The organism is Serratia sp. YWN4 (assembly GCF_055790845.1).
In genome coordinates this window covers 749,730-980,415 of sequence record NZ_CM147696.1, presented here as the reverse complement: position 1 = coordinate 980,415, position 230,686 = coordinate 749,730, and the positions used below count along the sequence as shown (strand labels likewise).

Here is a 230,686-nt window from a genome sequence, read left to right as displayed (position 1 = left end):
TAGCTTTTGTCCATGTTCAGTGAATGTATGACCATATGTTGGTGTACTCTTCGGATTTCCCCATTTCAGATCGCAGGCCGCTAATCCCAACGGATCTATCCATCCCAGCGGATTATGTACATATCCGTATGGATTTACTCCCCCGAGTAAACCTATCGGGTCCGAGCATAAATACTGCCCAGTATCCGCATCATAATAGCGAAAACGGTTGTAATGCAACCCGGATTCCGCATCAGCATACTGGCCTGCAAACCGCAGATTGCAGCTAACCTTATCTTCATCATTGGCGGCTTGTCCCCAAAGCTCGGCTTTCCCCCAGGTGCTCAGCCGGTTAGCCCACACCACTTTCCCCTGTTCATTAAGTAACTCACGGGGAGTACCCAGATGGTCAGCCACCACATAGTGCAACTTGCCCTTTTCATAACGGGCTACCGGAGTTAACGCACCTGGCGCATATAACCAGTGGATCCCTTGCTCATAGGCCAAGGTACCATCCGCATAGATCGGAACCTCTTCAATCAGTTGATCGCCACTCCACAGGTACTCGTAACCGGATAGTACGAGCTTGGCAGATGACAAAGGTTGCTCATCCGGCAATGATGTCTGTTGCGGGCTATCGATAACACGCAGCTTACGGATGCGCCGCCCGAAGGCATCATAGCCATAGCGCCAACGTTCACCTTTCGGTGTCATTAACTCTGTAAGTTGGTCCTGCTCATTCCAGCGGTAGCGCCATACCTGTGGCCGGAAGCCCTCTTTCAGTTCGCGTTTTTCAATCAATCTTCCGGCAGTGTCATAACGGTATTGGCTATTGCCACGGGATACCACCCGACCCGCCTGCTGGTGCTGTGTTGCTTGTTGTACGGCGGCCTCTGCCCCACGAGGCAGGTGGGAATGCAATGTCAGGTTCTGATTGGCGTCGTAGCTAAACTGCTCCTGTAACGGCAGGAAACCGCCGAAATTCGCACGCACTATCTGGTCATTGAGGTCGTATTGGTACTGTGTCTTACCCCAGCGTCCATCATCAATACCAACAACGTTATAGGCCCGGTCATACTGCCAGCTGCGGTTGATTGCGCTGCCATGCAATGCCGGTGTCATTGCGCTTTCTGGTGCCATCAATTGCTGCTGGAACAAGGCTGAGTTACGGCCAGCCGCCTGATTCGCCAACAACCCGGTCGCGGTATAGTTACAGGCCTGAATAAAACCGGCGGCGCTTTCACGCACTCTCTCACGGCCTAACCGGTCGTGCTGGAAGTTCAGTGGCTGATGGCCGGAAAGGGTCAACTGCGTCAATTCCCCTTGCATACCATAGTCGAACTCAAGCCCCAGTTCGCCGACCTGCCGGGCACGTGGCGTACCGTTCAACCTATCCCATTGATGCTTGATTTCTCGACCATTAAGCCGTTCAGCAATAAGTTGTCCAGCCTCATCGTAGTCAAACTCGACCACCGCCTCTGCATTTTCGGCCTTTAACAAACGCCCCTGTTCGTCGTAGTGGTAGCTGACCGTAGCAACCAGGGTGGAACTCACTTCACCACAGCGCCAGGTCTGTTGCGCCACGACCTGATCGCGTGGCGAATACTGCCAGCAGATCACACGTTCATCGGGATAGCGTGCCCAGATACGCCGCCCCACGGCATCATACTGATAGTGTACCGTGCGTCCGGTGAAGTCTGTTTCTGTTACCACCTGACCGGCCAGATCGCGGGTATAACGGTAAGTCTCCCCTAACGCATTGGTGACGCCATTGAGGCGGGTCAGCTTGTCATAGTGAAAGGTTAACCGCTGCCCGTCAGGGCGTACCAAACCGGTCAGTAAATCAAACCCGCCATAGTCATAACGGGTGGTTTTACCTGCACCATCGGTCATCGCCGCAATGCGTTTCTCACTGTCATAAGCGATAGCCTGTTCAACACCATCAGGCAGATAAACCTGGCTAACGCTGCCCATCGGGTTGGCATGTAGCGGGGTGTAAACATAGCGAGTCGTGTGCCCCAGTGCATCCTGGGTGTCTTGCAACCGACCAAAGATGTCCTGACTGAGCAACGTCACGCCACCATCGGGGGCAATAACCTCACAGACCTGGTGCTGAGCGTTATAACGATAGCGCCACTCAGCGCCGTTAGGCAGGATTTGGCGTACCAGCTCTCCCTGTTCACCATAACGGTATTCTTGCCGTAACCCTTGTGGGTCAACAACATGACAAAGCTGACCTTGCTCACCGTAAATAAATTGCCAGCCTTTGCCATCTGGCAACGTACTTTCAGTGACCTGCCCAAAACCGTTGTATTTATAGCGGTATGTTTCTCCAGTCGGGGCGGTAATCTCTTCCAATTCACCGAACTGATTGCGTTGAAATACCACCTTGCGCCCCAAGGCGTCTGTTTCAGAAAGCTTATTACTGAACTCCCATTCAATTAGGCGCTCACGCCCCAGCGGGTCACTTTCGCGGATCACCTGACCGTCGGTGTTATACCAGAAACGGGTACATCCTCCTTCCGCATCCTGATAGGTGGTGCAGCGAGCTACATCATCATAGAAGAAACGGTCCTGATAATGCCCGGTAGCAGTACGCGTAGACAGCACTCTACCAAGTTGGTCATAGTGAATGGAGGCATCGGTCTTGTCGGTATCATGCCAGCGGGTCATGTAACCGGCCGCGTTATACTCATGATAAAGATGAGTGAACTGGAAGGTATCGCATTCCACCAGCAGGCCGTTTTCTGCATAACGACACTTTACCAACCATTGGCGTTGAGCGGATGTCACCAGCTCTATCAGGGTTAATTGTTGTTGCTCATAACTGAGTACCAGTGAATAGCCATCACTGTGCTCGATGCAGGAAAGTTGCTGCTCATCGGTATAGAGAAAACGGATCTGATTACCAAAACGATCGCTGATGGCAGACAAACGGCGCACATTCCCGTGCTGCCTGGCAAAAGTCAGGATCTGCTGAGTTTGTCGGTTAAAAACATGCAATACACCGCTGCGTTGACCATAGAGCAGATAATGCCCTTCATGCAGATTGATGGCTTGCACCTCATCATCGTCTTGCGGTGCATCATAAGTCAGCAGAACACCTTCGTGGTTTCGGAAACGGATCACCGCCTCTTCAACAATAAGCTGTTGTGCCCAATCATCTGCCCATTTATCGCCAAAGCTGCCAGTCAAGTGACCGCTGGAACGATAGAGGCGGGTTAAATTCAGCGGCAATAGGCCCGGAATAGCAATCATCGGCCACACTTGCAGAAAATCACCCGTTGCTGCATCCACCGGCTCACCGGGTTTAGTGCATTTGTTATTGCTACATCCTTCAGCCTCAACCGATGTCTTGGGTTTTCTGTCGTTTTTTTTCCCTCTGGGGATCGGGAGATAGCTGGCAACGATAGTTACCCAGCGCAAGGCTGAGCTACGGCTGTCTTTGACTTTAAATACCTGGGCTGTTTCTTTGGTTTCAACAATGGTAGCGGCAGCACTGTTGATATTGGCATCACAGGTTGTGCGGTGCCCCAGGCGGGCAATTTGCTTGCCATTGGCATACACCGTTTTCGCCCCTTCGGCGATAACCGGCGGAGGACCTGGATGGTCACTGCACGCAATGGGGTCGCCAACACGGGCAACGGGTTTTCCCTCAAAATACACGTTAGGGGACCCCTTGACGATGTTGCCTTTATTCTCACCATACTGCCCCATTGCCGCACCTGCAGCGGCAATTCCGCCACCGACCAACCCTCCAGCGGCTGCGGCGGCTGCAACAACAACTAGCGCAGCGCCCCCGGTGGCTACCACTAAAGCTCCCACCGCGACGGCAGCAACAGCCCCTAGCAAGATCCCCCCTAATGCGCCCCAGGTACCCAGATCTTTCTTCTGGTGCGCGATAAAATCCCCTTCGCGCGCTGGCGCATCCCCCTCTGTCGCCACCTTTTTCCAACCAAGGGACTCGGCAATAGCGTTCCCTGCTTTATCACCGAGATAGCTCCCCACTTGTGCGCCAACATAGCCCGCAGCCAAACCTACAGCAAAAGGCGCTCCAGCACCTGTTGCAATCGCATAGGCCCCCATCCCAGCGGTAACCGTATTGTTAACCCCTTCACTTTCCATAAAGTTCAGGGCTTGTTCATTAAACGACTCAGCGCCACCCTCATTGGTATTAGGGGGGCTTGCCGCGCGCTGTTGTCCCATAACTTCCTGACGAACAGCCGAACTCCCCCCAGCAGCACCTGCACCCGTCCATACGCTTTGTGCAACACTCATCGCTCCCTCCCATTACGCTGCTGCTGGTTCCCGCAATTGAAATGTGCTCATCAACATCCCGATTTGCTGCCGTTGTTCATCTGTCATGTTTCCAGGAACTGTGGCAGTGAAAACCAATACTTTAGGATTGAGATCAAGCAGCATCATCAGTTGGTGAATCGGCCCTTGCGGGGATGACCAGCTAAATTCAGAGGTCACCGTATCTCGCGCGTTTTGCGCCCCAATGTCCTGATTGATTTGTTGATAATCTTTCAACTGTTTTGACAGGCTGGAAATCTCACGCTCAGCAAATTGGCTGAACGACATTCCCCATGGGATCACATCTCTGGAAATAGTAAAACTGATACCACTCTGATCATTATCCGCAGCGCTAAGCACCAAGACACTAAGATCTCGCCAGGCGGTAGGTAACTCAATAGCGCCTTCGTTAAATTGGAAAAGGGAAAGTGAACTCATATCAGCCATGATATATTCCTAAATCATTTATACTCGTCATACTTTAAGTTACATATACGTTGTCTGCTCTTGTTCCCCCAGAAACATAATTACCTATTCTTCTGGGGCTTCACAAGCCTGCCACACTCCTGTACCTCAAGCTATTTAGAGTACAATTGCTGGCCTTTGACATAGGTTACATAATTTAATGCTGCTCAATATTGAATATGACACTACGTAAACAATCGGGATTTCTCTCTGCAAAACCGAAAGCCAACTTCAAGTGATTGGCGTCTTTGCTGGTTGAATAGCTGGTTTCTTCTTCCAATGAACGCCCACGAGGAACATCTGTAATAGTCAGTTCAGGATAATGTAACTTTAATTCACTCAGGTTGATACATTGACCTGAGATTTTCAAAACCAACATAAATGGAACTTGAGAACTATTTTTATTGAATATTTTTGCTTCAATTTTTTCAATATTGACTTGATCTTTCAGTATAAAGCCTTTGCTTTGGTAAACCGAAAAGTTTTCATTCTCTGTCGCCTTGACAAAAGAAGAGTAAAATGGCGGCGTGAGCTGTGTTATTCCTTTAGGTAATTGAACCTTAACATCTTGAATAAAACTCCAAAGGCTGATTGTATTCATCTGTTCACTCCGAATTGCGTGACATGGAAAAAGTGTTAAAAACAGTAAAGGCAGAACACTATTTTTTAGCAGGGTAGTTCTTGTCATACCAGCCACCATAGTAATCTTCATACGATTGATTAGTTGTAGATGTTTTCTCACCTTTGCCAAAAACTCTACCAATAGTTTCACGTGCTTTCTTTGAATCACTATCCTTCAGATAATTGTCATAAACAGCATTGTAGGCTGGTTGATTGGCACTGTTGCCCGCAATACCGATATCAGAGCCACCATTTTTCAGTATCTCTCTTCTCACCTCAACATTTTTTAGCGTTGCTGCCCCCTCGTCAGATAACGTGCTATTCAAGTACGCATCTCGAGATGAAACATCATATCTAGGTGTATACAAAGCATGACCTGCTTCATGAGACAATGTTTGCGTAAAACTTTCAGGATTGGCCAACTCATTACGATCAATCACGATTTCTTTCTGCTCTCTCAATGCAAAACTACCTTTTCCTGCTTCACCTGATTTTACTGTCCATCCATTACCTTCAAGTGTTTTTAAATCTTTCGTCAACGTAGGCGATTTTGCGATGAGATTATTAACTTTAGGTGTAAAAGGAGAACTCTTTGGAGCCCCTGTAGCACTTGTTGTAGCACCAGAAGAAGGGGCCGAGAGGCTTGTTGCAATAGCAGGGGCTGCAGCATCAGAGGGGCTTGTTGATGTTCCGCCCTCTACTCCACCTTTATTCAAATGAACAACTGCACCATCAACGTATATTCCACCGGCATCCAACTGTATGCATGAACTACCAAAGGTAATTTTTATGCTGCTGGTTGTCATCTTTATTTCACCTGCCCCCACCTTCAGCGTAATGTCATCAGAGGCTTCATAAAGCTGCGTTCCTGGGCCGCTTTTGCCCGCATTGGCTTTGACCTGAACCATGTTGGCGCTCGTGCTCCGCAGGGTACAAATGTCTTCAGACAAGCCACCTTGCTTCACTGTTTTGGCTTCGTTGCCCGCGAGAATATTGAGCGTCCGGTTACCCGACTCAACGGTAAGGGACTGATCGTTTTTGACAATCGTGCTCATATCCTTCTGCGCATGCATAAACAGCCCTTCGCCCCCCTTGGCATCTTCAAACCGCAGTTCGTTGTAGCCTTCCCCTTTATGGGTCTTGGAGCGGAACGCCATCTGGGTCTTCGCCGCAGGCAGGCCGATAGAGGGCAGGTTATTGGCGTGATAGGTGCGCCCGGTCACGATCGGTTGGTCCGGGTCGCCATGCAGGAAATCCACCACCACTTCCTGGCCGATACGCGGGATGGCAACCATCCCCCAGCCTTGGCCCGCCCAGGGTTGGGTGACGCGGATCCAGCACGAACTGTTGTCGTTACTTTTGCCGTAGCGATCCCACAGGAATTGCAGGCGGACGCGGCCAAACTCGTCGCAATAGATTTCCTCCCCCGGTGGCCCTACCACCATGGCGATCTGCGGGCCATCCATAACCGGTTTCGGCAACGGAGTAGGTCGCCAGGTCTGCGTGTGCGGAATAAAGCTGAACTGGTTGGTCAAATACGTGCCCTGCCCGCCCGACTCCTGCTCCAGCGCCTGTGGCTGCTGACCGTTATGCTGAATGCCTAACAGTTGCCACGGATGGTTCAGATCGCCACGCGGGTGGTTGGTCAAAGTGAAAAGTTGCCCGGGTTGCAGGGTAAAATCATTACTCTGGCCTTGCCCCAGATTGGCGTCATTACGCAGCGCTTCCAGACGATAGCGGGTGAAATCCTGACCATGCTGTTCGTCTTTGAAACGCCCGGGGAAGTCAAAGTGTTCGTAATCGGGGCGCTGGTTTTGCAACTCTCCAGATTGCTCACTGAAGGCCGCCGCCCAGTTCGGGTTTTTAAAGGTGTAATCTTTCAACTGCACCATCGCGGGGCGTACCTGTGCGCTGCGGGTAAAGGTAGTCACACACAGCTCTTGTGCCTGCGCTGCTACGTTGGGGTTATACGGCAGCGTTGCCCCTTTCGGCAAAGAGCCCACATCATCGGCATACACCACGGTGTTCTTACCCGCGCTGAATTCGAAGTAGTAGAAAATGCCCTCCTCGGCCGTCAGGCGTTGGATAAAGTCAAAATCCGACTCCTGATATTGCACACAGAACTCGCGTGCCGGGTGCGGATTACGCAGACCAAAGGCAAAATCGTTAATGCCATTTTCTTTCAACAAAGTGGTAATGATGCTTTCAATCGATTCTTGCTGAAAGATTCGGGAGTTACGCCGCAAACTGGTACGCCACAAGGCAGGACGGATCACCATGCTATAGCGGGTTTGATGGAAACCGGTATCACCCTGTTGAAAGCTGGCTACCATGCCGGTCACGCTGCGTTGCAGCACGCCTTCCCGCCAGATAAACAGCGTGGCATCTTCATCCAGCACCGCCGCAAAGTCGACGGCCGGATCGGCGCTGGCCAGGTTCACATTCAGCACAAAGGGGGAGGAAAGTGTTTCAGTCAAACCAAAATCCACGACCACGAAAGTCTGTGGCGGCAAGCCTGCTGAGGTTAACGTGAACTGTAGGCCGCTGGGTTGAGCGCCACCCAGAATGGCACTGGCAGCCGAAGCCGCCGCACCCGATGCGCTACTACCTGCCACAAAGCTGCCAGGGCTAGTTCCACCCGTTATTGCCTTGGCGCTGGTGTTCATGGCACTTTTCGCTAGCCCCGTAGCTTGGTTAATCTGCTGGCCAGTTTTGCCGCCAACGGCGTTACCTATCCCACCTGTCAGCAACTGGTCTTTCGCCTTCAGGGCGGTTTTAGCCACGTCAGCGACCTGGCTGATGCGTTTACCGGCGGCTCCACCCACTGCGCCACCTACACCTCCAGCCACTTCAGCAACCAGGTCACCACTCAACGAGGGCGCTGCGTCGGGGGCGACAGTATTCTTCGGCTGTACGCCCACCTTGGCGTTGGCCTTTTTATCATCTGCAAACATAGCTTCTCCTTCCTGGATGTTAACGCACAGCGTCTGCCTGCAGCGTTAATTGGTGATAACGGCTGAGTAACGCATTCCAACGTTCGTCTATCTGCTTCAACAGCACCGGGGAGGCGGGCTGATGGTTATCCACTGCCACAGACAATTGACGCAGTAATTCTTCCAACGGCACTTCACGGTTCAGTTCGGTCTGCATCTGATAAACCGCCGTTTTCAGATACGAAATCGTCAGGCTGCCGCGTATCTGCTCCTGTTCAAGCAGCTTCGACGACAAGGCCTGTAATCGCTGCTGCAACTGGAAGTAACTGCTATCGGCCACACCGTTGCCGACTCGCGCCTGCAATAGCCGCTCCCAGCGCTGGCTTTCCGCTACCTGATTCGAGTCTGTCGGCCAGAGTTGGCGAGCCATTGCTACCGAAAGATCGGCAGTACGTAACCCTGCCAAAGGTGAAAGATTTTCCAGGTTGTTCAGTTGCTGGCGGTAAGTCGCCACATTGGGCTGAGCCAGCCATAACTGCACTGCACCTTCCGGTTTCGCCGCCAGCGCCGCCAACTGCTGTTGCATCGGTTTGATATACACAACGTAGGCCACCGCCACCAGCAGCAGGCTGAACAAGACGCCTACACCAAAACCCCAGGTCATCGAGAAACGTTTTGCGGCCACTGGTGCCATAAACCGCACCTCAACATTCGGCTGAGGTTGGGACTCGGGCGGTTCTTCCCGCAGGGGTTGAGGGTCGAGATTGGGTAATGTGGTGCGGATCGGTTCCGTCTCTGGAACAGATAAATACACCATCGATGGCATCTTCAGGGGCACAGAAGGAGGTTGCTTCGCGGCCTCATTGGCAGCCTCAAGCCTTTTCGCCGTGTTCTGCATGAAATACAGCAAGTTTTCAATACGCGGTACGCGCTTTAATTCAACCTGCTGCAGCTTGTCGCAAAGCAGTTGCAACGCCCGTTCAGCTCGATACACCAGCCGCAGATCGTCACTGTCAACATCCTGTTGCCGCAGCAGGTTACCCACACGGGCATTGAACCATTCCAATATCTCCGAACGGGCCTGCGGTTGCTCGGGCCACAGTTGCCCCCACTGGCTGACCACCATGCCAGAAATCAGCTCACAGCCTTCGGTAAAACCCGCCAGCCCATGCTTTTGGGTGCGCGCCAGGGTGTAATACACCGCCGTTTGCAAGTCCACGCCGTTGGTGCGAAACAGCGTCAATGCCAGCGACTCAATCAACCGCCAGTTCACCTCTGGCCGTGCCGGGTGATTGATTTTATTAATTTCTTCACGCAGGGCACTGAACTCCGGCCAACGCCGAGGATCGCTACCCGTTTGAATGACAATATCTTCTGAGGTTTCGCTCATGCACACTCATCCTTTGCACGCCTCTCTCACGTGCATGTGAGAGAGGCGGTGTAACAACAATTAATACAGCGTGTCGGGCAACGTGAACTTACTGAACAGACCGCCCGCGAACGGGTTATCAGACTCATCCACATAGATACGATAAGTCATCTCACCGCCATCCACTTTGAAACGAACGTCGAACGAATTGGTGCCCACGTTAGTCAGTTCACCAGCGTTGATCAGCCGCAGTTGTGCCCACGGGCCGCTGAAACTGATAGAGCGCGGTGATTTATCGTTCTCATCCGGGACCAATGTCACCTTGCTTTCCACCCCGGCACGCATGGAGTTTGGCCAGACCAGATGCACGGTGTTGTTGTTGCCATGCGTATAGTCCAGCAATTGCCCATCGAGGTTCAGCACGCTACGGCGTTTATTGCCACTCAACATCACCGGTTCAATCGCAAATTGCGTCCCCAGGCCATTTTGTGCCGAGAAGAAGGTGTCACGGATCCGTTGGGCTTGTGCCAGTTGCTGAAGCACATCTGGCCGGATCAGCAATTGACCATCATCACCGCTACTCAGGTTGTTCTCGACGAAAGGTTTCAGGTTTTGCTGATAGAAGGCATCAAGCGTGCCCTGCGGCTTAAAGAAGCGCTCGAACTCGCTTAATGGGACATCCTGCTTCGCGTTAGGGTCAAACGGATAACGGCCTGCCAGATAGGTTTGATACTGTTTAACCACAGTTTCATTCCACTCAACCTCCAACGAGCGCACCGCCTCCATCATCACCACTCGCCAGGCTTGTTCAGCCAGATCGCTTACCCAGCGGTTGAGTGGTTCTGGCAGCCCCTTGGCCATCTGCTGAACTTCAAAGATCGGATCGCTGTTGTTTTGATCCAGACGTAACTGAACCGCTTTCATCGCCGCTTTGCCAGGAGTCGGTGAGTTCTGGATCGCCAGCAGGTAACGGTGCAGATTGGTCAGCTTTTGGTAAACGTTTTGCAGCACGCTGTCTTTATCGCTGTTCTCTGCCAACACGCCGGTTTGTGGCGCAAACTCGCGGTTAATACGTGCCAGTAGCTGGTAGTCAGTTTTTTGCAGCAATGTATCGCGATCTTTACCTGTGAGTGCATCCGGCGTGAGCGGTGAGCGCGTATTATCACTCAGCGTACGCAGTACCCGGCGGAAAGGTTGATCGCCATTGACCACCTGCTCGATCGCACTGATGGCCTGAGGTAAATCATTCAACTCACTCACGGAGAGGTTGCTGATAGCGGCGCGCCAGGTGGCAATATAGTCACCAATGTACTGTTCGGTGACCTGCCGTTGGATCTCCTTACGGTCAGCCTCGCTGTACTCGACATTCTTGGTGAGATTCAATACCCAACTGTCCATCACCGTCAGATCAACCAATTGGTCGTTCTGTTTGGCAAAGTAGTTCTGCAAACCGTTACGCGTCAGGAATTGTGGGATCACCAACAAGCGATCGTCGTTGGCAACAAACACCTCATCAAAGCTTGCGCCTACCTGGTCACGCAGATCGAGTGCCGGTGGCAACGCATCCTGAGCCTTGATCCGCAGGTTCTGATAGACCCGTTGATAAATGGACAGCTTGCTCAGCTCTTGCTGCGCCAACTGGATCGGCTTGAGATAAGGCACGAAACTCTTGATGGCATACTGGTCGCCACTTGCCCGTGCCGCATGCCAGTCAGTATGTTTCAGCGCATAATCGAGATGGCCCATCAGTTGCTGCTGCAACTCACGTTGGCCATTGAACTGCTCACTCCAGCGGTTACTCATATATTGTTCCACCAGGGGAATATTGCGACCGCTGCCATCTTCCAACATACGCATCACCCGCAGGATCTCGAGTTTTTCCTCACTGCCCTTCGGTGCTGCATTCAACTGCTCTAACAGGCCACTCATCAGCGCGGGTACGAAGCGTTGCTGCAGAAGTTGCAGGTAAGTGCTTTCGACATAAGGGCCGATATTACCGCCCTGATATAACCCCATATCCGCCAGCAGCGTATTTCTGTCATGATAATTACCGTAAGCCAGGGTGGCGTCACGGATCGGATTCAGCAGCGGCAGTTGTAGGTTGCCGTAACGATCATCACCCTTTGGCGTCGGGATTGAGAGGAAGGTTTTTGCCTGGGTTAACACTTCTTGCCCGGCACGGTAGTTAACCTGGTAGTAATAATGCCAGTAACCCCATAAGACCAACGCAACAACCGCACCTACGCTGGAGAAAACGAACATACTTTTTCTGGAGCTGCGTAACCAAATACCGTTTTCACCTGCCAGGTTAGGTTCGGCGAACAGAACCTGATTAAACAGATCCTTGGTGAAATAAGGTGCGGTATCGGCCACCGGCCAGGTGGGGAAAGCCTGTGGTGCCAAATGGTATTGCACCGCAGCTGACTGGGTAAACACATCATCCATCTGCCCACGCTGTTGAGCAGAAGTGAGATAAACCCCGCGCAACAGGAGTTGGGCGTGATCGCCGCTATACAGAATGCCTTCCAGCAGTGAGATGACATAATCCTGCAGGCCTTGCATCTGGCGGGTAAAGCTGAACAGTTGGCTACGCTGCCCGGCATCGACACTATTAAGCATCATATCCGGCATCGCACCGTTCAATTGCGTGATCCATTGCTGCCAGAACTGCTGTAGCTCTTTACGCCAAACCTCGGCATCGGCACTATTCAGGCTGAATGTCACCCCTAGCACCGCTTCTCGCTGCGCCTTATCCAGCGCTTGATACATGGCCTCAAAGCCGTATAACAAATCCAGTTTGGTGAAAACTACATACAGCGGTATCTGGCTGTGTGCGCTTAAGCGCACCTCTTGCAAACGCTGGTGAATATCAGCGACTGTGTTTTCACGCTGGGCTTTATTCGCCGTTATCAGTTGATGGAGATCGACGGTGAGGATAATCCCGTTGAGTGGCTGACGCTTGCGGTGCTCCACCAACCAGGACAATAAGCTCTGCCATAAACGGCTATTAAGCGATGCCTTACCCACTATCGGCGTAGTAGGTTGCTCTATCAGCTCACCTGCGGGATCAATAATGACGGCCTGCTCACCCAGCCAACAACGAACACGCAAGTCAGCAGTATCAATCGCCTCAGAACCCGTTATCTCAGTGAGCTTATAACCTTCTTTGATTAACGTACTTTTACCGCTATTGCGTGTACCAATCACCATATACCACGGCAATCGGTACAGAGAGGACGGGGTATTCAAGTGCCGTTGTAGCTGGGACTTCCAGGCATCCAGATACTGATTCTGCTGTTCAATATCCGCGAGGATCGGATCATCAACCTGTGTTTTGGCCTGCAACTGAAGTTTTTCCAGTTGTTGTAAACGCTTCACCACCTTCAAGCTCAGCCAGCAAACCGCCACCAGCACAAAAACTGCGGTCACCAGCCAACGGCTCAGCAAGGTTTCAAACGGATGGTTACCTTTCCACTGCCACTCAGGACCGTATATCCACACCCAGATTAATGCCACGCAGGCCAAAAGAGCCAATACCACAGGGACCGACGCTCTCAGGCGCGGAATGGCTGGCTTGGCGATACGAATAAAAGACGGCAATTTCATGCGTTAATACTCCTGTTCCATTCCCTGGCTATCATGGTGTGAACTGCCGCTGTTTTTCTGTCAGCAAAGCCATCAACGTGGGCTCCCATTCGCTTAACCGCAATTGCTGCCCCATCTGTAATAAGCTGTGGTATTGCTGCTGCGCCAACGCGGTAAGTCCTGCTTTCTCGAGCAGTTGCGCACTGAGCAATTGGTTGTAAAAGCGATCTCTGGGTTCGGATTGCTGTTGTTGCTGGTTGAGAGTCTGTAACGCGGCTTCCAGCCCTTGCTGTTGATAGCATTGCCAAATTTCATCCTGTTCAAGAGTAGTGCCTCCCCCCTGATGCCCTGCATCCTGCTGTAGCCAGCTTGCAGATTCAGAAGAGAGGAATGGCGTCATGTCGGTAAAGAAGAGCGTTCTTAATGCCGGTATTCGCTCTAAAAAAGCGCTGAGTTCATCACGGATGGCTTGTGCAACGGCGTCATAGCCCAGCTTGCTGGCGATCTGGGCCGAGAGTGCGTGCCCATCCAGCCAGTACGGGGCTAACGTCAGGCTCTGTTCCACCTGCTGCCACAGAGACAAATCGGCATTGCTCATGCGCGCCAGATAATCTGCTGTGCGATCGGCAGAGACAGCCGCCAGCGGAGTACGACCATCTGCCTGCGCCATCGGCGGTGCCGTCAAGGTTCCCCAAACCGCGTGGCGACGCACACGAAAACCCACCGCCGCCTCTGGCTGAAGCTCGCACAGCATATCGGCCATTTTCAGTAACGTTTGACGCCAGGCTTTGTCATTGGAATTGTCGATCGTCAAGCTGGGGCTGATCTTCGGTGTGGAAACGGTTCCCCCTGTGGTGTTTGCCTGAGGAACTTTTTCAGCCTGCGCCACCGCCTCAACGAGGCGCTCGGGTTTACGCGCATAGCTGATACGTAGCCCATCCACCTCTTTTGCCAGAGCGGGTTCACTGCCATGCCAGACTTGCGCTAAATGAGCCAACAAGCCCTGCATATTCTCGCGTTGAGCATCACTGGCTTTCTGGCTGAAACTGCTGCTGGCGCTGTCAAAACGCTTCAGAATTTGTTGGGCAAAACGCCGTTTATGCAGCAAATTCTGTGGCCATGCGCTGGCCCAAAAGTGCTGCACATAGTTGGCTAACAACGAAATAGCCAACATCAACTCGTCGGGTTCACCGGCGTGTTGTAAGGTACGCAGCAAATGCACCATCAGGCGGAAGTCTTTGCTTTTCTGGGAAAGCAACGCTATCGCTTGTTGCTGGATGTCATCAATATTCAGTGTGGAATGGGCCAATGAACCCAACTTAACCATCTGGCCATCAATGAATTCCCATTGCGGATCGTCATCAGCCAGCGCCAGCCCGATCTGCTCAGGAGCTAGCGGTGCCAGCAGTAACTCATGCCAGGGATGTTGTGAGGTAATATCCATAGACTTCACCAGTGGCACGCGTTGCGCAGCGGTTTCAACACCTGCGTCAACTGAGAAATGTTAAACGTCAGGCGCGGAACGCCACCGGTTGAGCCGTTAATCGTCAACGTTTGTGCTGACATCAACCGTTTAATCTCATCAATACCGGCCAAACCACGGCTGGACTCCAGCAAATAGCCGTTCTCACGCAAGAACCACTGCACATCAAAACGATCGTTATCAGCGGTTAGCGTCACTGAGCCATCTCTTTGGGGAGCAACCAGCGCGATCTGCAAGCGCGTAATATTATCGATACAACTCAACATCAGCACGGGCCTGGGCGGCGGCACGCCAATCGCGGGCGTTGTCAGTACCACCACCGGGTTTTCTCCTTGCCCTTCAGTTACCAGGAAGGTTGTTGAATGGTCAGTGCGCCCCTTTTCCTGATCCATGGCGCGCTGCCAGGCAGGGCCTGCATTAACCAAATTGTTCTTCTCTCCGGCAATTTCAGATAACGCATTGTCATAACAGTCCAGACGCACCAGCGGCGAGGCTTCATTACGGCAGCCCATCACCAACGCCAATTTATGGGCATCGCCTTCAGTGGGAGAATCAGGCGTCCCTGTCGCCCAAAGGAGCGCAGAGTGACTGCCGGAAAACAGCAACGAACCGATCAATAACCACGTATTCATAGCTAGCACCTATATTTCGCTAATTTGTAAGCCAAGGTGCGTGGCGCAATACCCAAGCTGGCAGCGATACGGTTTTTATCCTTACCGTACAGGCGCTGGCGCTGCGTCAATACGGCACATTCGAAGGCTTCCACGGCTTCCGTCAGGTCGTCTATCTTGCTGTAGTCATGGGATAGCCCCGGCAACGCATGCATATCAGACGTGCTAAGCGAGACCAGTAACTCGTCCAGTTGCTTTTCGCGCTGCTGTTGAGCTTTAAACACCGAGCGGATCTGGCTCAATTGCGATCTCAGGTGATCCATCTCTTGCAGCTTGTTGAGGCGATGCTGAAAGACCTGACAATAAATACCAAACATGCCGCGAGTATCGGCAAAACGCGCAATGTTTTCGGCAAAAACCGCAATCACTCCGCAAGCACGGCCCTGAAAGTCAAACAACGGTATGGCGTACAACCCGCAGCCGATCGGCAGTTCCTGAACAAACCCGCGAAAGTCATCGTTTTCGATACGCACCCCTTGATACAGGGAATCCCACACTTCGGGCAGACCATTACGCAACACCTGTATCAATGGGTGATTGATATCTTCGATGTTGGCATCCAGCTTGGTTGCCGAACGCAGGTTTTCATCAGGCTGGCGGTAACAGTCAAGACGCCCTTCACTGGCATTGAACATGGCTACCATCAGGGCGTTAAACCGTTGACGCTGGTGATTAACCGCCAAAAAAAAGTGGATCAGTTGTTCAATCGAGTCATTCTCCAGCAGGGCAAGGACGCTTTTCAGCCGTTGTCTCATAGCGCCTCCTCAACCTGTGCGGTAAACACATTTCCCTCCGCCGCGATCCGGATATGGCTGATAGCCGCGCCGACTGCCATTTTTTGCAATAACAATAAGGAGAGTGGCGGCAACAATGCGCCATCGATAATTGACTCCAACATGCGCGCACCGTTTTCAGCGCGGGTTGCACGCAATAGGATCTCTTCAACCACCTCTGGCTCAATCAGCACGTCAGCGTTGAAACGCTGGCGCAGCAAGCTATCCAGACGCTCCAGCTTGCCGTGAATAATGGTTTTCAGCGTGTCTTTACCCAGCGGCAGATAAGGAACTACTTCCATACGCGCCAGCAACGCGGGCTTGAAGAAGGCCGCCAGCTCCGGGTAGAGCAACTGATTGAGCTGTTCTGGTTGTTCCGTATTATCGACAATAGTCTGGTAGCCCAGATTGGAGGTCAGGAAAAACACCACGTTCTTGCAATCGATAATGCGGCCTTCACCGTCAGCCAGTTCGCCTTTATCGAAGGCCTGATAAAACAGGTTCAGCACATCGGGATGCGCTTTTTCCACTTCATCCAACAGCACGACTGAATAGGGCTTCTGGCGGATAGCCTCCGTCAATACACCGCCTTCACCGTAGCCCACGTAGCCCGGCGGTGAACCAATCAGGCGGGAAACGGTATGTTTCTCCTGGAATTCAGACATGTTGATCGTGGTGAGATATTGGCGACCACCGTAGAGCAGTTCGGCGATCTGTAGCACCGTCTCGGTTTTACCCACGCCACTTGGCCCCACCAGCAGGAAAGCCCCCATCGGGCGGCCTGGACGACGCAGATCGGCTCTTGCCGTCAGCAAATGCTGATGCAAACAGTGGATCGCGGTATCCTGGCCTTTGATCTGTTGACCAAGGTAAGAAGGTAACTCGGTCACCACGGCGAGTTCGCTCTGGGAAAGGCGGTTTAACGGTACGCCGGTCCATTCTGCGATCACCGCCGCAATCTGGTGTTTATCCACATGCGGAGAGACCAAGGTTTGATGTTGCTGCAACTGCTCTAGTTCGTTGTCCAGTTCCGCCAAGTTGGCCGCTTGTTCGTCCGTTGCGGTTTCTTCCTGCGTTAACAGTTCTGCTCTCAGTGCGACAATCTGCTGCACTAACTGCCGCTGCTTTTCCCAACTGGCATTCAGTTCTGCCAATTGCTGTTCGATCTCCGCACGCTGTAATTTCAGCACCGACAAGCGCTCAGCAGGGCGGCCTAAATTGAGGAGTTGTTCCCGCTCCAGCACCTGAATTTCCATCGCCTGTTGGCTCAATTCAGTCTTCAATGCAGAGACCTGACGCGGGGCCGAGCTCAAGTTGATCGCTACTCGGGCAGCGGCAGTATCCAGAACGTCAATGGCCTTATCCGGCAGTTGCCTGCCTGAAAGATAGCGATCGCTGAGAGTCGCCGCAGCCTGTAAGGCTTCGTCATCAATCAGCACGCCATGTGCCTGCTCATAAATGGTGCGCAGGCCACGCATGATCGTCGTCGCTTCTTCAGCACTCGGTTCAGAGACTTTGACTAACTGGAAACGGCGCGAAAGCGCAGCGTCTTTCTCGAAATACTTTTTGTACTCACCCCAAGTGGTTGCCGCGATGGTTTTCAGTTCACCCCGCGCCAAAGCCGGTTTGAGCAGGTTGGAAATATCCAATCCTCCCTGCTGATTGCCTGCACCGATCAGAGTATGTGCTTCGTCAATAAACAGGATAATCGGCGTTGCCGACTGGGCGATTTCCGCCATGATGCCTTTGAAACGCTTTTCAAATTCGCCTTTTACCGCCGCCCCGGCCTGAAGCGCACCGAGATCCAGCGTCATCAGTTCACTGTTGCGCAGCTTGTCTGGCACCTGATTATCGACAATGCGCAGCGCCAACCCTTCGATCAGGGCACTTTTCCCTACGCCCGCTTCGCCAACCACAATCGGGTTGTTTTTACGGCGGCGGCAGAGAATGTCGATCATCAGATCGATCTCTTCATCGCGACACAAAACGGGATCCAGCACATTGTTACGCGCCTGTTCCGTCATGTTGCTGGCATAACGGGCCAGCAGACTTTCCCCGTTGATGACTGTCGCCTTGCCAGCTCCGGTGTTTTTATCCACCTGAGGCGCTTCGGCTGAATCGGACGTCCAGTCAGCAAAGTTCTGGCGGAGTAATTCGCGGTTAACTGGCGATAGCAATCGGCCTGCCGCAGGGGTCAGGTAACGTAATGGACTGAGCAGTAAGGTTAATAGCATTACGCCGCTGCGTAACTGGCTGTGCTCCATCTCAGTCGAGGCCAATAACCAGCTGTCCTGCAACCACTCCACCAGCAAAGGCGAAAAGCTCGGGTAAGCCTGAGTCACTGACTGATAGCTCGAAATACGCTGGTCGAGCAATTCTCTCAGTTCATCATTGTCCACACCGGCATGGCCGAGAATTAATCGGACATCGCTTAACGGTGTGGCTATCATTTGCAGCAATACCTGCGAAACCGTAATTTCGGCCTCCTGCTGACTGACACAATGTGCTGCTGCCGCTTCCAATGCGTGACGGGCGATCGGATTCAGGCGTTTTACCAACGTGGGTAAGTCAATCTGGATCATCTGGGCTTCCCTAGCTCAATAAATTGTTTAGCTGCTGCAAAATATCCTGAGTCTGGTTGTGCAGGTGGACGGCATAAAACAGATAAATGACGGCCAACAGGCTTAAGCCGCCCCACAACACATGCTTGATGGTCAAACGCTTACTCAAGTGATAACGGTCACCAAGGCGACTTTGCTTTTGATGCAGAACGGTCGATGGGGCCTCACCGCGCAACTGGTGCAACTGGTGATGCAAACGGCGGAATAACCGTTCAAAATCATCACTGTTCTGTACGGTCACTTTGTAGCGGCCGCGATAACCCAAACAGAAACAGAGATAAATGAACTCCAGCAAATCCTGATAACGCTTGGGTTCCCCCATCAAACGTTCCAGCAGCACATACACTTTCTCCCCGCCCCAGGTTTCATTATGGAAATGCACCAGCAACGACTGCTGAAGCCAGCCGTTCTGAGTGTTCCAGCCGTTACCCAATGCGGTTTCATCAATGAAAGTACAGAGCACATAACGGAAAGAGACAATCGCGCCAGGCTCATAGCCTTTGGTCTGCAGGAATTGCTCAATCGCACGGATATCCGTCACCACTTGCTGATAAAGCTGGTCAGGTAACGGCTGGTTTTCCATGTCTTTCAGGCGCAGCACCATGCCGAGTAACGGCGTGGCGGCATCCACCATGGCATTCAGGCTTTCGCCACGCAGCGGGAGCTGATATTGCCGGTAGGTCGTTACAGGCTCCTGCACAGGGAGCAGGGTATTGTCAGTGACGGCATCCATTTTCATTAGCTACTCCTGATGGCCCAGAACTGCATGTCCAACTCAGGGAAATCCCCCGAAACGTGGAAGGCAATCGCATTGCTCTGCTGGATTTCTTTCCAGGTCGGGCTTTGCAGATCCAACATAAAGTAGGTATATCCCGAATGGTAAGGCAGTTGACGCGGTGCAGCGGAGAGTGCCACCAACGGCACGCCAGGCAGTTGCACACTGACGAGCTCGCGTATTTTCTCCAGCGTGGTGATTTTGGTTTGCTGAATAAACTGTCTGCGCAGTTGTTCCTGCGGGATTTGCGCACGAACGGCCAGCACGAAGTCAGCGCTGCGCAACAGATCGCGATCGTTGATGGTCGCCACGCGAATACCATGAGCCTGCAGATGCAGTTGAATAGAGATTGCACGCGGTGTCAGTACCGTGCTGAGCACTTGGCGCATCGCCAGAAACAGTGGCTGAAAACTGTCGGTCAGGTTGTCATGGTTATAGACCGGGAATACCCCCGCCAGACGGGACTCATCGGTAAAGGTGCGCAGTTCACCGCAGGTTTGCACCAGTTGGCTGTAAAAATCTTCTGGGTGCATCACCGCCTGATGGGCCAGGTGCGTGAACAGCGGCTGTGCCCGGTTAAACACCTGCAACATCATAAATTCAGCGACGTCAGCAATCCCTTGCTGACCTGGAGAGCCAATACGTTTGGCCAACAGGCGTGCACGTTCAACCAATGTCCCTTCCACTTCATCCATAAAGCTTTTCAATGGGTTGGAAACACTGAGGGTGGTGCAGGTTGGAATGAACTCTTCATCCAGAATCAACGCCCCATCGGGACGTTTCTCTTTGATCCGGCAGAGTGGCAGCACGGAATAGGCGCTGAGATCTTCAGATCCTTGCATCAGGCGCGGTGCCAACTGGGCCAACATCAATTGGCTGACATCTCCACCATCGGTATGCAGATCCCGCACATCATCAGTATGTTCACGATAGCGGATCGCCCCTGGCTGCTGGCTCTGCTGGCCTGCCACTTCATTAATCGCATCATTAAGCATTGGCAATGCCAGATAAATATCCCGACTGGCTGCATCGTTACAGTTCAGTACATCCAGCGGTTTTGGAACGTTATCCTGATAGGGAATATCGAACACGGTGCCGTCAGCCATGCTGCCGCTCGCCGCACTCAAACCAATACGGCCCAGCTTCAGCAACTCCTGATTCAGGATCAAAGAACTAAAGCCGTAGCTATAACCTTGCAGTGCAGTTATCCGGCGCTGTAATTGGTAATCGTTATGCCTTTGTTGCTGCTGAAAGTGCTGTGGCTTGATGAACAATCCTTCGCGCCAAATTACCCGATTCTTGGTCGGCATGGTTATTCTTCCTCTTTCCTTAGCTCAATATCGTTCGATCTCAGATGAACCAAAACGTGGTAGTTATGACCCGTTCCATTGATCTTGATTATTTTTTTCCACTCGGTGCGGTTAGCGTTGGCATAGTAGGCAACGACGCCGAGGTAGCTATTTTTCTCATCCAACTCAACGGGTAATAGTGGTTTGTATTGATTAGGTAACAGGGTGTATTCCTGATGGTCGATGTAATTTTTGCTCAGCGTTTTTGTCAGTTTTTTACTGCCAAGCTGGTCATAATCAGCGGCTAACAGTTTGGAATCATCACTGAGGTACACCACCGCAATCTCGGTCGGCGTCGGTTCCCCTTTTTTATTGGGGTTGATGTCAGGCTCGGCTAACAGCGTCAGCCTGACCGTAGAGGGTTGGTCAGCAGCACGCTCTGTATTTTTGTTGCCCTTCATTACCGTGCATCCCGACAACAACAATGCCAGGTACAACACGCTCGTCAGGAGGTAGCCTTTGCTGCTGCTCATTCTTCGCTATCCCTCATCCCTTGACGCAGTGCCTGGTCATAAGCCTGTTCGTAGACTTCACCAAACAATTTTTCAAAACCTTGCTGCCTGCTGGAGGAGAGTTCCTGATAATAGTTTTTATACATCTCCCAAGCCCAGGCCGAATCTCTCTCCTGACGTTCATTGCTGCGCAGATAATGCGTAAAACGTGTCAGTAACCGTTCCGGTGAAAAGGCCTCCAGCATGGTATTCAACGCTTGCGCAATCGCCTGCTGATTAGCTTGATGATGCAGGCGCAGGTTATGCAGACTCTCAGCCACAGCAGCAGGGGCGGAAAGGTGAACCGGGCTTTTTTGATCGGCAAACAACAGGCTGAGCGTGGTGTCATAATCCATATTCAGGCGCAGTGGGTTATCTTCAATCGGCCGTAAATGCTTATCCCGTAGACCGTGTTGGCTGCGTTGCAGTGCTAACAGACCTTCAATGGTGGCTTTCAGGGTTTTACCGGCCTCTTCCAGAAAGTCATTGGCCTCCTGACTGTTGCGGATAGGCAGTTGTGCATCAAAACCACGCATCAATGGCGTAATCGCTACATGTTGTTGTTCCATCTTGCTGTCGGGCTGGTCTTGTTGACCGGAAAGAAAACTGCTGATTTGCGGTAGATCGATAAACTCCTGATCCATTGCACTGTCCTTGGCGGTATCCGAAAGTGGGGAAGAGAAAAGCGGATTACGATAGCGATCCTGCCCAAGCGTGTGATCGGCCTCAAACCTGGCGATGAGCGGCCCCTGAGTCGTCAGGCTTTCCGTTTCCAGTACGCGTAAAGGATCGTGGCTGAAGCTGTTTGCAACGGTGGTTGCCAATCGACTGTCTTGCACCGGATGGGCCGAAGAGGTGGCTCCCTCCATCATGGCTTCCAGAGGGTTGCTGTAGCTGGATACCAGCGATTCTGGCGACACCATCAGCGGATCGAGCATATCAGCCATGGAGCGGCTGATGTGGCTCTTGATGGCCAGATTACCCAGCGTAATTTCGTCCCCTTGCTGAATGCGGACAAACCCCGAGTTTGCTGTCAATACTGACTCATTGATGTTCACCGAACCATTCAGCACGCGCAGACAAAAGGATCCATCACGCCATTCAACAGCAAACTGCGAAGAACTGATATTGCCGCCCTGATCCTGAATAGACCAATGGTGGCTACCGTCACTCCCCACGATCCCACCCTGTGTGTGAAACAGGCTGCTGGCCTGTTTACCACTTTCCAATTTGTCGCTGTTAATGACGCGCAATGATAGTGTTGGCTGCTGTTTATCCATGGTCTTTATTCCTGAATCCTGATTGTCATTGCATAACGCTGATGATGACGTGGGGTTTTTGTTCGGGATCGCCGAGGAAACTGGTCCAACCCAGCAGGTTATTCTGTTCCGTACCCAGAACCATTCCACCAACCTGTTTTTCCGCCAACCCAAGACGTAAATCCCACGCGAACTGATCGCGCATGATGAAGGCAACAAACATCACTAACGGCGCATAGTTGGCACCATTAGGTAAAAATGACAAAAACTGTTCACGCGTCAGTTTGTTAATGCACAGTAAAAATTTCCCGCTGCGATCTGCGACCTGTGAACCAATCGAGAAATTGACGCCAAGTACCGATTTTTCCTGGTATTTTTTACCGCGCACTTTCACCCGGCTTCCCAGACGATTTTGCTGTTCAGGGGCAATAGCGACTTTTCGCAATTGCCAGCTGTGCAACGTGACATCAGACAGGTTGAAACAGTGCGAGACCAGGCTACAAATCACTTCTGGCGATCTGCCAGGGCTGGCCAACAACCCAGCATAGGCCAACATTTTTCCGTGATTAATCTGCAGTTTTTTACGCACAACTTCACTACCTAACCCCACCAGCGCGAACATGCGTTGCGAGAAAACGTCGTTACCGCCGCTTTCAAAACAGATGTAGTAACGGTATTTACGCCAAATCTGATGCAGCAGCGTTAGCAACCGGTGGTTGAACACGTTCAGAAAATCCGTCAATCGATTTTCATTCTGTGCATCTTCCCAGGCTAAAGAATCAAGGTAGTAACCCGGCAACGGTGACTGGCTGCCATGCAGGCCGAGAAAAGAAACCTCAAGTTCAAACTGACCACGAGCAGACGTCTCCAGCGCAACAACATCCCGAGTAGGAAATGCCAGGCTGGCAGTGGATTTAAAACGGATAGCTTCATTAGCAGGTTCAGCCGACTCGGCGGAATTTTGCCACGCTACCGCCATTTGGTTGAGAAGCTCAACCAATTGATAAAAGTTATAACGTGAAACATCCAGCACCGGTTCCTCCGGTGCTCCCTCAACCACACTTACATCAATGCATGTTGACCTGTCTGTACCGGCCATTCGTAACATTCCTGATTATCAAGATTGATGACTTTTAGAAGATGGAACGCGTTCACACTGGCATACAGAGAAAAAAAGTGCGCCAATACCGTACTGAAGAGATAAAGCTCCCCCTCCGAACTGAACGCATTTTGCTCCAGCCAGAGCGTGGTTTGCAGACCCCTGACGGGCAATCCACGGAATAATCTGTCGATCGGCTGGGTTTCAATGCGTTGAATGGCATCGAGTTTTTTTTGTGACGCCCGAGCGGATTGACGGTTATGCTGACTCGGAAAATCATAGGTATGTAAAATTTGCTTTAACGCGTCTTTATCCAACAACGACATGTAGTTCAATGACATATTGGACAGCAACGACCAATGCAGACTCCCATCCAACACCGGATATAACGGTACGGAAGGCCGGGTAATATTGCGGAAGGTCGCAAATGAAGGGCTTTCTTTCGTCGGTTGATTGATATCACCAACACGTAATAACAAGGGTAATTCACGGTTAGTACACGTCATACTGACGGACACGTTTTCTTCCGCCAGTGCCAGCTTCGATTCATCACTGCGGACAAAGGAAATGTAGTGCTCAAAACCTTTACGGAATAAAGAATTCTTTACACGCAAACGGTAATACAGGGTATTGCGATCCTGTGCATTCTCAATCTGATGATGGAAGCTTTCAAACGAGGTATACACTCTTGCATACCCGCGAGAGCGGCCTTTAACCGCGTCCTTTTCGCTCAGCCAACTGTCAACGCGATCCACCGAGAAAATATCGTAACGCTCAGGATGATGGTAACTGGCACATAGCGGATATTCGGTTTGCGTTCCATCAAGCTCAATCGCCTCACTGTCGTGCTGGAACAGATTCACCGCGGGCGTGCAGTTCAGGCGCAATGTGGTTGAACGTACTTTTACCTCAGGAGGTAACGCCTTGGAGAAATACAGATTCAGGGTGAATTCACTGGCGTTTAAATGTGGTGGGAAGTCAGTAACACCCGTAACATCAAAGAAGAGAAAACCTTCCGGGAAGCAAAAATACTCCTGCAGTATGCGATAGCCTATATAGGCGTTTTTCGGATAGGGTAACAGTGCATCTTCGCGCTCAAAACCCACAGGATTAAAATCAAAATCGGGCATCGGGATGGTGACCCCATTGACGACCAACTCTGCACGCTCAAAATAGTGATGGATCCAGAAGTAAAGTTGCGTGCTGGTATAATTGTCTTCACCCAAATAAAAGCGCAGTTTCCCGAGTTGCAGGTCCTGCAGGTTCAATTCAGCTTTTGCACCGAAGTGGATACCCAATATCCCTTGCTCATTGCTATTGTTTACTGAAATATCACGAATGGACATCGGGAACAGCCAGATATCTCGGCATAAGGTAAAGATACACTGTGGTCCAGCATGAATGTTATTACTGCGAAACGAGCTATGCTCCGTTCCCTGTGCAATGGGCACACTCATCACTTGGCTACCGCGTTTGACCAAAGTGGCTTCAGTCACCACGCTGTCATCGGGCGTATACTCAATAACGGTCATGCTAGGTACTGGCCGTAAATAATTCGGCCACAACATATTCAGCAAACCATGGGTTAATTCTGGGAATTGGTCGTCAATCTTTTCACGCAGATTACCCGTCAGAAAAGCAAACCCTTCCAGCAGGCGTTCGACATCCGGATCCGAACCCTGTTCAGATAAGAATGCAGCAAGATGAGGCCGTTCAACTGCGGCATCCCGTCCTAATTGCCGGAGGTAATCCAGCTCATCCCTGAAGTACTTTTCGAACGACATTATGCTTCCTGGTTAAGGCAGTAACGGCGGTTATTGTCCAACTGAATATTGAATTCGACGACATCGCCGATGTTGTCGAAATTAACATGAGCACTGATATGGAAACTTAACAACAAGGGGTCTCCATGATTGACCAAGGATTGAACGGTAACGGCAGTAATCCGCGGCTCGTAGCGCTCAATACACTCCTTGATGGCGAGTTCAATGCTCTTTCTGAAATCAGACGTCGTTGCTGTCGCATCATTGAGGTCAATAACCCCTAGACCTATAGCACTCTGACTGGCACCAGGGCGCGAATTAAGGACTTCATTCAGATGCTGCTTGATTGAATTCAATAGCTCTTGAACACGGCTATTGGAGGAAGGGCCTGAGCCCTTCCCCTGAATACGTTCAAACAGGCTGGCAGAACTCCCTCGCTCCCAATTGAGAAGCGCGGCCATAACCTGTTATTCCTTATCCAAACGCCCCACCAACGACAGCTCGAAGCTCGCCCCCATATATTTGAAGTGAGGGCGTACCTGCATCGCAACCTGATACCAACCCGGATCGCCTTCAACATCCAGCACCTGAATTTGAGCCGAACGCAGAGGGCGACGGCTGCGGACATCAGTCGGTGGGTTTTCCTGATCGGCAATGTATTGTTTCAGCCAGATGTTCAGTTCACGTTCCAGATCCTGGCGCTCTTTCCACGATCCAATCTGCTCACGCTGCAGCACTTTGATGTAATGCGCCAAGCGGTTGATGATGAACATATAAGGCAGTTGTGTGCCCAACTTGTAGTTGGTTTCTGCCATTTTCCCTTCGCGAGTATTGGGGAACACTTTCGGCTTTTGTACCGAGTTCGCGGAGAAGAATGCCGCGTTATCGCTGCCTTTACGCATGGTCAGAGTAATGAAACCTTCTTCCGCGAGTTCAAATTCGCGACGGTCTGTAATCAGAACCTCAGTAGGGATTTTCGCCTGAACCTGTCCCATGGCTTCGTAGAGATGCACCGGCAAATCATAAACTGCACCACCGCTTTGCGGCCCGATAATATTCGGACACCAACGGTACTTGGCAAAACTGTCCGTCAGGCAAGCCGCCAGCAGGAATGCGGTATTACCCCACAGGAAATGCTCATGGTTTTTGCTGACATCTTCGTAATAGTTGAAATTCTTGATCGGGTTTTCAACGGTAGAATACGGTAAGCGCAGCAGGAAACGCGGGGTGGTCAAACCCAGATAGCGGGAATCCTCAGACTCTCGCAACGCACGCCATTTGGTGTGTGCTGGCCCTTCAAAAACGGATTTCAGATCTTTGATCGCTGGCAACTCGGTAAAGCTGCTGAGGCCGAAGAAATCTGGTGAAACGCTGGAAAGGAATGGTGCGTGAGCCATAGCACCGACGGCACTCACATACTGCAACAGTTTCATATCCGGTGAACTATTGTTGAATGCGTAGTTACCGATAATCGCCGCCGTGGGTTCACCACCGAATTGGCCATAGCCTGATGAGTAAACGTGCTTGTAAAAACCTGACTGGATGATTTCCGGCGAGAACTCAAAATCTTCCAGCAGCTCGGCTTTCGTTGCATGCATGATATTGATTTTGATGTTTTCACGGAAATCGGTACGATCCACCAGCAGCTTCAGCGAACGCCATGATGATTCGATTTCACGAAATTCAGGAGCATGGAGGATCTCGTCCATCTGTGCACTGAGTTTTTTATCCAACTCAATGATCATTTTGTCGACTAACAGTTTGTTAACCGGCTCTTCATGGGTTCCCGTATCCAGAATGCTGGAAATAAATGCCGCAACGCCCTGCTTGGCAACGTCATAGCCATCATTGCCCGGCACCATACGCGTCTGAGACATGATTTCATCGAGTAGGAAAGTGTTACTCGTCGTACTGCTGGTAGTGGCAGACCTTGCTTCTAAAACCGCATTTTCTTCGTGTAAAGACATACGTTAAATTCCCTCTTGACCGACTCAATTACTTTTGATTAAGGATGTCGAGTTCTTTCAGCAACTGCTCACGCACATCTTCATTGCTAAGCAAGTCCTGCAGGCGAGAACGAAAAGCAGGAATATTACCCAACGGCCCTTTCAAAGCCACCAGCGCTTCCCTCAGTTCCAGAAGTTTTTGGAGTTCTGGGACTTTTTTCGCCACATTATCCGGTGAGAAATCGTCCAGAGAATTGATTGACAGCTCAACAGGCATGTCTTCCTGGCTTTTCACTTCCAGGCGATTTGGAACACTGAATGTCAGATTGATATTGGCTTCGTTCATTACCGCATTGAAGTTATTCTTACTGATAGAAACGGCCTGACGTTCTTCAATCGGAGTATCTTCACTGACACCTTTGAGGTCGCCAACAACCAGCAAGTTTAATGGCAACTCAATTTCAGCAGTTTGATCACCAGTATTCGGAACATACTTGATGTTTATCCTTTCCTTGGGAGCAACACTGCTTTGATTATTCTTACTCATAACTCATCCTTTTAGTCACTATAAGGGATGCCAGCCAATGTATTCATTTTTAGATATAGCGAACGCTTACCGTAAAATGAAGCGCAGATACCCCCGTGCAGTAGACTTAATGCCTCCAGTGGATATCCATCACTACTCAGGCCATAACTTCTTTGTTTCTTGCGCTGGCCGCAAGAAACAGCTCAATGATAAAAGCACCGAACCAATACCCCACAGGACAGGGTTTATAGGAAAAATCCCATATCAGTCTTGCTTTAACTAGCACATCGTCTACGATCTTCAAGGCAAAAGTCCATAAACTTTTCTTTATAGTTAGATGTCAGCTCCCTTTTGAGATCAAGCTACGCTACCGTAAATGATCACAAGAAATAATTTTATTGAAATATTATTTCATTTTTAAAACAATGAGATATGAAATATAATTATAATAAAAATTTATTGTTTTGTTTTTTAACATAAAAACAACGAATCAATAACGCAACATAAAACACCAATTATGCAAATATTATAATTTTTAATACCATCAATGTTTCCAATCAAATTTCAAAACTCGCCGATAGCTTGCACTCCCAAAAGGGCTGTTTATAGTAGCGTCAGTAAAGTGAAGTCGTAGAGCGGGTTACATTCAGGACTGGTCAGCATGGGCAGTGGAAGTAACTAGCACATGGTCAATATGAAGCAAATTATCAAGGATATTTAAGATGCCAACTCCAGCTTATATCGCTATTACAGGGAAAACGCAGGGTAATATTACCGCAGGGGCTTTCACCGCCGAATCCGTCGGTAACATCTTTGTTCAAGGCCACGAAGATCAGATGCTGGTCCAGGAATTTGAACATATCGTTACCGTGCCGACTGACCCTCAGTCAGGTCAGCCTTCCGGTCAACGTGCACACAAGCCATTCCGTTTCACCGTAGCATATAACAAAGCCGTCCCTTTGATGTATAACGCATTAGCCTCTGGGGAAATGCTGCCAACGGTTGAATTGAAATGGTACCGTACATCGATTGAAGGTAAACAAGAGCACTTCTTCACCACCAAACTGGAAGATGCCACTATTATCGATATCGACTGTAAGATGCCGCATTGCCAGGATCCGACCAAAGCTGAGTTCACCCAGTTGGTGCGTGTTTCACTGGCCTACCGCAAAATTACCTGGGAACATACCACCGCTGGCACTTCAGGTGCTGATGACTGGCGTGCACCGATCGAAGCGTAAGATTGCATTTACTCAGCAGCCAATATCTCAGTTGGCTGCTGTTTACTGTATCCCGACACATTGAATTTTCCTGTTCTCCTCATCCCGTTTGGCGACACAGCCTTTCCCCATCAGAAACCTCATACCCCGAGCATGCATTGCATTTTATTGTGCAGGTGTGTAAAAAATGGCACTGCCCGCATCCGGTGCTCATGAAAGCCACCCAACTTCTTACTAAACAATCGGCTGTACATCTTGTTTTGACGACTTTGGAGTGTGATTTGCGTTCAGATAGCGTTTCCCAGGATATTTTACCCGAACTGGCTCGCTTTGCCTGGTGTGGTCTGGCCGCGCTCCGCCTGGCCCAGCAGCAAGGCCGTGCGCTGTCTGAACTGCAACAGCACCTGTTTCTGATGCAGTGGTTGACCACCGCCCAGAAGCAGAAACGTTTCCCCAAGTACGTAGCCTCCGACATCGCCTGGTTATTGATGCAAGGTAAAAAATACGGTTTTGCAGCCAAACTGAGTCACAAGCTCGATTACCTGTATCGCTCCACCAGCGGCGTGCTGGAACAGCAAAGTGATTTATTCAGGCTGACCTATTTCCTTGAAACCCTGAAAGCCATGGGCTGGCAGAATGAACTGGTGACGCAGGAAGAGTGGACGCAAGGCTTCAGGGCCAACGCGTCGACCAGTACGGTATATGCCGCCAAAGCGTTACTGGAAAGTAGCTATAATGAGGCGGGACAATTGCTGACGCCCATGTCATTGCGGTTTGCCGGGGATATCAACGGTATTCCCGCACTCCTGGCACAGTGCCACCTGCACTATCAGCGCGAACCCGATGTTAACAATCTGGCGGTATTGACGCTGTTACCCGTAGAGAGTGAGATCGATGAAGCATGATATTCTCGTTCGCTATCACCTTGTGCTCGGCATAATACGACGGTATCCAGAGGCAACACGGGGATACCTGCAAGCCCGTCTGGCGCTGCGCGAGGCGGAATTACGGCGTGCGCTCATCTGCCTGAAGCACTCTCACTGGATTGCCTACCGGGGTCGAGGGGAACAGTGCCAGTATACCCTGACTGCAGAGGGCGAATCCTGGTGGCAAGCACACCAACCGGAGCCGCCACCCCATCCTGAACAGGTAGAGTTGTGCGAAAAACGGCGAAAGCGGGCCCTCCAGTTGGAGGCACAACAATTTTGGTATCGTGCCGCTCGCCAGTGGTTGCTGGTACTGGATTTGTGTACTGATGATGCCGCCCGCACAGAAACCGTTGCCCACCGTGAGCGCTGCCTGCACTTGGCCAGGTTAAAAACCCACGCACCGTCGGCACTGGCATCAATGTAATACCAGCCATTATAAGGATCACCAGTACATCGCCATCAGTATCGGGTTTCAAATCGCCCCCTTCAGCGTCATTCTGCAAACGTTAAAGTCTAGAGGCTTTGTACCGGTGCGCCATCGACGTTTTGATGGTACACAACCTGAAACCAGGGTGAACCCATTCAACACACGGTGACACCGGGAATAAAAAATAGCCTGTAAAGAATGATAACGGTGTTAAAAAACGGTAAACTCCACAACGGATTTAGGGATCTCGGGTCTGAAATGCATTAGAGTCATGTGTATCAGACATCATGAAGATCCGCCTTCATGTAACTCCATGTAGTGTTTATGTGTGAACCCCATTTGCCAGTCCAGCAGGACTGGTTTTTTTTAAGTACCGTAACCAGCCCACCACTTTTCGCAACTCTGCAAGCCTCTCTTCGGCCTTCACTTACGGAACCAAATGGGCCACCAGCCTCAAGACCGGTAGTACCTGCCGACCAGCTACGCTGGCCTCCGGTTGGTTAGGGTTGAACCCTGCAAGCGCTGAGCCGCCCCTCGCTTGAAAAACCAGCCATTACCGCACAGGCAGTTATCAACAGCGACAATCTCTGTGGATTCACTTCGCCCATTTTTCCGGCAAGACTCTGCTGAGATCCCGTAACTCAACCTCAGTGGTATAGTGATGCTCGTTACAATAGGGGCAAGTTTTGGAGCCTGAATACGCCTTGTCACACAACACACAAAAGTAATGCTTGGGCGTCGGATTATCTAGCGCGGGCGCAAATGCCTGCCTGACGTTGGGGGAAGGCCGTTGAGTGCTCTGGGTCAGGCGATATCGACACCCCTTGGCCAGAGTGGGGTCTGCACGCACCAGGTCGTGCTCAAAGTATCGCCCTGCGGTGTGCGTCACGTGCAGCACCAATCGGCTGTGGCAATCCTCGCAGTAATAGTGAGTGGTGTTAGTCGGTGGCAGGGTTTCAGCCCGAACCCGTTGCCCTTGGCTATCGCAGGCTTCACGCAGTTTTTTAAATTGCATCGAAAGGCTCCTGGTTCCATGCCTGATCCCGGTCGTAACGCGCCAACGCCTGCCGATGCTCGGGAGTTCTAAAGGCATCCCTAAAACCCAGTATAAAGTTATTAAGTTGTGCAGCCCGCCAGCGTGCGTCTTCCTCCTCCTCATTCAGCTTGAAGGGGAACAACGTCCGACAGTGTACAAACAGCCGCAGTGTCGGATGCTCACTGGCACACAATTCCGGGGTACGGGCGATCATCAGCAACGACCAGTACAAGCGATTGGCACCCTCGCCCCTGGGAAGCGCACGCCTGGTGCCGGTAATATCGTCCTCCTGCACGTAAAAACCTCCCCCCACGATCTGGCGTTCCCCCAATTCTGTTAGGCGGCGCAGCAGTAATGTCTGCTGTGTCTGGAAGGTGCGTTCCGGCTTAAACAGCGGGTCGGTCGGGACAACGGCCTGTGGGCACCGCGAGGTTGACGGTGATACGGGTGAGTGCATTTTGTTCTATTCCTGTTAGGCCACCTCGGTATGGGTGGTTACACAGGGATGGCTATGTACATAAAAAATCTGCCGGAATGGGCCGCATTAAGTCTCCGGGCAGTGTGCTCCTCGCTGTTCCCGATCGTAATGCGCTAACGCCTGCTGATGCACAGGGGACTGGAAAGCATCACGAAAACCACGCAATAAGTTATTAAGCTGTGCCGCCCGCCAATAGGCGTCTTCGCTGTAGTCTGGGGTGAGCGTCAGGGGAAATAGCGCCCGGTAGCGGTTAAACAGGGCCAATGTCGGGTGTGTAAAACAGTGAGCATCAGTGGGTGCCTTGATTGACCATAACAAGCGATCACTCGCTTCGTCGGTCGACTTGATGCGGACATGACCCGTCTCTCGATTGCCTGTGACGGTAAATCTCCCCTTGGCACGGCTTTGCCCTAACTCGGTCAAGCGACGCAGCAGTAACGCCTGCTGTTTAGTCAAGGGTGCATCGGTAACGGTTGGCTGGCGCAGTGAAGGCAGTGGTGATGAATACATTTGTCCTACTCCTGTTATGCCACCTCGGTATGGATGGCTACACAGATACGCAGGTGTATATAAAAAATCACAGGTGACGTGAGCGGGCTGCATAGCTAATGATACCAAAGCGTGGAAGCAAGGCTTCAGTGCGAACGTGTCGACCAGTCACCAAGGCGTTACTGGACGGCTAACGCCCATGCCATTGCGATTGGTTGCCCCCTTGCCCTGTCAACACGATCATGACGGTATTGGCACTGTTGCCGGTACAACCGCTATTCGACCTAAGGCAATGTGGTTAACGGTAAGTAACTCTCTTTACCGATAATTTTTTACGTACCTTGAAGTAATATGTAACGAAACCTCAACCCCTGTTGTTGAGCCCCGTAGGTGGCTCCTATGATCTAATAAGATCGGGGTTGGAAGACAACACCGTAGGGAACCGCCAGAGTTCCCGATCAGTCACAAAGAACAACGTGATCGTAGAGAGAGCCAGTGATCCAGTGATCCAGTGATCCAGTGATCCAGTGATCCAGTGATCCAGTGATCCAGTGATCCAGTGATCCAGTTTAAGGATATCGAGTCGTTGAACAGTAAGCCGATCACTACCGTCAAGCGCCTTACCCAGTGAGAAGTACCCAGCATGTACTCTGTAAGCCCCAGGTGCAGGATAGTAACGGCGAGTCCAATCCATGAGGCCGCATTGTGCAGTGGCTACACGGGCTGTGACTCTCGGGTTTGGTGAGATAACGCGGCACACTTGCCAGTATCGCGATAATGGCCGGGCTTGGCATACGTCTCTTTTTTCTGGTTACAGTTGTAATAGGTGCCTTTGCCCCCGGTAATATCCTGCCTGGCCTTAGCCCCATTGAAAACAGCAGCAAGGGGGAGTGGGGTCGCCGCTGTGCACCGTATTCCAGTCGCCAGGCGTATCCCGAACTTAAAACAGCCAAGATCGTTGTTAACGAGAAAGCGTTATCACTATGCCTCCCCTGGTTGCGGAAGACTCCATTTTACATCGGCGCCAACATCAAGCACCTTAGAGCTGCCTTCCCTCGACCCTGTTGAGGCCTCAGCCCACTCGGCATCCTTCGTGATTTGTGTCTGGCGTACCAACGATGCCAAAAACGATCTAAGCCATTCTGATTTCCTTGCGCTGTGCGAGAAGGCCTTGCTCCACGCAGGCTATAGCGTAGATTCAAATGGCAGGGTATTAGGCTCTTGGTGAAAGGCATGACGCACGCGGCGATTAGCCTGACGTCTGCGGTGCTACGGTGATTTAAGTGAGGGGGGCAGCGAGACACCGGGAGGGCTATACGCGTCAAGAAACGGTCGAATACTTCTTTTCAAAGACACCTTGGCTAACGCACTGAAAATACTGCCTCTATACGCCGTTAAAACGCGCTGTACGGGGCACTGTGAGGCGTACGCGCCAAATCGATACCCAAGCCTGCCTTTGGGCATAAACCTGGCTAAAAGAGAACGGTAAACGTACAGTCCTCTCCCCCAATCTAGACCATTCACTCTTCAACGCTTTCTACCCTGCTGACGGATCCACTTTCCAGTCTCCCAGGTATACTCCCCGACTGGCTATAGCCGCCCTTTGGCACTGCGGGGCCTACCGCGCTGGATTGGCACAGGGACTTGGCTTGCAAAATACACCGGACGCTCGGTACGTTGCTCCTGCTTGGCCAGATAACTCAAAATATACCGCATACCCTTACGACCCCGCTGGTCTGAAAACGCCACCACCCGCTCTCCCCGCACGCGATACCACGCCTTAGGCTCACAACGATGGGCATGGCCTTCCCCCTGGGTCACTGTTTTCCAATACTGGCTGATGGCCTCCCAGAATGGCCATACCTTGCGGTGCTTCTGTCCGTCGATATAAAATGCGGCATGGACGTGCAAGCGATGATCTTGACCGAACTCCATAACCCAGGCAACCCCAACTAGCCCAGAGAGCGTGGTACAACGTTCAAGCAAGTAGGCCATGTCAGCACTGAGCTGGTACTCGTCAGCGTGCATGAAGGACGGACTGTTACGTCGATAAGCAAAGTCCACTCTGAGCATGAGCAGTTTGGAGTAACGTTCGAATAAGCGGTCTTGATGACAATACAGGGGATCCCGTAGCGTACAGTCTGGTTGATAATTAGTATTGAAGCTCATCAGTCGATACCTGAATGAAATAGTTAACGTGGTCACTGGATACCCCTTGGATTTATTTTTTACCGTCCAGCTTTGAGATCATCGGAAGGGGATACGTAGGCCTTGGGAAAGGTTCGACAAGGGTAAGTTGAGATCCCCAGTCTAAGAGTAAGTGATAAAGTTATCTGTTTACTTTTCACTTGGAGTAGGTGTAGATTTTGATTGGACAGTAAGGGGGCATTCAAAGAGGGTTTAAATTAGAGTGAAGAATAGATTGAAAACCCTTTTCTAAGTTAAAACCCTTCTTGATAAATTAAATTAAAAAATCTCTTCTTTTCCAATTAAATTAAAAAAATCCCCTTCTTTATAAAATAACAGTAATAACCTAAATGATCTGTTGAGCGAGAGCAATATACCTCCTGGAACCACAGTGAATTACTGTAATTTAAATCATTACTCCCCTCCACTGAATAACCATCCCCTCAGCCTTGGTCAGGATTATATATCACCCAAAACCAGCTCGCGAATGAGTCTGAGGTCAACGACAAGATTATCGCTCAGGTGTCGAGTTCAGGTGACAGAAATAGCCAAGTGGTTTTTAAAGCAGAATGGTCTGGTACTACAGCGGGGGAAGATTGAGGTTATCGTACGAAGGTTAGGCTTGCGGACGGGAATGCTGGATACGCTCTCGCACCCATTGCTCTACCTCACTCTTCAGCCAACGTGAGCTTCTGCCTAATTTGATTGGCTTGGGGAACAACCCACCTTGGATAAGCTTGTAGAACCACTTATCGGTCAGCCCGGTAAAGCCGGTGATGAAGGTCATGTCCACCAACTGGTCGTGGGTCAGGTCTACGGTGTTGTGCATGTTAATGCCCTCTGAAATCGATTGGATTAGAGAGAACACGGTGGGATCCCTGTTTGATTTTCTATCTGAGGTCAACCGGGCACCATGTTCGTCATGGTAATCCTGATCGCCGTAAAAAATCTCGGGACCAGCACAACCCCTTTGCACTGACCTGCGTTTACCAACGCATTCTTTCCTCCTGTTTGCTGACCGGAGCACTACCATGGGCACCAGGCCCATGGCTAAACGCATCCCCACCGTCGGTCACTGCCCTTGACCCAACGTTAGCGATGTACGCAATTCTCAAATCATCCAGCACAAATAGAAACATAAGCGTTGACGAACAATCCAGGGCGGGACGGTGTGAGTCCATGGCAAGACGTTCAACGAAAAACGTCGGTTCATCACGACGCAATCTCATGACCGTGGCACGGGTATGCGATCTCGATTTCCGTACTTTTTTACGCCCCTTCAATTACTATGTCACGAAACCTCAACCCCTGTTGTTGAGCCCCGCAGGTGGCTCCTATGATCTAATTAGATCGGGGTTGGAAGACAACACGTAGGGAACCGACAGAGTTCCCGATCAATAGCGAAAATTGACAAAATAGAAATGTACAAGTTATAATACCACTTTAAGAACAGTATGTTAAAATCACCACATCGGTGATATAGTTCGATATACTCCCATGTTCCCGGAACTCAGCAGACATGAAAAAGAAGCTATTGCAAGTGGCATCGGCAACAGAAAAACTCCAGAAACACCGTCGAGGGCTTAAGAAGGAAAACCACGATCTCAAGTGTTTCCACTTCAGCTTTCACCTCACTGTACCAAGCGACTGTTTCGGGGGGAAAGTCCGGCTAAGGAGCGATGAGGTACAGCAGCGAGCACATGCCAAATGGTTGAAGGATAATTTAAGGAAGTTTTTGAATGGTTATCGACGCTGTACATTTAGCCATGTCATCAAAGGGTATTCATGGTTACTTTTCCAAGAGCGCTCAGGTGAACCGTATATTGATATTGTCTTTTTTGTTTCAAAAGCCGACTACACGGTAAAAAATGGGGCAGAGTTGGCAGACTTCTGGATGGCGTTGGCCAATCCCAACAGGCAAAGACATAGGCAGAAAGCCAAATCGGGGACAGAGGTACTTCAGCATGACGATGCTCAGTGGGCCGCTGTCCTAAGTTACAACTTTTCCTTTTCGTTTATGGCGTTGAGTCGAGGCCATCATCGGTGTATCGACGATTACAGAACACTCGCTAACAGGATACGCGTTGATCCTCTGCATGGCGCACCGCACAGCTATAGGGGAATTGCAGCTAACTCCTTGCTGATGTTGCCCGGGATGCGTTGTTTTGGCTGCTCTGAGCACAAGTTCGCAGAGGAAGATGTATCTGACGTTGTACCTGCGGTACGCAAGGCCAAGACTGGCGGACGTCGGTATGATAAGGCAGAGGTCGCGATACAGCCTACCGAGCCGGACAAATCCAGTTCGATGAAGGTAAATCAGCACCGTGACCAGGGGGCGGGATAGCGGTTACTGGTGCCCGGTATCCGTTGCCAATTAATAGCTGAAAGAATATCCTCCCGCATCCCTCACTAATGCGCTATTTTTAAATGATATCACTCACACTGTCGCCATCGCAGAATGAAAACTATTTGGGCGAAGATATCCATACCCAAAAATCTCGCTCACTGAGTTAATAACCATCTGTTGGGAATTTTATCAAGGATATGCGCCACATTGTTACCGACTAGATAGACACCAAAATCATCCGGTGAGGTGTTGTAGAATATACTATCCACAGTAGCCTCCCCTCTGCATTTATTATTCATCAACATTTTATTTTCCTTAAAGACAGCCAGTCTCTCGTTCATGCCCGCACGTGTCCCATTAGAATAAACAATATAGGAATATCGGCCGCGTATGAACTGGAATAAGTTATTACTCCAGTTTTCACCCAGCTCGCTGTAATAGAACGTCGTGTCCATACTCGAATCCAGCCTCATTTCTGGTTTGCGACCCCGCTTGCCGTAAGAATAATATACTTGAACATGGCCTTTCTCTATCGTTACGGTGTTGTTGTTCGTTAGCGTACAGCTAAACAGCTGTGACATCGGCTTTAATCCCTTGCCATCCATTAAAGCCAAATTCACTCGCCTCAGTAGGCGCAAAGCGACCCAACGTATTCACCCACTTGCCTTCCTCACGCTCAAATCCCGCCCGCGTCTTTCACTCGGTAAGTCTATAGACCGCCGCGATAACGCGGTCCACGGATATCGACTCGACCTCAGACCCGGCATAGAGCAGTTCATGGCGCACCAGCGGATACCGGCGCCGGTATTTCTCCGGGCGTGCTTCAAACAGGGCCACCACGGGTATTTGCAACGCCGAACACGGCTGTCCTCAGAAATCACCCGATCCAGTGAGCTCATTGCAGCCACAAACGCCCTGAGTGACGGCGCACTCAGGCAACTCACGTCAATATTGACGTTCGGCGTTTCTGTTCGGGGGGAGAGTATAAACAGACCTAGGCGCGGACTTGAAGTTGCCTACCGTCAGACTGACCAGACTTGCAGCGATGACCATAAACAGATGCCCTTCGGCAGAGTCCAGCAGGAAAGAGTTGAACAGGTGACAAGCCATGTAGCTGCCCAGTATCGCCACCAGCAAGTTGCGGCAAGCGACCGGTTGACGCCAGGCCGCGCGCAGGCAACACAACATCCAGCTCAAAAACACCCCCAGCCCCAGCAGGCCGTTCTGAACCGTCTCCAGCAGATATTCATTATGCGGGTTATGCACACTGTAGCCGGTCTCGGCGTTGCCGTACCAGAAACTCCCGGCCCCGTTCCCGAGCAGAGGGGCCTGCCTTATCAGGCGTAACGATTCACGGGCAAAGGCGGTACGTTGCCCCATTGAGTTGTCACAGGCCTGATAGGCAAGTTCAGCCGGGGCCAGCACACAGTGGCGAACCTCCTGCAGACCCAATGCCAGGCGCTCCGTGGCACGATTCGGTATCAGAACCAATGCCAGCGCCACCAGCAGACCACAGACGAACACCCCGAGACGTTGCCTGCGGGGTAACGTCAACAACAGCCACACCCCCACGCCGACCAACAGTGCTACATAGCCGGTACGCCCTTGCACCATCAACAACACATTAGCCGTTGCCAGCCCGGCCAGTGTCGCATATCCCGCGCGCTTCAGGCCAGATTGCGCGAAGGCGCGAGACAACCACACCAGGGCCGCCAATGCCATGAACACATTCTGGGTTATCTGCAGTTTGAAGACCGTCGGGTTCTGCGGGTCGAGACCGCCCAGCGTGATATGCCCGATACCCGACGCCAGACTGATGGCCAGTATCACCGCATTGGCCAGCAAAAAGCCGTCGACAAAACGGGTAAGCAACGGGCGGTCAGCCAGGAAAAACAGCGCCAGTGGCAGCACGTACAGCAGCTTCTGATACTTGCCAACCATCTTCGGGCCATAGTCATGGTGCGAACTCAGCAGTGAAAGCGCCAGCAGGGCAAACATCAAGGCGGGCAACCAGACCAGTGGCTGTTTTAGCAGTGGTACCACATAACGACAATCCCGTTGCCACAGCAGGCAGACCACGACCATGCCCAATGCGATATTCATCAGTGCATTGGACGTCGGCAAAGACACCCCGAGTAAAAATGCCACGACGCTGAACAGTCGAAGACGGCCCGGGGTGAAGGGGAATACGGAAGACAGGTGTGTTGATGGCATGGTGATGGGCTTCTCTCAAGGTGGAGTGAACACGGCGGCGTCGGTCACTGTGCCGCAGAGGCGGTGGCCGACATCGTCAGGGTGGCGAGTTGATGGTCCACAGCACGGATGACCGCCTCAACCGGGATGGCGTCCAGATAGCGTTCCTCGGTATCGGTATCGACGTCGTCAGTGGCGGGCAGTGGGCGATAATCGCCCGCCCACAACAGGGTATGAGGAGCCTGCCAGGGTGACCACTGCGCCAGATTAGTGGGGCCGAACAGCACGACAGAAGGCGTTTGCAGGGCCGCAGCCATGTGCATCGGCACCGAATCCACGCCAATAAACAGCGTTGCCCGGCTCATCAATACCGCAAGCTCCGGCAGGTCAAGGCGGCCCGCCAGATTGACCACCCGCTGCGGCTGGGTACAGCCTGCCAGAATGGTGGCGACCAGGGTGACGTCATCAATTGAACGTCCCCCGGTCAGCACCACTGTTTTCCCTCTGGTGGTGAGGTGATTGATAACCTGCGTGAACCCCATCACCGACCAGGTCTTGAATGCCCAACGTGCCGTCGGTTGGATTAGCACAAAATCCGTCAGGTGATGACGCTGGCTGAACCGGTCTACCTCATCAATATCGCATTGGCGGTAGGCCTGTTTCACCCGGGTTATCTGGGTGGGTAACGCCAACGGCGTCAGAATGTCGAGATTATTCAACACGGTGTGCTGTTGCTTATGTCCATCAACCGTCACCAGCAGGGAATGGCAGGCTTGCCACAACCGGTTGTTACGCGTGGGGTAACGAAAACCCAGGCTGAAGGCCGGTTTCAGAAGGCGGCAATACAGTGCTGCCCGCCATTGGTCCGACAGATTGATGACAAGGTCGTAACGCGCGCTGCGCAGGCTGTTCCACAGGGCGTACTCCCCACGATACTGCGCTTTGAGGCCCTGGTGTTTGAGGCTGCGGTCCACGGTAAAAGTAAGGTAAACGTCCTGATTACCCGCCAGCATCACCTCTGTGCCGTCATACACCAGCACGTCAATCAGGGCGTTAGGGTAATTGACCCGCAGCGTGCCAAGCAGCGGCGTTGTCAGCAGGACATCACCAAAATGACGCAGCTTGATAACCAGGATGCGCTGTACCTGCTCGCGGTGCAGCAACCGATTGGGGAACCGACGGTCAGGCAACAGGGCCTGGTAGCCCCCCGTCGATACAGTGGAAAGGGGTGGGGTTATCGTCATCTTTCGTTGTCCTGGAACAATACAGAAATCGCCTTTTCACGGATGTTAAAACAGCGCAGCCCTTAACCGTCGGCAGTGCCGTTGGCCGATATCCGCAAAACAATATGAAGCGCTACCAGTGAGATAGGCGCCTTGTCGCCTGCGTATTTCACTGCGTTGATATGCTACATTGATCGGTAATACAGATCAATAAATCAATATTGATCGTTATTATCAATCAATGATGCAATTCAATCACGCTGTATTGATCGTTTTTATCTATCAAAGAACCCATCAACATCGCCGGGATGGCAGGGCGGGTGAAGGAAAGTGGAGAACTGAAAGGCAAGCGATAACTCAATGATTTTTCACATCTATATTACTCAAGTGAATATCGAGAACCCGTCTCGATAACACACAAGGAAACATCACCATGAAACCGATTATCCCTCTGGCCCTGTTGGCCTTCGCTGTTCTCTCCACCCCTGCTCAGGCGAAAACCACCACCACGCTGGCCAAGAACGAAATAGCTGACGGCAAGCCGCGTATCGTTATTTTCCAATACGACGGCAAGAATGCCTTCTGTCTGCAGGTACCGAAAAAGTATCAGCCTAACAAGGCGGTGGGTTGTTTTGCCGAAGGTGACGCAGGGGCCATCAACAGTGCCGCCAATGGCAATCTGGGCAGTGACGATAACTGGACCACGATGAAAGATGCAGGGACACCGACCTGCTATGCCGGTGAGGGCGGTTGTCCGGTGCCTGCCGAGTTGAAAGACCTGCTTGACCCTAAAACCAACAAGGAATGGGGCGTCTGGCGGCCTTAAACCTGCATAGCTTCCCCACTCAGAGCATCGCCACCGGCGGTGCCCTTTCTCTCGCCGTATTTCTGTTTTTTATTCAAGGCTCCAAAGGCTCCAGCCATGACAACACAACGTTCCGGGGTCACCGTACTCCATGAACATCTCTCGCTGCTGCCCGCTTCCGTGCGTGAACGCCTGATGCAACGCCTGCAGCAGGTGGTGCAGTATCAGCCCGTGATTGGCGTGATGGGCAAAACCGGTGCCGGTAAATCCAGCTTGTGTAATGCCCTGTTTCGCGGTGAACCCTGCGCGGTCAGCAATGTCGAGGCCTGTACCCGTGCCGCTACCCGGCTGCAACTCACCTTTGGGTCCCATGCGCTGACGCTGATTGATTTGCCCGGTGTCGGTGAAAGCCAGGCGCGTGACGACGAATACCAGGCGCTGTACCAGCAGCTACTTCCTGAGCTTGACCTGATACTCTGGGTCATCAAGGCCGATGACCGGGCTCTGGCGGTGGATGAACACGTCTACCACCAACTCCTGAACGCCGCAAACCCCAGGGTACCGGTGCTGTTTGTGGTCAACCAGGCTGACAAGGCCGAGCCAGTGGCCCAGTGGGACAGTGTGCAGCAACGCCCGTCGGCCAGCCAGTGGGACACGCTTGAACGTAAGGTGCACGCAATTGCCCAGCACTTTCAGGTCTCGCCAGTGCACATCCGGGTCGTCAGTGCCACCACCGGTTATCAACTGCCCGACCTGGTGGAGGCCTTGGTGACGGCGCTCCCAAAGCAGGCAAGCAGTGCGGTGACCGTTCAACTGCGCGAAACCTACCGCACCGACGCCGTACTCGACAAAGCCCGCAACGATTTTGGCGATACCGTCAGCGAACTCATCGACTGGGTTATCGACAGCGTGCCGCTGCCCACGCCCGTCAAAACGCTGGTCAAGTCAGTCAAAAATACCGTCCGCCAGGTGGCTAAGTCGGTGTGGGGCTGGTTCTTCGGGTAACGCGCCGCATCCCCCCGGTAAGCGCTTACTGACATATTTGCACATCCCCGTTCGTCCCTCTGCGGTCCGGCCTCTCAGGCCGGACCATTTTCTTTTTCTGCTGTCGGGTTACCTCTATCCGGCAGTCTCACGCATTTTCACAGGAGTATTGATGATGGTTCGATTAGCCTCCCGTTTTGGTCGGGTGAATTCCGTTCGCCGTGACCGCCCGTTAACTGTTGATGAGTTAGCCCACTACGTGCCCAGCGTATTGGGTGATGATAAACATGCTTCCCGCAGCGAAAAATACACCTACATCCCTACCATTACGTTGTTGGATAAGTTACGTGAGGAAGGCTTTGAGCCATTCTTCGCCTGCCAGACCCGTGTGCGCGATCTGGACAAACGTGAGCACACCAAACACATGCTGCGCCTGCGTCGGTCAGGGCAGATCACTCAAAAAGAGGTGCAGGAGATTGTTTTGCTCAACAGTCACGATGGCTCCAGCAGCTACCAGATGATCCCAGGCTGGTTCCGCCAAATTTGCAGTAATGGTCTGGTTTGCGGCCAGAGTTTTGGCGAAATTCGCGTCCCTCACAAAGGCGATATAGCGGGACAGGTCATTGAAGGGGCTTATGAAGTCCTGGGGATATTTGACCGGATAGAAGAACAGCGTGAGGGGATGCAGGCATTAACGTTATCACCAGCGCACCAGCACGCGTTGGCGCACGCCGCACTGACCTACCGTTACGGCGAGGAGCACCATCCGGTCACCGAAGCACAAATCCTGATGCCCCGCCGTTGGGAAGACAAGAAAGACGATTTGTGGACTACGTTCCAAAGGCTGCAAGAGAATCTCATCAAAGGGGGATTATCGGGGCGCAGTACCACAGGCAAACGGGCGCAAACCCGTGCGATAAATGGAATTGATAGTGATATCAAGCTCAACCGGGCGTTGTGGGTGATGGCGGAACAGCTTAAACAGGCTGTCGCCTGATGATGTGGCCGATCCCATGCATTCGGCACCGTTGAGGGGTGACTCATGGCTTCTCCGCTGAGCTAGTGGCAGGAAACGGCCTCGCGGCCACACCCTGTCCACAACAATTCGATGCAGACATGCATGAAATCCCTCGTGCGTCGCACCACTCCTGTGATCACTCTGCTGTAAAAATATTTTCCGGTGTGTCCATACCCTGACCGCCCCCTTCTTTAGTGTGCTTCCGGTGAACCCGTATTGACAGGTTTATGAGACCTGCATCTGGTTTACAGGAGGCCGTTCGTCAGGTGGTGAAGTGCTGAGTGTGGTGTTGGGGGGCTTTGGCACAGGGGCTGAGTCCGTTGTCGCTGCCGTTGAAGCCATGTGGGACGCGGGCTCCCGATATTTACGGTGTCAGCGCCGCAAGTCCTTAGTGCGGGAAGTCACGGGATTACTGGCAGGCGTCGCTCCCCGCGAAGGTGAACCCCGGCAGCGGCAACAACTCCTCCAGACGCCCTTCTGGCCAGCCCGGCAGACGCCGCAGAACATCCGTCAGCCAGGCATGCGGCTCCAGGCCATTCATCTTTGCCGTTTCCAGCAGACTCATGATTTTCGCCGCGCGTTCGCCTGCTGCAACCGAACCTGCGAACAACCATGATTTTCTGCCCATGACCACCGGTTTGATCGCCCGCTCGCAGACATTGTTGTCCAGCGGCAACCCGCCATCGTCCAGGAAGCGACTGAGGGCAACCCGACGTTTCAGCGCGTACGTGATCGCTTTGCCCAGCGCAGAGTTCTCCGGGCACGCATTTTTCTGCTGTTCCAGCCAGTGCCAAAGTTTTTCCAGTGTCGGTCGCGCATAACGCTGTCGCCACTGGCGGACCTTTTCTACTGGCCGGTGCCGGATCTTCTTTTCCAGCCGGTACAGGCTGGCTATCTGTCTTATCGCCGTGGCTGCACGCGGATCTTTACCCGCTTTATACAGGTCCGCGAAGTTTCTGCGGGCATGAGCCCAGCACCCCGACAGGATTATCCCGTTGTGCTGGTTTGCCAGCGTTTCATACGCCGGGTACCCGTCAACCACCAGGCTCCCGGCCCAGTCTTTCAGGTATCCCGCCGGATATTGGCTGCTTCTGCCGGGTTGACAGTCGAAGCACACCACTGGCGGGCCACTTCGTTCACCACTGACGTAGCACCAGAGATAACCGGCGCGGGATTTGCCCCCTTTTCTCGTGTCGAGGAGTTGCAGGGGCGTTTCATCGGCGTGTACCACATCCCGTGTCAGCAACATCCGGTGCAACGTCTCTGCCAGTGGCGTCAGTACGGTGCCCGCACGCCCGACCATATCCGCCATCGTGCTGACGGGCAGACTGATGTCTGACCGGGCCAGCACCGACTGCTGACGATACAGCGGCATATGGTCACAATGTTTACTTATCACCAGTTGCGCGATGAGTGACGGTTCAGCCACACTTTTCGGGATAATGTGCGCGGGCATGTCACCGCTGACCACACACTGGCAGCAGTTGCAGCCGTACTGCGGGCGAACATACCGGTTAACCACGATGCGGGCCGGGATGTACTCCAGTTTTTCGCTCACTTCATCGCGGATGTGGTGCAGCATTCCAGGGCATTCGGGGTCAAGGCAGCTTTCCGTTGATGCGGGAACGATAACGATCTCTTTTCGCGGAAGATGTGCCGGAAGCGGTTTACGTGCCGGACTTTTGCCGGGGGGCGTTTCTTCTGGGGGAAGCAATGTATCCAGTTGCGCTTCAACGGCGGCGATATCGGCATCCATATCCTCTTCGAACAGGGAGCGTTGCATCCCGGCCAGGGTCTCACTTTTTTTCCCGAAGCGCTGTTGGCGGGCCAGTTTCAGCATTTCTTCCAGGAGTTCGATACGCTGTTGAAGCCCGGTATTTTGCTGACGAAGTTTTTCTTTTTCTGCATTCTCAGACATTGCATTTTGCACCATGGCAAGTGCCAGAGTGCGAAGCTGTTCGATGTCACTGATGGTGGTGAGAACGGAGATATCCATGCGGATCATTATACCACTCCCGACATGGATAATCATTATTCTTCATGAGGTTATCATGTTCTGCGAGCCATATTCAGACTCGCCACGGAAGACCCATTTTTCGAGGTCGTGGCCTCTCACCTGCTGCCAGTCAACACCACTGACGAGCCAGTTGAACTCATCGGGCGTGAGTGACCAGGCAACCTCATTTGCCCGGGGCCAGCGGAAGTTTCCTTTGTGCAGACGACGAACGCACAACCAGACGCCGTGCTTATCCCAGCGCAGCACCTTAATGCGGGAGCGAGCCTTGTTGGTGAAGACGAAGGCGGCACCTTCGTGCCAGGACGCCTGCAGTTCATCTTGCACGTACTGCGTAAGCGTGTCGATCCCGCGCCGCATATCAACGGGTTTCACGGCGAGAAAGACATTTTCAGGCGTCAGCATGCTTGAGCGCCCTGAAGACATCGGTCAGTTGTGAAGGATGGCAGCACATCCGTATTCCGCCGGGCAGGAATAGCGTAACGGGTTCATTCGCCACAGATGAAAAGGGTTCAGAAGGTGGAGCGGATTGGACGATATGAACGGGCAAAACAGTAGGTTTGCTTGCACGTCGTTGAGCTTTTGCGACATCTTGGGGCCATTCACGAAAGGAGGTAAAAGGAATATCGTTGAGCTCACAATACTGCCGGCGGGTAAGGCCGCTGGCGCGCCAACTGGCGACGTGTTGTTTTTTCTGGTCAATGAACCATCGTTGTTTTTGCATCGGTAAACACCCTTGTGTCAGTGGAGGATGGTGCCGATCTTACCTGCTGAAATTATTATGAAAATACGAGTTCACCGGAAGTACACCTTCTTTACAGTGGTTCTCATTTTCAGACCGTTGATGGAGCCTCTCAATGCCAAAAGCTGCACACCGGCATGATCGTCTGGCGGTCAGGCTCTCATTGATCATCAGCCGTTTGCTGGCCGGTGAAACCCTGAATGTCCGCAACCTGGCCACCGAGTTTGGTGTTTCCCTGCGTACCTTGCGTCGCGATTTTCGTGAACGGCTGATCTATCTGGATCTGGAATACCAGCAGGGTCTGTGCCGTCTCGCCTCAGGCGTCGGCCAGCGCCATGCTGAGAAAGACGTGCTGGCATTTGCGAGACGTATCGGTATCGCCGACCTGCTGCCGGGTCTGGACAGTCAGATGATCAAGGCGTTGCTGTCTGCCGATGACACCTCTCCCTGCATCACCTGGCCTGTGGCTTTTCAGCCACACCGCGCCAGCCTGCTCTCAACGCATTTTGGCACGTTGGTTGACACCATCACCACCCGACAACGGGTACTGCTGTTGACGCTAGCGTGCCGTTATGAGCGGCTCGCACCTTACCGACTGATGTTTCACGATGGAGGCTGGTATCTGGTGGGGGAATGGCAGGGCCGCATCGCGGTGATTGTTGTCGATGACATTGATGCGGTGATTGTGTCCAAAGAGAGTTACGTACCCTGTCAGGCAGTCGATAGCCTGATCACCCACACCCATTTTGTTGCCGCGCTGCCTCACTACCGTTTTATCCGTGAGATATTGCTGCCGTTTCATTCACAACCGGGCGAGTGCGTTGACCCGGGATAACTGCCCGGCCTAAGCCGGGTTTGATTATGTATAAAAGGAGGCATTTATTAATGAAAGGTTTTTTGGGGATCTATTTTTTCCTGGGCTTGGTCACCACCGTCTATAAAGCTTTCTGGGGGGAACAGGCTTCACGCGGTCTGGCGTACGCTATCGGTCAGGGGCTCATTTGGCCCGTTGCCTGGTTTCCAAGCCTTGGGAATATCATCGGCGGGATTATCTGGCTCTGCGTCATTGCCGGGCTGATGCTGGCGTATTACGCGAGAAGGTAGTCATGAAAACGAAATGGCCTCTCCTGCTCCTGGTCGGCATGTTATCGGGCTGCGGTGATCCAGAAAAACGCGAATTCATGCGAGAGTGCAAGGCGCAGGGCAATACGGAGATTTGCGAATGTGCCTACAACAACATCTCCGCCAAATACGGTAAGGGATGGGGGAGTGACTGGCATGTCATCAAGAGAGCGGACTTTGCTGATTATCTTATCCAGACCACTGTCGAATGTACGTCAGAATAAGCCCGGCGTTAGACCGAGGCAGTGTCATAGCCCCCACCGTATAAGGCAGGTGTGCAACCTGTACCCTTGACCCACGTTGCGTTAACACCCGGGAAATTTCCCACACTCCAGACAGGCTCCCCGGTTTTCCGGTGGGGCCTGTTTTGCTATTTATCTCATACAGAAGGATATTTTTCATGAATACACACTCCACCCCGTCTACAGCAATCCCTCAGGCAAGCACACTGACCGCCATTCTGGTGCCTAGCAACCAACGCTCTCGTTTCTGGCCACAGCACTTCGGCAGCATACCGCAATGGCTCATTCTGGAGGCTCATGTCTTCGGCTGGATGGATCGCCTGTGTGCCGACTACCACGGGGGTTCCTGGGAATTTTACACGCTCAGTAACGGCGGGGCCTTTATGGCTCCAGAAGTTGACGACGATACCGATAAGAAATGGCGGTTGTTCAACCCCATGAATGGGAATGGTGCCGAAATGAATCCTGAAGCTGCGGGGATCACTGCCTGCCTGATGGCCTACAGCCACCACGCCTGCCGCACCGAGAGCGAAGCCATGACCGACCATTTCTATCGCCTGCGGGAATACGCGTTGCACCATCCCGACAGCCGCGCCATTTTCGCCCTGATTGACTGAGATCACAAAAATGAATTCCTCAACATTATTGGCATCAACCGCCCTGCCGTTAACGGCACAGCGCACGGTCAAACGTGCTCTGTCATTGCTGGAAAAGCACCTGCGCGAACCAGGCGCCTCATTTACCTCCACCAATACTGCACGCGACTGGTTACGGTTACAGTTGGCCGGGCAGGAGCGTGAAGTGTTTATCGTGTTGTATCTCGATAATCAGCACCGGCTGCTGGCATCCGAAACGTTGTTCACCGGCAGTATCAGGAGTACGGAAGTCCATCCCCGTGAAGTGGTGAAGGCCGTACTTCGCCATAACGCGGCGGCTGTCATTCTAGCTCACAATCATCCGTCCCAGTTGGCTGAACCCAGCCAGGCCGATCGACAAATCACCGAAAGGCTGGTCAACGCACTGGCACTGGTTGATGTGAAGGTATTGGACCATCTGATTGTAGGTGGTCTTGATATCGTCTCCTTCACCGAGCGCGGCTGGTTGCCTGGCTGACAGTCATCTCTCTCATTTCCCCAATCTCATTTTTCCAGGAGTATCCCAATGGGTTGGTTATTTTCACACCGCTCTCGCCGTGAACTGATCGCAGCACTGATCCAAACCGACGACACTGAACACTATCAACACGTGACGCTGGCGCATGCGCTGCGGGGAAATGTCCTGTGGTCGGTTGTCCAGAGTACCACCAAAGATCCGGCAAAAGTCGCCCAAACGGTCATTCATTGCATCCTGATGCAAGGTTCCGGCGGCAGTTGGGGCTACAAGGCGATGGATGAGTCTGTGCAGCCTTGTTATTACAGTTGTCCAAAGAAATACCTGACGATGGCCCCGGTCATCAGCCCGGAATGGCGTGAGAAGGTCTTGGCGCATCACCAATGCCGCTACCCGCAACGGGGCGTAATAAAGGAAGGAAGCCAATAATGGTAACAACGCCACTTTTACGCTTCGGTCTGCAATGCAGTTCGTCCCATATCAGCGAGGATGATAATACGGTGCTATACCGGATCTCGCATTGTCAGGATGAGTTTAGCGATGGCGAATGGATCTCATTCTCGGGCACCGGCTATTTGCTGCGACTGGATGCGTGGACCCACCCGGTATTGCAACTCAAACGGCTGGGGCTGTCCAAGACCTGCCGCCGACTGGTAACTACCCTAATGAAACGCCATCAACTGAGCTACCTACATATCGATGCCCTAGGTGAGGTCTTACCCGACTTTACCACCTTCGACTGGTAATACTGCCTCACATTCAACGCTCCACTCTCGCGTTACCCCTTTATTTCTCAAGGAGAACTTTCTCATGAACACGAGCGCATCGCCCGTGCCTGGCGTCTTTCATTTTCTGCAACACAGCAACGTATCATCGCAAGACTGGTAATCCTTATGTCAGGCGATCACCACGGCTTATCTAAAGCTACATTGGCAACCCGATACGCTGAATTTAGACACTGCACCGGTTATCTGTGAACACACCGGCAACCGTCGATACCGGTTCGACAACAACCTTATGGGATTGGGCATGATCGGCTTTAACGGTGAGCTGATTACTCATCAGGCAGGCGATCCGTTCATTCTTTACCAACGCCAGACACCCTATGCCCTGATCCGCTGCGATACACGAGGCTATCCCTACCAGTGGCTGGTGATGGCTGCACTGTTGTTGGCCAATACGCAGTGCCCCACTACCTGGACGATTGAATCTGATATCCCCGTGAAGCACTGGCGAAAGGTCGCTCACTGGTTGACCCACCACTGTCAGTTACCGGTTTCCCCACTTTCTTAAGGAAATGCCGTATGAAAACCCTCGAAAAAATACCCCACATCACGCCCAGCGCCAACCAAGCACGAACTGAATACCAGCAATTACTCGTCTGGTTGCTGAAGCACTGTTATGGATTGGAGCTCAACGATACGCAGTATCACGACGAACAGGCTATTGCTCAGCAGATTGAGCATGGCGTCACGGTACGGAAAACCGTCAATGAACTGGTGGAGAAATTTGATCTGGTACGCATTGATCGCCCCGGTTTCAGCCTGATGGCACAAGACCCCACCCTGAACGGTGGAGATATGCTCCGTGCCCGCAGTGCGCTGGGACTGCGCAGCCCTGTCATTCGCCGCCTGGCATGATAGTCCCCTCACCATCACCTGCGAACACGCCAGCCTCTGCGCTGGCGTTGTACATTAACAAGGACATTCAGCCATGAAAGACACCACTCCTGATACTGATAATCACTCAAACAGCACACCGTCGCCTGTCTGGGGCTTGCAATCTTCTATCACGCCACGCCTGGGAGCCCGGTTGGTCCAGCAGGGTAATCACCTGCATTTTTTGGCTGACCGTGCCGGTTTTGTTAGCACATTTGATCCTGATGCTCTTAAAACGCTGGATGCCGCTTTCCCTGTGCTGATTGAACAGTTGGAGGCCTGCCTGCGGTCTGGTGAACTCGATCAACGCCGTCAGCATTGCGTCACCGTGCAGCACGCCAGTTTTACCTGCGATGCCGATACGTTAGGGAGCTTTGGCCACATCTATATCGCTGTTTATCAGACAACACTGCCCAACCTGGTTTAAGCCGTAAGAGCTCACACTCTCCCAACCTTTAACCCTGCCTGCGATAACGCGGGCATTTTTTTCTAAGGAACTCAGCGATGCCAACCACATTGAATACTGTCATTGAACCCGAAGTCCTCACCGACCACACCGAGGTGATTTGCTCGACCAGTATTGAACGTATCGTCACCGGGCGTAATGCCGCGCTGACGCAGATTGAAGCCCTTATCCATCAGCTTGAAGATATCTCAGTCCTCACCAGCAGCATTGGCGGTGGAGTGGCAAGAGATTGGGCGATGCGGCAGGACTTCCGCTGCGGCTGCTGGCTTATGGAGAAAGCAGAAACAGCCATGTCCGTGATCACCCGCAATCTTGATCGCGACATATGGCAAGATCTGATGAAAAAGTCAGGAATGCTGTCGCTCATGGATGCCAAGGCGCGTGACCAGTGGTACAGAAATCTGGAGAGCAAGGACTTGCCCGCTATCAGCACAGAGAGCATCTATAGCACGTTCGAACAGTTGCACCGTGATAAGGGCGAGGTATTTGAGCGAGGGGTGATCAACGTGTTCAAATCGCTGTCCTGGCATTACAAAACCAACAGCCCCTGCAAATTTGGCAAGAAAATTATCGTAAACGGTCTGGTGAGTTATAACCAATGGGGATTTTCACTGAACCACAGTTATCGGCGCGACCAACTGGCCGATCTTGAACGGATGTTGTTCCTGTTGGAGGGCAAAGCGATACCGGATAATCGGATGGATGTCACCGCTCGGCTGTATGATCATATCAGTGCCCACCGACTGAGGGCTGAGGTTTATGAAGATGAGTATTTTTCAATCAAGTATTTCATGAAGGGGTCAGCGCATCTGACATTTAGAAAGCCTGAGTTGATGGACAAGATGAACGATATCATCGCCAAACATTATCCAGGTATGTTAGCACCCTAAGTACTGAACTGAATTTCAACGCAAATCCTTTGTAGCTGTAAATGTTGGTGCAAAAAAGATTGATTTTTCATTTAATATTTAATGTAGGGTTTTCGAATCCTGTATGGCGCAACCAGCCCTTAGTGGCGCGAAAAATGATAACTTATCATCAACGTCTCCAACCGTAACGCGCTCTTAATATTCTCGCATCAGTAAAGTGCCTAGGCTGTGTCCCTCAACTGCTAGGAAGGGAAACGTCATTAGTCCCCCGCTTCAACCTTTCCAGCAAAAGGATTAACCATAGCCCTGAAAAAATCTGTACGGATGAAATAGTTTGGCGTACCATAACCATACATTACATACATTACATACATTACATACATTACATACATTACATACATTACATACATTACATACATTACATACATTACATACATTACATACATTACATACATTATCGTGGGCTATTACATGAGCATAGGCAACAGTGGCCGTATTGTTATAGAAGTTAAGCCGGAGGTAAAGCGCAGGCTTTACTCTGCATTAGCAAGCGAAGGTATATCACTTAAAGAGTGGTTCCTAAAGAACGCTGAGCAATATCTGGAGGGCAACAACAGGCAACTAAATGGCCCTAGCAAAACTGATAAAAATAATTCTAATCAATCAGTAGAAATATTATACAACCTTAAAAGTGAGAAATAATGGGTTCCATTTTAGAACAATCAGCGAGTGTAGCGGCGCAGGAGCATGATGTCGGGCTTAGCTCTATCCAGCAAAAGCTTGCAGAAATTGACTGGAGTTTCCAGAAAAGGGGTGAAATAGCGGCTATCGAAACAATTCACCCGTATCCTGCAAAATTTATTGGTGATATTCCACGGACACTTATTGACATTCTACCTATTCCTCTCGGAACAGGCGTACTCGATCCATTTTCAGGATCAGGGACAACTCTGGCAGAATCCCAAAGAGCCGGACTTCCTTCTGTAGGTATCGATCTTAACCCTATTGCGTGCCTAATATCCCGAGTCAAAACCAGTCCGTTACCTGATGACTTTATGCATGTTGTTGAAGAAGTCATCGAACGTGCCAGCAATATCAAATCACTAGTAAAGCCTGATATTCCAAACGTGGACCACTGGTTTAAGTCAGAAATCCAACTGGCTGTTGGTGCCCTAGCTGAAACGATAGCAGATGTAGCATATCTCCCTTGGTTGGATCAACTTCGTTTGTCACTCTCAGGTATACTTGTTCGCGTTTCTAATCAAGATAGCGATACCCGGTACGCAGCTATTGATAAAAACATTTCCTACAACGATGTTTTCAAATTGTTCCGCGCATCCGCGGCAAAAATAATGAAAGCACTAGCAGCCCGGGAGAAAGACTTAGCGACAGCGCGTGTTATAGAAGCGAATATATTAGAGGTTCAACCAGAGGATATTGATATCCCAATCGGTTTGGTCGTCACCTCACCCCCGTACCCTAATGCCTATGAGTACTGGCTATATCACAAATATCGTATGTGGTGGCTTGGTTTTGACCCACTTTCCGTCAAGGAAAAAGAAATCGGTGCTCGTGCCCACTTTTTCAAAAAGAACCACCATACTGCAGAACTGTTTGTTGAGCAAATGCGGGGAGTATTCTCTTTAGTTAATAAAGTATTAGTTCAAGATGGCTTTGTCTGCTTTGTTGTGGGCCGGTCGAAAATTCACGGAAAGATTATCGATAATGGTGACATTATCGATCTGGTCGCATCTGAAGTTGAGCTGAAGCGTGTGTCGCGTTTTGAGCGTGTTATAAAGGCAAACAGAAAATCTTTCAATCTCTCCCACGCAAACATAAAGACGGAAACCGTACTTGTGTTTCAAAAAAAGTAATGAAGATATGCAACTAACCTGGCACAACTACAAATACTATCCTTACGAAAAAGACTTGGCACTTCGTGAGATTCAAAGCCTTCTGAACCCGGACTCAATCGAGAGCTACGACGGGGGAGTTAATGTAAGCAATCCTGCAACCGCTGAGATGGTTGAGCGATTGGTCTATTTCGCAGGTTATACGCCTGAACCTAACTCAACTTTAGTCAATACAACACAGCGTATTTTGGAGCAAGTGAATGGTAGCAATATAAACAGGCAAGCTACCCGATACTCCGCCCATGGGTTGCACGAGTACAAAGGCAAGTTTAATCCACAGGTCGCAAAAGCAATACTTAATATATTTACAGCGCAACCAGGTCAAACAGCACTAGACCCTTTCTGCGGTAGCGGGACTTCTCTCGTTGAATGTGCCCATTTAGGTATTGATGCTGTTGGAACAGATATCAATCCACTAGCTGTATTTATCGCTAATGCCAAATTACATTCTCTACAGATCCCGGCGGAAGACATCCTCAAAGAGGGTATGTCATGTCTTATCAACGCAGAAAAATATCCACAGATACCATTGGCCAATGACGAACGAAATGCTTATTTACAGTCATGGTTCCCAATAGATTATTTGCAGCATATTGAAAAATTGAGATGTATTATCGAACAATCAGGAAGCTCAAGTACTGATATTTTGCTGGTTATCGCATCAAACCTGTTGCGCGATTATTCATTACAGGAGCCCCATGACTTACGCATAAGACGCAGAAAATCTCCTTTCCCTGAAAAATCTTTTTCCCAAGCTTACAGAGAAGCGTTGCAAGCATTCTGCAGCAAATTATCAGATTTTCAGCAGACTTTTGGAATTATTAAAATAAAACAACGAGCTATCAATATCGATTGCAAAAAAGTGGTAGGGAACACCAGCCTTATCCCTGGTGCTTTCGATCTGGCTCTGACCAGTCCGCCGTATGCAACGGCTTTACCCTATATTGACACACAAAGGTTAAGCCTTGTATGGCTTGGATTATTAGCTCCCTCAGATGTAATGCTATTGGAGGCCGAACTTGTTGGAAGTCGTGAAATCCGAGGACCAGGAAAAAAATCACTTTTGGCAATCCTAGAAAGCAATGGAGATGCACTACCTGATAATGAGGCCAATTTTTGCCTACAGCTACAAAAAGCCCTTGCTGAAACTGACGGTTTCAGGAGACAAGTAGTTCCCCGTTTACTATATCGATACTTCTCGGCTATGTCGGATGCATTTACCTCTGTCAGACGGCTTGTAAAGCAGGGGGCACCTTTCGGTCTCATTGTCGGAGGAAACCACACTGTACTTGGCGGCTCCCGCTTTGACATTGATACACCGCAACATTTAGCGAACTTAGCAGTATCACGTGGGTGGCAGCATGTGGAAACTATACCGCTACAAACATACAAGCGTTACGGATTACATCAAAGTAATGCAACCACAACGGAGGCATTAATCATACTGAAAGCTGAAGCCAGTTAACTCAGGTATACCTCACGCATGAATGCCTATAGCTTACCATGCAGGTGAGTACCTTTGGGATAGCCAACAGGCACCATTCCCAACAAGTGCGTCCTGAGCGACAGCGGCACTAAATAAGGCCGCTGTCCGTTGTGATATCGCTGAATTTCTGTCAAGAAAGCTGAGTCGAAAACAAGGCTCAGCGAAGGTTGGCCATTCCAGAAGTGCCACATCGCCGTCTATTGGTACTGTCAATCCAGCAGCTAGGATCGCTGTACTCAATCCTTTTACTGCAGCAGGAACAAGCATGCGGATATCAGCATGCCCACTTTCGGTGAGGGTAAAACCATACCCCATGATGTTCGTATCAGCAGTCCCACCATCAATAACGATATCATCACTTAAATATCGTAATCTGAGATTAAACTGTGCACGTGGTCGACTGTGTTTACCATAGACTCCGAATTGTAAAGCCTGGACAGATGCAACAGGAATACTGATATTCGCGGTCCCCGTTCCTCCAGAGAAATGACGTCCGCTATCGCGATTCAACTGAACAATGAGTCCTGCTGCTTCTTGGGGTAACGGGATGCCAGTCAGAGCAGACCTTCCAACCGTTACGCTTGTTGCATTTAATGCGAAGTAGATATAAGGAGGAAACCCATCGATTGTAGAAAACGATAAACTCTGTGGGGGCGAATCAGTTGGCTGGGCCAAAGAATAACCGTTTGTTGGCATGTCAGGTGTAACTTCAACTTGCCTACTCAGGGCAGTGACAGCAGCTACCTTTGGCAGTACAACAACAGGCTGTAGCCGCTTTTTAATGCCGGTAACCTGTTTGTCACTTTTCAGCTGATTAGTGGTCTGTGGCGTTTGAGCTAACGCGAAAATGTCATTCTCAACTAAAAAGTCAAGAATTTCAACATTAGGAATAACCGTGAGTCCATCTCGTTCTTCTTCAAACCAGCAGTCGATAGCACTGGCAATCTCATCCAGAATCTTAGGGTCATCGCCTTCTTTGGTATCGAGAGCAATACCTGCCTCTACATGCAAAGCTAGACCTGATGCGGTCAAGTTCGCAGAACCAACAAATGCAACCTGTGATCCATCAGTGCGACGGATATGGTAGGTTTTCGGATGAAAATAACCATTTCTGAAGCTAACAACTCCCAATTGTGCCCCACTCCGTGGTGCACCCACAATTTCGATCAATTTCTCAACGTCTCCTCTCAGGGTACCAGAATCATTTGAACCAAGGAGGATATTTGTCGGCAAGTTATTTATTTTACAATGAGTAAGAACTGGTATGAGCAACCCCAGCCCATCTAGTGAAAAGAAACCTGTTTGAAGTCGAAGTTCCGCTACTTGTATCAGTGTTGCAGTTTCCAGCCAATAGGCAAGTGTATCCTCTTTTCGGCGACGGCCTGTGTCAAGATATCTCATATTTTTACCTTCCCTAATTTCAGTCTATAACGGCCATTATATCAGCGCCTAAGCAATTACTATAGTTATCGCTGCCCTGCACGATTTTGATATATCAGCTACTTAATACGATGCCAACCATTCGGCCATATGGGGTCGGTATGTTGGCAATAAAGTGAAGCTGAGGAGCACTATACTCTAGGGTGTGTCCCGTAACTGTTTTTATGCAGATCAGCATTGTTATAGCTGTGCAAAAAAACACTCTAAACCGATCAAAGATGTCCTAAAAACGCTCAACACTCAACCAAAAATCACATTTTGGAAATGATTCCTAAAGCACTTTTGGGTGTGTAGGGAGGTTACGGGACACACCCTACTCACTGAATTTTCAGACAGTTATTGCTATGGCTCACTACGATTTCCCTGATGCTGCATGGGCACTCAACCGTTTCCACCAGTGAGCAAAAAAGCATCATTAACTCTATATTCAATAAGTTACTTTCCATTCTTGATGAACACAAGTTGCTCGACTAATCTGCTATCTCTCTGGATGGTAGCAATATTAGTGCAATGCGTTATGCTGCCAGTGCCCAAAAAAAACATCCCGATATCACCCATGCTCATGTCCTGGGTAGCTCACGAGGCGGTTATATTAGATATGCCAGAACCATGTGCTTTGAATACCGCATTGGTAAAGATCATAAATGGGGTCACAGAGCGATAGTATCACCAAACGAATCCAATAAATTATTTTAATTTTTATTACACAACTTATCTCATTAATTGGGTTCATGGACAGGCACAGAGGTGACCTTGTTGAATTTCATCATAATCAAAAGACCATAAAACTCTATGCCTATCTCTTTCCAGGGAATACCTCAACCCTGAGCCCCTTTAATTAAATTAACCCAAGGAATATATTACTATTAATAAATCCAAACCGCTTTCCTTTATGGCCAATAGGGGTGACTGCATATTGAAATAGTTTGGCATGAGAAGCTTTCTCTTGTCCTATAATTCTAATTTCAAAGTTTCTATGACCAACTCTTGTAATGCATGCTAAATCTCCAGGGCGGGCAATCTTAGTATATCTAAACTTACCTGTCCCAAGCCTTACATCTCTATTATTTTCCTTCTCATAAGTAACCCTTTCCTCACGAACTTGTTGAAGGTCTATATAATTAAGATTTATGGTAGTGTAGTCAGCTACTTTCTCTTGCTCGTTACTTTTATCTAAAGGTGGAAAAAAATCAATGCAATCTACACCAAGCCAAATATATTGGCTACCTTTACCAGATTCCTCACCCTCGCTTGCCATAATTCGGTTAGTATCACTATCAACTAATGAAACTATGAGTGTATTAATGTATTGGTTTTCCATAATTCCCATCCGTTAAGTTTAGATTGGTCTTTTTCATATACATATTGGTTGATTTAGTGCACCTTAGCGTATGACATTAAAGTGATAATTTCAATATATGATTTATTTAGGTCATGTGCATTAACTATTTTTTTGTACTTTCTATCGGCGTGACAGCGAATCAGAAGCCATTATGGGCGATGGTTATTAGTTAGGTAATGCTCGGAAATGAGTCTATTTTCGCATTTTAAAAGAGATTCGCGTTGTAGGCTGCCTCCCGTGCCAAGCAACCATCAAATACCTTTGACATGTTAAACCGGTGTTGTCAGTGTAGCAGGGGTCAGTGGCCTGCTGTTGTTGGATAAAGGGCATCGAAGTACACATAGGGGTACGCCGATTACCCAGTTTATCGGGGCCGATCCGGCGGAGTCCTCTGATATCCTGAAGAAAATCTCCCCTATTGAGTTGCTACCTTTAGGCATAAAACAGGTTTTGATTCACGGAGATATGGATATCAATGTCCCGATTGGCGTCAGTTATCTGTATCGAGACAAAGCTGTCGTAGCAGGAGACGATGTGAAACTGGTCGTTGTACCACTGGCAGATCACTTTACGCTGCTGGATCCAACGCTGCTATTTTGGAAAGAAACCATCTCTGCCATTGATAATTTGGCTAAGTGATTCTCACTCTCCCATAACCAACGGCGGTTATTTAAACCAATCTAGGCTGTGTCCCTCAATTACATATTCGTCGTAAAAACAGCCGAATACAGCCCAGTTGAACCATCGACAGGTAGTTCCTCGCCGTCTTTTCATAACGTGTCGCTATGCGGCGGTTTTCTTTCAGCAAACCAAAGCTTCTTTCTACAACATTGCGCCTACGATAAATCTCTTTATCAAATCGGGTTCGTCCATCTGTACTGGCCTTCTCATTCGACTTATGCGGAATAACGACCTTGATACCACTCCGCTTTAAGTCACTACGTAATGCCTTGTTTGAATAGGCTTTATCAGCGAGAACGGCCTTGCCTCGACGCTTCATAAAACCATTTTTTCTTAGAACGCCGATGCCATCTAATAACCGTAGCGCAAACTGACTTTCATGAGCTTGACCCGCACTCAGCACGATATTTAAAGGGAGCCCGTTTCCGTCTGTTGCCAGATGGATTTTGGTGCCATAACCGCCTCGTGAGCGACCCAGGCCATGATCACTGGCGATATCGGGATGTTTTTTTGGGCACCGGCAGCACAACGCATTGCACGAATATTGCTACCATCCAGAGAGATAGCCGACCAGTCGAGCAGCTTATGCTCATCAAGAATGGACAGTAACTTATTGAATATAGAGTTAATGATGCCTTTTTTTGCCCACCGGTTGAAACGGTTGTAGACGGTTTTCCATGACCCATAGCGTTCGGGTAAATCACGCCAGGGAGCCCCAGAGCACAGCACCCAAAACATGCCATTGATGACTTTACGGTGTTCACTATAGGGATGCCCAGGGCGCTGAGAGCGTTCTGGAGGTAATAATGGCAGGATGAGTGCCCATGCAGCATCAGGAAGATCGTAGCGAGCCATAGCGATAACTGTTTGAAAATTAGGTGATCAGTATACCATTTTTAATTGAGGGACACAGCCTAGCACTCGATGTGGGTCCGCGATTCAGACCCACATCAAACAGTATTTAATACCCCGACAGGAGAAAACAGTATCGAACCTATTCCCTTTTTGATGCCAAACCACATGGGGGCCCTATTGGTGGCCCCTTTAATTATCGAACAAAATAATATCGTTAAATAACAAAGGTTTTATTGGTTTATTTCGATTCCGAGTCCGGGCACCATACATCGAAGCACACTGGTTAGAAGTGAGATCTCTAACGGGTGTCTAAACGAAGATGGTGTTCAAAGCAACGGTGACTGCATTGACAGATGCATCATCCAAGATTGAACATAAAAATCTTCAAGAAAGGGTATCAGGTCGCACTGATGCCCTTTTCTCGTTGGCGTAAATAATTACAATCATTACCGCATCTGTCAACCAACCCATATATTTCAAAAGATTTAGTTATATTCTTTCAACGATTGTTACTACCATCATACAAGTGACCGTTAGGGTTTTCGCCCAAATGAGTTGCGCTAAAGGCGCGACTCCTTCATAAGTCGTTTCATTTCCTGAACAGCTTCGGTCAGTCCACTGTAAACCGCGCGTCCTATAATGGCGTGTCCAATATTCAGCTCGTGCATTTCCGTTATCGCCGCAATCGGCTGCACATTATGATATGTCAAACCGTGTCCAGCATTGACCTTCAGGCCCAAACCGTCGGCAAAGCTGGCTGCAGCGCGAATGCGGGATAGCTCTGCCTCACGCGGCAGCCCTTCAAGTGCTTCTGCATAGCAACCGGTATGAATCTCAATGTATGGAGCACCACACTCAGCTGCCGCTTTAATTTGTAGAGTATCAGCGTCGATGAAAAGCGAAACCTGTATCCCCTCTGAAGATAATCGAGCCACGGCAGCACTGATTTTATCGTGCTGACCAGCTACATCCAGACCTCCCTCTGTTGTCACTTCCTGACGCTTTTCAGGTACAAGACAAACAAAATGCGGCTTTGTTTCACATGCAATTTTCAGCATTTCCTCGGTGACCGCCATCTCCAGATTCATACGCGTCTGAATTGTTTCACGCAAAATCCGCACGTCACGATCGGTTATGTGACGACGATCTTCACGCAAATGTAACGTAATCCCATCAGCTCCTGCCTGTTCAGATACAAATGCTGCCTGTACCGGATCGGGGTAATTGGTTCCTCGTGCGTTTCGCACTGTAGCAACGTGGTCAATATTTACGCCTAAAAGTAGTTCTGCCATTTCATTTCTCCACCAGTTAAGTTTCAGTCCCCGTTATTTTCCATAATGGGTGAAAGCCTGCTTTGCTCTTTGCAACATTGTCCACCGCCGTAAATGGGTTTTATTACTGCAATCCATTTGTAAAGCAGAGAAGTAATGCATAAGGAATAGGGACTGTCGGCATATTACAGTGAAAAGCTCGCAACAGACTTTTATTTTAAATGAATCTGATTTAACGCTCGATATTAATGGGTAAACATGATGGCTTAATAAAAGAAGTAGAAAGTCAGTGGGTTATGAATTTCTTGAGAATCCAACATCTCACAAAAAATTAATGGTATCACTTGCGAGCCGAATTGAAGTTCAAACTCAATTGATGCAAGCAAGAAGTAGTGCTCTGTAATTTCGCTTTCTAATGAGATTGGGTGAGCACCCAAAAATTCTTCGGAAAGCACGCGTAAAAGTTGCATTAGACTCGAAGCCGAATTTTAGAGCAATATCCAATATACGCTGTTCTGAAATTATGATTTCAATTAAAGCATGCCTGAGCTTCTGATACCGAATAAAAGAAGCAAGAGTTTTTCCAGAGTGCAATTTAAAAACACGCTGAATATGTCCTCTGGAATAACCCACTCTCACTGCAACATCTCTCACATCCATTTTCCCTTCAAGATTGTTAAAAATCCAGTTAATGGTCTCTTTCATCATGGCGTCATAAAGCATCTAGCAATCCTGAAAAGTGAGAAAATTATTAACACAAAATTGCTCAAACCTTTTTGAGACTTGCAGGTGAAGGGCAAACTCAGATCTGTTACATCAGAGGGGGTTACTGATGTAACTGGTGTCTGCATGATACGAGTTTTTCAGTCATCTCGTAGTATCGGCCGCGCTGGATTTTCTTTCTCTGATGTTTGAAACACTGCTTTTAATCGGGTGCATCTTATTAATACGTGGCTTAAGAATCACACCAGGCATAGGTACAAGCCGACGACGATTATCACTGGGCTTGGGCCGTTCATGCCAGATTTTCAATGTTATTACTGATAATGCTAATAAGGCCGTCACACTGTTTGCCAACATCAAAGGTATGTCATGCATACGGTAGCCGTACCACGCCCAGCAGGAGACTCCGAAAAACAATGCCGCCCACATCCCAAGAGATAGTCCGCTAGAATCTTTATTCCTGACGATATGAACAACCTGTAGGAAAAATGAACCTGTTGTCACCCATGCGGCAAGAGCTCCGAGCCAAATGGGCCATGATGAAAGTATGATAATTGACATCAGTGCCATTACTGCAGTTAAGCCCACGACATATCATACTTGCCAAAATAAGCCCCTCTTATAAAACCCATATAAAAAACCGCATGCTACATTGGATTCCAGGTTATTAATAAATGTTCAAGGCCGCATTAGGAATTGCCAAATAAAAAAGGAGAATAAAATTGCATCCTCCTTCACTCAGCATTTTGAGAAAGCGCTCAGCCAGTTACCCTGACCTCATCCATTTATTACACACAACTCAACCTTTGATATCAATCAACACTTTTATAAAGTGGAACTCTCTCTCATATAATTTTGGAAATATATCGAGTGCATCTTCAATGTTTATCCGATGTGTGATCAGAAGCGAAGGCTTAAGTAGACCTTTGTTCATATATTCCAGAGAGGTTTCCCATTCTCTTCCTGGGAATGGTGCTGACAAAGAATTCCACGAGCCGCGCACCGTTAATTCATTACGAATAATTTTTTCAAAATTGGTTCGATCAAATGCCACATCACCATATGGAATCCCCAGCAGCAACACGGTTCCCCCTTTTCTGGCGAGGCTCATTGAGCTCACAATACCAGCAGCATTGCCCGATGATTCAATGACCAGATCGACGCCATTGCCAAGCGTTTCCGCTCCGAACTGAACCGCAAAGTCAGCCTCGGTCACATCAAACACGGCATCAGCGCCCGCTGAGCGAGCCACATTAAGTTTCTGAACTTCCGTATCCAGTGCGTAAACCTTTCCCGCACCATAAATGCGCGCCCACTGAACGGCCAGTTGCCCTATTGTTCCGCATCCCACCACTGCTACGGAACAACCCGGCCTGATTGTAATTTGGTCCAGTCCATGCACAACTACCGCGGAAGGTTCGACAAAACTTGCATCATCAAAGCTCAGACTGTCCGGAATTGGCACGACATTAGCAGCGGGCACGCTGACGTATTCAGCAAAGGCCCCTTTACGATGCCCCCCAAGTACGCGCAGATCGCTACACTTCGAATACTGAGCTTTACCGCAGTGCTCGCAGTTGAAACAAGGGAAGCAGGGGCAGGCCACCACCCTGTCACCGGCTACAACGTTGGTGACAGCCTTGCCAACCTGCGCCACCACACCTGAGAATTCATGCCCCCATGTCAGGCCGGGATTGTAAGAACCAATTTTACCGAAGCGTGAGATGTCAGACCCACATATTCCCGCTGTTTTCACACGTATGATAACGTCATCATCACGTTCGATTTTCAGCATAGGCGCGTCTTCAAGCCTAACGTCCTGCTTACCATACAAGTTCAGTGCTTTCATGACTGTTTCCCGATGAAAAAGCGTCAGCTAATGGATGATGGTGAAATAGGCCCGCTTTTGAAGGCGGGCTAATTATTTAACCTTTACCAGACAAATTCAGCTGAGTAGACAGTTCAGACCATACCTGTTGGGATGTTCGCTCCCATGTTAGAGGTGTAACCGATATAAAGCCCTCAGCCACTGCCGACACTTCACTGTATTCCGGCAGATCGGTCACCCCATGCTCAACCCGCAGCCAGAAGTAATCTTCCCCGTGCGGATCAGCAGTCGGCGTGACGGTGATCCCCTTTACCTTACCGATACCCTGCCGGGATACTTTGACGCCATTAACTTGTCCATCCGGTATGTTCGGGAAATTAACATTGAGGCAGCACTCAGCTGGCAGACCCGCCTCGAACAACTTCTGCAGCACAGGCCGACACTGTTCCTCTGAGGTCGTCCAGTCGGGCTGATCTTCCGGCCTTTTATCCTGGCTGAGTGCAACAGAGGGGATGCCCAGCAGGGCGCCAGTAATGGCCGCACCCACAGTTCCCGACAGCACAGTTTCAAATCCAATGTTTGAGCCACTGTTAATGCCCGAAAGCAAAACATCCGGAGGAGAATGTTTCATCAGGTATCTGACCGCAATTGCCACGCAATCTGCTGGTGTTCCATGCACCGCAAATTTACGAGCGCCACGGGCTTCTACTCTTACCGGTTCGCGTAGGCTTACCGAATTCGATACGCCGCTTTTATCCGTTGCAGGAGCAACTACCCAGACTTCATCAGCAAAGTGCTCCGCTACTTTCTCAAGAATACGGATGCCCGGTGCATCCACACCATCATCGTTGGCCAGCAGTATTCTGCGAAATGGCTTTTGTGACATTGTGATTCCCCATTTTCCGGACGCAGGAGGTCCTGAAGCATTGCCTCAATTAATTAACTTAACTAGGTGTTAAAGTTTATTCTTTCTCGCCAAAACCACTGGCAAATAAACCTTTAATTTCACTCATGGCATCAAGTTCATCAGCGCCGTCAACAATAATTTCAATATCAGAATTACCCTTAACTCCAGCACCCAATACACTCATCATGCCTTTCAGAATAACTGTTTTATCGCCATTAACTAGTGTCACTGATGATTCATATTTCTTTAATGCTTTGACAAGCGTGGCCGCCGGGCGTGCGTGAAGGCCCGTGCTGTTAACAACACGAATATTTTCTTTAATCATTTTCGTTCCCGATTTTGCAGGTAAATTTATAACTAATATCAGGAAGCGCGATTCATCATTTGAATTTTGCTGAATACGTCAGCTTCTACAGCTGCTTTAGCGCTATTCATAACTCGTGCGAGATTCGCTTCATTATTATTTTCAGTCCAGGCTTTGCCCACTGAAGTAATAAAAGCTTTGCGCAGATCACTAGCGATATTCACTTTCACTACATTGTACTTAACAAAGCTGCGGATGATGGCTTCATCGATACCAGAGCCACCATGAATGACTAGCGGTACTGGGCAGATTGACGCAATTTCCTGCAGTAATGGAATATCAATACGCGGAATATCCTCCAGACCATGGACGTTACCTACCGATACCGCCAACATGCTGCATCCTGTTTCCTGAACAAAGCGCAGTACCTGCTTAGGATCTGTTTTGCAGTCAGCTTCGCTGACGTGGTCATCTTCTTTACCCAGGATTGCGCCCAGCTCTGCCTCAACCGGCACACCGAAAGACTTACAAAAATCAACCGCAGCTTTAGTGAAAGCGATATTTTCTTCAAACGGCAGCTCTGCTCCATCAATCATTACGGAGGTGAAACCTGCGCGAACCGCCTGCTTGACGTCATCCAATTCTTTACCGTGATCTAAATGGAGGCTTACAGGAACATCCATGGTTGCCGCACGTTTTTTTACGATTTCATAGATGTAATCATAACCGGATAATTTAGCATTCGTTGGTGCGATCTGAATAAAGTTCGGCAGACCTGAACGCTCAATAGCATCAAGGATAGAAATTGTGGTTTCCAGGTTAGTGGTGTTGAACGCGCCAGCCAGAACGCGTTTTTCCTGAATGCTGCTCAGCAGAATATTACCGTTTACTAATGGCATGATATTTACCTCTCTCTTCGTTGAAGAACTGTACCCAAATAATATTTGTCGGATTTCAGCCATACATTGCCGAATTCCAGCGGAACGTTGTTCTCGAAATATACAATTTGCTCTAAATGTAATACCGGAGCATCTTCGTGAACTTCTAAATAATGGCCGCGCTCAGCGCCAATAATTTTAGCGGCATATCGGCTTTCCGATGATGCAATTTTCTTTCCTGAAAGTCGTTCTACCGTTGGAAACAGGTTATTGCTGTTAAAATCGATGTCTTCGATTCCGGGGCAATGGGCCAGGTTGATGCGGTTTTCAATCAGCATGACTTTTTCTCCCTCCACGCTACGCACGCGTTTCAGGTATAAAATAGGTGCACCGACCTCAATGCCCAGCTTGGATGCCACCAGTTTAGAAGCTACGTCACGGCGAGACTCAATGACTTCTGTTTCAAAATGCAGGTGCTGACTTTCCAGTGATTCCGCGAAGGATAGAAGCCCTTCACCTAAGGAGTACGAGATATTCTCGCTTTTAACAAACGTTCCCTTGCCCTGAACTTGAACCAAAAGCCCTTCATTAACCAGCATGGTGACGGCTTTTTTGACCGTGCCGCGGCTGACGCCCAACATATCCATTATCTGGTTTTCTGACGGTACGCGGTCACCGGTAGTCAGATCTCCCTTGTAAATGTTTTCACGGATCCACTCTGAGACCTGAAGGTAAAGTGGTACTTCAGAGTCTTTCAAAACGGTATTCATGCGATGTTCCCTCAGTTAAAAAGATCGTCTATGTACGACTATGCACAAGTATCGCCCGAACATAACCTTATTTCCCGGTATTAACAAACGATCTGCTTCACAAAATCTGCGCCATTCTGTCCATGGAACATGGCGACAGATCAGGGAATATCGTAAAAATTTGGCTCTAGATTGGCTCTTATTCTTCCATCTGCATCACGACCTTCAACACGTCATTGTGCGGGTTAGATGCAAACTCAATGGCTTCCCCTAATTGCGAAAGCGGATAGGTGTGCGTGATCATGTCGTCAACGTTAATCCGGTTATTACGAATGATTTCTACCGCTTCAGGCATTTCATAAGAGGAAAGCGAATAAGTACCTATCACTGAAATCTGGTCGCGGAAGAAACGCCCAGCATCAATATTGACCATATTGTTGTGATCGAACGGTGAGAAGACGACTACTCTTCCTCCGCGTCGCAGCAAATTAATGGCTTGCGGCAGAAGTGCAGAGACGCCAGCAGCAATGACCACCACGTCAACACCGAGCCCTTCAGTGATATCGCTGATGCGTGCTTCAAGATTTTCTTTTGCTGGATTAACGGCATGATTGATCCCCAGTCGAAGAGCAAGGTCTAACTTGAAGGGCGATAGATCGGACACGATTACGTTGGAAGCGCCCATCATTGCTGATAGCTGCGCACTTAGCAGTCCAATTGTGCCGGAACCCATAACCAGCACGCTGCATCCAGAAGTGATCTCGGCTTTTTTCAGGCCATGAAGGCAGCAACCGATGGGCTCTACCATCGCCGCTTTTTCCCATGAAACACCTTCCGGAATTTTGTGGGTCAGGTGCTTAACGTGAAGTTCCGGCAACCGGATGTATTCTGAGAAACCGCCGGGTTCGATATTGGTAGGCTTAAACTGCTCGCACATAGTGAAGTGTCCGCGATCACAGTAGTGACAGCTGAAGCAGGGCACATGAATTGCAGTAACAACGCGATCGCCCGGATGGAACTTGGTGACACGTTTGCCTACTTTGACGACCTCAGCTGCAACCTCATGTCCAAGGACAACTGGACCCGTTACAGTCTGATGTTGCGCTTTATGAATATCTGTACCACAGAGGCCGCAACTCTTCATTTTCAACAGAATGTCGCCGTCCTCAATTTCAGGTACTGGAAGCTCTTCATAACGAATATCGTTTTTGCTGTAGTAAACGCTGGCTTTCATGATTTACGTCCTGCTCATCTGATTTTCAATTTGGATTTTGGTCTCGTAGAGATGCTTGTATATCTGGTGATATACCGTCGCAAAGCTCTCAGCTGATTTCGCATCAGGCTGGTAGCGAATCAGCGCATCTTCTGGAAGTTTTGCATCGCCAGGTTCATGACCGGCTCCCCTTGCTCCCAGCATCGCTGCACCGCGACTGACAGCTTCTGGAATTTTGCACGCCACGACTTCCCGGTTGAGGATGGTTGCTTTCAGCTGAAGCCAGTAAGGGTTCTGACAGGCAGCTCCAATCACCATGACCGATTCCCAATGGTTGCCGGTAAGTGTTTCGTAGGTTTCAAGCAGGTGTCTTAGCTCATAGCAGAGTCCGTGGAAAACCGCTTTGAGGAACTCCTCAGGATCGGTCTGATCTTCCACGCCATAAACCAGCCCTTTGGCATGAATGGTTCTTCTTGGTGGCCCGCTGCCACGCAAGTGAGGGATCAGGAAGCTGTCCGTTGGCGTTTCCGCTGCTCCCTTATTCATTAACCAGGTTGTCATGCAGTTAAAGTCAGCTGGCTTCAAATTAAATAAATTAGTGAACCATTCAATGGCATAGCCTGCTGATGGTAGTGACGCATAAAGGGTATAAGCATCACGTAGAACATGGTGGCCATTTGAAACGCGAGACTGATAATAGCGGTCGGTCGCCGCAGGATTTTTCCGTACGACCAGCAGCCCTTCGGTTGTGCCCGTAGAGTTGAGGATTTGTCCTTCTTCAGTCAGTCCAACCGCGACGGAACCAACCATATGGTCATGACCGGAGATCGATATTTTAGCAAGGGGTGAGATTCCGCTGGCCTGGCTCAATTCCGGCAACAGAATTCCAGTTGGCTCACCTGCTGTGACAAGCGGACTGAACAGCGTCAGTGGGATGTCCATCGCGGAACAAATCTCATCAGACCATTCATTGCTGGTAATATCAAAAGCCAGTGTACGGGAGGCAAGCGAATATTCTGCGCGTTTGACGCCACTCAGACGGAATGCAATATATTCCGCCATGCATAACCAGCTTACTGGTTTCTGACTGGCGTGATGTTCCATCAACCACAGAATTTTATTAAGGCTGTAATTACTGTGCGCCGGAATGCCTGTAATTTCATAAAGACGGCTTTCACTAATACGGGTAACAACGCGCTCCAGTTGTGACTGCGTACGGGTGTCGTACCATGTCATGACTGGTCCAATTACATTATCTTCTGCATCAAGCAGAACGCCTGCCTCACCTACACTGGCTACTGAAAGGCTGACGATATTTTCTGGATCTTTAACCGTTTTCGCGACGGTATTTAATCCAGCTGAGATCCCCTGCCATAACGCTTCAATTTCGAAGTCGCTACCTAGGTCAGTAACTTTTTTTGGCGTAATAAAACTGTGTTTTTTAATTAATTCAAGGTCTGCAATCCGATATAAACAGACTTTGCAGTTTGTTGTTCCAACGTCTATGCCAATCGCGTACATATCTCTCCCCTCTGGAAGGGAATATCATCAATCATTAATAAAGAAGGGAAATACCACTTAGCCTTTCCCTTTTTTTAGTATTGCTTTATGACTTATTTGGACAAAGCAGCCTGTTGCTCAGCAGCCGCGTTTTCTTCGATTTCTTCACGCTTAAGCTGTCTGGTTGTCATGCGGTACAGCAGCATGCAAGTGATGAAGATGACTGGGATCAGACCCAGTGCAATTGGGTTGCCTTCAAAGATTTTAACCATCCAGAAGCGGAATGGGTTGCCACCATCAAGCAGGCTCGAGATCTCACTGTCCGTGTTAATTGGGAAGTGAATGCTCTTCGCGACAGAGGTCAGGATAGGTGCCGCTGCAGATGCCACATACAGATTCACCGCCAGAAGTGGGATACCCAAGATGAAAGCACGAGCGATGTTACCGCGGCATGCCAGCACCACCATTGAAATAGGAACCCATATATTCGCAAGGTCGCCCAGCGGCAGCAGACGGTTGCCAGGCAGGATGACCGCCAAAAGCACACCAACTGGTATCAGGAGCAGCGCAGTGGAGAGCACTGATGGATGGCCGACAGCGACTGCGATATCCAGACCAATGTAAAGGTCATCACGATCCGGATACTTCTTACGCAGGAACTTTTTAACAGCGTCGGACAGTGGCAGCAGACCCTCCATCAGCAATTTAACCATGCGTGGCATAATCAGCATTACTGCACCTAAGCTCATCGCCAGTGTTAATACGCCTTTGAAGTCATAACGTGCCAGCAACCCAATGCCTGCTCCAAGAATGACCCCCAGCATCATTGGCTCGCCAAAGATACCAAAGCGCTTCTGAATCGTATCGGCATCTGCATTCAGCTTGTTGATGCCCGGGATCTTATCGAGAACAAGGTTACCCAGCAGACCGAACGGGAAGAAGATAGCCGATGACAGCGTTGGCAAAGAAATACCCGGTAAGTTGAAGTATTTCTGAATCATAGGCGCACACCAGTCAGCCAACAGCAAGGTGATTATTGACGTCACGCCTGCAATCAACAGTCCAAACATGAAACTGCCGGTCACGTTGTAAACCATTGCGCCAACCATTGAGAAGTGCCAGAAATTCCACACATCAATATTAACGGTACGAGTCCACTTAAGTGTCAGCATCAGTACGTTGATACCGATAGTCAACGGCACCACGAACGGCGCTACTTGCGAGGCCCAGGCGATTGCAGCCAGTGGCGTCCATCCCAGGTCAACAACCGGCAGGTTTATACCGGTATGCTTAACCATGTCTTTGGCTGCTGGTCCTAATTGATCCAAGAGCAGTCCAAACACCAGGAAGATACCGATGAACCCCATACCGATAGTCAGTGCCGAGCGCAGCGCCTTGCTGAAACCGGCTCCCAAGCACAGGCCCATGATGAAAATGATGATAGGCAACATGATGGTGGGCCCAAGCGCCAGCATGTACTGAATTCCGCCATAGATAGTTTGAAGCATCAGCCTGTCCTCTGTTATTTTTTCAGAAGTGCGACGATTTTTTCGAGGAGTTCTTCTTCACCGAATCCGGTAAGAAGAGCCAGGCCATTGAGCACCGGCGTCTCAAGCTGCGTTTTTACGGCCGAGGTGACAATGATCAAGTCAGCCATACCGTCCTGTGACGCGATGGTGCCAATGTTTGACTGGATAGGTTCAACGTTTATGCCTTGCTCTTTGCAATAGCTAACGACTTTTTCTGTTGCAACCGCAGAAGTAGCGATGCCGCTTGTACAGGCGAAGATGATTTTCTTATTCATTTCAGACTCCGTTATTTTTTATCGGATTTGCAAGGCACTGAGTGCAGTGATCAATCGAGATTTTTAGCCAAGATCTGTATTACATCCTCAACGGACGTTGTGCTGAGTAGGTTGTTCATCTCTGCTGTTTTCTGGAATAAAGAAATCAGCTTCATCAGAAATTCGAGGTGCGCGTCTTTTTCTTTGAGCAGAAGGAAGAAAATGACATTTACCTTCATTGTCAGGTCAGGATCTTCAGCCTGGTTGAATTCAATCCCTTCAGGGCAAGTGACCACAACCAATCGCTCTTCGCGTACATGTTCAACATCAACATGAGGAATGGCGACACCCATCGTTTCCAGTTGCATCGCTGTTGGATGATTCAGCTCACGCAATACCAAAGCCTCACGGTAGCTTTCTTCAACAATCCCTTTGGCAAGGAGCTGGTCAGTGATTTTGCTGAACAACTCTTTACGGTCCTGCGGTGCCTGATGCAGATGGATGAGCTCGCGATCAAGTGATGTATTCAATGGCATCTTGTACCTCTGTCCTTCCAATTTTTTCGAATTACCTGACTCTTAGTGACCAGTGTCAGGCATGGTTGTCTATGTACAACTATGTTCAACCTGAGTGAACCCTACTCCTGTGTTGCGAGGATAGGCAATGCCGTCACTCAAGATCTGTGCTTTTGCTCACACTAATAATTTCAAATCATGAATTTTTCAAATCAAATGAACTGATTTAAGATTATGAAATATAATGAAAAAATAACAACATATTGAGGGTGCCTTTAATAAAAGGAAGGGTGAAAATAATAACTAATGTAACGAAGGTAGTATGTCACTTATCATTTTTAAAAAATTATAAAAGCCTGTTAAATAATTTTTCCATTATAATCATATGTTTATTCTATTTATGAGTCTGTTTTAAAAAGTAATCGCTGATCCAACATGGTTGACGAAATATGAAATTGTGATGTAAACAATACGCCCTAAAATTATTCATAGATAATTCTGCGTGGGTACAATGGATGACATCGCTGCCGTCAAGAAGATCATGCATTTTTACTATTGCCTTCTAGTAAATATACGGATGCGCAAGGCCTATTGTGAAAATACAAAAAGACAAGATAACTCCAGATCTATTAAGAAATGGCTAAAATATGCAAAGGAAAAGAAATTATTCGACCCTCTTGTAAGCAATGAAGTCGATTGGCTGGTAATAGAAGTAGACAAGTATACTCCTATTCAGTTTGAAATGAGAATTCATAAAATCTATTATCTTTCTAAAGAGATAATTGAAAATGAACTGAAAAATAATTTACTAAAATAATTGGATGTTGAATTGGTTTTTCGATTGAATTTTATGGGGGCATTACCCCCCCCATATATGAAGAAATTGACATGGTTACATCATAAATCATTGAAAATGCATTTCTACTTAGGTTTGTTGTCCAACTAATTTTTTATCCAAATATAAGCCCAGCTCAGACTCTAAAGTTCTGCACGTTACATCTAGATTAATATCAATATATCCCATCGTCGTTGTAATACTCCTATGCCCCAACAAGCCTTTTACCATTTGCAGGTTACGATCGGGTGATTTCATTAACTCAGTTGCTAATGTATGCCTGAAACGATGAGGGGAAACAGCAAAGCCGCATTCTTTGGATAATCGTCGGAAGAATGATTTTACCGGCTGCAATGTTGCAACTGGTGGTAACTTTTCCCTTTCCTTCTCCGTCCAAAGAAATCTATTGACGTCAAAAATAGCACTGGCTGATTCGGCACCATTTTCAATGGCCCGGCTAATCAACAGCTGAAGCCGAGGTTTTAGTGGAGCAACAACTGGAACGCGCCATTCTCTATGTGTTTTACTGCCGTCGAGGCGCAGCTCGATCCAATTCTCTTCGAGATTGATGTCCATTAACCTCACGTGCATTAGCTGGTTCACGCGCATTCCGGTATAACGCAAAGTATCCAGAACTGCGGTCCAAAACCATGCAGGATGTAATGCGCAGCGCTTCATTTCTGCTATAGAGAGCTCGTGGTCCAGAACCGCGCGCTGCTGTATTAGTAAATAGAGACGCGTCAATTGTGTTTTAGATAGCGTCTTTTTTCGCTTGTCATCAGTCGGCACTAAAACATCGTTGAATGGGTTTTCAGATTGATGTACGTGCTTCTCTTTCATGGCGTAATTCATGATTGCACGCATGTGAGCAACTTTATTATTCCAGGTGTTAGCGGAAGAACCTTCGATATTCATTACATGCCGTCGCCACTGCTGTACGTCGCGTCGCGTTACCTCACTGGGCATGCGATTAGTCCCATAGTATTTTATGAAACCATTAACGACTTTTCTGTAACTCCATTCCGTATCCGGACGTAGATACTTTGCATCAAAATATTCATCCAGCAAAAGTTCCCAGCTTGTATTGGTATCAACCTGACTCATAACAATTCCTTTAATCAGCAAGTAAATTGCCGCCATTCAGGCAGCAGCTCTCCTCCATACACCTTCCAGAAAAGCGTCAGGGAACCACAAGAAACTGACTGTCATCCAGCACATCAGAACTTCGGATGATCATCGTGGATTTGACCAGATAGCCTTTCACACGTTTGTAAGGGCCGTTACGGTCGGCACTGTTGTAGAGAGTGGCAAACGTAAAACGTTTGCCGTTGTTACGCCGATGTCGGTTGAGTCTTTCAAACCCTGCCTGAACGTTTTCACGCTCATCAGCAGACTGACCGGTTTGCTTCAGATATCGATAAAATATGCCCGGTACAAGCAGGAAAACAAAACCAGCGACCAGTTGCACGCGTGAATCTGCTTCATTGCACGCTATCGTTCCATTTTCGAGACCCTCAACCAGCCAGGACCAAAACACCTCGCCGGTTTGTTTCTTAGAAATCTGTGAGGTAATCCCAGGTGTTACTGGGATCGATTCTGGATCATGTAACTGATTTTGATAACCATTTCTGACGTATTTTTGATCACTTTCAGATGATCCGTAGGTTGGCTTAACGGCACTATCAGACTTTTTCGCATTAATTCGACTACCATTCTGGGCGTGAATTTCAGCTATATCAGCGCCATGATCGATTTTCTTAAAATCATCGATGTTGATTTCAATTCCATCACTAGCCAAGTGGCTATTTTTAATAACATCACCCTGACTAAAGTATTCTTCATAAACGGCGTCGTCATACTGTTCTGCGGGGATTTCGGTGGACAATTCACTCACAACTTTCGGATATAAATTGGTATTCATTTTCACGGCATTTTTAACTTCATTTAATTCGCAGGATAATAATTTACGCTTCGCTTTATTTATTAATAAATGGATCTGCTTTTCCGCAGAATTAATTCCGGCCAGTTCAAGAAACAGGCAATCTCGCGCATTGGGCTGTTTTTCCAGCCAATTTAATGCGCTTTTAGGCAACATTGAGACGGTAAACGCCAGTCTGATAACGCTGTCTTTTGCTGGCGCTTCGGTTTGACGGTCAACTTTGAAGCGAAATTGCATACCCGGCGCGTTCGAAATTGGCTGCCAGACATGCCCATCTTCTAGCTCTGCTTCGATATACAGTAATTCGGGAACGTGCCAGTAAAGTGCCAGCCAGAACACTACGCAGTTCCAGTGGCTGGACTGCGCGGCCTGATCTTCAGGTGCAGCATTGGCAGGAAATACCATGCCTTTCGATAACTGCAACATGGAGACGATCTGCTGCAGAGTGAGATCGAGCAATCCGCCTACGTTGTTCCAGTCGGCGATACGCGCGGCAGGCAAATTTTGATAACGCTCGGCAAGCTTTTGCAGCGGCTCCAGGCAAAAATCGTCATAGGCAGATTTGGAGAGCAGCGAGCTCTGCCAGATCTTCTTGAGCAGTGCCTGGCGTGATGACGTGCCGAGCAAAGACTGATGATTTTGCGGTGTGAAGTAGCCTTCTCGTTCAGCCGGTAACGAAGGCTGAAAATTGCTGCGTCTGAACTTGTTTTGTAATTTTGGGAACATGATTCACCTCCAGATCGGAGGCACTATCGTTCCAGGCTGCAGGTAATCACAGCCTAAAATCATTTTTGAAAAATGTGATTAAATTGCCCAGCAAAAAGAAACCATCCCCGGAAGGAGATGGTTTGGTTTCATGCTGCGTCTTCTTCAGCTGCTTCATGAAGCGGTTTAAGCAAGTGTTCTGAAGCTTCTCGCGCCATACGGCAGGCGCGGAACAACGCTTTCTTATCGGACTTCAGTATCTTCAGCCAGTGATCGATGTAGCTGTCGTGCTGCACCTCGCCATAAACGCCCAAATGCGCGCAGAGGAAGGCACTGCCCAGCTCAGCAATCAACTCTTCAAAGGCATAAACCGGATCGCCAAACGTGCGCGATGTCGATGTTATGCCTTCCCGATCGAGTCGACTGTGATGGCCGGTTGCATGCACCAGCTCATGCAACAGGGTCGAACAAAAGTCTGCTTCAGTGAAAAACTGCTTACGCAGAGGCAAGACAATTTGGTCCTTCATTGAGTGGTAGTAAGCCCGGTTCTGCTCGGAGTAACTAACGCGAACGCCAGTTTCACCTGCAATGGTCACAATGTCGTTAAAGATTGGCGCGCTCACCGTATCAACGGATTCATCATCCAGGATCTCAGGCACAGCGCCGATGATTTTTTCCGGTAGTCCTTCGCATTGCTCGATATTGAACAGCATTATGCTGCGCAACATGATGCGTTGCTCCATAACCGTTTCACCTTCTGCGTTGGTGCGCGGTTGGCCAGCCTTGTCGGTGGATTCAACCTCAAACGGCTTGAAGAACACCGCGACAGTCGCTTTCTCACCTTTGCGAACGTTGCCACCGGCAGCTTGTGCCTGCTTCCACGTTAGCCAGCGATTGGAATTGAACCCTTGCTCCTCAGCTGACAGCCACAGCAGCATGATGTTGACGCCGTTATAGTGCCGACCGGTCGATGCATTGGATGGTATTGGTGATTCAGCGAAACGCTTGCTGTCTCGCCACGGTTTACGCCAGGGTAAAACTCCTCGCTCGATCGACGCGACGATTTTATCGGTAACTTGCTGGTAGAGATCAACTTGGTTGGTTTGTGACTTACGGGATTTGCGTTTGGTCGGCATGGGATACTCCTTACGTGGCGTATCCCTTCCCGTAATGGCGAAGTGATACGCCACTGGGCAGGTTGAAATTGAGAGTGATTACTCGGGGTTATTGAGGATTGCTTCAGGTATTGGCCATTGGCCGCCTAAGTGCTTAGTTAACCACTCCTGAACATCAAGCCATTCAGCAAGCGAGCCATCCGATGAGATGTCATAGCAGCCGATGCAAAATCGATGTGCCAGTAGTAGCGTGGCTTTCACCATGAAGTCATAAGGCCGGTCTGGTGACCAGTTAAACGATGTCTTGCAGAATTCACTGCCAGATGAATGTTGGCCAAGGAAGAAACTTTCATACTCAAGATTCTCTTTCTCCTCGCCGTTAAATGAGATTGCGGGTTGTCGAATGCCGCTTTGCACTATCAGGTCAGCGGGCTGCAACAGTGGATAGCGGCCATCGCTGGTGCAAAGCACCAAAGGTTGCTTATAGCCGGGAACATGCCGGTTTTGTATTATCAAAAACACGTTTGATAGCTGTACGGTTAAGAGTAACCACTGATCGTTAGGAACAGATTTCAGTTGGGTGAAGCAATGGCAATAGCCCATGGGTAAATCCTCCAGATGTGAAAAAAGGGGATTTATCCGCTAACGGGAGTAAATCCCCGTCAGGGTGGGTAATGCGTGCCGTGCGGCGAGGTGATGAGAGAACCTTGACCATCGAAGATGGCACCCGCTCTAAAGGTGTGCGGATATGGGGACCGCCAGTTAGCGCTTCTTTCAGGTCCGCGAAGCATTGTATGTTATGTGAACAGTAACAGAAAAAATCACAAACGAATAATGAAAATTTAGTTTTAGTATTTGTAAGAAATAAGGGATTGATAAATGACTTCGAGAATATTTCATTACACTAGCTTTGAAACATTCAAGCTTATCATCAAAAATAAGACTATAAGATTTAACTCCCTAAAAAATGTAGATGATTATGAGGAAGGGCTAACTACAGATGTTGGCCATAAATCTCAATATTTTTTTGCAAGTTGCTGGACCCGTGACGATGAAGAAAGCATTCCATTATGGACTATGTATGTTAAAGATAGATTCGCAGTAAGGATCGAAATTGATTCTGATTTTATTCATCCTGAAATTAATAAAGATCATCAAATAATGAATCACACTAATGACAACGCTTGTTGCTATCCGATCATTCGAGAGGGAAGTAAACCTGAGTTCTTTAGTGATGTAATTTATCAAGAAGAACCCAAGGTAAATATGTTTCTAAACTACTATGGAATGATATCACCTGAATATATCAAGGGTTTTTGTTTGCTCAAACGCAAGAGCTGGGCATTTCAAAAGGAATGTCGATTCCTTTTGCAGGCATCTCCCAAAAGTCATTCTTATCGACGTTCAGATGAAATACCTTACTGGAATCATTATGAATCTATAGTAAATAATGATCCAACCGATATAGAATTCATAGATGTATTATATAATTCGAACAAGATGAAGAAGGCTAATTTTATGTTAGGGCCTTCAACAACAGCTGAAGACTTTAACGAATTAATACTATTTATTAATGAAACTATTGATGACTTTGAAGGTGATGTTACTAGAAGTAAGACTTTAATCCGCCCCAGATAAAAGATAAACCTTACGGACGTAAAGACCTCTCCCGTCACCATGGCCCAAGTCCATCGAAACCATCGCCTCAGCTTCTTTTCTGCTGAGGCCGTTTTTCATATGCAACTCAGTAGCCTCACGTGAATACGCATATCTCAGGCTGTGCGGTGCTTCTTTGCCTGTGAGCCCAGCATCCTTAGCCACATTTCGGTAGCGATCGATCGCGCTCCTCAGCCCGGTTCTATCAACCAACTTGCCGCCATGTTCTGCCGAATATGCCACTGCAGCGTTTAAGCTACGCACCAGTTCTTCGCGCCTAACGACCGTCGTATCTCTCGGTCTGCCGCCTTTAGTGCCGAACACCACGTGCAACCGTTCATCCCCGCGCGCCAGCGCCTGCTGCCAAGTCTTTAGTGATTTAGCCGACTGCACCGCTTCTTCCGTTCGCAATCCGAGATAACGCGCAATCTCCATCGCCAATGCGACACCTTCGTCTTTACTACGTACGAGGGCGAGCGCCTCGTGAAAGCGCTCGTCCGTAATTGCCGTCTTTGATCCGGATCGACTGGCACCGGACAGGTTGAGTGCATCGTTACTCAACTTTTCATGCTTGGGATCGGCCAGTTTGGTTCTGCCTGCAGTGGCCAGAATTGCGCGCAGTGCCGCCATCTCGTTTTGCAGCGTGCGCTTTGAAATATCTTCCGCCAAGCGGCTTCTAACGTAATTCTCGATGTGATGCGTCTTAATATGATCCACGTCCCTGATCTGGATGTTTAGTTTCAGCATCTGCTCAGCCAGCCGTGCGGCTATATGCGAACGATCGGCAACGGTTTTAAAGCTGCCGCCAGATTGTCTGGCCAGCGTTACCAACTGCTTGCTGAACTGCTTGTTTCCGCGTGACATACATCCTCCAAAACATCTCTACCCCGACGGCACGGTTTCAGGTTGCGCTTCCTACGTCTCAGCGGATATCTGTGCATCGGGGCGGCGAAATGTTGAGTTGTTGCGAGGTCTCCACAGCTCTCAGAGCTGATCGCGGCTAATGCCGGTTCCTGATTTCTCAGGACGCCTCCGTCCGTCAGGTTCGCTGACGTCGCCTTGATATCGCGTTGATTTCCTCCTCAGATAAGTTGCCAACGTTAATTGGATGTTGGTGTGGTGGATGGTTGTAATAACGAACTACGTGTTGGTCAGACGGTAAGCGTCGTCGCAGAAGGCCGTATTACGTGGTGTTGACGTATACGCGCTGCGCGCGTCACTTGGTTGTTGCTACGCGCCAACGCAAGTGACGCCGCGCAGCTTCTGCCTGTATTTGCGAGGTCCGTTCGTCGCCAAATGTTCCAAATGGCGGAAACGTTCACGCAAACTGGCCGTGCGCTGTAGCTGATATTGATGAGATGAAGTTGATCGAACCGTAGTGAAGTAGTTGAAACCTTGGACGTTGATTTTGCCCGCTACTTGCAAAGGTTGAGTAGCTTTGCCGGTTATCCCGGATGCAGCCGCCAAATGGCGTTTCTCACAGGCAGCTGAAACTTTCGCTGATGACCGCCACTAAGGTGCCCCTTTCAGGTCATGAGGGCTTTGTTGGTTGCGTAAACAACTATGGCAACAAGCCCAAGCTATCAACATTGCATTTGACGGTCAACAGGCGATATAGGTTGCATCATCAGGTATTGGGATTAGACTTTGACATATACATTCTGGAATTGAGGCAATCGTGCGCATTCAAAATCGGCATTTCAGAGGTAAACTTAAAACGATTAAGAGTACACTTCCTGCTTCGACTAGCAATAGAGTTCTCCTCGCCTGTATTGTTTTGGCTCTTGCACTTTTTCTTTTCTACTATCTTTCAGGAATTATATTAATCGTCGCGACTATTGTTCTTGGTTCTTTAATTTATGGTAATACCGAAAGCCACGTTACGGATCACAATAGTACCGTTTTTGACGATGACGATGAGCCGCGAGGAGATGGTTATCGTGATGGGCCAGAAGGGTATGGGTATTACACTGGTGGGTTCAGAGAGGATGACTAATCCTCTCTAAATTAAAATTACTCGTGGCAATAAATTATCGGCACTGCATTAGCCTCCCTTACAGCGTGTGAAAAGGAAGAAAGTATCCATAACAACTGAATTACATGTGGTTTGACTGGTTGCTTGGATTTTAGTTTCAGAAACTCCTTTTTTATCTCTTTTTTGGATATAAAAGAGCAGCTAAGAATGCATTTTCTGTGTAACTTAACATCTTTAAAAATCTCCTCAAGATATTTTTTCATGCCTCTCGTGTCGCCTTTTCTTATTTTTTTGATTTGTGTGGCCACTGATAGTTTTTTATAAACCCCTACATAGTTACCTTTAAGTTTACTTCGTGCTTTGTCAGTGAAGTCATCAGTACTGAAATACATATACCCTAGGTTTTTTATACCTTGGCCAACTACATCATGAAGTTTGCTAGCTGATGTACTTTTATCACCATGCTTTGAGTGTATAAAAGAAATGCAAGATTCGCTTTTGTTAAAAGCTATATGATCTGCCCATTCATTACCTAAGTCATCGCAAAAAATATAATCGTCTCCATTATGTATTTCCTCTACAACGTCAAACATTGAGTCATCCGTAAATTTAGTCATTCCCTTTGTGAAATAACCCTTTTCACTAGATACTCTTTTAATAGGGTCTTTGGGAACAAGCATGTCTAAAATGCTATTAATTTCAGATATGCCTGAAGAATCTTCAAAGCAATTACCCATGAAATACATATAGCGAGGATCAGTAAAAGTAATGCTATAAAATCCATTTTTGTATATGAAATTCTGAAGGGTGACATCTTTGCTACTGGTTGAAACTTTTAACTTCTTTAAAATTGCTGAGTCTATAGTTAATGTTTTAGAATTTCTTCTTATTTTACCCTTTCCAACAGAGAATTGAATGTTTAAGCCATCCTCAATTTCAAATACTCTTTCGAACTCTCGATACAATCTATTAAGTTGCCTGTCATTTAAACTACGTTCAGTGCCATCAGGTAGTTTGTATTTAATAATGGCACTTTCAGATTTAATTTTTTCAAATAGCGCAGTACTTTCAATTAATAGTGCGTTAGGAGTTGCAACATTTAAAACTGTGTTTAATTCTTTTTGCTGTGCAAAGTTGTTAAGAAAGTCTTTTATTCCGCCACCCTGTCTAATTAAAATCAATTGATTGTATGACCATGCGGCAATTTCATCAAAGTTTACTCTTTGAGATGCTTCAACTAATCTTCCAGAACCAGAAATTGTTTTTATGACAGAACCTTGTCTAAGTTTTAAATAGTAAGGGATTGCCCTGCCTGCAGCATGAGTGGAGTAGGCACCTTTAAGATCAGCTGATTCAGCGGAGCGATTTCTTATAGCCTTATCCGAGTTCGTCATTGTTCTTGTGGATATTTTTTGGAAAAAAACATCTGAATCGTTAAAAGTACCAGCCAATAAATTGCTTGAAACCAGTTCGAAATCCTTCTCGATTTTATCAGTGACATTTGCACAGCTTTTCTTTATTACTGCTATTGTATTATCGAACTCAAGTATTAGGCTGTGTCCCTCAATTACATATTCGTCGTAAAAACAGCCGAATACAGCCCAGTTGAACCATCGACAGGTAGTTCCTCGCCGTCTTTTCATAACGTGTCGCTATGCGGCGGTTTTCTTTCAGCAAACCAAAGCTTCTTTCTACAACATTGCGCCTACGATAAATCTCTTTATCAAATCGGGTTCGTCCATCTGTACTGGCCTTCTCATTCGACTTATGCGGAATAACGACCTTGATACCACTCCGCTTTAAGTCACTACGTAATGCCTTGTTTGAATAGGCTTTATCAGCGAGAACGGCCTTGCCTCGACGCTTCATAAAACCATTTTTTCTTAGAACGCCGATGCCATCTAATAACCGTAGCGCAAACTGACTTTCATGAGCTTGACCCGCACTCAGCACGATATTTAAAGGGAGCCCGTTTCCGTCTGTTGCCAGATGGATTTTGGTGCCATAACCGCCTCGTGAGCGACCCAGGCCATGATCACTGGCGATATCGGGATGTTTTTTTGGGCACCGGCAGCACAACGCATTGCACGAATATTGCTACCATCCAGAGAGATAGCCGACCAGTCGAGCAGCTTATGCTCATCAAGAATGGACAGTAACTTATTGAATATAGAGTTAATGATGCCTTTTTTTGCCCACCGGTTGAAACGGTTGTAGACGGTTTTCCATGACCCATAGCGTTCGGGTAAATCACGCCAGGGAGCCCCAGAGCACAGCACCCAAAACATGCCATTGATGACTTTACGGTGTTCACTATAGGGATGCCCAGGGCGCTGAGAGCGTTCTGGAGGTAATAATGGCAGGATGAGTGCCCATGCAGCATCAGGAAGATCGTAGCGAGCCATAGCGATAACTGTTTGAAAATTAGGTGATCAGTATACCATTTTTAATTGAGGGACACAGCCTAGTATTAAATCCTATAACATAGTAGTAAGGGAAAGATAATGTGATAAGCGTATATCATATCGCCTCGAGACACTGATTCAACCCCCATGAAGCAAAGGCAAAAACAGCCCATTGCGATACACCAACTGAAATAATTAGTTTTTAATTCTATTTTTTATATTTTCACTTATTATTTATTCTTTTATGGTACATAACAACCCACCTACGCAAACGAGAACTTCCCTGCCCAACGTTCAAAATGAGAGATCCACGGTAATCGTATCGCTGTAACTCCCCGCCACCGGTGTCGTCTGGCCGCTCAATATACTTGCCGTGTAGTTATAGTTACGTGTCACTTGGTTGATATTGACAGAAGTGGCATTGGTACTTGACCAACGTTGCGCGGCAATGCTACTGCCCCAACGGTTGCTGGTTGTTGACTGGTAAATATCGTAACTAATCAGGTTGCTTCCACTGGCCATATTGCGCACGCCGCTTACCGCATGGATACCGTCGTTGAGGCCAACCGTATATACGCTCCCCTTGGTGCAAGTGACTGAAATAGTTTGTGCTACCGAACTGAAACTACTTAACAAGGGCGCACTGCCAAAACTCACTGCCGGAGCAAGAATGGTCGTACAGTCATTGGTAACCACCAGAGTCACCGTCAGGAACAACGTCGCTGAACTGATTTGCGGGATGAGGCAAAACTCGACACCAAGGCTTACCCCAATTCCGGTACAGATATTCCAGTTGGTCAGGAGACTCAACGTCGTGGTATAGGTGCCTGCTGCCACGGTTTGCCCGGTCTGAGTGGTAAAAAACAGCGGTATCGTAAAGTTCTTCCCACCGCTCAGCAGAAAAATGGAAAGTTGATTCGAATTAAACGTCGTTGCCGGTGAGCCAATCAGCATCGGTGAACCGCAGTTCTGGACTGAAATACAGACGGTGATTGGAATATTATCGCCGCTGCTATCACCGATTTTTTTCATCACCGCCTGGGTATCGGAAGAAAAAGTTGAAGCCGTTAGTCGAACACTGATGGTATCCGTGTTGAAAACCGACGCCAGCGCCGACCCACAGTTGACAGACAACGAGCCCGATGACGTGCTGGCCGTGCTGTTAACAGCAAAAGAAGTCACAGAGCCAAACGAGGCATTCACCATCGGCGTGCTGCAGGCCGCCCTTGCCGATGAAACGCCCCAGGCCACAGTGAGGATCATAAAAATCAACGTTGTCATACTCTTATACATTTCATGCCCCAGCAGGCTGACAAATAAGCGGTTGAGGAGAAGAAGACGTCACACCGGATACAGGTGCAGAGGGTAGCATAGCCTGGCAACGTTGCCCCTCGGGCGTTGTCACACTCAGTGCCGCTCCAGGTTTTACCTCTTCCAGATACACCATACCGTCCCACCCCACGTAAGTCAGAGTGCGTCCATCTTGCTGCACCAGGCTGGAAACGGGGAGCGGTTTACCCTGAAGATCCCGCAGTATCAGCGTCACCGCCTGGGTTTTTCTCAGCGGGAACGTCACCAGATAACCACTCTTGCGCTGGACAGAAAGACGCTGTTCGGTGTCAGTTGCCGCTACGTCGGCTGGCAAATCGAACGCATCTATCTCATATTTTGCCGGATAGTAGGAGGTCACCCTCGGTACCAACAGGTAGCCCCGGCTATCCGTTTCACCAATAGGCTGATTTTCATAGCGTACTTTGACATGGGGATAACGGTTGGTGCTGATTAAGACAAATGCATCGCTAACCTCATTACTCGCAAATAGCGAACCGTCCATCATCACCAATGAACCACTCATATCCGCCCACCGGGTATAATTATTCCTGCTGCCATAAAAACCGGCCTTGCTGTGCAGCACGGTATTGCGCCAGTTTAATGATGCCTGCTGATAGCTGCTGTCACCGGGTTGATTTGCATAGGCGAAATCCCAGCCGAATCCGCCATCACTGGGCAAGCTCCGGCTGTAACTCAGTTGCTGCCGTGTACGTCCTTCAGCGGTACGCTCCGTGCTGATGCCGGTGCTGGAGTATGAGCCAAACGGGATCGTCAGCGACATGGCACTTGACCAACCGTCCTGACTGATATTCTTACTGGCAGACAGGGTAAGGCTGCTACCCAGCCAGAGGTTTTTGCTCCATGACAGATTAAGCAATCGTGTGCGTTCGTCATTCGGGTCCGTAATATCAATATAGGCCACACCGAGATTGCCATACTGGTTCATTGACAGACTGGTTGAATACTGTGAGCTACGGCGGCTCAAGGAGAATGAAGAAGTCTTGTTATCAGCCTCCTCTTCACTGCGTTCGGCCCGATCGGCGCTGCCGTACAGCGCAAGATTGGCAAAACCTGCGCTTCGCCGCGTATGCTGCGTGCTGAGACTGAACGCACTGTAGCTATACTGATAGCCCCAACTTAGCTGGCGACCATTTTGTCCACTCAGTCGGCTTTCCGTATAGGACGTATTCAGAATGCCATAGTGAGCGATTTTGATAACACCACCCGCTCCGCCCAATGCCAGAGAATTTGCGCCCTCAGCATGGCCTTCCACGGTAAGGTAGTCATTAATCCCGTAGCGATAAGAACCACTGGTTACTGCTGCACCGTAGGAGAAGTTTTTAATGCCATAATTCTGACGCAGTGCGCCAACGGCCAACGAATAATCCGACAACCCAGGTTTGAGCAAAGCACTGCTCGCATAGAAAGGCAGCGTCAGTGAAACCTGTCGCCCCTGGGCGTCCTGGGTGATAATGGTCGCCTCACCGGCCCCATTGATAAAGGGCAGGTTGCTGACAGTAAAAGGCCCCGGTCGAACTTGCGTGCTGGCACTGCGATTGCCGTTGATAAACAGATCGACCGTCGTCGGCACCGCCGCTTCCCCTGAAAACTGTGGCAGTGGATAGGTGACCATATCGGGGCGCAGCGAGAAATCGCGGGCAACCTGTACTCCACCGAGGCGCACGCTGTTGCTCCAGGCCAGTGCATCGGTGATCAGATCCCCCGCCCGCCAGCTTAGTGCGTTCTGCTCATCAAAATTGCCCAGCGTGGTATCATAGCGCAGATAGCCATTCCCTGCGTTTAGAGCGTCTTCTGACTGATCCCACCTCACCAGACCACTGTTGGACAGATAGCCATATTGACTAAACAACCGCAGCTCATTCCCCACCGACAACGGGTTGCTGCCGCTGCCAGCACGCGCCGCATAGATATCATAGTTCAACAGTGCGCCGGTATTACTCTGAGCCGGATAGCGCTGATGCCCCTCGTCACCGGAGAAAGACTGTAACTGCAACCAGTCAGGAGGAACGTCGAGCAACAGGCGTTGGGATTCACTCTCATAATGGACATGGGTCTTCGGCATCATGCTGACGTTGACCTCCTCTGCGGTCAGTTTGTCCTGCCGTATTCCCGCATGCCGCATGGCACTGGCGGCCACAAAATACTGCCCGTCCCGGAGCGTCACTGCCACCACGTCGCCTGTAGGATACTGATTGATCACCAGTTCCAATTGATAGGAAAGCGCCTGTTTAGCAGAAACGGCCGTCGGAGGTGGAGGAAGCGAGGTTGAAATATCCCCATCCCTAGACCAGGCTGAATCTGTAAACCCGCCAAACGCAATAACTGTCGCTAGCCAGAACGAAGGTTGAATACCATTCTTCATTACAGTCCCTGCCAACAGCCTGATAACATCACTGAGCGCCTGAGCGATAAGGTTTAGCTTCGCTATCGCCATTCACCCGCATCACCAGCGAACTTATGGGGGATGAAGAGGCTATGTCAACCGGCCAGCGGCGTGTGGAGTTGGCCAGTACATAACCCAACAATCCGTCGGTGACCGTCATCTCTCTGGTGCCTTGTTGAATACGAACACTGCTCAAGCGAGCGTGGATATTGCCATGGTTGGTCACCTGCAACAGGTTTTTCCCCTGTTGTTGCACCAGTTGCCAACTCAACTGGGGTTGATACAGCGTATCCGCCTTTTTGCTCTGACCATTCGCTGCCATGTCCGCGCGATAGCTTAGACCTTGACCGTAGACAAACAGCGGAATGGAGTAACGCATCTGGAAGTTAATACCTGCCCCCGCACTGCTCCCCTGCCCGGCCGGGGTCGGAATTTCATCCACCAGTACGCGATAAGCCAACTCCCGTGCGACGGGGGGCTCGGTATTTTTGATCAGACGAACCAATTGCTTTTTGCCTGCGGCAACCTGCACGATCGGCGGGCTGACAACCACCTGTTGCTGTTCCTGATACCCTTCATTCCCCTCTATCTGCAACCAACCCAGCACCCGAACCTGCATCAGTACCGGCTCGGTACCGTGATTCTCAATCCACAATGTGGTCGCTTTCTGATCGTCAGTGATAGTCGGATCTATCGGCCAGATAAGCACCTTGCTGGCCTGTACGTTACCTGAAATAGCCAGCAGCAAACCGCAGGCCATCAGCCACACCCCTCGTTGTTGATACCACATACTCTCAGCCTCGCTGTCTGCTTACCATGAGAGCGTCACCGTCAGAGTATCCGCATAGTTTCCTGCATGGGAATAACCGCCGAGCGTAAGTTGCCCGTACAATGGCAGCACAATATTATTCACATTAGCAAACGTCACAGGTATAGCCTGATTAACCGGGATCGCTATATGGGTAGCGCTATTATAAATATTATAAGGAACCACATCGGTATTACCGCTGCGCTTCAGATTCCGCCCCGCACTATAATTGGCCCCGCCGTCAATACTCATCTGTAGCGTGGTGCCAGGCGTACAGACCAGCGTAATCGTCGCATTCTGTACATAGCTGGCACTCACCAGGGCCGTGGAAGTGCCCGGATAAGTGCCAAAGTTAATCGCGCCAAATACCCCAGTATTGCTCCCCTGTACCAGGCACCCGGCAACAATGTTAGCCGACACCTGAAAAGTTTGTGTCGGCAACGCCAGAGAAAGAGGGCAAAAGAATAACGGTAGCCAGCCTATGCACGTACACACTCTTCGCATCCACAATATCCCGTTATTTTTCGCACCTTCTTTGGCAATACTCACTACCTTTCAGTAGTCAACCTGTACGTGGATAACGTCGTTATAAGTATCTGCATGAATGCTGGTGTTATTAGTAACACCGACTATACGGCCAAAAATAGGGTAGAGATCGCCGTTGGTCGAATCTGACGAACTGGCTGCTGGAAAAGTGGCATTATCGGCAATGATATCACCTGCGGCAAAAGCTGCTCTATGAGCCAGTACGTAGGCGACCCCTTCGTTGGTGTAGGTACTCCCAACCAGATAACGGGGTGCTGTAGCGGGCACGGTGCCATACACGGCACCACTGGGAGCACTGTTACTGCTGGTCACTTTTACGGCATACGTAGCACCCGGAGAGCACTTTACCGCTATCGCGTTATTGGTGCTGCTAGTCAGCGAGGCATCTGCGGCAGTAAAGGTTTCCGCATTAAAGGTACCGAAGTTAAGTGACCCTAAATTCAGGCTAGATGTTCCTGTGCTTCCGTTAACGATGCAGCCCGCCGTAAGAATCAGCGAGGCGTTGACAGTACCAGTTGTGGTACCGGCTAACACAGGGGGCGCTGTAATGAAGGCCATTCCTATACCGACTATGAAACCGTACTTTTTCATCGTAATTCCTTATTTAAAAGGCCCAAAGGTTGATGACAAACGTTTGTTTTTTCAGCGGATAAAAAATTAATCTGCATAAATCAAAGTAGGATACAAAATACAGGGTGTCAAATTGTTAAAAATTCTTTTCCGTGATATTGGGAATAGGAAAAATCAGACTAAATAAACAGATTCACCATCAATATCAAATTAATATTAATCCGCAATAAATAATAAATTTTAATACCAAAAAATTGTTTAACTAACCATCATTTATCGAAAAAAGAGTGCTCTATACTTATGCCGGGCTCTACTGAACGCTTTATTGACGTAGTTACGGTTAGAGAAAACTAACCGATAGCTTTTGGGTTTAGTGAGAACAAGGAAAAGATCCGGGTTGATATTTACAGTGCATCGTCAGATGCACCGTTTTTCTTTACTCCTCTATTGATGAGCATCATAAGTCTGCTCAAGTTTGGATGTTTTAGAGCATGCAACAGCAGTAAAAGCGGGGGTTATTCATCAAACGATCTCACTTTTAGATATCATGAGGTGCCAATTTTTCTTATTCATATTCTTAAAATACTGAAATTAAGAGAGAAATTCTTATCTCACGCTGCTTTTTTCTTATTTGATAAACTTGATACCGCTTTGGTGTGCGCACTACAACGCCTGCCAGCCTACCAACATTGACTCAATAAAATGAAGTGGACACCCTTTTTCTTTTGTTTTTCTAAGTAAGCGTAATTCAGTGTTTCAGTTGTGCTTTTAAGAATAGTATTACCTCACCGAAAGCAAGGGCGGATTGATGACCATTACGAGGGTTACTGTTCAACTTGCTGCACGTTGCCGGTTATTCAATAGTAGATAACCGATAAGTAATGGGTTGTTCTCAGAGTCACTGCTTCACTGTTTTAATACGGTAGAATAATGTCATTCTATCCAATATCACGCTTCACTATTTATTAAATAGTAACGTTTAAATATATCAAAGGTATTTTAATGAAAAACACTTTCGCTTTATCTTTCGCTGCACTGTCTTTCCTGGCTACCAGTAATGTATTCGCCGCCGACGGCACGATTAATTTTACCGGTGAGATCATTGATGCAGGCTGTACCGTGACGACATCCAATGTTTCTGTAGACTTTGGCACCGTGGCTGCGTCTTCTTTTAAAAATGCCGGTGATACCGTTTCCCCTAAAGCGTTCCAGATTAGCCTGACCGGTTGCCCGGCAGCGGTAGCCGCTTCAGGTGCCAGCATACGTTTTGAAGGCACATCAGATGTCAGCAACTCTGACCTGTTCTCTATTGGTGCTTCTAGCACCGCTGCGGGTGTCGGGATCACCGTACTGGATGCCAAAGCGAAAGTGGTAACGCCGAACTCAGACTCCAGTATTTATACTCTGTCGAGTACGGGCACCAACGTGCTGGATTTTGTGGCCAAGCTGCAATCAACCAACTCAACGGTTACTGCTGGCACTATTTCCACTACCGCAAACTTCACTGTCGTTTACCAGTAAGTATTTACCCGCGGTAAGTTGCCGGCTATCTAGGTTTAGGTAGCCGGCAAACCAAAGGAAAGGCGCGCATTATCGCAGGCTTTCAATCCAGTGCCCAATGCTGATGAGTGAGTGGGCTATATCATTGATGTTAAAAAAGACTGCTGCCCATACCAGCACCATGGCACCAGTGGCTATGAGCAGTATAGAATCAAACGAGTGCATTAATTTCCCTCCATTACGCTAAATCTCCCCCCCGTCCACAAAGCTGTGCGATCGCGCATTATGGCTGTTTGCGCATAAGCTCAAGTGTGGATACTGTAGCCACCTTGGTGCCCAATGGGATGGCTTTCAGATCGACAATGAAATCTGGGTTATGTGCCGAATAAGGCAATGCTTTCCCTTGTTTTTTGGCTTCGGCAAACACCTTGGGATCTGCGACTCCGACAATCAAATAGGTGAATGGTACGTCCGTGTTCGGGCCCAAGAGGAGATGCACATCTTCTGAACCAGTGGCAGGGGGGAAATCGGTCACGACATTTTCTGCACCCAGCAACGTTGCTAACGGAGCAGCCAAACGCTTGGCCAGCATATCGTCATTAACGAGTGGCGTGGAGCCTCCCTTCATCGTAATGACGGGAAGCTCATCCTCAGGCATCCCATAGGTTCGAGCTATACCATTACTGACATTACGTATCCCGTCGATCATCTGCTGCCGTACTTTAGGGTCATACCAGCGTAAATTGGCCTTCACCAGCGCTGTCGCCGGGATAACATTGTTGTCAGAACCGGCCTGGATCGAGCCTACAGTCAATACGGCTGTCTGCTGCGGCTCAATGATGCGGCTAACAATAGCCTGGTATTCAGCCACTGCGTAGGCTGCCATCAGGACGGGATCCTTGGTAAGTTGCGGCATAGAACCATGCCCTCCGATCCCCTTGAACAGAATGTCGATCTGGTCGGTTCCAGCCATCTTCGGCCCCCCCGAACTCACAACCATCCCGACCGGGCCTGGCGCAGTGTGCATGCCAATAAAGTAATCCGGCTTAGGCAGATCATGCTTGGTCCATAGCCCATCATCGACCATCGCCTTGGCCCCCGTAATGGGTTCTTCGGCGGGTTGGGCAACCAGCACCAAGGTGCCGCTCCACTCTTTCTTGAGCTCGGCCATCGCTTTTGCCATTCCCAGCATCCAGGTAACGTGAGCATCGTGGCCGCACATATGCGCCACAGGAACTTCCGTACCATCATCACGCAAAACGCGAACTTTGCTGGCATAATTCAGCCCAGTGGCTTCTTCCACCGCATTGGCATCCATATCCGCACGATACAATACGGTGGGGCCAGTACCATTTTTCAGAACAGCCACTACGCCGGTTTTACCAATCCCCGTCTGAACATTGAATCCAAGGGTTGTGAGTTCTTTGGCCACAATGCCAGCAGTACGTTCCTCCATGAAACCCAGCTCTGGATGTTGATGAATATCCTTGAATATACTCACCAACCTGACATTATCAGCATCTACCACTTTCTCAACGCCCTGTATTGCCGTGGTAGATATACTTATCTCTTGTGCAGATGAAAAGATTGAAAATGTCAGAGCGATTCCCCCTAACATTGCGAGAACACATTTCATAAGAACCCCTTGATAGACTTTTCTTCATGCTGACAAACAAAAAATAGCCATAATAATAGGCATGACTATTTGGCAGTTTAAATTTAAAAGATCACAAAATTTATTTTTCAAAAAATTCTGCATCTGGCCTTTTATAATATTATAGATTACTTCAAAAAAGTTGGAAAACCGGGCTCATGAGTTTGTGCGATCCCCCAGTGGTAACCATTAATATCCACCAGCAGCGTAAAACGATCTCCCCATGGAGAATCATAAGGTTGTTGAAGGACTTCTGCCCCAAGAGCTTGGGCACGCTTAGCCGTCTCATCCACGTTATCGACGTAAATATACTGATAGGCCGTTCTTTGTTTTGTATCAGTAAATGAAGCCGGAGCGCGAGTGCCGCTGTTAGCCACATTTTCTGGCACAAACATGATAGCCAATTCATTGTGATAGCTCATTTCAACATGGACTGGCACACCTTCTCTGAGATTTTCATGGCGTACTTGAAAACCGAAGACCGAGGTATAAAAATGTTTACTTTCTGCCACGTTTTTCACGGTCAAATGTGGAGTAATTAGCCGTGAAGACAGCCAAGGTGAGCCCGTTTTCTGTGCATGATTAGCTTGCACATCTGCCCTTGCCTGAACCCCGAATATCAGAGTGATTACAGCGATAATACTATAGACTCTCTTCATGCCCGTATCCTTGTTGTATGCTGCTATACACTTCTTTCATGAAATTACAGGGATGCAAGCGGGTTATATAAGTCGACTCCACCTTGGCCCTCGTCGTTTAAAAAATATTAAAACCTGTTTCACGCCATATTTAATGAGTTAACTCAGTTTATTGTAATGATTGCATTTTTGGCATACTGAAAATACCAACCTTTCTATATACACTTATTGCTCGTACCTTCCTTTAGAAACTATAACTGAAAACAGGAGGGTTTTCTGTGTGTAACACTGATAATCCAATGTATGTCACACATTTACTTTACAATTAGCCAATGGCTATTTATATAGGATTTACGATTTATTGCTATAGTATGGGCATTTACAAAGCCAATATCACAACTATCGACTGAATTAACCTGAAATATTCTGCTCGTAAGTACTTTAGTCATTTCCATGACCTATGATTTATACCCTACGAGCATGAATAATATCATTGCTAATAATATGACTGTTTACTGTATTTAATGAACTATCGGGGCGATAGAAACCCGCCTCTAATCTTTTCCTGGTTGCCAGATGGATTTTGGTGCCGTAACCGCCTTGTGATCGACCCAGGCCATGATCACTGGCGCTATCGGGATGTTTTTTGGGCATCGTATCGCACGAATATTGCTGCCATCCAGAGAAATAGCAGATCAGTCTAGCAACTCATACTCATCAAGAATGGAAAGCAACTTATTGAATATGTAGTTAATAATATTTTCTTTACACCGGTTGAATCGATTGTAGACGGTTTTTCATGGCCCATAGCGTCCAGGCAAATCTCACCTGGGAACCCCAGAACACAGAGTCTAAAACATGCCATTGTTTTGTTGAATCCAGGCTGCTTGATTTGCTGCCAGCAGAATAACAGCAGTTGCTGCTAACTCACTATATATCATGCAAAAAATTCAACTCTAGAGCGTGCTGTTTTTTTGATTCCGGCCCACATGTAGAATCATCCGACAAGAGAAAATAAATCAAGTACCGATTACTCTCGGCAAAGGTTTATAATTTAAGAGTATTTTTTATGATGCTTTAATGAGTCTTTTTTTACACCAGTGATATTTTCACTTTTATTACCTCACTGATATAGTCATCCCAACTTATACGGAACGCAGCACAATAAACCCTATAAGAAACGATTCTCCAATCTTGAGCACAGTTAATTAAATTACAGGATATATCAGTCATGAAAAAAATCATCGCTATTACTATTATGAGTCTGGGTGTTTCTGCTGCTGCACATGCCGCTGACGGGACTATCTCTTTTAACGGGACTGTCAGCAGCGTCACCTGCTCCATTAACGGCCAGGAGGCTAACGGCACCTCCAACATGACCGTGACCCTGCCAACCATTGATGCCTCCGCATTGGCCGCTGCCGGGGCCATCGCTGGGACGACGCCTTTCCAGATTGTCCTAGGGTCTGTCGGTGAAGCCGCTTGTACTGATGGCTCTATCGCCAAGGTGCTGTTTGAAAGCGGTGCCGGTGTCGATGCCGCTACCGGTATGCTGCATAACACCGCCGCTGCTGCCCCTGCGGGCAATGTGAAGGTTGCTATCCTCAATGCGGATGACTCCTCACAAATTATGGTAGGCTCCGGTACCCCGAATAACCATGCCGAGGCAACCATTACCAACAATCAGGGTACCCTGAACTACATTGCTGCCTATAAGACCCCCACTGGCAGCGTCACTCCGGGTGCGGTCACTGCTTCTGTCGCGTATTCTGTCGTGTATAACTAATATCTACCTGTAACTACATTGTCAGGGAAAAGGGACCCAAGTTTGTATTGAGGGCCATATAAGCCTCTTGTACTTGACTTTGAATAACTCAGTTGGGTATCTGGATATGTATTTTTCAACTGTTTTTAATAAAAAACCAATGAGTAAAATGTTGCTATGTCCATTTTTATACTTAATTGGCCCATAAGTAGATTCACTTTGTTTTTAAGTGACTTTTATTTATTTTTTTATAAAAATAAACACATTAGTTTTTATACATATCCAAAGCGTCCGTAGTGGATTTGTTTTTTTTATCATCCTACATGATATGATATTTCCAACTTATGCAGCACCATTTGGCGGCATAAGATAGTGATAAGGGCTACTTCAAATAGTAGCCCTTAAAGAACTCATCGGGAATTTTATAAACGGATATTATTTCTATCATGAATAGCATGAAAAAAGTTATTGCAGTGTTGGTAATGGGTTTTGGCGTATCTACGGCAGCTAATGCGGCGAATGGCATTATTACCTTTAACGGTGCCGTCAGCAGCGTTACCTGCTCAGTTAACAGCCTGGCATCTGGTACTCCTGCCAATATGACCGTTACCCTGCCGCCTGTTGATGCCTCGGTATTGAGCGGTGCAGGATCGGTTGCCGGTACGACGCCTTTCCAGATTATCTTAGGCGCAGCTGGTGAAGCCGCTTGTATCAACGGTTCTATTGCTAAAGTGCTGTTTGAAAGCGGTACGGGTGTCGATACTACTACCGGCATGCTGAATAACACCGCTACCACTGCGCCAGCAGGTAATGTGAAGGTTGCCATCCTGAATGCTGATGATTTCTCGCAAATCGTATTAGGCTCTAGCACTCCAAACAACCATGCTACAGCAACCATTACCAATAATCAGGGTACCCTGAATTATATTGCTGCTTACAAGTCCCCGCTCGGTGGTGCCTCTGCAGGTGCCGTTACTGCCTCTGTCGCATATTCTGTAGTTTATAACTAGACTCTAGCAGAGTACGAAATTTTGAAGTATGCCACGTTACTAGTGGCATACCTTTTACCGGATGTTGAATAATCCTGGGGATAATATGATTAGCCTGAAGTTAAAGAAAGTCGGTCTGTGCCTGGCAACGATGCTGTTGGGGCTCACGATGCAGGCAGAAGCCAATGTGGTGATTGGCGGAACGCGGATCGTGTATATGTCGAAGGCTTCGGACGTCAGTGTGCGTTTGACCAACGATAATAACAAACCGGTGCTGGTTCAGGTCTGGATCGATGCTGGGGATATGAATGCCGCACCAAAAGATATCCGCACACCGTTCACCATACCGACACCGGTATTCCGTATGGATCCACAGAAAAGTCAGATGATACGCCTGATATTCTCCGGTGACAGTACCCCCTTGCCGACGGATCGGGAATCTCTCTTTTGGCTGAATACGCTGGAAATACCGGCACTGACCGCTGCAGAAAAAGACAAGAATATTTTACAGATGGCCTTCCGTAACCGGATTAAGGTGTTCTACCGCCCTGTGGAATTGAAAGAGGATATTTTCAGTGCGCCAACCGCACTTGTTTTCAGTGTGGAAGGAAACCGTCTTAAAGTTGTTAACCCGACGCCATTCCATGTGTCTTTTTCCGCGATAGAATTTGCGGTAGCAGGTAAGAAATATCAGCATGATGGGGGGGGCATGGTGACACCAAAAAGTACCGCCGAGTTTGTGCTTAACGGGGCCAGTAACCTGAATGGCAGTGCCGGGAAGATCAATGTAGGTGTGCTCAATGATTATGGTGCTGTCGAAAAATATACAGGCGTATCAGGTAAAGCGCTGACACAGGTTAAAGAACCGGCACGTTGAACCACTGAGGCTGGAATACATTAAAGCAAAAAATATCCAGTAGTCTACATCCCCTTTAACGGTGGGCAGAGCGGATTGATAATAGCAGCATCGGATTTTATCTGAATGGAACTGGCTGCTATTCCCCACCTCTGAATTTTATTCAGGTGCAATTCTACAGCAGAGTATCAAGCTTTATTTAATTGATATGGCATCAGGGTGTTGATGCTATTGTGTTATGAGACACAATAATAGACCAGGTCAGGGAAAATAAGGCTATGAGAAAAAAGGGGGTTCAGAAGGCTTTCCGCTTATGCGGTGCCTCTCTGGTCGCAACATCCATTTTCCTGAAAAATATCAACAAATTTAATATGTTAGACAACAAGGAAATATAATGATAAAAATAATCATGGTACTGTTGTCACCACTGCCTCTCAGTGCCTGCACCCATGCCCCTTCAGTGAGTTTCTTGGGCGCATTTTTCCCTGCCTGGCTGTTTTGTATCACTGGAGGCATTATCTGTACTCTCTTGGTGCGAACCGTGATGCTCAAAACAACCTATTTCGATAGCCTGGGTGTATTATCTCTTGTCTATTGTGCTATGACGACTCTTTTTTCCATTTTACTGTGGTTGCTTTTCTTTCAGCACTGATGAGAGGAACAGGAATATATGGACACTATAAGAAAAAAACGTGTAGGGAAAATAATTGCGTTATGTGTGGTCACACTGGCTATTGCAGCAGGTATTTATACGGTATGGCGACTTGATACCCAACCCAGTACCGATGATGCCTATGCTTATGCTGACACAATTAATGTCACGCCTGAAGTCAATGGACGTATTATTGAATTTAAGGTAAAGGACAATCAACATGTCCGAAAGAATGAAGTCCTGCTGCTTATCGACCCTAGAAATTATCAAGAAGTGCTAAATAAAGCCGAAGCCGCCTTAATCCAACTAGATCAGCAAATAATCCTGACTCAACGCGATATTGTCGCCCAGCGCCTGGGGGCAAATGCTGTTACAGCAAATGTAGATATTGCCAGAGCTACGGCAAAACAAGCCAGCGATACCCTCAATCGCCTTATTCCACTGTTAAAAAAACACTTTGTTTCTGCTGAACAAGTTGATCAAGCTCGCACAAATAAGACGAATGCAGATGCTGCCTTGGCTGCGGCCTTACTTGATGCACAAAGCGCGACGGCAGGGGTCAGTGGTATCGAAGCTCTTGAGGCACAAAAAAGCATCCTCAAAGCCGATATCTCATTGGCAAGACTGAGTCTGGAAAAAACGACGGTTAGAGCCCCATTCAATGGCCGAGTGATTGGTTTGACCACCACCACTGGACAATATGCATCAGCGGGGCAACCCCTATTCACTCTGGCAAACACAGAGTCCTGGTTTGTAGTGGCCAATTTTCGGGAAACCGACCTCAAACACATCACCTCAGGGACAAATGCTCTCGTTTACCTTATGGGTAACAGCGATAAATCTTACTCGGCGGTCGTTGATTCAGTAGGTTACGGCGTTATGCCAACCGATGGTTCGATTACTACGCCGGGCTTGCCTGCCGTTTCCCGCTCAATTAACTGGGTACACGTCGCACAGCGTTTTCCCGTAAAAATACGCGTGATATCACCGGAAGCTGAGTCTTTCCGCATTGGAGCGTCTGCGGTCGCCATTATTCAACCTCAGATAACCTCAACCAAAGTGGTAAAGGACGTTGAATAATGATAATTGGTGACATTCAGACCTCTGTCTGGCATTTCATTCGTCAGGAGTTTGCACCTTACCCTGGTCGTGACAGGGCTGTATTTCGCTTTCTGGTAGTTCATGCTCTAGTCATTACGATTTCAATGGCCCTCCAGGTCCCTTTTCTCTCACTCTCACTGATCGTGACTTTTTTTACGGCCAGAGACAATACGGTGATGACCCGTATCGCAGGGATAATGATGATCCTCGCGGGGACACTTGGCATCGGTATCTCACTCTTGCTACTGAAAATGACGTTTGATTTTCCGTTGTGGCGTATCTTTTTTTCGGCTGCACTGATATTTGCAGGAATGTATTTTTTCCGTATCAGCAAGCTTGGAATTATGGGATTTGTTCTGGCTATTCTGGTGAGCTACACACAAAGCATGGTAGATACGGTCTCTTCCCCTGAAGCCCTTGTCCGTATGATGCTGTGGGCTTGGGTTGCCGCCGTTTACCCCGTGGTGATCACATTGGTGGTCAATACCCTCATGCTGCCAGCACATCCCCAGGTGTTATTGCAAGAAACGGGCTCCCGCATACTCATCTGCGCAATCAAACAGCTCGATATCTTGCTAGATCAAGGCAGCGCCACACCGCTTGATACTCAAGACGTAGCCAATTTTACCCTGACGATGCAACAACAGTTGGCCTCTTCATTAATAGGCAGTAAAAACAGTCAGGCTCGTCAAGAAATACTCATCCAACGGGTCAGAGTGCTTGAACGAATATTAGTCGCCGTTGCCCACCTTTCAATAAGCCAACCTAAAGCAATATCGCAGGCAACACGCGCCTTAATTATCAGCCTTAAAGAAAACTGCATGGCGTTACAACATGCCCCGTTATCCCCTTGGCATCCTACAGCCTCATTGAGTGAACTCACTTCATGGACTATGCCAGCAGAAGCTCAACTCAACGAAATGGTAAGAGCACTCCTCTCTATTCATTCTGTTGGACATAAAAAAGCAGAGTCCCACGCTCCGAGTGAATTGCAAAACAGTGATGCCTGGCATAATCCCCAATATGCTCGCTTTGCGACAAAATGCGTGTTAGCAACCTTATTGTGCTACGTTTTTTATACTGGCGTTGATTGGCCAGGTATTCATACATCAATGCTGACGTGTATTATTCTCGCCTTACCTTCTGCCGGGGCGACGTCTCATAAAGGTTTTTTACGTATTATAGGATGTGCATTAGGGAGTCTGCTCGCACTATCAAGCACCGTCTTTGTTATTCCTCACCTCGACAGCCTTGTTGGTTTACTCATGCTCACACTCCCTGTTATTGCCATCAGTGCCTGGATAGCTTCCGGCTCTGAAAACAGTAACTATATCGGCGTACAAATGGCATTCGCTTTTGCATTAGCAATGTTCGATCAATTTGGCCCCACTGTTGATTTGACAGAAATTAGAGACCGGATGCTGGGGATTCTATTGGGCGTGGTCGTTTCAAGCATTATTTATTCATGGATATGGCCAGAGCGTGAAGGACAACGGTTAAAACAGACAATAAGCCAGTTTTTGCAAAACCTTTCCCGCATGGCATCATTACCTTATACACATGATACTATTGATAATAAACCAGCGTACTTGGGGGAATTACGAATCACCGCGTGGTCATTATTGGATCAGATGCGTACTCAGTTACGCCATGTAAAACTCGAGTCAATCTGGGCACCCTCTCCTGAAAAAGGCATTTCTCATCCACAGACCTGGCTTCAGCCAGCAAGGGAAGCGCTGATGGCTCTGAGTCAACTACATATCAGCGAACACAGAGCCATTATGCCGTTCATGCACAGTGTATCGGCTTACCTCAATGCTGCCGCGAACACAGTCAGCAATACGCTTGATGTTCCACAGCATCACCTGAGTACAAGCTTTACAATATTAGAAGAGCGCTATAAAGACCTCGAAAGTAAAGGAAACAGTGCTGATATCGCCGCAATTAACAATATTTATGTTCCTTTGGTACAACTCCATAAGCGGCTTACCAGCGATTAAACCCCAGAGGTCCTAAAAATATCTTCTTACTCTAAAAATTATCACAAGATATTTTTGTAAACTTTACCGTTCTTCATAATGACCAGGAAGTTTTTGTCAGGATCTGTCAGCAAATTAATGTTAGCGATCGGGTCTCCATTTACTAGCAGTAAGTCAGCCAGGGCGCCGGTTTCAACGACCCCTAGCTTGCCAGGGTAAGGGTTACGCAGGCCCGATAGCGCAAGTAATTGTGCATTATCATGAGTGACTATTTTAAGTATCTGGGCAGGAGTAAACCACTGCTTCAGTTTGATAATGTTGCTATTCTGTTCTTTATTTTGTGCCGGATTAAACAGGTAGTCGGTTCCCCAGGCAAGTTTAACGTTGTATTTTTTAGCCCATGTAAACGCATTATCAGTACCTTGAACAACTTGATGCTTCTTAATTTTCACGTCTTCAGTTTGGCTATCTGGTGCTTCATCGAGTGCCTGTAGGCTGAGCCAGATATCTTTCTCGGCCATCAGTTTTATCGTTTGTTCATCTAAAAGCTGCCCATGCTCAATGCATTTAACACCAGCCGCTATTGCGCGTTGAACCGCTTTTGGCGTATAGGCGTGTACAGTGACATAAGTCCCCCAATCGTCAGCTGCATCAACAGCAGCCTTCATTTCATCGAAGGTATACTGTGTGACATCTAACGGATCGTAAGCTGAAGCTGCACCACCTCCAGCCATAACTTTAATCTGGCTGGCTCCACCTCGTAGATTTTCTCGAGTCGCTGTCAGCACTTCGTCTCTACCGTCAGCAATAAAGTTAACACCCAGTAATTCACCCCGCGAAACTGCCCCACCAAAACGCCGAGACCTTTCAGTGGGTAACCTGGAATCACCATGTCCTGAGGTTTGAGAGATCATTGCCCCACTTGGATAAATCCGCGGCCCTATCGATTTCTCTTGGTCAATCGACATTTTTAACGCGAAAACAGGCCCCCCCAGATCTCGCACAGAAGTAAATCCACGCAGCAGGATAGAGTGAGCTTCTTTCGCTGCTTGAGCTTGAAGCACCTCAGCACTTATCTCTGGGTTGAGTAAGTCACTCTGGCTACTGGCACTCATCGTAATATGTACGTGATTATCAATTAATCCAGGCATCAGAGTACGGCCTTCACCACGTATTCGGGTAAGCTGAACGCCAGGTGGTATTTCAATAGTATCATTTGAAATCGTTTTGACTCGGTTACCGATTATCAACACATTGGCAGGTGAAGAAAGTTGCTTTGCACTACCGTCAAAAATGCGAACATTTTCAAAGAGAACACCTTCAGACTCAATCGACTGAGTTTGAGCAACGGCTGTAAAGGCGCAACCTAGCATTAGCGTTGCATAAAAACATCTACCCAAAGTAAAGTTCATGATTGTTCCTAATTGAGTTGGATTGAATATAGCTATCATGTGGCTTAACAAGTGATGAATAATTGCTTATTGCGTTTTATTATAATCTAAAATTTCATAGACAAAACCAATTTCCACTGTGATCGTCAGGTAAATTTATCCTGCCTCATCATCTGTTCCAGTCATAATAAATAGTAACCGACTTCAGGTGAGAGAGTGTATTTTACCCCTGATACATTCCTGCTACAGCCTTGCTGAAAAACTCCATTCTCGCATTGCTCACCTCAGTATCATTGACTAAAAATTTCAGTAAGATGAAGGGCTAAAATTTTTTAAGAATTTTAACGAGCCGGCCATTTTTCAATTCAATATAACCCGTATTGCGGAGTTCCGAGATCGCCTTCATCACTAAACTCCTCGATAAGTTGGTTCTCTCTAAAATGAATTGTGATAGCGGCACATCGACACGAGATATATTATTTAACCTATCTACTCTATGAATCAAATTCTTAATAGTGTTTGCATTTTCTTGGGTGTGAATCTCCTGAATTTGAACGAGCAGGCCGAAAGTTATATAGCTCAAAGCCTTTATGACATCATTCTGCAGGTTATTATCTGTTAGATAAGAGTCCCAATCAGCATGTTTAATTTCCAGCACCTCGGAATCCGAGTTTAATTTATAGCCTAAATCAATGCCGGGATAGTATAACTCGATCAAACCAATAGGCACAGTGGCAATGATGACACCGAGGGTACGATAAGGGTTTTGTTGAAGAATATCGACCGTGCCGTTTAACACAAAGAAGATAGAATGAGTTCTAGATGGATAAAGAATCGATCGGTGCGCTTTTTTAGTTTTTTTTCCACAGCCGCTTGCCATCTCTGTAAGGTTCTTCAGTGCATCGACTGGCGGTAACCTCGCTTTCAAAATGTCGTCACTGTTATTCATTATCAACTCCTAACCCCTGATTTTTCCTTAGTATAGTACCTACAGTGCTTATGTGAATGCAGGAAACTCATGATACTGCATAATCATACAGCCATTATTAAAGGAGTCGCCTCTTCTCCCTGTGGGAGAGGGCCGGAGTGAGGGGGCTTTTAGTGCGGTGATCGTCCCTTCACCCTAACCCTCTGGGAAGTGGTTAGCCTTAACTGACAAGTATGGCTCTGGAGCGGGCCGTTTTTTTGATTCCGCCCCATACGTAGAATCATCCGACAAGAGAAAATAAATCAAATGCAGATTACTCTCGGCAAAGGTTTATAATTTAAGAGTATTTTTTATGATGCTTTAATGAGTCTTTTTTTACACCAGTGATATTTTCACTTTTATTACCTCACTGATATAGTCATCCCAACTTATACGGAACGCAGCACAATAAACCCTATAAGAAACGATTCTCCAATCTTGAGCACAGTTAATTAAATTACAGGATATATCAGTCATGAAAAAAATCATCGCTATTACTATTATGAGTCTGGGTGTTTCTGCTGCTGCACATGCCGCTGACGGGACTATCTCTTTTAACGGGACTGTCAGCAGCGTCACCTGCTCCATTAACGGCCAGGAGGCTAACGGCACCTCCAACATGACCGTGACCCTGCCAACCATTGATGCCTCCGCATTGGCCGCTGCCGGGGCCATCGCTGGGACGACGCCTTTCCAGATTGTCCTAGGGTCTGTCGGTGAAGCCGCTTGTACTGATGGCTCTATCGCCAAGGTGCTGTTTGAAAGCGGTGCCGGTGTCGATGCCGCTACCGGTATGCTGCATAACACCGCCGCTGCTGCCCCTGCGGGCAATGTGAAGGTTGCTATCCTCAATGCGGATGACTCCTCACAAATTATGGTAGGCTCCGGTACCCCGAATAACCATGCCGAGGCAACCATTACCAACAATCAGGGTACCCTGAACTACATTGCTGCCTATAAGACCCCCACCGGCGGCGTCACTCCGGGTGCGGTCACTGCTTCTGTTGCATATTCTATCGTGTACAACTAATTCACTCTTGATGGCCTGGCACTGGCACTGGCACTGGCACTGGCACTGGCACTGGCACTGGCACTGGCACTGGTGGTTGACAGGCTTTTATCTCCAGGGTAAAGCGAAATAACATGGGCATATATGCCTGATAATAGTATCGCTCCGCCTTTTCAAATAAGTCATACATCAATAAGTATCAATGTGAGACAGCATAATGAGAAGGTCATTGGTTAACAACTACATCGCAAACATTACTGTGGGTAAAAAAAGCTATTTATCCAGCGTTTATATTGCCGCACTATCTATTATGTTATCTCCTGTGGCTCGTGCCGCTGAAGATAAAAAAACTGATAATACTGCAATTTCATCCACAGCCGCCAATGAAGATGTTTCCTTTGACCCTATATTCCTTGGCTCAAACAGCGATATTAATCTGACGCGCTATGCAAAAGATAACCCTACCGCCGTAGGCCTATATCGCTTAGATCTATTATTGAATAAAAGTGTAATGGGTCGCTATGACATTAAATTTGCCTTACCAGAAAGCCAGGATAAAGACAGCACGGCCATACCTTGCCTATCTGAAGACCTGTTGCGTAGTTTCGCGGTCAGTATCGAAAAAGCCACTGAGAAAGCCACCTCTAATACTCCAGATGGCCAACAGACTTGCGCACCATTAGAAACATTATTGCCTGGAGCAAGCTACCGTTATGATCAGGGTGAACAGAGCTTATCTCTCAGTATCCCGCAAATTTATATGCAACAGGCGGCGCGTGGCTGGGTGTCTCCAGAGATGTGGGAGTCAGGTATTAATGCAGGTATGATGGATTATCATGTTAACACATTTTCCAGTAATGCCGCTGGCGTTACCAATACCAGTGCCTATGCGGGCCTGCACACGGGTTTAAATATTGCAGGCTGGCGGGGCAGGCATGTAGCAAATATAGACTGGGTAAGTAACACAAACCAATATAACTATCAGTCCTTATCCACCTATGTGGAACACGATGTTACACCACTGCTTTCACAGATACGTGTCGGCGATACCACCACTTTGGGTAGTTTCTTTCAGGGGGTGAATTTCCGTGGGGCTACCCTGTATTCAGACGATCGTATGCTGCCAGACAGCCAGAGTGGCTACGCGCCAACGATCCGCGGTACTGCCAATAGTAACGCCAAGGTTAGCGTCACGCAGAATGGCCAGGTTCTCTATCAGACCACGGTCGCCCCTGGACCTTTTGAAATTAACGACCTGTATCCAACTAGCTATGCGGGTGAACTGACCGTCAACATTCAGGAAGCCGATGGTACCACCAGAATAATTACCGTGCCCTACTCCTCATTGCCGCAGTTGCTGCGTCCAGGGACTCAACGTTTTTCTGTTTCTGCGGGCCAATACCGCGATCAGATTCAAAACATTGGCCCTATTTTTGGGGAAGCAACCTATCAGCGTGGTATCAGTAACAATATTACCGGCTATGTGGGGGCACAAGCGGTGCAACACTACCAGGCATTTTTGCTGGGTAATGCACTCAATACGGGTATTGGAGCACTTTCTCTGGAAGTGACCCATTCGCGCGCGGCACTCTCGGATAACAGTAACCATACGGGTAACAGCTACCGTGCGGCTTTCAGCCGAATGTTCCAAAATACCGACACCAATTTCACACTGGCTGCCTACCGCTATTCTACCTCCGGCTATCTCAGCCTGCAGGACGCGATGACAATGGAAGCTCTTGCGGAGAAGAAGATGCCAACCACTACGGTTGAACATCAGAAAACACGTTTTGAGGCCACCGTTAACCAAGTGCTGCCTTATGAGTTGGGAAGTGTTTATGTGACCGGTGCTACCCAGAAATTCTGGAATACGGAAAAACAAAATAGCTATACGGTCGGTTATAACACTTCATGGCAAGGTGCATCTATTAGCCTGTCGTACCAGAATACCAAAGTCTACTCTACGTCAGGTGCAGGAAACTCAAGCTCGGAGCCTTATATTCAGCTCTCAGTCTCTATTCCTTTCGGCCAGGCTGATCGGACAAAAACGCTGATGCTAAACGCTTCACGAGACGGAAAGGGTAACCAGAGCAACCAGCTTGGCCTTAGTGGAAACTTGGGCCAATCCGGTAAAGCCTCTTATTTCTCCAACGCCTCATACGGTAGTAATGTCGATAGCAGCGTGAGCGTGGGCAGCAACTATCGCAGCAATTACGGCGATTTAAATGCCACTTCCAGCTTATCCAACAGCTATAAGCAAGCCTCTTTCGGCTTTTCTGGTGGTGTCGCAGCTTATCGTGGTGGTGTGAAGTTTGGTCCGAAGCTCGGCTCCACTTTTGCCATTATTGAAGCACCAGGAGCAGAAGGAGCACAGATCGGCAACAATGCCAGTATGGTAGGTAAAGATGGCTTAGCACTGGCCACCAATTTATTGCCATACCGCCTGAATACTTTGGCTATCGAACCGACGAATTTGCCGATGAATGTACAGCTCGACAGCTCGGTACAAACCTTTGCGCCGCGTTCAGGTTCGGTCACGTTGGTGAAATACCAGACCACTGTGGGTCATTCATTAATTGTGGATATCAACAATAAAGATGTGCCATTTGGCGCTGAGGTACTGGATATTAATAACCAGGCCTTGGGAGTTGTTGGCCAAGGGGGACGAGCTATTCTGCTCTTCACTGAGTCCAGCAAGAAGCAAAAACATACCCCCGGTGATTTGGTTGTTAAATGGGGCAACAAACCTGAGCAACAGTGTGTTTTGAAATATGGCGTCACAAAGCAGATTCAGCAGGGTTCATCGGTGATTGAACAAGCTGACGCGACTTGTGTTACGGCAGTTCATGGTTAGGAGTATGCTGGCTTTCTGGCAGATCCTCGCTATTCCTCCTGCCACAACCCGCGTATTTACGGCACTGGGCCGGCAACTAAAAATCTTCATAGCAACCGCCAGTGCCTCAAAACACCCTCACCGCTCGCCTAAAGCTACTAGCTCCTGACAACGCAGTTTTTTTCACTGTTTTAATTTTTCCCAAGGCGGAAAATTTTTCGAGTTCAACTGCCATCGTTACTGAGCAATACCCAGATAATGAGCAATGTTATTAACATATTGTTTTTTATGCTTTAATTGCCACCATCTGTACTGCATTAAATGGCTTTAAATATTTTCCGTATTAAATAAAAAAATTTAATTTAATTTCTAATTAAAAATCATGCAGTTAGTCACCCATCAGGCATTGTTTGTTTTTTGTTAGTTAAAATGACCATTTATGTTAATTAATATGAGTTTATATTTTGTGCCCTATTTGGCTATCAATGTTAGATTTTAACTCGTAGCCATGAGTAGTTAAAAACACATTGTGTTTTTCTCATGACTGCAAACGGGCTGATAAATTAATTTCTCAACAACATATTTTTATCAAGAAGGAGGGTAATCAACATGAATATAAGAATGATCTTTCCGATCGGTGTTTTTACTATTCTTGCTGGGTTAACTATGGCTTATTCAAATGCTAATAGCAGCATGATTAGTTTCGTAGGGCTTATCACTGAAAAGACCTGCACCGTGATTAGTGATAGTAGCGATCTGAAGTATACCTGCTTTCGTAATGGCGAAGTGCGAACTAAAAACTTCGACTTAGGTAAGGCGTTTTCTGTAGAGCCGGTTAAGCTATCGAAAAATATCTATGCAACATGTATAGACTCCGTAGACCATAGGTGTACACATAGCATTATACTCACTAACTACACCTAATAGCATCAGCTTTTTAATATCAGAGGCCTTGCTTGACTATCTGTAAACTACAGTCTAATTTTATTACCTCCGGATATTTCCGCATCTGTTAATAGTAAGGCAGTCACAGAAGATGAGGCGATTTCAGGCGTGAGGGGTCATAATTTCCATAAGCCAGAGGGGACTATATAAATCTCTTTCTTTATTCATTCCCCATTAAAATAAGAGAGGTATACTGACCACATACCTCTCCTATATTTCATTGCCACCATTATTTTATAAGGTATATTAATTATGAAAAAAATCATATCTATTGCTGTTATAAGTCTGGGCATTTCTGCAACTGCACAGTCTGCTTCTGGAACTATTACCTTTAACGGTACCGTCAGCAGTGTCACCTGTTCGATCAACGGCCAGGCCGCTAACGGTGGGGCAAATATGACGGTAAGCTTGCCCACCGTGGATGCTTCGGCGCTGGTTAGTGCGGGTGCCATCGCCGGTACAACGCCGTTCCAGATTGTGCTAGGGAACGCAGGTGAGGCGTCATGCACTAACGGCTCGGTAGCCAAAGTACAGTTTGAAAGTGGTACCGGCGTCGATACCACTACCGGAATGTTAAATAATATCGCCACCCACTTACCGGCAAATGATGTGAAGGTCACTCTGCTAAATGCTGATGATTTCTCACCAATCCTGGTTGGCTCTAGCGCACCAAACAACCATGCCTCAACAACCATTACCAACAATCAAGGAACCCTGAACTATATTGCCGCCTATAAAACGGTCAACGGTGGTGCCACTGCGGGCGCCGTCATGGCCGCAGTCGCCTATTCGGTAGTGTATAACTAACCTACCCTTGATGGCCTGTCGTCTGCGATAGAGGGCTGACAGGCTTTCAGTGCCATCACCTCATTTTGAACGTTCACACTCCAGGAACGTGGGCTATCTTTGTTACTCGGCTCGCTACCGGCAACTTGAAATATTTTTTGGTGTAACACCGTTCGGTATCTGAAACGTATTTTTAGCCCAACTACGCATCTCTAGAGCCATTTAAAATCGCTATAAAAAGCCAACTCATTTAAGTAAAAAAGAGAGTGATAAGCAGGAATATTTATTTTTATACAAATCAATATCCATATTAATTTTTTTATGTCCATTTTTATACTTAATAGATTTATAAAAAAAATAACCTTTGTTTTTAAGTGTTTATTTATTTATTTTTATTTTTACCCTTTAGATTCATAGCATTACAACTCATCAGTCCTACTTAATCTGCCGTGGCGGATGTATTCTATTTATCACTCCACGTGATATGATATTTCCAACTTATGCAGCACCACTTTGCGACATAAGATAGTGTTAAAGGCTATCTCAAATAGTAGTCTTTAAAGATTTCATCGGAAATTTTATAAACGGAAATTATTTCTATCATGACTAGCATGAAAAAAGTTATTGCAGTATTAGTAATGGGCTTTGGCGTATCTACGGCAGCTAATGCAGCGAATGGCACTATTATCTTTAACGGTTCTGTCAGCAGCGTTACCTGTTCAGTTAACAGCAATCCATCTGGTACTCCTGCCAATATGATCGTTAACCTGCCAACCGTTGATGCTTCTGCATTGGCTGGTGCTGGTGCTGTTGCTGGTACAACGCCTTTCCAGATTAACTTAGGCGCAACTGGCGAAGCCACTTGTAGCAACGGTTCTATTGCTAAAGTGCAGTTTGAAAGTGGTGCAGGTGTAGATGCTACTACCGGCCTGCTGAACAACACCGCCGCTACTCCAGCAACCAACGTGAAGGTTGCTATCCTGAACGCAGCTGACTCCTCACAAATCATGCTGGGTTCTAGTACTACAAACAACAATGCTACAACAACCATTACCAACAACCAGGGTACTCTGAATTATATTGCTGCCTATAAAACAGTTAACGGCCCAGCTTCTGCAGGTGCTGTTACTGCCTCTGTCGCATACTCTGTAGTTTATAACTAAGCTCGAGAAACTGCGAAATCACTAGAGCATGCTACCTTCTGGTGGCGTGCCTTTACCGGATGCCAGACAATCTTGGGAATATTATGATTAGCCTGAAGTTAAAGAAAGTCGGTCTGTGCCTGGCAACGATGTTGTTGGGGCTCACGATGCAAGCAGAAGCCAATGTGGTGATTGGCGGAACGCGGATCGTGTATATGTCGAAGGCTTCGGACGTCAGTGTGCGTTTGACCAACGATAATAACAAACCGGTGCTGGTTCAGGTCTGGATCGATGCTGGGGATATGAATGCCGCACCAAAAGATATCCGCACACCGTTCACCATACCGACACCGGTATTCCGTATGGATCCACAGAAAAGTCAGATGATACGCCTGATATTTTCCGGTGACAGCACCCCCTTGCCGACGGATCGGGAATCTCTCTTTTGGCTGAATACGCTGGAAATACCGGCACTGTCCGCTGAAGAGAAAGAAAAGAATATTTTACAGATGGCCTTCCGTAACCGGATTAAAGTTTTTTACCGCCCTGTGGAATTGAAAGAGGATATTTTCAGTGCGCCAACCGCGCTTGTTTTCAGTGTGGAAGGAAACCACCTTAAAGTTGTTAACCCGACGCCATTCCATGTGTCTTTTTCCGCGATAGAATTTGCGGTAGCGGGTAAGAAATATCAGCATGATGGGGGGGGCATGGTAACACCAAAAAGTACCGCCGAGTTTGTGCTTAACGGGGCCAGTAACCTGAATGGCAGTGCCGGGAAGATCAATGTGGGTGTGCTCAATGATTATGGTGCTGTCGAGAAATATACAGGTGTGTCAGGTAAAACGCTGACACAGGTAAAAGAACCGGCACGCTGAGCCACTGAGGCTGGAATACATTAAAGCAAAAAATATCCAGTAGTCTACATCCCCTTTAACGGTGGACAGAGCGGATTGATAATAGCAGCATCGGATTTTATCTGAATGGAACTGGCTGTTATTTCCGACTCTATTTTTTATTATGGCGAAACTCTATTTTAGAGAATAAAGTTTTATTTAATTGATATGGCATCAGGGTGTTGATGCAATTGTGTTATGAGACATAATAATGGACAAGGTCAGGGAAAATAAGGCTGTGAGAAAAAAGGTGGCCCAGAAGACTTTCCGCTTATGCGGTGTTTCTCTGGCCGTAATATCTATATTATCGACTGCAATTGCGAACGCCGCCGAGACTGCTGCCATTAGCAGTACCAACAAAAAAACGCTTAGTACCAATCAAGACGTCTCTTTTGATTCAATTTTTCTGGGCCCCTCCAGTGATGTTAACCTCGAGCGTTATAGCAAAGGTAACCCTGTTACGCCGGGGATTTATCGCCTTGATCTGGTGCTTAATCAAACGGTAGTTGGCCGTTATGACGTTAAATTCGCCCAGCCGGAAAACGCAGCGGCCAATGCCTCGGCGGAGCCATGCCTGAGTGAAACGTTCCTTAATACAACTTTAGGGGTGAAGGTTCCCAAAACAGGGGCCTCTGACGCAACGGCCAAAGGAGTATTAGCTGCTGACAAGGGCGTAGTAGAAGATCAGACAAAGAGCTGTCAGCCGTTTAGCGTTATGTTACCTGGAGCCAGTTATGATTATGACCAAGGTGAGCAGAAGCTGACATTGAGCGTTCCACAGATTTATATACAGCATGCTCCCCGAGGCTGGGTGCCACCAGAACAGTGGCAGTCTAGCATCAATGCAGCCATGCTGGATTACAGCGCGAACGCGTTCACCAGTAACACCAGTGATACCACCAGTACCAGCCTCTACAGTGGCCTACAGGCGGGTCTAAACTTAGGAGACTATCGCTTAAGGCATGTCGGCACCCTTAATTGGGCACAGAGAACAGGGGCGGCGAGCGAGGCTCATTACAGCACTGCCGCCACTTATCTGGAGCACGACATTACGGCACTCAGGGCGCAACTCCGCGTGGGGGACACTTCCACTCAGAGTAACCTGTTCCAGAGCTTCCGCTTCCGTGGTATTTCGCTGCACTCCGATGACCGCATGCTGCCAGACAGTTTGACTGGCTTTGCGCCCACCATCCGCGGTACCGCCAACAGTAACGCCAAAGTCAGCGTTATGCAGAATGATCAGATCATCTATCAGACTACGGTGGCTCCGGGGCCTTTCGAGATTAACGATCTGTATCCGACCAGTTATTCCGGTGACCTGATTGTTAACATCCAGGAAGCGGATGGTACTGTCAGAGTGATTACGGTGCCTTACTCCTCACTGCCACAGTTACTGCGCCCGGGAGCTCAGCGTTTTAGTGCTTCTGCAGGCCAGTACCGTAACCAGACCTGGACGCTGAACCCATCGGTGGGTGAGGTGACCTACCAACGTGGTATCAGCAACAACCTGACAAGTTATCTTGGCGCACAGGTCGCACAGCGTTATCAGGCCCTGTTGCTGGGTAATGCGATCAATACCGGTATCGGGGCACTTTCTCTGGAGGTGACCCACTCGCGTGCGGCACTTTCCGATGGCAGCAATTACTCCGGGAACAGCTATCGCGCGGCTTTCAGCCGGTTGATAGATACCACCAAAACCAACCTGACGCTCGCGGCCTACCGCTATTCTACCTCTGGCTATCTGTCCTTGCAGGATGCGATGTCGATGGAGCAGTTTGCCAGCCAGAACATGCCAACGTCGACCGTTCAACGGCAGAAAACGCGTCTGGAAGCGACAATTAACCAGGAACTGCCTTACGAACTGGGAAGTATCTATGTAACGGGTTCCAGCCAACAGTTCTGGAACTCGGGTCGGCAAGACAGCTATATCGTGGGCTATAACGCCAACTGGCAGGGTATTACATTCGGCGTAAGCTATCAGAATACACGGGTTTATTCGCTGGAAGGCAACGGTGGTGTGAACAGTGAGCCTTATATTCAGCTGTCTATGAGCATGCCAATTGGCCGCGAGCGCCCGCAGATGCTGATGCTGAACCACGGGCAAGACACCAAAGGGAGGCAGCGTAGCGATCAGATTGGGCTCAGTGGCAGCTTGGGGGATAGCGGTAAGGCCTCCTATTTTGCCAGCGCCAGCCAGTCTCAAAATCGTGGCAACAGTAGCCTGAGCCTGGGGGGGAACTATAACAGCGATTATGGCGATATTAACGGCACCTCTAGCCTGGCCAGCAATTACCGTCAGGCGTCGTTGGGGATGTCCGGGGGCGTAGTGGCCTATGGCGGTGGCGTCAAGTTTGGCCCACGGCTCGGTTCAACCTTCGCGGTGATTGAGGCTCCGGGGGCAGAAGGGGCGCAGATCACCAATAACAGCAGCAAGATAGGCAAGGATAGCCTGGGGTTGGCCACCAACCTGTTACCGTATCGCCTCAATACGCTAGCCATCGATCCACAGAATTTACCCATGAATGTGCAGCTCGACAGCTCGGTGCAGACCTTTGCGCCGCGCTCAGGCTCGGTCACGTTAGTGAAATTCAAGACCACGGTGGGCCGTTCGCTGATGATGGATATCAGCAATAGCGAGGTGCCTTTCGGTGCCGAAGTGCTGGATGAAGCAAACAAAGTGGTGGGCGTGGTAGGGCAAGGTGGGCGGGTGATGATCCTGCTGGCACACCAAGCCGGAGCACGCCAGCAGCCACAGCCAAAGTTGCGGGTGAAATGGGGTGACGAACCAGGGCAACAGTGCGCGCTGAGCTATACTCTGTCTGAACCGGCAACACAGGGCAGCCCAGATTTTGAGCGGGTGAAGGCCAGCTGCATTATCCGCTAAGTGCAGTTTTAGTTAACTTTATTTCAGGAAAATATATATGGCCCTTAAAAAGAGTCTGGCCCATAAGCTCATGATTCCCAGTGTCGCACTGCTGTGGGTATTAAGCACACTACAAGCGCAGGCCGCTTGTACTGTGGCAACCAATCCTATCCCAATTTTCTATGCTGAGGGGACGAATCTAACCTATGTCGAATCGCTGCGCACATGGACCCCGTTACAAACTCTTGTGACACCTAGAGCCATTGGGAATATATTTTGCAACCCTAGTCTACCTGGCACTATAAGGCTCGACACTGTGCCGCTGTTAGCCAACCAGCAAACGATATCTAACCCCGATGATGGTCGAACCTATATGGTGTATAGAGTAACATCGCAATTTGGGGTGATCGCTTCTGTTAATACTAATACTACCCCTGGTACTGCTGGTACAATAGTTCCTCTTACTATAGCAACAGGTCAGACATTTAGGGGCTGGACATTATCAGCGGATAGCGGCGCCTTTATGGGTGGGACAACAATGTCCATGACTGGCACAATAGTGACGTTGGGTACGGCACTTACCCCTGGTACCTACAGTATTCCTCGTACCAACTTTAGCCGCAACACTCTTATGGTAAATGGTGTATCGCAAGGTGTTAGTGGCATTGCATATCTACCCGCGGTGACAGTGGTTATTCGTAGTAAAACATGCAGCGTCTCGGCACCCAGCGTGGTGACGCTTCCCCCAGCAGATGCCAAGACCTTTGGCGGCACAGGTTCACTCTCCAGCACGACTCAGAACGTGCCAGTAAACGTAAACTGTCCTGCCAGTGCGTATACCAACTGGCTCTCCGTGGTGTTTACCGATGGGCAGAATGCCGCTAACCGGAGCCACCAGTTAACCAAGGGTGCAACGGACAGCTCTAACGTGGCCATTGCCCTGTACCGCAATAATCTGCAAACGCCGTTGAATTTTGGGCCAGATTCGGATCAACTGGGCACCACCAACTCCTTTAGCATTGGTAGCCTGGGCACGGCTGGGGGCACATTAACGATCCCGCTAATTGCCGCCTATAGAGCCACTGCCGCCACCAGCACCCCAGGCAGCGTATCTGGCAGGGCAACCATGACGTTGATTTACCAATAATTATTTCTTATATATTACGCCAGCCATCTCACAGAATGTCGGATGGCTGGCTGGCGAGCGACAAAGGAGTTAACGCTACAAACGGAGCAGCTCTGTTACCCGAACGATTAATAATTTAGTACTTATCCACTTACCTGCCATTCCATATTTCTTAGGTGTAATTACCCCGCAGCATTACCCCATTGATCCCCTACCTCCTGGCAAAGGCTATTGGTAGGTCAATACGGATTGACAAGCGGGAAAAAGTCCTAAATTACACTATTTTTGCCGCGACTACGGAAAAATATGTTGATAGAATTATCACCTAAGATAAATCCACATAGCTGTATTATCAGGATGGATTTCAATGACATGTGCGTGATGGCATAGATTACCGAAGAGAACATACGCTGTGCCATCCAGTAAGGTAGTTGCTTATTATAATGATGTAATAGCCTGGTCTTAGAAATGGACATATGAGGCTGAGTGATAATGAATATGTCAGGTGTAAAGATAAAAAATTTATTGAAACCATTAAAACATATATTAAAGATTAATGGTCTCTTATGTTATGGCCGCAATGCGAATGAAGTCACCATTCCTGCGAAAAGCCGTTTTCTTATGGACAATCAATCAAATAAATGCGTGGTGCTAAAAAAGGGACAGTTTTCGATCGTGAGAAGCAGTGATGGCCTCTATCTTGGCACCGTTCAGGCACCGATGATTGCAGGTTTGCTGGTCTCCATGCCCTATTATATTGTCGCTGAAACGGATATGGAAGTGTGCTTCCTTCCGAGCAAAGACGCGCTGAATATTATCCATGAAAATGGGTTGTGGGAGAGCTTCTCGCATGTTCTGGCTTTCTATATTGACATCCTGCTGTTCAGGGATGAAATGGCATTTGGTTATAGTTCGTACAAAGTGGTCAGAAACTTTATTCTTGATATCCATCGTAATGAAGAGTTGTCTGATAAGATTAATGTTTGCGATTTCATTACGCAAAGGACAAACCTTTCCAGAAGTACAGTAATGAATATTATCTCAGAGCTTAGAAAAGGGGGCTATATAGAAATCAAGAGCGGGAAGTTATTAAAAATGAGTAAACTTCCAGAAAGATATTAATGTTCTCATTTTTTCCGGCCATGTAAAATACCAGTAATTAGCCGTATTGTGTTTTAATCATAAGCCTTAATTAAGTGCTATTGCTGTATCACCATTTATTTATAAGACAGTGCGATTATCCACCATTATTAATTGATAAATAAATTTTTTGTCAAGTGATGCTGTTCCTGTGGGTACTCCAGACTTTGCGGGTGAAGCGGCATGATGCATCAGAGCAACAATGTGTTCTGGTCTATACTTTGCCTGAGTAAGGACGCTTGGATTTGGCACAGGGTAATGCTCATTGCATTATCTGTTGAACATAGCTGTATGTAACCTTACTCAGGAAAATAGTATGAATCCTAAAACCAGCCTGGTGCGTAGGTTAATTATTCCCGGAGCTGCGCTATTGTGCGCAATGCAGGTGCAGGCAGTTTGCACTATTTCAAGTAGGTATGTCGATTTCTCCTATAATGTGGGGGAAACTATCACTTTTATTGGCTCACCACCGCCTTGGACACCGGTACGCGCCATGCCGACGATTCGAGTTGGGACGGGGGACCTTATCAATTCGACATGCCCCACGGGAGAGCAATCTGCTGGCTGGTGGTACAAAGCTGAGACCACGCCACAGTTAACCGCTTTGCAAACGATGGTGAATCCCGACGATGGCCTGACTTATATGGTGTATCAATTATCGCCCGCGTTGCCGTTTGGAGTAATCCTGTCTATTCAGCAGGATAGCTCGCCATACAGCTTTACACCACTTATTACCCCTAGAGGCCAGGCAAATACTCTCCCCCCCCTACACTCCGGGTAATCCTGGTGGGTGGTTGCTGGGTCACTCAAGACTTGCCGCAGGCGCGGTAGTCACGTTGGGCACAGAAATCCCCCCTGGGACCTACAACATATCGATGGTCGCTTTTGTTAGCAACAGGGTTCTTACTTCAAAAAATGGCGGCCCGAATGGTGCTTTTGAATTGATTACCGGTACCAGTAACGGCAGTTATGTACGCCCGCTGACGGTGGTTATCCGTAACAAAACCTGTAGTATCTCGGCGCCGAGTGTGGTTACGCTCCCCCCGGCAGATATCAAGACCCTTGGCGGAGCCGGCTCACTCTCCAGCCTTACCCAAAACGTGACGGTCAATATAAACTGCACTGCCAGTTCTTACAGCAACCAGATCTCTGTGGTGTTTACCGATGCACAAACCACGACTAACCGGACCAACCAGCTAACCAAGGGCGTAACGGACAGCTCTAACGTGGCCATTGCCCTGTATCGTAATAATCTGCAAACACCGTTGAATTTTGGGCCAGATTCAGACCTGGTGGGTACCACCAACGCCTTTAGTATCGGTAGCGTCGGCACGGCTGGGGGGACATTAACTATTCCGCTGATTGCCACCTATAAGGCGACTGCCGCCACCAGCACCGCAGGCAGCGTGTCTGGCAGGGCAACCATGACATTGATCTACCAGTAAATAGGTATCACTTATTTTTTACACCCGGCCAACCACTTGGCTATTCAATTGCTGGCGGTGCGGCAAGATGTCTGTACATTTCAGGTATAACCGCGAATTTTATCCGACTGAATCGCTATATTCCCTCTTTGACAAAGTGTATTAACGGTGAGGGAAAGTCCTAAATTGTACTACTTTCTCCGCGACTGCAAGAAAATATGTTGATAGAATTATTTCCTGAGAAAAATTCGCTTAACTTCATTACTATTGGTCTGATGCTAATGGTGTGTATATCGCTATCGTATAATGTGATGGCACGTAATTAAATTATATACTTAGTGCATATTGCACATTACTTTTTAAATTAACAGGCTAATATATGAAAAAGATAGCTATTATTGATGATGATAAATTTGTGCATTATGCCATCAAGGCTGTACTGCAAAAACATCATATTCCTGATGAAAAGATTGTAAGCTTTTATTCCTTAAAGGATCTCACCCCCCCATTTTTTGATTATGGTACGATAATCCTTGAACCTAACGGTAAGTGCTACAGTTTGATGCAATCGTTAGATTTTGTGAGTAATGGGCTAAGTCTTTACCGTGATAGCATTAACCTTATGTTGGTGACGAACCTACCTTCAGGGATATCAAAGTCCTTTTTTGGCAACGGTTTTGTCAATGAAATTCTTTACAAGAATGATAACATTAACCTTCTTTTCTCTAAGTTAGTTAAAAGTGACTACATTGATGATGAAAATGAAAGTATCAAATACAGAGGATATTTGACTGATGCAGAGTGTCGAGTCTTAAGCTACATATTCCGGGGTTACTCTCAGTATCAGATATCACATAAAACACAAAGAAGCATCAAAACAGTCAGTCGACATAAAATGAATGCATTAGAGAAACTGGGTGCCAAGTCGCTACAGGATCTTGTCTCATCACTGAAGAGAATAGAAAACAACCTTATTAGCTAAATGCTTTGATGAAACTGCTATCATTTATTTCAATGTAACATTACTCTTTTAATCAGGTTTCTATTCTTAAGAATTTCAAGTACCCATTGAGTAATGAGTCACCACTATTTATTATTTTAGCCATATTAACATCGTCTTTTTCAAATCGTAAATGCGCCTGTGCTGGGATAGCTACACGCTCATCAATAAAAATATACTCATGCTCGCTAATAACTGACTGATTATAATATACCGTGTATATCACTCCATAACAGTGAGGGTTTGGAAACTCCTTGACCCAAGCACTGTTTACTGGAATAGCGCTTTGAGTTTTCTCAATTCTTAGACAAACATCTGCTTTATAGGTAAAGTGTGTAAAGTTAACATTACGCACCCACTCAGTATGCTCGCTACTTTTTAGGATAGATTTTACAGTGGAAATATTCATATATCACCAGAAAATATTGATTTTTCATATATTAATTTAATAAAAATATATTTTCTATGGGTAAAGTATACAAATAAAGTTTATTTTTAAATTTAAATAGACTTAAATAAATGTAATGGTGTCCTGAAACACACTTCTTACCCCAGGAGTTGTTGTAGTCATGCGGCACCTTCATTAACACTTAAATACTTGCGCGCAGTGTGTCATGGACATAATCCCATTTTAGCTTTTGGCCAGAGTTTTCACACAGCCTAGGCACAAAGCTGCCTGTCAGATTTAGCCCAACTTGCTATAGATGTAACAGTGTCAAGTTAAAGTACTTAAATATTAATTAGTTATAAAATTACAATCTCTATCCCCAAAGAAGCCGCAGGTTTCCTCAATAGCACTGGCGATCTCCACCGGTAACCGTCCTCTATCAAACCCACTGACATCCCAACAGCATTCTCGGCAGTTTCTAAACACCTAACATATTAATCACCATAATTGTAGATACATTGTTTATCCTATACAGTGTATATACTTGCTTAAGAGGTAATGAAAATGGCTACAGTCACGTTAAAGAAATGGGGTAACAGCCCATCAATCAGGATACCGGCCAGCATCATGCAAGCGGCAGCATTGCATGTTGAAGACAAACTTGATTTGAAAATAAACGAGGAGGGGCAGATCGTTTTGATCCCGGTAAAAACGCAAGAATATTCCCTCGAGTCGCTGTTATCCGGCATCACACCAGAGAACCTTCACGAAAAGGTAACTTTCGGTGTGCCCGTTGGAAAGGAATTACTCTAAATGGTTTCACGCTTTGTTCCCACTTGCGGAGATCTGATCTGGATTGATTTCGACCCGGTGGAAGGCCACGAACAGGGAGGTTACCACCCAGCCGTTGTGCTTAGCCCTTTTTCTTACAATAATCCCGTTGGCCTGCTGCTTTTTGTTCCCTGCACCACGAAGGTTAAAGGCTACCCCTTTGAGGTAGAATTATCGGGCAGCCGCGAAAGCGTAGCCCTGGCGGACCAAGTGACCTGTGTTGACTGGAGAGCAAGGAAGATAACTAAAAAAGGCACAGTGACGCCTGCTGAACTGGCAGAGATTAGAGCGAAAGCTAAGGCACTAATTGGGTGACGGATATTCACCAGAGGATAACTGGTGCTTGATGTGGGTCCGCGTTTTGGAGCCTGTCCATAATTCTGTGTAACTGCCAACATATTAAAGGTGACCGTCTAAGCGGTCACCGAATTCGATAATAAAACGACTCATCGCCAACCGCCAGTTTTGGATCGGCATATTCCATTTTTTCGACGCCGCCTGGATCGCCAGATAAATCACTTTTCTCACCGAGTCATCTGTCGGGAACACTTTACGCTTTTTAATCGCCTGCCGGATCACGCTGTTCAGCGACTCGATTGCGTTGGTCGTGTAGATCGCCTTGCGGATATCCGCTGGATAGCCGAAGAACGTGTTGAGATTTTCCCAGTGAGTACGCCAGCTTTTGCTGATTTGCGGGTATTTCTCATCCCAGACGCCTGCGAACTTGTCCAACGCCATCAGGGCCGCCTCCTCTGTCGGGGCCTGGTACACTGTTTTCAACCCGCTGGTGACCGCTTTGTAGTCTTTCCACGACACGTACTTCAGGCTGTTGCGTACCATGTGGATAATGCACAGTTGGATGTGGGTTTGCGGATAGACGCTGTTTATCGCATCGGGGAAGCCTTTCAGGCCATCGACGCAGGCAATCAGGATATCCTGAAGACCCCGATTTTTCAGCTCAGTCAATACGTTGAGCCAAAACTTCGCCCCTTCATTTTCTGCCAGCCACATGCCCAGAAGTTCTTTCTGACCCTCGGTGTTGATGCCCAGGGCAAGGAACACGGCCTTGTTGATGACGCTGCCATTTTGACGCACCTTCACCACAATACAGTCAAGGTAAACAATGGGATACAGTGAGTCCAGTGGCCGGTTTTGCCACTCGGTAACCTGCTCTTTAACGGCATCGGTGACTTTGGATATCAGCGTGGGTGACACGTCGGCATCGTACATCTCCTTGAACGTGGCGACGATTTCCCTCGTCGTCATCCCTTTGGCATATAAGGATAAAATCTGGCTGTCCATCTGCGTGATACGCGTCTGGTTTTTCTTTATCAGTTGGGGCTCAAAGGAGCCTTCACGGTCACGGGGTGTATTCAGTTCGAACTCACCATCATCAGTGAGCAGCGTTTTAGACGAGTAACCGTTACGGGCATTCGAGCCTTTTTTAGGGGTGTTTTTTTCATGGCCGAGGTGGTCAGTCAGCTCGGCATTCAAGGCGGTTTCGACGGTGAGCTTGGTCAACATACGAGAAAACGCATTGAGATCGGCTTCGGTTTTAATGCCTTTGGCCAGCTCAGCAGCGAGTGCCTTAAGTTTCTTTTCGTCCATAATTTGCCTGTCTCCATTGTCAGGAAGAACATATCAAAAACAGGCAACTAGTCCTTGTATAAAATTTAAGTGGGCACGCCCGCTTTTTTAGATTGCATAATTGTTAGGTTGGGCCACATTTTTGTGTAAAGTAGAGATATTTGAAGCAGTTTCGCAGCAATGCGCTCAGAGGAGCGAGTGGCAATACCAAGCAGTAGCAGGTATCTGGCAAAAGGGAGTATCCCCCCTGTGACTCGATGGCCGCACTGAATTAGCGCGTTTATTAAAAAATACGATATGAAGGTATTTTACCGACAAAGTACAGTGCATGACTGTACTTTAGTCTATCTAGCATTCATTAATAAAAAACCTTATTATTACCACACAAGAATAAAGTGTTTTGAATGCAAAAAAACTGATCCTACTTAGAGGATCAGTCGCCAATTTGGCCAACACCAGGGAAATTTTTAAGCATTATTGCGAATAGTTAATAATCTGTCAATTTTTTGTCTTACTCGGTGATATACGAGTAAGGCTTTTTCTGTATTGCTGCCGCCCCATAATTCAGCCATCTATTTGTTATTTAAAACATAAATAATACAGGCTTTCATTCAGTCGTAATCAAACTGAATATTTATTCGTTCAATATTTGCACAGCCATGCTTCTTCTCTGGCGGGCCGGGATTGATACCTGTTTGGCAGATTTATGTATTATGATACAGGGATAGTCAGCGTGATTTTCTCAGTTTCATATTATAAAATACTCACGTCACCCCCTGAAAGTTATTCATATTTATCAGATAATTATTTTACAGCATGTATCTTATGCTATACTCTTGCCGTGATGATGATTTTTTATCAAGGAGATATCTGGGTGTCCAATTCATTCTTTAATAACTCGATTATCAATACATCCATAAAAAACTATTTGGAGAAAAACCTGAAGGCGTTTAGCAACATTAAATATGCCTATGCGATAATGAATAAAAAGAACCCAACAGATTTTGCCATTATCTCCAATAGAACAGAATGGTTTGAATTTTACACTAAAAACAATTATCAATTCATAGACCCCGTTCTTATTACTGCATCGTACCGTGTTACCCCCTTCCCTTGGGATGAGAATATAATGATCAGCTCAGGGTTAAAAATGCCGAAAATTTTTGACATGGCCAAAAACTATAACGTCATTAATGGGTATACATTTGTACTTCACGATCATAACCATAATCTGGCTGTTCTGTCTATGATAATGGATAATTCTTGCGATGACGATATAGAAACGCTAATAATAGACAAGAAAAACGACCTTCAAATGTTGTTACTAACAGCACATGAGAAATTGATAACACTTTATCAAGAGTTTAACAATACAAATCACTTTGAAAAAACAAACCCAAAAGAGTTATTCTCCAAGCGTGAAAACGAAATACTTTACTGGGCAAGCATGGGAAAATCTTATCAAGAGATCGCCCTTATCTTAGGGATAAAACTCACCACAGTAAAATATCATGTTGGTAATGCTATCAAAAAACTAGGTGTTACCAATGCCAAGCATGCCATAAGCCTCGGGGTCGAATTGAAGCTTATCAGGCCGGTTTTCTCTAATGCTGAATGATAATGGCCAAGCATTTAATTCTCTATTCAAGAGAGGGGATTTTTTGTTGATGCGTTCTGTCAGAATATGTTGATTGTGTTCATCCACTGGCATATGAATCAGATAAATATTCTGACGCTTCTCTGAAAACCCCTTTTCAACAACAGAAACCTGCCAGCCAGATCGTTGAAAGATAATCAGCATCGGATGGCTGACAATCGCATAAATACCTTGATAACTCAGACTTTTTGCATAATTAATCATAGATAAAAAAAGGAGTAAACTGATAGGGTATGTTTGTAGGTGAAGCGCCTTTATTCGCTCTTTATCAATAAATAAACGACTGGCCTCGATGTAGTTTCCTTTAGGTAAACTCAATTGTTTAAAGTAAGGCTTAAATGTATTTATTATCATATTAGGAAACTTTGTTTCTATAAACCGCAAACTACAGACGATAACTTCCTTATAGACACCAAAAATGTATGTGGTATTTTTATTGTCATAAACATCAAACTCCATATTTCTTTCACAATTGACTCTCCAGTTGAGGCGATCTTTAAACGTTTTTTTTCTAAGAGAAAACAACTCACTCGATCTCTTTTTTGATAATGAATCATAACCTAAAGCAAAAAAGTCTATCATTATAATGCTCTCACAATAAAATATACTTCTTAGTGTTATTATATAACCTGGCAAAGTAATTATATCAGAGCAAAAATAGCAAGTAAATTTAAAACACATAGCACAAGACTTTTCAATCATCTGAATTTGTATAGTAATTTATTGAATCCTTTCTATATCAGGCAATATCTCAATTATCAGAGATATGTGAATCCTCGCTGTTTCAGCACTTTTCAGTAGAATACTTCGGTAGATAGTCTATAAACCGTGTCCAGTAATGCCGCAAAGGCATCCAGGCTGAGCTGCTCGATGGGGTGAGTAGAGGAATCCCCATCACATCTGACGCAGCCGTTGGATAAACGGCCCAGACTCATCGATGACCACTTGCGCGGAGGGTTTGCACAGGCACTCTAAAGAAATGGCACCCTGATAGCCGGATAGCTGCAACTGCCGGTAGATATCATCAAAAGGCAGATGGCCATAACCAGGAAAAGCCCGGTTGGAGTCGGCGAAATGCACATGACGCAAGCAGTGGCCCATGTGTTGAATGGCTGCTGTAAAATGCTGATCCTCAATATTGGCGTGGAATACGTCCCATAAAATGCCAATATGTGATGGGCTGCCAATAAAGTCGAGGAAATGCATCATCTCTGCCGCGCTGTTGAGATGGCTCATCTCATAGCGGTTTAGCGCTTCAATGATCAGAGTGACGCCACATTGCCGTGCGTAATCCAGGCAAGGGCTCAGCCCTTCTGCCAGCGAATGGTTGTAGTGTTCTGCACTGAGTGGGCTATCGGTGGCGCGCAGTGAGCCAATGGTGACAAAAGAGCCCAACGTTGCTGCCGCATCAATATGTTGATAAATCCGTTGGCGCGTACGCTGGAGTACGGCAGAGTCTGCGGCCAGCAAGGACAGCCCCTCCCGTTTACGCGCTTGCCCGCTGGCAATGGTGGTACAACCTAAACCCTGTGCGGCTAATGCTTTGGCAATTGCCGGAATATCCACATCGTTATAATCAGCAATACACAGCTCTGCCGCATCAAAACCACTCTCTTTCAGCCAAGTGAGCCCCTGATAAAAATCGGCGGCACTGAACGGGGAGAAAATAGCATCATACTGGCAGGTGAGCGTCGCACTAAAGGTAATCATAATCTCGTTCCATGGAAAATGACGAAGCCGCACTCCCCGATGCAACTGCCACCGGGGAGCTTATTTTTTTAACTCATCTTGACGATGATGCAGTTTATTTTGTAGCGCGTTTCAGGATCCGTTCGGCATTTTTGGCAAAGCTGGCTGCCGCCTCTGGCACCGATAAAACACCTTGGTCGATTTTCTGAATAGTTTCGTGATAGAGCGACACAAATTGCGGATAGTCAAAGTAAGGGGAAGTCGGCACATTGTGCGGCAACGCCATAAATGATTTCAGCCCCGCAACAGCGATACTGCTCTCCTGAATCGTGCCGTCCTGTACCAACTGCTGATAGGCTTTTTCACTCAGCGGTACTCCTCGCTCCAGCCCCATGGCTTTGATCCCTTCGGGCTCATTCATCAGGAAGTTAATCAGCAAGGCTGCTTCTTGCGGATGCTGGGTGCTACGGCCGATGCTGAGCATCATAGTGGGTTTAAAGAACAGGCCCGCGTCCTTGGCACCTGGCAACATGAAGAATGGCCCCAACTCAAGTTTGTTATACGGTGGTTGTAGGCTGTTTTCATACATGGTGGCATTGGTATTCCACATATAAACTCCGCCCCAGGTGCCGTTAATCCACGGTTTCATCTCCCAGGTATTGGCTTTGCCGTGGGAGGCCAATACGCGCATGGAAGGGAAGACATGGCTGTCGACTAAGTCTTTATAAAGCTGGAAAAACTCTTCCCACTGCGCAGGTGTGTAATTGAACTTTCCAGTTTTCTCATCGATCGCCGGAATAGTATATTTCTGCACCATATAAGAGTGCAGCAGAGTCAGTGACTCCATATAGTCCAGAACCAAGGGGTAACTGTCTTTATTCTTGGCTTTAAAGGCCATGCCTGCGGCTTTCAATTCTTCCCAACTTTGGGGATAGGCAACACTGGTCTCTTCCCAGAACTTTTTATTGTAATAAAAACTGCGGGCGGTCAGGGCGACTGGAATACCGTTAAGCCTGTCGTTCACCGTCACACTTTTCAGCGAATCCGGTTCATACTGTGTCAGGTCCAGTGTCTTGGCGACCTGGCGCAGGTCATAAAATCCCGAGCCGTCTTTGGAAAAGATCGGCAGCCAGTTCCAGTTGGTTTGGATCACGTCCGGCTCTTTGCCACCGGCAATCTGGGTGGTAAAGCGTGAGAGATAACCGTCCCAGCCCGCGTATTCTGCCTGTACTTTGATATTGGGGTGCTGCTGCTCAAAGGCTTTGATTGCCTGAAGCGTTGCCTGATGGCGGCTATTGCCCCCCCACCATGAAAATCGTAATTCTACGTCTTCCGCCGATGCCATACCGGAGCTGGCGAGCAACAAGATTGCGGCAATGGTTCCTGGTGTCTTTAACATCATTAAACCCTCTTATTATTATTGAAGACTGCTGAGAATCGAGTCGGGAATGCTGGCAAGGTACAACGCGGGTTTGCCATCCTTGTCTGAGGAGAACAACACACTTTTCTCATCGGGTGTAAAAGAGGGGTGGGGATGGGTGACCTGACGATCGCCATCCAGCACCGCCCAGGAACTGCTGTGCTTAGCTATCCTGTGAGTTTTTTTGTTCTTCAGATCGAAAAGATAGAGGTAGGGATCTGTCGCATCGCCATAGTTGTCATTGTCGACAATATCGATGGGCTTGCCTGAGCCGTCGCCAACCGCCAGTTGCCCATTGTCATTACTCATCACATGTGAGCAGGGTGGCATAGCCACGATTTTTTCATCCAAGCCAGAGTCAGGATCGACACGGCACAGATAGCGCACCGGGCTGTTTTTGACATAGGTGACGTACATCATGGCTGAACCATCGGGCACCCAAAATTCGTGGGTATAGCTTTCCCCCGGTGCGGGTTGTTTTACCTTGCGGATCTGGCTGCCATCTTCATTCATCAGCCACATGCGGGTATTCACTCTATCCAGCGGCCCTTCGTGGCAAAACGCCACGGTATTATCATCATAAGGACGATAAATAGGATGCCCCAACCACTGGTTATCCTGCAGCAGCGTGGTGCGGTTGCCATTCTGTAAATCTATACGGATCACGCGGCAGAGCGGCCGCTCATCGTAAAACTGCTGAAACACCGTCCAGTCACTGACCGGCCGCCAGCTGTCGCGGTGGATCTCTACCCCAACCAGCTTGGTACAGTCGGAGTTGGCCACCCAAGTCCCATAGCCCACCCACTCATCTGCCACCTGATAAACAGAGATCTCTGACAGATCCTGTAACGTCACCCGCATCAGATTACGTTCGCCTTTAACGTAATAGAGATACTGCTCGTCAGGGGAAAGGAAACCGCCGAAAGTGTTATCACCCGCGCCTTCGGTCAGTTGGGTTGCTTTGCCGCTGGCCAGATCAAGCCGGTAATAATTGCGAAACCCGTCGAATTCGGCCGCAAAAATAAGCGAGCGCCCTTCGTTGAGAAAACACTTCTGATAAAAGTAGTTACGATGGCAGATCACATCGGGTGGCGTCAGCCTGACTACCCGCGATCCGGTATTCTCATCGATATATTCATGATATTCGAGTGAGTAAATATCGCCCTTCGCCATAATTATTGCTCCCTGTTGTGCCGCGACAAAAGTTTTCTGCCGACGGGTAATTGTTCGAGATAAACGGGTTGACTGCGTTGCATGGATAAATTGCCGCAGATCCCCGTCAGAATGGACATGGCACCGGCATAGCAGTCCGCGCGTCGCTTAAGGGGATCTGGGCCGGGGTTGCCAAACAGTTCCTCCAAAATCAGAGCATCACCCCCGCCGTGCCCGCCTGCTGCATACTCCACGGCGATGCGCTCAGGCGCGCCAAACATCGGATACCAGGTGATCTCACAATCCATCAGGCTGCCTTCCTCCTTGCGTTCCCCACCGCCGTTGACGTAGGAATTCTCAACCAGCTTCATTTCGAGCCGCCCTTTGCTGCCATTGAAGGCAATGTTCAACCCTTCCCAGGGCTGGTAGGCGTTGAGGGAGTAGGTCAGCAGGGTTTTATTGCGGTACTTGACCATCACCGCGAGAGTGTCTTCTATGCTGATGCCATCGCTAAACACGCTTTGATCGCGCAGGTAGCCGTCTTCGTGTTCCGCGTCCAGATACAGGCTTTTCAGCATCGCCCGTTCCTCCATGTGCAGCGCGAAGGGATCGTTACGGGCGTGCTCGTGGTTATAGCAACGTGGATAGAATTCCGTCACGCCGCGGTTTTCGGCATTTTCCTTACCGTAAAAGCGCAGATCGCCTTGGGCGAAGACAAACTCGGGCACCGAGTCGAGCCAAAAGTTAACCAGGTCAAAATGATGCGTGGATTTGTGTACCAGTAGCCCGCCGCTATTGCGTTTGTCGCGATGCCAGCGGCGAAAGTAATCGGCTCCGTGCTGAGTATTGAGCAACCATTCGAAATGTACGGAAAAAATGTCGCCCACCGTGCCATTGAGAATAAGCTCGCGTAGTTTGCTGTGATGCGGTGCATAGCGATAATTAAAGGTTACCCGCAGGTCACGCCCGGTCTGCTCCACCGTTTTAACGATGGCCAGACAGCGTTCAGCATCGATCGTCATGGGCTTTTCCGTGATTACATCGCACCCCAACTCCATGGCACGAATAATGTAGCGATCGTGCGTGCGGTCTACGCTGGTGACAATCACGATATCTGGCCGCTGCTGGGCAATCATCCGTTCAAAGTCTGCGGCTTTCCAGGTGGTTACCGCCGGATGATCCCACCGTTCCAGGTTACGATTCGCATAGTCCATGCGCGTCTGGTTGGTATCACATAAAGCGACCAGACGCGCCGATTGTCGGTAAGTGCTCGCAATCGCCTCCAGATACATCCCTGAACGCCCGCCGCAGCCGACCAGTGCATAAGTTTTCATACTCGTTTCCCCTTTCCTTTTCATCACAGGACCGCGATTGACTCACCACCATCCCCGTTCTACTATCCGCATACTTTTATGGCGCATTCATGCAGCATCCAGGAGCAGCACCATGGGTAGCCCGGTACCTCTGCTGTTTTTTGAGGTCAACACTCCCGCCATGTGGCAGTGGGAGACGTTTCTCGACGTGATGCGCTATCTCAAAAAATTCCCGTTCAATGGGGTGATCCTGCATCAGCAATCGCTGATGGCCTTGCTGGCCAAGCCCTCACCGCGATGTCCGCGTGCTTCGGTGGAACACATGCTGCTGGCCCGCAATAACGCCCTGCACTATCTGCAAAAAGTGGCGCGCTACTGCGAAGAAAATCATCTTCAGCTGTGGCTCCAGGGCGAGGCGATGCCGGATTGCCATGAGCTGCGCTGCAAATTCCCCGAATACTTTCTTTCCAGTGACCTGCACAATGATGCGGCCTTCTTTAATCTTTTTTTCGGTGAAACGCTCCCGGAAATACTGAGCCACTTGCCCACGGTACGCGGGCTGCGGCTGTCTCTCTCCACGCCCCCGGTGCGCCAGCACGAGTGGGAAACGGCGCTACAGCACCTCTACCAGAGCCTGCGCCTTCAGCGGTGCCAATTAGTTCTGCGCGACTATCAGGACAAAGAGTGGCCCCGCCAGCAGTTAAAGATGGCGTTAGATGTCTTATCTAATGATGTGCGGGCCTCTTTGAAGGCCACAGAACTGGACTATCGCCCTGGTTTTGCCAACAACCCTAATCTGACCAGTCTGAACGGCTACCGTAAGTGGGTTGAATTCGATCTCTGGGGCATCGAATATGGCTGGACACTGCTTCCCTGTTGCCTATTAGATGAACTGCAAAGCCGCTTGCACTGGGCTACCCAAACGTTAGGCGATGAACTTGAGGCGGTAACCGTACGCACCAGTTGGGAATGGCTTCCGAACAATGCCTTGTCAGGCTCGGTTAATGAGCTGAACCTGTTCGGCCTCTCGCGTTTGATCCGTACCCCTGCGGCCCCACCTCGCGCGATCTTTACCGAGTGGCTGGAGGCGTATTGCCTTCGCCCTTTGTCACAGCAGGAGGGCGACGATCTGTTTGCCATTTTCACCTCCAGCTATGACTGGATGTGCAAGACGCCGAATCTGCTTGGCAGGTTATTGCAGCGTCACAGCCAGCCCCCTTGCGACTTCGAACAGGCACTGCAACTGATACATATGGATACCCGCAGCGCCAACTGGTCGCAGTCTTTTCAACCCTTGATGCCTGCTGATGATGAGGCGGTTGGCGACCAACAGATGCAGCTCATCATCTTGGAAAAACAAAAGTCCCGCTTTCTGGCCGAATATCTGCGCGCTCAGGTGAGCAAGAAATTACCCGCGCTGGCGCTGACCGACGCCTTTAAACAGACGCTCACCGACACCTGGGAACGGGCTTTCTGGTATACGCGCGCTTTCAGCCATATCACCGAGGCTTTTGCGCTCCGTTTGTGGCTCCACAAATATGGCGATCACCCTGAACAGCGGCAGCAGTTATGCCTCGCGTTACAAAAGCTACGTCACTTTGTGACTGAGCTAGAAGCGTGGTTTTCCACTGCCGGATGGCATCACCCGTATACCTTTAAATTGCTGCTCGATCCGCAAAGAATTCAGCATCTGGCAAGCAGTTTAGAACTCGATATTGCTGTGCCTTAGGCTTGAAATGAGCATAAGCATTTCCCCTGCGAAATAAACGTTGCTGCCGGAGGGCGTAGAGGTAAAAATCGGCTTATTCAGAGAAAGTGTGGCAGGCGCCACAAAGCCAATAAGTTACGCGTGACGAGAGTCACGGAATGGCAGAGTAAAAGTGTGATGGTGATCGTCTAACTTTGCGAAGGTTCGGTATTTTTTGTTCGACGTTGTTAATACTTTATTTTGAAATTTAGTTTTAAAATAAATGAAAGAATATTTTGACTTGTGATTTCAGCGTGTTTTTCATACAAATGAGGTCGTTATAATAGAGCCGCTTGGTCACTTACTGAGAGGTTCACCGGGATGAAAAAGACGCTGTTACTTTCTGTTATTTCTGCAATCTTTATGAGTTCGGTCGCTTACGCGGCGCAGGAAACGCCCCTGTCTCTGGAGGGTTTTTACGACGCCATCCACCATTATCAAAACAAGAACGGTAAAGACTATCCTCGCTATGCCGACGACAATGTCACGGCTATTGCCAACAACGTGCTGCTCTATCAGAAAGACAACGGTGGTTGGATAGAGAACCAGGATCCTGCCCGTATCCTGAGTCAGGAAGATCAGGAAAAATTCCGTGCCATGAAGTCAGAACCGCGGATTTCTTTTGATAACCGTAATACCTATACCCAGATTGCCTATCTGGCGGAGGCCTATCAGGCAACCCGCAACCCGGCCTACCGTGACGCCAGTTTAAAGGGGTTGCAATATACATTGGCCCAGCAAAACAGCCGTTGCGGTGGCTGGCCGCACACCGTTCCCCCGAAGGAAAAATACCACCCTTATATCACCATTGCCGATGAGGTCACCTCGGGCATACTCGCTACGTTGCGCCAGATTATTGCGCAGCCAGAGCGCTACAGTTTTGTGGATGACAACCTGCGTACACAGATCCAGCAGGCGATCGCTCACGGCGATGAATGTCTGCTCAAACTGCAGGTGGTACAAAACGGTGTGAAGACCGGCTGGGCCGGGCAGTACGATGATAAAACACTGGAGCCGATGATGGGGCGTTCCTATGAATTACCCTCCATTGTCTCGCAGGAAACGGTAGAGGTTCTGCGTTACCTGATGAGCATCGAGTCTCCTTCCCCGGAAGTTATTGCCAGTGTCAATGCCGGTGCGGCCTGGTTGCAGCGCTCTGCGCTCCACGGCCTGAGGGTTGAAACGTTCAACGCGGCACCGGAAAAATATGAATGGCACTCTTCGGATAAAGATCGCCGTCTGGTAGAGGATAAGAATGCGCCTTTGTTATGGGCTCGCTTCTACGATCTGCGGGATAACAGTGTGGTTTTGGCCAACCGCGACAGCGTGCGCGTGAAGAACTACAGCGATATTGCCCGGGAACGTCGTACCGGTTATGCATGGTATGGCAACTGGCCGAGCAGCTTGCTGGAACAGGAATACCCGGCCTGGCAGGTAAAAATGGGGCAATCACCGCAATAAACGGCTTATACGTATGAATGCCGGTCTGGGCCGATATCATCAACTGCCCCTGAACCTGGCTCAGGTTGGCCTTGATCGGCAATCTGCGCGAATGTTTAGGGGTTAGTTGGTCTCACACACTGAGCCGATGCTTATGCCCGGATACGCTAATCTGCTGGCCATCCACGTCATTGCTGTTATCCAGCTCGGTGCGAGCCTGAGTGGCATCAAACGCAAAAGCACCTATCGTTGTTCCAACCGCGATCCCCAACTGCAGCGCAGAGTAATCCTGGCTGGCTTGCAGGCCGATATAGCACCAGTGATGAATGAACAGGCATTGTAACAATCAAAACATTACCGACCTTAGGATTTTCTCTCTCATCGGCCATATCTCAAAGAAATTTCGCCCACCAAGTTTATGCAGCGCATTCCGTCGATGTGCATACACGGTTTTCGTTGAAATGCTTAAAAATTGGCTGATGGATTGTATGTCCATACCATTGATGGTATGAAGCAATATCACCTTTTCTCTTTTTGTTAATATCCCTCGAGTTAAATTTTTTTTAGCAATTTCATTGTTGGGCGGTTTAGTCATCTCATTCAAAATCATATCGATGTTTGCACGCGCATCCAAAAAAACATGTTTTTTAAAACCCAAGTCAAACTTCATCTTTTCATTTACCGAGATAAATATTACCTTCCCTAGGAAAAGAGGCGTTGAAACCAAGAACAAAAATTCATCAATATAATTTGACGCATGAAATATCAATACATCCTCTTCCTTAAAATCACCCCAACAGATACTCCTTAATTCACAATGATTTACCCTTTTAACAACTCTTCCACCTCCATGCAGGTGCTCTTTAGCCCCAATAAAAAAATAATTATTCTCAGTTACTATGCTTACATTCAAAAACATAATCATTATCCGCTTCAAGTTTAAATAGAAAATCCATTTCATCAATTCACAGAAAAGGCAAAGCATATTAAGAAAATAAAAAATCACTCACTCAAACCGCGTAACCAATGCCTATGGTGGCATTACTTTTTTATAAATAATGACGATACCTACATAATCTCCCGAAGGTATCGTCGTTTATCTATTAGTAATAGTTGATCGTAAATACCATTTTACCATTCGCCTGCCCCGGCGAAACGTTAGCCTTGTTCGCCGCAGTTTGAATATAACGGGCTGACAGAGGGATACGGATCGTCGAACTGCCATCTTTCGGCAACGTCATTGCCTGTTCGGATGAGAAGTTAAATGGCGTCGGCGTTTGGCTGCTATCTCCCCAACCGATCTGGATCCCCACGCCCGTAGCAGCTCCTGATACCGTCGAGTCGATAGCCATTATCCCGTTGGCTGCATCGGTCACCGACGTTGCCGGGGTCAATCGCACGCCAATACTGTTATTGGTTGAGTCGGCAACGAGCCCGCTACCGGTAGAGTAATCGAACATCAGCGTACTGTTGGCAGCATTATAAAAACCGTAGAAGGTCGGGCAGTTGGTCATCTTGATTGAAGCATCAACCCAGGGAGTCGTCGCGCCCTGGCCAGTAAAGTATTCCCGCGTATCGTAACTGCCAATGTTGACATTCACATCCGGCGTAGTACAGGTCTGGGCTGATATTGTCAACTGCCCCTGAAACTGAACCCGGGTAACCGTGATAGGTAACCCAGTTGTTCCCGGATGACTCAGCGGATTAATAATAGTCAGGCCAGCTACCGGAAGTTTCGACGCATCCAAGATGTGATTCCCTGGAGTAATAGCGCCGATTTTAACCAGTGAGACATAGATAATTCTATTCGCCATATAAGGCTTATAATGTCCCCCCGTTATCGGGTTCTCAATATCGTTGGGAAACTGATAGTTCGGTACACCAATCTTAGCCGCATCACCATTATTGCTGCGGGAGATGGCAATGCCGATACCTGGAATACCCGTCTCATACACCGCGCCCCCGAAAGGACTGCCTGACCAACTGGAGAGCGGCAGAGGTGCCTGTTCAACACTCCAGGCAACATTAAGCCAGATAGAGGCGGGATCCACCGTTGATGTACAATCCATTACACTGATACCGGTTGAACCACTAATCCAACGTCCTTGATAAATTACCGTCCCGATAGGAATATCTGCCCCTGCTGAAATCGCTGCGGGGGTGAGTTGAACGATATCGGTGCGGGAGGTGCCACTTATTGCTGAACAGGCGACTACCGCCAAGGCGTTGTTGCTGGCTACCATGAGCAAAAGTAGCCCGGCTATACACTGTATTATTCTCTTCATTCTTTCACCTCTGGCACAACTGTATGCGCCACACTTGCTATATTTTTATATCGTCTGCGCGACGTAAATTATTTGGCTTCACCCGCCGAGTCGCGGTCATACAGGACGGCTAACCCTGGTTAATCGCCGATATTGCGTCATTTTTTGCCAGTTTAGACTGCTGGGCCGCTTCAGACGTTGGCACCGTACAAAGGGAGTTGAACTGTTGTATCTGGGTCTGTTGCTGCCCTTTAGCGATCGGCATAAGCAGATAACTGACCGTACACTGCCTCTCACCACCCTCGCCCCATTTCACCCGCAACTGGCCCTTTTCCTCTGCCACACGCGCATACAGCTGCCCGCCTTGGCCTACCGAGCCCACGCTGTTACCTTGGCTATCAAAAATATCGGCCCCAAACGGCACTGGCTCACCCTGATAGGTCGCATTCACCAGAATTGGGGTGCCCTGTTTGGTGATGTATTTCACCTTCACCACCGCCCCGGAATACGGCGCCACTTTCTGGCTGGTGTTGTCCAGCTCCACGTTGGCCGCCGTGCCTTTCGGATCAATACTGACTTCATTCATCTGGTACGGGTTCAGATAAGGCACGGCCGCATACCCCCATGGGTCAATGTGCAGCCCCGGATAGGACGATACGCTGGCCCCTTCCGCGCCTTTGGCTTCCACCAGGGCAAAAGTGTCCGAGGTGTACGGCGTAAAGGTCACCCCACCCGAATGCCCAATCACCGTGCCGTTTATCCCGGCAGAGGCGCTCTGGTAGCTTTTACCGGTGCTGTAAGTCCCACTCAGCGCCGCCGCCGGGCTACGGTAGTTACCGCTCACCGAGCCGCTGGAACCCACACCCTGATTGGCATTCATGGCCGTGACGCCGTAGCTGAACTGATTTTCCCCCCCGGCAATACCGGATACGGTGGCCTGCTGACCATAACGACCCGTACTGTCATGCGACAAATCCATGCGTAATTGAGGGGTGTATGTCTGATCGTCGCGGCCCAACGGCAGGCTAAAGCTCAACAGGTAATTGGTTTGCGCCGTTCCCAGGCTGGAGAAGCTGCGGTTGATGCTGAAACCGTAAGAAAGGCGTTGATAACGATTGTTGTAGCCTATCTGGTACTGCTTCTCGCTGCCGTCTTTGTTCCAGTAGTTCTGTAGTGAACCACTGACGTACAACTGCCCCCAGCCTTCGGGTAACCCCTGCCCGGCGGTCAGCGTCAGACGGTTTTTGGCGCGTGAAATCGCATCCGGTGAATACCCCTTCGCGACCGCCTCACGGGTCTGCATCGCGGTCATAAAGTCCATATAACCATGGGTGGAGAAGCGATAGGCTGCCAATGACAGGTTACTGTTGGTTTCGCTGATGAGCTTGCTGTAGCTCACCTGATAGCTCTGCCCGCTGAGGCTGTTGCTCGACTGGTGCTGGCTATCATCTGTTACCGGGCCTTTTCCCAGATGCGTGCGCGCCTGGGTGACATCAAAGGCCAGCGCCCCGATCGGCACACCAATTGCGGTGCCCAGTTGCAGCGCATAATAATCCTGGCTCGCCTGCAGGCCGCCATAACCGGTGATGGCGTTAGTCAACCCGTACTGATAGGTCGCCTGGTACAACGCCGGTTTCCCACGCAGACTATCGCTGCGCACGTCGCCCGCCGTAACGGCATAGCGCGACGCCCCTGGGCGCAACAACTGTGCCACCGAGGCATAGGGCACGCTGAAGCTCTGTTCGGTGCCATCGGACTCCCGCACGGTAACATCCAGATCGCCGCCGTAGCCGGTCGGGTACAGATCGTTGATCAGGAACTCCCCCGGCGTGACCGTGGTTTCATACAGTACCTGGCCACTCTGGCGCACGGTAACACGGGCGTTAGTTCGGGCAATGCCGCGGATTTCCGGCGCGTAGCCACGCAGGGATTCTGGCAACATCCGCTCGTCGGTGGCCAGTTGAATGCCGGAGAACGGCAAGGTATCGAAGAGTTGCCCGGTGGTATTTGACTGCCCCATCAGCAGCCGCGCCTTCAGCGCCGGGATATCCCGCTGCAGGTAGGTGTTGATATTGCTGTACTGGTTCGGCCCGTTGTCCATACGGGTATAAGAGCCGTTATGCCGCAGGTACCAGGCATCAATATTCACCCCGGCATTCACCCCGGCAAACACCGAATTAAAGCTGTTGCCATGCGATTCACTGGTGTAACCATTGACGTTATAACCAAATAATAACGCAGGCACACCACGATCCCATAACTCTGGGCTGACGGTTCCCCTGGCAGTATTCAGCATATAGACCTGAGGAATAACAATATCCAGGCGTTGTTCATTACTGTCGTAGTTGACTCGCGCTTCGGGCAGCTTGTGCTCCAGATCTATGCACAACTCACCGCCATTTTTTTGGTTAAAAAAGTCGGCAGGCAGTTTGTCATAATTGAACGCAATATTTTTAGCGAGATCCTGGGTCAGACAGGGATAGATCGATTTATCTGCCCGCGCCTTGAATTCAATATCGGTATTACTGATGAGCTGATGATTAATATATAAAGCGGTTCTATACACCCCAGATAGCCCGGAAGACCCGTTGGCAAAGCGGCTGAGGTCAACCGATTTTTGATCATCAACATTCAGGAAAGAAGCATCGAACTCCAGATTCTTTGCGATCTCTTCCTGTGGAGCAGAAGCAACCATTTCAGCGTTGACTTGCCCCACGCAAAAAGTCGATAAAATGGCCACCGCCAAAGGGGAGAGTCGGCCATATAAGCCACATTGCAAAGATTTTGACATAAAGAATCCCTTCAAGAATTTATTTCCTGAATCATGATGGATACCGTAATTAACTCTATTTACGCCTATCCGGCGGCTTATTTCACAACAGCGTCAAAGGTATTCACTGCACCATAATCATTGACAAAACTACCCATCACTTTGCTCCCTGCCTGCCCCGGCAAATCCAGTACCATGGTAGAACGTGGGGCAATCATGGCGCTTTCGAGTTTTTTGCCGTTGATCGACAGCCCCACGAGAGAAGCATAATAGGGGGTAGGATTGGTCACCTGCACGCGGTTACCCTGGCTGCTCCAGGTCACCGCTTTGACCGCATCGTTGGCATTGCCTTCCAGGCCCACCGGGCGATAGAACAGTTTGATACGGGTACGGAAAGCCATCTGCAGACGGTTTTCACTGTCTTTCGCCGGGCTTTTGGCCGGAACTTCCAGCACGTTCAACCAGAACACTGATTCTTTATCCATCGGCAACGCGCCGCCCGCGTAGCTGATGCGCAACGTCTGGCCCTTGCTCGCTTCAACTCGGTTCATTGGCGGGGTCAGCACAAATGGCACTTTGATGGCTGCCGGTTTGGCGTTGGTGTCACCGTTATCGATCCAACTTTGCAACAGCACCGGAGACGGCCCGACATTGTTGATCTTGACGCTGACCTCTTTGGCATCAGAAGGATAAATCACCCGCGTACCGCTTATCACCACGCTGGCCAGGCTGTGAATGCTGAACAGGGCGGCGGCGGCAAAGGTAAACACCTGACGCCTATTGAGAGAAAGAGACTGCATAATAAACTCCTGACGAACACCCGGATTGGGAGGGGGATCCCCTCCCACAGCCCATTACTGGTACTGAATAGAATAAACAACGTTGCTGACCACGGTACCCGCTTCGGTTGCTGCTTCAGCGTAGTAACGCACGGCGTATGGCAGAGTAGCGCTGCCACCGGAAACGTCTTTATAGGTTGTGTTAGTCACCTGGTTCTGGTTACCGGCCAGGATCACAGCCCGAGACGAACTGGACGCGTCCAGCAGTTGCAGGCTGACACCCTTGGCGGTACCGGTCAGGTTTTTCAGACGGCCAGTCACGGTATCGACCGAAGTGCCCGCTTCAAAGAAGGCAGAAGCGGTCTTCAGCGTGCCTGCACAGTTGTTCAGTGCCATAACAAAGCCAGTCTGACCCGCAGTCTTGGTTGCCTCATCCAGTTGGTTGATGCCTACCGTTGGTAGAGTCACTGTAGCATCGGCAGCCTGACCATCAACCACTACATCGCAGGTATTCGCCGTCAGCTTACCGTTAAAGGTAATGGTACCGGTAGAAGCCGCCTGAACCAGACCTACGGAACCGAATACAGCGACCAGGGACGCAACGATTGCTAACTTTTTCATATATATTCCTACTTACCTTGTATTGTTAAACCATTTTAACATCCATTAAAATGGGGTGATTTATACCTATATATATAGGATATAGGTATGTTGAGCTTGCTCTGATATTAATAGAGCAAAATTTATATAATATGTAATGAATTGACTTTAGAGCTCCCTATGGAGTAGCCAATGCCATGTACACTCCCAATAAAATCGTCAGGAAGACCAATAGATGAGAGCTTTTTTCTTAATTCATTGATCGTTTGCCAAAGTCGTTGATTAGACGCTGATAAACTAAACTCTTCCCACACATTTTTCATAATGTCATTTTTATCAATGACTGCATTTTGGCTATTTATCAGCAAGCAAATTAACAACCGAGATTGAGTTTCATTTAAAGAGACAGCCTTGAAAAAAATGGAGTGCTCAGAGGGTTCGTCACTGTAATAAAAAAGTTTTCTACTAGCAATGTTGAATAGAATATTATCATCAAGCAGAAAGCCATAGAGTCTACTTCCCATTTCCACACAAATCTCGGTTCATTATTTCCCTTTTAATAATAAAAATAACAACCCACCCTTGAGTCGCTTATTATATAAATCATTTTCTTCATAGCAACTTATCTAAAACAATAATTTTGCCTGTTCTTAAAAAACACATTTCAGCATTTAATGCTGAAATTAATAAATTTCAAGGCGTTTAAAGTTGCACATTTTATATTCAATATGATTTTATTATGTCAATACTAGAAATACTCCATCAACCAAAAGTTCTGAATTTTTGAAAAAAAAAGATTAAACAACTAGATTTTTTATTTTTTTTATTTAAAATCAATAAATTAAATAAAAAGCATCAGTTAAGATTTATCTGTTTGTCAAGACGTGCCTGTACCATTCTGCTCTATTCCTTTTCACAACAAAGTGATGATGATAATTTACTTAATTATCAATATATTACTATTATTCCAAAGACTAAATACCTGCGCCTAATAGTAGATCACTGAAGGGAACTCAATCCGGTTTGAGCGATCTGATCAATCGCCAAACATCACAAACCCTCACAACCGGACTGAGCAATGCCGATCATAGCACCCATCCCCCGACATGAACGACGCCAGATGCAAAAAATCATCCAGAAAACACCAGATAAAAATCATGCCAGACGCCTTATCGCCATGTTGATGTTACACCGTGGCGAAACGTCTACTTACGTGGCCAAAACCTTGTGTGCCGCCCGTTCCTCTGTCGGGCGATGGGTCAATTTGTTCACATTATGCGGCTATGAAGGATTGAAAAGTCTCTCACCTGGACGTCCCATAAAATGGCCTACTGAGGCAATGTTGAAGATGCTTGATTTGCTCATTCAGCGTTCTCCTCAGGACTTTGGTTATCTGCGCTCTCGGTGGAGCACTGAGATGTTAACGATTGAAATTAATAAGTTATTTAACTCGACGTTACACCCTGGCTCACTTCGTCGCTGGTTGCCAAGGGTTGGGATTGTGTGGCGCAGAGCGGCCCCGACATTACATATCAAAGATCCTGATAAAGAGGAGAAACTGGCAGCTATCGATACCGCATTGAAAAATAACAGTCCTGAACATCCTGTCTTTTACGAAGACGAGGTGGATATCGACTTAAACCCTAAAATAGGTGCAGACTGGCAGAAAAAGGGTCAACAGAAACGCATCCCGACACCGGGTAAGAATGAAAAACATTATCTCGCGGGAGCCCTTCATGCAGGAACCGGTAGAGTTGATTATGTCAGTGGAACACACAAAAACTCAGGCTTATTCATTAGTTTGTTGCGCAAGCTGAAAAGCACCTACCGAAGTGCCAAAACTGTTACGCTGATTGTCGATAATTACATCATTCACAAGAGTAAAGAAACCTTGGGCTGGTTGAAGAACAACCCGAAGTTTATTGTTATTTATCAGCCTGTTTACTCACCATGGGTAAACAGGATAGAGCTCTTGTGGTTGGCATTACATGAAACAGTGACACGTAATCACCGTTGCCGGACGATGTGGCAACTGCTGAAAAACGTGGGCCAGTTTATGAAAGCTGCTTCACCATTCCCAGGCAATAAACCTGGCTTGGCAAAAGTGGAGCGGTATTAGGCGCAGTTATTTAGCGTGGCGTATCATCCATTTCCCCTACCTATAAGAGTTACGGCAGACGACTATAGTATGCTCCATACCTCCAAAACCCTTGATGGCAAAGCTTCAGTATCATAATGAGAGGCAAGCTAATAATTATGTAACATGACTCATTAGGCACGGCAAACAGATGGAGCGCTTTAATCAAATCAACGTAATCGTTTGCCCAGCACGCCGCGGTTAATAATCATACAATTGGTACAACGCCTCTTCGGCAGAAACTCAGCACTGCCAGATTGATATCTCCCCTCTGCCAGCACCCCAGAATTAGTTTGACTGAGTTGACTTTCATTTCAACGGGGTAATCTCACCCATCGCAATTTTGCACACTGGCTTTTTTAATGCTTACCCGATCTACCTTTAGGTAGAGCGATTTTTCGCCTTTGTATTGAGCAGAATGAAAAAGGTCAATTGCTCTAAAGCAGGGTATTACGTTCATTTTATCCAATAAGAGAAAAATCAACACGTTATTATACGATGTAAAGTAGCAAGCAGGATAATATCTATCCTAATACCTTAATCATAATGCGTGTACTATAAGATTTTTCTATTCAACTGTGAAGAGGCTATTTTTTATCAATGATAAAAAAACTGTTTTTTTTAAATAAATCTAATGATTCATAGAAATACAGCCACCAAACAAACAACATAACCTACTGATTTACAAAATCCACATAAATTTTATTGATGATTTTTAATACAAAAAAATAACAGAATAAAAAATACAACAAAAGAATTATTTATGAGAATTTTTATTATTTTATATGCTTTATGTACCGTTAAAATTTGGCTACCTGCATGCACCCTCTAATATGCTGATATTTTAGACAGATATGCGCCGCCTAAAAAAATAAGATATACCTTACCCCTGTAGATTATTTCACCCGTAGAATATGGTCTCATAGTGTCGTAGATAGTGTCGTAAGCATAATCCTACGTGTGGCGGAACTGCTGCGTGAAACATGGCGATTTACGTTGACTCACTGCCCATATGACCAGCCCACACACTTATACAGCGCCTATCTCACCCCCCAATTACGTACAGATTTTACATTGATAACGAATTTCATCTGCCAACTGTTTGGCAACGGGCGTCATCGCCGTTTTTTTGCTGTATATCAAACTAAAAATGCCATCGGGAAGTTTTTCACTCACCGGAACCTTGCAGAAGGCTTTCTCATTGTGAGGTTGGGTAAGCATCATTTCAGGCCCAATAAAAAGATAATCGGAGTTAATAATAAGATGTTCTCCTATTGCTAGTGAGTCACTGAATAAAATAGAAATATTGCTATTTCTCCCCTCGGGGAATAATTGTGATTCAAGGTCGGCATAATACCCAGCTTCAGACATCGGTAAATACCATTTAGCATCACGTAATTCATGTAATGAAGTGCTGCCTGCCAGTGGGTGCCCTTTCCTGGCAATAACGCAGAACGCGGTTGTCAGCAGGGGTTCCACAATAAACTCATTCAGATAAAGATCAGGGGGAGTGACGCCAATAAAGAAATCCAGTTTTCCCAAGCGCAGCGAAGGCAGCAAATCAGAAAGCTGTCCTTCGGTCATGGTAATACGAGCCTCTTTATTCAGCACTTCGTGAAACCTTTCTATGACGGTGGGGAGAAGGCTGCAACTTGGCAAAAGGGAGCAACCAAAAGAAACCGAGCCCTGCGTGGATTGGGTCATCTGACCTATCTCATCAACCGCACGTTTCAACTCACTTAAGACCAACCTCATTCGAGGTTCAAAAAGCTTGCCCATGTCAGTAAGGATAATACCGTTTACCCCACGTATAATAAGAGGGGTCCCCAGTATCTGCTCTAACTCTCTCAAACTGCGTGTCACCGCAGGTTGTGTTTGCTTAAGCATTCTGGCGGCAGCATGCATGCTGCCGCATTTTATAATCGCTTCAAAGACTCTTAATTGACTCAATTTTGGCATGTATGTCATAAACCCACCTTTGAGGTTGTGACCTGCTATTGCCGGAAAAAGTGTAAATGCTCGTTTTCTCGTGGCGTCAGGTATTCCCACTCAGAAATCGCGATCGGGCCTAGCTTTTATCTTATTGATTCATATAAAAAATGAATGACGAAAAAAAGCCTGTAACTCGATAAAATCGTTATTATTATGGCAGACTTTCGATAGGGCGGGGTCAGGATCGTAAAAACTACCTGGAACTAAAGTTGGTGTGTTTACAAAGCAGTAATACTTGACCATTACGGGTGAGCAGGTGGCACATTCTATTTCTATGAAAGCGCAGTCTGGCAATAGGCTGCGCTTACTCAAGAGAAGCAGCTAAAAATATCAGGCTAATGCTTTGGCCTTAAGTTGCAAATATTCACTTTCTGTAATAACCCCTTCATCCCACAGCTTTTTGGCATCCGAAATTTGCTCGGCGGGTGATTTGCCCGCAACTTCACGGATATACTCTTTGGTCGCAGAAACATTTTTTTGCACCGATGCACGATGCCGCTCAGCCATCCCTTTGCCACGTGTAATCAGGTAAACCAGCGAGGTTAACAGCGGGATGAACAGCAGGAAGATAATCCAGACGGCCTTATAAAAACCGCTTAGCTCGTGATCTCGAAAAAGATCGGACACGACTTGGAACAGAATAAACAGGTAGGCAATAAAAAAGAATAGCGAGAATGTCGTTGCCAGAACATCCCAAATAGTCAGTAAATGTGCGGTCATTAGCGTTCCTTAACATCAAATAAAACATAATAGATATTTTTTGATCTAGGCTGTGCCTGCACAATAGTTAAACTGAAAGATTAAATTCATTGATTTACTTTAAAAATAAACCACATGACACAAGCTAGACCGGCTTGGTAACAATGATAACTATATGTCACGGTTTCATTTTTTCCATGTTGTGCACTAAAAATAGTGGCGGGTAAGCGAGGAGGCTTGTTGAAGTTTCCGCCCTATTTTCGGTTTGAAGTAACCATTGCTTTAGGGTGTTACGAAGACGCCACATTTGCCACTATGGCCATAAAATCGTGGAGATCGTTATCCCGCGAACCCGCTGGCAAGGGTGCTGCTATCCCCTTGACGGGTATAGCAGCAAATCCAACAGACCGGCTTAGCTCAGCAGTAACCCGTCATCATCCAGCTTTTCGCCGCGCGTTTTTTCAAACATCTCCAGCAGATCGGTCACCTGCATGTTTGCCCGCTGCTTACCGCTGATATCCAGCACCACGCGCCCCTGATGCAGCATTACCGTTCGATGACCATGGTCCAGCGCCTGGCGCATCGAGTGTGTCACCATCAGCACCGTCAGTTGCTGCTCGGCAACAATACGGTCGGTCAATGCCAAGACAAAGGCCGCCGTTTTAGGATCGAGCGCCGCCGTATGTTCATCCAGCAGCAGTAACCGGGAAGGCTGTAACGAGGCCATCAACAGGCTTACCGCCTGCCGCTGCCCACCGGAGAGCAGCCCCATGTGATCGCCTAAGCGATTCTCCAACCCCAACTCCAGCGTGGCCAGCTTGTCACGAAACAGTTCACGCTGTTGGTTTTTGACCGCGCGTTGAAACCCGCGGGCTTGACCACGTTGCAGCGCCAGCGCCAGATTCTCTTCTATGCTCAAGCCTTCACAGGTTCCCGCCAGCGGATCCTGGAATACCCGAGCCACCATGCCAGCACGGCGCCAGGCGGGCATTGCGGTGACGTCCTGCTCGCCAATAAACAGCTGACCGCTATCGGGGGTAATATCACCGCTGACCGCATTGAGCAGCGTGGATTTCCCCGCCCCGTTGCTGCCAATCACCGTAACAAACTGCCCGGCTTCAATGTTCAGAGACAGCCCCCGCAATACCGGGTTCTCCAGCGGAGTGCCGGGATTAAAGGTTTTAAACAACTGCTCGGCACGCATCATGATGATCGCCTTCCTTGCTTGCTTTTCAATTTCTGTTTCAACTTCGGCAGAACCAGTGCCAGCGTAACCAATACTGCGGTGATCAAGTTCAGATCCTGCGCTTGCAGGCCAATAAAGTCGGCATTCAGCGCCAGCGCGATCATCAGGCGGTATAACAATGCCCCCAGCAACGTCGCCAGGGTGATCAGATAAAGGCTACGAGCAGGCAACAGCGTCTCGCCGATGATCACCGCCGCCAGCCCAACCACGATGGTGCCAATCCCCATAGAGATATCGGCACCGCCCTGGGTTTGTACATACAACGCTCCGGCCAGCGCAATCAGCGCATTAGAGAGCGCCATGCCGAGCACCGTCAGCCGATTGGTGGCAATACCCTGAGCGCGCGCCATACGCGGATTCGCGCCGGTCGCCCGCAGAGCCAGGCCGATTTCGGATGTCAGGAACGCATCCAGCGCCAGCTTAACCAGCAGCACGACGACCAGCAGCAGCAACGGCTGAATCAGCCAGGCATTATCTTCAACCTGACTGATGAAAGGTGTGAACACGCTCGGCAAGCCAATGAGCGCCAGGTTAGGCGCACCCATAATGCGCAGATTGATGGAGTACAGGGCAATCATCACCAGAATACTGGCCAACAGTTGCAGAATACCGAGCCGCACATGCAGCCAGGCGGTCAGACAACCCGCACCAGCCCCGGCGATAGCCGCTAGCCCACAAGCCAGCCAAGGATTATAACCACTGACGATCATGACTGCGGCAACGGCACCGCCTAAGGGGAAACTGCCGTCAGCGGTCAAATCGGGAAAGTTGAGTAAACGAAAGGAAATCAGCACTCCAAGCGCCACCAGCGCAAAGATCAGGCCGATCTCCAAAGCCCCCATCAGGGAAATTAACGACATGCAAACCTCATAAAAAACCTTGGCCCACCAGATCTGGCGGGCCATTCCCTAGAATATACCCTTCATACTTCAAGTTGCTTGGGTGTTGGCCGCCTTCGTTCACCCTGGTCACATAGTTTATCTATGCTCCCAGGGTTTCACTCAGTTGCCGCCTACAAGCAACTCGAATTATTTTGGGTATAAACAACTATGCAAATACGGAACGTTACTTGATCACTTCCTGCGCTGACTGCACCAGATCCGCAGGCAGGGTAACGCCCTGCTTCTGCGCGGCGGCTGGGTTCACACTCAGGCTGAGCTTATTGCCTACTTCTGGCGCAATGGTGCCAGGTTTTTCACCCTCTAACAGGCGCACAACGATTTTACCGGTCTGCCGCCCCAGATCGTAATAGCTCATCCCCAGCGCCGCCGCCGCGCCGCGTTTGGCAACGCTGTTGTCGCCAGCGATCAGCGGGATCTTGGCCTGATTCGCCACAGCCACCAGCGACTCATAGGTGGAGATCACGTTGTTATCGGTGTTGGTGTAGATCACATCGACTTTACCCACCAGGCTTTTCGCCGCCGGGCTCACGTCAACGGTGCGCGCTGCCGGAGCCTCAACCAGAGTCATACCGCGTTTGGTTAATTCCTCTTTCAGCTCTTTCACCACTACCGTCGAATTGACTTCACCAGGGCTGAATACCATACCAACCCGCTTGGCGTCTGGTTTAACCTTTAAAATCAGATCCACCTGCGGGCCCATGGCGACGCGGTCAGAAACCCCGGTCACGTTGGTGCCGCTTGGCTCCCAGCTTTTGACCAGCTTGGCCGCTACCGGATCCGTCACCGTAGTAAACACTACCGGAATGGTTTTGGTGGCGGCAATCACCGACTGGGCTGCCGGGGTTGAGATCGCCACTATCGCATCGGGCTTGTCACCGATAAACTTACGCGCGATCTGCCCGGCGGTAGCCATATTCCCCTGCGCACTCTGGAATTGAATCTTGACCTTATTCTGGTCATAGCCTGCGGCTTTTAATTCATCAATGACTCCATCACGCGTCGCATCCAGCGCCGGATGGTCCACGATCGAGACGATAGCCACCGATTTCGGCGTAGCCGCATAGCTGCTTACCGCAAATAAGGCTGCGGCAACGGCGACAAAAATCTTTCGATTATTTAAAAGCATAGGGGCATCCTTTTAGAGTTATAGTGAGTGCCTGAAATGGCGGCAAATCATCCTAACACAGTGTTTTACCGCCATCCACGAGCCTACATTCCGTTAACATCCAAAATCAGAAGAAATCATTTGATAAGCTGACTGAGATCGGTGATTCGTGTCACAAATCCCCACGCTTTGGCTCGCCCCTGAGCACTTATTTAAAAATCGCGGTGACCACATCCTCTTCCCCCGCATAGGCGTAACCACGGTACATCCCTTCACTGTTAAAGCTGAGGCTGATATTGCCTTCTGCATCGACGGCAATCAGGCCGCCCTCTCCGCCAATCGACGGTAGCTTTTCCATCACCACCTTATTGGTGGCCTGTTCAAGGGATAAACCCGCATAGCGCATCAATGCACAAACATCATAGGCGCTAAGCAGGCGCATAAAGGTTTCGCCGGTGCCGGTGCAGGAAATAGCAGCGGTGTGATTATCCGCATAGGTTCCAGCGCCAAAAATCGGGCTGTCGCCAACGCGGCCGACCTGCTTATTGGTCATCCCGCCGGTGGAGGTCGCCGCTGCCAGATTACCCTGGCTATCGAGCGCCACAGCACCCACGGTGCCAAACTTCTGCTCTTCATCAATTGGCGCGGGTTGTACGGTTAAGGCTTCGCCACTGTGATCGAGCGCAGTGCCCCCCTGATGATCCCGCACCCGATAAAGTTGCTCACGGCGTGCTTCGGTAAAGAAGTAGCTGCTGTCCACCCGTTCCAGACCGTGCTGCTGGGCAAAATCCTCGGCTCCAGCGCCGACAAACAGCACATGCTCGCTGTGCTCCATAATCGCGCGCGCGGCTTTGATCGGGTTTTTAATCTGGCTGACGCAAGAAACCGCACCCGCTTGCAGATCTTCGCCGCGCATGATCGCCGCATCCAACTCATGGGTTTCCGCATGGGTAAAGACCGCGCCTTTACCGGCGTTGAATAGCGGGCAGTCTTCCAGCAGGGTTACCGCCAGGGTCACCGCATCGACGGCGCTGCCGCCCGCAGTGAGAACCTGCTGGCTCGCCAGCAAAATGTTGCGCAAGGCGGCATGATATTCCTGCTCTTTTTCTGCGGTAACCGCCTGGCGGCTGATGGTCCCTGCTCCACCATGAATAACGATTACGGGTTTTATGACATGCATTTGATAACCTTAATAAGTGGTTGATTACAGACCATTGCTACCAACGGCCTGAAACGATCAATTAATTCTCTCAACGTGATGGCAAGCCACCTGAGTAGCGCCAAAAGCGCGTAACTGCGGCTCATCGTGCTGGCAGCGTTCATCGGCAAACGGGCAGCGCTTATGGAAAGCGCAGCCAGCAGGCAGATTCAACGGACTGGGCAATTCCCCCATGATTTTAATCTTTATTTTCCGATCTTCCGGGTAGATGGTCGGCGTCGCCGATAGCAGCGCTTTGGTATAGGGGTGCAACGGCTGCGCATACAGCGCGGTTTTGCTGGCGATCTCAACCGCACGCCCCAGATACATCACCATCACGTCGTGCGCCACATGCTCCACTACAGAAAGGTTATGGGAAATAAACACATAGGTGGTATTAAATTCCGCCTGTAGATCCATAAACAGGTTCAGTACCTGCGCCTGAATAGAAACATCCAGCGCCGAAGTGGGTTCATCCGCAATCACAATCTTCGGATTGAGCATCATGGCGCGCGCGATGGCGATCCGCTGCCGCTGCCCGCCGGAAAACATATGCGGATAGCGCTGATAATGTTCCGGGCGCAGCCCCACTTTCGCCATCATTATACGCACCCGCTCTTCGCGCTCTTTGGCATTGAGTGAGGTATTGATCACCAGCGGATCGCTCAGCTGTGTGCCAATTTTGCTACGTGGGTTTAACGAAGCATAGGGATTTTGAAACACCATCTGCACTTTGCTACGCATTGCCTTGCGCTGGGCGGCGTTGGCCCCCACCACGTCCTGCCCGTCCAGCACCAGCGAACCGGAAGTTGGCGCTTCGATCAGGGTTAACTGACGCGCCAGGGTTGATTTACCGCAGCCGGACTCACCAACCACCGCCAGAGTTTTACCGGTTGCCAGTGAAAAACTGACGCCGTTGAGCGCCTTAACGCGCTGGGGTTTACTCAAGAAACCTTGGCCAACCTCATAATGACGAGTCAGATCGGTGGCCTGCAATATTGTTTTCATCGTTGACCTTCGGCGCTGAGAGGAAAGTGACACCTGACGGCACAGTGCTCCATCACCCTGAGTTCTGGCCGCTGAAGTCGGCATTGATCCTGCACATAAGGGCAGCGCGGAGCCAGCAGGCAACCCACCGGGCGATCGAATTGCCCCGGCACGATCCCCGGCAGAGTAAACAGCCGTTCCGTACCTTTGCTGTGTTCAGGGATCGATTTCAACAACGCCTGGGTATAAGGGTGATGCGGCTGACGGAAGATCGCAGGCACCGCAGAGACTTCGGCAACCTGCCCGGCGTACATCACCACTGCTTTATGGGCGATTTCCGCCACCACTGCCAGATCGTGGGTGATCAGGATCAGCGCCATACCCTGCGTTTTCTGCAAGTTCAGCAACAGCTCCATCACCTGCGCCTGGATGGTGACGTCCAGAGCCGTGGTAGGCTCATCGGCGATCAACAGCTTAGGCTTACAGGCGATCGCCATAGCGATCATCACGCGCTGGCTCATGCCCCCCGACAACTGATGCGGGTAGGCCTCTAACCGGCGTGCAGGATCGGGGATCTCCACCAGCGTCATCAGTTCAATGGTACGATCGCGCAGCGCATTGCCCTTCAGGCCGTGGTGCAGCGTCAGCACTTCCATGATTTGCCTGCCCACGGTGTAGCTGGGATTGAGCGAAGACATCGGATCCTGAAAAATCATGGCAATGTCTTTACCAATGATTTTGCGGCGCTCGCGCGGCGACATGTTCAGCATGTCATTGCCATTGAATTGCAGCATATCGGCAGACACCCGCCCCTGCTTTTCCAGCAGCCCCATCATTGCCATCATGGTGACCGATTTGCCCGAACCGGATTCACCGACGATGCCAACGATCTCCCCCTCTTCGACGGTTAAATTCACATTTTCTACGGCGCGAAACGGTTTTGCCCGCGCGCCGAATTCCACAGAAAGATTACGAATCGCTAACAGACTCATGGGTTCACCTTATCCTGCCTGCTTCAGCCGAGGATCTAATGCGTCACGCAGGCCGTCGCCGATCAGGTTGATCGAAACGACGGACAGCAAAATCGTCAGGCCCGGCATGGTGACGATCCACCAGGCGCGCTCCATATATTCACGCGCCGAGGCCAGCATGGTTCCCCACTCAGGCTGCGGTGGCTGAATGCCTAATCCTAAAAAGCCGAGCGCGGCAATCTCTAAAATCGCCGAAGAGAAGCTCATGGTCATATGCACAATCAGCGGAGCCATACAGTTTGGCAATACGGTGAAAAACATCAGGCGCAACGTACCGGCACCGCCGACGCGGGCGGCGGTCACATAGTCGCGGTGCAGTTCCATCATCACCGAGGCACGGGTCAAGCGCACGTAACCGGGCAAGGAGGCAATGGCGATGGCGATCATCGCATTGAGCAAGCCTGGGCCCAGCACCGCCATGATGGCAACCGCCAGCAGCAGGGTAGGCATGGACATCATGATGTCCATTAACCGCATCACGGCAATGCCGATAACGCGTGGGTAAAACGCCGCCAGCAGCCCGAGGATCGCCCCCGGGATCAGGGCAAACACCACCGCACAGAAGCCAATAAACAGCGATAGCCGCCCGCCGTGCATCAAGCGGGAAAGAATATCGCGCCCCACCTCATCGGTGCCTAAAGGAAAAGCGGCGCTGCCGCCGGTTTGCCACATCGGTGGCTGCATTAAATGATCGCGGTATTGGGTAATAGGATCATAGGGCGCGATCCACGGCGCAAAAACAGCGGCAATCAGCACCAGCAGCATGAAGCAGAACGCCACGGTCGCGCCACGGTTGGCAAAAAAGCTCTGGTAAAACTCTTTCAGCGGTGAAGGGTAGCTGCTGGAGAGATCGTCCTGTTCTGCCGCCGCACCGAGAGTATTCAAAATAGTCTGAGTCATAATCAGGCCCTGTTAAGCATGGCGAATACGCGGATTAACCACACCGTATAAAATATCCACCAGCAGGTTGGTGATAATCACCAGCGTCGCCACCAGCAGAATACCGTTCTGCACCACCTGATAATCACGGCGGCCAATGGCTTCAATCAGCCATTTACCGATGCCGGGCCAGGAAAAGATGGTTTCCGTCATCACCGCGCCGCCCAACAGTGAACTGACGCTCAGGCCGATAATGGTGAGCACCGGGATCAGCGCGTTACGCAGCGTATGGCCGAAGATCACCCGGAAAGGCGATAGCCCTTTGGCATAGGCAGTGCGCACATAGTCTTCACGCAGCACTTCCAGCATTGACGAGCGCGTCATGCGCGAAACAATCGCCAGCGGCACGGTGGCCAGCACGATCGAAGGCAGGATCAGGTGTTTCAGGGCATTCAGGAACGCCCCCTGATTGGCGTCGGGATCCTGATATTGCGCGATCAGCGAGTCGATCAGCATAAATCCGCTGTGCGGTTCGATGTCGAAATCCAGATCGATGCGCCCCGATACCGGCGTCCAGCCTAGCTGTACCGAAAAGAACATGATCAGAATCAGGCTCCACCAGAAGATCGGCATGGAAAAGCCGGTTAGCGACAGCCCCATCACGCCATGATCAAAAATAGAGCCGCGCTTTACCGCCGCCAGCACACCGATCGGAATACCAACGATAATCGCCAGGATCATCGCCAAGGTGGCCAGTTCCAGCGTTGCCGGGAACAGGGTTAAAAACTCATGCAGCACGGTCTCGTTTGAGGTTAACGAGATGCCTAAATCACCGTGCAACAGGCTGAGCAGATAGTTGAAATACTGCTGCGGCAGCGGCAGGTCCAACCCGAGCTTTTTCAGCATTTCTGCGTGATAGGCCGGATCCAGGCCGCGCTCGCCCATCATGATCTCCACCGGATCGCCGGGGATCAGACGGACCAGCAGAAAAGTGATCAGGGTGATGCCGATAAACGTCGGGATCAGCATCAGTAACCGCTTGATAATAAATTTAATCATCGCAATACCTGCCCATTACTTACCGCCATCCACCGACAGCGTTTGCCCAGACACCCAGCCCGAATCCGGCGAGGCAAAGAACAGCACAGCATTGGCAATATCTTCTACCTTGCCCAAACGGCGCATGGCGATTTGGCTCAGAATGGCCTGTTGTCTGGCTTCGCCAAACTTCTGCCACTGGCGTTCGCTGCTAGGGTTGGAACGCACAAACCCCGGCGCAACGCTGTTGACGGTAATACCGAATGGCCCCAGTTCATGCCCCAACTGGCGGGTCAGGCCAATCTGCGCCGCTTTCGCCGCCGCATAGGCCTGGATGCCGGTCAGGCTGATACCCAGCCCTGCCCCGCTGGAGATATTGATGATCCGGCCATAGTTGGCGGCTTTCATTGAGGGCGCTACCGCTTGGGCAAACCAGAAGGTGCTATCCACGTTGACCTGAAACAGCGCGTGCCACTGCTGCGCCGTCACGTTTTCCAGCGGGTGGCCTTCCTGGCCGCGCACCCCACCGGCGCAGTTCACCAGTACATCGACCTTACCCACTTCTGCCACAAAGGCGCTGACCTCGGCCTGCACGGTAACGTCAACAACCCGCGCCTGGGTCATGGCACCACACTCCTGCTGGGTGATCGCCAAGGTTTCGGCATCGACGTCACATACCCACACCTTGCCGCCCAACGCGGCGAAAGACTGGGCAATCGCCCGACCAATCCCCTGTGCTGCACCGGTTACCACGATGGTCTGCTGTGAAAAATCGAGATTCATTGGTCACTCCTTTTGAGTAAGGCCGCTACCCGATCGAGGTTGGCCCAGGATAGCGCTGCACCCTGTTCAATCTGATGAATACCGGCAATCACCGCCTGCAACAGCGGCGTGGCGATGCCAAGCTGCGCGGCTTCACGCACGATGACGCCGAGCTGTTGATCGACTTCGGTTTTACGTTTGTGAATGGCTAAATCACGCCAGATGCCGCTGTGGGTTTTGGCTGAACGCCGGTTGAACGCCACCATCGCATCCATCGAGGCCTGGCTTTCTGCCAAAGGCGCATTGGCGCTGAACGCCGGGGGATGGAAACCGTTGAATCCTTCCAGCGGGATATTGGCCGCCTCGGCAACCGCGCAAACCTCTTTGCCGATGGCGATCAACACCGCGCGATAGTCAGGATGCGCCAGCACGTCAACGATGGATTCATTGGTCAATGCGGTGCCAAACAGCAGCGCGCCGTAGCCCAATTTCCCCCACAGATAGCTGAAGATCCGTTCCGTTTGCAGCGCGTTTGGTTCAAATACCTGCATCAGTTGCAGAATGTCGGCCAACCGGGGCGTCAAGGCACCGTTCAGTTCGCCCACCACCACCGCACCGCGCCCGGCATAGTGAATGTGGCCGGGTTCCAAAATATCGGCACCAAAGTTGATAAAGCAGCCGATACAGCGAGATTCCCCCACAATCTCAGCAATGATCAGCTCATTTAAGCCGTTTTGTACCGAGATCGCTTCGCCCTGTGCCGCGAGATGCGGTGCCAGAGCCCGGCAGGCGGCCTCGGTATGCTGCGCTTTAGTACAGAGGAAAATGCGTGGATATTGGTTTGGGATCGCCGCGCCCTGCGCATCACAGGAAAAAAGCTGTTCCGGTAACAGCGCTTTGGCGGTGACGACGAACTCTTCAATCGGCCCGCTGATGCGCAGCCCGTGCTGGTTGATCGCCGCCACATGAGCCGGATTGTTGTCCACCAGCAGCACGTTCTTACCGGCACGGATCCAGTAGGCAGCCAGCGTGCCGCCCATGGCACCTGCGCCCCATACAACAATCGGTGAATCACTCATTGCCATGGTCCTTCAAGAATCGCGCGGGTTTCAGCGACTGCGACTTGCCACATGGCTTCCTCCACCTCGGCAGGGCGTTGATAGTAGCCACCAAAGTTGCCGTCACCCAGATAGTCTTTGGCCTCTGCCGCATTCATCACATGGAAACGCTGATAGTCGATCGGCGCTTTACGCGCATCCGGGCACGGCGCATTGGCTAAACGCGTCCAAGGCAGGTTTTCCATCCAACTGGCATGAGAAGAGGTAGAGTCCACCGAGCGCACGTTGGCCAAGGTGTTGGGCGCATTCCACCAGTTATAGAAGCGGACTTTAACTTCGGGATGGCTGAGCATCCATTCGGTTGCCGCGCTGTGGGCGGGCTGATTGCCGCCATGGCCGTTGACCAGCACGATACGTTTGAAACCTGAGCGAGCCAGGCTGTCCAGCAGATCGTGGATCACGCACACGTAGGTTTCGACGCGTAAAGACACGGTGCCGGGGAAAGCGGCAAAATAAGGCGTAACGCCAAACGGTATGGCCGGATAAACCGGAATGCCCAAAGGCTCTGCCGCATCCACCGCCACTTTCTCTGCCAGGATCATATCCACGGCAACGCTTAAATAGGCGTGCTGTTCAACGCTGCCCAATGGCACGACGACGCGATCGTCCTGCTGTAAGTAGCTTTCGATCTGCATCCAGTTCATATCTGCAATTTTCATGACTTATCCCTCTGTTTACCTGTGGGAAGGGGCTTGAACTCCGCGATGTCCCCCCTCACCCTAGCCCTCTCCCCAAGGGAGAGGGAACACGTTAGCCTTGGCTGGCACTCGTTAAAGTTGGTACAGCTTGGTAAATTTCTGCTCCAGATAATCCAGATACGGCGTGGCATCCAGACCCTTACCGGTGGCGCGCTGTAATAACTCGTGAGGTAAATAGGTGCGGCCATGTTGCAGAATATTTTCCGTCAGCCACTGCTTGAGCGGTGCGTAATTCCCCTGAGCCAGTGCCGTGGCTAATGACGGCTGCTGCTCCAGAGCGGCGGCCATAAACTGTGAGCCCATGACATTGCCAAGGGTGTAGGTCGGGAACGAGCCGATCATGCCCTTTGACCAGTGAATATCCTGCAACACGCCCTGAGTATCCGTGGTCGGTTTCACCCCCAGATAGGCCTGGATTTTCTCGGCCCAGAAGCCCGGCAAATCGCGGACCTTCAGACTGCCGTCGATCAGCCCCATCTCGATCTCAACCCGCAGCATAACGTGGAAATCGTAAGTCAGTTCGTCGGCTTCGACGCGGATCAGGCTCGGCTCCGAACGGTTAATCGCCCGGTGGAACTGCTCCAGCGAAATGTCGTCCAGCACGCCGGGGAAGGTGCTCTGCAAGGTGGCGTAATGGTTCTGCCAGAACGGCAGAGAGCGGCCCACGCGGTTTTCCCACAGGCGCGACTGCGACTCATGCACGCCATAGCTGGCACCGGCCACCGCATACAGGCCAAACAGATCCAGCGTGAGTGCCGTACCGCTCAGCGCCGGGGAAACATTCTGCTCATAAATGGCGTGGCCCGCTTCATGCAGGGTGCCAAATAATCCGGCGTTGATAAATTGCGGGTTAAAGCGCGTGGTAATGCGCACATCGTCGCGGGTGATGGAGATTTCAAACGGATGGGTGGTGGTATCCAGACGGCCACGTTGGAAATCATAACCAATCATCGCTGCCAGTTGAGTAGATAGCTCACGCTGCTGCGCCACCGGAAAATGGCGGTGTAAAAAGGCATTATCAGGTTTAGGTGCCGCATGCACCCGTTTCACCAGCGGTAATAAACGCTCCTGCAACTGGGCAAACAGGGTTTTCAGCGCAGGCACGGTCAAACCGGGTTCATATTCATGCGTCAGCGCTTCGTACGGGTGGTTTTCATAGCCGACAACATCGGCAAAGCGGCGCTTTAAAGCAACAATCTGCTCTAAATAGGGCTGGAACAGGTGGAATTTATTCTGCTCCCGCGCCTCGCGCCAGGCCACTTCGGCGACGGCCACCAACTGCGCCTGCTCCATTACCAGGCTGGCAGGGACTTTTTTATAATGCGCGATCGCCTGGTCTAACGCCTGATGCGATCGCTGCTGATGCAGGGTTAAATCCGCCAGTTGCTTCTCCTGCGCCAGCGCCGAGGCCAACTCATCGGACAAAATCATATTCTGTGCCAGGCTGCTCAGGGTGGCAATTTGTTGCCCACGATGGATGCTGGCACCATTTGGCATACCGGTGCTGGCATCCCAGTTTAATAAATTAATCACGTTCAGCAGATCGCTCAGACGAGTGACCTGCTCTTTTAATGGAACATGGCTCATAGTCTTCCTCAAAATAACGCCTCACCATCCTTATAAAATAAGGACAATGAGGTTTATCAACAGTATTAAATAATTACAGCGGCCATTCTCGAATATTATTTAGTTATATCCGCATCGGCATAATTATTTAAGGTTAATGGGCTGGCCACTACCCCGGTGACTTTTTTATTGGCCGCCAACGCATTAAGCGGATGGAAGAGTGGGATCCAGGGTAAATTATCCTGGAAGATCACCTGTGCATGCTTATACATTTCCGTACGCTTGCCGATATCCGATTCTGCCCGAGCCTCTTTCAGTAACTGATCGAAGGGTTTATCACACCAGCGCGAGAAATTACTGCCATCTTCCAACCCTGAACAGGAGAGATTATTTGACAGGAAGTTATCTGGATCGCCGTTATCCGATGCCCAGCCCAATACCACCGAAGTATGTTCGCCGTCACGCGCGCGGCGCAGCAACTCGCCCCACTCGATGGTTTTGATATTGACGTTGACGCCAATTTTCTTGAAGTCGGCCTGCAACATTTCAGCGGTTAATTTAGGATTCGGGTTAGAACCGCTGGTGCCTGGGCGCACCCAGATATCCATATCAAATCCGTTAGGGTGCCCGGCTTCTGCCAGCAGTTGCTTGGCTTTATCAATATTCAATTCAAGCGGTTTGATGTCGGTATTATAGCTCCACTGCGACGGGGGATACGGGTTGGTCATTGATGATGCCGCATTGGCGGTAACCACTTTAATCAGGTTAGGACGATCCACCGCCAGGGCTAATGCCTGACGCACCAGCTTATTATCCAACGGCGGCTTCTGAGTATTCACCTGCAAATAAGAGCTGGTCAGCGCCTGGCCTTTAATCAGATTAAATTTACTCTCTGCCTCAAGCGCTGGCCAATCCTGCGGGCTTGGATACAGCATAATATCGCACTCACCCGCTTTCAGGCGCTGCAAACGCACGGAGGCATCGGGCGCAATACTGAAAATCAGCTGATCGATTTTTGGCTTGCCACGGAAATAGGTGGGATTCGCCTCATAACGCACCATCTGATCTTTGCTATAGCGTTTAAACACGAATGGCCCAGTGCCAACCGGTTTCACATCCATATCCCGCAGCTTATTTTCTTTTTCTAACTGGGTGGCATATTCACGCGAAAGTATTGAGGTAAAGCCCATGGCTAAATCCGCCAAGAAAGGGGCTTCGGGGCGATTCAATTCAATACGCACGGTAGAGTCATCAACTCGCTCGACGGATTTAATCAGCTCCTTAAATCCCATCGCCTGAGCATAAAACCAGCCTTGTACCGCCGTTTTATACCAAGGGTTATTCGGGTCAATCTGGCGTTGCAGGCTATAAACCACATCGTCCGCATTCATATTACGCGTTGGTGTAAACCAGGGCGTGGTATGGAACTGCACATCTTTGCGCAGATGGAAGGTATAGGTTTTACCGTCTGGGCTAATCTCCCAGCTTTCTGCCAGCGCAGGCCGGAGTTCCGTGGTGCCGGGTTTAAAATCAATCAGGCGATTATACAGTGCCTCGGAGGAGGCATCTGCCGTGGAGTTGGCATGATATAAGGAGTAGTCAAAGCCATCGGGGCTCGCTTCCGTACAGACTTTCAGGGTTTTTACCGGTTCGGCAGCATTCGCCATGCTCGCCATCAGCAACACCGTGGCACCGACACTCAACGTGAATTTCTTTATCATGATAGCTCCTGAAGAATTAATTAAAATGGCTTGCTGAGCTGGACGTTGGCGCGTCTGGCGGCATTTTGCAGATGCAATTCCATTGCCGTCCGCGCTAAATGAGGCTCACCCATTTTTATGGCTAAAAAAATCCGCTTATGCTCCGCCAGCGCCGGTTCCATATCTTCAAAACTGCCGTGCGGCGGGGTTTTACTCTGCTCATAGGGTTGACGAATCAGCTTGATGATCTCTTGCAACAGGCGATTACCCGCAATACGGATGATCTGAGCGTGAAAATCCAGATCGCACAGCTTAACCAGCAGCAGATCGCCCTGTTTTGCCGCCTGATAAGCATCGGCAATCGAGGTTTCCAGCAGAACGATGTCTTCCGCCCCTGCGTTTACGGCAGCATGGGCGGCCGCAAAGCCTTCAAGCTGCTGGCGCATGGCCATCACCTCGGCAAACGAGTAGTTTTCAAACCCCCATTGCCGCTGTTCCGTGGGTAAGCGCGCGGTGACATACACCCCTTTCCCTGGCTTGATGCTGACCAACCCTCGCGATTCAAGATGACTGAGCGTTTCTCGCAGTGAAGCGCGGCTGAGCTCCAGCATTTTTGCCAACTCATGCTGTGAAGGCAGACGCTGCCCCACCGCCCATTCCCCAACACCAATCCGCGTTTCAATCTCTTGAATGGCTTGTTGCACTACAGACATTTTGGTCGTCACTACAGGATCCTTAGTATTTGGCATAACAGGTCAGACAGGTTCGACTTGTTTGCATCTAGAAAATGCTGGATATGATTTTTTTTGTCAATTATTGCTATGCGTGACTTCCACACGCATTGATCTTCAATTTTTATTTTTAAATTCATACCATTAGCTATCAATCACTGCTTACTGGTCAGGTTAAAAATATGTTAAGCATAGCGAGTGATGCTTTTAGGCCGAGAGAAAACATGATTAATAACTATAGGGAATGAATATTTCAGGATGAGACTGATATCCCTGGGTCATTTGAATTGCGGGAAGGTAGCGACACCGATCTGGCTACCCCACAGCTCTCTGCTGCACGTTATAACGCAGATAAAACAGGGCCTAATGCTGTTACAGATGCACCGGAAAGTATGGTGCCATGAAAAGTTGTCACACCATTTTAACCAAGTTATTTACCTCTCCACAGGCTATAAAAAACAGATAAATAAATAATAATTTATATTTATCATATACATAAAAATAAAACATGGTTTTATTTTTAAAGAATATTCATTCATTGAACGTTTAAACCCACTTTCCCCTTTTGTGATATCACGCAATTTACAAAGTTGTATAATAAGTTACCTTGTGTTGTATCTGATTAGCTTGTGACATAGCTGGCAACACATTAAAAAACCTACTGATTTGTATGGACGTTGCTTGTCTGACGATCAGTTCACGCCTCAAACAGGCTTATTGAAAATGGCTAAATAACGCCGGATCAATATCAGATTAAAAATGAGACCTGGGCCACATTTCATCAGGCTTTTGATTCACTGAATCCCCCAGGTTCCTTAGTTCACCTCTGGAGATCTCCCAATGAAACTGTCCAAGACGCTACTCAGCCTTTGCCTCACGTCGGCAACGTTGCTTATGAGCCACTCTTCCATTGCCGCACAGCAGATCAAAGCCGCAGACGTTCACCCTGCCGGTTACCCGAACGTCGTCGCCGTTCAGCATATGGGTGAGAAGTTAAAACAGGCGACCGACGGCCGCATGGAAATCAAAACCTTCCCCGGTGGTGTGTTAGGTGATGAAAAGCAGGAAATTGAACAGGCGCAGATCGGGGCGATTGATATCATCCGCGTCTCCATGTCACCGGTCGCCGCCATTCTGCCAGAGGTCGACGTCTTTACCCTGCCCTATGTCTTCCGCGATGAAGAGCACATGCACAAAGTGCTCGACGGTGAAATCGGCCAGGAAATCGGTCAGAAAATTACCGATAACACCAAGTCAAAAATGGTCTTCCTCGGTTGGATGGACGGCGGTACGCGCAACATGATCACCAAGAATCCGATCAACAAGCCGGAAGATCTGCAAGGCATGAAGATCCGCGTTCAGGGTAACCCGGTTGCGCTTGCCACGCTGAAAGCCATGGGAGCCAACGCGGTCAGCATGGGCGTCAGTGAAGTGTTCAGCGGCATGCAGACCGGCGTTATTGATGGTGCTGAAAACAACCCGCCAACCTATGTGGCGCATAACTACATGCCGGTGGCGAAAAACTACACCCTGACCGGCCACATGATCATCCCTGAAGTGTTCCTGTACTCCAAAACCAAATGGAACAAGCTGTCTGCGGAAGACCAGCAGCTCGTTCTCAAACTGGCGAAAGAAGCTCAGACCGAACAGCGTGAACTGTGGGCCAAATACAATCAGGAATCCCTGGATAAGATGAAGGCAGGCAGCGTGAATATTCAGGCCATCGATCGCGATTATTTCTACAAGGCCACTCAGCCGGTGCGTGACCAGTTTGGTAAGAATTACCAAGAGCTGATTCAACGTATCGAAGCCGTCAAATAATGGCCTGGGGGTGGATAGCTAATATCCACCCCACTTTTCCTGACTAGGATGTAGGGGATTATCATGTCTCACTCTTATATATCGCTAATGGATTTCCTTTACCGTTGTTCCATCTGGCTTTCTGGCCTTGCCCTGCTGGTCATGACCGCCGTGATCCCCGTCGGTATTTTTGCCCGCTATGTATTGAACGCCGGTCTGTCATGGCCGGAACCGGTGGCCATTATCTGTATGGTGACCTTTACCTTTATCGGTGCCGCCGTCAGTTACCGTTCCTGCTCGCATATTGCGGTCAGCATGATGACCGACCGCCTGTCAGAGCCGATGAAAAAGGTCTGCTCAGTGCTCACCGATCTGATGATGCTGGCGATCAGCCTGTTTATTCTTTATTACGGCTATAACCTGTGCCTGGAACTGTGGGAACAACCCGTGGCTGAATTCCCGGTGTTAACCGCAGGGGAAACCTACCTGCCGCTGCCAATCGGTTCATTTATCACGTTACTGTTCATTATTGAGCGAATCTTTTTTGGCCCGCAGAATCACCGCCCGGTGGTTATGCTGGGTAATTCCTAAGCGGTCACTAGGAGCCTGTAAATTATGGACGCATTGATTCTGTTGTTAACCCTTGGCGTGATGCTCGCCATTGGTGTCCCTGTGGCCTACGCCGTCGGCATCAGCGCCGTCGCCGGGGCGTTCTGGATCGACCTGCCGCTCGAAGCCGTGATGATTCAGATCACCAACGGCGTGAACAAGTTTTCGCTGCTGGCCATTCCGTTCTTTATTCTGGCCGGTGCCATCATGGCGGAAGGTGGGATCGCCCGCCGATTGGTTAACTTTGCCTATATTTTTGTCGGTTTTATTCGCGGTGGCCTGTCGTTGGTCAACATCGTGGCCTCGACCTTCTTTGGTGCCATTTCCGGTTCGTCAGTGGCGGATACCGCTTCTATCGGTTCGGTGATGATCCCGGAGATGGACAAAAAAGGTTACCCACGCGATTTCGCCGCAGCGGTCACCGCCAGCGGATCGGTACAGGCGATTCTGACACCGCCAAGCCATAACTCGGTGATCTACTCGCTGGCGACCGGTGGCACCGTTTCCATCGCCTCGCTGTTTATCGCCGGGATCCTGCCGGGCCTGCTGCTGAGCCTGACGCTGATGGTGATGTGCGTCTGCTTCGCGCACAAGCGTGGCTACCCGAAAGGCGAACGCGTGCCGTTCCGTCAGGCGGTGAAGATCTTCGTTGATACCCTGTGGGGATTAATGACGGTGGTCATCATCATGGGCGGGATCCTTTCCGGCGTATTTACCGCTACCGAATCCGCTGCCATCGCCTGCCTGTGGTCATTCTTCGTCACCATGTTCATTTATCGTGACTATAAATGGTCTGAACTGCCCAAGCTGATGTTCCGCACGGTGAAAACCGTCACCATCGTGATGATCCTGATTGGCTTTGCCGCCAGCTTCGGTGCCATCATGACTTACATGCAGTTGCCGACGCGGATCACCGAATTCTTCACCTCCATCTCCGACAACAAGTATGTGATCCTGATGTGGATCAACATCATGCTGCTGCTGATCGGTACCTTGATGGATATGGCACCGCTGATCCTGATCCTGACGCCGGTACTGCTGCCGGTGGCGATCAACCTGGGCATCGATCCGGTGCACTTCGGTATGATCATGCTGGTCAACCTGGGCATCGGCCTGATTACGCCGCCGGTGGGTTCAGTGCTGTTCGTCGCCAGTGCGGTCAGTAAGCAGAAGATAGAACAGGTGGTGAAAGCCATGATCCCATTCTATATCGCCCTGCTCAGCGTGCTGATGCTGGTGACTTACGTTCCGGCGATCTCACTGTTCCTGCCCAAGTTGTTTGGTGTTCATACCGGATAACGATTTCCTTTAAGCTGTTAGACTTTGCCCGTTTTACCTAGAACGGGCTTTTTATTTTTTAGCCCTGCCCATTAACCAGCCCCTACCAAGATCAAAGCTCAGCCTCCCCGTTTGTGAACTGATGAAATCCCCTTATTGATAAAATTATGTTGAATGTCACTTGCAGGTGACTTATGTTTGTCACTAACAAGTGACATTATAGAGGAAGCCAACTTCATGGAAACCCGCAGTGCTTTTCAGCGGCAAAGACGTGGCTGTATTCGCCTGATTGGCGGTGGCATCGTTATAGCATCGGCAGGCTTGCTGGCTGGCCGCCATTTCGTAGCGGAAAACGAAGGGCTACAGCGCTCTTTAGAGGAAACCCTCAGCATCGCGTCAGATCCACGCTGGCGCTTAGTGCAGAAAGCCGCTCTGGCACCCAGTTCGCACAATCTCCAACCTTGGCTGATCGATCTGCGTGGTTCAACCGATAGCCTGATACTCCGTGTCGATCCCGAGCGTTTGTTGCCAATCGCCGATCCCTACGCCAGAGAAACGCTGATTTCACTGGGCTGCTTTCTAGAGCTGTTATCGATGGCAGCGCAAGCAGAGGGTTACCGCTGTGAAATCATTGAGTTCCCTGACGGCGAAGCCCCACAACTCACCCCTATTGCGCCGGTTATCGCGCAGATACGTCTTACTCCCGCTGTTCAGCCCAGGTTGCCGGATCCTTTATTCCTGATGGCCGAACAAAGACGAACCAACCGGCACCCTTACGATCGCCAACGTGCTATTCCAGAAGATATTTTAGGTTCATTGCTGGCTGCGGGAAATGCTTACGGCATCAATGCCGCCGGATCCGTCACCCCGGCATTAGTGCAAAAACTCAATCCTCTGGCGGCGAGTGCCTGGCAGACGGAAATGGGGAATGACGAAGCCGTTTTAGAGTCTTTACAGCTCACCAGAATTGGCAGCAAAGAAATTGAAACCCATCGCGATGGCATTGCCATCAGCGGTTTTTTGCCTGAAATGGCCGCCACTTTGGGTCTGTTCCCTAGGGATCGCGTGCCTGAGCCAGATTCCAGACTGATGCGCAGTATGATCGCTTCGGGTGAAGAGCAGGCGAAAACCGCCGCGGGCTGGATAGGGTTGTACAGCCAGGGGAATCAGCATGTGCAGCAGCTCGCTGCCGGGCGCGCTTTTGTTCGCTTGCAGTTGGCGGCGGCGCAGTATGGCATCGCGATGCAGCCCATGTCCTACCTGCTTGGCGAAGCCCCTGCAATGCTGCCACACCAGCAGGACTTATATGATCATCTCGAACTCAACCCGTATCACCATCGCGTGCAAATGCTGGTTCGTATCGGCTATGCCGCCCCCGTAGCCGCAACCCCCCGGCGCAAACTCCGCGACTTCATTCAGGAATAGATCATGGTAAAGCAAAATAACCCCCCAGCAGTTGCCACCAAGCGTGGCCGTAACCGCCAGCAGACAGAAGCCGAGATTCTGGACGCCGTCGCACGGGTTCTGGCACGCGATGGCTTTACCGGCATCGGCGTGAATGCCATCGCGCACGAAGCCAATATCGATAAGGTTCTGATTTACCGTTATTTCGGCGGTATGCCGCAGCTGCTGGAAGCCTTTGGCCTGTCTGGGAATTTCTGGCCTTCGGTCGAACAGCTACTCGAAGGGCTCGATCTGGAATCGTTGCCTCTGACACAGCGCCTAGAGAGGGTTTTCGAGCGTTTTATTGATGTTCTGCGCAGCCGCCCGCTCACCTTGGAAATTCTGGCGATGGAAGTCACCGCACCTAACGAACTCACGGCCACCTTGGATGCCACCCGTGAACAATGGGGGCAAGATCTCGCTCTGCGGCTGGCTGGCGATCGCGCCATTCCGGCGAATTGGAATATCAATATTTCGCTGTTGTTTGCCGGTATCCAATATTTGCTGCTGCGCGCACGCAATACCGCCATTTTTAGCGGCATGGCCATTCAGGAAGATGCTTGCTGGCTGGAGATCAAGAAAAGCCTGGCCTGGCTATGTGTGCGTATGGGCCAACAGGAAGAAAAATAAACGTTGCCATTATTGTTAAGGGAATAACCCCATGAAAAATATCAGTGCTCTCAAAGCAGGTGTATTACTGTTTATTCTGATGCTGGCGGGCTGTGCCACATTGCCGGAATCGTCATACCGCAATATTCCAGAAACAGATTCCTTAAAAATTATGCAGCAAGACCGCGCGTTGGTTCTGGCGGTCCATCCTCACTTCGATGCAAGCCAATATGACGGTTTGGTCCTCGGTGAAGTCACCGTACGTCACGCCACGGACGACAATAACAAACAGGTTATTGAGCATGACGCTCTGGATAAAACACTCACCCAGCATTTAACACCGCGGCTAAAAGGCTCACAAAACAACGGGCTGCGGATGGATATCGAACTTTATGATATCCAACCCGTCAGCCCGGCGTTAAATGTCTTATCCGCCGTAGTATTACTGGTTCCGCTGGATAGCGGCGCATTGACCATGAAAACCACTTTCCGCGATAACGCCGGGCAAATTCAGGCAATACGCGTCGAACGGCTCAGCGGCAGCGTGCTGAATATTACTGAAAGTCTCTCCCGCTACGGGCGGCTGACCGACGCATTAACCGACTGGACAACCCAGTGGGAACGCTGGCCAGCCTGCATGAGCGAAAGAATCGCCAAAACCTAGCCGTTTTGCATCCGTCGGGCCGTATTGACCAGGGAAAGCAACTTCCCTGGTCAACGATGTCGAGGTCAATCCAGCAGGTCGGAGTAATCACCGCGTTGATAATCCGCCAGTTGCTGCCAGGGCAGGCTCTGCGGATCGGCAAACGGGGTCGCCGTCATGCGTTGCACTGATGTGCCGTGGCTGTCGCGTTGCTCAATGCTGCGGGCATACTGACCGGCCACGTCCCAGGCCACCTTGGTGGTGCGTTCCCCTTTCTGCAACAGATAGTGCTGGATGCCCTGTTGTTCCGAACCCTGTTTTTCCATGCGGCTTAAGGCAGCAGGCTCGATCAGCCAATATGCCGCAGCCCAGGATCCGCCATACCCCACGTTGCCATAATGGGCCAGTTCCACATCAATCACCCGGCGCAGATTGTGCAATACCGCCTGCACGCTCACTTTCCCGGTTTCAGCATCGCGGCGTATCAGCAAGGGTGCGCCCTGCGCTTCACTGTGCGCATGGCCAGCATGGGGAGAAGCGCGATCGTCATGCCCATGCGCTTCACTTTCGCGCACACCTTGCGGCAGTTCCCGTTCAATCCACACCAGACCGGCACGACGGTACATCAGATCGGTATAGCGGCTATCACGGATGATGCCGTCATGCCCTATCGAGCGGTTTTCATAGCTCAAGCGCAGATTCACCGCGGGTGCAGCGGCGGGCTGTACCGTGGTCTGAGCCTGCAAAGGCAGAGCCACCACCGTCAGCAGCGCCAGGCTGAATATTCCTCGCCAGTGGATCATAAACCCGCCGCCTCTTTCACTTTGAAGAAGACTTTGGTGTTATCCATGGTGCCTTTGAAGATCTGGGAACCGGCACCGCCTGCATACAACATCACGTCGCCACCGGCATGGGTTTCTGAGCCCGGCGTTCCCAGATTGATGCCAACTTCCTGCAAGAAATTATCTTGCGTGGTATCAACCTCGGTCAAATCTTCGCGCTCTGCGCCACGCGCCGGAGCCACCCAAGGAGCGTTGCCATCTTCCACGTTGATCTGGCTGCTGGCGCTGGCATTAGGGCGACCACCGTTGCCAAACACTAATGCCGTGTAGGGTTTACCGTCGGCGGCTTTGGCCAGTTCACCGTTCTGGTAATCGTACACCTTGCCCAGAATCGGGTTACCGATCTTGCCGTAACCGTTGAAGGCGATGGAGTGGTCATGGTCAGCCGTTACTACGATCAACGTGTTCTTCAGCCCAGGATCTTTGGCTTCCATAAACGCCAGCGCGGTTTTGATCGCTTCATCCATCGCCAAGGTATCTTCCAAGGCGCGTTTGGCGTTGCTGCCGTGCAGGGCATGGTCGATACGCCCGCCTTCCACCATCAGGAAAAACCCTTTGTCATTACGGCTGAGCACTTCTAACGCTTTTTCGGCCATTTCCGCCAGGCTTGGCTGATCCAGATTCTGATTTACCCGATCCAGTTCGTAAGCCATTTCACTTTGAGCGAACAGCCCGAGCAGTTTATTGACGGAGCCGGTATTCAGGCTGCGTAATTGCGCACCGCTGTCGATGTAGGTGTAGCCCGCGCTCTGCATGGCGCTCACCAGATTCTGGTTGTCGCTGCGCTTGCTGCTGGGGTTGAGCGATTTCGGCAAATAGTTACGTTGCCCACCGCCCATCAAAACGTCCACGCCGTCACCTAACTCGCTGTTGTAGTTAGGATTACCCGGCACCGATTGCTCCGCGATGGTGTTGTAACCATTACGGTTGCAGATATGGGCATAGGTGGCCGCAGGCGTGGCGTGGCCAACCCGCGTGGTTGACACCGCGCCGACCGAACGCCCTGCCGCCTTGGAGAGTTCCAGCAACGTTTTAGCCCGCTGGCCATTGTCCGCTTGGCAAGTGCTGTCTTCCCCCGAAATATATTGCTCACCCGTAGCCGCATAAGCCTGCGTATCGGCAGACATTGAGATCACCTCATTATTTGCCTTCACGCCGGTCATATAAGCGGCCATCGACGGCGCACTGTCGGTGGTCTGGGCATCATTGGAGAAGGTCTTGATGCGTGCCGCAGTGCCCAGCGACTGCATGGTCAGCTCTGCGCGTTCACTGCTGCTCAACGAACCCGGCTCAGCCGCCAGCTGTTTCTCGCCTTTATAGATACGGGCGGCCGTTACGGTCACCGGCCCCATGCCGTCACCCAGGAAAAAGATCACGTTCTTGGCTTCGTTTGCGGCGTGAACATTGCTGCCAACCAGCGATAACAGGCCCAACAGGAGTAGCGTACCGCTATTGATCTTGCCCACAGATTGTCTTTTTTTCATGATTTTGCTCATTCTGGAAAAAGGGATTTATGTTTAGCGTGCTGGCGCTCACTGCAAGTCAATCGCTTGTTTAATCAGGTTAAATACCCGATCGTTATTCAGCGTTCCGCTGAACTGCTCAGCACCCAACCCTTGCGCCGCGAGGAAAACATCGCCGCCGCCATGCGTTTCGCTTTTCATTGGGATAACGGATTCCTGCAAGAAATCGGCACTTTCCAGAGCACTTTCGTCGATCGGCCCACGGGTCGCCTGATGAGCCGGGCCATTGCCGAAACCGATGATGGTATAAGGGTTACCATCCACGTCCGTCGAGTTGGCCCCGTTGACATAGCTCTTCACCACCCCCAGCACGCCAGGGTTGCCCTCTTGCGTTTTACCGGTACGCTGCGCATAGCCGTTCATCTGCAACGTGTGGTCGTGATCGGCCGTCACCACAATCAAGGTATTCTTCAAACCGGGATCAAGCTGCTGCATTTTGTCTAATGCTGCTTTGATCGCATCATCGAACGCCACCGTATCCTGCAAGGCGCGGCGAGCGTTGGTGGCATGCAGGGCGTGATCGATACGGCCACCTTCCACCATCAGGAAGAAGCCTTTTTCTTTGGCGGCCAGCGCGTCAATGGCCTTTTCGGTCATTTCTGCCAGGCTCGGCTCCTGCGCCGGATCGCGATCCAGGTCATAGGACATATGATTCGGGGTGAACAGCCCAACCAGCTTGCTGCCATCAACCGGTAGTTGCTCGAACTGCTGCTTGTTTGCCGCATAGTGGTAGTTGGCCGCCTGTAACTCGGTAATCAGGTTGCGCTGATCGCCACGAGTACCGCCCGCCGTCGCTGGCGTGAAATAGCTGGTTCCGCCGCCGAGGATCACGTCAATACCGTCCCCCAGCTTGGTGTTGAACCCTTGGCCGCCCGGCACCAGCGCGGCGGCAATGGTGTTTTCCGCATCACGATGGCAGATATGGGCATAGGTCGCCGCCGGTGTCGCATGTGTCACTCGGGTGGTAGTCACTATCCCGGTGCCGTAGTTGGCCGCTTTCATTTGCTCCAACAGCGTTTCAACCGCATGACCGTTGTCCGGCGGGCAGGTGCTGTCGAAGTTGACCTGATAAGGCTTACCCTGTGGATTGGTTGCCTTGGTGTCGGGAGACATTGAGATCACTTCGTTATTGGTCTTGATTCCCGTCATGTAGGCCGACATGGAAGGCGCGCTGTCGGTGACCTGCGCGTCGTTCGAATAGGTATGAACAAACGCCGTTTCCGGCAAGGTGTCGATGGTTAAATCACCGTCTTCCCCGACGCTGTAAATACGTGCCGCAGTTAACGTGGCAATCCCCATGCCATCACCCAGAAAGAACAGCACGTTCTTGGTGGGAGTGGGGGTTGGTATTGGCGTTGGTGTTGGAGTTTCGCTGCTGGTATTGGTAACAGAATCACTGTCATTACAGCCCGTTACAGCAAAAACCAAGCCGAGAATCATCAGGCAGAGCATATTGCGTTTCATTCAACCTCCCTATTTAAAGCTTCAGGTAAACGTCTTTTCTGTATTAATTAGCAACATCTGAAAACGTATAGACATATAAATTAGAGAGGATGTGTGACAGAAAGATGTCAGAAGAAGGAGGGATAAAAAGATTGGCGAAGCAGTTGATTTATTATGCCGTTGTATGGCTAAAGCGGAGGCGCTACGCCATTGATGAGCGCCCGTTGAGCAGCTATATTTCAGCTCTACGGACGCAGGTTTACGAGCGCCGTTAAATCAGATATGAATGTCTCTTTTAAGGCACGGCTACCGCGCCGCGCCTTCCATTCCTACCAGCCCCACTTTCAGGTAACCGGATTTACGCAGCGTATCCATCACGCTCATCAGCGTTTCATAATCGACGCTCTTATCTGCCTGGAAGAAAATGGTGGTTTCTTTATTCGACTGGGTGCGTTGATCCAGCACCGACGTCAGTTGCTCGGCCACCACTGGCTCATCGCCCACATACAGTTGCTTATCAGCCTTCACCGACAGAAACACCGGTTTTTCCGGGCGCGGCTGCGGCTTGGCGGTAGAAGCGGGCAGATCGACGCGAATATCCACCGTAGCCAGCGGTGCCGCCACCATAAAGATAATCAACAGCACCAGCATGACATCGATAAACGGCGTTACGTTGATTTCATGCAGTTCGCCGCTGTCGTCCAGATCTTCATTCAAACGCATCGCCATAAATCACCCCACCCGCAGTTGGTGCTGGTGCTGCGAGCGTTTAGCCTCAATCGTGGCCGCCAGATCCAGATCGCGCCCCAACAGCAGCAGCACCTGCGCGGCCATATCGCCGACTTCGGCACGATGGCCGCCGATCACTCGGGCAAAAATGTTGTAAATCACCACCGCAGGAATCGCCGCCACCAGGCCGAGTGCGGTTGCCAGCAGCGCTTCAGCGATCCCTGGAGCCACCACCGCCAGATTGGTGGTTTGCGATTGGGCGATGCCGATAAAGCTGTTCATGATGCCCCAAACGGTGCCGAACAGGCCAACGAACGGGGAAATCGCACCGATAGTCGCCAGGAAACCGTTGCCACGCCCCAGTTGACGGCCGTAAGCCGCCACGCGGCGCTCAAGGCGAAAGCCGGTACGTTCTTTAATGCCGTTGTTATCGTTGGAAGCCTCCGACAGTTCCAGTTCGTTCTGCGCATCGTTCAGCAACACCGCACTGATACTTTCTGCGGAGAAACTTTGGGCCAGTTCGGAAGCATCATCCAGAGAGCGAACATCGACCAGCGCCTGCTGTTCACGGCGCAAACGGCGTTTGGAGCGAATCAGCTCGCCGCCTTTGGCAAACAGAATGGTCCAGGTGACGATAGAAGCCAGCACCAAGCCAATCATCACGGCTTTGACTACCACGTCCGCATGCTGGTACATCCCCCAGACGGAGAGATCCATGCCGCGGGTTTCTGGCGGTTGGATCGTCGGTGCCGGGTTCACTGGCATCATCGTATTTTCCGCCGGAGCCGTTGCGGCAGCCACGCTTTCAGCGATTGCCGGTGCATTGGCAGGAGCCGCCTGCACGCTGCCCGCCAGCCCAACCACCAATACCAGTGAAGCGATCACCTTGCGCCCCAGCGCACTCCATTGCCCACGGCCTGCGCCACAGGCTGTTTGATTCATTGTTTTGACAGCCGTTTTCACGCTGTGCCTCCACCCATCTCAACATTTACGGAAGAATTCCGCTGGCGATCATATCAAATTAATCCGCAATTGATAGTAGTTATCATTACTATTTGCCTAATAATGCCTCAGCCACTGCAAATGTTGTCACTCCGAACGCGGCCATTGTTGAGCCGCATGAAGAATGCGTAAAACCTGTAGAGTTTCATCATTAATCCGATATATCAGGATGTAATTAGGCCGTACAACCACTTCTCTGGTGTCTTTCATCCGGCCAGCTTTATACATATCAGGCCGCTCACACGCCCTTTCTGCCGCCGTCTCAAACGCATCATCCAATGCAATCGCGGCCTGTGGGTTATCACGCGCGATATAATCCATAATGCTTTCCCTGTCGGCCAGGGACATAGGTTTCCATTCCACACGCATTAACGATCCTTAAGCAAAGCAGCCTTCCGGGCGGCAAAGTGGCTCTTCGCCTCTTCATGTGAAACTGCTGGGCGGGGATCATCCATGGATGCCTGCACCTGTTCTCTGAACCACGTATCGTAAGCGGCGGCTTCATGCGCCCGTTTCAGCGCAATTGATCGATCTGGACGTGGGTTCTGGGTCAGGCTATCCGAAGAATAGTTGGATGCATCAACATCAAATTGTGCAATACCAATACCTTTCAGGTAGCCAACCAGCGTTTCCAATTTTTTAAATAGCCGAACCTGCCGACTGCGTTGTGCTGCCAGCGGGCGTTCAATCAAACCATATTTGATCATCAGCACCCAACCGCCCGGAGTACCAATGACATGCGCTGCGCTGACAGCACTCGCTTCAACCAAGCGGTGCAAGGTAGAATGATCGATAGTTTCCGTTGTCATAAAATTGCTCTCTCAAGATATTGCAGTGCATTTAATAAAAGTAATTATTGCAATTAACTATAAAATGAACAACACCGAATAAAAACCAAAAGAGTCATATTTAGCCTAACGCAGCTCTATCTTGCTGGCTGATATCTTCGGTGGCTATGTGATGTATTAGGCGTAACCGCAGCGGAGATCCCTCCATTTCCTTACATAGCAGTTAAAACGTCTGGATGGCTATTAAACGCCATGCTAACGTAAGCGCTATCGCAGGGGAGCAAGGCAAAGGGAAATCAAGCATGACGTCAAAAAATATCGAAACCGCGCTGATCGTGGCCGGGCGCAGCAAACGCTATACGCAGGGCTCCGTTAACCCGGTCACCCAACGCGCGTCTTCACTGGTGTTTGAATCGGTTGCCGCCAAAAAGCATGCCACCGCCAAACGTGCCCAAGGTGAACTGTTTTACGGGCGGCGCGGCACGCTCACCCATTTTGCCTTTCAGGACGCGATGACCGAACTGGAAGGCGGCGCGGGCTGCGTGCTGTATCCGTGTGGGGCCGCTGCGGTAGCGAATGCCATTCTGTCTTTCGTCGGTGCGGGCGATCATCTGCTGGTAACCGGTTCTGCTTATGAGCCCACGCAGGATTTCTGCACCCATATCCTTGGCCGTATGAATGTGGCCACCACCTATTTTGATCCGCTGATCGGTAGCGGGATCGCCGACCTGATCCAGAGCAACACCAAGGTGGTGTTCCTCGAATCCCCCGGCTCCATCACCATGGAAGTGCAGGATATTCCGGCAATCGTCAGTGCCATTCGCGCCGTGAACCCGGAAATTGTCATTATGATCGACAATACCTGGGCGGCTGGTGTGCTGTTCAAAGCGTTGGAGTTTGACATCGATATTTCGATTCAGGCCGGTACTAAATACATTATTGGTCATTCCGACTATATGCTCGGCACCGCGGTGGCCAATGCCCGCTGCTGGGATCAGTTGCGTGAATACTCCTATCTGATGGGCCAAATGGTCGACGCCGATACCGCCTATATGGCCAGCCGCGGCCTGCGCACCTTAAGCGTGCGGTTGAAACAGCATGAACAGAGCAGCATCGCGGTGGCACAGTGGCTGGCGCAGCGGCCAGAAGTGGCGGTGGTCAACCACCCGGCCCTGCCAAGCTGTAAAGGCCATGAATTCTATCGCCGTGATTTCAGCGGCTGCAACGGCCTGTTCTCCTTTGTGCTGAAACAGCGGTTGAGCGATCAGCAACTGGCCGACTATCTCGATAACTTTAGCCATTTCAGCATGGCCTATTCCTGGGGCGGCTATGAATCGCTGATCCTGGCCAATCAGCCGGAAGAGTTGGCGGCCATTCGCCCAGCGGGAGGCATCGATTTTTCCGGCACGCTGGTGCGCGTGCATATCGGGCTGGAAAACGTGCAGGATCTGATCGACGATCTGGCCGCCGGTTTTAAACGCATCGCCTCGTAACGTTAGCGGGCGGCAACTCTGCCGCCTTTTTTTACGCGTTTTCCCTTTCTCTGCACATTTCTGCGTTCTGTTTAATGTCCACTTAAGCTAATAGCGTTACACTCAGCACTCAATTGAGCATGATTAAAAGCACGGTAGCCTACAGAGAATCAGATCAGGCACCGCAGGACAAAAAATGGATGTATTAAAAGAGATTGTTCACGCGCTTTGGACGCATGATTTTGCTGCCCTTGCCGAACCCGGCGTGATTTGGGTGGTTTACCTGGTACTTTTCACCACCCTGTTTTTAGAGAACGGACTACTGCCCGCCTCCTTCCTGCCGGGTGACAGCCTGCTGTTATTGGCTGGAGCGCTGATCGCCAAAGGTGTGATGGGATTTCTCCCCGCCCTGATTATCCTGACCATTGCCGCCAGCCTGGGTTGCTGGCTGAGTTATCTGCAAGGGCGATGGTTAGGCCATACCTCGCTGGTAAAAGGCTGGCTGCTACAGCTACCGCTGCAATATCATCAACGAGCCCACGTGCTGTTTAACCGCCACGGCCTGATGGCCCTGCTGATCGGCCGCTTTCTGGCGTTTGTCCGCACGCTGCTGCCGACCATGGCAGGGATCTCCGGCCTAAGCAGTACGCGCTTTCAGATCTTCAACTGGCTGAGTGGCCTGCTCTGGGTCGGTTCCGTGATCAGCCTGGGTTACGCCTTTAGCCAAATCCCGCTGGTAAAACGCCATGAAGATCAGGTGATGGCAGGGTTGATGATCCTACCCGTCGCACTGCTGGTCTTCGGCCTGCTCGGTGCGATGCTGGTGATCTGGCGCAAGAAGCGCGCGAGCCGCGCTAGCGCTTAACCTTGCATCATCATCACGTTGCTGTCCCGCAGCCGGGCGAGTTCATCGCTCGGCGTAATGCCAAACAGGCGCTTAAACTCACGGCTAAACTGGGAAGCACTTTCATAACCCACGCGGATCGCCGCCGTGCTGGCTTTCAGCCCATCATGCACCATCAGCAACCGTGCCTTGTGCAGGCGATAAGATTTCACATACTGCAACGGTGACGTATTGGTTACCGCTTTGAAGTTATGGTGGAACGCCGAAATACTCATATTCACCTCGTTCGCCAACTGCTCGACGTTGAGGTTATCGGCGTACTGGCTTTCAATCCGCCGCAGCGCTTTGGCAATCTGGCTGAAGTGAGTATGGCGGTTGACCAACTCCTGCAACGACGCGCCGCAGCTGCCGCGCAGCACGTAATACAACAATTCGCGCACAATCTGCGGCCCCAAGACGCGGGCATCGAGCGGTTTTTCCATCACGTCCAGCAGACGTTCGGTGGCGCACAGCATTTCGTCCGTCAGCGGTGAAAGATTGACGCCGCTGCTTTCGACGCGCGGTTTCATCAGATAATCGTCGTCACCGAGGTCGATCAGCAGATCCTGCAACATTTGGATATCGATATTCACCGCCAGCCCCACCAGCGGCTGTTCCGGGCTGGCAAAGGTTTCGCATTCAAACGGCAGCGGCACCGTCATCAGCAGATAATTGCGCGGATCGTACTGGAACACCTTGTTGCCACAGTAGCCCACCTTATGCCCCTGAAAGATGATCACAATGCCGGGCTCGTACATCACCGGCTGACGCTGGCAATGCTCGTTGACGTACAGGATGTTCACCTTTGGCACTGGCGAAGAGGTATAACCTTTCGCACTGGCAAAACGCATTGCCTGGCGCGCCATGCGGCTACGCAGCTCATCAATTTCAGTCATGAAACCCCTCTTACACCCAGAACAATCCAGCACAGATAACGGTAGAAAACCGGTATTTTCTACAGAACCCAGTAGAAATAGGCAAGACATCGATAGGAATGTGCATTGTGTAACAGGGCTAAGTTACTAACAATACTCTCCAGTTATTTTTGCGCCTTTGGCGCTTCCCTGAACCCCGAGAGAAATCGATCATGCATAACTTTATTCTCCACACTCCGACCAAAATCCTGTTTGGTAAAGACCAGATCGCCGAATTGGCTAAACAGATCCCGGCAGAAGCCCGCATCCTGATCACCTACGGCGGTGGCAGCGTGAAGAAAAATGGCGTGCTGGATCAGGTTTATTCCGCACTGGCAGGCCGCAACGTGCAGGAGTTCTCCGGCATTGAACCGAACCCGACCTATGAAACGCTGATGAAAGCGGTGGAGATCGTCCGGGTGGAAAATATCGACTTCCTGCTGGCGGTCGGTGGCGGCTCAGTGGTTGATGGCACCAAGTTTATCGCCGCAGCAGCCCACTACACTGCCGATCAAGATCCGTGGCATATCCTGAAGACCGTAGGCAGCGATGTGGCCAGCGCGGTGCCAATGGGCTGTGTACTGACCCTGCCAGCCACCGGTTCTGAATCCAACAGCGGTGCGGTGATTACCCGCCAGAGCAGCGGCGATAAGCAGCACTTCTTCTCACCACATGTGCAACCGCTGTTTGCCGTGCTGGATCCGGTAGTAACCTATTCGCTGCCGCCACGCCAGATCGCCAACGGCGTGGTGGATGCGTTTGTGCATACCCTTGAACAGTACCTGACTTACCCGGTCGACGCCAAAGTGCAGGATCGCTTCGCCGAAGGCCTGCTGCTGACGCTGCTGGAAGATGGCCCGCGCGCATTAGCTGAGCCGGAAAACTACGCGGTGCGTGCCAACGTGATGTGGAGCGCCACCATGGCTCTCAATGGCCTGATTGGTGCCGGTGTGCCACAGGATTGGGCAACCCATATGCTCGGCCACGAACTGACCGCTATGCATGGCCTGGATCACGCACAAACCCTGGCCATCGTGCTGCCAGCGCTGCTGGTGGAAAAGAAAGCGCAGAAACGCGCCAAACTGCTGCAATACGCCGAGCGCGTCTGGAACCTGCGCGACGGAGCTGAAGACAGCCGCATTGACGCCGCTATCGCCGCTACCCGCGAATTCTTTGAAAAAATGGGCGTGCCGACCCGCCTGTCTGATTATCAACTCGATGGCCGTTCGATCCCGGCGCTGATCGACAAGCTGCATCAGCACGGCATGACCGCGCTGGGTGAGCATCAGGACATCACGCTGGAAGTCAGCCAGCGGATTTATCAGGCCGCACGTTAAGCGCAACATCACCGTTTCCTGCTAGGCTTTAGTTTCTGATTCTTCTCTGTGCCCGGCCGATCACCGGGCACCGTTTTGCGCTCCAACTGCGCTTTCGATCGTATCGCATGACATCGTCTCGTTAACCAATGGGAGAATATTATGGCGAACCAATCCGACAATACCATCCATGCCTGGGCCGCGCCCGGCAAGGGAAAGCCCCTCGAGCCTTTCAGCTTCGACGCCGGAGAGTTAGGCGATGATGATATCGAGGTGGCGATCGACTACTGCGGCGTCTGCCACTCCGACTTATCAATGCTGAATAACGAATGGGGCATCACCCGCTATCCGTTCGTTCCAGGGCATGAAGTGGTTGGAAAAGTGGTCAAACTCGGTGCGCACGCGCAGAACAAAGGGCTGAAAGTCGGCCAGGCGGTGGGGGTCGGCTGGAATCGCGGCAGCTGTATGCACTGCCATCCTTGCATGTCTGGCGATCAGCATTTATGCCATAAGGTGCAACCGACCATTATTGGCCGCCACGGCGGCTTTGCCGATCGCATCCGCAGCCATTGGGCCTGGGCCATCCCACTGCCTGAAGGGATCGATATCACCAGCGCCGGGCCGCTATTCTGCGGTGGGATCACCGTTTTCAACCCGCTGTTGCAGTACAATGTACGCCCGACCCAGCGCGTCGGCGTGGTGGGTATCGGCGGTTTGGGGCATATGGCGATCCGCTTTATGCACGCCTGGGGTTGTGAAGTCACCGCCTTTACCTCGTCTAACAGCAAACGTGACGAAGCGCTGGCGCTGGGGGCGCATCGCGTGGTCGCCAGTAATGACAGCGCGGCGTTGAAAGCCATTGCCAACCAGCTCGATTTTATTCTGGTCACCGCCAGCGCTTCGCTGGACTGGAACGCGTTCCTCGGCACGCTGGCACCCAAAGGCCGCCTGCACTTCGTCGGCGCCGTGCCTGATCCGGTCCCGGTTCAGGTGTTCGCGTTTATCAGCAAACAGGCGGAGCTTTCTGCTTCCCCAACCGGTGCCCCTTCTCGGTTGGCGGATATGCTGGCGTTCTGCGCCCGGCATGGCATTGAGCCGCAGGTGGAACATTTTCCACTCAGCAAAGTCAACGATGCGATGGCGCATCTGGAAGCGGGCAAGGCGCGTTATCGTATCGTATTGGATATGCACGCTTAGTCGGTAATCTCGGTAATGACAGAGATTGGCGGCTAAAATTAACCTTGTCTTGGCAGTTGTTATTTAAGGAGACAACGCATGCAACCCATCATCAAACTCCACGATGGTAATCTGATGCCGCAGTTGGGTCTCGGCGTTTGGCAGGCAAGTATTGCAGAAGCCACCCATGCGGTCACCAAAGCGCTGGAAGTCGGCTATCGCTCCATTGATACCGCTGCGATCTACAAAAACGAGGAAGGGGTTGGCGACGCGCTGCAATCCACCCCGATCCCGCGCAGTGAGCTGTTTATCACCACCAAACTGTGGAACGACGATCAGGGCGATCCACAAGCAGCCTTGGAAACCAGCTTGAAAAAGCTGAAGCTGGACTATGTCGATCTGTATCTGATCCACTGGCCAAAACCAGCGCAGGATCAGTATGTCGACGCCTGGCGCGGCCTGATCAAGCTGCGTGAACAAGGGCTGGCAAAAAGCATCGGGGTATGTAACTTCCACATGCCACACCTGCAACGCCTGCTGGATGAAACCAACACCGCACCGGTGATCAACCAGATCGAACTGCACCCGATGCTGCAACAGCGGCAACTGCGCGCCTGGAACGCCACGCACCACATCGTCACAGAATCCTGGAGCCCGCTGGCGCAGGGCGGTGAAGGCGTTTTCGATCAGCCCATCATCAAACAATTGGCCGAGAAATACGGCAAGACTCCGGCGCAGATCGTGGTGCGCTGGCACTTGGATAGCGGCCTGGTGGTGATCCCGAAATCGGTCACACCAGCGCGTATCCGCGAAAACTTTGAGGTGTTTGATTTCAAGCTGGATAAAGACGAACTGAGCGAGATCGCCACGCTGGACGTCGGCAACCGGTTGGGGCCAGATCCCGAGTCGATGTAATTTCAACCTGAGGTATGTCTCTGCAAGGGCCGATAGGGAATCGGCCCTTTTCAGTTCAGTGCAGATTTGCATCAACCCGCTGCAAGGAGAGTATTAATCGGTGGGTAGCGGTGAGTAGCGATCAGGTTGTGGGCTTCCCAACGATCGTGTGCAGCCTGTAGGTTAATCCAGAAATCATGATCAAGTTCAAACAGTGCTGCCAATTTGCTTGCCTCTTCTACGCTGAGGCGGCGTGTATTGTTGACAATTTGCCCAATGACCTTACGTGATAATTTCATCGCATCAGCTAATTGTTGCTGGGTAATATTTAATGGCTTCAGGAACTCTTCGTTCAACATTTCACCTACAGTAGTAGGCTCGGCAGTAATCGTGTCCATATTATCCCCCCATTAGTATTTATGTGGATCCAGGTAAACATCGTAGGCTGCCCCAAAAGAGTATTGGTAACTCTACCGTACCTCTGAATTTCTGCCTGTTTGGCATCACAGGCAAAACATGTTTAATCGTTTTTATTGCACTACACTGAGGCTATCATGCTGTCTCAACGCCCCCACTGAAACAACCGCACGGAGCACCATGAAACTCACCCTCTTAGCTCAGTCTCGCCTGATTATGACAAGCCTGGTGCTGCTTCTGGCAGGCTGTGCGGGCGAGAAACCCCGTAGCAGCAGCTATCATTACGAGCCGCGCTCCTATCAAAGCGTGATTGAAGAGGCTGCGGCGCAATACGGTGTCGACAAGAAACTCATTACCGCGATGATTCAGGTGGAATCGAGCTTTAACCCTGGCGCAGTGAGCAAATCTAACGCCATCGGTCTGATGCAGCTCAAGGCCAGCACCGCTGGCTACGATGCTTACCGTTTCAAAGGCAAAAACGGTTGCCCGGATGACGATGAGCTGCGGGATCCGCAAATCAATATCGATCTTGGCACCGCCTACCTGGCCTCGTTACAGCGCCAACTCAGCGGCATCGATAATCCGGTCACATTGCGCTATGCCACCGAAGTGGCCTACGTCAACGGCGCAGGTGCCCTGCTGCGTACTTTCTCCAGCGATCGTCAGAAAGCGGTCAGCATGATCAACAACCTTTCCCCAGAAGCCTTTAACTGGCACGTGCGCCAGCACCATCCTTCACCACAGGCACCGCGCTATATGGCCAAGGTCGAAGCGGCGTATGGGGGTTTGTAGCATAGCTATATCTACAGTTTGATAAGCTTGAACTACTGGGAAAATCCATAAATTGGATAAGTCGTTGCTAAATCTGGCAGGCGGCTAAGTGCCAGGAACGGACATACTATGCATTTGCAGTTCCTCCTACTCAAACGAGTCGTGTCATACTCTTATCTAACTACGAAGCTGATATGGATTTATCCAAGCAAGGTTCATAGAATAGACAGATTTTATTTACATCATTGAATTTTTAAGTGATTAACTTAAGATGACTTTTACGAACACTTATCCTGAGAGAGTGTTGAGTTATCTTGGAGTAGTAGGTTAAGGTCCTCCCCGCTACGCGGGGCCATAGCGGACGTATTGAATTGATTCACTTCAACAAAGGATATGCTGTTCGACTTCCCTAGCAGAATCAACATATTGAGTTAAATGGAGCAATGGCAATGGATAAATCAAAAAGCTTACCGAAATTACATGTAAGATATAAGAGATTTCAGAAGGATCTAAAAGACGTATGGGAGTCTTTTTTAATTATAGAGTTTTACACACCTCGAATTAAGGATTTAATAAAACACGATCGGTTGCCGACCTTAACAATTGATACCTTTAGAAATGAAAATACTAAAACACTTGATAAAGATAATACCTATGGTGCATTAAGTTCATTGGAACGGCGTGGTAATTTTAGACGGACATTACTTGAGGCTGTTCTAATATTTGAAGACTACATGTCTGACTTGATCGAATTGGTGTATTTAGACTTACCAAATAAATTAACATCAGTTCAAGATGACAGCAACAATACTGGTTATCAAAAACTTTTAAAATTAATGCTTAGCTGTTCCAACAAAGATGAAATGGTAGAAAGATTAGTTGAAGAGAAAATTCGAGGAGTGTTCTATGGGAATCCTTTGGATGTATTTGAAAAAGATAAAGCAAAATTGGAATTTGGTTCCTTCTTTAAGGATAATTGCACGGCAGAACTTAACAAACTAAAGAAGATAATTGCAGCAAGAAATATTATTGCACATAACAACGGTAAGATTGATAGGAAGTATTTGCGCGAAACCGATGCCAGCGCGAATTTAGGCAGTATAATTAAATTAGATCGTGAATTTATTAAAGACTCTTTACATATACTTTATTTATTTGCAACTCAATCTGCTAAACTTGTAGTGGAAAATATCTATAGCGGCACTCCAAATGGTGTTCTAGGTAGAGCGGTCAGTTCTTTAAACAAATGAATTGAACTTAGATATTTGAATATTTCAAAATTTGATTAGCATTTTGCAGTTCCATGTATTTCCTTCATCAGTTGTAGGAGTTATATTCGAAATCTAGCTCCTCGTTCAAAACCAACATCGCGTTAATTTTGTAGAACATATGTTGAGCGAGGAACCTTCCTGAGGTGGGCTTTCTCCTCTTCATATAACTTAAGCCGCTTCACTTCTGACCCCAAACTTCCTGCGCTAGTTGTAGAAAGTGGCTTGGTCGCTAAGAGTTCCCACCCCACCCTTGATTTGCCCTAGCGTAGAATACTGATGATCTGTTCGTAGGGAAAACGCTTCTTTATGGGAATACCTACACGTTGCTAATGAAGACGTTACTTATATCAGGGTGTACTAATCAACGAGGAGCTGGTTAACTTTGCTAGAAATCACCGAAATAATTAAAGATGGTAAATTTGTGCAAGTGGTTTAAGACGCCAACTTCCGCTTCTCGCTCTGAACTGACAGTCAAATCTGGCTGGTCCCAGGTAACACTCCGGCCAAAAGTGTGGGCAGTGCTGCTGCTGTTGATATGTGTATCGGCTCCAACATCCGACAACACAAAAAGGAAACAGGATTGTTCTTCATCTCAACCAAAGAGCAAGCCCTTCTCTTGAATATCCGCAATAAAGGATAATTACTGAAATATCCTCTAAAGGGGATAAATGGTTTGCATGATTTGGATATCTCTACCGCCCGACTCAACTGTCGATATTAGACGTCGGTTAAAATACGCTGCAATTATGATCACAACACAATCGGCAAATCGTTCTCCGAGATATGGAGATACCTAAAGGGGCTGTAGGCCACCAGCCCCCTCTTAATCTTACGCCTTGCCGCTACGCGTTGGTTTGCGCACCGCTGGTTTGTTCGATGGCGTGCGCTGGCGGGTGATATCAGTATGCTTGGTCAGCGCCGGGCGCGTATTGCGCTGCAAGCGTCTGGCCTCGCGCTGCTCGTCAAGGCTTGGCGCTGGCACCAGGCATTCACGGCGGCTACCGATCAGGTGTTTCAGACCCATTTCTTCCAGCGCGCTGCGGATCAACGGCCAGTTGGCCGCATCGTGATAGCGCAGCAACGCCTTATGCAGGCGGCGCTGGCGATCGCCACGCGGGATATACACGTCTTCACTCTTATAACCCACCTTGCCCAACGGGTTTTTGCCGCTGTAATACATGGTGGTGGAATTCGCCATCGGCGAAGGATAGAAGTTCTGCACCTGATCGAGGCGGAAACGGTTTTTCTTCAGCCACAGCGCCATATTCACCATGTCCTCATCGCGGGTGCCCGGATGCGAAGAGATGAAGTAAGGGATCAGATACTGCTCTTTACCCGCCTGCTTGGAATACTGATCGAACAGTTGTTTGAAACGATCGTAGCTGCCCATACCCGGCTTCATCATCTTCGATAATGGCCCTTCTTCGGTATGTTCAGGTGCAATCTTCAGGTAGCCGCCCACGTGATGGGTCGCCAGTTCTTTGATATAGCGCGGATCTTCCACTGCCAGATCGTAACGCACGCCGGAAGCAATCAGGATCTTCTTGATACCGGTCAGCTCACGAGCGCGGCGATAGAGCTTGATGGTCGGCTCGTGGTTGGTATCCATGTAAGTACAGATTTCCGGATACACGCACGACGCGCGGCGGCAGGTCTGCTCTGCACGCGGGTTGGTGCAACGCAGCATATACATGTTGGCGGTAGGGCCGCCCAGATCGGAAATCACCCCGGTAAAGCCCGGCACTTTGTCGCGGATCTCTTCGATCTCGCGCACGATCGAATCTTCGGAACGGCTCTGAATGATGCGCCCTTCATGCTCGGTGATCGAGCAGAACGAACAGCCGCCGTAGCAGCCGCGCATGATGTTCACCGAGAAGCGGATCATGTCATAGGCGGGAATCCGCGCTTCGCCATACGAAGGGTGCGGGATACGCTGGTAAGGCAGGGCAAAAACGCTGTCCATTTCCGGCGTGGTCAGCGGGATCGCCGGCGGGTTGATCCACACATAGCGATCGCCATGCTTTTGCATCAGCGCGCGAGCACAGCCTGGGTTGGTTTCGTGGTGCAGAATGCGCGAAGCGTGGGCATACAGCACTTTGTCCGCCTTCACTTTCTCAAAGGAAGGCAGCAGTACGTAGGTCTTTTCCCACGGCTTGGGCTTGGCGGCGCGCACAACAACCGCTTTGGCTTCGGGTTCCGGCACGCTGCCGTCGGCACAGGGCAAATCTTCACCGTAAGGATTGGGGATCGGCTCAATGCGGCCCGGTTTATCCAGGCGGGTGGAATCCACCCCGCTCCAGCCCGGCAGCGGCTGCTTGCGCATCACGGCGGTGTTGCGGATATCATGGATATCCTGAATATTTTCGCCCGCCGCCAGACGGTGCGCCAATTCCACCAACGGGCGCTCGCCGTTGCCGTAAATCAGGATATCGGCTTTGGAATCCACCAGCACCGAGCGGCGCACGGTATCCGACCAGTAATCATAGTGCGCAATACGGCGCAGGCTGGCTTCGATACCGCCCAACACGATCGGCACATCTTTATAAGCTTCTTTACAGCGTTGGCTGTACACCAGCGTGGCACGATCCGGGCGTTTGCCCCCTTCGTTACCCGCCGTATAAGCATCGTCATGGCGCAGTTTGCGATCGGCAGTGTAGCGGTTGATCATCGAGTCCATGTTACCGGCGGTAATGCCGTAGAACAGGTTCGGTTTACCCAGGCGCATAAAGTCGTCTTTATTGCTCCAGTCCGGCTGGGCAATGATCCCAACGCGGAACCCCTGCGCTTCCAGCATGCGGCCAATGATCGCCATGCCAAAACTTGGGTGATCAACATAAGCGTCGCCACTGATAATGATCACATCGCAGCTGTCCCAACCCAGTTGGTCCATTTCTTCTCGCGACATTGGTAAAAACGGCGCAGGGCCAAAACATTCCGCCCAATAGGGCTTATAGGAGAACAATTCACGTTCGGGTTGGATCAGGCTGGTGGTGCTCATTGCGGGTACTCTTGTGCAGGTTAATTTATCGCCGGGCGGCGATTATACGCACTCGTTGCCAAAAGAGCATGGTTATTTCTCAGTTTGATCAGCTATTGACCTCAAACTCATACACATCGCTGCGGCACAGGGTCTCGCTAAGCTCCAACACTTCCCCCTGAGCATTGCGGCTGGTCTGCACAATCCGCAACAGCGGCATACCGCTGTGTACGTTGAGCAGTTCGGCGATCTCGTCAGTGCTGGCAACGGCCTTCAAGCGAAAATGCCGCCCTTCAGGCACAATGCCGCGCGACTGCCACAGCGCATAAAGCGAATGCTCCAGCACTTCAGGGTCGGGCAGAAATTGCGGTGGGATATAGGTGGTTTCCAGTGAAACCGGGTTACCATCAACCAATCGCAGGCGGCGCAGCTTGATCACCTCGCTGTGATTGGCCACCTCCAGCGCTTTGGCCACATCGGCGGGAGCCTCCATGCGGATACGCAGCAGCCACTGGTTGCTGACGCTGCCGCCATTGCGCAGCACCTGCGCGGTAAAACCGTGATCCTGATTAAGGGAGTAACCGATGTGCATCGCCACACGCGTGCCGATACCTTGCTGGCGCGAGATCAGCGCTTTTTCATCCAGCAACTTCATCGCATTGCTGACGGTCACGCGTGACACGTCCAGAGATTCAGCAATCAGGCGTTCCGGCGGCAGAAAATCCCCGACGGCCAACACATGCTGTTTAATCGCCGTTTCAATCGTTGTGGCCAACTGGATATAACGTGGTGCCGCCGCAGCCTGCAAAAACTGTTGACGCAGCCAGGTAATAAAATCACTCATTGGATCCGCCTCTGCTCTCTGTACTCCTCTTCCAACCTCGTTTTTACCATATTTGCTACATTCAAGATAACGGCCCTGACCTAGGTTTACAGTGGAGTTGGATTGGTATCACAGTTTTCACCAATTGGACTGTAATTGGCTTTATTTCGGCTATAATGTCACTGCATTGATGTTCTATATCAATACGCACCAACACCAGGGAAAAAAATAATTAAATGATAAATAAAAATAACACCTACCAGGCCATTCTCGGCGCGCTTTATGGGCAGGCCGTAGGTGATGCAATGGGGATGCCGTCTGAACTGTGGCCCTTGCAGCAGGTTCGTCATTATTTTGGTTGGATCACTCAATTTCTGCCAGGTCCAGAAGAGAATATCGCCGCAAACGAATTTACCGCCGGAGAATATACCGACGATACCCAACAGGCGGTAGCGTTGATGGATGCGCTGTTAGCCGCCGATGGCCGCGTTGAACCGGAACGTATCGCCCACCACATCATGTTGTGGGCGGAACGGGTGAATGCCTTTGATAAAAACATCCTTGGCCCAAGCTCCAAAGCCGCGTTGCTGGCAGTGCGTGCCGGTAAGCCGGTGATGGAGATCCCCGCCAATGGTGTCACCAACGGCGCGGCGATGCGGGTGGCTCCCATCGGCTGCCTGATGCCCAGCGCCGATCTGCCCCGGTTTATCGATGCGGTACGGCTATCATGCAGCCCGACCCACAAGTCGGACATCGCCGTGGCCGGGGCTTTTACCGTCGCCTGGGCGATTAGCCGAGCCATTGAAGGAGCAGACTGGGCCACCATCAAGCAAGAACTGCCAGAACGGGTAGAACAGGTGCAACAGCAGCAGATCACCACTTTCAGCCCATCGCTCAGCCGCCGCTTGGTCTGGGCGCTGGAATGTGCCACTAAAGCCAGCGCGCTGCCGGATGCCGAAGCGCTGGCAGAACTGTACCATACGGTCGGTGCCGGGATGGACAATATCGAGTCCATTCCAATGACGCTGGCGCTGGTTGAACTGGCCGGAACCGATCCGCAACGTTGCGCGGTGCTGGCCGCTAATCTGGGGGGCGATACCGATACCATAGGTGCCATGGCAACGGCAATTTGCGGCGCACTGCACGGAATTGACGCCTTCCCAGCGGAATGGATTGACACCATTAACCGTGCCAATCAGATTGATTTTCAGCCTTACGCAGCGGCTCTTACCAGGCTGCGCAACCAAGGATAGTGATAGATGAGTGAAATCAACCGCAATGAGACATGGAAAGTAGAAAGTACCGGGATCGATCGCGTACCTGATGCGGAACAGACCGGTAAACCGATCGAACTGTTCTGGGTCTGGTCAGCCGCCAACATCGGCATTCTTGGCGTGGTGTATGGGGCGATTATCGTTGCCTTTGGCCTGTCGTTCATTCAGTCGATCCTGGCCGCTCTGGTTGGCGTCGCCAGCTTTATTCTGGTGGGTTACACCAGCTTCGCTGGCAAACGCGGCCGTACCTCTACCCTGACCTTATCGCGGGTGATTTTTGGTCTGAAAGGCAATATTGCCCCTACCACCTTCAGTTGGGTCAACCTGATGGGCTGGGAGGCGGTCAACGTGATTACCGGCACGCTGACGCTGGCCGCCCTGTTCCAGGCGGCGGGCATCAGCGCCAGCCATTCCCTCACCGCCATCAGCCTGCTGCTGTTTGGCGGCCTGACCATCGTCGTCAGCCTGCTCGGCCAGAATACCGTGGTCTGGATGCAGAGCTGGTTCAGCCGGATTTTCGGCACCATGACGTTGATCGTGGTGTTGTATATCGTCTTTACCACCGAATGGGGCAAAGTGCTGTCGTTGCCTTCCGGCAGTTGGCTGACCGGCTTCCTGCCAGCGGTTTCGGTGATCGCCGCCGGTACTGGTATCAGTTGGGCCATCGCCGGGGCGGATTACAGCCGCTACCAAAGCCCGCAGTCTTCCGATAAAAGCATTTTTGCCGCCGTGGTGGGGGGTGCCTGCCTGCCGCTGATGCTGCTGATGTTTACCGGGATCCTGCTGTCGGTACAACTGCCGGATCTGGCCAGCTCTGCCAACCCGATTGCGCTGATCGGTTCAGTGCTGCCGACATGGATGGCCATCCCTTATCTGCTGGCCGCCACCGCCGGGATTGTCACCATCGCCGTGCTCAGCCTCTACTCCGCCAGCCTGAACCTGTTAACGCTGGGGGTGAAGGTGAAGCAGTCGCTGGCAGTGTCTATCGATGCAGTTCTGGTGCTCGGCATTGCCATCTACGTGCTGTTTGTCTCTGAAGATTTCCTGGGGCCGTTTATCTCGTTCCTGGTGTTCTGCGGCGTCTTTCTGGCAGCCTGGGCGGCGATTTTCATCCTCGATTACACCAAACTGCGCCGCCACCATGGCTACGATGCCAACGCGCTGTATGGTCTGAACGGCCAGAATCGCGGCGTGCGTAAAGTCCCGCTGTTCTGCTGGTTCCTCGGTGCCTTTTGCGGGCTGATGGTGACCAAAACCGGCTTTATCGATGGCCCATTGGCAAAAGGCCTGTTTGCCGACTCCAGCCTGGGGTTGTTCGTTTCCTTCCTGGTTAGCCTGATCGGTTATGGTTTGTATCTGACCAAGTGCGGAGCGCGCCAATGAGTGAGCTGTTAGCCGTAAAACCGATTCTGGTGGTCGGGGGAGCAGTGGGTGATCTGGTGCTCACGCTGCCACACTTGCCCAGCAGCGGTGAAGATATTGAAGCCGTACCACAAGATCGGCAGATTGGTGGCTGTGCCTTTAACGTGGCGCGGGCGCTACGTCGCCTGAATGTGCCGGTGATCAACGGTATGCCGGTCGGCAACGGGGATTGGGGCGCTACCATTGAAAGCGCAATGCAGGAGCTGGATCTGCCGGTGCTGCTGCGCCACGGTCAGATGGATAACGGCTGGTGCCTGGCATTAGTGGAACCCAACGGTGAACGCACGTTTATCACCATCACCGGCTGTGAGGCACAGTGGAATAAAGCCCAGTTGTCCACGCTGCCTTTAGATCCAGAAACCTTGGTGTATGCCAACGGTTACGAATTGGTGGGTGAACCGGGCGAAGCATTGCGTGACTGGCTAACGCGCCTGCCGTTCGATCAGCAGCGGTTGATCGACCCCGGCCCACGGGTTGGTCAGTTGGGTGCAGAGTTCTTTGCCATGCTCAGCGACAGCCATACCTTGCTGACCCTGAACCGCGACGAAGTGGCGATCTTGTGTGGCGAGGGCGATGCAGTCAGCGCCGCACAGCGCTTTGCCAGCGCGCATAATATTACGTTGATCTGCCGGTTGGATCGTGACGGGGCCTGGATTTGCGATGGCCACCAGCCACCGCAGCATGTGCCGATCTATCCGGTTGAGGTGGTCGATACCATCGGTGCGGGCGATGCCCACTGTGCCGGTTTGCTGGCCGGGCTTTCTGCCGGTTGGCCGCTGCCGCAGGCGGTCGATCTCGCTAACCGCGTTGCCGCCTGCGTGGTCGCTAGCCGAGGAGCGGCAGGCGCACCAGACTGGCAACAGCTACAACAGCGCTTTCCTGCCTGATACGCTCATGGCCCGATATCTCGGGCCATGACACCGCTTAGTGTGCCTTCTGCATCTCTCCAACCACCTGTTCCGGCCGGTGTTGATAATTGAACGTCAGCGCGAAGATCACCCCCAGCACCAGCGTATAGGCCGCAAACACCAGCCAGATGCTTTGCCAATCTTTCACGCCGTCTTGAGTAAAGAAGTCCACCACTTCACCGCTGGCGATCGCCCCAACGTAAGCACCCGCACCGTTAACCATGCTCATAAACAGCCCTTGCGCGCTGGCACGAATGCGGTGGTCGGCTTCTTTTTCAACAAAGATCGCCCCGGAAATATTAAAGAAATCAAACGCGCAGCCATAAACGATCATCGACATCAGCAGCAACACAAAACCGAATCCGGCCGGGGTGCCATAGGCTAGGAACAGGAAGCGCAGCGTCCAAGCCGCCATGCTGATCAGCATCACCTGTTTGATGCCGTATTTACGCAGGAAGAACGGGATCGTGAGGATGAAAAACACCTCAGAGATTTGCGACAGAGAAAGCAGCACGGAAGGATAACGCACGCTGAAACTGTCCTGATACAGCGGGTTGAGCGAGAAATCGTGCAGGAATGGGTTGCCGAAGGTGTTGGTGATCTGCAACGCCGCGCCCAGCAGCATGGCAAACAGGAAGAAAACCGCCATGCGCTTTTGTTTGAACAGCACAAAGGCATCCAACCCCAGCAGGCTGACCCAGCTTTGCGAGCGCCTCACGTTGTTGGTCGGGCAATGGGGCAGCGTCAGCGAATAAGCGGCTAACACCAGCGATACCGCCGCAGCCAGGTACAGCTGCATATTGCTCAGTTCAATTTTGCCAAAACTGATCAGCCACATCGCCAGAATAAACCCCACCGTCCCGTAAACCCGCACCGGCGGGAAATCTTTTACCGTATCGCAGCCGTGCTTTTCCAGGCAGAAGTAAGAAATGGCGTTAGACAGCGCAATCGTGGGCATATACACCATGGCGTTGAACAGCATCACCCAGAACATCACCATCGGCTGCTCGACCTGCGCCGCACAGTACAGCGCCACCGCGCCAAGTAAATGACACAGGCCGTAGAGATAATTGGCCTTGATCCAGCGATCGGCAATAATCCCCGCCAAACTCGGCATAATCAGCGCCGCAATGCCTTTCGAGCTGTAAACCATCCCCACCTGCACCCCGCTGAAATGCAGGGTGTTGATCATGTAAGAACCTAGGGTCACTAACCAAGCGCCCCAGATAAAGAACTGGAGGAAGACCATCACTTTCAATCTGGTTTTTATTGCCATTACCATCACCTTGTTATTCTGATTTAACGATGATTTACGCGGCAAAGTAGGGTTTGCCGCGGGGTATCGGACGGAAATAATATTTACAGCGTTTTGAAGAACTCACGGATCAGGCGCATAAAATCGTCGGCCGCCATGGCGGCACAGCTAAGCGTCTGTTCGTGAGAAAGTGGGGCATCCGATAGCCCTTCGGCGTAGTTAGTCATCGCCGACACCACCAGCACCTTCAGGCTGCAATGGCGGGCAGAAAGCACTTCCGGCACGATCGACATCCCGACCACGTCGCAGCCCAGCGTCTGCATCATGCGGATCTCTGCCGGGGTTTCGAAATTCGGCCCGGTATAGGCAGCAAACACCCCTTCGGCCAGCGGGATCCCAACCTTTTCCGCCACCTGCGCCAACTGCGCACGCAAGTCACGATCGTAGGCATTGGCCAGGCTGAAGAAACGTGGGCCAAAGCGCTCGTCGTTGCTGCCCACTAATGGGGATTCCGGCATAAAGTTGATATGGTCGGTCAGTGCCACCAGGCTACCCGGCGCAACTGATTTGCGCAGCGAACCGGCGGCGTTGGTCGCCAACAGGAACTCACAGCCCAGCAGTTTGAAGGTGCGTATTGCCGTGGTCATCACCTGCATACCCCGCCCTTCATAGAAATGCCCACGCCCCTTCATGCACAACACCGGCACCCCTTCCAGCCAACCGGCCACCAGTTGCCCGGCGTGGCCAACAACGCTGCTTACCGGGAAGCCCGGCAATTCGGTATAGTCGATGATTACGGTATCCTTCATCACCTCGGCCAGCGCTCCCAGCCCGGATCCCAGAATCAAAGCAGCACGCGGCTGAAAGCCGGGCAGCCGGGTACGCAAAATATCCGCACAGGAAAAAGCATCTTCTTGATTAAACATAGTATTCTCTTCTGTGGAAGGGTGGAGTATTCCCCATAGTAGAGAGCGATTGAGGGCGGCGACCAATACATTATTGCCCGCAGATTTATTCCATTTACCTATAAATACCTGCCGGGAGGCGCACTACTGATGAAACAGCCCATGCCCGACCCAAGCCGGATTAATTTCCGTCTGCTGCATTATTTCCGCGTGGTGGCGGAAGAGATGAATTTCACACAGGCAGCGCGGCGGCTGAATATCTCTCAACCCCCGCTCAGCAAACATATCAAAGAGCTGGAAAGCCAGTTGGGCGTAGAATTATTTAAACGCACCACCCGCTCCATAGCGCTGACGCTGGCAGGCCGCACGCTGTTTCATAACGTTGAAATGCTGTTGGATCAGGCTGGCAACGCACTCAATCAGGTGCAGCAACTGGGGCGTGGTGAGGCGGGCCATATGGTGATTGGCATGGTGGGCACGTCGGTGTGGGGTGGGCTGATCCCAGCGCTGAAGCGTTTTACCGCACAGGCTGACAAGGTAACCTGGGTGCTGAACGAACAGACCCCCAGCCAACAGATTATTTCACTACAAAAGCGGCATATTGATATTGGCGTGTGGCGCGAAGCCAAGCAACAGGCGCTGCCGGGCCTGGCGTGCCAGCTGTTGGCGCGGGAGAAGATGGCGGTGGTACTGCCGGTATCACATCCGTTGGCTGACGGCGCGGCGATCCCGCTGCAAGCATTGCAGCATGACAAATTTATCGTGCTGCCGCCGCACGAGGCCAGTTTGGGGTTATATCTGCACAATCTGTGCCTGCAACAGGGTTTTGTGCCGGAGATTGCCCATCAGGTCAATGAACCGCAAACGCTGATGGCGCTGGTAGCAGAAGGATATGGCATCACACTGCTGCCGGACAGCTATGGGCGAATCCCATGGCCCGGCGTGCGTTTTTGCCCGCTGCTGGCGGCACCCTCGGCCGATCTGTATGCGATCTATCATGCCGAAAGTGCCACACCGGTCGTACGGGCGTTCCTGAAAATGCTGCGGACGCCGCAGGGGGTTTAAGGTGCCGCTTGCACCACAAACTGGCCGGTAGAACCGCGATCGGCCATTTCCAGCGTTTGGCTGTAGTACAGGAACGGGAAATGCTCTGAGGAAACCTGGTTGAAATACACCAGCAGTTCAACATCGCCATCCACCCAAACGGTATCCTTCCAGCCCCGATCTTCCGCCATCGGCTGAGCGCCGTTGACACGTTTCACCAGGAACTGCACGCCCTGGATGTGGAACGCCTGCGGGGTGTCGGCATGGATCGTCCAGCGCTCCCAGGTGCCCTGCTGCGCTTGCACATCAATACGGTTCATATCCCAGATCACGCCGTTAATTCCGGCCATCTTGTCGCCCAACGTGAACTCGCGCGAACGGATTGCGTTCCCCTCCAGCAGTTGCTCCGGCAGCAAGCGCGTCGGCAGCGTATCAGTAACCAGCGGCAACAGGCCGGTGGGTTTTAAGGTCAGCACCTGGGTGGAAACCAGCAGGTTGGAAGGTTCAAACAGGCCACGCAGACGATCCATCATGCTTGCCGCTTCACCGGCAGTAATGGTCACATCATCACCTTTCGACATGTCGATCAGCACTTCGCGGCGCTCACCCGGAGCCAAAGAAAGCTGTTGTACCGACACTGGAACAGGCAGGAAGCCCTGATCGCTGGCGATCACGCTGATCGGCCGCCCATCGCTCAACTGCAACTGGTAGCGCCGTGAGTTGGAAGCATTCAGCAAGCGCAGCCGCACCCAGCCGCGAGAGACTTCAACATAGGGGTTTTGCACGCCGTTCACCAGCAGCGTATCCCCCACAAAACCCCCGTGTGTGGGCGGGTTGTATTCAGGCGTACCGAAGTTATCTAACCGCTTGTCCTGAATGATCAGTGGGAAATCATCCACACCATAGTGGTTTGGCAAGGGCAGATTTTTGCCGATCTCATCTTCGACCAGCCATAAACCAGCCAGGCCGTTGTAAACGTGCGGAGCCATCCGATTAGGGGTGTTGGCGTGATACCAGCAGGTAGCTGCCGCCTGGCGGATTGGAATCACTGGCGACCAATCAATATTCGGCGACATCATGCGCGCCGCGCCGCCCATCAGGGTGCCCGGCACCTGCAACCCGCTGATGGTCATCGAGACCGGCTCAGTCAGGCGGTTACTGTAGATCAGTTTGACGTCGTCACCGTTGTATACCCGCACCGTTGGCCCTAGGTAGGTGCCGTTAATGCCCCACACCGACGTTTTGCGGTTGTCCATAAAGGCCCAATGGGCGCGTTGCAGCGTTAAAAACAGGGGCTGCCCACGGCGGGATTCCAACAGGGGGGGAATGGGTAACGGGGTCTGCGTTCCGCTCGCCTCAGCCCTCAGCGGCACCGCTCCAGCGCACAGCGCCAAGCCCGATGCCTGAATAAACTGACGTCGACTGAGTGACATATTCTCTCCAAGAAAACCAAACTAAACCGTATGAAAAGCCCCGGTTGACCGGGGCATAAGTGTAATGCCTAATATCGCGCGCCCTATGAGTGGGCCGGGGTTAGGGACTTTAGTTCAGTGAATTCCCCTCACCCTAACCCTCTCTCCGAAGGAGAGGGAACTGGTTAGTCTTAACTGACCAGCATTACAGCTGACCCGAACATAGGTGCAATGCCTAATATTACGCCCCCTCTCCCTTTGGGAGAGGGCCGGGGTGAGGGGCTTTAGCTCGGTGATATTCCCTTCACCCTAATTCTCTCCCCCGAAGCAAGGGAACTGGCCAGCCTTAAATTATCTTCACTAACCTGCTGAATACTTTTATTTTTTTGTGGCGTCCAGTTGGGCCACTTCTGCATCCAACTGCTCAATTTTCGCCTTCATCAGTTCACGGCAATGGGCCGCCAACTCACGCACCTGCTCTTTGCTGTAAGCACTCGTATCGACCGGTTCCAGCATCTCCACAATCGCATGACCGTTATTCCAGCGATTGAGGTTGATCTTGCCGCTGGTGGTAGAAACACAGATCGGCACAACCGGCACACCTGCCGCAATGGCCGCATGGAACGCACCGGTTTTGAACGGCAACAATCCACGGCCACGGCTGCGGGTACCCTCTGGGAACATCCAGACAGAAATGTCTTTTTCTGCAAGCGCTTCAACCACCTGGGCAATAGTGCCGTGCGCTTTGGCACGGTTATTCCGATCGATCAGCAGATTACCGGCCAGCCAATAGAGCGGGCCGAAAAACGGGATCCACGCCAGGCTTTTCTTGCCAACCGTCACGGTGCGCGGCTGCACAATATTGGAAACCGTCACCATGTCGTAGTTATTCTGGTGGTTGGCAATATAAATACACTTGCCGTTATTGGCCGCGCTGGCAGGCTTACGCACTGCGACCTTGATACCCAATACCGCTGACAAACGGCCAAACAGGTGGCCAAAAGTCGCCACATGACGAGGGTTACGCGGGCTGAACAGACAGTAAATCGAACCCAAAATACAGACCAAAATACAATATATCGCGACAAAAATCGCACGTAATATCAACAACATAACTACCTCATTAGCACACTGCTAGCGCAGCACTTTACGCCTCTGCTGTTTTCGCTATTTTCCCGCCAGCAGACGATCGGCACAATACATTTATGCAGCGAAACCCCACAATTTGGAATCTACCCCATCACTCCAACTATTTGGGGGAACACAGGTAAAAAAACGGGCGTAGTCTGCTACACCCGAATGATCTCCTGATACCCACTTACTCTTCGCTATCACCCGGCAACGCCCGCTCCGGCATATCCAGTTCAACCCGGTCAATCCGTTGCAGACCGCGCGGCAGCAAGGTGCCTTTACGGCCACGCTCAGCGCGGAATTTCTGTAGATCTTCCGGCCGCAGCGTCAGCTTGCGTTTGCCTACGTGTAGAGTGATCGAAGTCTGCGGTGGCAGCACGAACAGCCAGATCAGCTTATCTTCACCCGAAGCCGCCTGCGCCGACGCTATTGAGACAATCTTGTTGCCCTTACCCTTCGATAGCTGCGGCAGATCGGCCACCGGGAACATCAGCATACGGCCTGCGGCGGTAATCGACAGCAGCATGTCATCAGCACCGTGGATCTCCATCGGCGGCAGCGCCTTGGCGTTCTCCGGCAGGGTGATCATCACTTTACCCGCCCGGTTGCGGGCCACCAGATCGTTGAAGGTACAAACGAAGCCGTAACCGGCATCGGAAGCCATCAGCAGTTTCTGCTCGTCGGCCGCCATCAAGACCTGTGAGATCGTCGCCCCCGGCGGCGGCGTCAGTTTACCGGTCAAGGGCTCGCCCTGCCCGCGCGCAGAAGGCAGCGTCAGCGGATCAAGCGCATAGCTGCGCCCGGTGGAATCGATAAACACCACCGGCTGGTTACTCTTGCCACGCGCGGCAGCACGGAAGCTGTCACCGGCTTTGTAGCTCAGCCCCGTTGGATCGATATCATGGCCTTTGGCGCTGCGCACCCAGCCCATTTCAGACAGCACAATGGTCACCGGCTCGGAAGGCACAAAGTCGTGCTCGCTCATCGCCTTGGCTTCTTCACGCTCGGTCAGCGGTGAACGACGATCGTCGCCGTAGGCCTGTGCATCGGCCTGAATCTCTTTCTTAATCAGCGTATTCAGTTTGCGCTCGGACGCCAGCAGCGCTTGCAGGTGATCGCGCTCTTTCGCCAACTCATCCTGCTCGCCACGGATCTTCACTTCTTCCAGCTTGGCCAAATGACGCAGTTTCAGCTCGAGGATCGCTTCGGCTTGAGTATCAGAGATGCCAAAACGCTGCATCAGTACCGGCTTCGGTTCATCTTCACTGCGGATGATGTGGATCACTTCATCGATATTGAGGAACGCAACCAGCAAACCTTCCAGAATGTGCAGGCGTTTCAGCACTTTTTCCAGGCGGTAGTTCAGGCGGCGGCGCACCGTATCGCGGCGGAAAACCAGCCATTCAGTGAGGATCTCAAGCAGCCCTTTGACCTGCGGGCGGTTATCCAGGCCAATCATGTTCATGTTGATGCGGTAGCTGCGTTCCAGATCGGTAGTGGCAAACAGGTGGTTCATCACCTGATCCAGATCGATACGGTTGGAACGCGGCACGATCACCAGGCGGGTTGGGTTCTCGTGATCCGACTCATCACGCAGATCTTCCACCATTGGCAGCTTCTTGGCGCGCATCTGGCTGGCGATCTGCTCCAGCACCTTGGCACCGGAAACCTGGTGCGGCAGTGCGGTGATCACCGCGCTACCGTCCTCTTTCTTCCAGATGGCGCGCATGCGTACCGAACCACGGCCATTCTGGTAAATTTTGCGGATTTCGTCGCGCGGGGTGATGATTTCCGCTTCGGTCGGGAAGTCTGGCCCTTGCACAAACTCCAGCAGATCCTCAAGCGAGGTATCTGGTTTGTCGATCAGCGCGATAACAGCCGCCGCCACTTCGCGTACGTTGTGCGGTGGGATGTCGGTGGCCATGCCGACGGCAATGCCCGTCGTGCCGTTGAGCAGGATGTTCGGCAAGCGCGCCGGTAACATCTTGGGTTCCTGCATGGTGCCATCGAAGTTTGGCACCCAATTGACCGTGCCCTGACCCAGTTCACCCAGCAATACTTCGGCATATTTCGACAGGCGCGATTCGGTGTAACGCATCGCGGCGAAAGATTTCGGATCGTCCGGTGCCCCCCAGTTCCCCTGACCGTCCACCAGCGGATAGCGGTAAGAGAACGGCTGTGCCATCAGCACCATCGCTTCATAGCAGGCACTGTCACCGTGCGGATGATATTTACCCAAGACATCGCCCACGGTACGGGCCGATTTTTTGAATTTAGCGTTGTTGCTCAGCCCCAGTTCCGACATGGCATAGATGATACGGCGCTGTACCGGCTTTAAACCATCGCCAATATACGGCAACGCCCGATCCATGATGACGTACATGGAATAGTCCAGATAGGCTTTTTCAGTGAATGTGTGCAGCGGTAAACGCTCAACACCGTCATGAGTCAGTTCACTCATTACTCAAATATCCTCAGACCGTAGTTTGGCTATCCCTGATAATGGGGCGCAGTGTATGGTGCATAACAACAGCGCCCACAATTTAATGGGTTGTCGATTCTGGTCGCGATAGTAACTCATCTGCAGGGTAGCTGTCACAGATGGCGCAGTGATCGCCCAGCGGCATCGATAATTTATCTATTTTATGCAAAACCCTGCCATCGACGGCTCTCTTTATTGACTCACAGTCAACACTGTTGTGCGCCAGTTCGCATTTTTCCCTGAGGTGTAAAAGATTACACTCCGTTTCAGCAATATGGCGACCCTACTAGGCGGTGGTCATAACCTATTCTGATTCTGACAGGGGCAGTGAACCGATGAGCAATATCCTGATTATTAACGCCAAGAAACAATTCGGCCATTCCAACGGCGAACTAAACCAAACTCTGAGCGACGTAGCGGAAAGCTTTCTGCGCGATGGCAAGCACGATGTGCAGGTCACCGTGGTCGATGATGGCTACGACATTGAAACCGAAGTACAAAAATACCTGTGGGCCGATGCGGTGATCTATCAGATGCCTGGCTGGTGGATGGGTGAGCCCTGGATCCTGAAAAAATACATCGATGAAGTGTTCACCGCTGGCCACGGTAGCCTGTACGCCAGCGATGGCCGCACCCGCGCCGATGCGGCGAAAAAATACGGTTCCGGCGGCCTGATTCAGGGTAAAAAATATATGCTGAGCCTGACCTGGAACGCTCCGCTGCAAGCCTTTACCGATCCAGAGCAGTTCTTCGAAGGCGTAGGGGTTGACGGGGTTTATCTGCACTTCCATAAGGCCAACCAGTTCCTGGGAATGGACGCTCTGCCGACCTTTATCTGTAATGATGTGATTAAGCAGCCGGATATCGCGAGTGACATCGCACGTTTCCGCTCGCATCTGGCTGAGGTTTTTGCTTAAGCGTCGCCCCTCACCCTAACCCTCTCCCACAGGGCTGTCTCTTGATCAGATCTCCTGATCAAGAGACTTCGCGAGATTATACCCTTCAACGATATCCTGAAGCTTGAACCAGCCTTCCCACATCACTACCCAGCCCGCACGGCCCGTTCGTTTGCTGTCATACCAGTGCCCCAGTTTTGCCAGATTCAGATACGCCCATTTCAGCGTCGGCGCTTGCTTCGGTAACGCTTTTCCTTCCTGTTTTACCCACAGCAGTTTCCATTCTATTGGGCTTAAGACGCGTTCACAGGACGCATTCAACGTCTCTTCGCTCAGCCCGCCCTGACGCAACGCCAACACCCGAACCGCAATAAAGGCAAGAATGACCACCATACGTTCCAGATTGGCCCGGCTTTGCATGCGAGACGCCTCAACCTGCGTCCCACCACTTTTCCACGCTTTGTGATATTCCTCTATTAACCAGCGACGTTCGTAGTAGCTGATGATGACGCGCGCTTCTGCTGCCGAGCCCACTTTTTCTGAGGTTAACAGATGCCAGCAGGCTCCTTCCGGCTCTTCTTCACGGCAGCAGATATACGTCAACGGTACGGAGGCTCCGGGCTGGTTTGGACGTTTTATTTCAACAGGACAGTAACTGACGAACATCTGTGCCTGACGGGCTGCGCGCCCTCCTTTTTGAACGACATTCAGCCAATGGCTGCCTGTTTGTGTGAGTGTGGCAGGCAACTCGAAGAGTTTATCACTGCTGTCTTCAAGCCGGCGATTTTGTGCCGCCCGGACGACGAAGCGCTGGCCCTGGCTGATTTTATAGTCGAGGTAATGCCAGATATCGGCTTCCCGGTCACAGACCGAGATAACTTGCTGTTGCGTATCGCCGAGCCGCTGCGCCATGAGTTCAGACGCCTGCTGCCATTTGTAACTTTCTTTTTCTTCGTAAGCGTGTTGTTTTCGCTGGTGTTTCTTACCGTATTCAGCGATGTCACGACTCCAGCGCTGCTGGTCGATAAGGCCCACCACTTGTGCCGTTTTGGGTGAGTAAAGCAAGACAGAATGCGCCAGTAGCCCCCGTATTTTAGGGCTGGTCGTTGTATTGCCGAGTTCGTCAAAAGCCGTGGGATGACTGAAGTTGATGGAAGTCGTGTCCTCTAATGCAAGGAGAAGTGGGTGCTCTTTGGCGGCGCTTGCCGTTGCGATGAAACCCGCATCAGCGACGGCTTCCGGCGAGACATTGGGGTTACGCATGAGGCGGTATGCGCCTTCGACTTCGGCAGGGGAATGTGATGATTTCACAATAGAAAGTCCTGTGTGTTGAGCCAGTGAAGCAGTGAGTTTCACCAGGCGATGAGTCCTGCGTTTGTCGCCGAGTTGAGCAAGACCGAAAGTGTCTTGAGCCCATGAATCACAATCAGAAAGCACCATACTAAAAACCGAAGGAAGGGAGAATATCAAAACAGATCAACAGACAGGAAAAAAGTTCAAAAACCCCCGACGAGTATGTCGGGGAGTTGTGTATAAGAGACAGCTCCCCAAGGGAGAGCAGCTGTGTTTAAAGTCAACGGGTGATGATTAATTTGTCACCCATTTTTTATTATCCCGCAACATCGCATTCAGGATGGTTAGCAGCTTTCTCACGCAGGCGGTCACCGCCACCTTGAACGGTTTTCCACGCCCTGTCAGGCGCTCGTAGAACTCCCGGATTGTCGGGTTGTACCGCACCGCTGACAAGGTCGCCATGTATAGCGCTGAACGCACCGCGCTTCGCCCTCCCCAGATACTTCGCTTCCCTTTCATTTTTCCACTGTCATGGGCATAGGGACACACGCCAACCAACGCGCTTATCTTGTGCCGATTCAGCTTCCCCAGCTCCGGCAACATCGCAAGAAGCACCGCCATCGTTGTCGGCCCGATACCTTTGACTTCCTCCAACAACGTCGCCTTTTCCTGCCACAGAGGCATTACTTTTATTTGCCTGTCGATGTCGTCATCGGCATCCCGGATTTCAGCGGTCAGCCAGTCGATATGCCGCTTGATGCCCGCTGAGACCACCACGTCATCGCAGCTTTTATAGCGGTTTATCTCCATGGTCCGGTTATCGACCAGTTGGCGACGGCGGGTCACCATCCCGGCCAGACGCTGCGTCTGTTCGTCCGGTGTGGCGCGGGCTTCGGGCTCCATTCTCCGGCCAAACTCGCAGATGATACGCGCATCATTCGGGTCGGTTTTGTACAGGGTCCCTAGCGCACGAGCGAAGTTCTTCACCTGGCGTGGATTGACCACGGCCACAGGTAACCCAGCCAACTCAAGCGTGGCGGCCAGTAATGAGTGATATCTGCCTGTCGCCTCCATCACGACAAGCTTGACGGTGATGGCAGAGAGCGAACTCAGCAGCTGTTGATGGCCTTCCGGTGTGTTATCCAGATGCAGAAGCTGACGAGTTGGGTCGATGTATACGTCAAAAGTGTCTTTGGCAATGTCGATACCGACGGTTGCATGTTCAGTCATTTCAAGTCTCCCGGCCTTGTAAGATACGGGCTGGCTGATGCCGCCCTGGCAGCTGTTCGGGTTAACAGGAAAACTGACGCCACGCCATAAGCTCTCCCACGGGCTTGTTGTCCCAGAGGGAAATCGGGCTGTAGCGTCAGGTACAACTCGGTTAAAGTCTATCCGCCTTTGGGCGGCTAACTAACTTAAGTGCCTTTAAACATACAAGGGTTAGGCTTAAAGGTTAGCAGCATGCCCCCTTATCTCTCACACAGATCTACAGCGTCTGCACATCAAGGTTTGCGCTGACATAATCCAGAAAACAGGTAATGCGTGCGGCCAATTGCGTATTGCGGTAATACACCGCATTGATTGGCTGGCGCACGTCCAGCGTTTCTTCTTCCAGTAGCACTATCAACCGCCCTTCCCGCTGATCTTCCCGCGTCATAAAATCCGCTAACTGCACGATGCCTACTCCACTTAGTGCCAGTTGCCGCAGCGTTTCACCGCTGGACGCCGACAGCGTTGGGGTAATGGCAAAATGCTCCGCCTGCTGGTTGCGCAACGGCCACAGATTCAGCGATTCTGGCTGGGTGAACCCCAGCAGGCAATGCTGATTGAGTTCGTCAACGCTCTGCGGAGCACCGAAGCGGGCAATATATTCCGGGCTGGCGAGAATACGTAACCGGCTAGCCCCAAGAAGGCGCGCGTGGATGGTCGAGTCGCGCAATGTGCCGATGCGAATGGCGATATCGGTGCGCTTCTCCAATAGATCGATAATCTGGTTATCGGTATGCAGTTCCAGATCAATCTGCGGAAAACGTTGGCGAAAACCCGCCACCAGCGGCACGATCACGCGATCCATAAAGGGTGCCGCTGCGTTGACCCGCAGCCGACCGGCCGGGATCTGGCGACGCAACGCCATCTGCTCTTCGGCATTCTCCACCGAGTTGATAATCTCACGCGCATTAGCCAAAAAGCTCTGACCTTCTTCGGTCAGTTCCAGGCGGCGGGTGGTTCGGCGTAATAAGGTGGTGTTGAGTTTTTTTTCCAGGCGGCTTAGCGCACGACTGATGCCAGAAGTGGTCTGGCCAAGCTGTTCCGCAGCGGAGGTGATGGAGCCGCTATCGACCACCGAAGTGAACGCGAGCAATTCGTCGAGGGTAATTTTCATGCTTTCCGCCCTGAATATCGGGCGCAGTCTGCCGCGCCTCTACGGGATTGAGGCAGGGGCCGGTATCCCGGCCCCTGGGCATCAGACCGACAGGTCGGCCATGTCACCTTTATCCTGCAGCCAGTTGCGGCGATCTTCCGAACGCTTCTTCGCCAGCAGCATATCCATCAGCGCCATGGTTTGATCCGTATTCTCGTCATCGATGGTCAACTGCACCAGACGGCGAGTGTTGGGATCGAGCGTGGTTTCACGCAGTTGCAGCGGATTCATCTCGCCCAACCCTTTGAAACGCTGGACGTTCGGTTTACCTTTCTTGCGCTTCAATTGATCCAGCACACCGGCTTTTTCTTCTTCGTCGAGGGCGTAATAAACTTCTTTACCCAGATCGATGCGATACAACGGCGGCATCGCTACATAGACGTGGCCACCTTTAACCAGCGCACTGAAGTGGCGCACAAACAGCGCACACAACAGCGTGGCGATGTGCAGGCCGTCGGAGTCCGCATCCGCCAGGATACAGATTTTGCCGTAACGCAGTTGGCTGAGATCTTCGCTGTCCGGATCGATGCCGATCGCCACTGAGATATCATGCACTTCCTGCGAGGCCAGCACTTCGTCAGAAGAGACTTCCCAGGTGTTCAGGATCTTCCCTTTCAGCGGCATGATCGCCTGATATTCACGATCGCGTGCCTGTTTGGCCGAGCCACCCGCCGAGTCCCCTTCCACCAGGAACAGTTCGGTCATGCTCAGATCCTGCGAGGTGCAATCCGCCAGTTTGCCCGGCAGTGCTGGCCCGCTGGTCAGTTTTTTACGCACCACTTTTTTCGCCGCACGCAAACGGCGCTGGGCGCTGGAGATCGCCAGTTCAGCCAGTTGTTCGGCCGCCTGCACGTTCTGGTTCAGCCACAGGCTGAAGGCATCTTTCACTACGCCGGAAACAAACGCCGCACACTGGCGCGACGACAAACGCTCTTTGGTCTGCCCGGCGAATTGTGGATCCTGCATTTTCACCGACAGCACGTAAGCACAGCGATCCCAGATATCTTCGGCAGAAAGCTTCACGCCGCGTGGCAGAATATTGCGGAACTCGCAAAATTCACGCATCGCATCCAGCAAGCCCTGACGCAAACCGTTAACGTGAGTACCGCCCTGCATGGTCGGGATCAGGTTGACGTAGCTCTCCGTCAGCAGTTCCCCGCCTTCTGGCAGCCACAGCAGCGCCCAATCCACCGCCTCGGTATCACCGGCAAAGTTACCGACAAACGCTTTTTCCGGCAGGGTAATCAGGCCGTTCACCGCCTCCATCAGATAATCGGTGAGGCCATCCTGGTAGCACCAACGCTGCTCGGTGTTATTCAGCTTGTCGATAAAGTAGATTTCAACGCCGGGGCACAGCACCGCTTTGGCTTTCAGCAGGTGCGACAGGCGGGAAACCGAGAAGCGCGGGCTATCGAAGAACTGCTCATCAGGCCAGAAGTGAATGCTGGTGCCGGTGTTGCGTTTGCCGCAGCTACCGGTCACCGCCAATTCCTGCACTTTGTCGCCGTTTTCAAACGCAATGCCGTAGACGTTACCGTCGCGCTTAACGCTGACTTCCACGCGCTTTGACAGGGCGTTGACCACCGAGATGCCCACGCCGTGCAGGCCGCCGGAGAACTGGTAGTTTTTATTGGAGAATTTACCGCCCGCGTGCAGACGACACATGATCAACTCAACCGCCGGTACGCCTTCTTCCGGGTGGATATCCACCGGCATGCCGCGGCCGTCGTCGATCACTTCCAGTGACTGATCGGCGTGCAGAATCACATCGATACGCTTGGCGTGGCCCGCCAGCGCTTCATCGACGCTGTTATCAATCACCTCTTGGCCGAGGTGGTTCGGGCGCGTCGTGTCGGTATACATACCGGGACGGCGGCGCACTGGTTCTAGACCGCTGAGTACTTCAATGGCATCAGCGTTATAGCTGGATTGAGTCATCGTTGATTATTTTTCGTGGTTAAGGGGAGGTGCTGGAACCACCTGTCTCTTCAGTATACCTGCGGTACTTGAAGTTGCAGCGGTGTCATAGCCCTAAAAAATCCACAATCTGGGGGAAGTAGTGCTCGAAACCGACGAAGGCGTGGTTTCCACCAGATTCCACCGTTTGCCGACAGGCGGTGTAATAAGCCACAGCCTGGCCGTAATCGAGGATTTCATCGCCCGTTTGTTGTAGCAACCAGATTAAATCCGGCGACTCCAAGGGATCGATCTGCATCACTTTCAGATCGTAAACGTGGCGTGACTCTAACACATATTGCTGGCCGGTGTAGGGGTTCTCGTTTGGCCCGAGATAGTCGATCAACAGCTCAAACGGCTTCACCGCCGGGTTAACCACCACCGCGGGCAACGCAAAACACTGCGACAGCCAGGTGGCGTAGTAACCCCCTAATGAGGAACCCACCACGCCCAACGTATGGCCAGCACGCTCCATAACCAGATTTTCGAGCATTTCGGCTGCGTCTTCCGGGTAAGGCGGCAGCTGCGGCACCAGCATGTCGATCTCTGGGTGATGCTCAGCCAGCCACGCCTTGAAAGAGGTTGCCTTGGCCGAGAGCGGCGAACTGTTAAAGCCGTGCAGATAAAGTAATGTTGAAGGCATCAGTAGCCGTCCGAGTCCATATCGGGGCGGAAATCGTCGTTTTCCAGCCGGAATACCTGGGTTTCCACGCGGCCATCGGGCAGCAGATCAAGGTAGCGCCAGCCAGGGGAGACTTCGTCGATAGTAAAATTGGTGCAGTGCGGTTTGAATTGCACGCAGGTAGAGGGAGAAGCCAGCAGGCGACGCCCTTGCCAGTCGAGATCCAGTTCCTGGTGAATATGCCCGCACAGCAGGGTATTCACTTTCGGATAACGCACCAGCGCCGCAGCCAGCATGTGCGAGTTGCGCAGGCTGTGCTGATCGAGCCAGCTACAGCCACAAGGGAACGGATGGTGATGCAGCAACAGCAACGTATAGCGCTCTGGGTAAGCCGTGAGGCAACGCTCCATCCATTCCAACTGGTAGTCGCTCAGTTCGCCGTGCGGCACGCCGAACACCTGGCTGTCCAACAGCAGCACCTGCCAGTTATCCCCCAGCAAAATATGCTTTGAAGGGGTGATCCTGGCGGCCGCCAGTGCGTCAACCATCGCCGGTTGGAAATCGTGATTACCCGGCAGCCACACACAGGGAGCGGGCAAGCGAATAATACCTTCAGCAAAATGCCGGTAGGCGGCCAGTGAATGATCCTGTGCCAGATCGCCGGTCGCCACGATCAGATCGCTCTCCCACTGCTGGGCGATGATCGCATCCAGCACGGCGTGATAGCTGGAATAGGTATTGATGCCCAGCAAGGTCTCATTTTTGCCAGCAAAAAGGTGGGTATCAGTTATTTGCAGGATCCTGACCGTTTCCCCACTCACCACGGGCAGTTTCAACAGGCTTTCCAAATGGTGTCCTTTGTTATTGCAGTCTGTCTAACAAACCGGAACCGCCACCGCTCCATGCGCTAAACAATAGCGCAACCAATCAGCAAGAAACTGGTTAATTTGATGCTTTTCGTCACGTTGATGCAACTTTTTATTCGGATAATCATAACGCGCTTTAAATCGGTAGATCTGCTGGCTGGAACACACTTCCGCAACCATCGCGTCATAATACAGCCGCACCGTCATGGCAGGCAGGCTCCAGTAGCTGACCGCAGGCGCAATCTGCTCAATTTCCACCAGCGAGGTATAACGCGTAGATTCAACAATAGTCAGACGATAACTGGCGCCGTTCACCTGATAAGTCACGATTTCACCCACTTCGTCGTTGCGCGGCAGCAAACGGCGTAATTGTGCGAAATTGGTTTCACACAATCTCATCATTTCCGGAAAATCAGGGGTATAGCGCTTTTGCATTCAGTCGACCCATTCTGCTTTAAGCGATTGATGGTGCAACGCCAGCCACTGCAATGCAATCACTGATGCGGCGTTGTCAATCGCGCCTTCTTCAACCCAGCGGTAAGCCTGCTCACGGCTGACCACGTGGACACGGATGTCTTCATTCTCTTCTTCCAGTCCATGGATCCCTTCCGCCGTCAGAGCGTCGACTTCACCCACCATGATCGATAGGCGCTCGCTGGTGCCGCCGGGGCTGGCCAAGTAACTCAGCACCGGCTTGCAGCGCCCGACCACAACACCGGCCTCTTCCAGCGCTTCACGGCGGCAGACATCCTCAACGCTTTCCCCGGTTTCGATAATACCCGCCACCATTTCCAGCAGCCAAGGGGAAACCGAGGTATCGATCGCCGCAATACGCAGTTGTTCAATCAATACCACTTCGTCACGCACCGGGTCATAGGGTAGCAGCACAGCCGCATGGCCGCGCTCAAAAATCTCGCGTTTTACCTCGCCGCTCATTTCACCATTGAACAAACGGTGACGAAACCGGTATAAATTAAGCGAAAAAAAACCACGATATAGCGTCTCACGTGCAATAATTTCTACATCATTTTCATCAAAAGTAACGGGCGAAGGTTGCAAGCGGTTCATCTGGCGCATTCTCCTGTGTAAGTATGCCGGTAAAATAAACAGTTTTGATGACAGAAACGGCAAGGTCATCTTCCCCGGCTTTGTGATAGATTGTGAACCATGATATCAGGTGATGCATGTGCAAACAGTCAAGCGTAGGTCAACGTAGCGTCCTGAAAGGTAAAAGTTCTGTGAGATGGCACATTAAGCCAACTTAAGCCATCAGCGGACTCTGCTAGAATCGGCAACTATTTCGTCTATCGTCAGCGCTAACATAGCAATATTGCTGCACAACAAGGAATGCAAATGAAGAAACTGCTCCCCCTTCTTATCGGACTGAGCCTGGGTGGCTTCAGTGCAATGAGCCAAGCAGAAAACCTGTTGCAGGTTTACAAACAGGCGAGGGAAAGTAACCCTGATCTGCGTAAAACGGCTGCTGACCGTGATGCGGCGTTCGAAAAAATCAGCGAGGCACGCAGCCCGCTGCTGCCACAGCTTGGATTATCTGCCGGTTACAACCATACCAACGGTTTCCGTGATGCAAACGGCGTCAACAGCAATGCCACCAGCGGTTCTCTGGCGCTGACCCAGACCATTTTTGATATGTCCAAATGGCGTGCGCTGACGCTACAGGAAAAAACCGCCGGTATTTCGGATGTCACTTTCCAGACCGCTTCTCAGAAGTTAATCCTTGATACTGCCACCGCCTACTTCAACGTATTGCAGGCGATTGATTCGCTGTCTTATGTTCAGGCCAACAAACTGGCGGTTTACCGTACTCTGGATCAGACCACCCAGCGCTTTAACGTGGGCCTGGTGGCGATTACCGATGTGCAGAACGCCCGCTCCAACTATGATACCGTGCTGGCCAATGAAGTGACCGCGCGTAACAATCTGGATAACGCGGTAGAAAGCCTGCGTCAGATCACCGGTACTTTCTACCCGGAACTGGCTTCGCTCAATACTGACAAATTCAGCACTCAACGCCCGGATGCGGTGAATAACCTGCTGAAAGAAGCCGAGAAACGCAACCTGAGCCTGCTTTCTGCGCGCTTGAGCCAGGATCTGGCCCGCGAGCAGATCAAATCGGCAGAAACCGGCTATATGCCGACTATTGATGTGTCTGCATCTACCGGTATTACCAATACGAGAAATAGCGGTTCCAACAACCCTTCGCCTAGCCGGGATAATGGTCAAAACCAGGTCGGTGTCAGTTTAAACCTGCCACTGTATAACGGTGGTGTGACCAACTCGCGGGTGCAACAGGCGCAGTACAACTTTGTCGGTGCCAGTGAGCAGTTAGAAAGCGCGCACCGCAGCGTAGTGCAAACCGTGCGTTCTTCTTTCAACAACGTCTCTGCCTCTGTCAGCAGCATCAACGCTTACAAACAGGCGGTGATCTCTGCCCAGAGTTCACTGGACGCGACCGAAGCCGGTTATGAGGTGGGCACACGTACCATCGTCGACGTGCTGAATGCTACCACCACGCTGTATAACGCCAAGCAGCAGCTTTCCAGCGCGCGTTACTCCTATCTGATCAATCAGTTGAACATCAAATCGGCGCTCGGTACGCTGAATGAAAACGATCTGATGATGATGAATGGCGTGTTGGGTAAACCTACCTCGACCTCCCCGGACGTCGTAGCACCCGAAACCGCGGCACAGCCCGCAAGCGGCAATATGACGCGTAACTGATCGTTGTAAGCATCACGGGGCTCGGCCATGTCGGGCCCCGTTTTTTATTCCCCTGCCAACGTTGATTGTCCCTCGTCACCAGTAACTAATAGCTAAGCTGTAACACTCCACGCGCGGCATCCAGCATCGCTTTCTGCCCGGTGCGGGTTTTGCTCATGCAATCGTGCATACCCACCACCATCGGGATCCCCATCGCTTTCGCCAGAATAGCGGAATGCGATAACGCATGACCACCACTCAGGCAGATACCGAGCACCATCCGCCGATCGAGCATCACCACATCCGAAGGCATCAGTTCATCCATCACCAGAATGGATGGCGCGCTGAGAGCGATCGGCGGGATCGGCTGCTGCTGCAAGTGGCTCAACGTGCGGCGCAATATGTCGCGCACATCTTGTTCACGCGCGCGCAGATACTCATCCTCCAGTGCCAAACATCCAGCAGCAATCTGCTCCAGTTCCTGTTGCCACGCCTGTTCGGCACTACAGCGTTCCTGGGCGATGCGGGTATAGGCTGCCTGTTGCAGATCTGGATCGTCCAGCAACATGCTGTGAGCCCCGAATATCGCCGCCTGCGCTTTACCCACCAGCATAGCGGTGCGATCCGCCAGTTTGTTAAGATCGCTCAACGTGTGCTGCAAAGCGATGCGCAACCGCTGCTGCTCATGCAGTGCATTGTCTGACGCCGCCAGCCGCACGCTCATCTGCGGCCAAAAGCTGAAAACCTGCCAGATCGGACCGCTGCTGACGCTATCTTCTACCGGGATACCGTGCAACGAAGGCTGTTGCGGTTCAGAAACCGTCTCGCCAAAATGCTGCTCCGCCAATGCCTTGAATGCGGCCAGCGCGGCATCCGCCTGCGGGCCATTGGCGATCAGGCGGATGGTGTCACCCTGATGGATTTGCAACAGTGCTAGCTGATTCAGGCTCAGGGGGCTGGCGCATTGGCCGTGTTTTTCCAATACCAGTTCCGCATCAAAGGGTGCTAGCACCTCCGCTAAACGCGCCGCCGGGCGGGCATGCAGACCATGCGGGTTGCGTATCTTCCAACTCAGGCTTTTGCCCTCTTTCAATGGCAGATCCACCGGGGTGCTAGCGGGCTTGCCCTCACAGAGTTGCACCTGTTTAGCCAGCAGCGCGCCCTGCGCTTCTGCCATCACCTGTTCCAAGCTACCCCCGGAGTTGGCCGCGACGACCGCCGCCAGCGTGCCTTCCACCAGTGGTGCAGAACACAGCACCACCTTGGCGGCCAGTTGCGGATCCAGCAGATCAAGCGCCGTTTCCGCACTCAACAACGCGCTGCCAAGATCCATCAGCACCAGGATCCCATCCCCCTCGGATACCGACTCGATCGCTGCCATGACGTTGATCGCATCCGTGCCGATCGGATGATCGGCATCGTCGATCCCCGCAGCCAGTGCCAATTTGCAGCCGTCGCCACGCATCATCTGCCGGGCAAGCTCCTCTACGCCACGCGCCAGTTGAGCACTGTGTGAAACGATAACGATATTGATCATCCGGCCTCCTCCACTACCTCAGCCAACGCTTTTATCAGCAACATGACCGAGGTCGCCCCCGGATCCTGATGGCCGATACTGCGCTCGCCCAAATAGCTGGCACGCCCTTTGCGCGCTTGCATGGGGATCGTGGCCTGCACCGCCAGTTCAGCACACAAGGCGGCCTGCTGTAGAGCCTGCACCATACTAAGCTGTTGCTGCACCGACTGGCCTAGACTGGCTAACACCGGCCACCAAACATCACACAGAGTCTTATCCCCCGGTTCCGCCTTGCCGCGCATCACCACTCCCGCAACACCTTCCTGGATTACCTGTTGCAACTCCGCCAGATCCAGGCTTTGCTTGGCATTGGCTGCCTGTGCCGCGCGGATAAAAAAAGTACCGAACAGCGGGCCACTGGCACCGCCCACGCTGGAAAGCAGCGTCATACCGGTGTGCTTCAGAATAGAACCGATATCTTGATCGGCCACTGAAGGCAACTTTTCCACCACTTTATTAAAACCACGGCTCATGTTCAGGCCGTGGTCACCGTCGCCAATGTCGGTATCCAACTGAGTTAAAAAATCACGCTCGCGGGTAAAAACCTCAGCGCAACGCAGCAACCAGTCCACCACCTGTTGTTTGCTTAACGTCATGTTTTCTCCTCAACCCCAGCGCAGCGCAGGGGTTTTCACCGGCGCATCCCACAGTGATAACAACTCGTCATCCACTTGCAGCAAAGTGATGGAAACCCCCTGCATATCCAGCGAGGTGCAGTATGAACCCACCAGATTACGTTCAATGATCACCCCTGCCTCTGCACAGCGCTCTGCCAAACGGTGGTAAACGCCATACAATTCGGAAAGCGGCGTGGCCCCCAGATTATTCACCAGCGCAATGACCCGATCGCCGCGTGCTAGAGCCCGCTTGCTCTGGCTTTCATCGCGCCACTCCCCAGGTGTGCGATCCCAAACGCGGTTCTGGCGCTGATAAGGGCCGTGTTCAATCAGGGTATGGAACATATCATCGACGGCCTGGTTGAGAGTCGTGAATGGCCGCCGTTCGATGCCCGGTTCGCCATGGATCCCCACACCAAACTCCATCTCGTTGTCTGCCAAAGTAAACGATGGCCTGCCAGCAGCCGGAACGGTACAGGCACCGAGTGCGATACCGATCGAATGCCCCTGGTTGTTGATTTTGTGGCCCAGCGCCACCAGGGCATCCAAGTCATCGCCCCTTACCGCCGCTGCGCCAAGCAGCTTCTCCATCAGCACCGTGTTGGCCACACCACGCCGCCCGGCGGTAAATAGGCTGTCTTTGACCGCCACGTCGTCATCTACCAACACGGTTGCCACCATCATGCCGCTGTCGTGTAATAATTCGGTCGCCGTCTCAAAATTCATTACGTCGCCGGTATAGTTCTTGATGATCAGCAAGACGCCAGCGCCGCCGTCGATAGCCTGACCACATTCGTACATGTTATCTGGCGTCGGTGAAGTGAAAATCTCCCCCGGGCAAGCGCCATCCAGCATTCCTTCCCCGACAAAACCACAGTGCATCGGTTCATGGCCACTCCCGCCGCCGGACAGGATCGCCACTTTGCCGGGAATCGGCCCTGCTGCACGGGTCACAAATACCGGCTCCTGATGCACCAGCAGTTCCGGGTGGGCTTCGCCCATGCCCAGCAACTGTTCGTTCAGTACCGACTCAACCTTATTGATCAGCTTTTTCACGATTCACTCCTCTGTTGGAAATGCCGATACGCCGTTATTGAGTTTGGCTATACACGCCGAGAGCCCGTTGGCGGGCTGGAGAAAATTTAAGCATCACAGGCTGCATGATGTTGCATAACAGTACTCATATAAAGCTTTCTCCCGCCGTAAAGCGAACTGGCGCACATCGCAACGTATAACTGCGTAAAGAGTGGATTCTATGGGCATTTTCGCTTTAATTATGACCATCTTTCCCCTATCCTTACGGCCTACTACTGGGTAAGGGCGAATACAGCCCAAATGATGAGATTACTAACGATGAAACGGACAAAAAACATCAACCGAGATACATTCCGCAAATCCTGGCGTGTTGCGCCCGTGGCTTTGGCGATCAGCGCAGTCTTTATGCTGGCCGGCTGCGAACAGGCGGATGAAACGGTTTCTCTGTATCAAAATTCCGACGACTGTTCGCGCGCCAATCCTTCGATGAGCGAGCAATGCACCACTGCGTACAACAACGCGATGAAAGAAGCCGAGAAAACCGCGCCGAAGTACTCCACCCGTGAAGATTGCGTAGCCGAATTCGGCGAAACGCAATGTGCTCAAACTCAGGCGCCTGCACAGGCAGGTATGGCCGCAGAGTCGCAAAGCAGCGGCAGCATGTGGATGCCATTGATGGCGGGCTACATGATGGGCCGGATGATGGGCGGTTCAGGTTTCGCCCAGCAACCGCTGTTCACCTCTAAAAACGGTGCTAGCCCGGCAAACGGCAAGTTCGTGGATGCCACCGGCAAGAGCTATGGCCCGGCAACCGCAGGCGGCCGTACCATGACCGTGCCTAAAACCGCCATGGCCCCTAAACCGGCGGTGACCAAAACCATCACCCGTGGTGGTTTCGGTGAAAGCGTCGCCAAGCAGACCAGCATGCAGCGCAGCAGCGCAACCTCCAGTTCCAGCTCGCGTAGCATGGGCGGTTAAGGCATGAAACGCGTTGCGATTACCGAGCGCCCGGACTGGCGCGAAAAAGCCACTGAATTTGGTTTCCAGTTCCACACCATGTACGGCGAGCCGTACTGGTGTGAAGACGCCTATTACCAGTTCACCCTGGAACAGATCGAAGAGATCGAAAACGCTACCGCAGAATTGCATCAAATGTGCCTGAAAGCGGTGAAGCGAGTGGTCAACAGCGACGAGTTGATGACCAAGTTCTGTATTCCAAAGCATACCTGGGAGTTTGTTCGCAGTTCTTGGCGTACCCATCAGCCTTCGCTGTATTCGCGCCTCGATCTGGCTTATGACGGTGTGAATCCACCCAAGCTGCTGGAGAACAACGCCGATACGCCCACATCGCTGTATGAAGCGGCTTTCTTCCAATGGCTGTGGCTGGAAGATCAGATCAACGCTGGCAAGCTGGATCCCGAGTCCGATCAGTACAATAGCCTGCAAGAAAAACTGATCGAACGCTTTGCCGATCTGCAAGCCAATCACGGTTTTAACCTGCTGCATCTGGCCTGCTGCCAAGACAGCGAAGAAGATCGCGGTACGGTGCAATATCTGCAAGATTGTGCGCTGGAAGCTGGTCTGCCGACCGAATTCCTGTTTATGGAAGAGATCGGCCTTGGGGAAAGAGGCCAGTTTACCGATCTGCAAAACCAGGTTATCGGTAACCTGTTTAAGCTTTATCCGTGGGAATTCATGCTGCGCGAAATGTTTTCCACCAAGCTGGAAGACGCTGGCGTGCGCTGGCTGGAACCGGCCTGGAAGAGCATTATCTCCAACAAGGCGCTGTTGCCGCTGCTGTGGGAAATGTTCCCCAACCATCCGAACCTGTTACCGGCTTACTTTGCGCAAGACGATCATCCGCAGATGGATCACTACGTCACCAAACCGCTGTTCTCACGAGAAGGGGCGAATATCCAGATCGTGCAGAACGGCCAGGAAGTGGCGCGCGTTGAAGGGCCATACGGCGAAGAAGGCATGATTGTGCAGCAGTTCCATCCGTTGCCGCAGTTTGAAGGCAGCTATACGCTAATCGGTAGCTGGCTGGTGAACGATCAACCTTGTGGTATCGGCCTGCGGGAAGATCGCGAGTTGATCACCCAGGATCTGTCACGTTTCTATCCGCATATTATTCTTGGCTGATAGTGCTTGGTAATAGATTGGGCGTGGCACTGCGCTACACCCAATCACATTTATTATCCTACCTGTACCGACAACATGCTCAATGCCCCCATTTCGATGCCATCGTTCGGGATTGAGATCGGCTCTTTACCGTCCCAACCCCCCAGCACATACAGCAACGGCAGGTAATGTTCCGGCGTCGGGTTCGACAACGCAGCACCTTCATGCTGCATAAAGTTCACCAGTGGATGATTCTCACCCTGATAATTCAGGTTATCGCGCACGTACTGGTTGAATGATTCTGCCCATGGGTACGAGCTGGCATTCCCCTGCCATTTCACCATCCGCAGGTTATGCACCACGTTACCGCTAGCAACGATCATAATGCCTTGATCGCGCAACGTTGCCAGCTTGCGGCCAAGCTCATAGTGATATTGCGCAGGTTGAGTACCATCAATGCTGAGCTGCACCACCGGGATATCTGCTTGCGGGTACATTTTGATCAGCACGCCCCAAGTGCCGTGATCCAATCCCCATTCACCGGTATCCGCACCCACTTCGCTCGGAGCCAGCAAAGTTTGTAATTGGGCTGCCAGTTCGGGTGAACCGGGTGCCGGATACTGGGTATCAAACAATGCCTGAGGAAAGCCACCAAAATCGTGAATGGTTTTTGGCTGTTCCATCGCCGTCACAGCGGTGCCCCGGGTATACCAGTGGGCAGAAACAGCAACGATCGCTTTCGGACGCGGTAACTGTTCACCCAGCGCACGCCATGCCTGGGTGTAACGGTTCTCTTCCAGCACGTTCATCGGGCTACCGTGGCCAAGAAACAGTGCAGGCATACGAGAGGTGGTCATAAGTTATCCTTTGCTTAACGTAATAGGCTTTCTGCTGGCTACATTACGCTCTTTGCTTTACCGAGACAGCCGGATAACCATGATAATGATCTTCAATAAATTTGAACGGCTAGCTCAATGGAAGCAATCAGCCAAATCCGCTCGATTTATGCCTTTACTCTGTTAGTATCGGAACATAAACAATAATCATTAGCGTAAAGGAACCTATCTTGTCAGTACCGCTGATTCTGACCCTGCTGGCCGGTGGCGCAACCTTTGTCGGTGCCCTGTTCGGCATTATCGGCCAGAAGCCATCCAATCGCCTGCTGGCGTTTTCCCTCGGTTTTGCCGCTGGGATTATGCTGCTGATTTCACTGATGGAAATGCTGCCTGCCGCATTGCATACCCCTGGGGTGTCACCGGTGCTCGGCTATGGCATGTTCATGCTCGGGCTGCTGGGCTATTTTGCGCTCGATCGCATGTTGCCACACCAGCATCCGCAGGATTTGATGCAAAAGCCGATTAAGCCGCACAACCTGAAGCGCACGGCAGTCCTGTTGACGTTGGGTATCAGCCTGCACAACTTCCCAGAAGGCATCGCCACCTTTGTGACGGCCAGTGCCGATCTGGAGCTGGGCATGGGGATTGCCTTGGCCGTAGCGATCCACAATATTCCCGAAGGGCTAGCGGTCGCCGGGCCGGTGTATGCGGCGACCGGTTCCAAAACCAAGGCGCTGTTGTGGTCAGGGATCTCCGGCCTGGCAGAAATTCTGGGGGGCGTTATGGCCTTCCTGTTGCTGGGCCCGATGATTTCACCGGTGGTGATGGCATCGATTATGGCTGCGGTAGCCGGGATTATGGTGGCGCTGTCGGTAGATGAGCTAATGCCGCTGGCGAAAGAGATTGATCCGCACAATAACCCGAGCTATGGCGTGCTATGTGGCATGGCAGTGATGGGGTTCAGCCTGACGCTGCTGCAAAGCGGCGGGATTGGCTAAGCTAGCTGGGCGTAAAAAAGCCGCTGATAAAGCGGCTTTTTCATACCAATCAACGTATTAACTGGCTTTTTTTTCCTGTGCCTGACGGTAGGCCACCAGATCTTCGATGGTCAATACAACCATTTCGTGTTGTTTGGCAAACGCGATCACTTCCGGCGCATGCGCCATGCTGCCATCATCGTTGGTCAGTTCACACAGCACACCGGCAGGTTTAAAACCGGCCATGGAGACCAGATCGATCGTCGCTTCGGTGTGCCCACGGCGGCTCAGTACGCCACCCGGCTGGGCACGCAGTGGGAACACGTGGCCTGGGCGGCTCAAATCGCTCGGCTTGGCACGATCGGCAATAGCGGCGCGAATGGTGGTCAGGCGATCGGAAGCCGATACGCCGGTAGTCACGCCCTGCGCGGCTTCGATGGTCACGGTGAACGCCGTCTGGAACTGGCTGGAGTTATTGGTGACCATCATCGGCAGCTCAAGCTGCTGGCGGCGATCTTCGGTGATACACAGGCACACAATACCGCTGCCGTGGCGAATGGTCAGCGCCATCTGCTCAACGGTCATGGTTTCTGCGGCGAAGATCATATCGCCTTCGTTTTCACGGTTTTCATCATCGAGCACCATCACACCGCGCCCATTGCGCAATGCATCGAGCGCGCGTTCAACGCGTTCCGCTGGCGTGCCGAAATCTGAAAGTAGAGTCTGATTCATGGTAAAAAACCTCATTAAAATTATGGATTACCAGAACCAGGGCTAGCTTGAGGAGTGGCTATCACAATAGCCGAAAAAATAACGCAAGCGGGCATAAGCCCGACAGGTGTCGTTACTCTCTCCCATCCGGACTATAACCGTCGGCCCCGGAATTACACCGGATCTGCTGACCTCTAACCGATTCCTGAGAACAGGTTGAGCGCTCGCGGGCTTTCACCGTAGAAGGTGATTTACCGCCGGTGGGGACTTTCACCCCGCCCTGAGAATAAGCCTCTCGACTATAGCGCCATCACCCCCGTCTTTCAAGCTATGGCGTTAGATGACGAGTATTGGTTTATCCGGCGGGCAACTCGCATTACACTAGGCATCAGCCACTCAATATCAGAAAGGGAAATGCCATGATTGACCCGAAAAAAATTGAACAGATCGCACGCCAGGTACAAGAATCTCTGCCTAAAGGCGTACGGGAATTCGGGGAAGACGTTGAGAAAAAGGTTCGCCAAGTGTTGCAATCGCAGCTGACCCGTTTGGATCTGGTTAACCGCGAAGAGTTCGACGTGCAGACCCAGGTACTGCTGCGCACCCGTGAGAAGCTGGCGCTGCTGGAACAGCGTTTGACCGAGCTGGAAGGCAAGCTGAATACCGCGCCAACCACCAAACCCGCAGACGAATAAGATTGACGAGGGCGCGCCTGCGCGCCCTTATTGCTGACTGACAACCACCTGCGGCTTACGCGGCAAAACCAGCCAGATCAGCGCCAACATCACCAACGCATACAGGCTTTTCCAGCCGATAATCACCAGCAGCAACAGACACAGTATTGAACCAATCACCGCCATCAGCCGCGAACGGCCCTGCAAGATCCGGCAACCTGCCAGCATACACAGCAGATAAATCAGCACGAAAATCCCATTGGCATACACCAACAGCGTATCGAGTGGCAGATTCAGGGTATAGATCAGCAGGGTGAAGATCAGGCAACAACCGACCACGGCGCTCAAGGCATTCACCGGCACTCGCCCTGCGGAAAGTTTTGCCAGCGCGCTTGATGGCCTGGTCTGCGCCTGCGACCACACCAGGCGGGCGAAGCTCTGGGTATAGATATTCACGCTGGCAAAACAGGCCAGATAACCGATGATGCAGGCAATCCACAGTGCACTTTCGCCAAACAGCTGTACAACCACACCGGGCAGCGAAGCAGCAGCAGCCCGATCGGCACCATAGGCATGGAAGTGCAGCACTGCCACAGTGCAACCCCAGTAGACAGCACCGGCCACCAACATGCCAAGCAGCAGCGCGCGCGGGAAATCCCGCTCAGAATTGCGGAATTCGGTGGCCAGATGGGCAAAGGCCTCCAGCCCAACGAAGCACCAGAACATCACGGCCAAAGCGTGGAACATATTGGGCGGGGAAATGTTGCTGACCACCGGCCAAGGGATCTGTGCAGGCGTAATACCGCCTTTCCACCAGATCGCCACCACCAGCGCGACAACCAGAATAGCGATCAGCGTCTGAATATTGGCGCTGGAACCGGCGCTGCGCGTACCGAGCAGCCAGATCACCACCAGCGTGGCAATCTGCACCAGCAGCAAACCGTTGGCACTCCAGCCAAACGCAGATTGCCAGAAGCCCGCCGCGATTTGCAGCGCGGCAGGCAACCCAACGGGGATCACGGAGAGAAACAGCCAGCCGGTCACTTTAGCCATGCGCGGCCCGAAGGCCATGCCGACAAAGTGCGCCGCACCGCCCGCGCTGGGAAAGTGGCGGCCTAACGCCGCAAAAGCGATAGCAATGGGGAACACCAGCGCGATCAGGATCGGCCAGGCCCACAGGCTATCATTGCCAGCAACCTGCGCCGCCAGTGCAGGAACGGCAAACACCCCGGTGCCCAGCAGCGAAGTGGACAACAGCCCAACGCCCTGCGCCAAACTCAGATCCTGCTTCAGTCCACTCACGCTATGCCTTATTGAGCGTTAATCACGCCCATCCTTGATGGCCTTGATAATGTTGGTTGTCGACAACCCATCTTCAAAGTTCAGCACTTTCACATCACCGCCGTTGGCCCAGACCTCGGCGCTGCCAGCAATATCCTGCGGCTTGTAGTCACCGCCTTTTACCAGTAAATCGGGCAGGATATCGGCGATCAGGCGCTGCGGCGTATCTTCTTCAAACGATACTACCCAGTCCACGGCACCCAACGCCCCCAGCACGATCATACGGTTTTCCAACGGGTTGATCGGGCGGGTTTCCCCTTTCAGGCGCTTGGTGGAGGCATCGCTGTTAACCGCCACGATCAGGCGATCGCCCAGCTTGCGGGCATTCGCCAAGTAGGAAACGTGGCCAGCATGCAGAATGTCGAAGATGCCGTTGGTCATTACCACTTTCTCGCCGCGTTGCCGCGCCTGCGCAACTGCATTTTTCAGCTCGGCTTCGGTCATCACGCCAAAGCCGGTCTCGGCACGGCCGCGAATGGCGTTTTCCAGCTCGATAGGTGAAACGGTCGAGGTTCCCAGCTTGCCCACCACCACGCCTGCCGCCGCGTTCGCCAGGAAACAGGACTCTTCCAGCGAGTTGCCCGCCGCCAGCGCCGCCGCCAGCACGCCAATCACCGTATCACCGGCGCCGGTGACATCGAACACTTCCTGCGCCTGGGTCGGCAGATGCAACGGCGCATGACCGGGCTGCAACAGCGTCATTCCCTGCTCGGAGCGGGTGACCAGCAAAGCAGAAAGCGCGTAATCCGCCACCAGCTTCATGCCGCGCTCAACCAGCTCATCGTCATTTTTACAATGACCGACCACCGCTTCGAACTCGGACAGGTTTGGCGTCAGCAGCGTGGCCCCACGGTAACGTTCAAAATCAGTGCCTTTCGGATCGATCAGTACCGGCACTTTGGCAGCACGCGCCAAGGCGATCATGCCCTGCACCTTGCTCAGCGCACCTTTGCCGTAGTCCGAGAGCACCAGTGCGCCAATCTGTGGCAGCGCCTGCTGGATGCGCTCCAGCATCGGCTGCGGATCGACGTCGGAGAAGCCTTCTTCGAAATCCAGGCGGATCAACTGCTGGTTGCGAGAAAGCACGCGCAGCTTGGTAATGGTCGGATGCGTCGGCACCGAGACAAAATCACAGCGCACGTTGACTTCGTTCAGCTTGGCGCTCAGCGCACGCGCCGCATCGTCGATACCGGTCAGCCCCACCAGGCGCGAATTGGCCCCAAGTGACGCGATATTCATCGCGACGTTAGCCGCACCACCGGGACGCTCTTCGATAGTATCTACCTTGACCACCGGCACCGGCGCTTCCGGTGAAATACGGCTGGTCGGCCCATACCAATAGCGATCCAACATGACGTCACCAACCACCAACACACCGGCGCGGCGAAAATCAGGCAGTGTAACTTTCATCCGATAACTCCAAACAAGTCATAAAAATAAATTCGGCAGATATTACCATAGGAGCCCGTAATACCGATTAACTTAACCATTTCTTCCAGCTGGCACGCACCTGCTCGCGTTCGGCAACAAACAGCGCGTTGCTGACCTTGCTGGAGTGCTCCTGCAGTGCCAGATGGTGAATTTCATCACGCATGGTGACGTAGGCCTGGGTCAGCGCCCGCGCTTCTTGCTCCGGCATGATGTCGTAATTGGCCATCAGCTCAAAGATGCGCACGTTATCCGACCAGCGCGTCAGGCGTGGTTCTTCACTCGCGTAACGTAAGACCAGATATTGGGCGATAAATTCGATATCGGTGATCCCATCTTCGTCCGCTTTGATATCAAACAGATCGCGCTGTTTATTGCCCAAATGGCTGCGCATTTTCTCGCGCATTTCGCGCACTTCCTGTTGCAGTTTTTCTGCCTCACGCGCTTTGCACAGGATCTCGTGGCGGATAACGTCAAACTGCCGATGCAACGCCGGATCGCCATACACAATACGTGCGCGCACCAGTGCCTGATGTTCCCAGGTCCAGGCCTCATTGTTCTGGTAATCGGCGAAAGCCTCGACGGTGCTGACCAGCATCCCGGCCGCACCGGAAGGGCGCAGGCGCGCATCCACTTCGTAAAGAATGCCGGAAGAGGTGCGGGTGCTGAACAGGTGCATCACACGCTGGGCCAGACGCAGATAGAACTGACGGCCATCGATGCAGCGAGCGCCATCGGTCATCACTTCCGGCGGGCAATCGAGCAGGAACACCAAGTCGAGATCGGAGCTGTAACCCAGTTCCCAACCTCCCAGCTTGCCGTAGCCGATCACCGCAAAGCCGCGCCCTTCCCGTTCATGCAGATGCGTCGGCTGGCCGTAACGCGCCACCATATCTTTCCACGCCTGCTGCACCACCGCATCAATCATCGCTTCTGCCAGATAGGTTAAGTGATCGCTCACTTTCATCACCGGCAGCGCTTCGGCGATATCCGCTGCGGCAATGCGCAGTTGCTGTGCCTGCTTGAACTGCCGCAACGCTTCCAACTGCTGTTCTTCATCGTCTTCCGGCACGCGCAGGCGGTATTGGCGCAGCTCGCTGCGATAGGCATCCGGGGCCACTGGTTGGTATAGCGTAGCGGTATCCAACAGTTCATCCAGCAGCAACGGATAGCGCGCCAGTTGGCTGGTGACCATCGGCGAAGCCGCGCACAGGCGAATCAAATGGCTGAGGGCGGCGTGATATTCCACCAGCAGTTCAAGATAAGTGGTGCGGGTAACAATGCTCAGCAGCAGTTGGGTTAAGCGCACCAGTGCGGTGGGCGCATCGTTGCGCGGGCAGACCTCTGCCAGCAGGCGCGGCATCAGTTGATCCAACACATCGCGGCCACGCGGGCCGATGGTGCGTTTGTCCACATCGCGGCGGAATTCAGCGATCGTGTGCAGCATCTGGCGACGGGGTCCTTCGCTCAGATGCGGCGTCAGCGGGGCAAGTTCATTTTCTTCCAGCGCGTCCTGCCACAGGCTGTGATAGTGCTGATAGTTGGGATCTTCGCCCACGTCGGGGCTATCGTCGCCGATCAGATCATCAAACACGGCGCGCACATGCTGCATATGCGCTTCCAGCGCCGCCATCAGTGACGGCCAGTCCGGCTGATCCATCCCCCAGGCGAGGCGTGCCTGATCCAACGCATCCTGCGGCAGCGTTTGTGTTTGCTGATCGGCAATGGCCTGCAACAGATTCTCCAGCCGCCGCAGGAACAGATAACTGGCGCTCAGATCCGCCACCTGCTGCACTGTCAGCAGCCCCAGTTCGCCCACCGCCTGCAACGTGGGCAGCAGTGAACGCCCTTGTAGGCTGGGTTCACGCCCGCCACGAATCAGTTGGAATACCTGAGTGATAAATTCAATTTCCCGGATGCCACCAGCACCCAGTTTGATATTGTCTTTCAGCCCGCGCCGCCGCACTTCGCGGGCAATCATGCCTTTCATATTGCGCAGCGACTGAATAACGCTGAAATCGATATAACGGCGGAATACGAACGGCCGCAGGGTGTTACGCAGTTCCTGGCTGTACGGATCTTCATCTCCGCCCATCAGGCGTGCCTTCACCATGGCGTAACGCTCCCAGTCGCGCCCCTGTTCCTGATAATAATCCTCCAGCGCGGCAAAGCTCATCACCAGCGGGCCGCTGTCGCCAAACGGCCGCAGGCGCATGTCAACCCGGTAGACAAAGCCGTCGATGGTTTGCTGATCCAGCGCTTTGATCAGCCGTTGCCCCAAACGGGTAAAAAACTGAGCGTTATCCAGCTCACGCCTGCCGCCTTGCGTCTGGCCGTTTTCCGGGTAGACGAAGATCAGATCGATATCCGAAGAGAAATTCAGCTCACCGCCGCCCAGCTTGCCCATACCCAGGATCAGCAACGGCTGCGGCACACCTTCGCCATTGCAGGGGGTGCCCCACTCACGGCAACAGGTTTGGTATAGCCAATCGCGAGCGCTGACGATCAGCGTTTCCGCCAACGCACTCAACTGCTGCAAGGTTTCTGCTGTAGTGCAGAGCTGCTGGGCCTGCGCCCAGGCAATGCGCGCCAGGCTCTCGCGGCGAAACAGGCGCAGAACCTGCATCAACCGCGCTTCGTCACGCACCTCTTCAAGTTCGCCTTGCAACCAGGCCGCATAGTGCTGCCACTCTTCAGGAACCGGTGGCTGTTGGCGCAGCCTTTCCAGCCATTCGGGGTGGCTAAGCAACATGTCACTGACAAAATCGCTCGACGCCAAAACGCCCTGTTCCGCAGCGCTGAGCAGCATCCCAGCGCCTTGAGCTTCCTGAAATCGCTGCACGATGTTCTGTGCCTGAACCTGTAACGCAGCAGAGAGTGGCAACATAGTGAATGACCTATTCTGCGGCCTGCAAGCGAGCAGGCCCGCGGTGTGATTAACGAACTGCGCCGTTTAACCAGAACGGCGCATGGGATAAGGCCTGTTTGCGGCTGCCTTCATACCAGCCCTGACGGCGTTCCGCGACCGCCAGTTGCAGCTCGCGCCAGCTATCGATGTACGGCCCGGACTCACTATCCGGGTAGGCACCGGAAAGCAGCATGAAAGCCAGCACCTGACGCGTCAAACGCGGCAACTGCTCCTGATATTCATCTTCATTCAGGGGGCGCGTAAAGGCTTCTTTCAGTTCGGCGGCGCTGCGCCCCAGCATAATATCGCTGAAACGCTTGAATGAACCGTCCAGCTTAGCCTGCGCTTTGGCATCGACAAACGGCCGCCATGCGCCGGTAATCAACCATGATGTGAGCGCCAACTTACATTGCAGATACTCTGCGCTATAGCACAGCACCTGCGGCTCGGTGGTTTTGTCCTCCAGCAGCGGCTCCAGCGCCGTCAGGCGGGCGCGCAGATCGGCACTGGCCTTGCGCGGCACCAGGCCACCAAAAATCACCAAGGCCTGACGAATCAAGGCGATCGCTTCCATTACCGAGCGGCGAGCCTGCTTATCGCCGCGCAACCACAGCTCTTCGTGATACTGCCAGTGGCTCAGCGCCAGCTCAAAAGCGGCAACCATGCCTTGCTCCACCGTGGATTTGGCGGCCGGTTTCAGCACCGCCAGCGGACGACGCTCACGCTCGGCATTGCCCTGCGCCAGATGATAACCCCGCGCCGCTTTACTCAGGCTTCCCTGGCGCAAACCGCCCTGTTCCGCCAGTACCGTCGCCAAGGCCAGCAGATCGCTGGCTTGGCCCTGTTTCAGTTCCAGCTCCACTTCACACAGCGTTTCACTCAGTTCACCTGCTTGAACTTCGCCCTGATCGAGCGCAATCTCAATCTCGCTTTCACCGTAAGTGACCACCCACTTCTCACGTACAAAGTCGGTACGGAACAGCGGTTGCAGCGCCTTTTGCAATGGGGCCAGCTTGCAGCCTTCCGGCCAGATATCGGCCGGGAACTTCTTCAAGGCCAATACTGGCTTGCTGATAGCCACGTTGTACTCTGGCCGCTGATGCAGGCCGCCCACCACCGAACCGGCGGTTTTGATGGTCATTTCATAGCTGTCGTCAAAGCCACGGATACGCAGGCCCATATCGTGGCTGCGCAGGAAGTTATCGGCGGTTTCGAAGTAGATGTTGGTCAGCTTCTGCGGTGCAGAATGCTGATGCGGCCAAGCAGCCAGCCGTGCGGGAAGTGTGGCGATCGCTTCAGGGGAAACAATAAACTTCAGTTCTATTTCAACGCTCATAATTCTTTTACACCAATAGGTTAGGCCTTCACGTGGATCTTCACGGCGGCGGAGTCACCGGCCACGAACTGCCCGACAACGCACAATGGTCAGTATCTTACCGCGATTCCCCCCAGCTTGACTCTGCCGACTGTAGAAAAAACCTGTTAGGCTATTAAAAGCCGCGCAACGCACGGAATCCTTGATACTAAGAGTGTTCTTACTTCCGGTTTTAGCGTTGCGCCATCAGACTGAACGCTCTACTATCATTCCATTAATTCACCTAGAAACGATTAACTCATGCAGAAATTACGCCTGATTTACCTTGCCGTGCTGAGCTTCAGCATCACTTGGGGCGCACATGCCGAAGATAAGCGCTATATCTCCGATGAATTAAATACTTACGTCCACAGCGGCCCCGGTACGCAATACCGTATTGTTGGCACCTTGAATGCAGGTGAAGAAGTCACGCTGCTGAGCGTGAACGAAAACAACAGCTATGGTCAGATCCGTGATTCTAAAGGGCGCACCGTGTGGATCCAACTGGAGCAACTGAGCCAGACGCCAAGCCTGCGGACTCAGGTGCCGGAGCTGGAACAGCAGGTGAAAACCCTGACCGACAAGCTGGCCAATATCGATAACAGTTGGAACCAGCGCACCGCCGAAATGCAGCAGAAAGTGGCCGCCAGCGACAGCACCATCAGTGGCCTGCGTCAGGAAAACCAGGATCTGAAAAATCAGCTGGTTGTCGCCCAGAAGAAGGTGAACGCGGTTAATCTGCAACTCGATGACAAACAGCGCACCATTATCCTGCAATGGTTCCTGTATGGCGGCGGCGTGGCTGGGGCTGGCCTGCTGCTTGGCCTGCTGCTTCCGCGCCTAGTCCCGCGCCGTAAAAATAATCGCTGGATGAACTGATCGCGTTATTAGCCAGCTCAGGCCCCTGCGGGCGCCATTTTTATTGGCTTCGGCATCTGACACCCAATTCATGTAAGCTGATCAAACCAGCTATCGAATACATTCAGGAGTTAAACCGTGAAGATTTACCTGGTCGGCGGCGCCGTCCGCGACAATCTGCTCAATATACCGGTGGTCGATCGCGACTGGGTGGTGGTTGGCGCAACCCCTGCCGATCTGCTGGCGCGCGGCTACCAGCAGGTAGGTAAAGATTTCCCGGTATTTCTCAACCCAGAAACCCATGAAGAGTATGCGTTGGCACGCACAGAACGCAAATCTGGCCAGGGTTACACCGGTTTTACCTGCTATGCCGCACCGGACGTAACGCTGGAAGAAGATCTGCTGCGGCGCGATCTCACCATCAACGCCATGGCACAAAGTGACGATGGCCAACTGGTCGACCCTTACCACGGCCAGGCCGATCTTGCGGCACGGGTCTTACGCCATGTTTCCGCTGCCTTTGGCGAAGATCCGTTGCGCGTGCTGCGCGTGGCGCGTTTCGCGGCCCGTTTTGCCCATCTGGGCTTTACCGTCGCACCAGAAACCGCCGCCCTGATGCAACAGATGGCAGAGAGCGGCGAACTGGCAGCGCTGACTGCAGAACGCGTATGGAAAGAAACCGAGAAAGCGCTACAGAGCCAAAGCCCGCAGGTTTACTTTCAGGTACTGCGTGACTGTGGCGCGCTGAAGGTGCTGTTCCCAGAGATCGACGCACTGTTTGGCGTCCCCGCGCCAGAAAAGTGGCACCCGGAGATCGATACCGGTGTGCATACCCTGATGACGCTGGCGATCGCCACTCAGCTCAGCCCTGAGGTAGATATCCGCTTTGCGGCACTGTGCCACGATCTCGGTAAGGGCAAAACGCCACCGGAGCTGTGGCCACATCACTATGGCCACGGGCCAGCCGGGGTCAAACTGGTTGAAGCACTGTGCAAACGGCTGCGCGTGCCTAATCCCGTGCGCGAACTGGCCAAGCTGGTGGCTGAATACCACGATCTGATCCATACGGTGAATAAACTGCGCCCGGAAACCCTGCTGAAGCTGTTTGATGCCATCGACGTGTGGCGTAAACCGCAGCGGCTGGAACAGATGATCCTTTCCAGCGAAGCCGATGCTCGCGGCCGCACCGGTTTTGAAAACAACCCCTATCCACAGGGGGATTATCTGCGCCAGGCGTATCAGGTGGCCAACGCGGTGTCGATCAAAGAGGTGGTGGAAAGCGGCCTGCAAGGTTTAGCGATCCGCGATGAGCTCAAACGCCGCCGCCAGCAGGCACTGGCTGAATGGAAAAAAACGCAGGAACCGCAGGCCTAAGCCGGTTGTTCAGTTCCTCTTTCCCACCTTTGGGAAAGAGGAAAGATATGGCTTAAAACCCCTCCCGCACCAATGAATCACGGCTGATTTCAGCGATACTTTTCGCTCCGGTCAGCGTCATCGCCACGCACATCTCTTTTTTGATCAGATCGAGCAGGTTTTCCACTCCTGCCTGGCCTGCGGTTGCCAACGCATAGAGATAAGCGCGCCCCAGCAGTACGCTGTCAGCCCCGAGCGCGATCATGCGTACCACGTCTAACCCGCTGCGTACCCCGCTGTCGGCAAGAATGGTGATATCACCTTTTACCGCATCGGCAATCCTCGGCAACGCACGCGCCGAGGAGAGCACACCGTCAAGCTGGCGGCCACCGTGGTTGGAAACCACAATACCGTCAGCCCCAAAACGCACGGCATCACGCGCATCATCAGCGTCGAGAATGCCCTTAATCACCATTGGCCCCTGCCAGAAGTCGCGGATCCACTCCAGATCGCTCCACGAAATCGAAGGATCAAAGTTGGATCCCAGCCAGCCAATGTAGTCTTCTAATCCGGTGGGTTTACCAAGATACGCTGAGATATTCCCCAGATCGTGCGGACGCCCGTTCAGGCCAACATCCCATGCCCAAGAGGGATGGGTAACCGCTTGCCAATAGCGCCGCAGTGCGGCATGCGGGCCACTCATGCCCGAATGCGCATCGCGGTAACGAGCCCCCGGTATCGGCATATCCACGGTGAATACCAAGGTGGTACAACCGGCAGCTTTCGCACGCTCTAAGGCGTTACGCATAAATCCGCGATCTTTCAGTACATACAGTTGAAACCACATCGGGCGCTTAATGGCTGGCGTCACCTCTTCGATCGGGCACACGGAGACGGTAGAAAGCGTAAAAGGAATGCCTTTCTGCTCTGCGGCCCGCGCGGCCTGCACTTCGCCACGGCGAGCGTACATGCCGCACAGCCCAACCGGACCCAGAGCGACAGGCATTGATAAGGTTTCGTTAAACAGTTTGGTTTCCAGGCTGAGTGCCGACATGTTTTTCAGAACACGCTGCCTTAGCGCCACCTGCGCCAGGTCTTCTACGTTGCGCCGCAAAGTATGCTCGGCATAAGCGCCACCATCGATGTAATGAAACAGGAACGGTGGCAGTTTACGTTGTGCCGCAGCGCGGTAGTCGGTGGCTGCTGAGATAATCATGGAGCGATCTCCCTTATTACAGTGAATTTTCATCTGGCAGGCGGGTAATACGCGCCAGCCTAGCCTCATCTTCATGCAGGCTTTTAATGGTGGAGTGAACAAATCCCAGATGGGATTTCGCCGCCTTGCCCGCGCGCTCGGGATCACCGGCCAAAATAGCCTGTAGCATTTCCTCATGCTGTTCAGTAAGCCGCGTGAAAATGGTCGGCACGGTATACATACGCTGGCGGCTATGCATAACGGAGGATTGCATTAAATCGAAAAAACCGCGCATGGTTTGCAGTAAAACCACGTTGTGTGAGGCTTCGGCAATCGCTAGGTGGAAGCGCACGTCGGCCTGCGCCGCCAGATCAGGGTTATCGCTCTCCTTAAACTCCAGCGTGGCATCAAAACAAGCCTGCAACTTCTCTTTGTCTGCGGCAGTGGCACGCATCGCCGCGTGCCAGGCGGTGCTGGCCTCAATGGCGTGGCGGGCTTCCAGAATGTCGTAGCGATAGTCAGGATCGTCGGCCACCAAGGTTCTCAGCGGCTCCACGATGCTTTGCTCCGACCAAGGGGAAAGTTCGTCGCAAACATAGGTGCCGCCGCCGCGTCGGCTGATGAGCACCTTTTCGCTAATCAGTTTCTGGATCGCTTCACGCAGCGAGGAACGTGAGACGCCTAACTCGCTGGCCAACTGACGTTCGGCGGGCAAACGCATACCCGCCTCCAGTTTACGTTCGTGAATCATCGCCTTAAGGCGTTCAGCCAAGCGATCGGCCAAGCGCGGTGGATGAAACGCGGTCATGGGATCATCCACGTCAACCAGTAGGCCTGTAGCGTGGTGATCACCCCCACCATGCAGGTGAAGATCAGGCTGTGCTTTACCGTAAAGCGGAACAGGTCTGACTCTTTCCCCACCAAGCCAACGGCGGCGCAGGCGATGGCAATGGACTGTGGCGAAATCATTTTCCCGGTGACCCCGCCGGTGGTGTTAGCCGCCACCAGCAACACATCCGAAACGCCAATCTGCTGCGCAGTGGTGGCTTGCAGGGCGGCGAACAGCGCGTTGGACGAGGTATCAGAACCGGTAAGAAACACGCCCAACCAGCCAAGGAACGGCGAGAAAAAGGTGAACGCCTTGCCAGTATGCGCCAATGCCAACGCCAGCGTTGCCGACAAGCCGGAATAGTTAGAAATAAAAGCAAAGGCCAGCACCATGCCGATGGAATAAATCGGCAGCGCCAACGACTTTATTGTTTCAGCGAACGTAGTGACCGCGTCTTTCGGCTTCATCCGCAGGTAGATCACCGAGGCGATCGCCGCAACCATAATCGCGGTGCCGGTAGCAGAGAACCAGTCGAGTTTGAACACTGCGGCGTAGGGCGTGATCTCTGCCACCACCGGCGGCACTTTCGCCACCAGCTTATCCAGGAATGGCACTGGGAAATTGAACACCCAATCTTGTAACGCGCCGCCTTTGGCAAATAGCGCTTTAAACGGTGGAACGCTCCACAGGGTGACCGTCGCAGTCAGGAAAATAAACGGCATCCAGGCACGAATAATCTGCCCTAGCGTATAGCCGTGCTGCGTCAACGTTGGCTCGGTAGCCGGGCCTTCAGCGTTCTCAAAACGGAAAATGCGTTTTGGCTGCCAAACGCGCAGAAACAGCGTCAGGCACACCAGTGAAACCAGCGAGGAGATAATGTCTGGCAGTTCCGGCCCAAGAAAGTTGGAGCTGAGATACTGCGCCAAGGCAAAGCTACCCCCTGCCACCACTACCGCTGGCCAGGTTTCTTTGATACCGCGCCAGCCGTCCATAATCGCCATGATCCAGAACAGCACGATGATCGTCAGGAACGGCAATTGACGCCCAACCATCTGGCCGATCTCGAAGCTGTCCAGCCCGGTGACCTGACCAGCCACGATAATCGGGATCCCCATCGCGCCGAAAGCCACCGGCGCGGTGTTAACGATCAGGCAAAGCCCCGCCGCATACAGCGGATTAAACCCCAGCCCAACCAGCAACGCAGCGGTAATCGCCACCGGCGCGCCAAACCCGGCGGCCCCTTCCAGAAATGCGCCAAAACAGAAGCCGACGATCAACATCTGTAAACGTTGATCGGGCGTGATCGAAAGAATCGAAGAGCGAATGATGTCAAACTGCCCGGTCTTAACCGAGATTTTATAGACAAACACTGCCGCGATAATGATCCAGGCAATCGGCCATAGCCCGTAGAAAAAGCCGTAAACCACTGCGGCGATCGCACGGTCAATGGGCATCCGGTACAGGAATAACGCCACCAGCAGGGCAATCCCTACGGTGAATGTGGCAGCAATGTGCCCCTTGAGCTTGAGTTTAATCAGAGCAAAGAAGAAAAACAGAATAGGCAGCGCTGCGATCAGGCTCGACAGCCAGATATTACCAATAGGATCATAAACTTGTTGCCAGACTTGCATGCAGGTGTCTCCAGCGATTTTTCGCACTTATCCCCGCCTGATTGGTCAGACCAATATAGTGGAGTAATATATTTGATATGCGATAGTTAATTTACTGTTAATAACATGCAATGCTTATGTACTGTATTTTGCTGTTTTGTGTAGAAGATTCACATTTCTTATTGATTGGTAGGACCAAACGGCGAGAAAGAGGGGGAATTGATCTGAGAATAGTGGGCAAAGCCCACTATTGAAATTGTGGGTATTACATAAACACCATGTACACCACGGCCGCAACAATAAAGCGATAAATGGCGAACGGCACAAACGAAATACGCTTGATCAACTGAAGGAAGGTTTTAATCGCGATCAGCGCGACGACGAAGGCGGTAATAAAACCGACGGCGAACATCGGCAAATCACCCAGCGTCAGGAAGTGCAGGCTCTTGTAGAGATCCAGCGCGCTGGCCCCCATCATCATCGGCACCGCCAGGATAAAGGAAAACTCAGACGCCGCGTAACGGCTCACGCCCACCAGCATACCGCCGGAAATGGTGGCACCTGAACGGGAAAAGCCCGGCCACAGCGCCAAGCACTGGAAGCAACCGATGGCAAATGCCTGACGGTAAGTGATGTCATCCAGCCCCACTGCCGGTGGATTTTTCGGCTTCAGCCATTCAGCCACCAGCAGCAGCACACCGCCAACAACCAGCGCATACATCACGTTCTTCGGCTCAAACAGCGATTTGATCACGTCGTGAAACGCCAACCCCATTACCACCGCTGGGATCATCGCCAACAGAATATGGCTCAGCTTTAAGCGCCCGGCCGTTTTACCTTCATGCTCTACCGGCTTACCGCCGAAATGAATGCCGATCAGGCCAAACAGGCGACGCCAGAACACCACCACTACCGCCAGAATCGACCCCAACTGGATAATCACTTCGAAGGTTTTGGCTTTATCACCGGTAAAACCCAGCCATTCACCGACGATAATCATATGCCCGGTAGAGGAAACCGGCAGGAATTCGGTCAACCCTTCAACCACCCCAAGAACAAACGCTACAAACAACGAATGCATGTCAGCCATGATCCCGTCTTACCCCATATCAAGTTTAAGGCTCTATACCCCATCGCTTTCAAGTTGCAGCCCATACGCACAGCCAACCGTTGAAAAATAAAGGGTATAAACGTAAAAAAGCGGCAGTGCTCAATACATTGCCGCTTCAACCAATATTATCTACCGCTCAGAATAACCTTTCTGCGTTGCATCTGGATGACAATCACGCACCACGCGTGCCACGTTCAATGATCACACCAACCCGGTTGGCCTGTGCAACCGCTCCCGGCTTGCTGACCTTAATACGGACCCACGGAGATTTAAAGCGCTGTAATAAAATTTCGGATACCTCCTCTGCCACCCGCTCCACCAGCGCAAAACGCTTCGGCTGCACATGCTGAATGATCGCATCGCTGATATCCGCATAGCTCAGGCAGTGATTCACATCGTCGCTGGCCGCCGCTTGGCGGTTATCCCAAGCCATTTCGATATCGAACACCAGCTTCTGCTGAATGGTTTGTTCCCAGTCATAAACGCCAATGGTGGTGATTACGGTAAGCTCTTCGATAAATACGATATCCATCACGTCATTCTCAGTTTTTGGCCCTGCCGGATACCACTTCCAGCGGAATGTGCGTATTATCCATAGATATTGCGAGTAAAACGACCATTATTAAACGGAACCGCGTTATGAGTGCTACCGCGCTTGGCATGATTATCTTCGCGTATCTGTGTGGCTCAATTTCCAGTGCGATCCTGGTTTGCCGGATCGCCAGGCTGCCGGATCCGCGTGAACATGGATCAGGAAATCCCGGGGCGACCAACGTCCTGCGCATTGGTGGCCGGTTGGCCGCAGCAACGGTGCTGGTCTTTGATATTCTGAAAGGGATGTTGCCGGTCTGGCTGGCCTACGCGCTGAATGTTCCACCGCTGTACCTTGGCCTGACGGCGATCGCTGCCTGCCTCGGCCATATTTATCCGGTATTTTTCCACTTTCGCGGCGGTAAAGGAGTTGCCACCGCGTTCGGTGCCATCGCCCCAATCGGCTGGGATCTCACCGGCCTGATGACCGGCACCTGGCTGCTGACGGTGCTGCTGAGTGGTTACTCCTCGCTGGGCGCGATCGTCAGTGCGTTGATAGCCCCGTTCTACGTCTGGTGGTTCAAACCCCAGTTTACCTTCCCGGTCGCGATGCTCTCCTGCCTGATCCTGATGCGCCATCACGATAACATCCAGCGCCTGTGGCGCGGGCAGGAAGGCAAGATCTGGGGTAAGCTCCGCAAGAAAAAAGCAGATGCCGTGGAACAGAAAGAGCATCAAGAAGAATAATCGGGGCCGGAGATTTCCGGCCCTTGGCTTTTATACCGCAGGCAATTCCGCCAACGGCCAACGCGGGCGCACAGAAACGCTCAGCTCTGGATTGGCACCGCTTTTCAGCCGTATCAGCCCCGCATAGGCGATCATCGCACCGTTATCGGTACAAAACTCCGGGCGAGCGTAGAACACTTCCCCACCGCGCTTTTTCATCATCTCTGCCAGCTTGGCGCGTAATGTGCGGTTAGCACTGACGCCACCGGCCATCACCAAACGTTTAAAGCCGGTCTGCTCAAGAGCACGCTTGCATTTGATCGCCAAGGTATCCACCACCGCATCCTCAAAGGCTCTGGCGATGTCGGCACGCGTCTGATCGTCGTTACCGTTGGAACGGATAGTATTGGCAGCAAAGGTCTTCAGCCCGGAGAAGCTGAAGTCCAGGCCAGGGCGATCGGTCATCGGGCGCGGGAAGGTAAAACGCCCTTCGCTGCCCTGCTGCGCCATTTTAGCCAGCATCGGGCCGCCGGGATAATCCAACCCCAGCAGCTTGGCGGTTTTATCGAAGGCTTCACCGGCCGCATCATCGACCGACTCACCCAATAATGCATATTCACCAATGCCGGTAACGCTGATGAGCTGGGTATGCCCGCCAGACACCAGCAGCGCCACAAACGGGAACGCCGGGGGATTATCTTCCAGCATCGGTGCCAGCAAGTGGCCTTCCATATGATGCACCGGCACCGCAGGCACGTTCCAGGCAAACGCCAGCGCACGACCAATGGTAGCACCCACCAGCAACGCCCCCACCAGGCCAGGGCCAGCGGTATAGGCCACACCGTCGATGCCTGCCGCAGTCAGGTTCGCTTCTTTCAGTGCCGCCTGAATCAGCGGCACGGTTTTACGCACGTGATCGCGAGAAGCCAGTTCTGGCACCACACCGCCGTAATCGGCGTGCAGCTTCACCTGGCTGTAAAGTTGGTTGGCTAATAAACCGGCTTGGTCGTCATACACTGCAATTCCGGTTTCATCGCAGGAGGTTTCTATACCCAGTACTCGCATTACATTTCCCATCATTCACGTGCGGCCGCCAGTTTAGCATAATTGCGACCATTTACCGCCACTGTACGCTATGTCGATGATTCGCAAAGAAGCAGCCACAGCGATTAAAAACGAGCAATTCTCCTCGATTAGTCTATAATCGGCGGCCGATGCATAATTGCGCGAGTTTGCCGGAACGCGGCATGTTTCAATTTGCTATGGTGCTTTACAAAGCAGCATCCATTGAAGTAAAATTCCGCACCATTTTGAAAAGGCTGGCGCTTGGCCAGCAGCAAACCGAATTCTATTGAGGTGAGAGGCACATGCCGGTAATTAAAGTACGTGAAAACGAGCCATTTGACGTTGCTCTGCGTCGTTTCAAGCGTTCCTGCGAAAAAGCAGGTGTTTTAGCTGAAGTTCGTCGTCGTGAGTTCTATGAAAAACCGACTACCGAACGTAAACGCGCTAAAGCTTCTGCTGTAAAACGCCACGCGAAGAAACTGGCTCGCGAAAACGCACGCCGCACTCGTCTGTATTAATCCTTCGGGGGTAACCCCACCGCGTGATTTTTTCTTTTCCAAGAACACGCAGACTGAGTAGTTGCATACGAAGGCCGTGCTTTCCGAAAGGAATGCGCGGCTTGTTCTCGTTTATAAGCAATCGAACAGGGGCTTATGGCTGGACGAATTCCGCGTGTATTTATCAATGACTTGCTGGCTCGCACCGACATCGTCGATCTGATCGATGCCCGGGTAAAGCTCAAGAAGCAAGGCAAGAATTATCACGCGTGCTGTCCGTTCCACCACGAAAAAACGCCTTCATTCACCGTTAATGGCGAAAAACAGTTTTATCACTGTTTTGGTTGTGGTGCGCACGGCAACGCCGTTGATTTCCTGATGAATTACGACAGGCTCGAGTTTGTCGAAACCATCGAGGAATTGGCCACCATGAACGGGCTGGAAGTGCCTTACGAGGCAGGTACCGGGCCGACGCAGATTGAGCGCCATCAGCGCCAGAGTCTCTACCAACTGATGGAACAGCTTAGCGCGTTCTATCAACAGTCACTGCATCAATCCAACGGTGCGCAGGCGCGCGATTACCTGCAACAACGTGGGCTGAGTGAGCAGGTTATCCAGCATTTTGCCATCGGTTTTGCACCTGCCGGTTGGGATAATGCGTTAAAACGCTTTGGCCGCGACGCCGACAGCCGTGCAGCATTGAACGATGCCGGAATGTTGGTGACTAACGATCAGGGCCGTACATACGATCGTTTCCGTGAACGTGTCATGTTCCCCATTCGCGACAAACGCGGGCGGGTGATCGCCTTTGGTGGCCGCGTGTTGGGCGACGGTATGCCAAAATACCTGAACTCGCCGGAGACCGAAGTATTCCACAAGGGCCGCCAGTTGTACGGCCTGTATGAAGCACAACAGAGCCACCCTACCCTGCAGCGTTTGCTGGTGGTGGAAGGCTACATGGACGTGGTGGCGCTAGCGCAGTACGGCATCGATTATGCCGTCGCCTCACTCGGAACCTCGACCACGGCGGAACATATTCAGCTCCTGTTCCGCGCCACCGATCAGGTTGTCTGCTGTTATGACGGCGACAGAGCCGGTCGCGAAGCGGCCTGGCGCGCGCTGGAAACCGCACTGCCCTATCTCAACGACGGGCGCCAGTTGCGGTTTATGTTTTTGCCTGACGGCGAAGACCCGGACACGTTAGTCCGTAAAGAAGGCAAAGACGCATTCGAACAACGGATGGAGCTGGCGCAGCCGCTTTCCACTTTTCTGTTCGAAACATTGATGCCGCAGGTCGATCTGAGCAGCCCGGATGGCCGCGCCAAGCTGAGCACGCTGGCATTGCCGTTGATTACTCAGGTACCGGGCGAAACCTTACGCCTGTATCTGCGCCAACAGCTCGGCAGCAAGTTGGGCCTATTGGATGACAGCCAGCTCGACAAGCTGATGCCCAAGCAGGCTGAAAATGCGAATAATTATCAGGTGCCCCAGCTAAAACGCACAACCATGCGTATACTGATAGGGTTACTGGTACAAAACCCGCGTTTGGCTACACTTATCCCTTCACTGGAAGGATTAGAGCAGACCAAGCAGGCAGGACTGCCGCTGTTTGTTGAACTGGTGCAGACCTGCCTGGCGCAACCTGGCCTGACAACTGGCCAACTGCTGGAGCTGTATCGCGACAACAAATTCAGCCAGCAGCTTGAAACCTTGGCGACCTGGAACCATATGATCGTTGAGGATAGGGTTGAACAGACCTTTTTAGATACGTTGGCCAGCCT

The 230,686-nt window shown here is 50.9% G+C and carries 204 protein-coding genes, 3 pseudogenes and 1 riboswitch (2 of these 208 only partly in view); of the genes and pseudogenes, 75 read left to right on the top strand and 132 right to left on the bottom strand.

Annotated elements, in window-relative coordinates:
* From ACX9GT_RS04550 to tssB, 19 genes and pseudogenes are all read right to left on the bottom strand, one after another.
* Positions 1-4,257: the 5' portion of an RHS repeat-associated core domain-containing protein gene (locus tag ACX9GT_RS04550; RefSeq protein WP_473190024.1), read on the bottom strand. The gene continues 264 nt to the left of window position 1, outside the view; 4,257 of the gene's 4,521 nt are visible here — the first part of the coding sequence; the start codon lies at positions 4,255-4,257; the stop codon falls past the left edge of the window.
* 12 nt (positions 4,258-4,269) lie between these two features.
* Positions 4,270-4,722, bottom strand: a complete 453-nt coding sequence (locus tag ACX9GT_RS04545) for a DcrB-related protein (protein WP_473190023.1) — start codon at positions 4,720-4,722, stop codon at positions 4,270-4,272.
* 175 nt (positions 4,723-4,897) lie between these two features.
* On the bottom strand, positions 4,898-5,341 hold the full coding sequence (locus ACX9GT_RS04540; RefSeq protein ID WP_473190022.1) for a hypothetical protein: 444 nt from the start codon (positions 5,339-5,341) through the stop codon (positions 4,898-4,900).
* Between the two features lie 976 nt (positions 5,342-6,317).
* Positions 6,318-8,315: pseudogene (locus tag ACX9GT_RS04535) on the bottom strand (type VI secretion system Vgr family protein); the annotation flags it as partial.
* Between the two features lie 19 nt (positions 8,316-8,334).
* Positions 8,335-9,684 carry a VasL domain-containing protein gene (locus ACX9GT_RS04530; protein WP_473190021.1) on the bottom strand — a complete coding sequence of 450 codons (1,350 nt, stop codon included), beginning with the start codon at positions 9,682-9,684 and terminating at the stop codon, positions 8,335-8,337.
* Positions 9,685-9,744: 60 nt separating this feature from the next.
* A complete protein-coding gene (gene tssM / locus ACX9GT_RS04525; RefSeq protein ID WP_473190020.1) occupies positions 9,745-13,269 on the bottom strand; it encodes a type VI secretion system membrane subunit TssM in 3,525 nt (1,174 codons plus the stop codon).
* A gap of 31 nt (positions 13,270-13,300) precedes the next feature.
* The gene (gene tssA, locus ACX9GT_RS04520; RefSeq protein ID WP_473190019.1) at positions 13,301-14,692 is read right to left on the bottom strand and encodes a type VI secretion system protein TssA; all 1,392 of its coding nucleotides are present in this window, start codon (positions 14,690-14,692) and stop codon (positions 13,301-13,303) included.
* Positions 14,693-14,697: 5 nt separating this feature from the next.
* Positions 14,698-15,363 (bottom strand): type VI secretion system-associated protein VasI, encoded by a 666-nt coding sequence (gene vasI, locus ACX9GT_RS04515; RefSeq protein WP_473190018.1) that lies wholly within the window; start codon positions 15,361-15,363, stop codon positions 14,698-14,700.
* Between the two features lie 2 nt (positions 15,364-15,365).
* Entirely contained in the window at positions 15,366-16,157 is a 792-nt protein-coding gene (locus ACX9GT_RS04510; RefSeq protein WP_473190017.1) for a Fis family transcriptional regulator, read from the bottom strand.
* Positions 16,154-18,757 (bottom strand): type VI secretion system ATPase TssH, encoded by a 2,604-nt coding sequence (gene tssH / locus ACX9GT_RS04505; RefSeq protein WP_473190016.1) that lies wholly within the window; start codon positions 18,755-18,757, stop codon positions 16,154-16,156. The genes ACX9GT_RS04510 and tssH overlap by 4 nt, the downstream gene beginning before the upstream one ends.
* A gap of 10 nt (positions 18,758-18,767) precedes the next feature.
* A complete protein-coding gene (gene icmH / locus ACX9GT_RS04500) occupies positions 18,768-19,535 on the bottom strand; it encodes a type IVB secretion system protein IcmH/DotU (RefSeq protein WP_473190015.1) in 768 nt (255 codons plus the stop codon).
* Complete coding sequence (tssK, locus tag ACX9GT_RS04495; RefSeq protein ID WP_473190014.1) at positions 19,535-20,881, bottom strand: type VI secretion system baseplate subunit TssK; 1,347 nt, start codon at positions 20,879-20,881, stop codon at positions 19,535-19,537. The genes icmH and tssK overlap by 1 nt, the downstream gene beginning before the upstream one ends.
* Positions 20,882-20,883: 2 nt before the next feature.
* Positions 20,884-21,393, bottom strand: a complete 510-nt coding sequence (gene tssJ, locus ACX9GT_RS04490; protein WP_473190013.1) for a type VI secretion system lipoprotein TssJ — start codon at positions 21,391-21,393, stop codon at positions 20,884-20,886.
* Positions 21,390-22,691, bottom strand: a complete 1,302-nt coding sequence (gene tagH, locus ACX9GT_RS04485; protein ID WP_473190012.1) for a type VI secretion system-associated FHA domain protein TagH — start codon at positions 22,689-22,691, stop codon at positions 21,390-21,392. The genes tssJ and tagH overlap by 4 nt, the downstream gene beginning before the upstream one ends.
* 25 nt (positions 22,692-22,716) lie before the next feature.
* Positions 22,717-23,769, bottom strand: coding sequence for a type VI secretion system baseplate subunit TssG (gene tssG / locus ACX9GT_RS04480; RefSeq protein WP_473190011.1), 1,053 nt, complete (start codon positions 23,767-23,769; stop codon positions 22,717-22,719).
* Positions 23,733-25,553: a type VI secretion system baseplate subunit TssF gene (gene tssF / locus ACX9GT_RS04475; RefSeq protein WP_473190010.1), complete on the bottom strand. Its 1,821-nt coding sequence runs from the start codon at positions 25,551-25,553 to the stop codon at positions 23,733-23,735. Before tssF ends, tssG begins: the two co-directional genes overlap by 37 nt.
* The gene (gene tssE / locus ACX9GT_RS04470; RefSeq protein ID WP_473190009.1) at positions 25,553-25,993 is read right to left on the bottom strand and encodes a type VI secretion system baseplate subunit TssE; all 441 of its coding nucleotides are present in this window, start codon (positions 25,991-25,993) and stop codon (positions 25,553-25,555) included. The genes tssF and tssE overlap by 1 nt, the downstream gene beginning before the upstream one ends.
* A 6-nt stretch (positions 25,994-25,999) precedes the next feature.
* Complete coding sequence (gene tssC / locus ACX9GT_RS04465) at positions 26,000-27,499, bottom strand: type VI secretion system contractile sheath large subunit (protein WP_473190008.1); 1,500 nt, start codon at positions 27,497-27,499, stop codon at positions 26,000-26,002.
* Positions 27,500-27,527: 28 nt separating this feature from the next.
* Entirely contained in the window at positions 27,528-28,025 is a 498-nt protein-coding gene (tssB, locus tag ACX9GT_RS04460) for a type VI secretion system contractile sheath small subunit (RefSeq protein WP_473190007.1), read from the bottom strand.
* 701 nt (positions 28,026-28,726) lie between these two features.
* Here tssB and ACX9GT_RS04455 point away from each other — a divergent pair.
* From ACX9GT_RS04455 to ACX9GT_RS04445, 3 genes are all read left to right on the top strand, one after another.
* Entirely contained in the window at positions 28,727-29,245 is a 519-nt protein-coding gene (locus ACX9GT_RS04455; protein WP_473190006.1) for an Hcp family type VI secretion system effector, read from the top strand.
* 260 nt (positions 29,246-29,505) lie between these two features.
* Positions 29,506-30,129: a DUF2913 family protein gene (locus tag ACX9GT_RS04450; protein ID WP_473190005.1), complete on the top strand. Its 624-nt coding sequence runs from the start codon at positions 29,506-29,508 to the stop codon at positions 30,127-30,129.
* A complete protein-coding gene (locus ACX9GT_RS04445; RefSeq protein ID WP_473190004.1) occupies positions 30,119-30,577 on the top strand; it encodes a PerC family transcriptional regulator in 459 nt (152 codons plus the stop codon). The genes ACX9GT_RS04450 and ACX9GT_RS04445 overlap by 11 nt, the downstream gene beginning before the upstream one ends.
* A gap of 598 nt (positions 30,578-31,175) precedes the next feature.
* Here ACX9GT_RS04445 and ACX9GT_RS04440 read toward each other — a convergent pair.
* The 5 genes from ACX9GT_RS04440 to ACX9GT_RS04420 all read right to left on the bottom strand — a co-directional run bounded on the left by ACX9GT_RS04440 (position 31,176) and on the right by ACX9GT_RS04420 (position 35,599).
* Positions 31,176-31,595 (bottom strand): putative zinc ribbon protein, encoded by a 420-nt coding sequence (locus ACX9GT_RS04440; protein ID WP_473190003.1) that lies wholly within the window; start codon positions 31,593-31,595, stop codon positions 31,176-31,178.
* Entirely contained in the window at positions 31,585-32,073 is a 489-nt protein-coding gene (locus ACX9GT_RS04435) for a hypothetical protein (RefSeq protein WP_473190002.1), read from the bottom strand. The genes ACX9GT_RS04440 and ACX9GT_RS04435 overlap by 11 nt, the downstream gene beginning before the upstream one ends.
* Positions 32,074-32,160: 87 nt before the next feature.
* Positions 32,161-32,604, bottom strand: a complete 444-nt coding sequence (locus ACX9GT_RS04430) for a hypothetical protein (protein ID WP_473190001.1) — start codon at positions 32,602-32,604, stop codon at positions 32,161-32,163.
* 1,569 nt (positions 32,605-34,173) lie between these two features.
* The gene (locus ACX9GT_RS04425; protein ID WP_473190000.1) at positions 34,174-34,611 is read right to left on the bottom strand and encodes a hypothetical protein; all 438 of its coding nucleotides are present in this window, start codon (positions 34,609-34,611) and stop codon (positions 34,174-34,176) included.
* Positions 34,612-35,386: 775 nt separating this feature from the next.
* Entirely contained in the window at positions 35,387-35,599 is a 213-nt protein-coding gene (locus tag ACX9GT_RS04420) for a helix-turn-helix transcriptional regulator (protein ID WP_473189999.1), read from the bottom strand.
* A 690-nt stretch (positions 35,600-36,289) separates the two neighbouring features.
* On the opposite strand from ACX9GT_RS04420, the gene ACX9GT_RS04415 reads away from it, so the two are divergent.
* The gene (locus tag ACX9GT_RS04415) at positions 36,290-37,114 is read left to right on the top strand and encodes a hypothetical protein (protein ID WP_473189998.1); all 825 of its coding nucleotides are present in this window, start codon (positions 36,290-36,292) and stop codon (positions 37,112-37,114) included.
* 158 nt (positions 37,115-37,272) lie between these two features.
* Here the strand turns inward: ACX9GT_RS04415 and ACX9GT_RS04410 are convergent, their stop codons facing one another.
* The 3 genes from ACX9GT_RS04410 to rfaQ all read right to left on the bottom strand — a co-directional run bounded on the left by ACX9GT_RS04410 (position 37,273) and on the right by rfaQ (position 40,554).
* Complete coding sequence (locus tag ACX9GT_RS04410) at positions 37,273-37,698, bottom strand: hypothetical protein (RefSeq protein WP_473189997.1); 426 nt, start codon at positions 37,696-37,698, stop codon at positions 37,273-37,275.
* A gap of 364 nt (positions 37,699-38,062) precedes the next feature.
* The gene (locus ACX9GT_RS04405; RefSeq protein WP_473189996.1) at positions 38,063-39,331 is read right to left on the bottom strand and encodes an O-antigen ligase family protein; all 1,269 of its coding nucleotides are present in this window, start codon (positions 39,329-39,331) and stop codon (positions 38,063-38,065) included.
* 44 nt (positions 39,332-39,375) lie between these two features.
* Entirely contained in the window at positions 39,376-40,554 is a 1,179-nt protein-coding gene (gene rfaQ / locus ACX9GT_RS04400; RefSeq protein ID WP_473189995.1) for a putative lipopolysaccharide heptosyltransferase III, read from the bottom strand.
* 412 nt (positions 40,555-40,966) lie between these two features.
* Here rfaQ and ACX9GT_RS04395 point away from each other — a divergent pair, with 412 nt between their 5' ends.
* The 3 genes from ACX9GT_RS04395 (at position 40,967) to ACX9GT_RS04385 (ending at position 43,319) form a co-directional block, all read left to right on the top strand.
* Positions 40,967-41,359 (top strand): hypothetical protein, encoded by a 393-nt coding sequence (locus ACX9GT_RS04395; protein ID WP_473189994.1) that lies wholly within the window; start codon positions 40,967-40,969, stop codon positions 41,357-41,359.
* 96 nt (positions 41,360-41,455) lie between these two features.
* Positions 41,456-42,343, top strand: coding sequence for a GTPase family protein (locus tag ACX9GT_RS04390; protein ID WP_473189993.1), 888 nt, complete (start codon positions 41,456-41,458; stop codon positions 42,341-42,343).
* A gap of 154 nt (positions 42,344-42,497) precedes the next feature.
* Entirely contained in the window at positions 42,498-43,319 is an 822-nt protein-coding gene (locus tag ACX9GT_RS04385; RefSeq protein ID WP_473191505.1) for a DUF932 domain-containing protein, read from the top strand.
* Positions 43,320-43,749: 430 nt separating this feature from the next.
* On the opposite strand, the gene tnpC is transcribed toward ACX9GT_RS04385, so the two are convergent.
* The 3 genes from tnpC to tnpA are packed head-to-tail and all read right to left on the bottom strand — an operon-like array spanning position 43,750 to position 46,078.
* Complete coding sequence (gene tnpC, locus ACX9GT_RS04380) at positions 43,750-45,336, bottom strand: IS66 family transposase (RefSeq protein ID WP_473191504.1); 1,587 nt, start codon at positions 45,334-45,336, stop codon at positions 43,750-43,752.
* A 42-nt stretch (positions 45,337-45,378) separates the two neighbouring features.
* Complete coding sequence (gene tnpB, locus ACX9GT_RS04375) at positions 45,379-45,759, bottom strand: IS66 family insertion sequence element accessory protein TnpB (RefSeq protein WP_473189059.1); 381 nt, start codon at positions 45,757-45,759, stop codon at positions 45,379-45,381.
* Positions 45,746-46,078, bottom strand: a complete 333-nt coding sequence (gene tnpA, locus ACX9GT_RS04370; protein WP_473189992.1) for an IS66 family insertion sequence element accessory protein TnpA — start codon at positions 46,076-46,078, stop codon at positions 45,746-45,748. The genes tnpB and tnpA overlap by 14 nt, the downstream gene beginning before the upstream one ends.
* Positions 46,079-46,211: 133 nt before the next feature.
* Between tnpA and ACX9GT_RS04365 the strand changes: the two genes are divergently transcribed.
* The 14 genes from ACX9GT_RS04365 to ACX9GT_RS04300 all read left to right on the top strand — a co-directional run bounded on the left by ACX9GT_RS04365 (position 46,212) and on the right by ACX9GT_RS04300 (position 54,941).
* On the top strand, positions 46,212-46,931 hold the full coding sequence (locus tag ACX9GT_RS04365; RefSeq protein ID WP_473189991.1) for a WYL domain-containing transcriptional factor: 720 nt from the start codon (positions 46,212-46,214) through the stop codon (positions 46,929-46,931).
* Between the two features lie 50 nt (positions 46,932-46,981).
* A complete protein-coding gene (locus ACX9GT_RS04360) occupies positions 46,982-47,200 on the top strand; it encodes a hypothetical protein (RefSeq protein WP_473189990.1) in 219 nt (72 codons plus the stop codon).
* Between the two features lie 2 nt (positions 47,201-47,202).
* Positions 47,203-47,442: a hypothetical protein gene (locus ACX9GT_RS04355; protein WP_473189989.1), complete on the top strand. Its 240-nt coding sequence runs from the start codon at positions 47,203-47,205 to the stop codon at positions 47,440-47,442.
* Between the two features lie 176 nt (positions 47,443-47,618).
* Entirely contained in the window at positions 47,619-48,077 is a 459-nt protein-coding gene (locus ACX9GT_RS04350) for an antirestriction protein (protein WP_473189988.1), read from the top strand.
* 10 nt (positions 48,078-48,087) lie between these two features.
* Positions 48,088-48,573 carry a RadC family protein gene (gene radC, locus ACX9GT_RS04345; protein WP_473189987.1) on the top strand — a complete coding sequence of 162 codons (486 nt, stop codon included), beginning with the start codon at positions 48,088-48,090 and terminating at the stop codon, positions 48,571-48,573.
* Positions 48,574-48,621: 48 nt separating this feature from the next.
* The gene (locus ACX9GT_RS04340; RefSeq protein WP_473189986.1) at positions 48,622-48,999 is read left to right on the top strand and encodes a hypothetical protein; all 378 of its coding nucleotides are present in this window, start codon (positions 48,622-48,624) and stop codon (positions 48,997-48,999) included.
* Positions 48,999-49,316, top strand: a complete 318-nt coding sequence (locus ACX9GT_RS04335; RefSeq protein WP_473189985.1) for a DUF5983 family protein — start codon at positions 48,999-49,001, stop codon at positions 49,314-49,316. Before ACX9GT_RS04340 ends, ACX9GT_RS04335 begins: the two co-directional genes overlap by 1 nt.
* A gap of 283 nt (positions 49,317-49,599) precedes the next feature.
* Complete coding sequence (locus ACX9GT_RS04330; protein ID WP_473189984.1) at positions 49,600-49,863, top strand: hypothetical protein; 264 nt, start codon at positions 49,600-49,602, stop codon at positions 49,861-49,863.
* Positions 49,864-49,874: 11 nt separating this feature from the next.
* On the top strand, positions 49,875-50,210 hold the full coding sequence (locus tag ACX9GT_RS04325) for a TA system toxin CbtA family protein (RefSeq protein WP_473189983.1): 336 nt from the start codon (positions 49,875-49,877) through the stop codon (positions 50,208-50,210).
* Between the two features lie 73 nt (positions 50,211-50,283).
* Positions 50,284-50,655 carry a type IV toxin-antitoxin system YeeU family antitoxin gene (locus ACX9GT_RS04320; protein ID WP_473189982.1) on the top strand — a complete coding sequence of 124 codons (372 nt, stop codon included), beginning with the start codon at positions 50,284-50,286 and terminating at the stop codon, positions 50,653-50,655.
* A 77-nt stretch (positions 50,656-50,732) separates the two neighbouring features.
* Positions 50,733-51,584: a DUF4942 domain-containing protein gene (locus ACX9GT_RS04315; protein WP_473189981.1), complete on the top strand. Its 852-nt coding sequence runs from the start codon at positions 50,733-50,735 to the stop codon at positions 51,582-51,584.
* Between the two features lie 450 nt (positions 51,585-52,034).
* Positions 52,035-52,265, top strand: coding sequence for a hypothetical protein (locus tag ACX9GT_RS04310; RefSeq protein WP_473189980.1), 231 nt, complete (start codon positions 52,035-52,037; stop codon positions 52,263-52,265).
* Positions 52,265-53,437: a DNA methyltransferase gene (locus ACX9GT_RS04305; RefSeq protein WP_473189979.1), complete on the top strand. Its 1,173-nt coding sequence runs from the start codon at positions 52,265-52,267 to the stop codon at positions 53,435-53,437. Before ACX9GT_RS04310 ends, ACX9GT_RS04305 begins: the two co-directional genes overlap by 1 nt.
* Before the next feature lie 7 nt (positions 53,438-53,444).
* Positions 53,445-54,941, top strand: a complete 1,497-nt coding sequence (locus tag ACX9GT_RS04300; protein ID WP_473189978.1) for a TRM11 family SAM-dependent methyltransferase — start codon at positions 53,445-53,447, stop codon at positions 54,939-54,941.
* Positions 54,942-54,974: 33 nt separating this feature from the next.
* Here ACX9GT_RS04300 and ACX9GT_RS04295 read toward each other — a convergent pair whose 3' ends face one another.
* Positions 54,975-56,363, bottom strand: a complete 1,389-nt coding sequence (locus ACX9GT_RS04295; RefSeq protein WP_473189977.1) for a PLD-like domain protein — start codon at positions 56,361-56,363, stop codon at positions 54,975-54,977.
* Between the two features lie 877 nt (positions 56,364-57,240).
* Entirely contained in the window at positions 57,241-57,723 is a 483-nt protein-coding gene (locus ACX9GT_RS04290) for a DNA binding protein (RefSeq protein WP_473189976.1), read from the bottom strand.
* Between the two features lie 333 nt (positions 57,724-58,056).
* Between ACX9GT_RS04290 and ACX9GT_RS04285 the strand changes: the two genes are divergently transcribed.
* On the top strand, positions 58,057-58,383 hold the full coding sequence (locus ACX9GT_RS04285; RefSeq protein WP_473189975.1) for an alpha/beta hydrolase family protein: 327 nt from the start codon (positions 58,057-58,059) through the stop codon (positions 58,381-58,383).
* Positions 58,384-58,438: 55 nt separating this feature from the next.
* Here the strand turns inward: ACX9GT_RS04285 and ACX9GT_RS04280 are convergent.
* The 18 genes from ACX9GT_RS04280 to ACX9GT_RS04195 form a co-directional block, all read right to left on the bottom strand.
* A protein-coding gene (locus tag ACX9GT_RS04280; RefSeq protein WP_473188083.1) for an IS5 family transposase occupies positions 58,439-59,280 on the bottom strand; the annotation gives its coding sequence in 2 pieces (ribosomal slippage) (positions 58,439-58,938 and positions 58,938-59,280; 843 coding nt in all).
* A 560-nt stretch (positions 59,281-59,840) separates the two neighbouring features.
* Entirely contained in the window at positions 59,841-60,572 is a 732-nt protein-coding gene (gene pdxJ / locus ACX9GT_RS04275; protein WP_473189974.1) for a pyridoxine 5'-phosphate synthase, read from the bottom strand.
* A gap of 348 nt (positions 60,573-60,920) precedes the next feature.
* Entirely contained in the window at positions 60,921-61,274 is a 354-nt protein-coding gene (locus tag ACX9GT_RS04270) for a helix-turn-helix domain-containing protein (RefSeq protein ID WP_473189973.1), read from the bottom strand.
* 144 nt (positions 61,275-61,418) lie between these two features.
* Positions 61,419-61,703 carry a SemiSWEET family sugar transporter gene (locus tag ACX9GT_RS04265; RefSeq protein WP_473191503.1) on the bottom strand — a complete coding sequence of 95 codons (285 nt, stop codon included), beginning with the start codon at positions 61,701-61,703 and terminating at the stop codon, positions 61,419-61,421.
* Positions 61,704-62,073: 370 nt separating this feature from the next.
* A complete protein-coding gene (locus tag ACX9GT_RS04260; protein WP_473189972.1) occupies positions 62,074-63,123 on the bottom strand; it encodes a galactitol-1-phosphate 5-dehydrogenase in 1,050 nt (349 codons plus the stop codon).
* A 76-nt stretch (positions 63,124-63,199) separates the two neighbouring features.
* Positions 63,200-63,988, bottom strand: a complete 789-nt coding sequence (gene surE, locus ACX9GT_RS04255) for a 5'/3'-nucleotidase SurE (RefSeq protein WP_473189971.1) — start codon at positions 63,986-63,988, stop codon at positions 63,200-63,202.
* Between the two features lie 76 nt (positions 63,989-64,064).
* A complete protein-coding gene (locus ACX9GT_RS04250) occupies positions 64,065-64,334 on the bottom strand; it encodes an HPr family phosphocarrier protein (protein WP_473189970.1) in 270 nt (89 codons plus the stop codon).
* 38 nt (positions 64,335-64,372) lie between these two features.
* A complete protein-coding gene (locus ACX9GT_RS04245) occupies positions 64,373-65,212 on the bottom strand; it encodes a class II aldolase (RefSeq protein WP_473189969.1) in 840 nt (279 codons plus the stop codon).
* 5 nt (positions 65,213-65,217) lie between these two features.
* Positions 65,218-65,961, bottom strand: a complete 744-nt coding sequence (locus tag ACX9GT_RS04240) for a GntR family transcriptional regulator (protein WP_473189968.1) — start codon at positions 65,959-65,961, stop codon at positions 65,218-65,220.
* Positions 65,962-66,139: 178 nt separating this feature from the next.
* On the bottom strand, positions 66,140-67,174 hold the full coding sequence (locus ACX9GT_RS04235; protein WP_473189967.1) for a zinc-dependent dehydrogenase: 1,035 nt from the start codon (positions 67,172-67,174) through the stop codon (positions 66,140-66,142).
* 3 nt (positions 67,175-67,177) lie between these two features.
* Positions 67,178-68,674: an FGGY-family carbohydrate kinase gene (locus ACX9GT_RS04230; protein WP_473189966.1), complete on the bottom strand. Its 1,497-nt coding sequence runs from the start codon at positions 68,672-68,674 to the stop codon at positions 67,178-67,180.
* A gap of 92 nt (positions 68,675-68,766) precedes the next feature.
* Positions 68,767-70,161 (bottom strand): PTS galactitol transporter subunit IIC, encoded by a 1,395-nt coding sequence (locus tag ACX9GT_RS04225; RefSeq protein ID WP_473189965.1) that lies wholly within the window; start codon positions 70,159-70,161, stop codon positions 68,767-68,769.
* A 14-nt stretch (positions 70,162-70,175) separates the two neighbouring features.
* Positions 70,176-70,457: a PTS sugar transporter subunit IIB gene (locus tag ACX9GT_RS04220; RefSeq protein ID WP_473189964.1), complete on the bottom strand. Its 282-nt coding sequence runs from the start codon at positions 70,455-70,457 to the stop codon at positions 70,176-70,178.
* Between the two features lie 50 nt (positions 70,458-70,507).
* Complete coding sequence (locus ACX9GT_RS04215; protein ID WP_473189963.1) at positions 70,508-70,972, bottom strand: PTS sugar transporter subunit IIA; 465 nt, start codon at positions 70,970-70,972, stop codon at positions 70,508-70,510.
* Positions 70,973-71,876: 904 nt separating this feature from the next.
* Positions 71,877-72,890 carry a tyrosine-type recombinase/integrase gene (locus ACX9GT_RS04210; RefSeq protein WP_473189962.1) on the bottom strand — a complete coding sequence of 338 codons (1,014 nt, stop codon included), beginning with the start codon at positions 72,888-72,890 and terminating at the stop codon, positions 71,877-71,879.
* A gap of 76 nt (positions 72,891-72,966) precedes the next feature.
* Complete coding sequence (locus ACX9GT_RS04205) at positions 72,967-74,451, bottom strand: TraI domain-containing protein (protein ID WP_473189961.1); 1,485 nt, start codon at positions 74,449-74,451, stop codon at positions 72,967-72,969.
* A gap of 128 nt (positions 74,452-74,579) precedes the next feature.
* Entirely contained in the window at positions 74,580-75,566 is a 987-nt protein-coding gene (locus ACX9GT_RS04200) for an ArdC family protein (protein ID WP_473189960.1), read from the bottom strand.
* A gap of 78 nt (positions 75,567-75,644) precedes the next feature.
* Positions 75,645-76,148 (bottom strand): hypothetical protein, encoded by a 504-nt coding sequence (locus ACX9GT_RS04195; RefSeq protein ID WP_473189959.1) that lies wholly within the window; start codon positions 76,146-76,148, stop codon positions 75,645-75,647.
* A gap of 276 nt (positions 76,149-76,424) precedes the next feature.
* Here ACX9GT_RS04195 and ACX9GT_RS04190 point away from each other — a divergent pair, with 276 nt between their 5' ends.
* Positions 76,425-77,183 carry a hypothetical protein gene (locus ACX9GT_RS04190; RefSeq protein ID WP_473189958.1) on the top strand — a complete coding sequence of 253 codons (759 nt, stop codon included), beginning with the start codon at positions 76,425-76,427 and terminating at the stop codon, positions 77,181-77,183.
* Here the strand turns inward: ACX9GT_RS04190 and ACX9GT_RS04185 are convergent.
* The 8 genes from ACX9GT_RS04185 to ACX9GT_RS04150 form a co-directional block, all read right to left on the bottom strand.
* Positions 77,166-78,065, bottom strand: a complete 900-nt coding sequence (locus ACX9GT_RS04185; RefSeq protein WP_473189957.1) for an integrase domain-containing protein — start codon at positions 78,063-78,065, stop codon at positions 77,166-77,168. The genes ACX9GT_RS04190 and ACX9GT_RS04185 overlap by 18 nt on opposite strands.
* 1,149 nt (positions 78,066-79,214) lie before the next feature.
* The gene (locus ACX9GT_RS04180; RefSeq protein ID WP_473189956.1) at positions 79,215-80,819 is read right to left on the bottom strand and encodes a hypothetical protein; all 1,605 of its coding nucleotides are present in this window, start codon (positions 80,817-80,819) and stop codon (positions 79,215-79,217) included.
* Positions 80,740-81,581, bottom strand: a protein-coding gene (locus ACX9GT_RS04175) for an IS5 family transposase (protein ID WP_473188083.1) whose coding sequence is annotated in 2 segments (ribosomal slippage) — positions 80,740-81,239 and positions 81,239-81,581 — 843 coding nt in all. Because the reading frame shifts where the segments join, the coding sequence is not laid out codon by codon here. The genes ACX9GT_RS04180 and ACX9GT_RS04175 overlap by 80 nt, the downstream gene beginning before the upstream one ends.
* A 294-nt stretch (positions 81,582-81,875) precedes the next feature.
* On the bottom strand, positions 81,876-82,862 hold the full coding sequence (locus tag ACX9GT_RS04170) for a Csu type fimbrial protein (RefSeq protein WP_473189955.1): 987 nt from the start codon (positions 82,860-82,862) through the stop codon (positions 81,876-81,878).
* A 13-nt stretch (positions 82,863-82,875) separates the two neighbouring features.
* Complete coding sequence (locus ACX9GT_RS04165; RefSeq protein ID WP_473189954.1) at positions 82,876-85,296, bottom strand: fimbria/pilus outer membrane usher protein; 2,421 nt, start codon at positions 85,294-85,296, stop codon at positions 82,876-82,878.
* Positions 85,297-85,324: 28 nt separating this feature from the next.
* Positions 85,325-86,107, bottom strand: a complete 783-nt coding sequence (locus ACX9GT_RS04160; RefSeq protein WP_473189953.1) for a fimbrial biogenesis chaperone — start codon at positions 86,105-86,107, stop codon at positions 85,325-85,327.
* Between the two features lie 21 nt (positions 86,108-86,128).
* A complete protein-coding gene (locus ACX9GT_RS04155; protein ID WP_473189952.1) occupies positions 86,129-86,629 on the bottom strand; it encodes a Csu type fimbrial protein in 501 nt (166 codons plus the stop codon).
* Between the two features lie 51 nt (positions 86,630-86,680).
* Complete coding sequence (locus tag ACX9GT_RS04150; protein ID WP_473189951.1) at positions 86,681-87,229, bottom strand: spore coat protein U domain-containing protein; 549 nt, start codon at positions 87,227-87,229, stop codon at positions 86,681-86,683.
* A 1,014-nt stretch (positions 87,230-88,243) separates the two neighbouring features.
* Between ACX9GT_RS04150 and ACX9GT_RS04145 the strand changes: the two genes are divergently transcribed.
* Positions 88,244-88,762, top strand: coding sequence for a fimbrial protein (locus tag ACX9GT_RS04145; protein ID WP_473189950.1), 519 nt, complete (start codon positions 88,244-88,246; stop codon positions 88,760-88,762).
* A 262-nt stretch (positions 88,763-89,024) separates the two neighbouring features.
* On the opposite strand, the gene ACX9GT_RS04140 is transcribed toward ACX9GT_RS04145, so the two are convergent.
* The 3 genes and pseudogenes from ACX9GT_RS04140 to ACX9GT_RS04130 form a co-directional block, all read right to left on the bottom strand.
* Positions 89,025-90,377 (bottom strand): amidohydrolase, encoded by a 1,353-nt coding sequence (locus ACX9GT_RS04140; RefSeq protein WP_473189949.1) that lies wholly within the window; start codon positions 90,375-90,377, stop codon positions 89,025-89,027.
* 146 nt (positions 90,378-90,523) lie between these two features.
* The gene (locus ACX9GT_RS04135) at positions 90,524-91,054 is read right to left on the bottom strand and encodes a VOC family protein (protein WP_473189948.1); all 531 of its coding nucleotides are present in this window, start codon (positions 91,052-91,054) and stop codon (positions 90,524-90,526) included.
* A 546-nt stretch (positions 91,055-91,600) separates the two neighbouring features.
* Positions 91,601-91,881: pseudogene (locus ACX9GT_RS04130) on the bottom strand (IS5 family transposase); the annotation flags it as partial.
* 383 nt (positions 91,882-92,264) lie between these two features.
* Between ACX9GT_RS04130 and ACX9GT_RS04125 the strand changes: the two are divergent.
* The 6 genes from ACX9GT_RS04125 (at position 92,265) to ACX9GT_RS04100 (ending at position 98,396) form a co-directional block, all read left to right on the top strand.
* Positions 92,265-92,819, top strand: a complete 555-nt coding sequence (locus tag ACX9GT_RS04125) for a fimbrial protein (protein WP_473189947.1) — start codon at positions 92,265-92,267, stop codon at positions 92,817-92,819.
* Positions 92,820-93,253: 434 nt separating this feature from the next.
* Positions 93,254-93,808, top strand: coding sequence for a fimbrial protein (locus ACX9GT_RS04120; RefSeq protein WP_473189946.1), 555 nt, complete (start codon positions 93,254-93,256; stop codon positions 93,806-93,808).
* An 85-nt stretch (positions 93,809-93,893) separates the two neighbouring features.
* A complete protein-coding gene (locus tag ACX9GT_RS04115; protein WP_473189945.1) occupies positions 93,894-94,664 on the top strand; it encodes a fimbria/pilus periplasmic chaperone in 771 nt (256 codons plus the stop codon).
* 373 nt (positions 94,665-95,037) lie between these two features.
* Positions 95,038-95,295 (top strand): YtcA family lipoprotein, encoded by a 258-nt coding sequence (locus tag ACX9GT_RS04110; protein WP_473189944.1) that lies wholly within the window; start codon positions 95,038-95,040, stop codon positions 95,293-95,295.
* A gap of 18 nt (positions 95,296-95,313) precedes the next feature.
* Entirely contained in the window at positions 95,314-96,375 is a 1,062-nt protein-coding gene (gene mdtN, locus ACX9GT_RS04105) for a multidrug transporter subunit MdtN (RefSeq protein WP_473189943.1), read from the top strand.
* Complete coding sequence (locus ACX9GT_RS04100; RefSeq protein WP_473189942.1) at positions 96,375-98,396, top strand: FUSC family protein; 2,022 nt, start codon at positions 96,375-96,377, stop codon at positions 98,394-98,396. Before mdtN ends, ACX9GT_RS04100 begins: the two co-directional genes overlap by 1 nt.
* A gap of 41 nt (positions 98,397-98,437) precedes the next feature.
* On the opposite strand, the gene ACX9GT_RS04095 is transcribed toward ACX9GT_RS04100, so the two are convergent.
* Both ACX9GT_RS04095 and ACX9GT_RS04090 read right to left on the bottom strand, forming a co-directional pair.
* The gene (locus ACX9GT_RS04095; protein ID WP_473189941.1) at positions 98,438-99,787 is read right to left on the bottom strand and encodes a metal-dependent hydrolase family protein; all 1,350 of its coding nucleotides are present in this window, start codon (positions 99,785-99,787) and stop codon (positions 98,438-98,440) included.
* 301 nt (positions 99,788-100,088) lie between these two features.
* The gene (locus ACX9GT_RS04090; protein WP_473189940.1) at positions 100,089-100,715 is read right to left on the bottom strand and encodes a helix-turn-helix domain-containing protein; all 627 of its coding nucleotides are present in this window, start codon (positions 100,713-100,715) and stop codon (positions 100,089-100,091) included.
* A gap of 493 nt (positions 100,716-101,208) precedes the next feature.
* Between ACX9GT_RS04090 and ACX9GT_RS04085 the strand changes: the two genes are divergently transcribed.
* The 11 genes from ACX9GT_RS04085 to ACX9GT_RS04035 all read left to right on the top strand — a co-directional run bounded on the left by ACX9GT_RS04085 (position 101,209) and on the right by ACX9GT_RS04035 (position 115,876).
* Positions 101,209-101,763, top strand: a complete 555-nt coding sequence (locus ACX9GT_RS04085; RefSeq protein WP_473189939.1) for a fimbrial protein — start codon at positions 101,209-101,211, stop codon at positions 101,761-101,763.
* A 208-nt stretch (positions 101,764-101,971) separates the two neighbouring features.
* Positions 101,972-104,596, top strand: coding sequence for a fimbria/pilus outer membrane usher protein (locus ACX9GT_RS04080; RefSeq protein ID WP_473189938.1), 2,625 nt, complete (start codon positions 101,972-101,974; stop codon positions 104,594-104,596).
* Between the two features lie 1,176 nt (positions 104,597-105,772).
* Positions 105,773-106,327, top strand: a complete 555-nt coding sequence (locus ACX9GT_RS04075) for a fimbrial protein (protein WP_473189937.1) — start codon at positions 105,773-105,775, stop codon at positions 106,325-106,327.
* Positions 106,328-106,917: 590 nt separating this feature from the next.
* Positions 106,918-107,469, top strand: a complete 552-nt coding sequence (locus ACX9GT_RS04070) for a fimbrial protein (RefSeq protein ID WP_473189936.1) — start codon at positions 106,918-106,920, stop codon at positions 107,467-107,469.
* 83 nt (positions 107,470-107,552) lie between these two features.
* On the top strand, positions 107,553-108,323 hold the full coding sequence (locus ACX9GT_RS04065) for a fimbria/pilus periplasmic chaperone (protein ID WP_473189935.1): 771 nt from the start codon (positions 107,553-107,555) through the stop codon (positions 108,321-108,323).
* A gap of 256 nt (positions 108,324-108,579) precedes the next feature.
* A complete protein-coding gene (locus ACX9GT_RS04060; protein WP_473189934.1) occupies positions 108,580-111,225 on the top strand; it encodes a fimbria/pilus outer membrane usher protein in 2,646 nt (881 codons plus the stop codon).
* A 709-nt stretch (positions 111,226-111,934) separates the two neighbouring features.
* Positions 111,935-112,351 carry a fimbrial protein gene (locus tag ACX9GT_RS04055; RefSeq protein ID WP_473189933.1) on the top strand — a complete coding sequence of 139 codons (417 nt, stop codon included), beginning with the start codon at positions 111,935-111,937 and terminating at the stop codon, positions 112,349-112,351.
* A 471-nt stretch (positions 112,352-112,822) separates the two neighbouring features.
* Positions 112,823-113,452, top strand: coding sequence for a helix-turn-helix domain-containing protein (locus tag ACX9GT_RS04050; protein ID WP_473189932.1), 630 nt, complete (start codon positions 112,823-112,825; stop codon positions 113,450-113,452).
* Positions 113,453-113,786: 334 nt separating this feature from the next.
* Positions 113,787-114,251 (top strand): hypothetical protein, encoded by a 465-nt coding sequence (locus tag ACX9GT_RS04045; RefSeq protein WP_473189931.1) that lies wholly within the window; start codon positions 113,787-113,789, stop codon positions 114,249-114,251.
* Between the two features lie 160 nt (positions 114,252-114,411).
* Positions 114,412-114,915 (top strand): fimbrial protein, encoded by a 504-nt coding sequence (locus ACX9GT_RS04040; protein WP_473189930.1) that lies wholly within the window; start codon positions 114,412-114,414, stop codon positions 114,913-114,915.
* A gap of 358 nt (positions 114,916-115,273) precedes the next feature.
* Positions 115,274-115,876 carry a helix-turn-helix domain-containing protein gene (locus ACX9GT_RS04035; protein WP_473189929.1) on the top strand — a complete coding sequence of 201 codons (603 nt, stop codon included), beginning with the start codon at positions 115,274-115,276 and terminating at the stop codon, positions 115,874-115,876.
* Between the two features lie 52 nt (positions 115,877-115,928).
* Here ACX9GT_RS04035 and ACX9GT_RS04030 read toward each other — a convergent pair whose 3' ends face one another.
* A complete protein-coding gene (locus ACX9GT_RS04030; RefSeq protein WP_473189928.1) occupies positions 115,929-116,303 on the bottom strand; it encodes a hypothetical protein in 375 nt (124 codons plus the stop codon).
* A gap of 543 nt (positions 116,304-116,846) precedes the next feature.
* On the opposite strand from ACX9GT_RS04030, the gene ACX9GT_RS04025 reads away from it, so the two are divergent.
* On the top strand, positions 116,847-117,095 hold the full coding sequence (locus ACX9GT_RS04025) for an AbrB/MazE/SpoVT family DNA-binding domain-containing protein (RefSeq protein ID WP_023492664.1): 249 nt from the start codon (positions 116,847-116,849) through the stop codon (positions 117,093-117,095).
* Positions 117,096-117,428, top strand: coding sequence for an endoribonuclease MazF (mazF, locus tag ACX9GT_RS04020; protein ID WP_473189927.1), 333 nt, complete (start codon positions 117,096-117,098; stop codon positions 117,426-117,428). It begins immediately after the preceding gene.
* A gap of 84 nt (positions 117,429-117,512) precedes the next feature.
* On the opposite strand, the gene ACX9GT_RS04015 is transcribed toward mazF, so the two are convergent.
* On the bottom strand, positions 117,513-118,721 hold the full coding sequence (locus ACX9GT_RS04015) for an IS256 family transposase (protein WP_473189926.1): 1,209 nt from the start codon (positions 118,719-118,721) through the stop codon (positions 117,513-117,515).
* 853 nt (positions 118,722-119,574) lie between these two features.
* On the opposite strand from ACX9GT_RS04015, the gene ACX9GT_RS04010 reads away from it, so the two are divergent.
* Complete coding sequence (locus ACX9GT_RS04010; RefSeq protein ID WP_473189925.1) at positions 119,575-120,318, top strand: helix-turn-helix transcriptional regulator; 744 nt, start codon at positions 119,575-119,577, stop codon at positions 120,316-120,318.
* Here the strand turns inward: ACX9GT_RS04010 and ACX9GT_RS04005 are convergent.
* The 5 genes from ACX9GT_RS04005 to ACX9GT_RS03985 all read right to left on the bottom strand — a co-directional run bounded on the left by ACX9GT_RS04005 (position 120,235) and on the right by ACX9GT_RS03985 (position 125,952).
* Positions 120,235-120,939, bottom strand: coding sequence for an acyl-homoserine-lactone synthase (locus tag ACX9GT_RS04005; RefSeq protein WP_473189924.1), 705 nt, complete (start codon positions 120,937-120,939; stop codon positions 120,235-120,237). The two genes, ACX9GT_RS04010 and ACX9GT_RS04005, sit on opposite strands and share 84 nt — an antisense overlap.
* Positions 120,940-121,251: 312 nt before the next feature.
* A complete protein-coding gene (locus tag ACX9GT_RS04000; protein WP_473189923.1) occupies positions 121,252-122,067 on the bottom strand; it encodes a sugar phosphate isomerase/epimerase family protein in 816 nt (271 codons plus the stop codon).
* A gap of 94 nt (positions 122,068-122,161) precedes the next feature.
* Positions 122,162-123,448, bottom strand: a complete 1,287-nt coding sequence (locus ACX9GT_RS03995) for an ABC transporter substrate-binding protein (RefSeq protein WP_473189922.1) — start codon at positions 123,446-123,448, stop codon at positions 122,162-122,164.
* A 15-nt stretch (positions 123,449-123,463) separates the two neighbouring features.
* Positions 123,464-124,639, bottom strand: a complete 1,176-nt coding sequence (locus ACX9GT_RS03990; RefSeq protein WP_473189921.1) for an oligogalacturonate lyase family protein — start codon at positions 124,637-124,639, stop codon at positions 123,464-123,466.
* 2 nt (positions 124,640-124,641) lie between these two features.
* Positions 124,642-125,952, bottom strand: a complete 1,311-nt coding sequence (locus ACX9GT_RS03985; RefSeq protein ID WP_473189920.1) for a Gfo/Idh/MocA family protein — start codon at positions 125,950-125,952, stop codon at positions 124,642-124,644.
* A 112-nt stretch (positions 125,953-126,064) separates the two neighbouring features.
* Between ACX9GT_RS03985 and ACX9GT_RS03980 the strand changes: the two genes are divergently transcribed.
* Both ACX9GT_RS03980 and pelA read left to right on the top strand, forming a co-directional pair.
* Entirely contained in the window at positions 126,065-127,660 is a 1,596-nt protein-coding gene (locus tag ACX9GT_RS03980; RefSeq protein ID WP_473189919.1) for a hypothetical protein, read from the top strand.
* Between the two features lie 339 nt (positions 127,661-127,999).
* Entirely contained in the window at positions 128,000-129,139 is a 1,140-nt protein-coding gene (pelA, locus tag ACX9GT_RS03975) for a pectate lyase (protein WP_473189918.1), read from the top strand.
* A gap of 112 nt (positions 129,140-129,251) precedes the next feature.
* Here pelA and ACX9GT_RS03970 read toward each other — a convergent pair whose 3' ends face one another.
* The 7 genes from ACX9GT_RS03970 to ACX9GT_RS03940 all read right to left on the bottom strand — a co-directional run bounded on the left by ACX9GT_RS03970 (position 129,252) and on the right by ACX9GT_RS03940 (position 136,055).
* On the bottom strand, positions 129,252-129,464 hold the full coding sequence (locus ACX9GT_RS03970; protein ID WP_473189917.1) for a fimbria/pilus outer membrane usher protein: 213 nt from the start codon (positions 129,462-129,464) through the stop codon (positions 129,252-129,254).
* Positions 129,465-130,037 carry a response regulator transcription factor gene (locus tag ACX9GT_RS03965; protein ID WP_473189916.1) on the bottom strand — a complete coding sequence of 191 codons (573 nt, stop codon included), beginning with the start codon at positions 130,035-130,037 and terminating at the stop codon, positions 129,465-129,467.
* Between the two features lie 184 nt (positions 130,038-130,221).
* The gene (locus ACX9GT_RS03960; RefSeq protein WP_473189915.1) at positions 130,222-131,361 is read right to left on the bottom strand and encodes a fimbrial protein; all 1,140 of its coding nucleotides are present in this window, start codon (positions 131,359-131,361) and stop codon (positions 130,222-130,224) included.
* Positions 131,362-131,512: 151 nt separating this feature from the next.
* Entirely contained in the window at positions 131,513-134,173 is a 2,661-nt protein-coding gene (locus ACX9GT_RS03955; RefSeq protein ID WP_473189914.1) for a fimbria/pilus outer membrane usher protein, read from the bottom strand.
* 77 nt (positions 134,174-134,250) lie between these two features.
* On the bottom strand, positions 134,251-134,952 hold the full coding sequence (locus ACX9GT_RS03950; protein WP_473189913.1) for a fimbria/pilus periplasmic chaperone: 702 nt from the start codon (positions 134,950-134,952) through the stop codon (positions 134,251-134,253).
* Positions 134,953-135,006: 54 nt separating this feature from the next.
* Complete coding sequence (locus ACX9GT_RS03945) at positions 135,007-135,552, bottom strand: fimbrial protein (protein WP_473189912.1); 546 nt, start codon at positions 135,550-135,552, stop codon at positions 135,007-135,009.
* Between the two features lie 122 nt (positions 135,553-135,674).
* Positions 135,675-136,055, bottom strand: coding sequence for a winged helix-turn-helix domain-containing protein (locus ACX9GT_RS03940; RefSeq protein ID WP_473191502.1), 381 nt, complete (start codon positions 136,053-136,055; stop codon positions 135,675-135,677).
* A gap of 554 nt (positions 136,056-136,609) precedes the next feature.
* Here ACX9GT_RS03940 and ACX9GT_RS03935 point away from each other — a divergent pair.
* Positions 136,610-137,650, top strand: coding sequence for an IS630 family transposase (locus ACX9GT_RS03935; protein WP_473189911.1), 1,041 nt, complete (start codon positions 136,610-136,612; stop codon positions 137,648-137,650).
* Positions 137,651-138,724: 1,074 nt separating this feature from the next.
* On the opposite strand, the gene ACX9GT_RS03930 is transcribed toward ACX9GT_RS03935, so the two are convergent.
* From ACX9GT_RS03930 to ACX9GT_RS03855, 16 genes are all read right to left on the bottom strand, one after another.
* Positions 138,725-139,636 (bottom strand): LysR substrate-binding domain-containing protein, encoded by a 912-nt coding sequence (locus ACX9GT_RS03930; protein WP_473189910.1) that lies wholly within the window; start codon positions 139,634-139,636, stop codon positions 138,725-138,727.
* A gap of 354 nt (positions 139,637-139,990) precedes the next feature.
* Entirely contained in the window at positions 139,991-140,380 is a 390-nt protein-coding gene (locus ACX9GT_RS03925) for a PLDc N-terminal domain-containing protein (protein ID WP_473189909.1), read from the bottom strand.
* Positions 140,381-140,771: 391 nt separating this feature from the next.
* A complete protein-coding gene (locus ACX9GT_RS03920; protein ID WP_473189908.1) occupies positions 140,772-141,566 on the bottom strand; it encodes an ABC transporter ATP-binding protein in 795 nt (264 codons plus the stop codon).
* A complete protein-coding gene (locus ACX9GT_RS03915) occupies positions 141,563-142,465 on the bottom strand; it encodes an ABC transporter permease (RefSeq protein ID WP_473189907.1) in 903 nt (300 codons plus the stop codon). The genes ACX9GT_RS03920 and ACX9GT_RS03915 overlap by 4 nt, the downstream gene beginning before the upstream one ends.
* A 205-nt stretch (positions 142,466-142,670) precedes the next feature.
* Positions 142,671-143,633: an ABC transporter substrate-binding protein gene (locus tag ACX9GT_RS03910; protein WP_473189906.1), complete on the bottom strand. Its 963-nt coding sequence runs from the start codon at positions 143,631-143,633 to the stop codon at positions 142,671-142,673.
* Between the two features lie 187 nt (positions 143,634-143,820).
* On the bottom strand, positions 143,821-144,792 hold the full coding sequence (locus ACX9GT_RS03905; RefSeq protein ID WP_473189905.1) for an isoaspartyl peptidase/L-asparaginase family protein: 972 nt from the start codon (positions 144,790-144,792) through the stop codon (positions 143,821-143,823).
* A gap of 57 nt (positions 144,793-144,849) precedes the next feature.
* Positions 144,850-145,818: a peptide ABC transporter ATP-binding protein gene (locus tag ACX9GT_RS03900; RefSeq protein ID WP_473189904.1), complete on the bottom strand. Its 969-nt coding sequence runs from the start codon at positions 145,816-145,818 to the stop codon at positions 144,850-144,852.
* Positions 145,815-146,789 carry an ABC transporter ATP-binding protein gene (locus ACX9GT_RS03895; RefSeq protein ID WP_473189903.1) on the bottom strand — a complete coding sequence of 325 codons (975 nt, stop codon included), beginning with the start codon at positions 146,787-146,789 and terminating at the stop codon, positions 145,815-145,817. Before ACX9GT_RS03895 ends, ACX9GT_RS03900 begins: the two co-directional genes overlap by 4 nt.
* A gap of 9 nt (positions 146,790-146,798) precedes the next feature.
* A complete protein-coding gene (locus tag ACX9GT_RS03890) occupies positions 146,799-147,728 on the bottom strand; it encodes an ABC transporter permease subunit (protein WP_473189902.1) in 930 nt (309 codons plus the stop codon).
* 12 nt (positions 147,729-147,740) lie between these two features.
* Positions 147,741-148,766, bottom strand: a complete 1,026-nt coding sequence (locus ACX9GT_RS03885; protein WP_459399981.1) for an ABC transporter permease subunit — start codon at positions 148,764-148,766, stop codon at positions 147,741-147,743.
* A 15-nt stretch (positions 148,767-148,781) separates the two neighbouring features.
* The gene (locus ACX9GT_RS03880; protein ID WP_473189901.1) at positions 148,782-149,528 is read right to left on the bottom strand and encodes an SDR family NAD(P)-dependent oxidoreductase; all 747 of its coding nucleotides are present in this window, start codon (positions 149,526-149,528) and stop codon (positions 148,782-148,784) included.
* Positions 149,525-150,586 (bottom strand): ketopantoate reductase family protein, encoded by a 1,062-nt coding sequence (locus ACX9GT_RS03875; protein WP_473189900.1) that lies wholly within the window; start codon positions 150,584-150,586, stop codon positions 149,525-149,527. The genes ACX9GT_RS03880 and ACX9GT_RS03875 overlap by 4 nt, the downstream gene beginning before the upstream one ends.
* A complete protein-coding gene (locus ACX9GT_RS03870) occupies positions 150,583-151,284 on the bottom strand; it encodes a creatininase family protein (RefSeq protein ID WP_473189899.1) in 702 nt (233 codons plus the stop codon). Before ACX9GT_RS03870 ends, ACX9GT_RS03875 begins: the two co-directional genes overlap by 4 nt.
* Before the next feature lie 111 nt (positions 151,285-151,395).
* Entirely contained in the window at positions 151,396-152,910 is a 1,515-nt protein-coding gene (locus tag ACX9GT_RS03865; protein ID WP_473189898.1) for a carboxypeptidase M32, read from the bottom strand.
* A 95-nt stretch (positions 152,911-153,005) separates the two neighbouring features.
* Positions 153,006-154,610 (bottom strand): ABC transporter substrate-binding protein, encoded by a 1,605-nt coding sequence (locus ACX9GT_RS03860; protein WP_473189897.1) that lies wholly within the window; start codon positions 154,608-154,610, stop codon positions 153,006-153,008.
* A 20-nt stretch (positions 154,611-154,630) separates the two neighbouring features.
* Positions 154,631-155,314, bottom strand: a complete 684-nt coding sequence (locus ACX9GT_RS03855; RefSeq protein ID WP_473189896.1) for a FadR/GntR family transcriptional regulator — start codon at positions 155,312-155,314, stop codon at positions 154,631-154,633.
* Positions 155,315-156,160: 846 nt separating this feature from the next.
* On the opposite strand from ACX9GT_RS03855, the gene ACX9GT_RS03850 reads away from it, so the two are divergent.
* The 6 genes from ACX9GT_RS03850 (at position 156,161) to ACX9GT_RS03825 (ending at position 161,723) form a co-directional block, all read left to right on the top strand.
* Positions 156,161-157,141 (top strand): TRAP transporter substrate-binding protein, encoded by a 981-nt coding sequence (locus ACX9GT_RS03850; RefSeq protein ID WP_473189895.1) that lies wholly within the window; start codon positions 156,161-156,163, stop codon positions 157,139-157,141.
* Between the two features lie 63 nt (positions 157,142-157,204).
* On the top strand, positions 157,205-157,711 hold the full coding sequence (locus ACX9GT_RS03845) for a TRAP transporter small permease (protein ID WP_473189894.1): 507 nt from the start codon (positions 157,205-157,207) through the stop codon (positions 157,709-157,711).
* 24 nt (positions 157,712-157,735) lie between these two features.
* Positions 157,736-159,028 carry a TRAP transporter large permease gene (locus ACX9GT_RS03840; protein WP_473189893.1) on the top strand — a complete coding sequence of 431 codons (1,293 nt, stop codon included), beginning with the start codon at positions 157,736-157,738 and terminating at the stop codon, positions 159,026-159,028.
* A gap of 216 nt (positions 159,029-159,244) precedes the next feature.
* Positions 159,245-160,432 (top strand): Acg family FMN-binding oxidoreductase, encoded by a 1,188-nt coding sequence (locus ACX9GT_RS03835; protein WP_473189892.1) that lies wholly within the window; start codon positions 159,245-159,247, stop codon positions 160,430-160,432.
* 3 nt (positions 160,433-160,435) lie between these two features.
* Positions 160,436-161,080: a TetR/AcrR family transcriptional regulator gene (locus tag ACX9GT_RS03830; RefSeq protein ID WP_473189891.1), complete on the top strand. Its 645-nt coding sequence runs from the start codon at positions 160,436-160,438 to the stop codon at positions 161,078-161,080.
* A gap of 31 nt (positions 161,081-161,111) precedes the next feature.
* A complete protein-coding gene (locus ACX9GT_RS03825) occupies positions 161,112-161,723 on the top strand; it encodes a hypothetical protein (RefSeq protein ID WP_473189890.1) in 612 nt (203 codons plus the stop codon).
* Positions 161,724-161,788: 65 nt separating this feature from the next.
* Here ACX9GT_RS03825 and ACX9GT_RS03820 read toward each other — a convergent pair whose 3' ends face one another.
* The 7 genes from ACX9GT_RS03820 to ACX9GT_RS03790 all read right to left on the bottom strand — a co-directional run bounded on the left by ACX9GT_RS03820 (position 161,789) and on the right by ACX9GT_RS03790 (position 168,050).
* A complete protein-coding gene (locus ACX9GT_RS03820) occupies positions 161,789-162,505 on the bottom strand; it encodes a hypothetical protein (RefSeq protein ID WP_473189889.1) in 717 nt (238 codons plus the stop codon).
* Positions 162,502-164,028, bottom strand: coding sequence for an alkaline phosphatase (locus ACX9GT_RS03815; RefSeq protein ID WP_473189888.1), 1,527 nt, complete (start codon positions 164,026-164,028; stop codon positions 162,502-162,504). The genes ACX9GT_RS03820 and ACX9GT_RS03815 overlap by 4 nt, the downstream gene beginning before the upstream one ends.
* Positions 164,029-164,076: 48 nt before the next feature.
* Entirely contained in the window at positions 164,077-165,531 is a 1,455-nt protein-coding gene (locus tag ACX9GT_RS03810; RefSeq protein WP_473189887.1) for an alkaline phosphatase, read from the bottom strand.
* A 285-nt stretch (positions 165,532-165,816) separates the two neighbouring features.
* The gene (gene exbD / locus ACX9GT_RS03805; protein WP_473189886.1) at positions 165,817-166,239 is read right to left on the bottom strand and encodes a TonB system transport protein ExbD; all 423 of its coding nucleotides are present in this window, start codon (positions 166,237-166,239) and stop codon (positions 165,817-165,819) included.
* Positions 166,240-166,242: 3 nt separating this feature from the next.
* Positions 166,243-167,202, bottom strand: coding sequence for a tol-pal system-associated acyl-CoA thioesterase (gene exbB / locus ACX9GT_RS03800; protein WP_473189885.1), 960 nt, complete (start codon positions 167,200-167,202; stop codon positions 166,243-166,245).
* Between the two features lie 126 nt (positions 167,203-167,328).
* Positions 167,329-167,610, bottom strand: coding sequence for a type II toxin-antitoxin system RelE/ParE family toxin (locus ACX9GT_RS03795; protein WP_473189884.1), 282 nt, complete (start codon positions 167,608-167,610; stop codon positions 167,329-167,331).
* A complete protein-coding gene (locus ACX9GT_RS03790; protein ID WP_473189883.1) occupies positions 167,610-168,050 on the bottom strand; it encodes an antitoxin PaaA2 family protein in 441 nt (146 codons plus the stop codon). Before ACX9GT_RS03790 ends, ACX9GT_RS03795 begins: the two co-directional genes overlap by 1 nt.
* Positions 168,051-168,331: 281 nt before the next feature.
* On the opposite strand from ACX9GT_RS03790, the gene metC reads away from it, so the two are divergent.
* Entirely contained in the window at positions 168,332-169,522 is a 1,191-nt protein-coding gene (gene metC, locus ACX9GT_RS03785) for a cystathionine beta-lyase (protein WP_473189882.1), read from the top strand.
* A 175-nt stretch (positions 169,523-169,697) separates the two neighbouring features.
* Positions 169,698-170,366, top strand: coding sequence for a DedA family protein (locus tag ACX9GT_RS03780; protein WP_473189881.1), 669 nt, complete (start codon positions 169,698-169,700; stop codon positions 170,364-170,366).
* Here ACX9GT_RS03780 and ACX9GT_RS03775 read toward each other — a convergent pair.
* Positions 170,363-171,280, bottom strand: coding sequence for an AraC family transcriptional regulator (locus ACX9GT_RS03775; protein ID WP_473189880.1), 918 nt, complete (start codon positions 171,278-171,280; stop codon positions 170,363-170,365). The genes ACX9GT_RS03780 and ACX9GT_RS03775 overlap by 4 nt on opposite strands.
* A 191-nt stretch (positions 171,281-171,471) precedes the next feature.
* Between ACX9GT_RS03775 and yqhD the strand changes: the two genes are divergently transcribed.
* The 3 genes from yqhD to dkgA all read left to right on the top strand — a co-directional run bounded on the left by yqhD (position 171,472) and on the right by dkgA (position 174,705).
* Entirely contained in the window at positions 171,472-172,635 is a 1,164-nt protein-coding gene (gene yqhD / locus ACX9GT_RS03770; RefSeq protein ID WP_473189879.1) for an alcohol dehydrogenase, read from the top strand.
* A gap of 141 nt (positions 172,636-172,776) precedes the next feature.
* A complete protein-coding gene (gene ahr, locus ACX9GT_RS03765; protein WP_473189878.1) occupies positions 172,777-173,811 on the top strand; it encodes an NADPH-dependent aldehyde reductase Ahr in 1,035 nt (344 codons plus the stop codon).
* A gap of 78 nt (positions 173,812-173,889) precedes the next feature.
* Positions 173,890-174,705 carry a 2,5-didehydrogluconate reductase DkgA gene (dkgA, locus tag ACX9GT_RS03760; RefSeq protein ID WP_473189877.1) on the top strand — a complete coding sequence of 272 codons (816 nt, stop codon included), beginning with the start codon at positions 173,890-173,892 and terminating at the stop codon, positions 174,703-174,705.
* 71 nt (positions 174,706-174,776) lie between these two features.
* On the opposite strand, the gene ACX9GT_RS03755 is transcribed toward dkgA, so the two are convergent.
* Positions 174,777-175,082, bottom strand: a complete 306-nt coding sequence (locus ACX9GT_RS03755) for a HigA family addiction module antitoxin (protein WP_473189876.1) — start codon at positions 175,080-175,082, stop codon at positions 174,777-174,779.
* 199 nt (positions 175,083-175,281) lie between these two features.
* Between ACX9GT_RS03755 and ACX9GT_RS03750 the strand changes: the two genes are divergently transcribed.
* The gene (locus ACX9GT_RS03750) at positions 175,282-175,893 is read left to right on the top strand and encodes a transglycosylase SLT domain-containing protein (RefSeq protein WP_473189875.1); all 612 of its coding nucleotides are present in this window, start codon (positions 175,282-175,284) and stop codon (positions 175,891-175,893) included.
* 428 nt (positions 175,894-176,321) lie between these two features.
* Positions 176,322-177,122, top strand: a complete 801-nt coding sequence (locus ACX9GT_RS03745) for a hypothetical protein (protein WP_473189874.1) — start codon at positions 176,322-176,324, stop codon at positions 177,120-177,122.
* A gap of 850 nt (positions 177,123-177,972) precedes the next feature.
* Here the strand turns inward: ACX9GT_RS03745 and ACX9GT_RS03740 are convergent.
* Positions 177,973-180,141: a YgiQ family radical SAM protein gene (locus ACX9GT_RS03740; protein ID WP_473189873.1), complete on the bottom strand. Its 2,169-nt coding sequence runs from the start codon at positions 180,139-180,141 to the stop codon at positions 177,973-177,975.
* 88 nt (positions 180,142-180,229) lie between these two features.
* On the bottom strand, positions 180,230-180,964 hold the full coding sequence (locus ACX9GT_RS03735) for a GntR family transcriptional regulator (RefSeq protein ID WP_473189872.1): 735 nt from the start codon (positions 180,962-180,964) through the stop codon (positions 180,230-180,232).
* A 215-nt stretch (positions 180,965-181,179) separates the two neighbouring features.
* Between ACX9GT_RS03735 and ACX9GT_RS03730 the strand changes: the two genes are divergently transcribed.
* The 3 genes from ACX9GT_RS03730 to ACX9GT_RS03720 are packed head-to-tail and all read left to right on the top strand — an operon-like array spanning position 181,180 to position 184,526.
* Positions 181,180-182,196, top strand: coding sequence for an ADP-ribosylglycohydrolase family protein (locus ACX9GT_RS03730; protein WP_473189871.1), 1,017 nt, complete (start codon positions 181,180-181,182; stop codon positions 182,194-182,196).
* 6 nt (positions 182,197-182,202) lie between these two features.
* Positions 182,203-183,600 carry a purine-cytosine permease family protein gene (locus ACX9GT_RS03725; RefSeq protein WP_473189870.1) on the top strand — a complete coding sequence of 466 codons (1,398 nt, stop codon included), beginning with the start codon at positions 182,203-182,205 and terminating at the stop codon, positions 183,598-183,600.
* On the top strand, positions 183,597-184,526 hold the full coding sequence (locus tag ACX9GT_RS03720; RefSeq protein ID WP_473189869.1) for a PfkB family carbohydrate kinase: 930 nt from the start codon (positions 183,597-183,599) through the stop codon (positions 184,524-184,526). Before ACX9GT_RS03725 ends, ACX9GT_RS03720 begins: the two co-directional genes overlap by 4 nt.
* 37 nt (positions 184,527-184,563) lie before the next feature.
* Here the strand turns inward: ACX9GT_RS03720 and ACX9GT_RS03715 are convergent, their stop codons facing one another.
* Complete coding sequence (locus tag ACX9GT_RS03715; RefSeq protein WP_473189868.1) at positions 184,564-185,823, bottom strand: nucleoside permease; 1,260 nt, start codon at positions 185,821-185,823, stop codon at positions 184,564-184,566.
* Positions 185,824-185,906: 83 nt separating this feature from the next.
* Entirely contained in the window at positions 185,907-186,728 is an 822-nt protein-coding gene (xapA, locus tag ACX9GT_RS03710; protein ID WP_473189867.1) for a xanthosine phosphorylase, read from the bottom strand.
* A gap of 141 nt (positions 186,729-186,869) precedes the next feature.
* Here xapA and ACX9GT_RS03705 point away from each other — a divergent pair, with 141 nt between their 5' ends.
* A complete protein-coding gene (locus ACX9GT_RS03705) occupies positions 186,870-187,772 on the top strand; it encodes a LysR family transcriptional regulator (RefSeq protein ID WP_473191501.1) in 903 nt (300 codons plus the stop codon).
* On the opposite strand, the gene ftsP is transcribed toward ACX9GT_RS03705, so the two are convergent.
* From ftsP to parC, 3 genes are all read right to left on the bottom strand, one after another.
* On the bottom strand, positions 187,769-189,184 hold the full coding sequence (ftsP, locus tag ACX9GT_RS03700) for a cell division protein FtsP (protein WP_473189866.1): 1,416 nt from the start codon (positions 189,182-189,184) through the stop codon (positions 187,769-187,771). The two genes, ACX9GT_RS03705 and ftsP, sit on opposite strands and share 4 nt — an antisense overlap.
* Before the next feature lie 357 nt (positions 189,185-189,541).
* Positions 189,542-190,276 (bottom strand): 1-acylglycerol-3-phosphate O-acyltransferase, encoded by a 735-nt coding sequence (locus ACX9GT_RS03695; protein WP_473189865.1) that lies wholly within the window; start codon positions 190,274-190,276, stop codon positions 189,542-189,544.
* 205 nt (positions 190,277-190,481) lie between these two features.
* Complete coding sequence (parC, locus tag ACX9GT_RS03690) at positions 190,482-192,755, bottom strand: DNA topoisomerase IV subunit A (protein WP_473189864.1); 2,274 nt, start codon at positions 192,753-192,755, stop codon at positions 190,482-190,484.
* A gap of 356 nt (positions 192,756-193,111) precedes the next feature.
* Between parC and ACX9GT_RS03685 the strand changes: the two genes are divergently transcribed.
* Positions 193,112-193,693, top strand: coding sequence for an NAD(P)H-dependent oxidoreductase (locus ACX9GT_RS03685; protein WP_473189863.1), 582 nt, complete (start codon positions 193,112-193,114; stop codon positions 193,691-193,693).
* 45 nt (positions 193,694-193,738) lie between these two features.
* On the opposite strand, the gene ACX9GT_RS03680 is transcribed toward ACX9GT_RS03685, so the two are convergent.
* The 8 genes from ACX9GT_RS03680 to nudF form a co-directional block, all read right to left on the bottom strand.
* The gene (locus ACX9GT_RS03680) at positions 193,739-195,112 is read right to left on the bottom strand and encodes an IS4 family transposase (protein WP_473189862.1); all 1,374 of its coding nucleotides are present in this window, start codon (positions 195,110-195,112) and stop codon (positions 193,739-193,741) included.
* A 147-nt stretch (positions 195,113-195,259) separates the two neighbouring features.
* Positions 195,260-196,195 (bottom strand): IS110 family RNA-guided transposase, encoded by a 936-nt coding sequence (locus ACX9GT_RS03675; RefSeq protein WP_473189861.1) that lies wholly within the window; start codon positions 196,193-196,195, stop codon positions 195,260-195,262.
* Positions 196,196-196,451: 256 nt separating this feature from the next.
* Complete coding sequence (locus ACX9GT_RS03670) at positions 196,452-197,348, bottom strand: LysR substrate-binding domain-containing protein (RefSeq protein WP_473189860.1); 897 nt, start codon at positions 197,346-197,348, stop codon at positions 196,452-196,454.
* 81 nt (positions 197,349-197,429) lie between these two features.
* Entirely contained in the window at positions 197,430-199,325 is a 1,896-nt protein-coding gene (parE, locus tag ACX9GT_RS03665) for a DNA topoisomerase IV subunit B (RefSeq protein WP_473189859.1), read from the bottom strand.
* A gap of 85 nt (positions 199,326-199,410) precedes the next feature.
* A complete protein-coding gene (gene yqiA / locus ACX9GT_RS03660; protein WP_459400038.1) occupies positions 199,411-199,986 on the bottom strand; it encodes an esterase YqiA in 576 nt (191 codons plus the stop codon).
* The gene (gene cpdA, locus ACX9GT_RS03655) at positions 199,986-200,813 is read right to left on the bottom strand and encodes a 3',5'-cyclic-AMP phosphodiesterase (protein WP_473189858.1); all 828 of its coding nucleotides are present in this window, start codon (positions 200,811-200,813) and stop codon (positions 199,986-199,988) included. The genes yqiA and cpdA overlap by 1 nt, the downstream gene beginning before the upstream one ends.
* Positions 200,814-200,840: 27 nt before the next feature.
* The gene (locus tag ACX9GT_RS03650) at positions 200,841-201,266 is read right to left on the bottom strand and encodes a DUF1249 family protein (protein ID WP_459400040.1); all 426 of its coding nucleotides are present in this window, start codon (positions 201,264-201,266) and stop codon (positions 200,841-200,843) included.
* Positions 201,267-201,899: an ADP-ribose diphosphatase gene (nudF, locus tag ACX9GT_RS03645; RefSeq protein ID WP_459400041.1), complete on the bottom strand. Its 633-nt coding sequence runs from the start codon at positions 201,897-201,899 to the stop codon at positions 201,267-201,269.
* A 285-nt stretch (positions 201,900-202,184) separates the two neighbouring features.
* Between nudF and tolC the strand changes: the two are divergent.
* A pseudogene (gene tolC / locus ACX9GT_RS03640) lies at positions 202,185-203,549 on the top strand (outer membrane channel protein TolC); the annotation flags it as partial.
* A 109-nt stretch (positions 203,550-203,658) separates the two neighbouring features.
* Here the strand turns inward: tolC and dhaM are convergent.
* Genes dhaM through dhaK form a run of 3 tightly spaced genes read right to left on the bottom strand, consistent with a single transcriptional unit; the run spans position 203,659 to position 206,801 of the window.
* Positions 203,659-205,089: a dihydroxyacetone kinase phosphoryl donor subunit DhaM gene (gene dhaM, locus ACX9GT_RS03635; RefSeq protein WP_473189857.1), complete on the bottom strand. Its 1,431-nt coding sequence runs from the start codon at positions 205,087-205,089 to the stop codon at positions 203,659-203,661.
* Positions 205,086-205,724, bottom strand: coding sequence for a dihydroxyacetone kinase subunit DhaL (gene dhaL / locus ACX9GT_RS03630; RefSeq protein WP_473189856.1), 639 nt, complete (start codon positions 205,722-205,724; stop codon positions 205,086-205,088). Before dhaL ends, dhaM begins: the two co-directional genes overlap by 4 nt.
* 9 nt (positions 205,725-205,733) lie before the next feature.
* Complete coding sequence (gene dhaK / locus ACX9GT_RS03625; RefSeq protein WP_473189855.1) at positions 205,734-206,801, bottom strand: dihydroxyacetone kinase subunit DhaK; 1,068 nt, start codon at positions 206,799-206,801, stop codon at positions 205,734-205,736.
* Between the two features lie 297 nt (positions 206,802-207,098).
* Here dhaK and ACX9GT_RS03620 point away from each other — a divergent pair, with 297 nt between their 5' ends.
* Entirely contained in the window at positions 207,099-207,758 is a 660-nt protein-coding gene (locus tag ACX9GT_RS03620; RefSeq protein WP_473189854.1) for a DUF1190 family protein, read from the top strand.
* A 3-nt stretch (positions 207,759-207,761) separates the two neighbouring features.
* Positions 207,762-208,922, top strand: a complete 1,161-nt coding sequence (locus ACX9GT_RS03615) for a glutathionylspermidine synthase family protein (protein ID WP_473189853.1) — start codon at positions 207,762-207,764, stop codon at positions 208,920-208,922.
* A 53-nt stretch (positions 208,923-208,975) separates the two neighbouring features.
* On the opposite strand, the gene ygiD is transcribed toward ACX9GT_RS03615, so the two are convergent.
* Complete coding sequence (gene ygiD / locus ACX9GT_RS03610) at positions 208,976-209,758, bottom strand: 4,5-DOPA-extradiol-dioxygenase (protein WP_473189852.1); 783 nt, start codon at positions 209,756-209,758, stop codon at positions 208,976-208,978.
* 209 nt (positions 209,759-209,967) lie between these two features.
* Between ygiD and zupT the strand changes: the two genes are divergently transcribed.
* Positions 209,968-210,735: a zinc transporter ZupT gene (gene zupT, locus ACX9GT_RS03605; RefSeq protein ID WP_473189851.1), complete on the top strand. Its 768-nt coding sequence runs from the start codon at positions 209,968-209,970 to the stop codon at positions 210,733-210,735.
* Positions 210,736-210,792: 57 nt separating this feature from the next.
* Here the strand turns inward: zupT and ribB are convergent, their stop codons facing one another.
* Complete coding sequence (gene ribB, locus ACX9GT_RS03600; protein WP_473189850.1) at positions 210,793-211,446, bottom strand: 3,4-dihydroxy-2-butanone-4-phosphate synthase; 654 nt, start codon at positions 211,444-211,446, stop codon at positions 210,793-210,795.
* Between the two features lie 110 nt (positions 211,447-211,556).
* Positions 211,557-211,717: riboswitch (FMN riboswitch) on the bottom strand.
* 127 nt (positions 211,718-211,844) lie between these two features.
* On the opposite strand from ribB, the gene ubiK reads away from it, so the two are divergent.
* Positions 211,845-212,120 (top strand): ubiquinone biosynthesis accessory factor UbiK, encoded by a 276-nt coding sequence (gene ubiK, locus ACX9GT_RS03595; protein WP_473189849.1) that lies wholly within the window; start codon positions 211,845-211,847, stop codon positions 212,118-212,120.
* Positions 212,121-212,147: 27 nt separating this feature from the next.
* On the opposite strand, the gene yjeH is transcribed toward ubiK, so the two are convergent.
* From yjeH to ACX9GT_RS03575, 4 genes are all read right to left on the bottom strand, one after another.
* On the bottom strand, positions 212,148-213,401 hold the full coding sequence (gene yjeH, locus ACX9GT_RS03590; RefSeq protein ID WP_473189848.1) for an L-methionine/branched-chain amino acid transporter: 1,254 nt from the start codon (positions 213,399-213,401) through the stop codon (positions 212,148-212,150).
* 18 nt (positions 213,402-213,419) lie between these two features.
* The gene (hldE, locus tag ACX9GT_RS03585; protein ID WP_473189847.1) at positions 213,420-214,850 is read right to left on the bottom strand and encodes a bifunctional D-glycero-beta-D-manno-heptose-7-phosphate kinase/D-glycero-beta-D-manno-heptose 1-phosphate adenylyltransferase HldE; all 1,431 of its coding nucleotides are present in this window, start codon (positions 214,848-214,850) and stop codon (positions 213,420-213,422) included.
* Positions 214,851-214,917: 67 nt separating this feature from the next.
* Positions 214,918-217,755, bottom strand: coding sequence for a bifunctional [glutamate--ammonia ligase]-adenylyl-L-tyrosine phosphorylase/[glutamate--ammonia-ligase] adenylyltransferase (glnE, locus tag ACX9GT_RS03580; RefSeq protein WP_473189846.1), 2,838 nt, complete (start codon positions 217,753-217,755; stop codon positions 214,918-214,920).
* Between the two features lie 49 nt (positions 217,756-217,804).
* On the bottom strand, positions 217,805-219,112 hold the full coding sequence (locus ACX9GT_RS03575; RefSeq protein WP_473189845.1) for a CYTH domain-containing protein: 1,308 nt from the start codon (positions 219,110-219,112) through the stop codon (positions 217,805-217,807).
* A gap of 279 nt (positions 219,113-219,391) precedes the next feature.
* Here ACX9GT_RS03575 and ACX9GT_RS03570 point away from each other — a divergent pair, with 279 nt between their 5' ends.
* Together ACX9GT_RS03570 and ACX9GT_RS03565 are read left to right on the top strand one after the other, a co-directional pair.
* Positions 219,392-220,009, top strand: coding sequence for a TIGR04211 family SH3 domain-containing protein (locus ACX9GT_RS03570; RefSeq protein WP_473189844.1), 618 nt, complete (start codon positions 219,392-219,394; stop codon positions 220,007-220,009).
* Between the two features lie 117 nt (positions 220,010-220,126).
* Entirely contained in the window at positions 220,127-221,362 is a 1,236-nt protein-coding gene (locus ACX9GT_RS03565; protein WP_473189843.1) for a multifunctional CCA addition/repair protein, read from the top strand.
* 52 nt (positions 221,363-221,414) lie between these two features.
* Here ACX9GT_RS03565 and lldD read toward each other — a convergent pair whose 3' ends face one another.
* The 5 genes from lldD to folB all read right to left on the bottom strand — a co-directional run bounded on the left by lldD (position 221,415) and on the right by folB (position 226,618).
* On the bottom strand, positions 221,415-222,557 hold the full coding sequence (gene lldD / locus ACX9GT_RS03560) for an FMN-dependent L-lactate dehydrogenase LldD (protein WP_473189842.1): 1,143 nt from the start codon (positions 222,555-222,557) through the stop codon (positions 221,415-221,417).
* A 16-nt stretch (positions 222,558-222,573) separates the two neighbouring features.
* Entirely contained in the window at positions 222,574-223,344 is a 771-nt protein-coding gene (gene lldR / locus ACX9GT_RS03555; protein WP_473189841.1) for a transcriptional regulator LldR, read from the bottom strand.
* Entirely contained in the window at positions 223,341-224,996 is a 1,656-nt protein-coding gene (gene lldP / locus ACX9GT_RS03550) for an L-lactate permease (protein WP_473189840.1), read from the bottom strand. The genes lldR and lldP overlap by 4 nt, the downstream gene beginning before the upstream one ends.
* A gap of 244 nt (positions 224,997-225,240) precedes the next feature.
* The gene (bacA, locus tag ACX9GT_RS03545) at positions 225,241-226,065 is read right to left on the bottom strand and encodes an undecaprenyl-diphosphate phosphatase (protein WP_473189839.1); all 825 of its coding nucleotides are present in this window, start codon (positions 226,063-226,065) and stop codon (positions 225,241-225,243) included.
* 193 nt (positions 226,066-226,258) lie between these two features.
* A complete protein-coding gene (gene folB, locus ACX9GT_RS03540; protein WP_459400063.1) occupies positions 226,259-226,618 on the bottom strand; it encodes a bifunctional dihydroneopterin aldolase/7,8-dihydroneopterin epimerase in 360 nt (119 codons plus the stop codon).
* 107 nt (positions 226,619-226,725) lie between these two features.
* Between folB and plsY the strand changes: the two genes are divergently transcribed.
* Positions 226,726-227,364 (top strand): glycerol-3-phosphate 1-O-acyltransferase PlsY, encoded by a 639-nt coding sequence (plsY, locus tag ACX9GT_RS03535; RefSeq protein ID WP_473189838.1) that lies wholly within the window; start codon positions 226,726-226,728, stop codon positions 227,362-227,364.
* Between the two features lie 30 nt (positions 227,365-227,394).
* Here the strand turns inward: plsY and tsaD are convergent, their stop codons facing one another.
* The gene (gene tsaD, locus ACX9GT_RS03530; RefSeq protein ID WP_473189837.1) at positions 227,395-228,408 is read right to left on the bottom strand and encodes a tRNA (adenosine(37)-N6)-threonylcarbamoyltransferase complex transferase subunit TsaD; all 1,014 of its coding nucleotides are present in this window, start codon (positions 228,406-228,408) and stop codon (positions 227,395-227,397) included.
* Between the two features lie 302 nt (positions 228,409-228,710).
* Here tsaD and rpsU point away from each other — a divergent pair, with 302 nt between their 5' ends.
* Entirely contained in the window at positions 228,711-228,926 is a 216-nt protein-coding gene (gene rpsU, locus ACX9GT_RS03525; RefSeq protein ID WP_001144069.1) for a 30S ribosomal protein S21, read from the top strand.
* 135 nt (positions 228,927-229,061) lie between these two features.
* Positions 229,062-230,686 carry the 5' portion of a DNA primase gene (gene dnaG / locus ACX9GT_RS03520; RefSeq protein WP_473189836.1) on the top strand. It continues 124 nt past the right edge of the window, so only the first 1,625 of its 1,749 coding nucleotides appear in the window; the start codon lies at positions 229,062-229,064; its stop codon lies off the right edge, out of view.

Excerpts from the sequence above, each read along its gene's own strand:
- yqhD (WP_473189879.1), top strand. The coding sequence starts at position 171,472 with ATGCATAACTTTATTCTCCACACTCCGACCAAAATCCTGTTTGGTAAA.
- ACX9GT_RS03735 (WP_473189872.1), bottom strand. The coding sequence starts at position 180,964 with ATGAGTGATTTTATTACCTGGCTGCGTCAACAGTTTTTGCAGGCTGCG.
- ACX9GT_RS03935 (WP_473189911.1), top strand. The coding sequence starts at position 136,610 with ATGCCGATCATAGCACCCATCCCCCGACATGAACGACGCCAGATGCAA.
- ACX9GT_RS04120 (WP_473189946.1), top strand. The coding sequence starts at position 93,254 with ATGAAAAAAGTTATTGCAGTGTTGGTAATGGGTTTTGGCGTATCTACG.
- lldR (WP_473189841.1), bottom strand. The coding sequence starts at position 223,344 with ATGACCGCGTTTCATCCACCGCGCTTGGCCGATCGCTTGGCTGAACGC.
- ACX9GT_RS04110 (WP_473189944.1), top strand. The coding sequence starts at position 95,038 with ATGATAAAAATAATCATGGTACTGTTGTCACCACTGCCTCTCAGTGCC.
- ACX9GT_RS03845 (WP_473189894.1), top strand. The coding sequence starts at position 157,205 with ATGTCTCACTCTTATATATCGCTAATGGATTTCCTTTACCGTTGTTCC.
- ACX9GT_RS03890 (WP_473189902.1), bottom strand. The coding sequence starts at position 147,728 with ATGACTCAGACTATTTTGAATACTCTCGGTGCGGCGGCAGAACAGGAC.
- dhaL (WP_473189856.1), bottom strand. The coding sequence starts at position 205,724 with ATGACGTTAAGCAAACAACAGGTGGTGGACTGGTTGCTGCGTTGCGCT.
- parC (WP_473189864.1), bottom strand. The coding sequence starts at position 192,755 with ATGAGTGAACTGACTCATGACGGTGTTGAGCGTTTACCGCTGCACACA.
- tnpB (WP_473189059.1), bottom strand. The coding sequence starts at position 45,759 with ATGCTGACGCCTGAAAATGTCTTTCTCGCCGTGAAACCCGTTGATATG.
- nudF (WP_459400041.1), bottom strand. The coding sequence starts at position 201,899 with ATGAACCGCTTGCAACCTTCGCCCGTTACTTTTGATGAAAATGATGTA.
- ACX9GT_RS03705 (WP_473191501.1), top strand. The coding sequence starts at position 186,870 with ATGCCCGACCCAAGCCGGATTAATTTCCGTCTGCTGCATTATTTCCGC.
- ACX9GT_RS03650 (WP_459400040.1), bottom strand. The coding sequence starts at position 201,266 with ATGCAAAAGCGCTATACCCCTGATTTTCCGGAAATGATGAGATTGTGT.
- tssB (WP_473190007.1), bottom strand. The coding sequence starts at position 28,025 with ATGAGTAAGAATAATCAAAGCAGTGTTGCTCCCAAGGAAAGGATAAAC.
- ACX9GT_RS03680 (WP_473189862.1), bottom strand. The coding sequence starts at position 195,112 with ATGGTGCTTTCTGATTGTGATTCATGGGCTCAAGACACTTTCGGTCTT.
- hldE (WP_473189847.1), bottom strand. The coding sequence starts at position 214,850 with ATGAAAGTTACACTGCCTGATTTTCGCCGCGCCGGTGTGTTGGTGGTT.
- tssK (WP_473190014.1), bottom strand. The coding sequence starts at position 20,881 with ATGCCGACCAAGAATCGGGTAATTTGGCGCGAAGGATTGTTCATCAAG.
- xapA (WP_473189867.1), bottom strand. The coding sequence starts at position 186,728 with ATGTTTAATCAAGAAGATGCTTTTTCCTGTGCGGATATTTTGCGTACC.
- ACX9GT_RS03685 (WP_473189863.1), top strand. The coding sequence starts at position 193,112 with ATGAGCAATATCCTGATTATTAACGCCAAGAAACAATTCGGCCATTCC.
- ACX9GT_RS03790 (WP_473189883.1), bottom strand. The coding sequence starts at position 168,050 with ATGACAACGGAAACTATCGATCATTCTACCTTGCACCGCTTGGTTGAA.
- yqiA (WP_459400038.1), bottom strand. The coding sequence starts at position 199,986 with ATGCCTTCAACATTACTTTATCTGCACGGCTTTAACAGTTCGCCGCTC.
- metC (WP_473189882.1), top strand. The coding sequence starts at position 168,332 with ATGACGTCAAAAAATATCGAAACCGCGCTGATCGTGGCCGGGCGCAGC.
- mdtN (WP_473189943.1), top strand. The coding sequence starts at position 95,314 with ATGGACACTATAAGAAAAAAACGTGTAGGGAAAATAATTGCGTTATGT.
- ACX9GT_RS04000 (WP_473189923.1), bottom strand. The coding sequence starts at position 122,067 with ATGATTACCTTTAGTGCGACGCTCACCTGCCAGTATGATGCTATTTTC.
- ACX9GT_RS04180 (WP_473189956.1), bottom strand. The coding sequence starts at position 80,819 with ATGAAAAGACGGCGAGGAACTACCTGTCGATGGTTCAACTGGGCTGTA.
- ACX9GT_RS03810 (WP_473189887.1), bottom strand. The coding sequence starts at position 165,531 with ATGAAACGCAATATGCTCTGCCTGATGATTCTCGGCTTGGTTTTTGCT.
- icmH (WP_473190015.1), bottom strand. The coding sequence starts at position 19,535 with ATGAAAATGGATGCCGTCACTGACAATACCCTGCTCCCTGTGCAGGAG.
- ACX9GT_RS04340 (WP_473189986.1), top strand. The coding sequence starts at position 48,622 with ATGGGTTGGTTATTTTCACACCGCTCTCGCCGTGAACTGATCGCAGCA.
- mazF (WP_473189927.1), top strand. The coding sequence starts at position 117,096 with ATGGTTTCACGCTTTGTTCCCACTTGCGGAGATCTGATCTGGATTGAT.
- ACX9GT_RS04045 (WP_473189931.1), top strand. The coding sequence starts at position 113,787 with ATGAATCCTAAAACCAGCCTGGTGCGTAGGTTAATTATTCCCGGAGCT.
- bacA (WP_473189839.1), bottom strand. The coding sequence starts at position 226,065 with ATGGCTGACATGCATTCGTTGTTTGTAGCGTTTGTTCTTGGGGTGGTT.
- ACX9GT_RS04440 (WP_473190003.1), bottom strand. The coding sequence starts at position 31,595 with ATGCAATTTAAAAAACTGCGTGAAGCCTGCGATAGCCAAGGGCAACGG.
- ACX9GT_RS04035 (WP_473189929.1), top strand. The coding sequence starts at position 115,274 with ATGAAAAAGATAGCTATTATTGATGATGATAAATTTGTGCATTATGCC.
- ACX9GT_RS03990 (WP_473189921.1), bottom strand. The coding sequence starts at position 124,639 with ATGGCGAAGGGCGATATTTACTCACTCGAATATCATGAATATATCGAT.
- ACX9GT_RS04270 (WP_473189973.1), bottom strand. The coding sequence starts at position 61,274 with ATGCTTTATGACGCCATGATGAAAGAGACCATTAACTGGATTTTTAAC.
- ACX9GT_RS04240 (WP_473189968.1), bottom strand. The coding sequence starts at position 65,961 with ATGAATACCGTTTTGAAAGACTCTGAAGTACCACTTTACCTTCAGGTC.
- exbD (WP_473189886.1), bottom strand. The coding sequence starts at position 166,239 with ATGGCGATGCGTTTGAATGAAGATCTGGACGACAGCGGCGAACTGCAT.
- ACX9GT_RS04065 (WP_473189935.1), top strand. The coding sequence starts at position 107,553 with ATGATTAGCCTGAAGTTAAAGAAAGTCGGTCTGTGCCTGGCAACGATG.
- ACX9GT_RS04410 (WP_473189997.1), bottom strand. The coding sequence starts at position 37,698 with ATGTCACAGCTGTTTAGCTGTACGCTAACGAACAACAACACCGTAACG.
- ygiD (WP_473189852.1), bottom strand. The coding sequence starts at position 209,758 with ATGACCACCTCTCGTATGCCTGCACTGTTTCTTGGCCACGGTAGCCCG.
- ACX9GT_RS04325 (WP_473189983.1), top strand. The coding sequence starts at position 49,875 with ATGAAAACCCTCGAAAAAATACCCCACATCACGCCCAGCGCCAACCAA.
- ACX9GT_RS04360 (WP_473189990.1), top strand. The coding sequence starts at position 46,982 with ATGAAAGGTTTTTTGGGGATCTATTTTTTCCTGGGCTTGGTCACCACC.
- ACX9GT_RS04215 (WP_473189963.1), bottom strand. The coding sequence starts at position 70,972 with ATGCCATTGAATACATCACTTGATCGCGAGCTCATCCATCTGCATCAG.
- ACX9GT_RS04135 (WP_473189948.1), bottom strand. The coding sequence starts at position 91,054 with ATGAAGAGAGTCTATAGTATTATCGCTGTAATCACTCTGATATTCGGG.
- glnE (WP_473189846.1), bottom strand. The coding sequence starts at position 217,755 with ATGTTGCCACTCTCTGCTGCGTTACAGGTTCAGGCACAGAACATCGTG.
- ACX9GT_RS04320 (WP_473189982.1), top strand. The coding sequence starts at position 50,284 with ATGAAAGACACCACTCCTGATACTGATAATCACTCAAACAGCACACCG.
- ACX9GT_RS04090 (WP_473189940.1), bottom strand. The coding sequence starts at position 100,715 with ATGAATAACAGTGACGACATTTTGAAAGCGAGGTTACCGCCAGTCGAT.
- ACX9GT_RS04095 (WP_473189941.1), bottom strand. The coding sequence starts at position 99,787 with ATGAACTTTACTTTGGGTAGATGTTTTTATGCAACGCTAATGCTAGGT.
- ACX9GT_RS04200 (WP_473189960.1), bottom strand. The coding sequence starts at position 75,566 with ATGCCGACCAAACGCAAATCCCGTAAGTCACAAACCAACCAAGTTGAT.
- tssH (WP_473190016.1), bottom strand. The coding sequence starts at position 18,757 with ATGATCCAGATTGACTTACCCACGTTGGTAAAACGCCTGAATCCGATC.
- ACX9GT_RS04350 (WP_473189988.1), top strand. The coding sequence starts at position 47,619 with ATGAATACACACTCCACCCCGTCTACAGCAATCCCTCAGGCAAGCACA.
- ACX9GT_RS03980 (WP_473189919.1), top strand. The coding sequence starts at position 126,065 with ATGGGTAGCCCGGTACCTCTGCTGTTTTTTGAGGTCAACACTCCCGCC.
- tssC (WP_473190008.1), bottom strand. The coding sequence starts at position 27,499 with ATGTCTTTACACGAAGAAAATGCGGTTTTAGAAGCAAGGTCTGCCACT.
- ACX9GT_RS03950 (WP_473189913.1), bottom strand. The coding sequence starts at position 134,952 with ATGCAGTCTCTTTCTCTCAATAGGCGTCAGGTGTTTACCTTTGCCGCC.
- ACX9GT_RS04545 (WP_473190023.1), bottom strand. The coding sequence starts at position 4,722 with ATGGCTGATATGAGTTCACTTTCCCTTTTCCAATTTAACGAAGGCGCT.
- ACX9GT_RS03780 (WP_473189881.1), top strand. The coding sequence starts at position 169,698 with ATGGATGTATTAAAAGAGATTGTTCACGCGCTTTGGACGCATGATTTT.
- ACX9GT_RS04530 (WP_473190021.1), bottom strand. The coding sequence starts at position 9,684 with ATGAGCGAAACCTCAGAAGATATTGTCATTCAAACGGGTAGCGATCCT.
- ACX9GT_RS04190 (WP_473189958.1), top strand. The coding sequence starts at position 76,425 with ATGACTTCGAGAATATTTCATTACACTAGCTTTGAAACATTCAAGCTT.
- tsaD (WP_473189837.1), bottom strand. The coding sequence starts at position 228,408 with ATGCGAGTACTGGGTATAGAAACCTCCTGCGATGAAACCGGAATTGCA.
- ACX9GT_RS03575 (WP_473189845.1), bottom strand. The coding sequence starts at position 219,112 with ATGAGCGTTGAAATAGAACTGAAGTTTATTGTTTCCCCTGAAGCGATC.
- ACX9GT_RS04540 (WP_473190022.1), bottom strand. The coding sequence starts at position 5,341 with ATGAATACAATCAGCCTTTGGAGTTTTATTCAAGATGTTAAGGTTCAA.
- ACX9GT_RS04075 (WP_473189937.1), top strand. The coding sequence starts at position 105,773 with ATGAAAAAAATCATATCTATTGCTGTTATAAGTCTGGGCATTTCTGCA.
- tssG (WP_473190011.1), bottom strand. The coding sequence starts at position 23,769 with ATGGCCGGTACAGACAGGTCAACATGCATTGATGTAAGTGTGGTTGAG.
- ACX9GT_RS04155 (WP_473189952.1), bottom strand. The coding sequence starts at position 86,629 with ATGCGAAGAGTGTGTACGTGCATAGGCTGGCTACCGTTATTCTTTTGC.
- ACX9GT_RS04160 (WP_473189953.1), bottom strand. The coding sequence starts at position 86,107 with ATGTGGTATCAACAACGAGGGGTGTGGCTGATGGCCTGCGGTTTGCTG.
- ACX9GT_RS04030 (WP_473189928.1), bottom strand. The coding sequence starts at position 116,303 with ATGAATATTTCCACTGTAAAATCTATCCTAAAAAGTAGCGAGCATACT.
- ACX9GT_RS03835 (WP_473189892.1), top strand. The coding sequence starts at position 159,245 with ATGGAAACCCGCAGTGCTTTTCAGCGGCAAAGACGTGGCTGTATTCGC.
- ACX9GT_RS03730 (WP_473189871.1), top strand. The coding sequence starts at position 181,180 with ATGATAAATAAAAATAACACCTACCAGGCCATTCTCGGCGCGCTTTAT.
- tssJ (WP_473190013.1), bottom strand. The coding sequence starts at position 21,393 with ATGAGCAGCAGCAAAGGCTACCTCCTGACGAGCGTGTTGTACCTGGCA.
- ACX9GT_RS04125 (WP_473189947.1), top strand. The coding sequence starts at position 92,265 with ATGAAAAAAATCATCGCTATTACTATTATGAGTCTGGGTGTTTCTGCT.
- ACX9GT_RS04225 (WP_473189965.1), bottom strand. The coding sequence starts at position 70,161 with ATGCTTCAAACTATCTATGGCGGAATTCAGTACATGCTGGCGCTTGGG.
- ACX9GT_RS04300 (WP_473189978.1), top strand. The coding sequence starts at position 53,445 with ATGCAACTAACCTGGCACAACTACAAATACTATCCTTACGAAAAAGAC.
- tnpC (WP_473191504.1), bottom strand. The coding sequence starts at position 45,336 with ATGGATATCTCCGTTCTCACCACCATCAGTGACATCGAACAGCTTCGC.
- ACX9GT_RS04205 (WP_473189961.1), bottom strand. The coding sequence starts at position 74,451 with ATGTTCCCAAAATTACAAAACAAGTTCAGACGCAGCAATTTTCAGCCT.
- ubiK (WP_473189849.1), top strand. The coding sequence starts at position 211,845 with ATGATTGACCCGAAAAAAATTGAACAGATCGCACGCCAGGTACAAGAA.
- ACX9GT_RS04195 (WP_473189959.1), bottom strand. The coding sequence starts at position 76,148 with ATGGGCTATTGCCATTGCTTCACCCAACTGAAATCTGTTCCTAACGAT.
- ACX9GT_RS03930 (WP_473189910.1), bottom strand. The coding sequence starts at position 139,636 with ATGACATACATGCCAAAATTGAGTCAATTAAGAGTCTTTGAAGCGATT.
- ACX9GT_RS03750 (WP_473189875.1), top strand. The coding sequence starts at position 175,282 with ATGAAACTCACCCTCTTAGCTCAGTCTCGCCTGATTATGACAAGCCTG.
- ACX9GT_RS04165 (WP_473189954.1), bottom strand. The coding sequence starts at position 85,296 with ATGAAGAATGGTATTCAACCTTCGTTCTGGCTAGCGACAGTTATTGCG.
- plsY (WP_473189838.1), top strand. The coding sequence starts at position 226,726 with ATGAGTGCTACCGCGCTTGGCATGATTATCTTCGCGTATCTGTGTGGC.
- ACX9GT_RS03995 (WP_473189922.1), bottom strand. The coding sequence starts at position 123,448 with ATGATGTTAAAGACACCAGGAACCATTGCCGCAATCTTGTTGCTCGCC.
- ACX9GT_RS03615 (WP_473189853.1), top strand. The coding sequence starts at position 207,762 with ATGAAACGCGTTGCGATTACCGAGCGCCCGGACTGGCGCGAAAAAGCC.
- ACX9GT_RS04070 (WP_473189936.1), top strand. The coding sequence starts at position 106,918 with ATGAAAAAAGTTATTGCAGTATTAGTAATGGGCTTTGGCGTATCTACG.
- radC (WP_473189987.1), top strand. The coding sequence starts at position 48,088 with ATGAATTCCTCAACATTATTGGCATCAACCGCCCTGCCGTTAACGGCA.
- tssA (WP_473190019.1), bottom strand. The coding sequence starts at position 14,692 with ATGGATATTACCTCACAACATCCCTGGCATGAGTTACTGCTGGCACCG.
- ACX9GT_RS03865 (WP_473189898.1), bottom strand. The coding sequence starts at position 152,910 with ATGAGCCATGTTCCATTAAAAGAGCAGGTCACTCGTCTGAGCGATCTG.
- ahr (WP_473189878.1), top strand. The coding sequence starts at position 172,777 with ATGGCGAACCAATCCGACAATACCATCCATGCCTGGGCCGCGCCCGGC.
- folB (WP_459400063.1), bottom strand. The coding sequence starts at position 226,618 with ATGGATATCGTATTTATCGAAGAGCTTACCGTAATCACCACCATTGGC.
- ACX9GT_RS04230 (WP_473189966.1), bottom strand. The coding sequence starts at position 68,674 with ATGTACGCGATTGGCATAGACGTTGGAACAACAAACTGCAAAGTCTGT.
- ACX9GT_RS04220 (WP_473189964.1), bottom strand. The coding sequence starts at position 70,457 with ATGAATAAGAAAATCATCTTCGCCTGTACAAGCGGCATCGCTACTTCT.
- tssE (WP_473190009.1), bottom strand. The coding sequence starts at position 25,993 with ATGGCCGCGCTTCTCAATTGGGAGCGAGGGAGTTCTGCCAGCCTGTTT.
- ACX9GT_RS03840 (WP_473189893.1), top strand. The coding sequence starts at position 157,736 with ATGGACGCATTGATTCTGTTGTTAACCCTTGGCGTGATGCTCGCCATT.
- tagH (WP_473190012.1), bottom strand. The coding sequence starts at position 22,691 with ATGGATAAACAGCAGCCAACACTATCATTGCGCGTCATTAACAGCGAC.
- ACX9GT_RS04295 (WP_473189977.1), bottom strand. The coding sequence starts at position 56,363 with ATGAGATATCTTGACACAGGCCGTCGCCGAAAAGAGGATACACTTGCC.
- ACX9GT_RS03570 (WP_473189844.1), top strand. The coding sequence starts at position 219,392 with ATGCAGAAATTACGCCTGATTTACCTTGCCGTGCTGAGCTTCAGCATC.
- ACX9GT_RS04510 (WP_473190017.1), bottom strand. The coding sequence starts at position 16,157 with ATGAGACAACGGCTGAAAAGCGTCCTTGCCCTGCTGGAGAATGACTCG.
- ACX9GT_RS04425 (WP_473190000.1), bottom strand. The coding sequence starts at position 34,611 with ATGCACGCTGACGAGTACCAGCTCAGTGCTGACATGGCCTACTTGCTT.
- lldP (WP_473189840.1), bottom strand. The coding sequence starts at position 224,996 with ATGCAAGTCTGGCAACAAGTTTATGATCCTATTGGTAATATCTGGCTG.
- ACX9GT_RS04385 (WP_473191505.1), top strand. The coding sequence starts at position 42,498 with ATGGTTCGATTAGCCTCCCGTTTTGGTCGGGTGAATTCCGTTCGCCGT.
- ACX9GT_RS04085 (WP_473189939.1), top strand. The coding sequence starts at position 101,209 with ATGAAAAAAATCATCGCTATTACTATTATGAGTCTGGGTGTTTCTGCT.
- vasI (WP_473190018.1), bottom strand. The coding sequence starts at position 15,363 with ATGAATACGTGGTTATTGATCGGTTCGTTGCTGTTTTCCGGCAGTCAC.
- ACX9GT_RS04365 (WP_473189991.1), top strand. The coding sequence starts at position 46,212 with ATGCCAAAAGCTGCACACCGGCATGATCGTCTGGCGGTCAGGCTCTCA.
- ACX9GT_RS04415 (WP_473189998.1), top strand. The coding sequence starts at position 36,290 with ATGAAAAAGAAGCTATTGCAAGTGGCATCGGCAACAGAAAAACTCCAG.
- ACX9GT_RS03860 (WP_473189897.1), bottom strand. The coding sequence starts at position 154,610 with ATGATAAAGAAATTCACGTTGAGTGTCGGTGCCACGGTGTTGCTGATG.
- ACX9GT_RS04140 (WP_473189949.1), bottom strand. The coding sequence starts at position 90,377 with ATGAAATGTGTTCTCGCAATGTTAGGGGGAATCGCTCTGACATTTTCA.
- ACX9GT_RS03745 (WP_473189874.1), top strand. The coding sequence starts at position 176,322 with ATGGATAAATCAAAAAGCTTACCGAAATTACATGTAAGATATAAGAGA.
- ACX9GT_RS03715 (WP_473189868.1), bottom strand. The coding sequence starts at position 185,823 with ATGGCAATAAAAACCAGATTGAAAGTGATGGTCTTCCTCCAGTTCTTT.
- ACX9GT_RS03815 (WP_473189888.1), bottom strand. The coding sequence starts at position 164,028 with ATGAAAAAAAGACAATCTGTGGGCAAGATCAATAGCGGTACGCTACTC.
- ACX9GT_RS04420 (WP_473189999.1), bottom strand. The coding sequence starts at position 35,599 with ATGCACAACACCGTAGACCTGACCCACGACCAGTTGGTGGACATGACC.
- ACX9GT_RS04395 (WP_473189994.1), top strand. The coding sequence starts at position 40,967 with ATGAAACCGATTATCCCTCTGGCCCTGTTGGCCTTCGCTGTTCTCTCC.
- ACX9GT_RS04455 (WP_473190006.1), top strand. The coding sequence starts at position 28,727 with ATGCCAACTCCAGCTTATATCGCTATTACAGGGAAAACGCAGGGTAAT.
- ACX9GT_RS04250 (WP_473189970.1), bottom strand. The coding sequence starts at position 64,334 with ATGATTAAAGAAAATATTCGTGTTGTTAACAGCACGGGCCTTCACGCA.
- ACX9GT_RS04005 (WP_473189924.1), bottom strand. The coding sequence starts at position 120,939 with ATGATAGACTTTTTTGCTTTAGGTTATGATTCATTATCAAAAAAGAGA.
- ACX9GT_RS03795 (WP_473189884.1), bottom strand. The coding sequence starts at position 167,610 with ATGCGTGTGGAATGGAAACCTATGTCCCTGGCCGACAGGGAAAGCATT.
- ACX9GT_RS03740 (WP_473189873.1), bottom strand. The coding sequence starts at position 180,141 with ATGAGCACCACCAGCCTGATCCAACCCGAACGTGAATTGTTCTCCTAT.
- ACX9GT_RS04315 (WP_473189981.1), top strand. The coding sequence starts at position 50,733 with ATGCCAACCACATTGAATACTGTCATTGAACCCGAAGTCCTCACCGAC.
- rfaQ (WP_473189995.1), bottom strand. The coding sequence starts at position 40,554 with ATGACGATAACCCCACCCCTTTCCACTGTATCGACGGGGGGCTACCAG.
- ACX9GT_RS03940 (WP_473191502.1), bottom strand. The coding sequence starts at position 136,055 with ATGGGAAGTAGACTCTATGGCTTTCTGCTTGATGATAATATTCTATTC.
- ACX9GT_RS03695 (WP_473189865.1), bottom strand. The coding sequence starts at position 190,276 with ATGTTGTTGATATTACGTGCGATTTTTGTCGCGATATATTGTATTTTG.
- ACX9GT_RS04235 (WP_473189967.1), bottom strand. The coding sequence starts at position 67,174 with ATGAAAGCCAGCGTTTACTACAGCAAAAACGATATTCGTTATGAAGAG.
- tssM (WP_473190020.1), bottom strand. The coding sequence starts at position 13,269 with ATGAAATTGCCGTCTTTTATTCGTATCGCCAAGCCAGCCATTCCGCGC.
- ACX9GT_RS03830 (WP_473189891.1), top strand. The coding sequence starts at position 160,436 with ATGGTAAAGCAAAATAACCCCCCAGCAGTTGCCACCAAGCGTGGCCGT.
- ACX9GT_RS03870 (WP_473189899.1), bottom strand. The coding sequence starts at position 151,284 with ATGAAAATTGCAGATATGAACTGGATGCAGATCGAAAGCTACTTACAG.
- ACX9GT_RS03925 (WP_473189909.1), bottom strand. The coding sequence starts at position 140,380 with ATGACCGCACATTTACTGACTATTTGGGATGTTCTGGCAACGACATTC.
- ACX9GT_RS04335 (WP_473189985.1), top strand. The coding sequence starts at position 48,999 with ATGGTAACAACGCCACTTTTACGCTTCGGTCTGCAATGCAGTTCGTCC.
- parE (WP_473189859.1), bottom strand. The coding sequence starts at position 199,325 with ATGACTCAATCCAGCTATAACGCTGATGCCATTGAAGTACTCAGCGGT.
- ACX9GT_RS04170 (WP_473189955.1), bottom strand. The coding sequence starts at position 82,862 with ATGACAACGTTGATTTTTATGATCCTCACTGTGGCCTGGGGCGTTTCA.
- ribB (WP_473189850.1), bottom strand. The coding sequence starts at position 211,446 with ATGAATCAGACTCTACTTTCAGATTTCGGCACGCCAGCGGAACGCGTT.
- ACX9GT_RS04390 (WP_473189993.1), top strand. The coding sequence starts at position 41,456 with ATGACAACACAACGTTCCGGGGTCACCGTACTCCATGAACATCTCTCG.
- ACX9GT_RS03825 (WP_473189890.1), top strand. The coding sequence starts at position 161,112 with ATGAAAAATATCAGTGCTCTCAAAGCAGGTGTATTACTGTTTATTCTG.
- pelA (WP_473189918.1), top strand. The coding sequence starts at position 128,000 with ATGAAAAAGACGCTGTTACTTTCTGTTATTTCTGCAATCTTTATGAGT.
- ACX9GT_RS04210 (WP_473189962.1), bottom strand. The coding sequence starts at position 72,890 with ATGAGTCAGGTTGATACCAATACAAGCTGGGAACTTTTGCTGGATGAA.
- ACX9GT_RS04115 (WP_473189945.1), top strand. The coding sequence starts at position 93,894 with ATGATTAGCCTGAAGTTAAAGAAAGTCGGTCTGTGCCTGGCAACGATG.
- ACX9GT_RS03820 (WP_473189889.1), bottom strand. The coding sequence starts at position 162,505 with ATGATCCACTGGCGAGGAATATTCAGCCTGGCGCTGCTGACGGTGGTG.
- ACX9GT_RS04430 (WP_473190001.1), bottom strand. The coding sequence starts at position 32,604 with ATGTATTCATCACCACTGCCTTCACTGCGCCAGCCAACCGTTACCGAT.
- dkgA (WP_473189877.1), top strand. The coding sequence starts at position 173,890 with ATGCAACCCATCATCAAACTCCACGATGGTAATCTGATGCCGCAGTTG.
- ACX9GT_RS03915 (WP_473189907.1), bottom strand. The coding sequence starts at position 142,465 with ATGTCGTTAATTTCCCTGATGGGGGCTTTGGAGATCGGCCTGATCTTT.
- ACX9GT_RS04310 (WP_473189980.1), top strand. The coding sequence starts at position 52,035 with ATGAGCATAGGCAACAGTGGCCGTATTGTTATAGAAGTTAAGCCGGAG.
- ACX9GT_RS04445 (WP_473190004.1), top strand. The coding sequence starts at position 30,119 with ATGAAGCATGATATTCTCGTTCGCTATCACCTTGTGCTCGGCATAATA.
- ACX9GT_RS04260 (WP_473189972.1), bottom strand. The coding sequence starts at position 63,123 with ATGAAAGCACTGAACTTGTATGGTAAGCAGGACGTTAGGCTTGAAGAC.
- surE (WP_473189971.1), bottom strand. The coding sequence starts at position 63,988 with ATGTCACAAAAGCCATTTCGCAGAATACTGCTGGCCAACGATGATGGT.
- ACX9GT_RS04435 (WP_473190002.1), bottom strand. The coding sequence starts at position 32,073 with ATGCACTCACCCGTATCACCGTCAACCTCGCGGTGCCCACAGGCCGTT.
- ACX9GT_RS03920 (WP_473189908.1), bottom strand. The coding sequence starts at position 141,566 with ATGATGCGTGCCGAGCAGTTGTTTAAAACCTTTAATCCCGGCACTCCG.
- ACX9GT_RS03675 (WP_473189861.1), bottom strand. The coding sequence starts at position 196,195 with ATGACTGAACATGCAACCGTCGGTATCGACATTGCCAAAGACACTTTT.
- ACX9GT_RS03670 (WP_473189860.1), bottom strand. The coding sequence starts at position 197,348 with ATGAAAATTACCCTCGACGAATTGCTCGCGTTCACTTCGGTGGTCGAT.
- ACX9GT_RS03875 (WP_473189900.1), bottom strand. The coding sequence starts at position 150,586 with ATGAGTGATTCACCGATTGTTGTATGGGGCGCAGGTGCCATGGGCGGC.
- lldD (WP_473189842.1), bottom strand. The coding sequence starts at position 222,557 with ATGATTATCTCAGCAGCCACCGACTACCGCGCTGCGGCACAACGTAAA.
- ACX9GT_RS03880 (WP_473189901.1), bottom strand. The coding sequence starts at position 149,528 with ATGAATCTCGATTTTTCACAGCAGACCATCGTGGTAACCGGTGCAGCA.
- ACX9GT_RS04145 (WP_473189950.1), top strand. The coding sequence starts at position 88,244 with ATGAAAAACACTTTCGCTTTATCTTTCGCTGCACTGTCTTTCCTGGCT.
- ACX9GT_RS03905 (WP_473189905.1), bottom strand. The coding sequence starts at position 144,792 with ATGCATGTCATAAAACCCGTAATCGTTATTCATGGTGGAGCAGGGACC.
- ACX9GT_RS03955 (WP_473189914.1), bottom strand. The coding sequence starts at position 134,173 with ATGTCAAAATCTTTGCAATGTGGCTTATATGGCCGACTCTCCCCTTTG.
- ACX9GT_RS04330 (WP_473189984.1), top strand. The coding sequence starts at position 49,600 with ATGATCGGCTTTAACGGTGAGCTGATTACTCATCAGGCAGGCGATCCG.
- ACX9GT_RS04305 (WP_473189979.1), top strand. The coding sequence starts at position 52,265 with ATGGGTTCCATTTTAGAACAATCAGCGAGTGTAGCGGCGCAGGAGCAT.
- ACX9GT_RS04150 (WP_473189951.1), bottom strand. The coding sequence starts at position 87,229 with ATGGCCTTCATTACAGCGCCCCCTGTGTTAGCCGGTACCACAACTGGT.
- ACX9GT_RS03720 (WP_473189869.1), top strand. The coding sequence starts at position 183,597 with ATGAGTGAGCTGTTAGCCGTAAAACCGATTCTGGTGGTCGGGGGAGCA.
- ACX9GT_RS03945 (WP_473189912.1), bottom strand. The coding sequence starts at position 135,552 with ATGAAAAAGTTAGCAATCGTTGCGTCCCTGGTCGCTGTATTCGGTTCC.
- pdxJ (WP_473189974.1), bottom strand. The coding sequence starts at position 60,572 with ATGGCAGAACTACTTTTAGGCGTAAATATTGACCACGTTGCTACAGTG.
- ACX9GT_RS03620 (WP_473189854.1), top strand. The coding sequence starts at position 207,099 with ATGAAACGGACAAAAAACATCAACCGAGATACATTCCGCAAATCCTGG.
- ACX9GT_RS04025 (WP_023492664.1), top strand. The coding sequence starts at position 116,847 with ATGGCTACAGTCACGTTAAAGAAATGGGGTAACAGCCCATCAATCAGG.
- ACX9GT_RS04265 (WP_473191503.1), bottom strand. The coding sequence starts at position 61,703 with ATGTGGGCGGCATTGTTTTTCGGAGTCTCCTGCTGGGCGTGGTACGGC.
- dhaM (WP_473189857.1), bottom strand. The coding sequence starts at position 205,089 with ATGATCAATATCGTTATCGTTTCACACAGTGCTCAACTGGCGCGTGGC.
- ACX9GT_RS03725 (WP_473189870.1), top strand. The coding sequence starts at position 182,203 with ATGAGTGAAATCAACCGCAATGAGACATGGAAAGTAGAAAGTACCGGG.
- ftsP (WP_473189866.1), bottom strand. The coding sequence starts at position 189,184 with ATGTCACTCAGTCGACGTCAGTTTATTCAGGCATCGGGCTTGGCGCTG.
- rpsU (WP_001144069.1), top strand. The coding sequence starts at position 228,711 with ATGCCGGTAATTAAAGTACGTGAAAACGAGCCATTTGACGTTGCTCTG.
- ACX9GT_RS04050 (WP_473189932.1), top strand. The coding sequence starts at position 112,823 with ATGAATATGTCAGGTGTAAAGATAAAAAATTTATTGAAACCATTAAAA.
- ACX9GT_RS04245 (WP_473189969.1), bottom strand. The coding sequence starts at position 65,212 with ATGCCATTAGTAAACGGTAATATTCTGCTGAGCAGCATTCAGGAAAAA.
- ACX9GT_RS03775 (WP_473189880.1), bottom strand. The coding sequence starts at position 171,280 with ATGACTGAAATTGATGAGCTGCGTAGCCGCATGGCGCGCCAGGCAATG.
- tnpA (WP_473189992.1), bottom strand. The coding sequence starts at position 46,078 with ATGCAAAAACAACGATGGTTCATTGACCAGAAAAAACAACACGTCGCC.
- ACX9GT_RS03850 (WP_473189895.1), top strand. The coding sequence starts at position 156,161 with ATGAAACTGTCCAAGACGCTACTCAGCCTTTGCCTCACGTCGGCAACG.
- ACX9GT_RS04015 (WP_473189926.1), bottom strand. The coding sequence starts at position 118,721 with ATGGACGAAAAGAAACTTAAGGCACTCGCTGCTGAGCTGGCCAAAGGC.
- ACX9GT_RS03985 (WP_473189920.1), bottom strand. The coding sequence starts at position 125,952 with ATGAAAACTTATGCACTGGTCGGCTGCGGCGGGCGTTCAGGGATGTAT.
- ACX9GT_RS04185 (WP_473189957.1), bottom strand. The coding sequence starts at position 78,065 with ATGTCACGCGGAAACAAGCAGTTCAGCAAGCAGTTGGTAACGCTGGCC.
- ACX9GT_RS04405 (WP_473189996.1), bottom strand. The coding sequence starts at position 39,331 with ATGCCATCAACACACCTGTCTTCCGTATTCCCCTTCACCCCGGGCCGT.
- ACX9GT_RS03885 (WP_459399981.1), bottom strand. The coding sequence starts at position 148,766 with ATGATTAAATTTATTATCAAGCGGTTACTGATGCTGATCCCGACGTTT.
- ACX9GT_RS04100 (WP_473189942.1), top strand. The coding sequence starts at position 96,375 with ATGATAATTGGTGACATTCAGACCTCTGTCTGGCATTTCATTCGTCAG.
- ACX9GT_RS04355 (WP_473189989.1), top strand. The coding sequence starts at position 47,203 with ATGAAAACGAAATGGCCTCTCCTGCTCCTGGTCGGCATGTTATCGGGC.
- ACX9GT_RS03755 (WP_473189876.1), bottom strand. The coding sequence starts at position 175,082 with ATGGACACGATTACTGCCGAGCCTACTACTGTAGGTGAAATGTTGAAC.
- ACX9GT_RS03965 (WP_473189916.1), bottom strand. The coding sequence starts at position 130,037 with ATGTTTTTGAATGTAAGCATAGTAACTGAGAATAATTATTTTTTTATT.
- ACX9GT_RS04290 (WP_473189976.1), bottom strand. The coding sequence starts at position 57,723 with ATGGAAAACCAATACATTAATACACTCATAGTTTCATTAGTTGATAGT.
- tssF (WP_473190010.1), bottom strand. The coding sequence starts at position 25,553 with ATGTCGTTCGAAAAGTACTTCAGGGATGAGCTGGATTACCTCCGGCAA.
- ACX9GT_RS03960 (WP_473189915.1), bottom strand. The coding sequence starts at position 131,361 with ATGGTAGCCAGCAACAACGCCTTGGCGGTAGTCGCCTGTTCAGCAATA.
- ACX9GT_RS03910 (WP_473189906.1), bottom strand. The coding sequence starts at position 143,633 with ATGCTTTTAAATAATCGAAAGATTTTTGTCGCCGTTGCCGCAGCCTTA.
- ACX9GT_RS03895 (WP_473189903.1), bottom strand. The coding sequence starts at position 146,789 with ATGAGTCTGTTAGCGATTCGTAATCTTTCTGTGGAATTCGGCGCGCGG.
- ACX9GT_RS03900 (WP_473189904.1), bottom strand. The coding sequence starts at position 145,818 with ATGAAAACAATATTGCAGGCCACCGATCTGACTCGTCATTATGAGGTT.